At 63.4% G+C, this 229244-nt stretch carries 202 protein-coding genes and 2 tRNA genes (2 of these 204 only partly in view); 118 read left to right on the top strand and 86 right to left on the bottom strand.

The features are described 5' to 3' along the window. A protein-coding gene (locus ACO07C_RS23765) for a formate--tetrahydrofolate ligase (protein ID WP_421916608.1) crosses the window boundary here: on the top strand, positions 1-147 show its 3' portion. 1533 nt of this gene lie to the left of the window's left edge; the window shows 147 of its 1680 coding nt (coding positions 1534-1680); its start codon lies off the left edge, out of view; the stop codon is at positions 145-147. A 67-nt stretch (positions 148-214) separates the two neighbouring features. On the opposite strand, the gene ACO07C_RS23760 is transcribed toward ACO07C_RS23765, so the two are convergent. Further along, positions 215-862, bottom strand: coding sequence for a cysteine hydrolase family protein (locus tag ACO07C_RS23760; RefSeq protein WP_421916607.1), 648 nt, complete (start codon positions 860-862; stop codon positions 215-217). A gap of 132 nt (positions 863-994) precedes the next feature. Here ACO07C_RS23760 and ACO07C_RS23755 point away from each other — a divergent pair, with 132 nt between their 5' ends. Then, positions 995-1990, top strand: a complete 996-nt coding sequence (locus ACO07C_RS23755; protein WP_421916606.1) for a GlxA family transcriptional regulator — start codon at positions 995-997, stop codon at positions 1988-1990. A 5-nt stretch (positions 1991-1995) separates the two neighbouring features. On the opposite strand, the gene ACO07C_RS23750 is transcribed toward ACO07C_RS23755, so the two are convergent. Continuing rightward, complete coding sequence (locus ACO07C_RS23750) at positions 1996-2553, bottom strand: sugar O-acetyltransferase (RefSeq protein WP_421916605.1); 558 nt, start codon at positions 2551-2553, stop codon at positions 1996-1998. 144 nt (positions 2554-2697) lie between these two features. On the opposite strand from ACO07C_RS23750, the gene ACO07C_RS23745 reads away from it, so the two are divergent. Together ACO07C_RS23745 and ACO07C_RS23740 are read left to right on the top strand one after the other, a co-directional pair. Next, complete coding sequence (locus ACO07C_RS23745; protein WP_421916604.1) at positions 2698-3159, top strand: DUF4126 domain-containing protein; 462 nt, start codon at positions 2698-2700, stop codon at positions 3157-3159. Continuing rightward, the gene (locus ACO07C_RS23740) at positions 3156-4532 is read left to right on the top strand and encodes an FAD-containing oxidoreductase (protein WP_421916603.1); all 1377 of its coding nucleotides are present in this window, start codon (positions 3156-3158) and stop codon (positions 4530-4532) included. Before ACO07C_RS23745 ends, ACO07C_RS23740 begins: the two co-directional genes overlap by 4 nt. Positions 4533-4658: 126 nt before the next feature. On the opposite strand, the gene ACO07C_RS23735 is transcribed toward ACO07C_RS23740, so the two are convergent. Next, a complete protein-coding gene (locus ACO07C_RS23735) occupies positions 4659-5072 on the bottom strand; it encodes a MarR family winged helix-turn-helix transcriptional regulator (protein ID WP_421916602.1) in 414 nt (137 codons plus the stop codon). 209 nt (positions 5073-5281) lie between these two features. On the opposite strand from ACO07C_RS23735, the gene ACO07C_RS23730 reads away from it, so the two are divergent. The 3 genes from ACO07C_RS23730 to ACO07C_RS23720 all read left to right on the top strand — a co-directional run bounded on the left by ACO07C_RS23730 (position 5282) and on the right by ACO07C_RS23720 (position 10159). Further along, positions 5282-7681, top strand: coding sequence for a membrane-bound PQQ-dependent dehydrogenase, glucose/quinate/shikimate family (locus ACO07C_RS23730; protein ID WP_421916601.1), 2400 nt, complete (start codon positions 5282-5284; stop codon positions 7679-7681). 169 nt (positions 7682-7850) lie between these two features. Further along, positions 7851-9020 carry an MFS transporter gene (locus ACO07C_RS23725; protein ID WP_421916600.1) on the top strand — a complete coding sequence of 390 codons (1170 nt, stop codon included), beginning with the start codon at positions 7851-7853 and terminating at the stop codon, positions 9018-9020. 83 nt (positions 9021-9103) lie between these two features. Next, positions 9104-10159, top strand: coding sequence for a peptidase M14 (locus ACO07C_RS23720; RefSeq protein ID WP_421916599.1), 1056 nt, complete (start codon positions 9104-9106; stop codon positions 10157-10159). A gap of 171 nt (positions 10160-10330) precedes the next feature. On the opposite strand, the gene ACO07C_RS23715 is transcribed toward ACO07C_RS23720, so the two are convergent. After that, positions 10331-11101 carry an isocitrate lyase/PEP mutase family protein gene (locus ACO07C_RS23715; protein WP_421916598.1) on the bottom strand — a complete coding sequence of 257 codons (771 nt, stop codon included), beginning with the start codon at positions 11099-11101 and terminating at the stop codon, positions 10331-10333. A gap of 326 nt (positions 11102-11427) precedes the next feature. Between ACO07C_RS23715 and ACO07C_RS23710 the strand changes: the two genes are divergently transcribed. Next, positions 11428-13632: an anthranilate synthase gene (locus ACO07C_RS23710; RefSeq protein WP_421916597.1), complete on the top strand. Its 2205-nt coding sequence runs from the start codon at positions 11428-11430 to the stop codon at positions 13630-13632. A gap of 4 nt (positions 13633-13636) precedes the next feature. After that, the gene (locus ACO07C_RS23705) at positions 13637-14584 is read left to right on the top strand and encodes a cation diffusion facilitator family transporter (protein ID WP_421916596.1); all 948 of its coding nucleotides are present in this window, start codon (positions 13637-13639) and stop codon (positions 14582-14584) included. Positions 14585-14774: 190 nt separating this feature from the next. On the opposite strand, the gene ACO07C_RS23700 is transcribed toward ACO07C_RS23705, so the two are convergent. Next, a complete protein-coding gene (locus ACO07C_RS23700; protein WP_421916595.1) occupies positions 14775-15860 on the bottom strand; it encodes a hypothetical protein in 1086 nt (361 codons plus the stop codon). A 97-nt stretch (positions 15861-15957) separates the two neighbouring features. Between ACO07C_RS23700 and ACO07C_RS23695 the strand changes: the two genes are divergently transcribed. Genes ACO07C_RS23695 through ACO07C_RS23685 form a run of 3 tightly spaced genes read left to right on the top strand, consistent with a single transcriptional unit; the run spans position 15958 to position 17580 of the window. Continuing rightward, positions 15958-16389 (top strand): hypothetical protein, encoded by a 432-nt coding sequence (locus tag ACO07C_RS23695; protein WP_421917590.1) that lies wholly within the window; start codon positions 15958-15960, stop codon positions 16387-16389. A 53-nt stretch (positions 16390-16442) separates the two neighbouring features. Further along, a complete protein-coding gene (locus ACO07C_RS23690; protein WP_421916594.1) occupies positions 16443-17222 on the top strand; it encodes an SDR family NAD(P)-dependent oxidoreductase in 780 nt (259 codons plus the stop codon). A 49-nt stretch (positions 17223-17271) separates the two neighbouring features. Next, a complete protein-coding gene (locus tag ACO07C_RS23685; RefSeq protein ID WP_421916593.1) occupies positions 17272-17580 on the top strand; it encodes a putative quinol monooxygenase in 309 nt (102 codons plus the stop codon). Between the two features lie 35 nt (positions 17581-17615). On the opposite strand, the gene ACO07C_RS23680 is transcribed toward ACO07C_RS23685, so the two are convergent. The 5 genes from ACO07C_RS23680 to ACO07C_RS23660 all read right to left on the bottom strand — a co-directional run bounded on the left by ACO07C_RS23680 (position 17616) and on the right by ACO07C_RS23660 (position 21318). Continuing rightward, on the bottom strand, positions 17616-18899 hold the full coding sequence (locus ACO07C_RS23680; RefSeq protein ID WP_421916592.1) for an MFS transporter: 1284 nt from the start codon (positions 18897-18899) through the stop codon (positions 17616-17618). Next, entirely contained in the window at positions 18896-19225 is a 330-nt protein-coding gene (locus tag ACO07C_RS23675; RefSeq protein WP_421916591.1) for a hypothetical protein, read from the bottom strand. Before ACO07C_RS23675 ends, ACO07C_RS23680 begins: the two co-directional genes overlap by 4 nt. 2 nt (positions 19226-19227) lie before the next feature. Continuing rightward, complete coding sequence (locus tag ACO07C_RS23670; protein ID WP_421916590.1) at positions 19228-19791, bottom strand: isochorismatase family protein; 564 nt, start codon at positions 19789-19791, stop codon at positions 19228-19230. 46 nt (positions 19792-19837) lie between these two features. Then, complete coding sequence (locus ACO07C_RS23665) at positions 19838-20299, bottom strand: MarR family winged helix-turn-helix transcriptional regulator (RefSeq protein ID WP_421916589.1); 462 nt, start codon at positions 20297-20299, stop codon at positions 19838-19840. 131 nt (positions 20300-20430) lie between these two features. Next, complete coding sequence (locus tag ACO07C_RS23660; protein ID WP_421916588.1) at positions 20431-21318, bottom strand: LysR family transcriptional regulator; 888 nt, start codon at positions 21316-21318, stop codon at positions 20431-20433. Positions 21319-21474: 156 nt separating this feature from the next. Here ACO07C_RS23660 and ACO07C_RS23655 point away from each other — a divergent pair, with 156 nt between their 5' ends. Next, positions 21475-23007, top strand: coding sequence for an MFS transporter (locus ACO07C_RS23655; protein ID WP_421916587.1), 1533 nt, complete (start codon positions 21475-21477; stop codon positions 23005-23007). Between the two features lie 10 nt (positions 23008-23017). Here the strand turns inward: ACO07C_RS23655 and ACO07C_RS23650 are convergent, their stop codons facing one another. The 3 genes from ACO07C_RS23650 to ACO07C_RS23640 are packed head-to-tail and all read right to left on the bottom strand — an operon-like array spanning position 23018 to position 25280. Then, positions 23018-23332, bottom strand: coding sequence for a nuclear transport factor 2 family protein (locus ACO07C_RS23650; protein WP_421916586.1), 315 nt, complete (start codon positions 23330-23332; stop codon positions 23018-23020). Beyond that, positions 23332-24108 carry an esterase family protein gene (locus tag ACO07C_RS23645; RefSeq protein ID WP_421916585.1) on the bottom strand — a complete coding sequence of 259 codons (777 nt, stop codon included), beginning with the start codon at positions 24106-24108 and terminating at the stop codon, positions 23332-23334. The genes ACO07C_RS23650 and ACO07C_RS23645 overlap by 1 nt, the downstream gene beginning before the upstream one ends. 5 nt (positions 24109-24113) lie before the next feature. After that, entirely contained in the window at positions 24114-25280 is a 1167-nt protein-coding gene (locus tag ACO07C_RS23640) for an ATP-grasp domain-containing protein (RefSeq protein WP_421916584.1), read from the bottom strand. A gap of 403 nt (positions 25281-25683) precedes the next feature. Here ACO07C_RS23640 and leuA point away from each other — a divergent pair, with 403 nt between their 5' ends. The 4 genes from leuA (at position 25684) to ACO07C_RS23620 (ending at position 31096) form a co-directional block, all read left to right on the top strand. Then, positions 25684-27423: a 2-isopropylmalate synthase gene (gene leuA, locus ACO07C_RS23635; RefSeq protein ID WP_421916583.1), complete on the top strand. Its 1740-nt coding sequence runs from the start codon at positions 25684-25686 to the stop codon at positions 27421-27423. Between the two features lie 226 nt (positions 27424-27649). Then, positions 27650-29446 (top strand): tetratricopeptide repeat protein, encoded by a 1797-nt coding sequence (locus ACO07C_RS23630; RefSeq protein WP_421916582.1) that lies wholly within the window; start codon positions 27650-27652, stop codon positions 29444-29446. Between the two features lie 141 nt (positions 29447-29587). Continuing rightward, positions 29588-30391 carry an alpha/beta fold hydrolase gene (locus ACO07C_RS23625; protein WP_421916581.1) on the top strand — a complete coding sequence of 268 codons (804 nt, stop codon included), beginning with the start codon at positions 29588-29590 and terminating at the stop codon, positions 30389-30391. Positions 30392-30478: 87 nt separating this feature from the next. After that, positions 30479-31096 carry a hypothetical protein gene (locus ACO07C_RS23620; protein ID WP_421916580.1) on the top strand — a complete coding sequence of 206 codons (618 nt, stop codon included), beginning with the start codon at positions 30479-30481 and terminating at the stop codon, positions 31094-31096. Here ACO07C_RS23620 and ACO07C_RS23615 read toward each other — a convergent pair. Further along, positions 31086-32015, bottom strand: coding sequence for a metallophosphoesterase family protein (locus ACO07C_RS23615; RefSeq protein ID WP_421916579.1), 930 nt, complete (start codon positions 32013-32015; stop codon positions 31086-31088). The genes ACO07C_RS23620 and ACO07C_RS23615 overlap by 11 nt on opposite strands. A 53-nt stretch (positions 32016-32068) precedes the next feature. Between ACO07C_RS23615 and ACO07C_RS23610 the strand changes: the two genes are divergently transcribed. Together ACO07C_RS23610 and ACO07C_RS23605 are read left to right on the top strand one after the other, a co-directional pair. Further along, positions 32069-32566: an NUDIX domain-containing protein gene (locus ACO07C_RS23610; RefSeq protein WP_421916578.1), complete on the top strand. Its 498-nt coding sequence runs from the start codon at positions 32069-32071 to the stop codon at positions 32564-32566. 395 nt (positions 32567-32961) lie between these two features. After that, complete coding sequence (locus ACO07C_RS23605) at positions 32962-33450, top strand: ABZJ_00895 family protein (RefSeq protein ID WP_421916577.1); 489 nt, start codon at positions 32962-32964, stop codon at positions 33448-33450. 63 nt (positions 33451-33513) lie between these two features. Here the strand turns inward: ACO07C_RS23605 and ACO07C_RS23600 are convergent, their stop codons facing one another. Beyond that, the gene (locus ACO07C_RS23600; RefSeq protein WP_421916576.1) at positions 33514-34500 is read right to left on the bottom strand and encodes a glutathione S-transferase family protein; all 987 of its coding nucleotides are present in this window, start codon (positions 34498-34500) and stop codon (positions 33514-33516) included. A 267-nt stretch (positions 34501-34767) separates the two neighbouring features. On the opposite strand from ACO07C_RS23600, the gene ACO07C_RS23595 reads away from it, so the two are divergent. The 5 genes from ACO07C_RS23595 (at position 34768) to ACO07C_RS23575 (ending at position 38499) form a co-directional block, all read left to right on the top strand. After that, entirely contained in the window at positions 34768-35304 is a 537-nt protein-coding gene (locus ACO07C_RS23595) for a GNAT family N-acetyltransferase (protein WP_421916575.1), read from the top strand. Between the two features lie 65 nt (positions 35305-35369). Further along, positions 35370-36131: a 3-hydroxyacyl-CoA dehydrogenase gene (locus ACO07C_RS23590; RefSeq protein WP_421916574.1), complete on the top strand. Its 762-nt coding sequence runs from the start codon at positions 35370-35372 to the stop codon at positions 36129-36131. Between the two features lie 126 nt (positions 36132-36257). Next, positions 36258-37025: a HugZ family protein gene (locus tag ACO07C_RS23585; RefSeq protein WP_421916573.1), complete on the top strand. Its 768-nt coding sequence runs from the start codon at positions 36258-36260 to the stop codon at positions 37023-37025. A gap of 166 nt (positions 37026-37191) precedes the next feature. Next, positions 37192-37530 carry an ArsR/SmtB family transcription factor gene (locus ACO07C_RS23580; protein WP_421916572.1) on the top strand — a complete coding sequence of 113 codons (339 nt, stop codon included), beginning with the start codon at positions 37192-37194 and terminating at the stop codon, positions 37528-37530. Positions 37531-37701: 171 nt separating this feature from the next. Further along, the gene (locus tag ACO07C_RS23575) at positions 37702-38499 is read left to right on the top strand and encodes a TrmH family RNA methyltransferase (protein ID WP_421916571.1); all 798 of its coding nucleotides are present in this window, start codon (positions 37702-37704) and stop codon (positions 38497-38499) included. A gap of 9 nt (positions 38500-38508) precedes the next feature. On the opposite strand, the gene ACO07C_RS23570 is transcribed toward ACO07C_RS23575, so the two are convergent. The 3 genes from ACO07C_RS23570 to ACO07C_RS23560 all read right to left on the bottom strand — a co-directional run bounded on the left by ACO07C_RS23570 (position 38509) and on the right by ACO07C_RS23560 (position 40710). Then, entirely contained in the window at positions 38509-38757 is a 249-nt protein-coding gene (locus ACO07C_RS23570) for a hypothetical protein (RefSeq protein ID WP_421916570.1), read from the bottom strand. Between the two features lie 56 nt (positions 38758-38813). After that, a complete protein-coding gene (locus tag ACO07C_RS23565; RefSeq protein WP_421916568.1) occupies positions 38814-39977 on the bottom strand; it encodes a hypothetical protein in 1164 nt (387 codons plus the stop codon). Positions 39978-40128: 151 nt separating this feature from the next. Continuing rightward, entirely contained in the window at positions 40129-40710 is a 582-nt protein-coding gene (locus tag ACO07C_RS23560) for a DUF1134 domain-containing protein (protein WP_421916567.1), read from the bottom strand. Between the two features lie 343 nt (positions 40711-41053). Between ACO07C_RS23560 and chpT the strand changes: the two genes are divergently transcribed. Together chpT and ACO07C_RS23550 are read left to right on the top strand one after the other, a co-directional pair. Next, positions 41054-41683: a histidine phosphotransferase ChpT gene (gene chpT / locus ACO07C_RS23555; protein WP_421916566.1), complete on the top strand. Its 630-nt coding sequence runs from the start codon at positions 41054-41056 to the stop codon at positions 41681-41683. A 293-nt stretch (positions 41684-41976) separates the two neighbouring features. Next, on the top strand, positions 41977-42345 hold the full coding sequence (locus ACO07C_RS23550; RefSeq protein WP_421916565.1) for a response regulator: 369 nt from the start codon (positions 41977-41979) through the stop codon (positions 42343-42345). Between the two features lie 83 nt (positions 42346-42428). Here ACO07C_RS23550 and ctrA read toward each other — a convergent pair whose 3' ends face one another. Continuing rightward, positions 42429-43124 carry a response regulator transcription factor CtrA gene (ctrA, locus tag ACO07C_RS23545; protein WP_006203583.1) on the bottom strand — a complete coding sequence of 232 codons (696 nt, stop codon included), beginning with the start codon at positions 43122-43124 and terminating at the stop codon, positions 42429-42431. 451 nt (positions 43125-43575) lie between these two features. On the opposite strand from ctrA, the gene ACO07C_RS23540 reads away from it, so the two are divergent. Then, positions 43576-43953 carry a flagellar export protein FliJ gene (locus ACO07C_RS23540; RefSeq protein WP_421916564.1) on the top strand — a complete coding sequence of 126 codons (378 nt, stop codon included), beginning with the start codon at positions 43576-43578 and terminating at the stop codon, positions 43951-43953. Positions 43954-44059: 106 nt separating this feature from the next. Here ACO07C_RS23540 and ACO07C_RS23535 read toward each other — a convergent pair whose 3' ends face one another. Next, positions 44060-44449, bottom strand: a complete 390-nt coding sequence (locus ACO07C_RS23535) for a winged helix-turn-helix transcriptional regulator (RefSeq protein ID WP_421916563.1) — start codon at positions 44447-44449, stop codon at positions 44060-44062. 90 nt (positions 44450-44539) lie between these two features. On the opposite strand from ACO07C_RS23535, the gene ACO07C_RS23530 reads away from it, so the two are divergent. Next, positions 44540-45466, top strand: coding sequence for an NADP-dependent oxidoreductase (locus ACO07C_RS23530; RefSeq protein WP_421916562.1), 927 nt, complete (start codon positions 44540-44542; stop codon positions 45464-45466). A 70-nt stretch (positions 45467-45536) separates the two neighbouring features. On the opposite strand, the gene ACO07C_RS23525 is transcribed toward ACO07C_RS23530, so the two are convergent. Continuing rightward, the gene (locus tag ACO07C_RS23525; RefSeq protein ID WP_006203587.1) at positions 45537-45812 is read right to left on the bottom strand and encodes a DUF1153 domain-containing protein; all 276 of its coding nucleotides are present in this window, start codon (positions 45810-45812) and stop codon (positions 45537-45539) included. Between the two features lie 257 nt (positions 45813-46069). On the opposite strand from ACO07C_RS23525, the gene mnmA reads away from it, so the two are divergent. Continuing rightward, complete coding sequence (gene mnmA / locus ACO07C_RS23520; protein ID WP_421916561.1) at positions 46070-47260, top strand: tRNA 2-thiouridine(34) synthase MnmA; 1191 nt, start codon at positions 46070-46072, stop codon at positions 47258-47260. Between the two features lie 53 nt (positions 47261-47313). Here the strand turns inward: mnmA and ACO07C_RS23515 are convergent, their stop codons facing one another. Continuing rightward, the gene (locus ACO07C_RS23515) at positions 47314-48279 is read right to left on the bottom strand and encodes a Gfo/Idh/MocA family protein (protein ID WP_421916560.1); all 966 of its coding nucleotides are present in this window, start codon (positions 48277-48279) and stop codon (positions 47314-47316) included. A gap of 239 nt (positions 48280-48518) precedes the next feature. On the opposite strand from ACO07C_RS23515, the gene ACO07C_RS23510 reads away from it, so the two are divergent. Then, positions 48519-48595 (top strand) — tRNA-Met (locus ACO07C_RS23510). Between the two features lie 121 nt (positions 48596-48716). Then, a complete protein-coding gene (locus tag ACO07C_RS23505) occupies positions 48717-48851 on the top strand; it encodes a hypothetical protein (protein ID WP_421916559.1) in 135 nt (44 codons plus the stop codon). 163 nt (positions 48852-49014) lie between these two features. On the opposite strand, the gene ACO07C_RS23500 is transcribed toward ACO07C_RS23505, so the two are convergent. From ACO07C_RS23500 to ACO07C_RS23490, 3 genes are read right to left on the bottom strand one after another with little or no spacing between them, the layout of a single operon-like run. Then, complete coding sequence (locus ACO07C_RS23500) at positions 49015-49737, bottom strand: class II aldolase and adducin N-terminal domain-containing protein (protein ID WP_421917589.1); 723 nt, start codon at positions 49735-49737, stop codon at positions 49015-49017. A 53-nt stretch (positions 49738-49790) separates the two neighbouring features. After that, on the bottom strand, positions 49791-51455 hold the full coding sequence (locus tag ACO07C_RS23495; protein WP_421916558.1) for a choline dehydrogenase: 1665 nt from the start codon (positions 51453-51455) through the stop codon (positions 49791-49793). Continuing rightward, positions 51452-52588 carry an aromatic ring-hydroxylating oxygenase subunit alpha gene (locus ACO07C_RS23490; RefSeq protein WP_421916557.1) on the bottom strand — a complete coding sequence of 379 codons (1137 nt, stop codon included), beginning with the start codon at positions 52586-52588 and terminating at the stop codon, positions 51452-51454. Before ACO07C_RS23490 ends, ACO07C_RS23495 begins: the two co-directional genes overlap by 4 nt. Before the next feature lie 215 nt (positions 52589-52803). On the opposite strand from ACO07C_RS23490, the gene ACO07C_RS23485 reads away from it, so the two are divergent. From ACO07C_RS23485 to ACO07C_RS23430, 12 genes are all read left to right on the top strand, one after another. Beyond that, positions 52804-53838 (top strand): GlxA family transcriptional regulator, encoded by a 1035-nt coding sequence (locus ACO07C_RS23485; RefSeq protein WP_421916556.1) that lies wholly within the window; start codon positions 52804-52806, stop codon positions 53836-53838. A gap of 822 nt (positions 53839-54660) precedes the next feature. Next, positions 54661-55353, top strand: coding sequence for a response regulator (locus ACO07C_RS23480; protein ID WP_421917588.1), 693 nt, complete (start codon positions 54661-54663; stop codon positions 55351-55353). Further along, positions 55350-56537 (top strand): ATP-binding protein, encoded by a 1188-nt coding sequence (locus tag ACO07C_RS23475; RefSeq protein WP_421916555.1) that lies wholly within the window; start codon positions 55350-55352, stop codon positions 56535-56537. The genes ACO07C_RS23480 and ACO07C_RS23475 overlap by 4 nt, the downstream gene beginning before the upstream one ends. Positions 56538-56798: 261 nt before the next feature. Beyond that, positions 56799-57638 carry a DUF535 family protein gene (locus ACO07C_RS23470; RefSeq protein WP_421916554.1) on the top strand — a complete coding sequence of 280 codons (840 nt, stop codon included), beginning with the start codon at positions 56799-56801 and terminating at the stop codon, positions 57636-57638. A 100-nt stretch (positions 57639-57738) separates the two neighbouring features. Then, entirely contained in the window at positions 57739-59199 is a 1461-nt protein-coding gene (locus ACO07C_RS23465; protein WP_421916553.1) for a phospholipase D-like domain-containing protein, read from the top strand. A gap of 107 nt (positions 59200-59306) precedes the next feature. After that, positions 59307-60107: an endonuclease/exonuclease/phosphatase family protein gene (locus ACO07C_RS23460; RefSeq protein ID WP_421916552.1), complete on the top strand. Its 801-nt coding sequence runs from the start codon at positions 59307-59309 to the stop codon at positions 60105-60107. Between the two features lie 195 nt (positions 60108-60302). Beyond that, a complete protein-coding gene (locus ACO07C_RS23455) occupies positions 60303-60584 on the top strand; it encodes a hypothetical protein (protein WP_421916551.1) in 282 nt (93 codons plus the stop codon). A 205-nt stretch (positions 60585-60789) separates the two neighbouring features. Continuing rightward, on the top strand, positions 60790-61059 hold the full coding sequence (locus ACO07C_RS23450; RefSeq protein ID WP_421916550.1) for a hypothetical protein: 270 nt from the start codon (positions 60790-60792) through the stop codon (positions 61057-61059). Positions 61060-61277: 218 nt separating this feature from the next. Continuing rightward, the gene (locus tag ACO07C_RS23445; protein WP_421916549.1) at positions 61278-62663 is read left to right on the top strand and encodes an MdtA/MuxA family multidrug efflux RND transporter periplasmic adaptor subunit; all 1386 of its coding nucleotides are present in this window, start codon (positions 61278-61280) and stop codon (positions 62661-62663) included. After that, on the top strand, positions 62660-65767 hold the full coding sequence (locus ACO07C_RS23440; protein WP_421916548.1) for an MdtB/MuxB family multidrug efflux RND transporter permease subunit: 3108 nt from the start codon (positions 62660-62662) through the stop codon (positions 65765-65767). The genes ACO07C_RS23445 and ACO07C_RS23440 overlap by 4 nt, the downstream gene beginning before the upstream one ends. Continuing rightward, on the top strand, positions 65764-69048 hold the full coding sequence (locus ACO07C_RS23435; RefSeq protein WP_421916546.1) for an efflux RND transporter permease subunit: 3285 nt from the start codon (positions 65764-65766) through the stop codon (positions 69046-69048). Before ACO07C_RS23440 ends, ACO07C_RS23435 begins: the two co-directional genes overlap by 4 nt. 1 nt (position 69049) lies before the next feature. Next, on the top strand, positions 69050-70495 hold the full coding sequence (locus ACO07C_RS23430) for an efflux transporter outer membrane subunit (RefSeq protein WP_421916544.1): 1446 nt from the start codon (positions 69050-69052) through the stop codon (positions 70493-70495). A gap of 37 nt (positions 70496-70532) precedes the next feature. Here the strand turns inward: ACO07C_RS23430 and ACO07C_RS23425 are convergent, their stop codons facing one another. Both ACO07C_RS23425 and ACO07C_RS23420 read right to left on the bottom strand, forming a co-directional pair. After that, positions 70533-78773, bottom strand: coding sequence for an MBG domain-containing protein (locus ACO07C_RS23425; protein WP_421916543.1), 8241 nt, complete (start codon positions 78771-78773; stop codon positions 70533-70535). Between the two features lie 9 nt (positions 78774-78782). Next, entirely contained in the window at positions 78783-80480 is a 1698-nt protein-coding gene (locus ACO07C_RS23420) for a ShlB/FhaC/HecB family hemolysin secretion/activation protein (protein ID WP_421916542.1), read from the bottom strand. Positions 80481-80933: 453 nt separating this feature from the next. On the opposite strand from ACO07C_RS23420, the gene ACO07C_RS23415 reads away from it, so the two are divergent. Continuing rightward, positions 80934-81785 carry a hypothetical protein gene (locus ACO07C_RS23415; protein ID WP_421916540.1) on the top strand — a complete coding sequence of 284 codons (852 nt, stop codon included), beginning with the start codon at positions 80934-80936 and terminating at the stop codon, positions 81783-81785. A 242-nt stretch (positions 81786-82027) separates the two neighbouring features. Continuing rightward, positions 82028-82894 (top strand): hypothetical protein, encoded by an 867-nt coding sequence (locus ACO07C_RS23410; RefSeq protein WP_421916539.1) that lies wholly within the window; start codon positions 82028-82030, stop codon positions 82892-82894. A gap of 69 nt (positions 82895-82963) precedes the next feature. Here the strand turns inward: ACO07C_RS23410 and ACO07C_RS23405 are convergent, their stop codons facing one another. The 9 genes from ACO07C_RS23405 to ACO07C_RS23365 form a co-directional block, all read right to left on the bottom strand. Continuing rightward, the gene (locus ACO07C_RS23405; RefSeq protein ID WP_421916538.1) at positions 82964-84478 is read right to left on the bottom strand and encodes an aldehyde dehydrogenase family protein; all 1515 of its coding nucleotides are present in this window, start codon (positions 84476-84478) and stop codon (positions 82964-82966) included. A gap of 228 nt (positions 84479-84706) precedes the next feature. Then, complete coding sequence (locus tag ACO07C_RS23400) at positions 84707-85981, bottom strand: RNA polymerase sigma factor (RefSeq protein ID WP_421916537.1); 1275 nt, start codon at positions 85979-85981, stop codon at positions 84707-84709. Beyond that, positions 85978-86352, bottom strand: coding sequence for a YciI family protein (locus ACO07C_RS23395; RefSeq protein WP_421916536.1), 375 nt, complete (start codon positions 86350-86352; stop codon positions 85978-85980). The genes ACO07C_RS23400 and ACO07C_RS23395 overlap by 4 nt, the downstream gene beginning before the upstream one ends. A gap of 109 nt (positions 86353-86461) precedes the next feature. Next, positions 86462-87541 (bottom strand): DNA topoisomerase IB, encoded by a 1080-nt coding sequence (locus ACO07C_RS23390; protein WP_421916535.1) that lies wholly within the window; start codon positions 87539-87541, stop codon positions 86462-86464. 101 nt (positions 87542-87642) lie between these two features. Further along, a complete protein-coding gene (locus tag ACO07C_RS23385; protein WP_421916534.1) occupies positions 87643-88581 on the bottom strand; it encodes a glycosyltransferase family 2 protein in 939 nt (312 codons plus the stop codon). A 126-nt stretch (positions 88582-88707) separates the two neighbouring features. Beyond that, positions 88708-89592 (bottom strand): transglutaminase family protein, encoded by an 885-nt coding sequence (locus tag ACO07C_RS23380; RefSeq protein WP_421916533.1) that lies wholly within the window; start codon positions 89590-89592, stop codon positions 88708-88710. A 62-nt stretch (positions 89593-89654) separates the two neighbouring features. Next, on the bottom strand, positions 89655-92060 hold the full coding sequence (locus tag ACO07C_RS23375) for a circularly permuted type 2 ATP-grasp protein (protein ID WP_421916532.1): 2406 nt from the start codon (positions 92058-92060) through the stop codon (positions 89655-89657). A gap of 6 nt (positions 92061-92066) precedes the next feature. Next, complete coding sequence (locus tag ACO07C_RS23370) at positions 92067-95426, bottom strand: DUF2126 domain-containing protein (protein ID WP_421916531.1); 3360 nt, start codon at positions 95424-95426, stop codon at positions 92067-92069. A 130-nt stretch (positions 95427-95556) separates the two neighbouring features. After that, positions 95557-96753, bottom strand: coding sequence for an acyl-CoA dehydrogenase (locus tag ACO07C_RS23365; protein ID WP_421916530.1), 1197 nt, complete (start codon positions 96751-96753; stop codon positions 95557-95559). Between the two features lie 153 nt (positions 96754-96906). Here ACO07C_RS23365 and ACO07C_RS23360 point away from each other — a divergent pair, with 153 nt between their 5' ends. After that, positions 96907-97818: a LysR family transcriptional regulator gene (locus ACO07C_RS23360; protein WP_421916529.1), complete on the top strand. Its 912-nt coding sequence runs from the start codon at positions 96907-96909 to the stop codon at positions 97816-97818. On the opposite strand, the gene ACO07C_RS23355 is transcribed toward ACO07C_RS23360, so the two are convergent. The 9 genes from ACO07C_RS23355 to ACO07C_RS23315 all read right to left on the bottom strand — a co-directional run bounded on the left by ACO07C_RS23355 (position 97819) and on the right by ACO07C_RS23315 (position 109610). Next, the gene (locus ACO07C_RS23355; RefSeq protein ID WP_421916528.1) at positions 97819-100143 is read right to left on the bottom strand and encodes a Tex family protein; all 2325 of its coding nucleotides are present in this window, start codon (positions 100141-100143) and stop codon (positions 97819-97821) included. 152 nt (positions 100144-100295) lie between these two features. Next, positions 100296-101477, bottom strand: a complete 1182-nt coding sequence (locus ACO07C_RS23350; protein WP_421916527.1) for a serine hydrolase domain-containing protein — start codon at positions 101475-101477, stop codon at positions 100296-100298. 42 nt (positions 101478-101519) lie between these two features. Continuing rightward, entirely contained in the window at positions 101520-102716 is a 1197-nt protein-coding gene (locus ACO07C_RS23345) for a serine hydrolase domain-containing protein (RefSeq protein WP_421916526.1), read from the bottom strand. Between the two features lie 61 nt (positions 102717-102777). Continuing rightward, positions 102778-103812, bottom strand: a complete 1035-nt coding sequence (locus ACO07C_RS23340; protein ID WP_421916525.1) for an extracellular solute-binding protein — start codon at positions 103810-103812, stop codon at positions 102778-102780. 124 nt (positions 103813-103936) lie between these two features. Next, a complete protein-coding gene (locus tag ACO07C_RS23335) occupies positions 103937-104971 on the bottom strand; it encodes an extracellular solute-binding protein (protein WP_421916524.1) in 1035 nt (344 codons plus the stop codon). A gap of 21 nt (positions 104972-104992) precedes the next feature. Further along, a complete protein-coding gene (locus ACO07C_RS23330; RefSeq protein ID WP_421916523.1) occupies positions 104993-105793 on the bottom strand; it encodes an ABC transporter permease in 801 nt (266 codons plus the stop codon). Further along, the gene (locus tag ACO07C_RS23325) at positions 105786-106706 is read right to left on the bottom strand and encodes an ABC transporter permease (RefSeq protein ID WP_421916522.1); all 921 of its coding nucleotides are present in this window, start codon (positions 106704-106706) and stop codon (positions 105786-105788) included. Before ACO07C_RS23325 ends, ACO07C_RS23330 begins: the two co-directional genes overlap by 8 nt. Before the next feature lie 2 nt (positions 106707-106708). Beyond that, entirely contained in the window at positions 106709-107809 is a 1101-nt protein-coding gene (locus ACO07C_RS23320) for an ABC transporter ATP-binding protein (protein WP_421916521.1), read from the bottom strand. A 121-nt stretch (positions 107810-107930) separates the two neighbouring features. Beyond that, positions 107931-109610 carry an amidohydrolase gene (locus ACO07C_RS23315; protein ID WP_421916520.1) on the bottom strand — a complete coding sequence of 560 codons (1680 nt, stop codon included), beginning with the start codon at positions 109608-109610 and terminating at the stop codon, positions 107931-107933. Positions 109611-109868: 258 nt separating this feature from the next. Here ACO07C_RS23315 and ACO07C_RS23310 point away from each other — a divergent pair, with 258 nt between their 5' ends. From ACO07C_RS23310 to ACO07C_RS23295, 4 genes are all read left to right on the top strand, one after another. After that, complete coding sequence (locus ACO07C_RS23310) at positions 109869-110522, top strand: TetR/AcrR family transcriptional regulator (protein ID WP_421916519.1); 654 nt, start codon at positions 109869-109871, stop codon at positions 110520-110522. A 23-nt stretch (positions 110523-110545) separates the two neighbouring features. After that, positions 110546-111577, top strand: a complete 1032-nt coding sequence (locus ACO07C_RS23305; protein ID WP_421916518.1) for a histone deacetylase family protein — start codon at positions 110546-110548, stop codon at positions 111575-111577. A gap of 695 nt (positions 111578-112272) precedes the next feature. Continuing rightward, positions 112273-112983: a helix-turn-helix transcriptional regulator gene (locus ACO07C_RS23300; RefSeq protein WP_421916517.1), complete on the top strand. Its 711-nt coding sequence runs from the start codon at positions 112273-112275 to the stop codon at positions 112981-112983. Further along, the gene (locus ACO07C_RS23295; RefSeq protein ID WP_421916516.1) at positions 112980-113747 is read left to right on the top strand and encodes a response regulator transcription factor; all 768 of its coding nucleotides are present in this window, start codon (positions 112980-112982) and stop codon (positions 113745-113747) included. The genes ACO07C_RS23300 and ACO07C_RS23295 overlap by 4 nt, the downstream gene beginning before the upstream one ends. 62 nt (positions 113748-113809) lie before the next feature. Here the strand turns inward: ACO07C_RS23295 and ACO07C_RS23290 are convergent, their stop codons facing one another. Genes ACO07C_RS23290 through motA form a run of 6 tightly spaced genes read right to left on the bottom strand, consistent with a single transcriptional unit; the run spans position 113810 to position 118649 of the window. Further along, positions 113810-114247 (bottom strand): hypothetical protein, encoded by a 438-nt coding sequence (locus ACO07C_RS23290; RefSeq protein WP_421916515.1) that lies wholly within the window; start codon positions 114245-114247, stop codon positions 113810-113812. Further along, positions 114244-115326 carry a flagellar biosynthesis protein FlhB gene (gene flhB, locus ACO07C_RS23285; protein ID WP_421916514.1) on the bottom strand — a complete coding sequence of 361 codons (1083 nt, stop codon included), beginning with the start codon at positions 115324-115326 and terminating at the stop codon, positions 114244-114246. Before flhB ends, ACO07C_RS23290 begins: the two co-directional genes overlap by 4 nt. A 20-nt stretch (positions 115327-115346) precedes the next feature. Then, positions 115347-116360, bottom strand: a complete 1014-nt coding sequence (locus ACO07C_RS23280) for a flagellar motor switch protein FliG (protein ID WP_421916513.1) — start codon at positions 116358-116360, stop codon at positions 115347-115349. A gap of 43 nt (positions 116361-116403) precedes the next feature. After that, the gene (gene fliN / locus ACO07C_RS23275) at positions 116404-116781 is read right to left on the bottom strand and encodes a flagellar motor switch protein FliN (RefSeq protein WP_421916512.1); all 378 of its coding nucleotides are present in this window, start codon (positions 116779-116781) and stop codon (positions 116404-116406) included. Between the two features lie 33 nt (positions 116782-116814). Continuing rightward, on the bottom strand, positions 116815-117738 hold the full coding sequence (locus tag ACO07C_RS23270) for a FliM/FliN family flagellar motor switch protein (RefSeq protein WP_421916511.1): 924 nt from the start codon (positions 117736-117738) through the stop codon (positions 116815-116817). 35 nt (positions 117739-117773) lie between these two features. Further along, positions 117774-118649, bottom strand: a complete 876-nt coding sequence (motA, locus tag ACO07C_RS23265) for a flagellar motor stator protein MotA (RefSeq protein WP_421916510.1) — start codon at positions 118647-118649, stop codon at positions 117774-117776. 177 nt (positions 118650-118826) lie between these two features. Here motA and ACO07C_RS23260 point away from each other — a divergent pair, with 177 nt between their 5' ends. The 31 genes from ACO07C_RS23260 to ACO07C_RS23110 all read left to right on the top strand — a co-directional run bounded on the left by ACO07C_RS23260 (position 118827) and on the right by ACO07C_RS23110 (position 146986). After that, complete coding sequence (locus ACO07C_RS23260) at positions 118827-119948, top strand: DUF1217 domain-containing protein (protein ID WP_421916509.1); 1122 nt, start codon at positions 118827-118829, stop codon at positions 119946-119948. Between the two features lie 6 nt (positions 119949-119954). Beyond that, entirely contained in the window at positions 119955-120677 is a 723-nt protein-coding gene (flgF, locus tag ACO07C_RS23255) for a flagellar basal-body rod protein FlgF (protein ID WP_421916508.1), read from the top strand. A gap of 22 nt (positions 120678-120699) precedes the next feature. Next, positions 120700-122073, top strand: coding sequence for a flagellar protein export ATPase FliI (gene fliI / locus ACO07C_RS23250; RefSeq protein ID WP_421916507.1), 1374 nt, complete (start codon positions 120700-120702; stop codon positions 122071-122073). Further along, positions 122054-122776: a hypothetical protein gene (locus ACO07C_RS23245; protein WP_421916506.1), complete on the top strand. Its 723-nt coding sequence runs from the start codon at positions 122054-122056 to the stop codon at positions 122774-122776. The genes fliI and ACO07C_RS23245 overlap by 20 nt, the downstream gene beginning before the upstream one ends. Before the next feature lie 92 nt (positions 122777-122868). Then, positions 122869-123249, top strand: a complete 381-nt coding sequence (gene flgB, locus ACO07C_RS23240) for a flagellar basal body rod protein FlgB (protein ID WP_421916505.1) — start codon at positions 122869-122871, stop codon at positions 123247-123249. 1 nt (position 123250) lies between these two features. After that, positions 123251-123667 carry a flagellar basal body rod protein FlgC gene (gene flgC / locus ACO07C_RS23235; RefSeq protein ID WP_421916504.1) on the top strand — a complete coding sequence of 139 codons (417 nt, stop codon included), beginning with the start codon at positions 123251-123253 and terminating at the stop codon, positions 123665-123667. Continuing rightward, positions 123664-123993: a flagellar hook-basal body complex protein FliE gene (locus tag ACO07C_RS23230; protein WP_421916503.1), complete on the top strand. Its 330-nt coding sequence runs from the start codon at positions 123664-123666 to the stop codon at positions 123991-123993. Before flgC ends, ACO07C_RS23230 begins: the two co-directional genes overlap by 4 nt. A gap of 7 nt (positions 123994-124000) precedes the next feature. Next, the gene (flgG, locus tag ACO07C_RS23225) at positions 124001-124789 is read left to right on the top strand and encodes a flagellar basal-body rod protein FlgG (RefSeq protein ID WP_421916502.1); all 789 of its coding nucleotides are present in this window, start codon (positions 124001-124003) and stop codon (positions 124787-124789) included. 6 nt (positions 124790-124795) lie between these two features. Next, on the top strand, positions 124796-125320 hold the full coding sequence (gene flgA, locus ACO07C_RS23220; protein ID WP_421916501.1) for a flagellar basal body P-ring formation chaperone FlgA: 525 nt from the start codon (positions 124796-124798) through the stop codon (positions 125318-125320). Beyond that, positions 125317-126558 (top strand): flagellar basal body P-ring protein FlgI, encoded by a 1242-nt coding sequence (locus ACO07C_RS23215; protein ID WP_421916500.1) that lies wholly within the window; start codon positions 125317-125319, stop codon positions 126556-126558. The genes flgA and ACO07C_RS23215 overlap by 4 nt, the downstream gene beginning before the upstream one ends. 9 nt (positions 126559-126567) lie before the next feature. Further along, on the top strand, positions 126568-127149 hold the full coding sequence (locus ACO07C_RS23210) for a MotE family protein (RefSeq protein ID WP_421916498.1): 582 nt from the start codon (positions 126568-126570) through the stop codon (positions 127147-127149). Further along, positions 127146-127853, top strand: a complete 708-nt coding sequence (gene flgH, locus ACO07C_RS23205) for a flagellar basal body L-ring protein FlgH (RefSeq protein WP_421916497.1) — start codon at positions 127146-127148, stop codon at positions 127851-127853. The genes ACO07C_RS23210 and flgH overlap by 4 nt, the downstream gene beginning before the upstream one ends. Before the next feature lie 16 nt (positions 127854-127869). Then, positions 127870-128394: a flagellar basal body-associated FliL family protein gene (locus ACO07C_RS23200; protein ID WP_421916496.1), complete on the top strand. Its 525-nt coding sequence runs from the start codon at positions 127870-127872 to the stop codon at positions 128392-128394. Then, entirely contained in the window at positions 128391-129122 is a 732-nt protein-coding gene (gene fliP, locus ACO07C_RS23195; protein ID WP_421916495.1) for a flagellar type III secretion system pore protein FliP, read from the top strand. Before ACO07C_RS23200 ends, fliP begins: the two co-directional genes overlap by 4 nt. Before the next feature lie 251 nt (positions 129123-129373). Continuing rightward, positions 129374-130366: a flagellin gene (locus ACO07C_RS23190; protein ID WP_421916494.1), complete on the top strand. Its 993-nt coding sequence runs from the start codon at positions 129374-129376 to the stop codon at positions 130364-130366. Positions 130367-130720: 354 nt separating this feature from the next. Continuing rightward, entirely contained in the window at positions 130721-131791 is a 1071-nt protein-coding gene (locus ACO07C_RS23185) for a flagellin (protein WP_421916493.1), read from the top strand. Positions 131792-131928: 137 nt separating this feature from the next. Further along, positions 131929-133575: a flagellar basal-body MS-ring/collar protein FliF gene (gene fliF, locus ACO07C_RS23180; protein ID WP_421916492.1), complete on the top strand. Its 1647-nt coding sequence runs from the start codon at positions 131929-131931 to the stop codon at positions 133573-133575. Between the two features lie 3 nt (positions 133576-133578). Further along, complete coding sequence (locus ACO07C_RS23175) at positions 133579-134205, top strand: hypothetical protein (RefSeq protein ID WP_421916491.1); 627 nt, start codon at positions 133579-133581, stop codon at positions 134203-134205. After that, on the top strand, positions 134202-135557 hold the full coding sequence (locus ACO07C_RS23170; protein WP_421916490.1) for a MotB family protein: 1356 nt from the start codon (positions 134202-134204) through the stop codon (positions 135555-135557). Before ACO07C_RS23175 ends, ACO07C_RS23170 begins: the two co-directional genes overlap by 4 nt. Continuing rightward, the gene (locus tag ACO07C_RS23165; RefSeq protein WP_421916489.1) at positions 135554-136951 is read left to right on the top strand and encodes a chemotaxis protein MotC; all 1398 of its coding nucleotides are present in this window, start codon (positions 135554-135556) and stop codon (positions 136949-136951) included. The genes ACO07C_RS23170 and ACO07C_RS23165 overlap by 4 nt, the downstream gene beginning before the upstream one ends. Next, on the top strand, positions 136948-138321 hold the full coding sequence (locus ACO07C_RS23160; protein ID WP_421916488.1) for a flagellar hook-length control protein FliK: 1374 nt from the start codon (positions 136948-136950) through the stop codon (positions 138319-138321). The genes ACO07C_RS23165 and ACO07C_RS23160 overlap by 4 nt, the downstream gene beginning before the upstream one ends. After that, on the top strand, positions 138251-138841 hold the full coding sequence (locus ACO07C_RS23155; RefSeq protein WP_421916487.1) for a transglycosylase SLT domain-containing protein: 591 nt from the start codon (positions 138251-138253) through the stop codon (positions 138839-138841). Before ACO07C_RS23160 ends, ACO07C_RS23155 begins: the two co-directional genes overlap by 71 nt. A 223-nt stretch (positions 138842-139064) precedes the next feature. Continuing rightward, a complete protein-coding gene (locus ACO07C_RS23150; RefSeq protein ID WP_421916486.1) occupies positions 139065-139733 on the top strand; it encodes a response regulator transcription factor in 669 nt (222 codons plus the stop codon). A gap of 88 nt (positions 139734-139821) precedes the next feature. Beyond that, entirely contained in the window at positions 139822-141078 is a 1257-nt protein-coding gene (locus ACO07C_RS23145) for a flagellar hook protein FlgE (RefSeq protein WP_421916484.1), read from the top strand. 28 nt (positions 141079-141106) lie between these two features. After that, entirely contained in the window at positions 141107-142561 is a 1455-nt protein-coding gene (gene flgK / locus ACO07C_RS23140; protein ID WP_421916483.1) for a flagellar hook-associated protein FlgK, read from the top strand. Between the two features lie 3 nt (positions 142562-142564). After that, entirely contained in the window at positions 142565-143608 is a 1044-nt protein-coding gene (locus ACO07C_RS23135) for a flagellar hook-associated family protein (RefSeq protein ID WP_421916482.1), read from the top strand. A gap of 30 nt (positions 143609-143638) precedes the next feature. Beyond that, positions 143639-143986, top strand: a complete 348-nt coding sequence (gene flaF, locus ACO07C_RS23130; RefSeq protein WP_421916481.1) for a flagellar biosynthesis regulator FlaF — start codon at positions 143639-143641, stop codon at positions 143984-143986. Beyond that, the gene (flbT, locus tag ACO07C_RS23125; protein WP_421916480.1) at positions 143983-144426 is read left to right on the top strand and encodes a flagellar biosynthesis repressor FlbT; all 444 of its coding nucleotides are present in this window, start codon (positions 143983-143985) and stop codon (positions 144424-144426) included. The genes flaF and flbT overlap by 4 nt, the downstream gene beginning before the upstream one ends. Beyond that, a complete protein-coding gene (gene flgD, locus ACO07C_RS23120) occupies positions 144426-144833 on the top strand; it encodes a flagellar hook assembly protein FlgD (RefSeq protein ID WP_421916479.1) in 408 nt (135 codons plus the stop codon). The genes flbT and flgD overlap by 1 nt, the downstream gene beginning before the upstream one ends. A 13-nt stretch (positions 144834-144846) precedes the next feature. Beyond that, positions 144847-145113, top strand: coding sequence for a flagellar biosynthesis protein FliQ (gene fliQ / locus ACO07C_RS23115; protein WP_227345459.1), 267 nt, complete (start codon positions 144847-144849; stop codon positions 145111-145113). Positions 145114-145342: 229 nt separating this feature from the next. Next, entirely contained in the window at positions 145343-146986 is a 1644-nt protein-coding gene (locus ACO07C_RS23110) for an MFS transporter (RefSeq protein WP_421916478.1), read from the top strand. A 58-nt stretch (positions 146987-147044) separates the two neighbouring features. On the opposite strand, the gene ACO07C_RS23105 is transcribed toward ACO07C_RS23110, so the two are convergent. From ACO07C_RS23105 to ACO07C_RS23095, 3 genes are all read right to left on the bottom strand, one after another. Beyond that, positions 147045-148826: a chloride channel protein gene (locus ACO07C_RS23105; RefSeq protein WP_421916476.1), complete on the bottom strand. Its 1782-nt coding sequence runs from the start codon at positions 148824-148826 to the stop codon at positions 147045-147047. Positions 148827-148976: 150 nt separating this feature from the next. Next, positions 148977-149501, bottom strand: coding sequence for a cupin domain-containing protein (locus ACO07C_RS23100; RefSeq protein ID WP_421916475.1), 525 nt, complete (start codon positions 149499-149501; stop codon positions 148977-148979). 28 nt (positions 149502-149529) lie between these two features. Further along, entirely contained in the window at positions 149530-150261 is a 732-nt protein-coding gene (locus tag ACO07C_RS23095) for an NAD-dependent epimerase/dehydratase family protein (RefSeq protein WP_421916473.1), read from the bottom strand. Positions 150262-150323: 62 nt separating this feature from the next. Between ACO07C_RS23095 and ACO07C_RS23090 the strand changes: the two genes are divergently transcribed. Further along, entirely contained in the window at positions 150324-150797 is a 474-nt protein-coding gene (locus ACO07C_RS23090) for a MarR family winged helix-turn-helix transcriptional regulator (protein WP_421916472.1), read from the top strand. A 25-nt stretch (positions 150798-150822) separates the two neighbouring features. On the opposite strand, the gene ACO07C_RS23085 is transcribed toward ACO07C_RS23090, so the two are convergent. Then, positions 150823-151122, bottom strand: a complete 300-nt coding sequence (locus tag ACO07C_RS23085) for a putative quinol monooxygenase (RefSeq protein ID WP_421916471.1) — start codon at positions 151120-151122, stop codon at positions 150823-150825. 137 nt (positions 151123-151259) lie between these two features. On the opposite strand from ACO07C_RS23085, the gene flhA reads away from it, so the two are divergent. From flhA to ACO07C_RS23050, 7 genes are all read left to right on the top strand, one after another. Next, positions 151260-153347 carry a flagellar biosynthesis protein FlhA gene (gene flhA / locus ACO07C_RS23080; protein ID WP_421916469.1) on the top strand — a complete coding sequence of 696 codons (2088 nt, stop codon included), beginning with the start codon at positions 151260-151262 and terminating at the stop codon, positions 153345-153347. Next, the gene (gene fliR / locus ACO07C_RS23075; protein WP_421916468.1) at positions 153344-154096 is read left to right on the top strand and encodes a flagellar biosynthetic protein FliR; all 753 of its coding nucleotides are present in this window, start codon (positions 153344-153346) and stop codon (positions 154094-154096) included. The genes flhA and fliR overlap by 4 nt, the downstream gene beginning before the upstream one ends. A gap of 21 nt (positions 154097-154117) precedes the next feature. Then, the gene (locus ACO07C_RS23070) at positions 154118-154501 is read left to right on the top strand and encodes a hypothetical protein (protein ID WP_421916467.1); all 384 of its coding nucleotides are present in this window, start codon (positions 154118-154120) and stop codon (positions 154499-154501) included. Positions 154502-154836: 335 nt separating this feature from the next. Beyond that, positions 154837-155379, top strand: coding sequence for a rod-binding protein (locus ACO07C_RS23065; protein WP_421917587.1), 543 nt, complete (start codon positions 154837-154839; stop codon positions 155377-155379). Between the two features lie 12 nt (positions 155380-155391). Beyond that, a complete protein-coding gene (locus ACO07C_RS23060) occupies positions 155392-155817 on the top strand; it encodes a hypothetical protein (protein WP_421916466.1) in 426 nt (141 codons plus the stop codon). A gap of 38 nt (positions 155818-155855) precedes the next feature. Next, a complete protein-coding gene (locus tag ACO07C_RS23055; RefSeq protein WP_421916465.1) occupies positions 155856-156374 on the top strand; it encodes a hypothetical protein in 519 nt (172 codons plus the stop codon). A gap of 186 nt (positions 156375-156560) precedes the next feature. Continuing rightward, positions 156561-156845 carry an SCP2 sterol-binding domain-containing protein gene (locus ACO07C_RS23050; RefSeq protein WP_421916464.1) on the top strand — a complete coding sequence of 95 codons (285 nt, stop codon included), beginning with the start codon at positions 156561-156563 and terminating at the stop codon, positions 156843-156845. Between the two features lie 70 nt (positions 156846-156915). Here ACO07C_RS23050 and ACO07C_RS23045 read toward each other — a convergent pair whose 3' ends face one another. Both ACO07C_RS23045 and odc2 read right to left on the bottom strand, forming a co-directional pair. Then, a complete protein-coding gene (locus ACO07C_RS23045; protein ID WP_421916463.1) occupies positions 156916-157563 on the bottom strand; it encodes a GNAT family N-acetyltransferase in 648 nt (215 codons plus the stop codon). A 97-nt stretch (positions 157564-157660) separates the two neighbouring features. Continuing rightward, positions 157661-158794, bottom strand: a complete 1134-nt coding sequence (gene odc2, locus ACO07C_RS23040) for an ornithine/lysine decarboxylase (protein WP_421916462.1) — start codon at positions 158792-158794, stop codon at positions 157661-157663. 542 nt (positions 158795-159336) lie between these two features. Here odc2 and ACO07C_RS23035 point away from each other — a divergent pair. The 4 genes from ACO07C_RS23035 (at position 159337) to ACO07C_RS23020 (ending at position 163420) form a co-directional block, all read left to right on the top strand. Then, entirely contained in the window at positions 159337-160533 is a 1197-nt protein-coding gene (locus tag ACO07C_RS23035) for an amidase (protein WP_421916461.1), read from the top strand. Between the two features lie 4 nt (positions 160534-160537). Further along, positions 160538-161428, top strand: coding sequence for a LysR family transcriptional regulator (locus tag ACO07C_RS23030; RefSeq protein ID WP_421916460.1), 891 nt, complete (start codon positions 160538-160540; stop codon positions 161426-161428). 97 nt (positions 161429-161525) lie between these two features. Continuing rightward, a complete protein-coding gene (locus tag ACO07C_RS23025; protein ID WP_421916459.1) occupies positions 161526-162194 on the top strand; it encodes a DUF1007 family protein in 669 nt (222 codons plus the stop codon). Further along, positions 162191-163420: a nickel/cobalt transporter gene (locus ACO07C_RS23020; RefSeq protein WP_421916458.1), complete on the top strand. Its 1230-nt coding sequence runs from the start codon at positions 162191-162193 to the stop codon at positions 163418-163420. The genes ACO07C_RS23025 and ACO07C_RS23020 overlap by 4 nt, the downstream gene beginning before the upstream one ends. A 45-nt stretch (positions 163421-163465) precedes the next feature. Here the strand turns inward: ACO07C_RS23020 and denD are convergent, their stop codons facing one another. The 4 genes from denD to ACO07C_RS23000 all read right to left on the bottom strand — a co-directional run bounded on the left by denD (position 163466) and on the right by ACO07C_RS23000 (position 166398). Further along, positions 163466-164440 carry a D-erythronate dehydrogenase gene (denD, locus tag ACO07C_RS23015; protein WP_421916457.1) on the bottom strand — a complete coding sequence of 325 codons (975 nt, stop codon included), beginning with the start codon at positions 164438-164440 and terminating at the stop codon, positions 163466-163468. A gap of 11 nt (positions 164441-164451) precedes the next feature. Further along, positions 164452-164661 (bottom strand): hypothetical protein, encoded by a 210-nt coding sequence (locus tag ACO07C_RS23010; RefSeq protein WP_421916456.1) that lies wholly within the window; start codon positions 164659-164661, stop codon positions 164452-164454. 63 nt (positions 164662-164724) lie between these two features. Beyond that, entirely contained in the window at positions 164725-165687 is a 963-nt protein-coding gene (locus ACO07C_RS23005) for a cation diffusion facilitator family transporter (protein WP_421916455.1), read from the bottom strand. A gap of 24 nt (positions 165688-165711) precedes the next feature. Continuing rightward, the gene (locus tag ACO07C_RS23000) at positions 165712-166398 is read right to left on the bottom strand and encodes a GNAT family N-acetyltransferase (RefSeq protein WP_421916454.1); all 687 of its coding nucleotides are present in this window, start codon (positions 166396-166398) and stop codon (positions 165712-165714) included. A gap of 83 nt (positions 166399-166481) precedes the next feature. Between ACO07C_RS23000 and ACO07C_RS22995 the strand changes: the two genes are divergently transcribed. Next, complete coding sequence (locus ACO07C_RS22995) at positions 166482-167666, top strand: pyridoxal phosphate-dependent aminotransferase (protein ID WP_421916453.1); 1185 nt, start codon at positions 166482-166484, stop codon at positions 167664-167666. 167 nt (positions 167667-167833) lie between these two features. Further along, entirely contained in the window at positions 167834-168208 is a 375-nt protein-coding gene (locus tag ACO07C_RS22990; protein WP_421916452.1) for a YciI family protein, read from the top strand. A 34-nt stretch (positions 168209-168242) separates the two neighbouring features. Here ACO07C_RS22990 and ACO07C_RS22985 read toward each other — a convergent pair whose 3' ends face one another. From ACO07C_RS22985 to ACO07C_RS22975, 3 genes are all read right to left on the bottom strand, one after another. After that, complete coding sequence (locus ACO07C_RS22985; RefSeq protein ID WP_421916451.1) at positions 168243-168998, bottom strand: SDR family oxidoreductase; 756 nt, start codon at positions 168996-168998, stop codon at positions 168243-168245. Positions 168999-169224: 226 nt separating this feature from the next. Next, a complete protein-coding gene (locus tag ACO07C_RS22980) occupies positions 169225-169962 on the bottom strand; it encodes a tellurite resistance TerB family protein (protein WP_421916450.1) in 738 nt (245 codons plus the stop codon). Positions 169963-170459: 497 nt separating this feature from the next. Then, a complete protein-coding gene (locus tag ACO07C_RS22975) occupies positions 170460-171389 on the bottom strand; it encodes a rhodanese-related sulfurtransferase (protein ID WP_421916449.1) in 930 nt (309 codons plus the stop codon). A 190-nt stretch (positions 171390-171579) separates the two neighbouring features. Here ACO07C_RS22975 and ACO07C_RS22970 point away from each other — a divergent pair, with 190 nt between their 5' ends. Further along, complete coding sequence (locus tag ACO07C_RS22970; RefSeq protein WP_421916448.1) at positions 171580-172218, top strand: 2-dehydro-3-deoxy-phosphogluconate aldolase; 639 nt, start codon at positions 171580-171582, stop codon at positions 172216-172218. Between the two features lie 105 nt (positions 172219-172323). On the opposite strand, the gene ACO07C_RS22965 is transcribed toward ACO07C_RS22970, so the two are convergent. The 4 genes from ACO07C_RS22965 to ACO07C_RS22950 form a co-directional block, all read right to left on the bottom strand. Then, the gene (locus ACO07C_RS22965) at positions 172324-172515 is read right to left on the bottom strand and encodes a hypothetical protein (protein ID WP_421916447.1); all 192 of its coding nucleotides are present in this window, start codon (positions 172513-172515) and stop codon (positions 172324-172326) included. 184 nt (positions 172516-172699) lie between these two features. Continuing rightward, on the bottom strand, positions 172700-172894 hold the full coding sequence (locus ACO07C_RS22960; protein WP_421916446.1) for a hypothetical protein: 195 nt from the start codon (positions 172892-172894) through the stop codon (positions 172700-172702). A gap of 181 nt (positions 172895-173075) precedes the next feature. Next, the gene (locus ACO07C_RS22955; RefSeq protein ID WP_421916445.1) at positions 173076-174944 is read right to left on the bottom strand and encodes a DUF882 domain-containing protein; all 1869 of its coding nucleotides are present in this window, start codon (positions 174942-174944) and stop codon (positions 173076-173078) included. 371 nt (positions 174945-175315) lie between these two features. After that, the gene (locus tag ACO07C_RS22950; protein ID WP_421916444.1) at positions 175316-176857 is read right to left on the bottom strand and encodes a sigma-54-dependent transcriptional regulator; all 1542 of its coding nucleotides are present in this window, start codon (positions 176855-176857) and stop codon (positions 175316-175318) included. A gap of 157 nt (positions 176858-177014) precedes the next feature. Here ACO07C_RS22950 and ACO07C_RS22945 point away from each other — a divergent pair, with 157 nt between their 5' ends. The 12 genes from ACO07C_RS22945 (at position 177015) to ACO07C_RS22890 (ending at position 191578) form a co-directional block, all read left to right on the top strand. Beyond that, positions 177015-178853 (top strand): M3 family oligoendopeptidase, encoded by a 1839-nt coding sequence (locus tag ACO07C_RS22945; protein WP_421916443.1) that lies wholly within the window; start codon positions 177015-177017, stop codon positions 178851-178853. A gap of 425 nt (positions 178854-179278) precedes the next feature. Then, a complete protein-coding gene (locus ACO07C_RS22940) occupies positions 179279-180151 on the top strand; it encodes a proton-conducting membrane transporter (RefSeq protein ID WP_421916442.1) in 873 nt (290 codons plus the stop codon). A gap of 183 nt (positions 180152-180334) precedes the next feature. Then, the gene (locus tag ACO07C_RS22935) at positions 180335-181480 is read left to right on the top strand and encodes an aminodeoxychorismate synthase component I (protein WP_421916441.1); all 1146 of its coding nucleotides are present in this window, start codon (positions 180335-180337) and stop codon (positions 181478-181480) included. After that, positions 181429-182091: an aminotransferase class IV family protein gene (locus tag ACO07C_RS22930; protein WP_421916440.1), complete on the top strand. Its 663-nt coding sequence runs from the start codon at positions 181429-181431 to the stop codon at positions 182089-182091. Before ACO07C_RS22935 ends, ACO07C_RS22930 begins: the two co-directional genes overlap by 52 nt. A gap of 66 nt (positions 182092-182157) precedes the next feature. Next, positions 182158-183105 carry a heme-dependent oxidative N-demethylase family protein gene (locus tag ACO07C_RS22925; protein WP_421916439.1) on the top strand — a complete coding sequence of 316 codons (948 nt, stop codon included), beginning with the start codon at positions 182158-182160 and terminating at the stop codon, positions 183103-183105. A 226-nt stretch (positions 183106-183331) separates the two neighbouring features. Then, on the top strand, positions 183332-184777 hold the full coding sequence (locus ACO07C_RS22920; RefSeq protein ID WP_421916438.1) for a homospermidine synthase: 1446 nt from the start codon (positions 183332-183334) through the stop codon (positions 184775-184777). 86 nt (positions 184778-184863) lie between these two features. Further along, the gene (locus ACO07C_RS22915) at positions 184864-185241 is read left to right on the top strand and encodes a hypothetical protein (RefSeq protein WP_421916437.1); all 378 of its coding nucleotides are present in this window, start codon (positions 184864-184866) and stop codon (positions 185239-185241) included. Between the two features lie 188 nt (positions 185242-185429). Next, positions 185430-187508 carry a 5'-nucleotidase C-terminal domain-containing protein gene (locus ACO07C_RS22910; RefSeq protein WP_421916436.1) on the top strand — a complete coding sequence of 693 codons (2079 nt, stop codon included), beginning with the start codon at positions 185430-185432 and terminating at the stop codon, positions 187506-187508. Positions 187509-187634: 126 nt separating this feature from the next. Beyond that, entirely contained in the window at positions 187635-188699 is a 1065-nt protein-coding gene (gene hemH / locus ACO07C_RS22905; RefSeq protein ID WP_421916435.1) for a ferrochelatase, read from the top strand. A 50-nt stretch (positions 188700-188749) separates the two neighbouring features. Beyond that, positions 188750-189961, top strand: a complete 1212-nt coding sequence (locus ACO07C_RS22900) for an NAD(P)/FAD-dependent oxidoreductase (RefSeq protein ID WP_421916434.1) — start codon at positions 188750-188752, stop codon at positions 189959-189961. Between the two features lie 121 nt (positions 189962-190082). Next, positions 190083-191033, top strand: a complete 951-nt coding sequence (locus tag ACO07C_RS22895; protein ID WP_227345414.1) for an SPFH domain-containing protein — start codon at positions 190083-190085, stop codon at positions 191031-191033. Positions 191034-191113: 80 nt separating this feature from the next. Continuing rightward, positions 191114-191578, top strand: coding sequence for an NfeD family protein (locus ACO07C_RS22890; RefSeq protein ID WP_421916433.1), 465 nt, complete (start codon positions 191114-191116; stop codon positions 191576-191578). Positions 191579-191696: 118 nt separating this feature from the next. Here the strand turns inward: ACO07C_RS22890 and ACO07C_RS22885 are convergent, their stop codons facing one another. Next, positions 191697-192200, bottom strand: a complete 504-nt coding sequence (locus ACO07C_RS22885) for a hypothetical protein (RefSeq protein ID WP_421916432.1) — start codon at positions 192198-192200, stop codon at positions 191697-191699. Positions 192201-192614: 414 nt separating this feature from the next. After that, a complete protein-coding gene (locus tag ACO07C_RS22880) occupies positions 192615-193616 on the bottom strand; it encodes a KpsF/GutQ family sugar-phosphate isomerase (protein ID WP_421916431.1) in 1002 nt (333 codons plus the stop codon). 262 nt (positions 193617-193878) lie between these two features. Between ACO07C_RS22880 and ACO07C_RS22875 the strand changes: the two genes are divergently transcribed. Continuing rightward, positions 193879-195630 carry an outer membrane beta-barrel protein gene (locus tag ACO07C_RS22875; protein ID WP_421916430.1) on the top strand — a complete coding sequence of 584 codons (1752 nt, stop codon included), beginning with the start codon at positions 193879-193881 and terminating at the stop codon, positions 195628-195630. 62 nt (positions 195631-195692) lie between these two features. On the opposite strand, the gene ACO07C_RS22870 is transcribed toward ACO07C_RS22875, so the two are convergent. The 4 genes from ACO07C_RS22870 to ACO07C_RS22855 form a co-directional block, all read right to left on the bottom strand. After that, positions 195693-196790, bottom strand: a complete 1098-nt coding sequence (locus ACO07C_RS22870) for a TIGR03032 family protein (RefSeq protein WP_421916429.1) — start codon at positions 196788-196790, stop codon at positions 195693-195695. Between the two features lie 111 nt (positions 196791-196901). Further along, positions 196902-201170, bottom strand: a complete 4269-nt coding sequence (locus tag ACO07C_RS22865; RefSeq protein ID WP_421916428.1) for a beta strand repeat-containing protein — start codon at positions 201168-201170, stop codon at positions 196902-196904. Between the two features lie 669 nt (positions 201171-201839). Next, positions 201840-202745, bottom strand: a complete 906-nt coding sequence (galU, locus tag ACO07C_RS22860) for a UTP--glucose-1-phosphate uridylyltransferase GalU (protein ID WP_421916427.1) — start codon at positions 202743-202745, stop codon at positions 201840-201842. Beyond that, positions 202742-203170: a hypothetical protein gene (locus ACO07C_RS22855; RefSeq protein ID WP_421916426.1), complete on the bottom strand. Its 429-nt coding sequence runs from the start codon at positions 203168-203170 to the stop codon at positions 202742-202744. The genes galU and ACO07C_RS22855 overlap by 4 nt, the downstream gene beginning before the upstream one ends. Between ACO07C_RS22855 and ACO07C_RS22850 the strand changes: the two genes are divergently transcribed. Continuing rightward, positions 203130-204353: a lytic murein transglycosylase gene (locus ACO07C_RS22850; protein WP_421916425.1), complete on the top strand. Its 1224-nt coding sequence runs from the start codon at positions 203130-203132 to the stop codon at positions 204351-204353. The genes ACO07C_RS22855 and ACO07C_RS22850 overlap by 41 nt on opposite strands. Before the next feature lie 118 nt (positions 204354-204471). Further along, a complete protein-coding gene (locus tag ACO07C_RS22845) occupies positions 204472-205698 on the top strand; it encodes a DUF459 domain-containing protein (RefSeq protein WP_421916424.1) in 1227 nt (408 codons plus the stop codon). 87 nt (positions 205699-205785) lie between these two features. Here the strand turns inward: ACO07C_RS22845 and ACO07C_RS22840 are convergent, their stop codons facing one another. Continuing rightward, positions 205786-206670: a LysR substrate-binding domain-containing protein gene (locus tag ACO07C_RS22840; protein ID WP_421916423.1), complete on the bottom strand. Its 885-nt coding sequence runs from the start codon at positions 206668-206670 to the stop codon at positions 205786-205788. Between the two features lie 136 nt (positions 206671-206806). Here ACO07C_RS22840 and ACO07C_RS22835 point away from each other — a divergent pair, with 136 nt between their 5' ends. From ACO07C_RS22835 to ACO07C_RS22825, 3 genes are all read left to right on the top strand, one after another. Continuing rightward, the gene (locus ACO07C_RS22835; protein WP_421916422.1) at positions 206807-207790 is read left to right on the top strand and encodes a zinc-dependent alcohol dehydrogenase family protein; all 984 of its coding nucleotides are present in this window, start codon (positions 206807-206809) and stop codon (positions 207788-207790) included. An 8-nt stretch (positions 207791-207798) separates the two neighbouring features. Continuing rightward, positions 207799-208596, top strand: a complete 798-nt coding sequence (locus ACO07C_RS22830) for a 2-keto-4-pentenoate hydratase (RefSeq protein WP_421916421.1) — start codon at positions 207799-207801, stop codon at positions 208594-208596. Between the two features lie 77 nt (positions 208597-208673). Next, entirely contained in the window at positions 208674-210323 is a 1650-nt protein-coding gene (locus ACO07C_RS22825; RefSeq protein WP_421916420.1) for an ABC transporter substrate-binding protein, read from the top strand. A 26-nt stretch (positions 210324-210349) separates the two neighbouring features. Here ACO07C_RS22825 and ACO07C_RS22820 read toward each other — a convergent pair whose 3' ends face one another. Continuing rightward, positions 210350-211804, bottom strand: coding sequence for a glutamate synthase subunit beta (locus ACO07C_RS22820; RefSeq protein WP_421916419.1), 1455 nt, complete (start codon positions 211802-211804; stop codon positions 210350-210352). Between the two features lie 143 nt (positions 211805-211947). Continuing rightward, positions 211948-216684 (bottom strand): glutamate synthase large subunit, encoded by a 4737-nt coding sequence (gene gltB, locus ACO07C_RS22815; protein ID WP_421916418.1) that lies wholly within the window; start codon positions 216682-216684, stop codon positions 211948-211950. A gap of 468 nt (positions 216685-217152) precedes the next feature. On the opposite strand from gltB, the gene ACO07C_RS22810 reads away from it, so the two are divergent. Next, the gene (locus ACO07C_RS22810) at positions 217153-218217 is read left to right on the top strand and encodes a threonine aldolase family protein (protein WP_421916417.1); all 1065 of its coding nucleotides are present in this window, start codon (positions 217153-217155) and stop codon (positions 218215-218217) included. A gap of 18 nt (positions 218218-218235) precedes the next feature. On the opposite strand, the gene ACO07C_RS22805 is transcribed toward ACO07C_RS22810, so the two are convergent. After that, a complete protein-coding gene (locus ACO07C_RS22805) occupies positions 218236-218994 on the bottom strand; it encodes a sulfite exporter TauE/SafE family protein (protein ID WP_421916416.1) in 759 nt (252 codons plus the stop codon). Positions 218995-219173: 179 nt separating this feature from the next. Further along, positions 219174-219644 carry an Hsp20 family protein gene (locus ACO07C_RS22800; protein ID WP_354462495.1) on the bottom strand — a complete coding sequence of 157 codons (471 nt, stop codon included), beginning with the start codon at positions 219642-219644 and terminating at the stop codon, positions 219174-219176. A gap of 474 nt (positions 219645-220118) precedes the next feature. On the opposite strand from ACO07C_RS22800, the gene ACO07C_RS22795 reads away from it, so the two are divergent. Continuing rightward, positions 220119-221075 (top strand): alpha/beta fold hydrolase, encoded by a 957-nt coding sequence (locus ACO07C_RS22795; RefSeq protein ID WP_421916415.1) that lies wholly within the window; start codon positions 220119-220121, stop codon positions 221073-221075. 3 nt (positions 221076-221078) lie between these two features. Here the strand turns inward: ACO07C_RS22795 and ACO07C_RS22790 are convergent, their stop codons facing one another. The 3 genes from ACO07C_RS22790 to ACO07C_RS22780 form a co-directional block, all read right to left on the bottom strand. Further along, positions 221079-222215 carry a hypothetical protein gene (locus tag ACO07C_RS22790; protein WP_421916414.1) on the bottom strand — a complete coding sequence of 379 codons (1137 nt, stop codon included), beginning with the start codon at positions 222213-222215 and terminating at the stop codon, positions 221079-221081. Between the two features lie 65 nt (positions 222216-222280). Further along, a complete protein-coding gene (gene hisN / locus ACO07C_RS22785) occupies positions 222281-223054 on the bottom strand; it encodes a histidinol-phosphatase (RefSeq protein ID WP_421916413.1) in 774 nt (257 codons plus the stop codon). A gap of 318 nt (positions 223055-223372) precedes the next feature. Then, positions 223373-224314 (bottom strand): N-formylglutamate amidohydrolase, encoded by a 942-nt coding sequence (locus ACO07C_RS22780; RefSeq protein WP_421916412.1) that lies wholly within the window; start codon positions 224312-224314, stop codon positions 223373-223375. 264 nt (positions 224315-224578) lie between these two features. Here ACO07C_RS22780 and cpdR point away from each other — a divergent pair, with 264 nt between their 5' ends. Together cpdR and ACO07C_RS22770 are read left to right on the top strand one after the other, a co-directional pair. Next, entirely contained in the window at positions 224579-224941 is a 363-nt protein-coding gene (gene cpdR, locus ACO07C_RS22775; RefSeq protein ID WP_023671195.1) for a cell cycle two-component system response regulator CpdR, read from the top strand. Between the two features lie 116 nt (positions 224942-225057). Continuing rightward, positions 225058-225132, top strand: a tRNA-Val gene (locus tag ACO07C_RS22770). 31 nt (positions 225133-225163) lie between these two features. On the opposite strand, the gene ACO07C_RS22765 is transcribed toward ACO07C_RS22770, so the two are convergent. The 4 genes from ACO07C_RS22765 to fcl form a co-directional block, all read right to left on the bottom strand. After that, positions 225164-226576 (bottom strand): hypothetical protein, encoded by a 1413-nt coding sequence (locus ACO07C_RS22765; RefSeq protein WP_421916411.1) that lies wholly within the window; start codon positions 226574-226576, stop codon positions 225164-225166. Positions 226577-226705: 129 nt separating this feature from the next. After that, positions 226706-227470, bottom strand: coding sequence for a hypothetical protein (locus ACO07C_RS22760; protein WP_421916410.1), 765 nt, complete (start codon positions 227468-227470; stop codon positions 226706-226708). A gap of 148 nt (positions 227471-227618) precedes the next feature. After that, positions 227619-229037, bottom strand: coding sequence for a hypothetical protein (locus ACO07C_RS22755; protein ID WP_421916409.1), 1419 nt, complete (start codon positions 229035-229037; stop codon positions 227619-227621). Positions 229038-229043: 6 nt separating this feature from the next. Further along, a protein-coding gene (gene fcl / locus ACO07C_RS22750; protein ID WP_421916408.1) for a GDP-L-fucose synthase crosses the window boundary here: on the bottom strand, positions 229044-229244 show its 3' portion. Its footprint extends 768 nt past the window's final position; the window shows 201 of its 969 coding nt (coding positions 769-969); its start codon lies off the right edge, out of view; it ends in the stop codon at positions 229044-229046.

Below are 229244 nucleotides of genomic sequence, written 5' to 3'. Positions count from 1 at the left end.
CCCGTCCGCGAGGTCAGGCTCTCGGCCGGCGCCGGCTTCGTCGTCGTCATCTGCGGCGAGGTCATGACCATGCCCGGCCTGCCCAAGGCGCCGTCCTCGGAAAAGATCTTCCTCAACGAAGCCGGCCAGATCGAAGGCCTGTTCTAGGACTATCCAGGACGACAAACGACAAGGGCGCCGCGGCAACGCGACGCCCTTTCTGTTTCCGGAGATTCTACGCAGCGTTGCGCGCCAATGCCCGCTGGTTGGAAGCATGGATCGTATCGCGCTTTGGCAAGGCGCCGGTCTTCAGGCACTCGACCCATTCGGCGGTCTTGAGCACCGCCGCGAAGCGCGACTGCAGGATAACGGTCACGACGCGGTGGATCTCCTCGGCTGACGCATAGCCGGCGCTGTTGGCGTAGGGCAGCGAGCCGGTCGCGTCGGACAGGAACTCGACGGCAAACCCCATATGCACGGCGTGGATGATGGTCGACAGGTCGCAATTATGCGTCATGTAGCCGACGACCGTGATCGTATCGATGGCGTTGGCGCGCAGCCACTCTTCGAGGTCCGTGCCGGTAAAGGCGGAAGGCAGGTTCTTCTCGACATAATGGTCGCGGTGCCGGCTGGCGATTTCGGGGTGCAGCTCACCGCCATGGCTGCCCTTGGCGAAGATCGGCGACGTCTCGGGAGCCATCTGCTTGATCACGACCACCTTGACGCCAGCCTCCGTGGCGGCATCCATCGCGCCAGCCACATTGACGACGCTGTCCCGGAACGGCGGATGCTGGATGGCGAGATTGCCGCCATCATAGTCGTTCTGGACATCGATGACGATGAGCGCGCGGCGCGGTGCCTTGCCGTTGACTGGTTCCGACATGGTGGTTGTCCTTTCCCGTGGGCTTGATTGGATTGGGTAAGGATAGAGCCGGCGGCGCGCGGCCGAAAGTGGCCTGATTGACATCATACGAAAGAATTGGGACAATCGGATTTCACGTTCCTTGGTGCCCATATGTCCAATCCAGTTATTGCCGTCCTTGCCTTCGACGGCATCAGCCCGTTCCATCTGTCCGTTCCATGCCTTGTCTTCGGCGAGGACAGGACGGCGCTTGGTCTGCCGCGCTTTGATTTCCGCATCTGCGCGCTCAAGGCCGGCCCCATCCATACCGAAGCCGGACTGACCGTCACCGCGCCGCATGGGCTGGACGGGCTCGACGGCGCCGAGATCGTTATCGTCCCAAGCTGGCATGATCTCGACGAGCCGCCATCGCCGCCGCTGGTGGAGGCGCTGCGCCGGGCGCACCGGCGGGGTGCGTTGATTGTCGGCCTGTGTCTCGGCACCTTTGCCATTGCCGCTGCCGGCCTGCTTTCGGGGCGCCGTGCCGCGACGCACTGGGCGTACTGCGATCAACTTCAGCGGCTGCATCCCGATATCGCTGTCGATGCCGCGGTGCTCTATGTCGACAATGGCGATATCGTGACCTCGGCCGGCGTAGCCGCCGGCCTCGACTGCTGTCTCCACATCGTGCGAGCGCGCTATGGCGCCGAAGCGGCACTTCGGCTTGCGCGCCAGATTGTGCTTTCCCCGCACCGGCAGGGCGGGCAGGCGCAATTCATCGAGCATCCGGTGGCAAGGGGCGCGGACGCCGACCGTTTCACCCAGGCTCTCGACGCGGTTCGCGCGACGCTGGGCGAGACGCACAGCCTGGACAGCGTCGCCGAGGCGGCCGGCCTGACCCGGCGCACCTTCACCCGCCGCTTTCAGAAATCCATCGGCACCAGCTTCGGCGATTGGCTGACCGGCCAGCGGATTGAACTGGCGCAGCGTCTGCTGGAAGCCACGGATAAGTCCATGGACATCGTGGCCTTTGAAGCCGGCTTCGGCAGCGCCACGTCGCTGCGCCAGCATTTCGCCGCGAGGCTGAGGACGTCGCCGGCGCAATACCAGCGCGAATTCTCCAGGCGAGCCGATCAGCACGAGCCGATGGCGCACACGCTCGCGTCCTGATCTGCTCAACCGCGTCCGAGCGGCCGCGCGGGATTGCCGACGACGGTGGTATTGGCAGGTACGTCGCGGGTCACCACCGCACCCGCGCCCACGATGGCGCCCTCGCCTATGGTCACGCCGCCGAGGATGATGGCGCCGCCGCCGATCCAGGCGCTGGCGCCGATCTCGACCGGCCTGGCGATCTCCAGCCCTGCTTGCCGCCCGACCGCTTCCTTGTGATGTTCGGCGCAGTAGATCTGCACATTGGGGCCGAGGAGCGTCCCCTTGCCGATGCGAACCGTCGCCGTGTCCAGTATGGTGCAGCCGGCATTGAGGAAGACGCCGTCGCCGAGATGGATGTTGAAGCCATAGGCGCAGTGGAACGGCGCCTCGATACGGGCGCGTTCGCCCGCACCGCCAAGCAGTGCCTTAAGGGTCGGCCCCAGGTTGCCGCGCTGACGGGGCGGGAGGGAATTGTGCTCGAACACCGCATCCGCGGCGGCACCGCGCAGCGCTTCCAGCTCGGCGTCGAGGCAAGTATACCAAGCACCCTGAGCCATCCTTGCGCGCTCGCTGTCAGCCATGCCGTGCCCTCCTGTTGTCCCGCACGCAGAACACACTCCGTGCTGGCGGGAAAGCGCCACGAGCGACTTCGCCGCTGGTCAAATGCGGGGCTTATGTTAGCTTGCCTTTGCTGGACTTGGCGTCCGGCATGGAGGGGACAAACCATGCTGTACATTCTTGCACTGCTGATCGGCGTCATCGCCGGACTGCGCACCATGACGGCGCCGGCCGCCATTGCCTGGGGCGCCTGGCTCGGCTGGCTGCCAGTTGCCGGCACATGGGCAAGCTTCGTGGGCCACTGGGCCACCGTCGGCATCTTCACCATCCTGGCCCTCGCCGAACTGGTCGCCGATCAGTTGCCGTCGACACCGAGCCGGAAAACCCCGCCGCAATTCGGTGCGCGCATCATCATGGGCGCCTTCACCGGCGCGGTCATCGGCGCTACCGGCGGTTCCACCATCGGGGGCCTCGTCGCCGGCGTCATCGGCGCTGTCATCGGTACGCTGGGCGGCGCCGAAGCACGCGCCCGGCTGGCGGACGCCTTCGGCAAGGACCAGCCCGCCGCCTTCATCGAGGACGCGGTGGCGATCATCTGCGGCCTGCTGATCGTGGCCGCGCTGAGATGACGGCAAAGGCGTTCGACGCCATCATCATCGGCTGCGGCCAGGCCGGCCCGCCGCTGGCCGGGCGCCTTTCGGCGGCCGGCATGAGCGTCGCGCTGATCGAGCGCAAGCTGGTCGGCGGCACCTGCGTCAACACCGGCTGCATGCCCACCAAGACCATGGTCGCAAGCGCCTATGCCGCGCATCTGGCTCGGCGTGCGGCGGATTATGGCGTGACGTTCCCTGGTCCCCTCGGGGTTGATTATCAGCGGATCAAGGCGCGCAAGGACAAGGTGTCGAACGACGCCCGTACCGGGCTGGAGGCCTGGATCGCCGGCTTGGACAATTGCACGCTCTATCGCGGCCATGCGCGTTTCGAATCCGCCTACACGGTGCGTGTCGGCGATGACCTGCTGACGTCCGAAAAAATCTTCCTCAACACCGGCGGCCGAGCCTCGGTGCCCGACCTGCCCGGCATCCACGACATCGACTACCTGACCAATTCGTCGATGATGGATCTCGACGTGCTGCCGCGCCATCTCGTGGTCGTCGGCGGCAGCTACATCTCACTCGAATTCGCGCAGATGTTCCGCCGCTTCGGCTCCGAGGTCACGGTCATCGAGAAGGCGCCCCGGCTGACCGGCCGCGAGGACGAGGACGTCTCGGCCGCCATCCTGTCGATCCTCGAAAACGAAGGCATCGTCGTCCACACCGGTGCCGACGACATCGGCTTCGCCAGACAAAGCGGGGATGTTACCGTGACCTTCTCGGCTGGCAAGCCACCGGCGGTTGGGTCGCACGTGCTGCTGGCGCTTGGCCGGGTCCCCAACACCGACGATCTCGGCCTCGACAAGGCCGGCGTCGAACTCGACAAGCGCGGATTCGTCACCGTTGACGACCAGTTGCGCACCAGCGTGCCCGGCATCTGGGCAATGGGCGACTGCAACGGCAAGGGCGCCTTCACCCACACCTCCTACAACGACTACGAGATCGTCGCCGCCAACCTGCTCGACAACGATCCGCGAAAGGTCAGCGATCGCATCGAAGCCTATGCGCTCTACATCGATCCGCCGCTCGGCCGCTGCGGCATGACCGAGACGGCGGTGCGCAAGTCAGGGCGCCCCGCGCTGGTCGGCCAGCGGCCGATGACCCGTGTCGGCCGTGCCGTCGAAAAAGGCGAGACGCAAGGCTTCATGAGGATACTGGTGGATGCCGAGAGCCGGCAGATCCTTGGCTGCTCGGTGCTTGGCCCCGGCGGCGACGAGGCGGTGCATTGCGTGCTCGACCTCATGTACGCCAAGGCGCCCGTCGACACGCTCGCGCGTGCGGTACACATTCACCCCACCGTCTCGGAGCTTTTGCCCACCATCGCGCAGGAGCTGAAGCCGCTGGTCTGATGCATGTCGCCCAAGGCTGCGCCCCGGCTTTGTCGCCCAAAAGTGCGCGCGGTTTTGGGGAAACGACATGCATAAAACCAAGACTTGAAGCGCGTCGCATGAGCCTTCGACGCGCTTCAGGCGCTCCTACTCCGCGTCCTCTTGCGCGACCAGCATCGTCTCGAGCCGCTCCAGCACGCCAACCGAATTTCGCAATTCGGCGTCGCCGACATCCTTGAGCAGGTCGGCCCGCAGCACCGCCAGGAGGCGTTCGATCTCGGTCACCCGGCTGCGCCCGGCATCGGTCAGCGACAGGATCTTCGCCCGCCGGTCGGCGGGATCCTCGGCGCGTGTCACCAGCCCTTCTTCCATCAAGAGGTCGACGATGCGAACCAGTGACGGGCCCTCGAAGCCCAGCTGATCGGCAAGCACGCCCTGGCGGATGTTGTCGCCGAGCCGCGACAGCATCACCAGCGGCATGGCGGTGGCATGCGACAGGCCGCAATCGTCGAGCGCCTTGTCGGCGGCGCGACGCCACAGCCTGGCGACTGAGATAACCAATAGGCCAAATCTGGCACGATCCGGGTCTTGCTTGGACATGGCAATACAGATAGCATGCTATCTATTAGGTTGCGATAAAATTCTTTTCCTGGCGAAGCCCCCGTCGCCTAAACCGGAAGCCGACGACCTCACATCCCAGATCGCCCTGACGGCCCTTTAAGCCGCCGCGACCGCGAGGCGCCCGCATCCGGACAAGCGTGAGGATCGACATGTCAGAACAAGATTCCAACAGATCCGGCGGCATCTGGCTGCTCGTGCTTTTCGGCCTGGTCCTGATGATCATCGGCCTGCCGCTGCTGTATGGCGGCGTTCAACTGGTCGGCCTCGGCGGCTCCTGGTACTACGCGGCGGCCGGTGTCGGCATCATCATTTCCGGTTTCCTCTTCGTCTTGCGCCGGCAGGCGGGCTTCTGGCTCTACATTTTGGTCTTCCTCGCCACCATCGCCTGGGCGCTCTGGGAAGCCGGCCTGAATTTCTGGCCGCTGGTGCCACGTCTGGTCGCGCCCGCCGTGCTCGCGGTCGTCGCCCTTCTGCTGGCGCCGCTGTTTCCGTCATCGCGTGGCGGCAAGCGGGGTCCCTTTGCCTTCGCCGGCCTTCTCGTGCTGGCGCTGATCGCAACCGGGACCTATGCCTTTCAGCCACATGGGGTGATCCGCGACACGGTGGCTGCAACCACCACCGCGCCCGTTCCGGTCGCCGCGACGTCGAACGCCGACTGGCGCCATTACGGCCGCACGCCCGCCGGCACGCGATATGCGCCGATCGACCAGATCAACAAGGACAATGTGAAAGACCTGAAGGTCGCCTGGACTTTCCGGACCGGCGATATCCCGACCAAGGGCGCGGAAGACCAGAACACGCCGCTGCAGGTGGGCGACACCGTCTACACCTGCTCTTCGCATAACATCGTCAATGCGCTCAATGCCGAGACCGGCGAACCGCGCTGGAAATTCGATCCCAAGGCGTCGGCGCCGCTGTGGCAGCGCTGCCGTGGCGTGAGCTACTACGAGACCAGTGCCGTGGCGACGGACCCCGCCGCCGAGGGCACCACGACGACGGCACCAGCCCCCGCATCGGCGGCATGCGCCGGCCGCATCGTCATGACGACCATCGATGCCCGGCTGATGGAGATCGACGCCAAGACCGGCCAGCCCTGCCAGGAGTTCGGCCAGGGCGGCAGCGTCGACCTCAAGCAGGGCATGGGCGAGGTCAAGCCCGGCTTCTACTTCCAGACCTCGGCCCCCACCGTCATGCGCGACCTCATCATGATCGGCGGCTGGGTCTGGGACAATGTCGAGACGGGCGAACCGTCCGGCGCCATCCGCGCCTTCAGCGCCAGGACCGGCGAACTGGTCTGGGCATGGGACCTCGGCAATCCCGCCATCACCAAGCTTCCGCCCGCAGGCCAGAGCTACACGCGCGGCACGCCCAACGTCTGGTCGACGCCGAGCTATGACGACGCGCTCGGCCTCGTCTATCTGCCGACCGGCAACGCCACGCCGGATTTCTTCGGCGGCGAACGCAGCAAGGCGGCGGAAGATTACACCGCCTCGGTCGTGGCGCTCGACATCGCCACTGGCCGCGAGCGCTGGAAATTCCAGACCGTGCATCACGATCTGTGGGACTACGACCTCCCCTCGCAGCCGGCCCTCTATGACGTGCCGGACGGCAAGGGCGGCAAGGTGCCGGCGCTGATCCAGGTGACCAAGCGCGGCCAGATCTTCATGCTCGATCGCCGCGACGGCAAGCCGATCGCCGAGGTGCGGGAAAAGCCGGTGCCACGGACTGGCGGCGCCAAGGAAGATTTCCTGTCGCCGACCCAGCCCTATTCGGTCGGAATGCCTTCAATCGGCACCGAGCCCTTCACCGAAGCCCGCATGTGGGGTGCCACCCCCTTCGACCAGCTCTACTGCCGCATCGGCTTCAGGAAGCTGCGCTATGATGGCGAGTTCACGCCGCCAGGTCTTACTCGATCGCTGCAATATCCCGGCTATTATGGCGGCATGAATTGGGGAAGCGCCTCTGTCGACGAGGCGAATGGCACCCTGATCGTAAACGATATCCGCATGCCGCAATTCGTGCAGTTGCTGCCGCGCGCGCAGGCCGACACCTATGGCCCGTCGGCCGCTCATGACGGGCTGGGAACACAGCTCGGCACGCCCTACGGAGCGCTGAAAAACGGCTTCATGTCGCCGCTCGGCGTGCCCTGCCACCAGCCGCCATACGGCACCATCAGCGCCATCGACCTGAACACGCGCAAGCTCGTCTGGCAGGTGCCCGCGGGCACGCTGCAGGACACCGGCCCGCTCGGAATGAAGACCGGCCTGCCGATCCCCGTTGGCATGCCCTCGCTCGGTGGGCCGATAACCACGGCCGGCGGGCTCGTCTTCTATGCCGGCACGCAGGACTACTATCTGCGCGCCATCGACGTCGCCACCGGCGAGGAACTCTGGAAAGGCCGGCTGCCGGTCGGCGCGCAGGCGACACCGATGACCTACACCTCGCCGGAAAGCGGCCGCCAGTTTGTCGTTGTTTCGGCCGGGGGCGCGCGCCAGTCCCCCGACCGCGGCGACTACATCATCGCCTATGCCTTGCCGAAAAAGGACTGAGCCGGGAAAGCTCGCCTTTCTTCCATGGATGAACCGAAGCGGGGCGCGCGGGCGCCCCGTTTCATCTCTGCCCTTGACTTTCTGCATTGCTGCATTGCGGCAATGTGTATTGCGCACAGCGGGCATCCTCGCGCAGTCTCCGATTGAACCGATTCATTCTGGACGTCCCATGCCCCTGCCGATCCTTGCGCTTGCCATCGCGTCCTTCTGCATCGGCACCACCGAATTCGTCATCATGGGCCTGCTGCCGGAGGTCGCCGCCGACCTCCACGTGACGATCCCGGCCGCCGGCCTTCTGGTCACCGGCTATGCGCTGGGTGTCGTCTTCGGCGCGCCGATCGTCGCGATGGCCACCGCGCATCTGCCGCGCAAGCCGGTGCTGGTCGGGCTGACCGCTTCGTTCGTCGTTGGCAACCTGCTTTGCGCTATCGCGCCCGACTATTGGACACTGATGGCCGCGCGCGTCTTCACCGCCTTTGGCCACGGCGCATTTTTCGGCATCGGTTCGGTGGTCGCGGCGAGTCTTGTGCCGCGCAACAAGCGCGCCAGCGCCATGGCACTCATGTTCGCCGGACTGACGCTGTCCAACATTCTGGGCGTCCCCGCGGGCACCGCCCTTGGCGAAGCCTTCGGCTGGCGCTCCACCTTCATCGCCGTGGTCGGCATCGGACTGCTCTCGGTGGCGGCCATCGCGTGGCTGGTGCCAGCCGATGTCGCCGAGCCGAGCGGCGGCGGCCTGCGCGGCGAGCTACGCGTTCTGCGCAAGCTGCAGGTATGGCTGGCGATGCTGATCGCGGCCTTGGCCTCGGCCAGCCTGTTCGCAGTCTTCACCTACATCAAGCCCTACCTCACCGAAGTATCCGGTCTCTCCACCGCCGCCGTCACCTGGGTGCTCCTGCTGTTTGGCGCCGGCATGACCATCGGCAACATCATCGGCGGCCGGCTGGCCGACTGGAAGCTGATGCCGACGGTGATCGGCACGCTTTTGTTGATGGCCGTGCTGTTTGTCTTCTTCATGGAGTTCGGCGCGATCGCAAGCGTCGCCATCGGCATCGTCTTCCTGTGGGGGCTGCTGATCTTCGTCGTCGTGCCGCCCTTGCAGATCCGCGTCGTCGAGGCGGCATCCGAGGGGCCGAATCTCGCGGCCACGCTGAACCAGGGCGCGTTCAATGTCGGCAATGCCAGCGGTGCCTGGATCGGCGGCGTCGCGCTGTCCTGGGGCGTCTCCTACGCCAACCTGCCACTGGTCGGCGCGGCCCTCGCCTTGCTGGCGGTCACGGTCGCGGTGCTGTCGCAGACGCTGGATCGCCGCATGCCGGTGGCGCAACCCGCCGAATAGTGCGCCCATGGTCAGACAGACTGGACCACTCGACAACGGCCCCGTCGAGGGGCATGTCTCTCCCCCTGCCGAAGGAGGATGTCATGCAGAAATCGATCGAACGCGTCGCCGGCGAAGCCGAGGGCGTCTCCTACGAATTTCCGGTGTTCCGGTTCGCGGGAACCGACAAATCAGCGCCCTCGGCCTACCTGCAGGCAGCCCTCCATGCAGGCGAACTGCCGGGCGTCGTCGCCATCGACGCACTGATGCCGATGCTCGACAAGGCTGAAGCCGAAGGCCGCATCAAGGGCTCCTTGACGATCGTGCCCTGGGCCAATCCGATCGGTCGCGCCCAGTATCATTTCGGCGAACATCAGGGTCGCTTCCATCTGGGCACCCGCACCAATTTCAACCGCGGCTTTCCGCTGTTGCCCGCGCCGGATGTCGCGCTTTTGCCGGACACCACGCTTGCCACGGCGGACCAGCGGCTGAAGACCCGGCTGGTGCAGTTGTCGCTCGGCCACGACATCGTGCTCGACCTGCATTGCGACGATGAGGGCCTCGCTTATCTCTACATCCACACCAGCCTGTGGCCGGCCATGGCCGACTGCGCCGCCGCCATGGGCGTCGATGGGGTGCTTCTGTGGAGCGAAGACACCGATGGCACGTTCGAGGGTGCGGCGATCATGCCCTATCAGAACGCGGCGGCCGATGTGGCGAAGTTCGACCGCCGCGTCGCCACCACGGTCGAATATCGCGGCATCCTCGATGTTGACGGCGCCCTGGCCGCCGCCGACGCCGAAGGCCTCTATCGCCTGCTGGTGACGCGCGGCGTGATCGCCGATCCGGCTGTGCCCGCGCCCGGCCCGTTCAAGGGCGTCGTGGCCCCGCTCGAGAACATCGACATGATGCCGGCGCCCAGGGCTGGCGCCGTCCTCTATGATGTGAAGCCCGGCGATCGTGTCGCCAAGGGCGCGCGCCTCGCCACCGTCGTCCATACGCCGGGCGAGGCCGGCGGCCGCACGGAAGTGCTCGCGCCGCAGGACGGCATCATCCTGACCCGCCGCTCGCGCCGCATCATCCGCGCCGGCGAGGATCTCCTGAAGCTGGTCGGCGACAAGAAGAGCGCCGACGCCAGGTCCGGGACGCTGGAGGACTGAGGCATCCGACCCTCAAATCGAAATGCTCAAGGGCGCGTTGATATTCAGGTCAGGCCGAGTCGAAAACAGTGGTTTCCGAGAACCGGAGCGGAGCGTACTTAAAGTACGTGAGCACCGGCAGAGCAGGAAACCGCTGTTTGCAGGCCGGCATCACCTGAATATCAGCATGCCCTAGCCCGAGATCGCCAACCGCGCCTTTGCCTCCAGCCATTCGGCCATCTGCCGGTAAGGCACCGGGCCATGGCTCACGCGGGCTACGCCAAGTTCGGCAAGCCGCTGGCGCGGCGGCACATGCGCCAGCGCGATGATGTTGACCGGCAGGTTCGTCGCATTGCAGAGCGTCTCGATCAGCCCCTCGTCGCCGAGACCTGGAGCGAAGAAGCCGTGCGCGCCGGCTTCTTCGAAGGCCTCTGCCCGCTCGATGGCCTGGTCGAGCAGCACATCATCATGCGCATCCGGCTTGGCTTTGAGGAAAATATCGGTTCGTGCGTTGATGAAGGCGGGGATGCCCGAGGCCTTCACGGCAGCGGCAGCGGCTTCGATGCGTCTTACCTGGACAGAGATGTCGTGCAGGCCGCTGCCGCCAACGACCTGGTCTTCGAAATTGAACCCAATCGCGCCGGCCCGCAACGCCAGCGTTACCGTGCGGGCAACGAATTCCGGGTCGACGCCGTAACCGCCCTCCAGATCCATCGTCACCGGCAAGTCCACGGCGGCCACGATGCGTTTGATGTTGTCGAGTGCGAGTTCAAGCGGGATCTTCTCGCCATCGGCATAGCCGAAGGCGGCCGCGACCGGCCAGCTTCCTGTCGCGATGGCCTTGGCGCCCGCCTTCTCGACGATCTTGGCCGTGCCTGGATCCCAGGCATTGTAGAGGACGACAGGATTTCCCTTGACGTGCAGGGCGTGGAATGCGCGTGCGCGTTCGATTTGGCCGGTCATTGGCATCTTCCCGTCTTTCCGCTGTTGGATGCCAAGACTAGACGGGGCTGCCGGCTTTGACGATGTACCATGACGTGATGAAGCGGCAGCCAACGGACAGACCTTCAAACCTGTTGCGTATCCCGCTTTTCGCGGCTATGGATTTCGCCATGAACATGCGTTCGACCAAGACCATCTGGTGGTGGGCCTGCTGACAGCGGCCTGTTCGATCGCGTGCGCGTGAAAATAGAAGGTGGCCGCAACGGAATGTCCGGGCGGCCATTTGTTTTTTCCAAGCCAAATCCCGGGTTCGTTGCCCCAAGAAGCTGAAAATACCCAAGACGCTGATGGAGACGGCAATGACGACGATGAAAGTTCTCGAAAACGGCGCCGAGCGTTTCGTGACCGCGGGTGGCGTGACCATCACCCGGGAGCGCCATGACCGGCCCTACGAAGGCGCGATCGATGCCTATGTCGACGGGCTGAATTCGCGTCGGGGTGCGGTGTTCTCCTCGAATTACGAATATCCCGGCCGTTACACGCGATGGGACACCGCCATCATCGACCCGCCGCTGGTGATCTCCGCGCGCGGCCGCGCCATGCGCATCGAAGCGCTCAACGGCCGTGGCGAGGCACTGTTGCCGGTCATCGGCCGGACGCTTGGCGGCCTGGCCGATGTGACGATCACCGAAACGTCGAAAAGGCTCATCCGTCTCGATGTCGCCAAGCCCGGCCGCGTCTTCACCGAGGAGGAGCGCAGCCGCGTTCCCTCGGTCTTCACCGTGCTGCGCGCCATCACGGCATTGTTCAAGACCTCGGAAGACGCCAATCTCGGCCTCTATGGCGCCTTCGGCTACGACCTCGCCTTCCAGTTCGATCCGGTCGACTACAAGCTAGAGCGCAAGGAAAGCCAGCGCGACCTCGTGCTGTTCCTGCCCGACGAGATCCTGGTCGTCGACCATTATTCAGCCAAGGCCTGGACCGACCGTTACGACTATTCCGGTGAAGGGTTTTCGACCGAGGGCCTCGCCCGCGACGAGGTCGTCGAGCCGTTCAAGACCGCCGACCGCATCCCGCCGCGCGGCGACCACGAGCCCGGCGAATATGCCAACCTGGTGCGCAAGGCGATGGATTCGTTCAAGCGCGGCGACCTGTTCGAGGTCGTACCCGGCCAGATGTTCTACGAGCGCTGCGAGACCGCGCCGTCGGATATTTCGCGCAAGCTGAAGGCGATCAATCCCTCGCCCTACTCCTTCTTCATCAATCTGGGCGAAGGCGAATTCCTGATCGGCGCCTCGCCGGAAATGTTCGTGCGCGTCAACGGCCGGCGCGTCGAGACCTGCCCGATCTCGGGCACGATCAAGCGCGGCGAGGACGCCATTTCCGACAGCGAGCAGATCCTGAAGCTGCTCAATTCGAAAAAGGACGAGTCCGAACTCACAATGTGCTCGGATGTCGACCGCAACGACAAGTCGCGCGTCTGCGAGCCGGGCTCGGTACGCGTCATCGGCCGCCGCCAGATCGAGATGTATTCGCGCCTGATCCACACCGTTGACCATATCGAGGGCCGGCTGCGCGAGGGCATGGACGCGTTCGACGCGTTTTTGTCGCACGCCTGGGCGGTCACTGTCACCGGCGCGCCAAAATTATGGGCTATGCGTTTCATCGAGCAGAACGAGAAGAGCCCACGGGCCTGGTATGGCGGGGCGATAGGCATGGTCAACTTCAACGGTGACATGAACACCGGCTTGACCTTGCGCACCATCCGCATCAAGGACGGCATCGCCGAGGTGCGCGCCGGCGCCACGCTGCTCTTCGACAGCGTTCCCGAGGAAGAAGAAGCCGAAACCGAACTGAAGGCATCCGCCATGCTCTCCGCCATCCGCGACGCCAAGGCCGGCAACGCCGCCAGCACCGAGCGCACCACCGCGCGCGTCGGCGACGGCGTGAACATCCTGCTGGTCGACCACGAGGACTCCTTCGTCCACACGCTGGCCAACTATTTCCGCCAGACCGGCGCCAATGTATCGACCGTGCGCACGCCGGTGCCCGACGAAGTGTTCGACCGGCTGAAGCCCGACCTCGTCGTGCTCTCGCCCGGCCCCGGCACGCCGAAGGATTTCGACTGTGCCGCCACCATCCGGCGCGCCCGCGCCCGCGATCTGCCGATCTTCGGCGTCTGCCTTGGCCTGCAGGCGCTGGCCGAGGCCTATGGCGGCGAACTCAGGCAGTTGCACATACCGATGCACGGCAAGCCATCGCGCATCCGCGTCTCGAAGCCGGGCATCATCTTCTCCGGCCTGCCCAAGGAGGTCACCGTCGGCCGCTACCACTCGATCTTCGCCGATCCAGTGCGGCTGCCCGATGATTTCATCGTCACGGCGGAGACCGAGGACGGCATCATCATGGCCTTCGAGCACCGCAAGGAACCTATCGCCGCGGTGCAGTTCCACCCGGAATCGATCATGACGCTCGGCCACAATGCCGGCATGCGCATCATCGAGAACATCGTCGCCCATCTGCCGCGCAAGGCCAAGGAAAAGGCCGCCTGACGATATGGTCGAAGCCGGGAACATGATGGCGATCGAAGCGAAGGCGGCGGCCAAGAAGAAGGTGGCGGCGCTCGCCTTCTGGTCGATCATCATTGCGGCCGTCGTGCTCGGCCTCAAGCTCGCCGCCTGGTATCTCACCGGCTCCGTGGCGCTCTATTCCGACGCGCTGGAATCGATCGTCAACGTCATCGCCTCGGTCGCCGCCTTCTGGGCGATCCAGGTTAGCCACAAGCCGGCGGACCAGGATCATCCGTTCGGCCATCACAAGGCCGAGTATTTCTCGGCGGTGCTCGAAGGCGTGCTGATCGTGCTCGCCTCGCTTTTGATCCTCAACGAAGTCTGGCGCTCCTGGCAGACGCCGGCGCCCCTGGAAAAGCCTTGGAACGGCCTTGCCGTCAACGGCGTCGCCACGGCCATCAATGCCTTCTGGGCCTGGACGCTGATCCGCGCCGGCCGTGCGGAAAAGTCCCCGGCGCTGGTTGCCGACGGCAATCACATCATGACCGACGTGGTCACCTCGATCGGCGTCTTCGGCGGCCTGGTCGGCGCCATACTCACCGGCTGGCAGATCCTCGACCCAGCCCTTGCCGTCATCGTGGCGCTCAACATCCTGTGGCAGGGCTGGCATGTCATCGGCTCGTCGATGAACGGGCTGATGGACCGCGCCGTCGATACCGCCGAGCATATGCGTATCCGCGACATCATCTCGGCCAACTGCAAGGGCGCGCTGGAGGTCCACGACCTGAAGACCCGCATCGCCGGCAGGGCCACCTTCATCGAGTTCCATCTGGTCGTCGATGCCGACATGTCAGTGGGCGCCAGCCACGTCATCTGCGACCGCATAGAGGACGCGCTGAGGGCCGAAATCCCCTCCGTGCGCGTCATCATCCATGTCGAGCCCGAGGAAGAAGCCAAGCTGCCCAAGGGCACGACGGCCGTTCCGTTCGCGTAACCTCCCGCTGGCTTGCGATTTGGCAAGGCGTGTCGAGATTCAGGTCAGGCCGAGCCGGGAATGGTGGCTTGCGAGAACCGGAGCGGAGCGGACTTCAAGTACGTGAGCTCAGTTCTACTGCGGCGCAGTAGAGCGGGGAAGCGCAGGAATCCGCCGTTCGCAGGCCGGCATCACCTGAATACCGGCAGGCCTAAGGTGCGCAGGCCGATTGCGGCATAGGCTGCAGGCGGTAGACCTTGTCGTCCGATTTCGTCTTGCCGTCTGCCGCCTTCGAACAGAGATCGACGACGGGCAAGCCGCTGTTGGGGTTGGCCAGCATCATCGTGCCGTCCGCCCCCCTTCGCAGGAAGATCTCCTTCTGCGTGATGTCGCAGGAGAAGTCGCTCATCTTCGCGCTCGCCACGCAGCGCCACTGGTCCGCCTCGCCCTGGCAGGAGTAGGTCTGCGTGACCTTGCCCGACTTCTGCCGCGTGGTCACCGACACCGCGATATCGGCTCCATTTGGCCAGTTCGAGGCATCTCCGTCCCTGGCGAAGGAGGCCAGTTCGACCGGCCCACGGAAAACCCGGATTGATTGGGTAAGCTGGCCGGTATGACCAGCCATATGCGCGTCATCATAGTCGTGGCCGTAGCAGAACGCCTGGTCCGGCTTCAGCCGCTCGCGCAGCGGTGCGCCGAGCGCTGGGTCGATCGGATCGATCCGCGCGAACTCGGCCTTGCAGGTCGCCGACGGCATCGGGTCCAGAAGGAAGCCGTCATCCTCCTTGCCCAGCGCCTGCTTGTTGTACTCGGCGGTGCCGAGTTCTTCTTCCGACCCCGCATCGAGATAGAGATCCGGCTGCACGTCCGAGATGGTCAGGCGGCCCTTGTCGTCGACCTTCAGCGACGCCAGGGTGCGGTCGCAATCCATGCCGCAATGGATGCCGCTCGATTTGTCGTTGGGATCTTGCCTGTTGCACCAGCCACCGGCCCATTCGGGCTTGCTGGCGCCGCGCACGGTCGTGGTCATGAAGGCGTTGTAGGTGTCGGAGCCTGGCGCCGGTTCCTCGTTCGGGCGGCTGACCGGATCGTGGCCATAGTAGAAGAAGATCCGCGCCACCTTCTGCCGCGGGTGCGCCTTGAGATGGGCGGCATCGTAGACGCGACCGAAACAGGCATCCTTGCCGTCCGGGCTGAGCTCGCTGAGCCTTGGCGCATCATCGGCAAGGGCCGCACAGGACAACAGCGCAAGCAGCGCCGCAACGAACCCGGCGCCCAGAACGGCCTTCAACGCCATGTGACCTCTCCTCGCATCGACAGGACGCTGTCCCATTTTATGCTAGGATCGCCCCCGAGACCATGCCATTCGGGCGAACTGGAAGCGGGGCGATATGATGCTGCGGCGAGATATTTTCCGTGGAGCCCTTGCCGGGGCAGGAACGCTTCTCGGCCTGCGCGCGGCGGCGGCCACGGATGAAGAGAAGCCCAAGGTCGCCTACCATCTGAGCGACGTCGACAAGGTCAATTTCGTCCTCGGCAACATCAAGAACCATTATGACGGAACCGGCGGCAATGTCGGGATCGTGCTGGTCGTGCATGGCCCGGCACTTGCCGCTTTCAAGTCCAGGAGCGCCTCCGGAGCCATCTCCAGCAGCTTCTCCGGGCTGACCCGGCAAGGCCTCGACCCTTATGCCTGCGCCAACACAATGCGGAGCATGGAGATAGCGCTGGCCGACCTGCTCGACGGTTTTCAGGCCGCCGACAAGGGCGGCGTCGTCAAGCTCGCCGAACTGCAACGCCAGGGCTATGCGTATCTGCGGCCGTAGTGCACAGTCTTGACCAGACCGGAAAACGGCCGGGCTCATTGGAGGAATTCACAGTGCCGCAGACCACGCTCTCGATCCCCGATCTCGCCGGCAAGGCGGTCCTGGTCACCGGTGCCTCGACCGGCATCGGTGCGGCGCTGGCGCTGGCCTATGCCGCGCAGAAAAGTCGCGTTGCGTTGCACTACAATTCGAGCCGGCAGGCCGCCGAGGCACTGGCCGGCGCCATACGCGACAAGGGCGGCGAGGTGTTCCTCGTCCAGGGCGATTTTTCGGTGCCCGCCGACGTCGAGCGCGTCGCCGAGGACAGCGCCAGGCATTTCGGCCGGCTCGATGGCCTCGTCAACAACGCGGGCGGCATGCTGGGACGTGTGCCTTATGCCGAGCAGACCGAAGCCCATTACGATGCGGTGATGGACCTCAACGCCCGCTCCGTGCTGACAGCCTCGCGCAAGGCGATCCCGTGGTTGAAGAAGCAGGGCGGCTTCATCGTCAACACCTCCTCGATCGCCGCGCGCAATGGCGCGGGCGGCGGCGCCGGACTCTATGGCTCGGCCAAGGCCTTCGTCTCCAACGTGACGCGCGGCATGGCCAAGGAACTGATCGGCTTCGGCATACGCGTCAACGCCGTGGCGCCCGGAACCATCGCCACCCCCTTCCATGAACGCTATTCGACCGACGAACAGATGAAGGGCATGGTCGCCACCATCCCGCAGGGTCGCGCCGGCACTGCCGAGGATTGCGTCGGCGCCTATCTGTTCCTCTCCTCCGATCTCCTGAGCGGCTACATCACCGGCCAGGTGATCGAGGTGAATGGCGGCCAGTTGATGCCTTGAGCGGCAATCTGCATACTCCTGGTCGAGGAAGCTGAAGGGAGACAAAGGGATGTATGGACTGATCGGCAAGATGCGGGCGGCGCGCGGCCAGCGCGACGCGATCATGGACGTCCTGCTCGCCTCCACCACCGACATGCCCGGCTGCCTGAGCTATGTCATCGCCCGGGATCCGGCCGATGCCGACGCCATCTGGGTGACGGAAGTGTGGACCGACGCGGCGAGCCACAAGGCGTCGCTGCAACTGCCGGAAGTCCAGGCGGCCATCGCCAAGGCGCGGCCCATCATCGCCGGCTTCGAATTCCAGGTGGAAACCCATCCGGCAGGCGGCTTCGGCCTGCCTCCCGTCAAGACAGGCTGAAACGGAACAAGCCAACGGCTGCGGATCATCAGTATCTAGGTGTGTTCCAGCGTCGCGCCGCCATCGATCACGAGGCGGATGCGCCCGGCATCGAAGAGCAGCCGCATCTCGCGATATCTAACCAGGTAGCGGGCCACGACGATAGCGGCGGCCAAGCCCGCGAGTGCCGCGACGCCAAGCGCCCAGCGTGGGCCGAAACTGTCGGCCAACCAACCGACGATCGGCGCGCCGATGGGCGTGCCACCGAGTGTGATGGCCAGCAATATGGCCATGACGCGCCCCCGCATGGCCGGTTCTGTCGAGAGCTGCACCAGGCTGATCGTCGAGGTGGTCACGGTCTGCGCGGAAACGCCGATGACGATGAGCGCGAGGCCGAACAGCCATTGGTTCGGCATGAGCGCGGCCAGCCCGAAGCCGAAACCGAAGACCGCCGCCCCCGCCAGCAGGAACACCATGCGGGGCTGCTCGCGACGGGCTGCAAGCAACGCGCCGGCGACCGAGCCTATGGCCATCGTCGACGTCAACAGCCCGTACTCGCTTGCCCCCGCATGAAAGACCGAGACGGACATGGTCGAGATGAAGATCGGAAAGTTCAGCCCGAACGTACCGATCAGGAAGAGCATGAAAAGGATCGCCTTGAGGTCGGGGCGGCCCCAGACATAGGCAAAGCCCTCGACAAGGCTGCCCCGGGTTCGCTTGGCCTTGTCCTTCAGGTGGAGCTCGCCAATGCGCAACAGGCAAAGCGAGGCAAGCACGGCTGCAAATGACACCGCGTTGATGAGGAAGACCCAGCCGGAGCCGACGGACGCGATGAGGGTGCCGGCTACGGCGGGGCCGATCATCCGAGCCGCGTTGAACGATGTGGAGTTCAGCGCGACCGCGTTCGACAAATCGGCCTCTCCGACGAGATCCGAGACGAAGGTCTGGCGCGCCGGCGCGTCGAACGCGGTCGCGCAGCCGAGCAGGAATGCGAACACATAGACGTGCCACAACTGGACGAGCCCGGTGATGGTGAGCAGGCCAAGGCCGAGCGCGAGCAGCCCCATCGCGCTTTGCGTGGCCAGCAGCAACTTTCGCCGGTCGAGATGATCGGCGGCGAAACCCGTCCATGGCAAAAGCAGGATCTGTGGTGCGAATTGCAGCGCCATCACCACGCCCATGGCGGTGGCATTGTTATGGGTCAGTTGGGTCAGCACCACCCAGTCCTGGGCGGTGCGCTGCATCCAGGTTCCGACATTGGACACGATCGCGCCGCCGGCCCAGACCCGGTAGTTGAAGCCGGCCAGTGAACGAAACGTGCCCTTCGCCGGAGTGCTCATCCGTCGGCCGGCGAATTACCGCCGTTGAAGCGGCCGAAGTGGCGCGCCATGAACAATCCGATCAGGAGAGCCCCCAATCCAAGTGCTACGACATCGGCCGTGGAGCGCAGATCGAAGTCACCGACACGGATCACCAGGAGATACCCGATCACCAGATTCAGAAATCCCCACAGGAGATTGACGGTCGAGGACGAATGCCCCTCGCCGCGCGGCGTGGCAAAGGGGCTTTGGAAGGTTCGCCCCATGACCCCGCTGACAAAATGCGGCACGGCATTCGTCAGGAAAGCGCCGCCAAACAGATAGGATACGTAGTCTATCCATTGCATCCTCAGGCACTCCTCTTGGCCAGCAGATCGATGACGTCCCGGGTCGTGCCGGTTTCGCCCAGCCTCGGAAAGACATGCGCGATGCTGTTGTGGTGGGCATCGACGTTCGTGTCGGTCATCGCATCGACGGCGAGCGTGACGTTGAAGCCGAGATCACGGGCATGGCGCGCGGTCGCCTCGACGCCCATGCTGGTCGAAACGCCGACGATGACCACCTGGGTGACGCCATTGCCCTTCAGCCAGGCTTCGAGGTCGGTTTTGACGAAGGCGCCAGCGGTACGCTTGGTCACGGTGTGATCTGTCGGCTGCTGCTTCAATTCGGGAACAAGATCAGCCCAGCCGTCGGGAAAGGTGCCTATGCGAGGCGGCTGTTCCGTCCGGCCGGGAGGCGCGCCGGCAACATTGACGAGCACGACTGGCAGGCCGCGACCGCGGAACGCCTCCGCCAGCATGCTTGCCTGCCTCACGACCTCGCTTGTCGGATGGGCGGTGGGCAACGCGACGATGCCCTTTTGCAGATCGATGACGACGAGCGCCGTTTTCGGGTCAAGCGTGGTGACTGCCATGGTGTTTCCCTTCGGCGACCGGAGCTGCGGCGCGTGTGCATGATGATCAGGAAGCAGCGAGCCGCTTCAGCAATTCGACGGCATCAGCCAGTTGCTCCTGCTCTTGCCGGTCAAGATTGGCGTGGATCGCGCGGAACAACCAATCCTCGCGGGCCGCGCGCCCGGCCGTTATCATGTCGCGGCAGGCGGGCGTCAGTGACAGGATGGTCTGCCGGCCGTCGCTCGGGTCTGGCGCGCCATTGACCAGACCCGCCACTTGCAGCGTCGATACGATGGCGCCCATCGATTGCGGACGCATGTTCTGGGCTCGTGCGAGCATCGTGACGGTCGCCGGTCCTTCGCGTTCCAGATGTAGAAGCACCGACTTCTGCGATGTGGTCAGGTCGCCGACATCGGCCTGTTCACGCAGACGCCGCTTCAGCCTGCTGACCACGACCCGAAGCTCTCCCGCCACAGCCAGGGCGCGCGCGGCATCGGTATCATTCTGGCGGTCGCGGTCATCATCCATGGCGACATTCTGGCATATGCGAATGCAACCTGCAAAGTTTACCTTCACATATTGGCATCACAAGGCCGTGAGCGCCTGCCGCCGTTCATCTTCGGCATGGCAGCCCAACTCATGCTCGGCACGGCTCCGACTTATCGCTCGCCGGAAAGCCGCTCGGACAGGAAGTCGATGAAGACACGTACCTTCGGCGAAAGGTAGCGATTGGATGGCCACAGAATCCTGAACCGGCCGCTGCCGTCGACATGCTCTTCGAGGAGGCTGTGCAAGGCGCCGGTGGCCAGTGCATCGCGCACGAGGAAATCCGGCATGCAGCCAATGCCGAGCCCGCTGATCGTCGCGCCTTTCAGGGCCTCCATGTTGTTGCAGGTCAGCACGGTTCGAGTCTCCAACTCGCCTGTGCCGGAGATCAGCGGCCATTCCTGCACTTTGCCGCTGTTGGGGAAACGGAAGCGTATGCCCAGATGATTCCGCAGATCGTCCGGCGCCGCTGGAACCCCATGGCGTTCAAGATAGGCCGGAGCCGCGCACAGATGCAGTCGGAAGGGCCCCAGGGGCCGCGCCAGCAGCCGTGAATCCGGCAGGTCGCCGCTGCGGATCGCAACATCGATGCCTTCTTCGATGATATCGACAATGTGGTCGTTGAAGTCGATATCGAGCTCGATATCCGGATAGCGCGCCATGAAGGCGGGCAGCACCGGCAACAGCATATGGTAGGTGACGATCGGCGTTGAGACGCGAAGCCGGCCATGCGGCGTCTCGCGCGTTCGCGACAACATCGCTTCGGCGTCGTCGATATCATCAAGGATGCGGCGCACCCGCTCGTTGAACAGCTTGCCTTCCTCCGTGAGGCCTATCCGGCGCGTGCTGCGCTGGAGCAGGCGCACGCCGAGTTCCTGCTCCAGCCTGGCAACGCTCTTGCCGACCGCCGAGGCGGAGAGGCCGAGCACCCGCCCGGCGGCGACGAAGCTGCCGAGCTCGGCGGTGCGGGCAAAGGCCATGAGGCCATTCAAACGATCCATCACATCGACCCATTCGAGCGTTTCGTTCCGGTATGAACGGAGATTTACCACCATTCTGATGGGAATGTCGCTGGCCTATCTTGTCGAAAGAAGCCGGCCGTCACTGCGTTTCAGGCCGGCGGCAATCACAGATCCTCCTTCAGGACGGGAAAATCCATGACATCAACAAACCGATCCGCCGGCGCGGCGCAACGCTGGTTCGTCCTTCTCTCGGTATGCCTTGCAGCGATGACGATGCCGCTGACATTCACCGGGCCGGCCATCGCGCTGTCGAGGATCGCGAGCGACCTTGGCGGCGGCCCGATTGAACTCAACTGGGTGACGAACGCCTTCATGCTGACTTTCGGCGCCAGCCTGATGGCGATGGGCGCGCTGGCCGACAATCATGGCCGCAAGCGGATATTCCTCGCCGGGCTGCTCACATTTGTCCTGGCTTCGCTGGCTGCGACGCTTGCGCCTCACATCATCTGGTTCGACCTCTTTCGGGCGGCGCAGGGCATCGGCAGCGCGATGGCCTTTGCAGGCGGAGCTTCGGCCCTCGCCCAGGAATTCGAAGGACCGACGCAGTTGCGCGCCTTCAGCCTGCTCGGCACCAGCTTCGGCATCGGCCTCGCCTTTGGGCCGATCGCCTGCGGCATGCTTATCGATGCCCTCGGTTGGCGTTCGATCTTCCTTCTCGTCGTCGGTTTGGCGATCGTGGCTTTCATCCTCGGCGCGCGCCATCTCCGCGAATCCCGTGATCCCGATGCGGCGGGCGTCGACTGGCCGGGCGCCGCCACCTTCACGCTGGCGCTCGCATCGCTCACCTGTGGTGTTCTGAGTGCTCCCCAGTCCGGCTGGACGAACCCCTATGTCATGACGCTGCTTGCCGGCGCTGCCATTTTCCTGGCAGCCTTCATCATCATCGAGCGGCGCGTGCGGCGGCCGATGCTTGACCTGACGCTGTTCCGCTATCCGCGCTTCGTCGGTGTCCAGTTCCTGGCGTCGGCTCCCGCCTACGCCTTCGTGGTGCTGCTGGTGCTGTTGCCGATCCGCTTCATCGGCATCGAGGGCATGACCGAGGTGCAAGCCGGGCAAATGATGATATGCCTGTCGAGCCCCTTGCTGATCCTGCCGATGCTTGCCGGCCTGCTTGCGCGCTCGGTCGCCCCGGCGACGATCTGCGGCGCCGGCCTGCTCATTGCGGCAGTGGGCCTTGTTTGGCTCAGACAGGTTCCGGCAGGCGGCGCCATGGTGGTGGCGCCGTTGCTGGCGATCGGTGTGGGCATCAGCCTGCCATGGGGATTGATGGACGGGCTGGCCGTCAGTGTCGTCCCCAGGGAGCGCGCCGGAATGGCTGTCGGCATCTTCAACACCACCCGCATCGCTTCCGAGGGCGTAGCCCTGGCAATCGTCAGCGCCGTTCTTTCCGGCTTCACGGCAGCACAGCTCACCGCGCGCGGCGTTGCTTTGAACGTGACCGACACAGCCCAGTTGCTGGTTACCGGCAATCTTGGCGCCGCGAAGGAGAGCCTGCCCCAAGCCGACCAGGCCATTCTGGTCCACGCTTATGAGACCGCCTTTGATACACTGCTAATGGTGCTGGCAACGATCACCGTCGTGACCGCCATCATTGTCTTCCTCGGCCTTCGGCGGGGACCGGCGGCGGAACGAGAGACGCCTGCTCTGGAAGCGTGCCAGGAGGCGTAACCCGGCAATCTCAGGCGATCACCAGGCTCGAAATCAGGTCGCCGTCCAACTTGAACGTCATGTCGCCTTCGCCGTTGAAACCATTGCCGGTCACGGCAATGCGTACGCGGCAGGCGCCCTTGGACGAGGCGATGCTGACGATGCGCAACCTGGACTGAACCCCGATATTGTCGGTTTCGTTCCACTGCGCGATCTGCTGGCGCCCGCGAAACTTGCGCCCCCAGTCGATGAGCAAGGCATCGGGCGTAAAAATGCTCAGGAAGGCCTCGGTGTCACCTTCATTGGTGGCATCGACGAAACGATGGATGGGACAGTTCGTATCCATCAGTCCAGCCGATGCATCAGGTCGTCGTCCAGCCAGCGTGCGAAGAAGTAGACCAGCTGCTTGTGCCACCATGGCCAGTCGTGGCTGACATCGCCGCCCCAATAGTCGACCCAGGCGGGAATGTGCTTGTCGCGCAGGATCTGCTCCAGCGCGCGTGTCTCGACCAGCATGCGCTCTTCCCATGCCCCCTGCCCGCAGCAGAAGATCAGCCTCAGCACTTTCAGCCGGCCAAGCAGCTTCTGGTCGACTATGCCCTGCAGATAATCGAGCGGCGAATTGTAGAAGATGTCGCCTTCAAGCGCCTTGCCGAAGAAGTCACGGCTCGAATAGACGCCCGACAGCGCGATGACGCCGCTGGCGAGTTCCGGAAAGCGGAAGACGAAGTTGGACGAGTGGTAGCCACCCATCGAGCATCCGCAGAAGAGCGGCCTCAGGTGCCGTCCGCCATTGGCGTCGGTGGCTGTCGATACCAGTTCCGGCAGCGCCTCCTCCCGCACATAGCGGAAATAGGCCTCGTGGCGGCCGATGCGGTGGGCGGCATCGGCATGCTTGTTGAAGAAGGATTCAGAATCGATACCGTCAAGCGTGAACAGCTGGATGCGGCCGGTGTCGATGAAGTCAGCAAGCGCCGTCACCGCGCCGGAATCCTCGAACTGGTAGAACCGTCCTTGCGAAGTCGGGAACACCACCACCGGCCGGCCGGCATGGCCATAGCGCTTGTACTCCATGTCGCGGCCGAGATTGCGGCTGAAACCCTTGTGATAGGAAATGTCCATCGGGCCTATGCCTCTTCCGCATGGATGTAGTCGACGGCCGCGCGCAACGCCGCGGGGTCTTTCGAGCGCAACTGGTAGGCGTAATTCCCCATGGCGCGGCTGAAAACCTCCTCGATGGCCTGATGGTGAACGATCATGTCGTCATGACTGGCCAGCACCTCCTCGTGACCGTGCAGGTAGGCCAGGTGTCGCTTGCGGCTGGCATAAGCGGTGAAATATTTGCCCTCGTAAGGACCGCCGGCGGCGTCCTTCACCACCATGTCGGCCCAGGCGGCATAGACGTCGATGTCGAACGTGTAGTTGATGGCGTCGGTCATCCAGGCGCCCGGCGGACGCATGTTGACCTCCAGCGCGATGACACGGTCGTCCGTCGTCTGGAACAACTCGATGTGGAAGAAGCGCTCGCGCACATCGAATGCTTTCAGAATCTTGCGGCCAGCCTCCTCGACTGCCGGGTTGATCCGGGGAAAGCAGGTGTAACTCATATGCCGGTCCCTGTTGACCACTTCCATCACGCTCTGGTCGTAGCGATGGCTGGCCGCGAGCACCACCTCGCCGTCCCTGTTAACCAGCCCGTCGAAGGTCACTACCAACCCCTCGATAAACTGCTCCATGACGAAGTTCACATTCGCCGGCTTTTCCTTGAAGAACCGGTCGAGCTCCCTGGCGCTTGAAATCTTATAGGTGTTGGAGGCGCCGGAGCCGGAATCCGGCTTGACCACGACAGGATAGCCGACACGGCGGATGAAGGTCATGGCCCCCGCGCGGTCGGAGCATTTGCGCTGCGGAATGGTTTCGACGCCGCTCTTGCGGAAGAAGGCGCGCATGCGGCTCTTGCGCTTCAGGTTCTTCACGAAATCGAGCTTGGTGCCAAAGATGTTGAAATCGGTGCGGATGTTGGCCTCCAGCTCCAGCCAGTGCTCGTTGAGCGACTCGAAGCGGTCGATGCGGCCCCATCTGTGAATGAAGTGGCCGATAGCCCGGAACACAGCGTCATAGTCCTCCATGTCCGCGATGCGATAATATTCAGACAGGGCGGCCTTCAGCTTGCCATCCAGCATGTCGAACGGTGCATCACCGATGCCGAGCACGGTGGCGCCTGCCTTCTTCAGCCGGTCGCAGAAATCCGCGCCATTGGCGGGAAAATGCGGCGAGAAGAACACGAAGTTCATGGACGACCCCCTTTCGGCTGCGGGCCGCGAGGCCTCGCCGGCCGCCAAGTGTGGCGCATTTGCCGCGCATGGGAAAGAGCGTCCCTCATTGGCGGCCAGCAGCCCACTTGCCTCCCTTTGGCGGCTCCTGTATGAGAACCGCCATGAACACGCGCGCCCCATCCGTCGCTTCTCGTCGGACCGGTTTTTCCGGCCAGACCGTGCGCGCGCTTGCTTCCACCCTGCTTCTTCTCGGCCTTATCGGCGATCGCCGGGTTCGCTGAAGGAGCGCCCGGCGGTCGAACCGCCGCTCACGCGCATGCTCCTTGGCAATTCACAATCAGCGACTGAAATTCTGGTAAAGGCGCCGCTCGGCACCAAATCCGCCTGAAAGCGGACCCGCGAGCCGCCGGGAGACAAGACAATGAACGCACGCGAAGATATCCGTTCGAATACCGCCACGGCCGGCAAGGACGCCGCACGGGGCATGCCCGACGCTGTCCGAAAGTATCAGCCCTATCCGACCGTCGGGCTCTCCGACCGCACCTGGCCTTCCAAGGTGATCGACAAGGCGCCGATCTGGTGCTCGGTCGACCTGCGCGACGGCAACCAGGCGCTGATCGACCCGATGGGCCACGAACGCAAGGCCCGCATGCTGGCCCTGTTGCTCGACATGGGCTTCAAGGAGATCGAGATAGGCTTCCCGTCGGCCTCGCAGACGGATTTCGACTTCGCCCGCTGGTGCATCGAGGAAGGCAATGTGCCTGACGATGTCGACTTGCAGGTGTTGGTGCAGTGCCGCCCCGAACTCATCACCCGAACCTTCGAGGCGCTCAAGGGGGCCAAGACCCCGATCGTGCACTTCTACAATTCGACCAGCGAATTGCAGCGCCGCGTCGTCTTCGAGAAGGACGTTGCCGGCATCAAGCGGATCGCCACCGACGCCGCCAAGCTCATCACCGACATGGCCGCGAAGGCCGGCGGCGGCTACCGCTTCCAGTACTCGCCGGAGAGCTTTCCTGGCACCGAACTCGAAGTGGCGCTGGAGATCTGCAACGCCGTCACGGAGATCGTCAGGCCGACGCCCGACAACAAGCTGATCGTCAACCTGCCGTCGACGGTCGAATCCTCGACTCCGAACGTCTACGCCGATCGCATCGAATGGATGATCCGGCACCTCGACAACCGCGACAACCTGATCATTTCGCTGCATCCCCACAATGATCGCGGCACCGGCGTCGCCGCCACCGAACTCGCCTTGATGGCCGGCGCCGACCGCGTCGAGGGAACCTTGTTCGGCAATGGCGAACGCACCGGCAATGTCGACATCGTCAACCTCGCGCTCAACATGTACACGCAAGGCGTCGATCCGGAACTGGACTGCTCCGACATCAACCGGATGAAGGACGTCTACGAATATTCGAACCAGTTGCGCATCCCGGAGCGCCATCCCTATGTCGGCGAACTGGTCTACACCGCCTTTTCCGGCTCGCACCAGGACGCCATCAACAAGGGCATGAAGGCGCTGAAGAAGGCGAACACGCCGCTGTGGGAGGTTCCGTATCTGCCGATCGACCCGGCCGATGTCGGCCGCAGCTACGAGGCGATCATCCGCATCAATTCCCAATCCGGCAAGGGCGGCATCGCCTATGTGCTGCAGGCGGACCACGGCCTCAACCTGCCGCGCAACCTGCAGATCGAATTCAGCCAGGAGATCCAGGCGATCACCGATGCGGAAGGCAAGGAGGTGCCGGCCAAGCGCATCTACGAGCGCTTCCTCGAAACCTATGTCGACCAGCCAGGCGCGCGCCTGAAATTCCTCGACCACCACACCTATCCCGACACCGAGGTCAAGGGCCGGCGCGTGGTGGAAGCAGTCATCCTCGATAACGGCAAGGAAGTCACGATAACCGGAACCGGAACCGGCCCGATCGACGGCTTCGTCGATGCGCTGTCGCGCCATGTCGGCGTGGAGATGTCGGTGCTCGACTACTCCGAGCACTCGATGCAGCGCGGCTCGAACGCCTCCGCCATCTCCTATGTCGAGATGGAATATCCCGGTGGCAAGCTGTTCGGCGCCGGCATCAACACCAACATCGTGGCCGCCTCGCTGGAAGCCGTGGTGTCCGCCGCCAACCGGATTATCAGCCGCAAGGCTGGCTGATCTTACATCCGTTGGCGTTGCGCATGTCCTGACGGGACCTTCCCGACGCTCGAGACGGACTGACTTTCGCATGGCCGGCAAGCCGAAACAGTTTGCCGGCCATGCGTTAACCACCGGAAAATTCTCCGGTGAGGTACGTGATCACATAATATCGGCACGCTTGTACCTCCGTGCGGGACCTATATGATCAGACCTTAACCTGTGCCGACTTCGAGAGGATCGACACTTGCAGCATGCCACGCCTGCCGCCCCCGCAGTGCGCGAAACACTTGAGCGACTGCTCGCCAGCGAAACGTTCGGACGCTCCGAGCGTGCGCGCGAGTTGCTCCGCTACCTTGTCGAGCGCGAGCAGGCCGGCGAAGCCGACCGGCTCAAGGGCTTCTCCATCGCGATGGATGTTTTCGGCAAGGATGGCGATTTCGATTCGTCGACCGATGCGGTGGTGCGCGTGCAGGCAGGACGCTTGCGCGAACTTCTGCAGCAGTACTTCGCCAGCGAGGGGATTGACGAGCCCGTCCGCATCGCCATTCCGCGCGGCGGCTATGTCCCAGCCTATGAGCTCAACGCCATCCACTTGCCAGAGCCGGTAGAGCCCATCGCCTCCCCGGCTGCGATTGCCACCACCTCGCTCGAACAGCCCGCCGACGCAAATGTCGGCGCTGATGCGACCGTTTCGCCGGCTCCTCCCGCGACGCCGACGCCCCCGCCAGCCGCGCCCACGGTCTCGGTGCTGAGGCAGCTCCAGTTCTTCTGGGCGGCGATAGCCCTTGTCATTGTCATGCTGGGGGTGCTCATCCTGCGGCAAGGCACCGGAACCCTGCTGGCAGGAAGCGACACACCGGCAACGATCGAGACCGCCGGAGCGACCAACAGCATAGCGACGGCGCCAGTGGAAACCCTTCCGCTTGTCTACATCGCCATCAGGACCAACAGCCCCGAAGCCGGCCGGGTCGCCGCCTCGCTGCGCGCCGGGCTGACCGGCTTCGACACCGTCAACTTCATCAGCCGCGATGCCGACAGGTCGTCAGATCCCGTCGCGGACGCCGCCAGTTTCGTGTTCGACATCATGCCGGGCCCGGATGCGGACGGTATCACCCTCGAGCTGCAGAGCGTCGCCAGCGGTCGTGTCCTGATGTCGCGTAGCCTGACTACCGCCGACAGCGCCCCTTCAAAGGTCGCGGACAGCGTCGCCGCCATCCTGAGTTCCGCCGTCCCGGCCTCGGGCACCATCTACAACTACATCGAGCAGAGCGGCCTGCAGACCGAACTGACACAATGCCTGATACTGAACGACAAATATTATCTCGACCAGAATGCAAACACGCACGAGGCCGCCTATCGCTGCCTCGAGAGCCTTGCCAACCGGGACGCGAAATCGTCGCTCGTCTATTCCGAACTCGCCTCCCTCAATCTCGAAGCGGTCAGCGACCACTATGCCTATCCGCCCGACGCATCGGTCGACAAGGCGCTCATGTTCGCCCATCGCGGCGTACAGATGGGACCGACCAGCCCCTATGCGCACCGCGCCTTTGGCTACATCAATTCGCGTGTGGGCAATGCCGAGCAGGCCATCGTCTGGATGCGCAAGGCCTACGAACTCAACCCCTATGACCTGGCAATGGCCGCGGCCTATGGCTACGGGCTGATCTTTGCAGGCAAGTATGCCGAGGGGACACCGATCATGGCGCATGCGGTGGAGACGTCCAGCGGGCACCCCACCTGGTGGGATTTCGGGCTCTTCGCTGGTGAATTCATGCTTGGCGACATGAAAAAGGCGGCCGCCGCCAGCACATCGCTGAGAACAACGGCAACGAAATCGCACTATCTGGCCGCCCGGCTGATCAGCGCCAAGGTCCTTGGGCGCGACGCGTTGGCAGCCAGGCTTCTCGACGAGCTGACGGCCAAGTTTCCGAAATTCGCGGCCGATCCGCGCGCGACATTCGTCGACAGGCGATACCCCGCCGATCTGACCGACCGGTTGGTCGAGGCCCTGCGTGCCGCCGGCTTGGGTAGCGCCAGCTAAAATTAGCCAAGATCACTTCTTTGACTTCGCCGACCAATCGCGAAGATTTTACTGGCTATCGTGCTGGACAAGGAGCACTCCAGCCACAATTGACGTCTCGCCACGATTGATGTCCCAATTGTCTTGAAGCCACCCGCTTTCATGATCTCATCACTTTACGCCGCCGAACAGGGCGCCGGGTCGAAAGTCATCGTCTTGCTGCACGGTTTCGGCGGCGGTCACGATTCATGGCGCGGCGTGACCGGGGCGTTGGCGAATGGCGCGCGGACGCTGGCCTATGACCTGCCAGGCCACGGACTTTCACTGGATTTCCCAGGCGCCGGTCCGGCCAAGGTGGCGGCCAACGCCGTTCTTGCCGATCTGGCGGCGCGCGGGATAAAGCGTGCCCACCTCGTCGGTCACTCGATGGGGGGAGCAATTGCCACGCTGATGGCAACAGCCGAGCCGGCACGGGTTGCGTCACTGACGCTTCTGGCGCCGGGAGGCTTTGGACACGAGATCAACGCCGCGTTGTTGCGCCGCTTCGCTGGCGCCGTGGACAAGGACGAAATCCGCGCCTGCCTTGCCGCCATGTCGGGTCCGCACCCAATGCCGGCGGAAGACACGGTGAATGTCCTGCATGATATGCGCGGACGCCCCGGACAGACGCCCAGGCTTGTCGAGATCGCCGCAGCCATGACCCGCGACGACCGGCAGGGTGTCATCCCGCGCGAATGGCTTGAGGCGTTGAGCATGCCGGTGATGGTGGCCTGGGGTAGCGACGACACGGTGCTGCCGGTCACCCAGGCCGATGACCTGCCGGCCCACTTCCATCTGCACCATGTGCTGGAAGCTGGCCATATGCTGGTGGAGGAAGCGCCCGAACTCGTTGCCCAAATCATACGCCGCAACACCAGCCGCCGTAGCCGGTCCGTCCGCCCGGGACTGGCCGCCGCGGCAGGCTGATCGCCCCCGCTTCCCAGTCATCTCGCCAGTGCAATTTCCCCGCGGCTGTGTTAACCGGTGGTTAACCAAACCGCGAGGCAGACGCCGATGAAGGATGCAGGCGAAAAAATCTCCACCATCGATCCGTCGCGAAAACTGTCCGACGCGATCCGTGACGTGAAGAATGCCTTTGCCGACCGCGACGACGTTGTCGTCGATATGCGCGAGGCGCATCGCATGCGCCTCGAACTGCTTGCCGCGGAACTGGCGCCCGTCTTTGCCGATGTGCCCACGGACATGGACAATTTCGACTTTGCTCTCTCCTCGGGCCTCCAGCCGCGCCTTTGGATCGACGCCGTCAGCCATGTCGCCATGGGCCGCGACCGCCGTACTTACCGCTTCCTGAAGGACACAAGGATCGGCCGTGTGGTCCTCGCCGAATCGACCGAGATGAAGCCGGTCGCCGACCAGGTAACGCGCTACGTCGCAGAACGCGTCGTCGAGCGCCAGAGAATGATGGAGGGCGGGGCCGAGCCCGCTGTCACCGGCATGAAACGCACCGCGGTTCCGGAGGCCGAGCCCCCACTGCGCACGGCCACGCGCGGCAAGATCTGGTCCGCTTTCCTTTCCGGGCTTGGCCTGATCGCAGCCGGTGCCCTGGTCGGTCTCGTCGCGTCGGTCGTGTTCTTCTGGGACCGTATCCTGGCGATGAAGATCAGCTTCTGACCAGTTGAGGCGACGTTTCGACGCCGAGTTCCAGCGTTTGCAGGTCAGTGGGCGGTATTGCGGGCCCGGTCAGGCCGCGTCGGGTGAGCCGTATCCGCCACCTGCCCTTTTCGCCATCGATATCAAGCATATTGTATTGCGCCGCCGGATGCTTGCCACCCGGCGCCTGGCCTCCGGCGGCAACGCCGACCACAGGGATTTTCAAGCCGCGCCCGCCGATGAAGGACAATGACGGCAGATGCGAATGACCGTGCAGCACAAGCTCCACCCCGTATTGGCGAACGACCTTATGGAAACGGGAAATGCCGAACAGCCGCTTGTGCTGCGAAACGGCACCCCGCACCGGCGGGTGATGAATCATGATCACCCGGAACAGGCCTTGCGTTTTCGTCCGGTCGAGCATCGTTCCCAGCCGTTCGGCCTGCCCTTCCATGAAGAAGCCGTTGGCCATGAAGGGCGCCGTGGCCCTTGCCGTCGAGACGCCGATCAGCGCGACCTCGCCACGCACGCGCAGGTAGGGAAAGGCATTGCGGTCGACCGGCGCATTGACGCCGTCGCCGGTCATCCACGCGGCCCAGGAGCGGCAGATCTTGTCGAAGGCGCCGGGAACATAGGCGTCGTGATTGCCCGGCACCACCGACACGTCATGCGGCGAACCCAGCGTCTCCAGCCAGTGCCTGGCCATCTCGATCTCGCCGTCGAGCGCCAGATTGACCAGGTCGCCGGTGACGGCGAGATGGTCCGGGCTGCTCGCCTTCATATCGGCGACGATCGCGTCGATGACGGCGTCATGCATATGGCGGCGACGGTTGCGCTGCCAGTTCACATAGCCGAGCACGCGCTTGGAGGCGAGATCGCGATAGGATACATCCGGAAGCGGCCCCAGATGGACATCGGAAATATGCGCAAGCCTGAACATGGACCCTTCATAGGCGACACGCGCGCGGCTTTCCACCCACGGTTTCGCTACTGATGGCGACAGATCCCGAGATCGCTTCGCGCCAGACAGGCTGGGCGGGCTTGAGGGGACGATTGTTCCACCTTTATTTCGTGCTGCGGCGGCCGATGACGCTTGGCGTTCGCGGCCTGATCCACGACGCGTCAACCAGTTCCATCTTCCTCATCCGCCACACCTACGTGCCCGGCTGGCAGCTTCCGGGCGGCGGCGTCGAGGTCGGCGAAACGATGGCCGAGGCACTGGCGCGCGAACTCGCCGAGGAGGGCAACATCGCATTGACCGCCCCGCCTGTGCTGAGATCCATGCATTTCAACAGCCGAGCCAGCCGCCGCGACCATGTCGGCCTGTACCTGATCGAAAGCTTCACCCAGACGACGCCGAAGCTGCCCGACCACGAGATCGCCGAGGCCGGTTTTTTCCCGTTCGATCGCCTGCCGGAGGGGACGACGCCCGCAACGCTGCGGCGGATCACCGAGATTTTTCAGAATGAACCAGTGTCGCCCTACTGGTAGACTTGCTTTGCCTATTTGAAAAATCTTGAACTATACTATTCCGGAATAATATGCGGGTGCGATTCCATGATTGTCTAGAAAAATACAGTCGGTGAATGTCTGGCCTGTTATGGGTAGAGCTATTCCGGGAGGAGGTGCCTTCCCCGCCGTCGGCTGGATTCTTATCCTGCTGTTTGGCGGACTGCTCATCTTCGTCTCCAATGCGGCGGGTTTCTCCAGCCGTATCGGTAAGAGTTTCCTCAAAGTGAAGCTCGCCAGACAGGCTCGTATCAACGCCGAGACCTCCCAATAGGGTCTCGCTCGTTTGCGGACATCGGCGATGCTCAAATCCCCAACCGCCCGGCGAGCCATACCGCGCATCGGCCTATTGGTCGAAATTCAACATAAAGTGAAAGTTGAGAAATGTTTTTCCAGCTGAAATCTCGCTGGCCGACATTATACTGCTTGAGGTTGAACCAGCTGGAGCAGCTGCATTGGAATCTGTCAACGGCGCTGTTTTCGGCCGATTTACCTGTATATTTCTTTTGATGGTGATACCGCTTCTTATTTTATCTTATATATTATTTTACTTTCACATCGGACCGATAAAACAAAATAATTTTTATATCATATTTATTCCCGCCCTCTCTGCCTCAAAGGAGACTTTGGCTAAATTCCATACGCGCTTCAAACGCACTCCAACAAGGCAGGAATATTGGCGGTTCGTGATACTTTCAACACTGATCGTGGCCGCATGTCAGTCTATCGTATGGAGATTCACCGCGACCAATATCAACTCTCAACAACTTCCAATTCATTTCTGGCCAGACAGCGTCATGATCTTGGTGTCGATATTTGGTGTTGTCGCACTAGGCTATTCAGGCTGGGCGCTATTCAAACCATGAGAGGCAAACCTCCCCGGCTAAACCGGATCCGCCCGCACGGCCGCACAGGCATGAAGCCATCCCTTAGCTCGTCCCGAACCGCCCCCGGTCATGCGGCGCGGCATAGTCCAGTTCCGGCCCTACCGGCACGATCCGCGTCGGGTTGATCGTTTCGTGGCTGCCGTAATAATGCGCCTTGATGTGATGCAGGTTTACCGTGCCGGCGACACCGGGCACCTGGTATAGATCGCGCAGATAGTTCGACAGGTTCGGGTAATCCGCGACGCGGCGCAGGTTGCACTTGAAATGCCCGACATAGACCGGGTCGAAGCGCACCAGCGTGGTGAACAGCCGCCAGTCGGCCTCGGTGATGCGGTCTCCCACCAGATATCGCTGCCGCGACAGCCGGTCCTCCAGCGTGTCGAGCGCTGAAAACAGCTCGCCGAACGCTTCCTCATAGGCCGCTTGCGTGGTGGCGAAGCCGGCGCGATAGACGCCATTGTTGACCGCCGGGTAGACCAGAGCGTTGATGTCGTCGATCTCGCCGCGCAGGCCCTCGGGGTAGAAATCCAGGCTGGCATCGCCCCATTCGTCGAAGGCTGAATTGAGCATCCGGATGATTTCGGAGGATTCGTTGGAGACGATGGTCTGCTCCTTTTTGTCCCACAGCACGGGCACCGTCACCCGGCCCGAATAGGCGGGATCGGCCCTGGTGTATATCTGGTGCAGGAAGTCGAGGCCGTGGAGCGTGTCGCCGGTGGCGCCGTCCTCGGCCAAAAACGTCCAGCCATTGGCGCCCATGAAATGATGGACCACCGAAACCGAGACGATGTCCTCGAGCCGCTTCAGCGCGCGCAGGATCAGCGTCCGGTGCGCCCAGGGACAGGCGAGCGAGACATAGAGGTGATAGCGGCCGGGCTCGGCCTTGAAGCCGCGGTTGCGGCCTTCGGCCGGCTTACCGTCCCGGGTGATCCAGTCGCGCCATTGCGATTGCGAGCGGACGAATTTGCCGCCGCTCTCCTTGGTATCGTACCAGCGATCCTGCCATTGGCCTTCGACGAGCAATCCCATGTCGCTTCCTTTCGTCCCCGCACTCCATGTAGGACACGGCGCCGCCATGCGGAAACCCGCCGCGCTGAACAGATCGTCAATCGATAGGGCCAGCAGAACGGTAGATTGCGGTGGCCGAAAATTGATGCTAGCGGGAAATCCGCATGTTCGACTTTGCTTTGATCCGGTTTGACCGACGACGAAAGGGCGCCCGCGCTTGATGAAGCGCTGACTGGCGAATGCTGCCGTTTGCAGCAAACCTTCCTCGCATACCGGAACGCAAAGACCATGAGCCTTGCCGACGTGAAATACCTGCCGGAAACCCCGGCGCACGACCTCCAGATCGAAGCCATAAACGACGAAGCCTTCGGACCTGGCCGCTTTGTGCTAGCCGCCTACAAGATCCGTGAGGCCGGCGGCCATGAGCGGTCGATGTCCTTTGTCGCCGTCGATGGCGATATCGTCGTGGCCTCGGTGCGCATGACCCGCATCGCCGCCGGCGCCGGCCGCGCGCTGATGCTTGGGCCGCTTGCCGTTCGGCCGGCCTACAAGAACCTCGGCATCGGCCGCCGCTTGGTGGCGATCGCGCTGGAAGCCGCCGCCAAGGCCGGCGCGCCGGCGGTGATGCTCGTCGGCGACGAGCCTTATTACGGCCCGCTCGGCTTCAAGCGTATCCCGCGCGGGCAGATCTCCATGCCAAGACCGGTCGATCTCGACCGCCTGCTGTCGCATGAGATCGTGCCGGGCGCCGTCGCCAGGCTCACCGGCGAAGTCTGCCATGCCAGCCAGGCGAAGGTCGGCGCGCACATGCCCGCGATTGCCTGACCATCCGGGTGCTGTTATGCCGCCTTGGCAAGGCAGCGTATTGCCATCCGGTGGAGGAGATTGACATGAACCCGAGCGGCCACATTGCAATCGTCACCGGCGGCGGGTCGGGGCTCGGCGAAGCGACGGCGCGGGCTCTCGCCGCGAAAGGCGCCAAGGTCGCCATCTTCGACGTCGGCATCGAGCGCGCGGCAAAGGTGGCCGCCGATATCGGCGGCATCGCTGTCCAGTGCGATGTCAGCAGCGCAGACAGTGGCGCGGCCGCGCTTGCCGAAGTGGCGGACAGACTTGGCGAACCGCGCATCCTCGTCAATTGCGCCGGCATCGCCATCGGCGTGAAGACGGTCGGCAAGGACGGCCCGCATCCGCTCGACCAGTACCGCAAGGTGATCGAGGTCAACCTGATCGGGACCTTCAACATGATCCGCCTTGTCGCCGACCGGGCCGCGAAGCTCGACCCCCTCCAAGGCGGCGAGCGCGGCGTCATCGTCAACACGGCGTCGGTCGCCGCCTATGACGGCCAGATCGGCCAGGCCGCCTATTCCGCCTCCAAGGGCGGCGTGGTCGGCATGACGCTGCCGGTGGCGCGCGATCTCGCCCGCTCCGGCATCCGCGTCTGCACCATCGCGCCCGGCATCTTCAAGACGCCGATGATGGCCGGCATGCCGCGGGAGGTGCAGGATTCGCTCGGCGCCGCCGTGCCGTTCCCGTCGCGCCTGGGCGAGCCTTCGGAATATGCGGCGCTTGCGCTGCACATCATCGAGAACCAGATGCTCAACGGCGAGACCATTCGCCTCGACGGCGCCATCCGCATGGCGCCGAAATAAGGGATTGCGCAAAACGCGGTTCGGTTTTGGAATAACGGCAGGCATGAAAAAACGCTTGCCCTTGCCAAACCGGACGCCAACGTCTGATAAGTGGATGAGACAAATCAACTTAGCAGGACGACAATTTTGGAAGATCGCAAGAAGGACGTGATTCGCGAAACCGACGCCGAGGCGATCCGGCTGGCGAAGACGTTGGTCCGCAGCGCCCGTTTCGGCGCCCTGGCCGTGATCGAGCCTGGCACCGGGGCACCGCTGGCCAGCCGCGTGGGCGTGGCCACCGACGTTGACGGCGCGCCGCTGATCCTGGTCTCGATGCTGTCCGCGCACACCGGCGCGATCCTCGCCGACCCGCGCTGTTCCCTGCTTGTCGGCGAGCCTGGTAGGGGTGACGCCCTGGCGCATCCGCGCCTGACGCTGGTCTGTCGTGCGGTTCGGCTGGAGCGCGGATCGAGCGGGCACGCCAACGCCGAACGGCGCTATCTCAACCGCAATCCGAAGGCAAAACTGTATGCCGGGCTTGGCGACTTTTCGATTTTTCGCCTCGAGCCGGAGCGCGCCAGCCTGAACGGCGGTTTCGGCAAGGCCTATTTGCTCGATCGTGCCGACCTGATCACCGCCGGGCCGATCGTCGAGGCGCTTGCCGCGAGCGAACAATCGGCGCTCGATCACATGAACGCCGACCATCTTGATGCGATCGCTGTTTATGCACAACATTTTGCCAAGTCAGCGGGCAATGGCTGGACCCTCACCGGCTTTGATGCCGACGGCATGGACCTGGTAGCGGGCGACGAGACTTGCCGGGTTTTCTTCCCCAGTCCATTGGAGACCGCCGACAAATTACGGCATGTTCTGGTCGATATGGCCAAGGCCGGCAGGGCAGCGGACCATGCATAGCCAGACAGTTAATCGCGCAGGATCGAAAGCAAGCCTTGAGATTTGAGAGAAATGTTCTACCTTTTACATCGACACTGAATCGCCAGCGCGATTTAACGAGTTAATCTATGGAACCAGACGCTATTGCCCCCATAGCGTTCGGTCAGCAGAAAGACATGGGGGATCAATGGTCTCGACAAAGCTAATCGCCAACGCCGAATCCGCAGCCGCGTTCCTCATGCTGATGGGCAATGAGAAGCGGCTGTTGATCATGAGCTACCTCGCCGACGGTGAAATGTCGGTCGGCGCCATTGCCGAGAAGGTGATGCTCAGCCAGTCCGCGCTTTCACAGCATCTCGCCAAACTGCGCGCCCTGGACCTCGTCGACACCCGGCGCGACCGGCAGATGATCTACTATTCGTGCAAGTCCGAAGCCGTGCATGAGTTGCTTGACATGCTGGACGGCATTTTCGGTCAGGGCAAACAGCCCGAGGCGGCCTATGGCCTTCGCCGCGCCAGGGCTTGACCGGCCTGGCCTCACCGGCCCGGCTTGACCGGGAAGCGTCCTGATGCGCATGCCTTGCCGTGATTTTCAAGGCGACTGACCCCTTGCCGGGGACAAGTCGCCTTGAAACCATGCGTCGTGCTATCCGAATATCGGCCCTGATCGTCGGGCCGACGCGCCACCGAGGAATGCATGGTCCCCATTCGTATCGACGACCCGCATGATCCGCGTGTCGCCGCCTATCTCGATATACGCGAGCGTGACCTCGTCGGGCGCCAGGGCTGCTTCATGGCCGAAGGCAAGGTGGTTTTGCACATGCTGCTCTCGGGCAAGCGCTTCGCGGCGGAGTCGGTGCTGATCCTCGAAAACCGCCTGGCCGGCCTTGCCGACACATTGTGCAAGGCGCCCTCGGACCTTCCTGTCTATGTGGTGGCCGGCGATGTCATGGACAGGATCGCCGGCTTCCATATGCATCGCGGGATCCTGGCCATGGGCCGCAAGGGCGTCGACCTGTCCGCCGAAGCCCTCCTGGGCACCTTGCCGGCCCGCGCGCTGGTCGTCGTGCCCGTCGGCATCGCCAACCACGACAATATCGGCTCGATCTTCCGCAACGCCGCGGCCTTCGGCGCCAATGCCGTTTTGATGGACGAAACCTGTTGCGATCCGCTGTACCGCAAGGCAATCCGCGTTTCCGTCGGCGCCGTACTGAAAGTCCCCTTCGCGACCTTCACCGACACCGCCAGCTTCATGGCGACGCTTGCCGCTCAAGGCTTCGAGCAATTCGCGCTGTCACCAAGCGGACAAACCGACATTCGCCAGGCCAAGGCGGCGCAACGGCTGGCTCTCTATCTCGGCACCGAGGGTGAAGGCCTGCCGAAAAACCTGCTCGAGCGACTCCATACGGTTCGCATCGACATGGCCGAGGGGTTCGACAGCCTGAACGTCGCGGCGGCATCGGCCATCGCGCTGCATCATTTTTCACACGTTTGACGCACGGCATCAGAAGCGGCGGGCTTTCGGCGGCGCGACAGCGCGTGTCGTGCCGGTCTCGCTCGGCGCAACGTCAATCCTCAAGGGTTCCATATCATCGGCCAGCGGCACGGGGGCGCCGGTGGCCTTCGATCGCGCATGGCGCGCCATCCTCGCGGCCGTGGACAATGAGGTTAACCAGTCGAGGAACGCAAAAAGCAACGGATGGAAGCGCCAAGCCGCCAACACGGCGATTGATAGAGCGGTATAGAGCATCATGGTCTTATGACGTGGTGATGCCCAGCCGTCGGCGCAAGCTAAGAGCCGCGGCCTCGTCAGTTGGTCGATTCGGCTTTCTGCAGTGCCCGTACGCGATCGGCGAGGCTGCGCTCGCCACTGGACGGGCGCACGTCCTGCGGGGTTGCCAGCGCCTTGGCGATCGGCGAATCCGGTCCCTCGAGCTTCGCCGTCAGATTGACGACCTCCGCCGCCAGTTCGTTCATCTGCTCGCGCAGTGCCGCGCTGGCATGGCTGGCATCGTTGCCATTGGCGGCTTTCGTTGCCTCGAAGGCGGAAAGGTCCGTCTTCAGCCGCTTGTTCTCACGCGCCAGCGCCGTCAACCTGGCTTCCAGCCGCTCGCGATCACCGTCGAGCCTGGCGATCGCCTTTTCGATATCCTCACCCTTGGCGCCTTGATCGCCTGGCGTCCCGACCAGCCGCAGGGCCGGTGAATTGTCCACGCTCTCGCCCTTCGTCTTTTCACGCAGCCGCGTCAGCTCCTTTTCCCGGCGCTCAAGCTTGTCCTCGCGATCGGCCAGCGTTGCCAGCAGACGCTCGATCTTCTTGTCCAGCTCACCGGTTCGCTTCTTTTCGGCCTTCAACGCGTCGCGCGCCGCCTTGCTCTCCGCCACGATCTCCTGGCTGCGCCGGTCAGCCTCCTTGCGCTGGGCGCGCAACGCCGCGATGTCGTCGGCCAGTTTCTGCAGTTCGGATTCGCGCGCCACCAATTCGATCTGGCGGCTGCTGGACGAGAAACTGGCGTCGTCATACATGTGTTCCAGCTTTTCAAGCTCCAGGGCCCGCTTCTCCAGCTTGCGCTCTGTCTCGGTCATCCGCTCCGACAGCTGCTGCAATTGCTCCTCGCGCTGCCGCAGCGCATCGCTTTTGGCTTCGAGTTCGGCGAGAGCCTCGTTCTTGTTCTTGCGCTCGACCGCAAGGCCCTTCAGCGCTTCGCGGCCGCGGCCGATCTCGACGAGCTGTTCGGCCGCTTTCGCGCGCAGGGACTTAACATCGATTTCCAGCCGCCGCGTAATCATGGCGTACTCGGCGCGGATGCGATCCTTGTCGGCCTGGATCTCGGGAAGCGTCAGCGGCATGGAGCCCTCGACGCGCCTGCGCGTCAGCGCAACGGCGCGGCGCCAGATTGCCGGCGCCACAAGCAGCGCCAGGAAACCGGCAACGAGAAAGCCAAGGGCAAAGAACAGGATCGACTGAACCAAAGCGACAACCCGTATGGATGGCAACCAATTGCCAGAACAGAACTGTGCCACGTTCGCATGACGGAAATCCAGCGCTGCGGCAAGGGTCTGCCGCAGCAATCGGTGGGATTCACAGTCTTGTCGTTGACCCGGAAGACAGGCCGCATGCGGCTCAGAACGGGTTCCAGGTGGCACGCTCGGTCAGCTTGAGATAGCCCAGATTGACGCCAAGCCGGGCGCCGACGCCTGTGCGGATCGGAATCAGCAGCACATTGTTGTTCTTCAGCACGTTGAAGCCGACGCCGGCGACCACATAGGCGGAACCAGCCACCCCGCCATAGCGGTTGTACAGATTGCCCACATCGTCGAGATTGTAGACCAGCATCATGACCCGGGAGCCCTCGCCGCCAAAATCCCAGCCCAGCGACGGGCCCTGCCAGAACACTTTGTGATCGCCGGCGTTTTTCGTATAGAGCGTGCCCTCGCCATAGGTCAGGCCGCCGATCAGCGCGCCCGACCCCTCTTCGCCGAGCAGATAGCCATTCGGCAGCCCGTACGAAGCGAAAATCTTCTCGACGACGGTCGCCAGGCCGCCTGATGTCGCGCCGAAGAATTTGTGACCGGAATCAACGATCTCCTGAGCGGTGTATTCCTGGGCCCGCAGGGCCGAGGTTGAAAAGACGAGAACACCCATGAGCGCAATCGTCATTGTGATGACGCGGAAAAGAGTCCGGCCGTTATATCGGGAAAACATGCTTCCAATCTCCGTCATGGAGCACTTTCGCCGACGCCTCGCACCCGTACGGCTCTTTGGCGGCCGTTAAGGATGACTGTTACGGGCAAACTATGCCGTAATTCTTTTTCAACCATTAAGCTCTCACATGAAGATGGCGGTTCGAAGGCTGGTTTTCGCACCGCTCAGTCAGTCGTACCCTGCGCGAACGCACCATTTGCGATAACGACGATTTTGGTTTTGTTGCCGCTCGCACGGGCACTGTGTATTCAGGATCCCGGGGAGAAAAGCGTGATTCGTGTGGGCAGGCGTGACGAACGATCACCCGGCCATGAGTTGTGAAGTTTTGCAGGGATTTTCACCGATGGCCGATCTGTTCACTCTTTCCGCACCCGACCTCGCGGCCCTTTTGTGCAGCCGGGTCTGCCACGATATAATTTCGCCGGTTGGCGCCATCAACAACGGGCTCGAGCTGCTCGATGAAGGCGGCGCCGACGAAGACGCCATGAAGCTGATTCGCCAGAGCGCGAAGAATGCTTCCGCCCGCCTGCAGTTCGCCCGCATCGCCTTCGGCGCCGCCGGCTCCGCCGGCATGCTGATCGACACTGGCGACGCCGAGGCCGTTGCGATCGCCTTCCTCAAGAACGAGAAACCCGAACTTGTCTGGAATGGCACCCGCGCGCTGCTGCCCAAGAACAAGGTCAAGCTTCTGCTCAACCTCCTTCTTGTCGCCAATGCCGCCATTCCGCGTGGCGGCAAACTGACCGTCACGCTGGAGAATCTCGAAACCGAGCCGCGTTTTTCGCTTGCCGCCAGCGGCCCGATGCTGCGCGTGCCGCCCAAATTCCTGGAACTGCACTCGGGCAACAAGCCCGAAGAGCCGATCGACGCCCATTCGGTGCAGCCCTATTACACGCTGCTCCTGGCGCGCGAAGCCAACATGACGATCTCGATCCACGCCACGGCGGAAGAAATCGCTTTTTCCGCGGCCTGAGATTTACAGTCGAGGGACTATCCATAAGGTCGTGAAGCGGGCTTATGGATAGCTTTCCGTTGTCAGCAAGACAACTTTAAGTATTACCTTCGGGCAATACTGTCCCGACAAAAAAATCCATTTAAACTGGAATTTTTCGTCAGATCGACGAAAGCATCTGCGAATAAATCGCAGCAAAGACCATCTTTGCAAAAATTTTACCTAATGGCTTTTCGGCTTCTTTACCAGATCGGTCTAGGGTACAGCCCAGATGCCCCGCTGCCAGATCGTCCGCATGGCAAAGAGGACCCCGAATGAAACGCTGCATGTTCGTCGACGATTCAAGCGTCATCCGCAAGGTTGCAAAGCGCATCCTTGGCGGCTCCGACATGGTTGTCATCGAAGCAGCCAGCGGGTTTGACGCAGTCGAGATGTGCGCGGCCGACATGCCTGATGTCATTGTCGTCGACGGCGCCCTGCCCGACATGCCGGCAGTGGATTTTATCCGCCGTGTGCGCGCCATGGAAACGCCGATAGCGCCCCAGATCCTGATTTCGCTGGTCGAGCTCGATGTCGCCTCGATCATGCGGGCCAAGCGCGCCGGGGCCCAAGGCTATCTGCTGAAGCCGTTCAACCGGCCGCAATTGCTCGAGCGCTTCCGCACCCTGAAAGTCGCGGCCTGATTCGCGCAGCCATCGACGCATAAAGAAAACCCGGCCTTGGCCGGGTTTTTTCGTGGGGAACGAATGAGGCGGGCGTTTTGCGCTCAGGCGCTGACGCGAATATCTTCCGGTTCGCGCAACACATAGCCGCGGCCCCAGACAGTCTCGATGTAATTCTGGCCGCCGGAAGCCGCGTCGAGCTTCTTGCGCAGCTTGCAGATGAAGACGTCGATGATCTTCAGTTCCGGCTCGTCCATGCCGCCATAGAGATGGTTGAGAAACATTTCCTTGGTCAGCGTCGTGCCTTTGCGCAGCGAGAGCAGTTCCAGCATCTGGTATTCCTTGCCGGTCAGGTGCACGCGCTGGCCGCCGACTTCGACGGTCTTGGCATCGAGATTGACCACCAGGTCGCCGGTGGTGATGACCGATTGGGCGTGACCCTTGGAACGGCGCACGATCGCGTGAATTCGCGCCACCAGCTCGTCCTTGTGGAACGGCTTCGTCATGTAGTCGTCGGCGCCGAAGCCGAGGCCGCGCACCTTGTCCTCGATACCGGCCATGCCGGAAAGGATCAGGATCGGCGTCTTCACCTTGGACAGGCGCAGTGTTCTCAAGACTTCATAACCCGACATGTCCGGGAGGTTGAGGTCGAGAAGGATGATGTCGTAGTCGTAGAGCTTGCCTAGATCGACCCCCTCTTCGCCGAGGTCCGTCGTATAGACGTTGAAACTTTCCGATTTGAGCATCAGCTCGATGCTCTGTGCGGTTGCACTGTCATCTTCAATCAGCAGAACACGCATTTCATTCCCCTTTTCTGCCGCCGGACCATTTCGCGACCCATCCGGGCCGGTAGCAGTGATTGCCTAGTGCAGAGGCTGCCATCGAATGGTTAACAAAACCTAATTCCGCATCCATGTCGGTACCAGATTTTTTAACCCCTTTCTACACCCTCTTGAATCTAATAATGAATCACAGACCCAAATCGCTAATGCAACACATTAATAATCCAGCCTAAGTGACTCAAGGGACTCATCGGCCGCGCTCCGCATCGCTAGCCGGAATTTTTACCCGGCCTTAAGTCCTGAGCCGTATGATTAACAATGCCCGTAAACGAATGGTTACCACCGGCAAAAAACTTTAGGATTTTGTTTCCCATAGTTCGGGGAATGCCGGTGGACACGGGCAACGGTTGGGCCTTTCGGGGCGGATTGGACGATATGTGCAGGTGTGCGTTTCCGGGAGTACCGAATCATGAAGTCACGTGAAAACCTCGTTCGGCTGAAACAGTTTCAGGTGAACGAGAAGCGGCGCCAGCTGCTGCAGCTCGACATGATGATCGCCGAGTTCGAACGGATGGCCGTCGAGCTGGAGCTTCAGATCACCGCCGAGGAAAAGAAGGCTGGCATCACCGACATCAACCATTTCGCCTATCCGACCTTCGCCAAGGCGGCACGCTTGCGCCGCGACAACCTCAGAAATTCGCAAAGCGACCTCGCACAGCAGCGAAGCGCTGCCGAATCACTACTCGGCGAAGCTGAAGCGGAGCTTTCCAAGGCGGAAATGCTGGAGTCACGCGACACCAAGGTCCGCGACACCGAAATCGGCGGCCGCAGCGCGATGATCGGCTGAGGCGGGCCGTACGCCAGTCGCCAGCCACCGCACGTGCCGATGACTATCCCAGGGGCGTACGCGATCATCGCGCCCCGAGGCAATTCCAGGAGAGCGTGCAGCGCTCTTACGCAGCTTCGCCTTCCATGATCGCGCGAGCCCGCGCTTCCTTGATGTCGGGCGCATGCTGCTCCGACCACGCCCTTATCTGAGTGAGCAACCCCGCCAGGTTCTGGCCGAGTTCGGTCAGTTCGTACTCGACGCGCGGCGGGATGACCGGGAATATCTCACGCCGAACGAGGCCATCGCGCTCCAGCACGCGCAGCGTCTGCGTCAGCATTTTGGGCGTGATGCCCTCGAGCTTGCGGGCAAGCTCGCCATTGCGCATCCTGCCCCGCCGCAGCGCGCAGACCACCAGGTAGACCCATTTGCTGGCCAGCATCTCCAGCACGGTGTGCGACGGACACGTCCGCCGATACGCGTCATAGCCGAATGGGGAACTCTCTTCGCTATCCATGAGGTGCCTATATATGGAAAAGGTACATACTGGACAAGGGATTATTACTATCCAATCGATAGTGGCACATTACCAAGCCAGGAGGGTTCCATGCGTGCCATCATCCAGAATTCCGTCGGCGGACCCGACGTCCTCGTCATCGCCGAGCGTCCCGATCCACGGCCCCAGGCCGGTGAAGTGCTCGTCCGTGTCAAGGCGGCCGGCATCAATCCGGTCGATGGCGCGGTGCGCGCCGGCAATTTCCCGCTGCTCGGCGAACCGCCCTTCATCCTCGGCTGGGATATTTCGGGAACCGTCGAGGCGCTGGGCGCAGGCGTGACGGGCATCAAGGTCGGCGACGCCGTGTTCGGCATGCCGCGCTTTCCCAAGCAGGCGGCGGCCTACGCCGAACTGGCGGCGGTGCCCGCGGATGAAATCGCGCCCAAGCCCGGACGTATCGATCATGTTCACGCCGGCGCGCTGCCGCTGGCCGGACTGACGGCATGGCAAGGTCTAATCCGCCATGGCGGATTGAAGCCTGGGCAGCGCGTTCTGATCCATGCCGCGGCCGGCGGCGTCGGGCATCTTGCCGTGCAGATCGCCAAGGCGCGCGGAGCCCATGTCATCGCCACGGCCAGCCCCGAGAAACTCGATTTCGTCCGCTCGCTGGGCGCCGACGAGATCATCGATTACACGAAAGGCGATTTCGCCGGCAACGTCGACAATGTCGACCTGGTGCTGGAGACGGTGGGCGGCGACCATGCCGAACACTCATTGAAGGTGATCAAGGCAGGCGGCGTTCTGGTCTCGCTGCTCAATGTCAGCGATGCCGCGAAGGCGCTGGCCAAGGAAAAGGGCATTCGCGTCGAGCGCATGTCCGTGGTGCCGGACCGCGCCGGCCTGGTGGAACTTGGCAGGCTGAGCGACGAAAACAAGCTTGCCGTCCACGTGGCCAGGACCTTTCCGCTCGACCAGGCGGGCGCGGCCCACACGTTTCTCGGCACCAGGCCGATCGGCAAGGTGGTGTTGACGGTCTGAACCAGAAGAATCGCCGCAGCAAAACAAAAAGGGCGCGGGTTGCCGCGCCCTTTATCTTGATTGAACCAACCTAGTGTCGGTATTGCTGGATGCGCGTCGTGCGCAGCCCGGCAAGGCCATATTCATCGATCGACGCCTGCCAGGACAGGAATTCCTCGGTGGTCAGCTTGTAACGCTGGCACGCTTCTTCAAGGCTCAAAAGCCCGCCGCGCACCGCTGCAACCACTTCCGCCTTGCGCCGGATGACCCAGCGACGCGTATTCGTCGGCGGCAGATCGGCAATCGTAAGTGGGCTGCCGTCAGGCCCGATAACATATTTGACTCGCGGTCTAACCAGATCGGTCATCGTACTCTCTACAAAAAACTCAAAGACCCAATCCCCACCACGTTACCGCCACAGCTTTAAAAATTGCCTAAGCAGACCCTAATGACTAGGTAAGGATCATGAACGCTGCGTTAGTCTTTTCTCCGGCATTTGAATCATCTGCTGGGAAGTGAGGAATGCGGCCGTGAAAATCGGCATGCCTTCAAAGCTGGCGCGCCCGGAAAGCTTGACCTATATTCCGGCCTTCGGCATTCAGCGCCGTGCAGAATGAAAGAACCATGAACAGTCTCGATCTTCCCGGACGCCCGCAGGATACCCGCATCGTCGTTGCCATGTCGGGCGGTGTCGATTCATCGGTCGTCGCCGGCCTTCTCAAGCGCGAAGGCTATGACGTCGTCGGCGTCACCCTGCAGCTCTATGACCACGGCGCGGCGACGCACCGGGCTGGCTCCTGCTGTGCCGGACAGGATATCGACGACGCCCGCCGCGTCTCCGAGACGCTCGGCATTCCCCATTATGTCCTCGATTACGAGGAGCGCTTTCGCAAGGCGGTCATTGATCCCTTCGCCGAGAGCTATGTTGCCGGCGAAACGCCGATCCCATGTGTTTCATGCAACCAGACAGTAAAATTCGCCGACCTTCTGGCGACAGCGAAGGAACTTGGCGCCGAAGCGCTGGCCACCGGCCACTACATCCGCTCCGGAGCCAACGGCGCGCACCGCGCGCTTTTCCGGCCCGTTGATGCCGACCGCGACCAGAGCTACTTCCTGTTCGCCACCACGCAGGCGCAGATCGACTATCTGCGCTTTCCGCTCGGCGGCCTGTCCAAGCCGCAGGTTCGCGCCATCGCGGAGGAGATGGGGCTGACGGTCGCCGCCAAGCAGGACAGCCAGGACATCTGCTTCGTACCGCAGGGGAAATACTCCGACATCATCGCCAAGCTGAAGCCGGCCGCCGCCAATCCCGGCGACATAGTCCACATCGATGGCCGCGTGCTCGGCCGCCATGAAGGCATATTGCGCTACACCATCGGCCAGCGCCGCGGCATCGGCATCGCATCGGGCGAGCCGCTCTATGTCGTCCATCTCGACGCCGACCGCGCCCGCGTCGTCGTCGGCCCGCGCGAGGCGCTGGAGACGCACAAGATATACCTGCGCGACATGAACTGGCTGGGCGACGTTTCGCTGTCCGACATCCCGCCGGCGGGGCTGGAGCTGTTCGCCAAGGTGCGCTCGACCAGGCCACCGCGCCCGGCGGTGTTGCGCCACAAGGCAGGCGTCACCTCGGTCGAACTGGCCGACGGCGAATCCGGCATCGCACCGGGACAGGCCTGCGTGCTCTATTCGGATGATGGCAACCAGGCCCGCGTGTTTGGCGGCGGCTTCATCGAGCGCTCCGAGCACGGCGCGGAGGCCGAGGCGATGCTGAGCCGGCTCGCGGCCCGCCCGGCGCGGATACCAGCCGAATAGCTCAAGCAATCAGCGCGCCGTCCCGGTCTCTCCGGGGCGGGGCAGCGCTGTTATCAGGGATTCGATCGGGAGTGGGTGACGGTGCCCGCCGTCAGGATGCGTAGAACCCTGATGGCTTCCTCGCCGCTGGTGCGCGGTTCCGCGCGCGTCTCTATACACTGGATGAAATGCTCGAGCTCGCGCGTCAGCGGCATGCCCTCGCCCACCGCGACATAGGACGGCTCATTGGCGGTGAAGGCCCATTGGCCGCTGTCCTGCCAGACGGCGTGGCGATAGACGGCGAGCTTGCGTTCCCAGGGTTCCACGTCGTCGAACACGGCCATCGCCTTGGTGCCGACCACGGTCAGCCGCCGCTCGCGGTAGGGGTTGAGCCGCGAGGCGAAGAGATGGCCGCGCAGGCCGTTGGGAAAGCGCATGTGCAGATGCGCGAAGTCGCTGAGATTGTCGAGAAGGGCAGCCCCCTCGCCGCGCACCTCGATCGGCTCGGTGCCGGTGATCGCCAGGATCATCGACAGGTCGTGCGGCGCCAGGTCCCATAGCGCATCGTTCTCGGTGTGGAACTTGCCAAGGCCCAGCCGGTGCGAGTGAATGTACTTGACCTCGCCCAGCTCGCCCTTGTCGATCAGCGTCTTCAGCATCTCGAAGGCGGGGTGGAAGCGCAGCACATGGCCGACCATGAAAACGCGGCCATTGTCCTTGGCCGCCTGCACCGAACGCTCGGCGTCGGCGACCGTCAGCGCGATCGGCTTCTCGACCAGCACGTCCTTGCCGTTTTCGACCGCGCGCACGGCGAGGTCGGCATGGAATTGCGGCGGCAGCGCCATGACGATGGCATCGACATCGTCGCGAACGAAAAGCTGATCAGGCGAGATGGCGAGGCAATCCTGCTCGCTGGCGAAACCCTCCGCGCGGGCGCGGTTGGCGTCCGACACGGCGTGCAGCGCGCCGAGCGCCTTGAGGGTGCGGATATGGTTGCTGCCCCAGTATCCGCAACCGAGGACTGCTATGCGCGGCTTCATCGTGTTGAACTCGAAATATTCGTGGCCGAGACATAGCGACGTGCCTCTGCGAACTCAACCCCGGTAGCCGTGCTCAAATGTCTGGGCAGGGAAGCTTTTCGTGAATGACAATATGCCGGCGAACTGGTTGCTTCGATGCTTGACAGGCTTACCCTCCCAACCTTATATCCGCCCGACCTTGGTGAACGCCTCGACATGCCCCTCGATTTGAGGCGGATTTCGGGCCCCTTCACCGCCTTGGCGGGGTAGCTCAGTTGGTTAGAGCACGGGAATCATAATCCTGGGGTCGGGGGTTCAAGTCCCTCTCCCGCTACCATCACTGCAGCGTCAGGCGCTGTTCCTAGTTTACGATTTGGCTGGTTCAAAAGCTCCACCGGCTCACCGCGGACTTTCATGTCGCTTCCCCGGTCATCCTGGCGCTTGGGGTCTACGGGCAGATGATCTGTATCGACCACCGGCGTGATTTCGTCGGCGTGAAACTGTCGACCTGGCCGCAGGCGATAAAACCAGCGATGCGTATCGACATACAAAACCTGATGGCCGCGATCTCCGACAATCTCAGTTCGACGTAGAGTCGGTGGAACACTTCGGGTTGCGGCTGAAATTTCGATTGGCACTCGACCTCGGTTTGGGTGAGGAGCCGCGATCGTTTTGAGATTGCTTTCTGTGGCTCCATAGGCTGACAGTCGGACGCCACGAGCGGCTATGCCTACAGGCGACATCGACTTGTGAAGGTCATTTGCGGTAGTCGGGCTCTTCGACATCGAGAATGGCCCGCACTTCGGCGAGATGGTCGATCGCCAGCTGGCCGTAGTCCGCCCATTGCCGCTGCGTTACGGCCGCGACCTCGTCGGAAACGATCCGTAGGGGTTGGCCCGATGCATAGGCGATCATCAGCGTCTCGCAGGCGCGTTCGAAATAATACATCTCGTCCAAGGACGCGGCCACCGTCTCAGCCCCGACGAGTACTCCGTGATTGCCCATGAGCAGAACGTTGCGGTCTCCGAGCTTGCTCGCCAAGCGATCGCCCTCATCGTCGGACAGTCCCATACCGCCGAAATCTTCGTCGATCGCGAGCCTGCCGAAGAAGCGCATCGTGTTCTGATCGATCGGCGGCATGCGGCTGTCCTTCAACGCTGCCAGGGCCGTCGCATAGCGCGGGTGCAGATGCATGACACACCTGGCACGTGGACAGCGCGCGTGGATGCGCCCGTGAATGTGCCAGGCGGTAGGATCGGGCGCATCCGGCCGGTTGAGTGTCGTGGCATCCTCGGAATCAAGCAAGATGAGGTCCGACGCCCGTATTCGAGAAAAATGTCGCCCGCGCGGGTTCATCAGGAAATATCGTCCGCTCGGCCCCACGGCGAGGCTGAAATGATTGGCTACGGACTCGTGCATCCCCAAGCGCGCAAACCATCGAAACGAGGCCGCAAGATCCTGCCTCATCGTATCCAGCATTTCGTTGTCGGGCAGCCTGTCATTCGCGATTGCCGACGGGTTATGCGAAGCGCTCAAGCCCTTGCCCTCCATAGGTCCTGTTCGTTCATACCTTGGGCCGCGCCAGGCGGCGTGAGGCCCCGGATGATGTCGGCGGCCTTCTCGGCGATCATGATCGTCGAGGCGTTTGTATTTGCGCTGACGATGGCCGGCATGATCGAGGCGTCGACGACGCGCAGACGTTCCAGCCCGCGCACGCGGCATTGCGGATCGACCACCGCCCCCGGATCGTCCGCTGCCCCCATCCGGCAGGTCCCCACCGGATGATAGCAGGTCTCGAGGGTCTGTCGGATCCAGCGATCAATCTCTTCGTCCTTCCTGACGGTCGGACCCGGGAAAATCTCCGCGCCGGCGAAGGGGGCAAGTGCCGGCTGCGACAGCACCTCTCGCAGCAGGCGGACGCCAGCGCGCATATCTTCGAGATCCTGGGGATCGTCCAGATAGTTGAACAGGATTTCGGGCGCCTCAAAGGGATTGGCGCTGGTGGCGCGCACATGGCCCCGGCTGCGCGGCCGCATCAGATCGATGTGAACCTGGAAGGCATGAGACGCCAAAATGTCGACGCCACCGGGCACGACGGCCAACGGCATGAAGGTGAACTGGATATCGGGGTGGTCAAGTTCGGGGCGGCTGGTAATGAAGCCGCCTGCTTCAAAGTGATTGGTCGCGGCCGGGCCGGTTCCGTTCAGCATCCATTCAAGCCCGGCAAGCCAGCTGCGTGGCGCGCGCGTCATCGGATAAAGCGAGACCGGTTTCTTGCACTTGTGCTGAATCACCAGATCGGGGTGGTCGCTCAGATTCTCGCCTACATCGGAAAGATCGTGACGCACCTGGATACCTGCGGCTTCGAGATGCTTCCGTGGACCGATACCCGACAGGTGGAGGATATGCGGCGAGCCTATTGCGCCGCCGCAAAGGATCACCTCCTCCGCCTTGGCGAGATGCTCGCGCCCATCCATGGCATAGCGCAGGCCGGTCGCGCGTCGTCCCTGGAGCTCGACCGCCAGCGCCTGCGCGCGAGTCACCACGGTGAGATTGGGACGTTTGCGCGAGGGTGCAAGATAGCCGCGCGCCGCGCTCCAGCGGCGGCCCCGCCAGGTGCTGCGTTCGACTGTCCCAAAACCCTCCTGCTGGGTGCCATTGAAATCAGAAGTATGCGCATAGCCTGCCTCCAAACCGGCAGCCACGAAGGCCTTTGCCAGAGGCGAGGCGTCGATTTTGCCAGGTGTGACGCGGATCGGGCCGCTCTTGCCGCGCAGGCCGTCGGTCGATGCTGGCGCGGTTTCCGACCGGCAGAAGTAAGGGAGCACTTCCTCATAGCTCCAGCCCCGGGCGCCAAGCTGCGCCCAGCCGTCGAAGTCGCGTGGATGGCCCCGCAGCCAGACCATGCCGTTGATAGAGGACGAGCCGCCGACGACCTTGCCGCGGGGGTGGCCGAGCTGCCGATTGTACAGATGCGGCTCGGGCGCAGAGGTGAACGCCCAGCTGTAGCGGTCCCCCCAGGCGACGCGCGACATGCCGGCCGGCATTTTCAGCCAGATCGACCGGTCCTCGGGACCGGCCTCCAGCAACAGGACCCGGCATTTCGGATCCTCCGACAGGCGCGCCGCAAGCACACAGCCCGCCGAACCGGCGCCGGCGATCACATAGTCGAAGGATGTGCGGGCACTGTCGGTCATTCCCGGATCGCCTTGTAGCAAAGCGTATGGAAATGATGGACGAGGTTCTCGCTCTGGTTCGGGCGGCTTGGGTCGATCAGGTACTTGCCCGCGCCAAATCCGATCGAGTGCAGGCCCTTCTGGTTGGTGACGTTGAGCTCGATATCCTCCGGGCCGAGCTGCGTGTTCATCCATTCGATCGCAGCTTTCGTCACCGGCGGCATCTCGCGGCCCTTCGGCTTGTAGTAGCCGAAGCGCAGCAGCGATTTCTCTGGCGTCAGCGGGATCATGATGAAGGTGCCCACCATGTCGGTATAGGGAAAGGAGTAGAAGGTCGTGTTCGGGAAGAGCCCGACATTGAAGAACCAGTCGGTCTGCCACGTGGAGCCTTCTAGCGGAACGCCGTAAGCCGATTTGGCGCCCTTGTTGGGCGGCCCGATATAGGTCCACCAGTCGCCATGGGCGGTCAGCGTGTAGCCCTCGAAATCGATCAGCGCCGCCAGTTCCTTGTGGACCGGACCGGAGAGGTCGAAATGGTAGCCCTCGATCGAATTTTCCTGGATGACCTTCCAGTTCGCCTCGACGATGACGTCCGTCTCGGAGGCCAGTTCGAGATTGTCGAGGTCGGGCAGGAAGCGCCGCATCTCGGCCTCGGCGCCGTCTGCCGTCTCGGCGACCGGGCGGGCATTGTCGTCGAGCGTGATGAAGACGAAATTGGCGAAGATCTCCATGCGGACCGGCCTCAGCCCCCATTCGTTCTTGTTGAAGTCCTCGAGGTTTTCGGTGCGTGGCGCGGCGCGCAGCGAGCCGTCCTGGTTGTAGCACCAGGAGTGGTAGCCGCAGCGGATGACGCCGATCTTGTTGCCGCGTCGTTCCTCGATCAGCCGATTGCCGCGATGACGGCAGGCGTTGTGGAAGGCGGTGATCTTACCCTCTCGGCCGAGCATGACGACCACACTCTGCTCGAAAATGTCCTGAACGATGAAATCGCCGGGCTGGGCGAGTTCGTTGACATGGCCGACGACGTGCCAGCAGTTCATGAAAATCTTCGCCTTCTCTTCCTCGAACACGCCTTGATCGAAGAAGAACCGCGCCGGCATTGAAGTGCCCTTTTGCGGATCGCTGTAATCCCAAACGAGTTTCGCGACGTTCATGACCGTCTCCCTGCCAGATCAATACGGCCCTCCGACGGGCCGGCGCGAGAGATGCTAGAACGCCCAAACCTGCTCGTTTGATTTTTCCTGCCATATTCTGGAGACGGGTATCATTGACCGGCTCGGGATTTTATCTAATAGATTGAGCAAGTTATCCCGACGCTGCACCGACGTAAGTGGATTATATTTGTCATCTTAGCCTCAGCAGACATACAATGTCCGACATGATCAAAACTCGTGTGCCTGTCGATAATCCGACATCCCAGCACCTCGGTCTCGTCCTCGTCCCGGGTTTTTCCTATTTGACGATGGCAATGGCGATCGAGCCGCTGTTCGTGGCCAACTGGATCTCCCGGCGCAAATTGTTCGACTGGAGCACGCTGTCGAGCGATGGTCTTGCGGTCACGGCGAGCAATGGCATCAAGACGGCGGTCGACAATCCGCTTGGCACCGAACAGCGCTTCGACATCGTTTTGGTGCTCGCAAGCTTTGATGCCCGCCAGGCGACGGCAGACACTCGCCTCCTGCAGTGGCTGCGCTGGGCGGAGCGGTCGGGGGCAGAGGTCGGCGCGATCGAGACCGGCAGCGAGATCCTAGCGGCGGCAGGCATGATGGAGGATCAGACCGCGCCCGTACACTGGTACAATATCGAAGGCATGCGGGAGCGGTATCCGCGGGTGAACGTCACCGACACACTTTACAGCATTGCCGGCCGCAGACCGATCTCGGCGGGCGCCACTGCGACGCTGGACATGATGATCGCGCTTATTGCCCGGGCTGCCGGAAAGCAGTTGGCCGACGAGGTCGCCCATCATCTGCTGCTCCAGAAACGGCCAGCGAACGTGCACCAGAAGGCGGCCGATGTCCCCTGGCCAACAGCGGCGCGGGACCCGGTTGCCCGCGCGCGCCAGATCATGGCCGCGACAATCGATGAACCCAAACCCTGCAATGAGATCGCCGGGATGGTCGGTGTATCGGAGAGGCATCTGCAGCGGCTGTTCCGGCAGAAACTCGGCGCGAGCATGGCGCACATCCATCATATGTTGCGAATGGAACGCGCCCATCAATTGGTCCAACTAACCGATCTGACCATCACTGAGATCGCGGTGGCCTGCGGTTTCGCGTCGCTGGAAGTGTTCTCGCGCGCCTATAAGAGGGCGTTCAACATCTCGCCCAGCCTGGACAGGCGGCAATCCGTTGACAGTAGCGTTTTCCGGCTGAGTGTTTCAGCCGATTCAGCCCCGACCTGATTGCATGGGCGCCAAATCGCCTGCGGGCGATGAGTTGAAGATGCATTCACTCACAAGCTTGCGGAAAACTGACTTGCTGCCGTCAAGCTAGTCGCCACTTAACCGGCCCTTTGACCGGCCGACGGTCGCATTCGCGCTACTGCCTACTACGGCGCCTGTGAGAGACGAGAGGCCCTTATCGCCCCAACCCTAGGCGAAGACGTGCTTTTCCCCAAGTGGCCCCCCGGCGGCGTTCTGACGACCTGGTCGCACTTTCCCGACTCCTTCCGCAGCGCCGTTGCGCTTGAAACCGAGATCGCCCGCAAAGCCGCCGGCATCGATCGCTCGCTTGCGGAGGGTCGCCAAGACGTTGGTCCGGTGATGATCCGGCTAGGCCGTGAGGCCATAGTTGGCGAATGGATAGGGTGACGCATCTCGCCGGCGGCAGGACGAGTTGGTTTCGGATTACGGCGTGATCTGTCGATTGCTGTTCCGGGCCATCGAACAGAGAGCTGCCAGCAGGATCTCAAAGGCAGCCGTCAATACGATGATCCGCACGCACCCCCCAAGCCGCGTCGTGGGGCTCGGCAAGCGAACACAGCCGAGATATTCGCTCGGAAACGCTTCCGCGATCTCGAAGCTGTCGACAGCCCTTGCTGCAACTCGTTGTGCAGGACGCGGAGGGCCAACGGCCGAGATTTGTCAAGAATTCGCGGAGACCTGGCGCGGATCCTGTGTGGACCAGCGCTTTCACCCGGTCCGCTGGCCACCGGGAATTGGCAGGGCTGGTTTTCCACCGCATAAGGCGCGCATTGGGCGCGAAATTCGGGAGCTTTGCCAGTGATCGACAAGGGTCTCATCCTCGTGGTCGAAGACGAGCCGGAAATCGCGCATATACTGGACGCATATCTGGTTCGTGACGGGTTCAGGACGGTGCGGGCGGCGGATGGCGAAACCGCCCTTCAGCATCACAAGGTGCTTTCGCCCGATCTGGTTCTGCTGGACGTGCGTATCCCGCGCCTTGACGGATTCGAGGTCCTGGCGCGGCTGAGGCGCGAGGGGAATACGCCCGCGATCATGGTGACGGCGCTTGCCGAGGATATCGATCGCCTGTCGGGCCTGCGCCTTGGCGCCGACGACTATGTCGTCAAGCCGTTCAACCCGCAGGAAGTGGTGGCGCGGGTCAATGCCGTCCTGCGGCGCACGCGCGGCGGCAGCGCCAACACGGTGCTCAGCCACGACACCATCGAGGTGGACCTCGACGCCCATTCGGCATTCGTCAACATCGGCGCAAGGCGCGCGTCGCTGCCGCTCACATTGAGCGAGTTTCGTATCCTCGCCTACATGATCCGCCGGCCGACACACGCCTTCGACCGCTCCGATATTCTCGACGCCTGCCTGCCCGACAGTGAGGCACTGGTTCGCACCGTGGACACCCATGTCGCCAATCTGAGGCATAAGCTGAGCCATCTGGGCGCCTGCGGCTATCTGAGTTCGGTTCGCGGCGTCGGCTATCGTTTCGCCAAGCCGCGATGAAAAAGCGCCGTCTCTCGCTCAGCACGCTGACGGCTTTGACGATTGTCGCCATGCTGCTGCTCAGCATCACCATCATCTATGCTGGAATAAGCTGGTATTCGGACCGGATCGAGAGCGATCTCCTGGCCAAATTGCCGTCCAAGCTCAGCCAGGCCTATCGTGACATCTCGGCGGGCAGGACACCCGACCAGAACGACCTGATGCAGTTCGTCGCTCAACTGCCGGCCTTCAATGACGAGGGCAATACACGCCTCTATGCCTCGCTCATAGGGTTCAGCCTCACGGCGGCCGTCCTGTGCGGCCTGATCGGCTACTGGCTGGCGCGGCGTATCAGCCGTCCGCTCGAAATCCTGACCTTGGCGACCGACGATCTGCGCCGTGGCGATTTCTCCGTGCGCATCCCGGCAATGGGCAAGGGAGCCAGCGAGATCGCGACGCTGACCGATACGTTCAATGCGCTTGCCGCCGATCTCGACAACATGGAAAGGCGGCTGCGCTTCAACACCATGGCGGTCGCGCACGAACTGCGCACCCCCCTCACCGTCCTGCAGGGCACGATCCAGGGCATGCTCGACGGCGTCTTCCCGCTCGAGGACAGCCGCCTTCGCCTTCTCCTTTCACAAGCCGAGGGTCTGGCTCGGCTGGTCGAGGATCTGAGGATGCTGTCGCTGGCGACAGCCCAGCAACTGGTGACCGAGCGCAGCCGCACCGATCTTGCCCAGCACGCCGAAAAGCTTATCGATTCGGCCCGGCCGCTCATCGCCGCCGCCGGCATGACGGTCGAGACCGACTTCAATCCGGCTCGGACGAAGGCGGATTTCTTGCGCTTGCGCCAAGCCATGCTGGCGCTGGTCGAAAACTGCTGCCGCTACGCCGCCTCCGGCGGCGTCATCCGCTGCGAAACCGGACACCTCGGCGACCACGAGGTGTTTGTGCGCATATCGGACCGGGGGCCGGGTCTGCCCGATGACGTTTTCCATCGGTCTCCTTTCGGCATGTTCATCACCGGCGATCCCTCAAGATCGCGCGCCACGGGCGGAACCGGCCTTGGTCTTTCGGTGGTCGAGGCCATCGCAAGAGCCCATGACGGCAGGCTCCAGCTCGATCAGCGGGATGGCGGCGGCGCCTCGATCACAATCGTATTGCCGGGTGACACCGACCTGACGCCCGCGCGCCGCTGCTGAGTCGTCCTCGCACGCAGGATCCGGAGCATTTCTCCGCCATTTCTTGACAAGCCTTGGGCAAAGCACGCTCGAGATGCCCCATTCATCTCTTGCGGCGCAATCAGTCCGAGGGAAAACACCTTGTCACCCAGATGGAAGCTTGATTCCGACATGCACGCGCCGGCGGGCATCGTGTATTGCTCACTCGAGCCGGCCCTGCCGGCACCACCCAGGTCGGGACCTGTTTCCATATGGCGCCAGGTGCTGGGGCTGGGAAGCCGCATGTCCCTCAAGCGGTCGATCGTGTTTTGTCTGCGTTTCCTCGCGCGTCCCGGCATGACGCTGAACTGGCTGATATTCCTTGGCGACTTTGCCCGGCAGAATGCACTGGGGTGTCCGCATGATGATCTGGTGCGCAAATCCCTGGGCACCTTCTTCGTGCACGGCGCATCGGCGCGCGACAGGCTGAAACTGCTTACCAATCATTTCCGGATTGCAGCCGAGGTGCTGACGCCCGAAATCTTGCGAGCGCTGTGGCGCGGACACGTCATCGATGTGCGCACGATCGAAGGACGCAGCGAAAGCTACAGGGTCCAACTGCTGCTCGCCGACCATTGCGGCAGCCGCCACGAGGGCGTTTTCGCCCTGCGGCTGTCGCGGGTGCGGGACGGCTACGCGCTATGCACTGCCGGCTTCATCTTTGTCCGGTCCGGCTACACCGGCATCAGCGTGGCAATCGGCGGCATCCAAGGGCCGAAGGCGATCGACGCCAAGCGCGCGCTGATCACCGCGACCCGATGCCTGGGCGGCCTGCGCCCCAAGGACGCCGTTCTGCTCGCCCTCCAGGGACTGGTTTCAAACGGCGGCAGCGGGCATTTCATGGCGGTTTCCAACGCCAGGCATGTCATCAACCAGCGCCGCCGCAAGCGCAGGCGAATGATGCATGTCGACATGGACGGCTATTGGGTGGACCGTGGCGGCGAGCCCGCAGCGCCGTTCGGCTTCCGCGTGCCGATCAAGCCGGCCCCGCCAGCGCAGGGCGCAAACAGGCGCGAACAGGCCAAGCTGGCCTTCTGGCAAGCCGCAAGCCCGCTTTTGTCCAAGCCGGCCTGCTCCGAATAGAGGCGGGGCGTCAGTTGCCGTCCGGCGTCGGTATTGCGAACTCACCGAAGCGTGATGCGTTGCATTGCGTTCTGCCACCGGTCGCTGGATAGTCCTGTCCATGTGGCAGACCCTGGCGACTCACTGGCCTCAGATTCTCGCGATCATCTCGGTGGTGATGGCGACGGTCGGCATCGCGCATGCCGCCATGACCAAGGAGGACGTGCGCTCGGCCACCGGATGGGTCGGTGTCATGCTGTTGTCGCCGATCATCGGCGTCCTGGTCTACGCGGTAGCAGGCATCAATCGCATTCGCCGCGCGTCGATCAGCGCGCAGCGACTGCCGCCAGGCAGTGGAACGTCCCCGGACGCGCTTCGCACCGAGGCCGCAGAAAACCTGGCCATCGAGCAATACGGCCCGCGCTTCACCGGCTTGAAGATACTGGGCGACAGGGTGGCGCGGCGTACCCTCACCCCCGGAAACGCAATCGCGGTGTTGAGGACGGGTGACGAGGCCTATTCGGCTATGTGCGCGGCCATCGGCAACGCGCGGCGTAGCATCCTGCTTGAAACATACATCTTCGACAATGATGCCGTCGGCCTGCTTTTCGTCGAGGCTCTGGCTGAAGCCGTGCGGCGCGGAGTCAGCGTGCGCGTGCTGATCGATGCCGTCGGGGCCCGCTACTCCGTCCCCAGCATTCTAGGCCATCTGCGCGACGCCAATGTCACCGCCGCGCTCTTCAACGGCAACATTGTCATGGGGCTGCGCCTGCCCTACGCAAACCTGAGGACGCACCGCAAGATCCTGGTCATTGACGGCGCGGTCGCCTTTACCGGCGGGATGAACATCCGCAAGGCCTTCTCCGCCGAGCTAGCCGGCGCCGCCGCTGCCCACGACACGCATTTTCACGTCACCGGGCCAATCGTTGCCGACCTGTTTTCGATCGCGGCCGAGGATTGGCGCTTCGCAACCAACGAATCCCTCAAGGATGAAGAGTGGCGGATAGCGCCGATTTCGCCGCCCCCCGGCCTGCCGATGATGGCGCGCGCGGTTGCCTCCGGCCCCGACGGCAGCATCGAAACGAACCACAAATTGCTGATCGGCGCCTTCTCGGTGGCCCGCAAATCGATCCGCGTCATGTCGCCTTACTTCCTGCCGGACCGGGAGCTGATCAGTGCCTTGACGACGGCGGCCAGGCGCGGCGTCGAGATCGATGTCGTGGTGCCGGCGGTGAACAATCTCTTCCTCGTCGACCGTGCGATGACCGCGCAGTTCGACCAGATCCTGAAGAACTATTGCCGCGTCTGGCGCGCCAATGGCGCCTTCGATCACTCGAAACTGCTGTCTATCGATGGCGTATGGGCCTATGTCGGCTCTTCCAACCTCGACGCCCGATCGCTGCGGCTGAACTTTGAGATCGACCTGGAGGTTCTCGACGCCGGTTTTGCAACCCAGATTGAAGGCCGGATCGGGTCGGCAATGGCATCCGCCACACCTGTAACCCTGGAAGCGTTGAGGGCCCGGCCATTCATCATCCGCCTGCTCGACAAGCTGCTATGGCTTGGCTCGCCGTATCTTTAGCTGTTTTGAGAGCCTATCTCGGCCAGACATGGAACATTCACCGGCACATACTATTTCATTATAGCCAGGTCGGACCCTGAGCGCAGCGAAGGACGAACAGCAGGGACATGCAGAGAACTGGACGCAGTCTCCCGGCAAGCATGCTTCTATCCATTCGCGACAGGAGGATGCAAAAGGCAAACGCCAGTTCGCCCAATCGCACAGGCACGACCGGAACGCTGGTTGCCTCCTACAATGTCCACAAATGCATCGGTCTCGACAGAAGGTTCGATCCCGAGAGGACAAGTCGCGTCATCCGCGAAATCGACCCGGATGTCATAGCCTTGCAGGAAGCGGACAACCGCTTCGGCGATCGCGACGGGCTTCTCGACCTGCCCCGGCTGGAATCCGACACCGGTCTTGTCCCGGTGCCGATCTCAGCCAATGGCAAGGGGCACGGCTGGCACGGCAATGTCCTGCTTTTCAAGAAGGGCGTCGTTCGCGACGTGCATCAGATCAAGCTTCCCGGGCTCGAACCGCGCGGCGCGGTCGTGGCTGAACTCGATCTGGACGGAAACCGGACGTTGCGCGTCATTGCTGCTCATCTCGGTTTGTTGCGCCGCTCCCGCTCGCAGCAGGCGGGTGTGGTGCTGGACATCATGAACAGCCCGGACGAGACGCCGACCTTGCTGCTCGGAGATCTCAACGAGTGGCGGCTGGGAAACCGCTCCTCCCTGAACACGCTGCACGCGACGTTTGGTCCGCTGCCGCCGGCCGTCCCCACCTTCCCGTCGAACCTGCCTTTGCTCGCGCTCGATCGCATCATGGCCAATCGGCACGGAATGATCTCGGCCGTGGAAGCACATGACACGCCGCTTTCGCGTGTTGCCTCCGACCACTTGCCGCTGAGGGCTTTCGTCCGGCTTTGAGCAATTCCGGGAACCGTGTGAAACGGTTTTCCGTCCGCAACCGCGTCAAACCAAGGCCGCGGGACGACAAAAGCCAGCAGCCGTTCCAAGGGATCCCGGGACCTTGCGGATTTTAGTCAAATCCAACTGTGGATATTGGCGCTTCATTTCCATCGGCGCGCCACTGTGTATTAGCGCGGGATCACGGAGGAAACGATGAAAAGCGAATTCTCGGCCGCACGAATCCATCTTGAGCGCGCCTATGACGCCCTTCATGGTGATGACGAGACCAGCAGCAACACGCGACAGGCACTCGATCTGCTCATCGAAGCCGTGGCGGCCGCTGAATACAGCCGTCCTTCCGCGACGGTGATCGACTTGCCCATCAGGGCGAAAAACCCGCCTGGGCAAACACAAAAAAGCCCCGCCGGTTTGAGCCAGCGAGGCATTTCAGGTGGGATAAGAGAAGATCGCGAGGGGAAGCGATCCGGTGGTTGAACGCGGTCGCGCCGACAAAGTTCCATGCCTCGAAATCCCGCCTTTCGCCTGAGGCACCCGGTGCCTGGTCAAGGCTGGCCGATAGCGACGACGCATTTAAGCCAAGAATCGGTCGGACTTCATGACGCCACCGGTCCTTGTCGCCTGCCAGGCGCATGATTCCCCCAATGCAGGGCCGGAGCAGAAATGGAATGGTGAGGTCCCCATGAAAAAGATTCTTCTCGCATCCGCGATGCTCGCCTTGGTCGGCGCGAGCAATCAGGCGCAGGCAATCGGCTGCCTGACAGGCGGCGCCGCCGGCGCCGTGGCCGGCCACTACGCCGGCCATCACGCGGTGCTCGGCGCGCTCGGCGGATGCGTCGCCGGTTATCATTTGCACAAGAAGCAGATGGCCGCGGCCAAGCTGAAGAAGCAGCAGGAAATGCAGCAGGCCACGACGCCGCAACAGCCTGTCACGACGCAGCCCGCGCAATAGGTTCCGCCCCCAGCCGCCTCCACCGTGACGAGGATGGAATGGCCGGCTTGCAACGGCTGGCGACATTGACCGAAATCATCGCACGCCCTATGGTTGATTTTTACAACCATGGGCGGCAGGACACCGCACCCAGGTGACAGTTGAACCTGTCCAACTGTTAATTCGACTTGGTTCGATTTCGGCCATATTGGTTGGCGAAAGGGCCGAAGATCGTCGCCATGGACCAGAATGTGGAAATCCCCAAGGAAAAAGTCGCGGAGCGGCAGCGCTCGCGCGGCGGCTGGATTGGTTGGGTCGTCTTCCTTCTGATCATCGCGGCAGCCGGTGCCTATCTTTATCAGCGTCCCACGGCCGCCCCTGCGCAGACAGGCAATCGTAGAAATGCGCAGCCGATGTCGGTCGGCACGGCAACGGTCGACAAGGGCACGATCAACGTCACCATCGATGCGCTCGGCACGGCAACCTCGCTTGCCACCGTCACGGTCAAGTCGCAGATCAGCGGTCCGCTCATCCAGGTCAACTTCAAGGAGGGCCAGGACGTCAAGAAAGGCGACCTGCTCGCCCAGATCGATCCCCGCCCCTATCAGGCCGCACTTGCCCAGGCACAGGCGCAGCTGGATCGCGACCAGGCGCTTCTCAAGGGCGCGCAGGTCGATCTCGCGCGCTACCAGGGGCTGGCAAGCCAGAATGCCGTGCCGCGCCAGACGCTGGACACGCAGGTAGCCCTTGTCGCGCAGGACGAAGCCACGGTCTCGATCGACAAGGCATTGGTCCAGGCTGCCACGGTCAACCTCGGCTACTGCCGCATCCTGTCGCCGGTCGACGGACGGGCCGGCCTGCGCCAGATCGACGAGGGCAACTACGTGACCCCGGGCGACGCCAACGGCATCGTCGTCATCACCCAGATCCAGCCCATCAGCGTGATCTTCACCGTGCCGGAGGACCAGCTTCAGGCGATCGCACAGCGCATGCAGCAGGGCGCGACGCTGCCCACGACGGCCATGGACCGGACCGGCAACAAGAAAATCGCCGATGGCCAGTTGGAGACGTTCGACAGCCAGATCGACCCCACCACCGGCACGATCAAGCTGAGGGCCTCGTTCGCCAACGACGCGCGCACGCTGTTCCCCAACCAGTTCGTCAACATCGAGCTTCTGGTGGATCAGCACAAGGACGTGGCGATCGCCCCGACCGCCGCTGTACAGCGCGGCGTGCCCGGCACCTTCGTCTATCTTGTTGACGCCGACAATACCGTCTCGGTGCGCAAGGTTACCCTTGGCGTGACCAATGGCGAACGCATCGAGATCCTGGCGGGCCTCAATCCGGGCGACCGCGTTGTCGTCGATGGCGCCGACAAGCTTCGCGACGGCGCCAAGATCAACCTGCAGCAGGACGGACAGCCGGCGACATCCGCCCAGCCACCCGCCCAGGCGCATACACCGGCGCAAACACCAGGGCAGACGCAGACGCCGGCACAGACACCTCAAGCGCAGGCACCGCCAGCGGGACAGCAGCCGACGGACGATCAGAACCCGGCCGATGCGACCAAGCACAAGGGCCAGGGCCACAAGCATCGCCATTCGGAGACCGGGCAGCAGCAATGAGCCCTTCGAGAATCTTCATTCTCAGGCCCGTGGCGACATCGTTGTTCATGGTTGCGATCATGCTGTCGGGCATGCTGGCCTATCGCTACCTGCCCGTGTCGGCGCTTCCCGAAGTCGACTACCCGACCATCCAGGTGCAGACCTTCTATCCGGGCGCGAGCCCGGACGTGATGACCTCCTCGGTTACCGCGCCACTGGAGGTCCAACTCGGGCAGATCGCCAACCTCAACCAGATGAACTCGGTGAGTTCTGCCGGTTCTTCCGTCATCACGCTGCAGTTCAGCCTGGCGATATCGCTCGACGTCGCCGAGCAGGAGGTCCAGGCCGCCATCAATGCCGCCGGCAATCTTCTACCGGCCGACCTGCCGGCGCCGCCGATCTACGCCAAGGTCAATCCCGCCGACGCGCCGGTGCTGGCGCTCGGCCTGACCTCGGCCACCATGCCGCTGCGCGATGTGCAGCAGCTTGCCGACACCAGGCTGGCGCAGAAGATCTCGCAGCTGCCGGGCGTCGGCCTTGTCAGCCTCAGCGGCGGCCAGCGTCCGGCCGTGCGTGTCCAGGCAGACCCACGCAAGCTCGCCGCCTATGGCCTCAATCTCGATGACTTGCGCACGACATTGGGCAACGCCAATGTCAACACGCCGAAGGGAAATTTCGACGGGCCATCACGCGCCTATACGGTCAATGCCAACGACCAGTTGAAGAGCGCCGACGAATACCGCTCGCTGATCATCGCCTACAAGAACGGCGCCCCGGTGCGGCTGAGCGATATCGGAACGGTCATCGACGGCACCGAGAACAACAAGCTGGCCGCGTGGATGAACCGCACGCCCGCCATCATCGTCAACATCCAGCGCGAGCCCGGCGCCAACGTCATCGAGGTGGTCGATCGCATCAAGTCTCTTTTGCCGCAACTGCAGGCTTCCCTGCCAAGCTCCGTCGACGTGACGGTACTGACCGACCGCACCACGACCATCCGCGCTTCGGTGCGCGACGTCGAATACGAGCTGACACTTGCGATCCTGCTGGTCGTGCTGGTGATCTTCGTCTTCCTGCGCAGCGCGCGCGCCACGCTGATCCCAAGCTTGTCGGTGCCCCTGTCGCTGGTCGGCACGCTGGGCGTCATGTATCTGTTCGGCTTCAGTCTCGACAATCTCTCGCTGATGGCGCTGACCATCGCGACAGGCTTCGTCGTCGATGACGCCATCGTCGTCATCGAGAACATCGCCCGCTACATCGAGGAAGGCGACACGCCGCTGGAAGCGGCGTTGAAGGGGTCCGAGCAGATTGGCTTCACCATCATATCGCTCACCGTCTCGCTGATCGCGGTGCTCATCCCCTTGCTGTTCATGGGCGATGTCGTGGGCAGGCTCTTTCGTGAGTTCTCCATCACGCTCGCCACCACCATCCTGATCTCCGCGGTGGTGTCGCTGACGCTGGTCCCCATGGCCTGCGCCAAGCTGCTCAAGCCCCTTTCGGCGGTGCGCGAGAACGCGTTCCAGCGCGGCAGCCGCCAGTTCTTCGACTGGGTCATCCGTGGCTACGGCCACGCGCTGACCTGGGTGCTCGACCGGCAGACGCTGATGCTGATGGTGGCGGCGGCGACCTTCGTGCTGACGGCGGCGCTCTACGTGGTCATCCCCAAAGGGTTCTTCCCGGTACAGGATACCGGCGTCATCCAGGCCATCACCGAGGCGCCGCAGTCGGTATCCTACGGGTCGATGGCGGAACGCCAGCAGAAACTCGCCGACATCATCCTCAAGGATCCCGACGTCGACAGCCTGTCATCATTCATCGGCGTCGACGGCACCAACACCACGCTCAATGTCGGTCGCATCCTGATCAACCTCAAGCCGCATGAACAGCGTACGGCCGATATCACCCAGATCATCGAACGCCTGAAGCAGAGCACGGCCTCGATGGCGGGCATCAACCTCTATCTGCAACCGGTGCAGGATCTCACCATCGACGGCACCGTCAGCCGCACGCAGTATCAATTCGTGCTTCAGGACGCCAATTCGGACGAGCTGACGGAATGGACGCCAAAGCTGCTCGCCTGGTTGAACACGCTGCCGCAGCTTGCCGACGTCGCCAGCGACCTGTCGGATGCCGGCCTGGCCGTCTTTGTCGACATCGACCGCGACCAGGCCGCGCGCTTCGGCATCACGCCGGCCACGATCGACAATGCGCTCTACGACGCCTTCGGCCAGCGCATCGTCTCGACCATCTTCACCACGTCCAGCCAGTACAGGGTCATCCTGGAGGCGGATCCGTCGCTGCAGGATTCGCTGCGCGCGCTGTCCTCTGTCTACCTGCCCTCCTCGACCGGCGGCGCCCCCGTGCCGCTGGCCGTCGTCGCCAAGACCCATGTCGACACCGCGCCGCTGCAGATCACCCATATGGGGCAATTCCCGGCCACCACCTTCTCGTTCAACCTGGCGCCCGGCGCGTCGCTCGGCGAGGCGGTCACCGCGATCCAGCAGGCGCAGGCCGACATCGGCATGCCGATCAGCGTCATCACCACCTTCCAGGGCGCCGCGCGTGCCTTCCAGGCGTCACTCAGCAACACGCTGTTCCTGGTCCTGGCGGCGGTGGTGACCGTCTATATCGTGCTGGGCGTGCTGTATGAGAGCTTCATTCACCCGATCACGATCCTGTCGACACTGCCCTCCGCGGGCATCGGCGCCCTGGTGGCGATGATGATCGCCGGCGAGGACCTGACCATCATCTCGATCATCGGCATCATCCTGTTGATCGGCGTGGTCAAGAAGAACGCCATCATGATGATCGACTTCGCGCTCGATGCGCAGCGCAACGAGGGCAAGGCGCCGCGCGACGCGATCTATCAGGCCTGCCTGCTCCGCTTCCGGCCGATCCTGATGACCACGCTGGCAGCCATGCTCGGCGCATTGCCGCTGATGCTCGGCACCGGGGTCGGCTCGGAACTGCGCCATCCGCTCGGCGTCAGCATCGTCGGCGGCCTGCTGCTCAGCCAGTTGCTGACCCTGTTCACAACGCCGGTGATCTATCTCTGGTTCGATCGCCTTGCCGGCCGTTTCGGCAACATCCAGACCGACCTTTCCGAGGCGGACGCCGCCCCATGAACCTGTCGGCTCCCTTCATCCGGCGGCCGGTGGCGACGATCCTGCTGACCTTCGGCCTGCTGGCGGCCGGACTGGTGGCCTATCCGCAACTGCCGGTGGCGCCGCTGCCGGAGGTAGACTACCCGGTGATCTCGGTACAGGCTTCACTGCCGGGCGCCAGTCCGCAAGTTGTCGCCAATACGGTGGCGAGCCCGCTCGAACGGCATCTTGGCGAAATCGCCGATGTCAACGAGATGACCTCGTCCTCGAGCGTCGGCAGCGCACGCATCACCTTGCAGTTCGGTCTCGACCGCGACATCGACGGCGCCGCCAGGGACGTCCAGGCGGCGATCAATGCCGCGCGTGCCGACCTCCCGTCGAGCCTGCGCTCGAATCCCACCTATCGCAAGGTCAATCCGGCCGATGCCCCGATCCTCATCCTGACCCTGACCTCGGATACGCTGTCGAAGGGCCAGCTCTACGATGCCGCCAGCACCGTGCTGGCGCAGAAGCTTGCCCAGGTCGACGGCATCGGCGAGGTGTCGGTCGGCGGCAGTTCGCTGCCGGCGGTGCGGGTCGAGCTGACCCCGCAGGCGCTCTACAATTACGGCATCGGCCTGGAGGACGTGCGCGCCGCCCTGGCATCCGCCAATGCCCATAGCCCCAAGGGCGCCATCGATGTCGGCCCGCAGCGTTACCAGATCTATGCCAACGACCAGGCGACACAGGCCAGCGACTACCGATCCCTGATCGTCGCCTATCGCAACGGTGCGCCGGTGCGCCTCTCCGATGTCGGACAGGTCAATGATTCCGTCGAGAACATCCGCAATGCCGGCCTGGCGAACGGCAAGCCAGGGGTTCTGATCATCCTCAACCGGTCGCCCAATGCCAACATCATCGCGACGGTGGACCGCGTGAAGGCGCTGTTGCCGGCATTGCGGGCCTCGATCTCGCCGGCCATCGACCTGTCGCTGGCCGTCGACCGCTCGACGACGATCCGCGCTTCGCTGCTGGAGGTCGGGCAGACGCTGATGATCGCCATCGGCCTGGTCATCCTCGTCGTCTTCGCCTTCCTGCGCGACGTGCGCTCGGCGCTGGTGCCGATCGTGGCGGTGCCAGTGTCGCTGGTCGGCACGCTGGCCGTCATGTACCTGCTCGGTTTCAGCATCGACAATCTGTCGCTGATGGCGCTGACGGTCGCCACCGGCTTCGTCGTCGACGACGCCATCGTCATGCTGGAGAACATCTCACGCTACACTTCGGCAGGCATGAGCCGAGTGCGGGCGGCGATCAAGGGCGCGCAGGAAGTCGGCTTTACCGTCCTGTCGATGAGCATTTCGCTGATCGCCGTCTTCATCCCCATCCTGCTGATGGGCGGCATCATCGGCCGGCTGTTTCGCGAGTTCGCCATCACGCTGTCGGCCGCGATCCTGGTCTCGCTGGCCATCTCGCTGACCACGACGCCAATGATGTGTTCGCTGCTGCTGCGCAGCGAACATGGCCGAAAGCATGGCCGGCTCTACCGCTTCAGCGAGCGGGTCTTCGACGGAATGCTGAGCGGCTACCGCCGCTCGCTCTCCTGGGCGCTGGACAATCCCCTGCTGATCATGGCTGTGCTGCTGGCGACGCTCTGCCTCAACGGCTACCTCTACGTCACAATCCCCAAGGGCTTCTTCCCCCAGCAGGACACCGGACGGCTGACTGGCTCGATCCAGGCCGACCAGGCGACGTCCTTCCAGTCCATGTCGCAGAAGCTCACGCAGTTCGCAGCCATCGTCGGCAAGGACCCGGCCGTGGACGCCGCGGTCGGCTTCACCGGCGGCGGCCAGACCAATTCCGGCTTCATGTTCGTGTCCCTGAAGCCGAGGGCCGAGCGCGGGGTCTCGGCGGACCAGGTGATCGGCCGGCTAAGGCGCCAACTCGCGGTCGTGCCCGGCGCCACATTGTTCCTGCAGGCGGTGCAGGATATCCGCGTCGGCGGGCGCCAGTCGAACGCGCAGTACCAGTACACCATGCAAGGCGACAGTTTCGAGGAACTCGCGCAATGGGCGCCGAAGCTCGCCGCCGCGCTGCAGACCGAGCCGAGGCTCACCGACGTCAACAGCGACCAGCAGAACAAGGGCCTTGAGGCGGACATCGTGATCGATCGCGATACGGCCGCGCGCCTTGGCGTCACGGTGAGCCAGATCGACAACACGCTCTACGACGCCTTCGGCCAGCGCCAGGTTTCCACGATCTATGTGGCGCGCAACCAATATCACGTCATCATGGAGGTGGCGCCGCAATACTGGCAGAACCCCGAGATGCTGAAGCAGGTCTATGTCAGCAAATCGGGCGGATCGGTCGGCGGATCGCAGTCGAGCAATGCGGTGGCCGGCACCTTTGCCTCACCGGGACAATCCAGCAGCGCGGCCTCGGTCGCGTCGGACGCCGCGCGCAACCAGGCCACCAACTCCATCACCAGCACCGGCAAATCCTCCGCCTCGACGGGCTCCGCCGTCAGCACCAGCACCGAGACCATGGTGCCGCTGTCGACCGTCGCGAACTATGGCCCTGGCAGCACCCCGCTTGCGGTCAACCATCAGGGGCTGTTCGTGGCAACGACGCTCTCTTTCAACCTCGCGCCAGGCGTGGCGCTCAGCGACGGCGTGGCCGCAATCAACGAGGCCGCGAACCGCATCGGCATGCCCAGCACCATCCATGGCAGCTTCCAGGGCACGGCCAAGGTCTTCCAGGATTCGCTGTCCGACCAGCCGCTGCTCATCCTTGCCGCGCTCATCGCCGTCTATGTCGTGCTTGGCATCCTCTACGAAAGCTATGCGCATCCGCTGACCATTCTCTCGACCTTGCCCTCCGCCGGCGTCGGCGCGCTGCTTGCCCTGTCGCTGTTCAACATCGAGTTCTCCATCATGGCGCTGATCGGCGTCATCCTGCTCATCGGCATCGTCAAGAAGAACGCGATCATGATGATCGACTTCGCGCTGGCCGCGGAGCGCGGCGAGGGCAAATCGGCGCATGACGCGATCTATCAGGCCTGCCTGCTGCGCTTCCGCCCCATCATGATGACCACCATGGCGGCGCTGTTTGGCGCTGTGCCGCTGGCAATCGGCCTCGGCGAAGGCAGCGAGTTGCGTCAACCCCTGGGGATAGCCATCGTCGGTGGCTTGATCCTGAGCCAGATTCTGACCCTCTATACGACTCCGGTCATTTACATCTATGTCGACCGATTCGGGAACTGGTGCCGGCGGCTGCGTTCGCGGTCTTGGCGTCCGTGGCAGCCAACCGCACAACCGGGAGAGTGAGATGGGCATGAGTCGCCGGCAGATGCGCACCGGCTCTCGGCTGGGTCGGTTATCGCTCGTAAGCCTGATCGGGCTTGGCCTGTCAGGCTGTGTCCTCGGCACCGAACATCCAGATACCGCATTGGAGGTGCCGGCGGCCTACGGCAACGGCCCGCGCCATCCCGATGCCGCCGTTCCGTCTCTGGACTGGTGGCGCGGCTTCCGATCCGAGGAACTGACCGGCCTGGTCGAGCAGGCGCAAGCTTCCAATCTGGACATCGCGGTGGCGGTTGCCCAGATCATCCAGGCCGACGCCCAGGCTGGCGTCGCCGGCGCACCACTGCTGCCAAGCCTGTCGGCGGGCGCGTCGGCCGAGCGGCTGCGCCAGCAGGGAAACAACACCAACCAGTTCAATCTTGGCCTTTCCGCGAGCTATATGCTCGATTTCTGGGGCAAGAACCGCGCAACGCTCTACGCCGCCGAGAAGAACGCGCTGGCCAGCCGCTACAACCGCGAGGTCGTGGCGCTCAGCACCACGGTCGCGGTCGCCAACACCTATTTCCAGATCCTGGCCGCCCAGGACCAGATCAAGGTGGCGCGCGACAACCTCGCCGCCTCGACGCGCATCCTCAACCTGATCCAGAAGCAGCTCGCCGGCGGCACGACAACTCAGCTCGATGTCTCGCAGCAGGCAGCCTTGGTGGCGACCGTACGGGCGTCGATCCCTCCGCTGGAGGTGACCCGCCGGCAGAACATCGCTGCGATCGCCGTGCTGGTGGCGCGTGCGCCCGCCAACTTCAACGTGCGTGGCCAGAGCCTGTCGCGCATATCCATACCGCGCGTGACCCCCGGCCTGCCTTCGGAACTTCTGGTGCAGCGGCCCGATATCCGTCAGGCCGAGGCGCAGCTCGCCGCGTCGAACTTCAGCGTGGAGTCCGCGCGCGCCGCCTTCCTGCCGCAGATCCAGTTGACCGGCACGACGGGCTTCCAGAGCGCCGCGCTCTCCTCGCTGTTCGGTCCCGGCGCCTGGTACTATACGCTTGCCGCCAGCCTCGCGCAGCCGATCCTCGACGGCAATCTGCTGAAGAGCGAGCTCAAGCAGGCGAGCGGCGTGCAGCTGCAGAACCTGCAAGCCTACCGCAAGGCCGTGCTGTCGGCTTTCGCCGATGTCGAGATGGCTCTGGTCGCGCTCGAGCAGACCACGATCCAGATGCGGCTGCAAAACGATGTCGTGACCAATGCCCGCAAGGCCTTCCAGGTGGCCGAAGCGCAATTGAACGGTGGTACGGTCAATCTCGTCACCGTCCTGCAGACGGAACAGACGCTTTTTTCCGCCGAGTCCTCGCTGGTTCAGGTCCGCCTGAACCACGCCCTTGCCGCGACCAGCCTGTTCCAGGCGCTGGGCGGCGGCTGGAACAAGCCTGAACCTGTACCCGTGGTTGTCGCGGGCGCGGCGCCCCCGTCATAGGACGACAAGCCAAAGCGCGTCGAGCCGAGCGGCCTTCCTATTGGGCCGACGCCACCACGCAGGCGGCAGCCACCTCCGTACCCTTGCATATCACAGGTCCGTCGAGGCGAGGATCCTCGATGATGGTCTGCATGTCGCCACCCGAAGGACGACCGGTAAAGAAGACGGGTGCCGGCCGGCCGCTGCCGTGGGTATCGTAATTGGACTCGACGGTGCTGGCGGCGTCGGCGGCCGGTACCGTGTTGGGCGGAGAGACCACCAGGTTGGCGCCGATATAGGTCAGCTCGTAGTTGGCCGACGCGCCGAGGCTTCCCTGCTCGATCGCGTAGCTGCCCGGTGCGCTTGACGTGGTCGCATCGGTCGACAGCGCGCCGGAGAGCGTGTCGCCGCCGACCAGCCCCAGCCCGCCGATCGTGTAGGTGAACGGCGGATTGGGCATGCCCTGCGGGCGGCTTTGCGCATCCGCGGTCACGGTGATCGAACGCTTGGCTATCGAGAAATCCCCGCCGACATAGGTTATGTCGTAGTTCGAGTTGGCTGCGTTCGTCAGCGTGCCCTGGCCGATGGCATAGTTGCCGACATTCTCACCCGAAGCGCGATCGAGAGCCCCCACAAGGGCCTCGCCGCTGCCGAGATCGGAATAGGTATAGCCATAGGACGACGGGTCGGCGTTGCCATAGATCTTGCCCTGCCCGGCCGAGGCCGTAACCGTGACCGCGCGTTTGCCGATGCTGAAATCGTTGCTGACGAAGGCAATGTCGTAGTTCGAGTTCGCCGCGTTGGTCAGCGTGCCCTGGCCGATCGCATAGGTGCCGACATTCTCGCCAGACGCCCGGTCCAGCGCGCCGACCAGCGCCACGCCACTGCCGAGATCGGAATAGGTGTAGAGGTAGGAGGACGGATCGGCGTCGCCATAGGTCTTGCCCTGGCCGGCGCTCGCCGTGACCGTCACCGCCCGCTTGCCGATGCTGAAATCATTGCTGACGAAAGCAATGTCGTAGTTCGAATTGGCCGCGTTGGTGAGCGTGCCTTGGCCGATCGCATAGGTGCCGACATTCTCGCCAGACGCCCGGTCCAGCGCGCCGACAAGCGCCACGCCACTGCCGAGATCGGAATAGGTGTAGAGGTAGGAGGACGGATCGGCATTGCCGTAGGTCTTGCCCTGGCCGGCGCTCGCCGTGACCGTCACCGCCCGCTTGCCGATGCTGAAATCATTGCTCTCGAAGGTGATGTCGTAGTTCGAATTGGCCGCGTTGGTGAGCGTGCCTTGGCCGATCGCATAGGTGCCGACATTCTCGCCAGACGCCCGGTCCAGCGCGCCAACCAGCGCCACGCCACTGCCGAGATCGGAATAGGTGTAGAGGTAGGAGGACGGATCGGCATTGCCGTAGGTCTTGCCCTGGCCGGCGCTCGCAGTGACCGTCACCGCCCGCTTGCCGATGCTGAAATCGTTGCTGACGAAAGCAATGTCGTAGTTCGAATTGGCCGCGTTGGTGAGCGTGCCCTGCCCGATCGCGTAGCTGCCGACATTCTCGCCGGCAGCGCGATCGAGCGAACCAACCAGCGCCACGCCACTGCCGAGGTCGGTATAGGTGTAGAGGTAAGAGGACGGATCGGCGTCGCCATAGGTCTTGCCCTGGTTGGCGCTCGCCGTGACCGTCACCGCGCGTTTGCCGATGCTGAAGTCGTTGGTCTCGAAAGTAATGTCGTAGTTCGAATTGGCCGCGTTGGTCAGTGTGCCCTGGCCGATCGCATAGTTGCCGACATTCTCGCCCGAAGCGCGATCGAGCGCGCCGACCAGCGCCACGCCACTGCCGAGATCGGAATAGGTGTAGAGGTAGGAGGACGGATCGGCGTCGCCGTAGGTCTTGCCCTGGCCGGCGCTCGCCGTGACCGTCACCGCCCGCTTGCCGATGCTGAAATCGTTGCTCTCGAAGGTGATGTCGTAGTTCGAATTGGCCGCGTTGGTGAGGGTGCCTTGGCCGATCGCATAGGTGCCGACATTCTCGCCAGACGCCCGGTCCAGCGCGCCGACAAGCGCCACGCCACTGCCGAGATCGGAATAGGTGTAGAGGTAGGAGGACGGATCGGCATTGCCGTAGGTCTTGCCCTGGCCGGCGCTCGCCGTGACCGTCACCGCCCGCTTGCCGATGCTGAAATCATTGCTCTCGAAGGTGATGTCGTAGTTCGAATTGGCCGCGTTGGTGAGCGTGCCTTGGCCGATCGCATAGGTGCCGACATTCTCGCCAGACGCCCGGTCCAGCGCGCCAACCAGCGCCACGCCACTGCCGAGATCGGAATAGGTGTAGAGGTAGGAGGACGGATCGGCATTGCCGTAGGTCTTGCCCTGGCCGGCGCTCGCAGTGACCGTCACCGCCCGCTTGCCGATGCTGAAATCGTTGCTGACGAAAGCAATGTCGTAGTTCGAATTGGCCGCGTTGGTGAGCGTGCCCTGCCCGATCGCGTAGCTGCCGACATTCTCGCCGGCAGCGCGATCGAGCGAACCAACCAGCGCCACGCCACTGCCGAGGTCGGTATAGGTGTAGAGGTAAGAGGACGGATCGGCGTCGCCATAGGTCTTGCCCTGGTTGGCGCTCGCCGTGACCGTGACAATCCGCTTGGCAACGGACAGCAGGCCGCCGCTGTTGAAGGCAAGGGCGTAGCCGTTTTGCGCAGCGACGTTGCCGGGGTCGATGGTGATCGTATAGGTCCCGGCTCCAAGTGGCTGGGTGGCAAGTGTGTCGGGGGTATAGAGCGTCGGCGCGCCGGTGAAGGCGGTGGCGGCACTGTCGCCGAGATAGGCGTTGGCCACCCCTGATTGATAGCCCGACACCGAATAGGTCAGCGTCGGCATGGCGTCGCCATAGATATTCGACGCATTGGTCGAGGTGAAGGTCAGCGTCGGCTGGTACGCGAAGACATAGCGATTGCCCGTTGCATTGACCGTGCCGCCGGCAGCCGTATTCCAGATCGCCGTGTTGCCGCTGTCGAGATTGCCAAATGTGTTTCCGGTCGGACCTGCTGCATAGACCAGCCAGCGGCCGGTTCCGGAAACCGAAATCGCGTCGCTGCCGCGGTTGTTGACAAAGGCGCCGCCGGCCGAGAGCGTGACATTGGCATTGGTACCGGCGGTAACCTTGCCGGTGGAGGCAACCGTCAGCTTTCCGGGGGTCCGCAACGTAACCGCGCCGCTCGCTGTCACGCCGTTGACGCCGGCGACGCTTCCAACCGTAAGGTCGCTGCCATCGGTAAGGCTGACCGTGCCGGTCGAGGCCCCCAGCGTGCCGATGCTGTTGCCTGAATTGTTCAGCGTATAGGCGCCGCCGCTGCCAAGCAGCAGAAGGCTGTTGGCGCTGATACCCGCAGTCTGGCTCACGCTGCCCGCCGATGAAATCACCAGCGTGCCCGGGACATTCATGGCCTGGTCTATCGTGAAAGCCGAGGTCGGATCGATCTCCATGTTGGCCAGCCCGCCGATCAGGCTGAGCGACGCCGCGTTGCCGCCGACCGCCGTGGCGCGTGCGGCGTTCAGCGCCGAGAGTGTCGAAGCCGAGCCCTGCTGCTTGAGATAGCCGCCGTAGATCGACAGGCCATTCAGCGAACCGGTGGCGTTCTGTTGGAAGGTCGCGCCGGCAGAAGGCCCGCTTGAGGTTACCAGAACCTGGCTGCCGCCCGCGGCAATGGTGCCGTTGGGCAGCAGGAAATAGTAATAGCCATTGGCACCGGTCGAGCCGACCGCCGAGGCTGGCGTGATCGAGCCGTTGACCAGGATACCGGTCGTAACGCCGCCAAGCGGTGTCGTGCCGCGATCGCCATAGGCAGTTCCTGTCACCACCTGTGGTGTCGTCGGATAGAGCCATTTGAAGTAAGGCAGGGTGGTGTTGGCGACGATGCCCCAGGCCGATGTCGAGAAACCGGTCTGCAGCGCCGCCATCAACTGGGCTGTTGTCTTGCCTGTCGCGGTGGCGTTGGCGCCGGTGGTGATGCCGCCGCCGATGCCCGGCAGGCTCGCGCCCGCCGTCTCCGTGTCCCAATAGGAGGCTTTGACCGTCGCCGGCAGGTTGCCGCCCGACGTATCGGCGGCATTGTAGCCAACGAGGCCGCCGACATTGGTCGTGCCGTAGACGGCGCCGATTGAATAGGAATTTTGGATCCTGCCGTTGAGCGTGTAGCTGCCCATATTGACGGAGCCGTTGAGTCCGACGAGGCCGCCGACATTGCTGGTGCCGTAGACGGCGCCGGTGGCGTATGCGCCGCCTGTGCCGTTGATCGGGCCGATGACGCTGAGGTTGAGCCCGGCGAGGCCGCCGACCTGGTCGACGCCGCGTACAATCCCGGTTGCAAAGGACGTATCTATCAGGGCGCCGCTGTCGTTGCTGCCGACGAGGCCGCCGACGATCGTGTTTCCGGTCACAGCGCCAGTTGCATAACTGTGTGTCGCGGTGAAGGTGGACAGGCCGATCAGGCCGCCGACATAGTTGTTTCCGGTGACCGCGCCCGTCGCGTAGATCATGTCGGTCGAATTGCCGCCGACAAGGCCGGTGGCCTGCCCCATCAGGCCCCCGACATTGTTGCCGCTACCGGTGACGTTGCCAGTAGCGAAGGAGGTGCCGTAGAAGCTCGAAAAGAAATAGCCGAACAGGCCGCCGACATTGTTGCGGCCATTGACGGCGCCTGTCGCCGACGCTGCGACACTGGTCGAGCCATTCTGTACATATCCGCTGTTGGAGGACATGTAGCCACCGAGACCGCCGACATAGTCACGGCCGCTGACAGCGCCGCTGGCGGATACCGTTTCGACGTAACCGCCTTCGATCGAACCCGCGAGACCGCCGACGAAATCGCGCCCGCTGACAGTCGTGCTGGCGGAGAGATTGGTTAGATAGATCGGGACGACATTGTAGTTGGTGTCAAAGCCCCGATCGCCGCCGAGCAGAGCGCCGACATGATCGCGCCCGGTGACGGAACCGCCACTAAGCGTGACGTTCTGGATTGTCGCGCCGGTGGCAAAGCCGATCAGCCCGACGAAGTCGGTCGTCGGCCTGTTGATGTAAAGATTGGAGACCGCAAAGCTCTTGCCATCCAGCGTGCCGGTGAAGGCGCGCTCGTTCGAAGTGCCCATCGGCAGGCTGGCGTTGCTCGGTATATCGCTGCTGGTGGCGACCGCGCTGCCGATCGGTACGAAGCCGCCGGCGCCCCACACGCCCTGCCCGCCGGCCGTGGTGCTTGCGTCGATGTTGTTGCCGAGCGTGTATTTACCGTTGAGGTTGAGCGCCATCAACTGCAGCTGGTGCGCGTTGGTGACGGTGGTCGAGTATTCCGACAAAAGCATCGGCCGCGTGCCGCCAGCCGCGCCGCCGGCATTGTTGAGCGAGCTGTCGACGTCGACGATCACCCAGCCCGGCCCACCGGCCGTCGTGCCGAAGGTCCAGCCGGTGAAGTTGGACGCCGTCATGAAATCGCTGGTGTGCAGGCCCGTACCGCCAGTGGCGGTGTTGGGACCCCAGCCGGCTGCGGCGATGGCGCCGGTTGTATCGAGATCGAAGTATGAGGAGGCAATACTACCGGTGTTGTAGCCGACGATCCCGCCGGGGTTGCCTCCGGTGAGTGCGCCGGTGGCATAGGAATTGGTGACCGTGGTCGTCGCGTCCAGGGAGGCTCCGACCAGCCCGCCGACATAGCCCTGACTGGCATTGACAGCGCCTGTTGCATAGGACGTGCCGATGCTGGCCGTGCCCTTCATGGAGCCGACGAGGCCGCCCGCCTGGCTGGCGCCGCTGGCGGTCACAACGCCCGAGGCATAGGAGGCCGTGATGGCGGCGCTGTCGAGATTGCCGACAAGCCCGCCCGCCTTGGACGGACTTCCTGCCGTTACCGTTCCGGTGGCGAAGGACCCGGTGATCGATGCGCCAGAGCTGGCTTCGCCCACGAGACCGCCGCCACTGCTCTGCCCACCAACTGTCACCGGGCCGCTGGCCGAAGAGCCTGAGATCGTGCCCGCGAAGAGACTGCCGACAAGCCCTCCGGCAATGTCGTAATTCGTCGCCTGCACCGAGGCCGTCGAAATCGCGTTGCTTATCGTGCCGCTGCTGAAGCCGACGAGGCCGCCCACGGAGCGATAATAGTCGGCGGTCGTCTTGACCGTCCCGGAAACGGTAACATTGCTGACCGTGCCCTCATTCGTCCCGGCGAGTCCGCCTATCGTGCCGCTGTTGGCCGAGCCGGACGTTCCCGTGATCGCGACGTTGGCCAGGTTGAGGTTGCGCACGCTGGCGCCAGAGGCGATGTCACCGAAGAGGCCGACGCTGCCGTCGGACGAATTTATGGTCAGGTTGGAGATGGTGTTGCCGAGGCCATCGAAATTACCATTCAGCGTATCGACGACAGCCGAGGTGAACGTCGTCCCGGTCGCATTGATGGCGCGGCCAAGCGCAAAATTGGCTCCGCTGTTGTTCTTGATGTTGCGCAGGTCGTTGAGCGTGTTGACCAGCATCGCGGCGTTGAGCGTGGCGCCCCCGGCGATGTTGCCGGAATAGTTCTCGGTTGGATTGGCGTAGCTCGTATTGTTGACCCCGCTGCCGGCAGGGTTGACCGTTGGGTTGTAGTAGATCGAAACGACGCCCGAGGTGCTCGCCTTGATCGCGCTGCTGGCAAAGCTCACCGTGCCCGTCCCGGTGCCCGAGCTGTCGGCGCGCAAATTGATCGCGCCGCCGCCTGAAGAGGACAGGTTCGCGTTGACCGCGATGTTGCGATACGCGCTGAGCGTCAGCGAATTGCCGCTCGACCATGTCACCGCATTGGCGACGGTGATGTCGCCGGCCTGGCTGCCGGCGGTGCCTGTGGTGACCACGACATTGGCGTTGGCGAGCGCGTTTTGTAGCGTCGTGACACGCAGGATCGAATTGTTGCCACTGGCGGTATAGGTCGATCCCGAGCCTGAAGCGGCCGGCGATCCGGTGGCGGTCTGGATCGTCAGGTTGTAGGGATCGAGCAGCAGATAACCGGTGTCGCCAAACCGGGCGCTCAGATCGACATTGCCCTCGAAATCGAGGACGCCGTGGCTGGAAACCTCGGCGAAACCACCATCACCGCCACTGTCCCCACCCCGCGCCGATATCGTGCCTTCGAAACCCGTGACCGCGTCGGACCAGACGATCACCGTGCCGCCATTGCCACTGCCCGTGGCACTGGCGTCAATCGTCGTGCCGGCATCGACGTCGGTGGTCTCGGCCCGCTGCAGCGTGCCCGAGCCCTGCTTGTCGCCGCCGATCTTGATCGTGCCGCCGCCATCCTTGCCCGAGGCATCGATCCTGGCTGACTTCAGTTTCAGCTTGCGGCCGGTGACGGTGACCTTGCCGCCCTGTCCGCCACTCTTGGCCGACGCATCGAGCGTGCCGGAGACTTCGACCGAACCCTGGTCGCCGCCGAGCACGATGGCGCCCGATTGGCCCGACACCGTGCGCGCCTCGATGACGCCGGACATGTTGACCGCCTGTCGCGCCGCATCGCGCACCGCCGCTGCCTTGAGCTCGACAGTCCCGCCATCGGCGCTGATGGTCCCGGAATTGCTGACCAGCGCATTGCTGCCATCGGCCTTGGTCGGAATCGAAACCTGCAGAAAACCGTCGCCGGAGAGATCGAGCGTCGCCTTCTCGGCCGAACCCAGCCCGACCTTGCCCAGAGGCACGCTGATGGAGCCCGCATTGTCAACGCTGCCGCCGATCAGCGCGGCATAGCCGCCGCGGCCGATTGATATCGAGCCTTCATTCGAAACAGCCGCCGAAGCGCCCTTGCCCTGGAACTGCAGCTTGCCGGCCTTGAAATCATCATCGCTGATATCGAGCGAGGAGCCGACGAAGCCGGCAGCACTAACCTTGCCGGTCTTGGAGATGGCGATGCCGTTGGGGTTGACGAGGAAGACGTTGCCATTGGCATTAAGCTGGCCGGCAATGGTCGACCTGGTGCCGCCGGTGACGCGGTTGAGCATCGTCGAGGTCGATGTAGGCTGGTCGATGTTGACGGTGGCGCCGGCGCCGATCGAAAAGCTCTGCCAGTTGACGATGGCCGAGTTCGTCGACTGCTTGATGTTGAGCTGCGAGGCCGATGGTTTCGAGATGGTGACGCCGCCCGCGGCCACGCTGCCGCCGGTCGGCAGTTCCTGTGCCCTGGCGGACGTGAAGCCGACCAGCGCCGTTGACGCCAGAAGCAGCGCCGTCAACGGCGCGCCGGTACGGTTGAGATGCATTGGGATGAGTGGGATTGAGGTCTGGCGCTGCATGGTTCCGTCTTAAAACTGAATGGCGCCAGCGAGCGAAAAACGGTCGCTGGTCGGCAAATGGTCGTCGCGATGCTGGCGGCCCCACTCCAAGGTAAGGCTGCCCCCTGTCGGATTGCTGGCAAGCGCGGTATCGAACTTGAGCCCAAGTCCGTAGGACGCACCCTGTATGCTGGCGCTTTCCAGTGCCGTCGGCATTTCAAGGCGGACCTCTCCGACGGCGCCGAAAAGATAGGGCGCCAGCGAAATCACGCCGCCGCTGAGCGGCACCAACCACGGTGAGGACACCTGGCCGCGCAGCACGAAGCCGGAATCGCCCTGAAGGGCGCCCGCGTCGAAACTGGACAGGCCGTTCGAGCCGACCAGCCCGATCTGCTCAGACTGCAGCAGCGGCTTGCCGAAGGAGGTCTGCGCGCGGGCGAAAAGATCGAACCCGAGATGCTGGGCCAGTGGCTGGCTGTAGCTTGCCGATATTTCCAGCTTCTGGAACGCAGCATCCGCGCCCTGTCGCGACAGGGGCAGCAGGGGCGACGCATCCGTCGCCGAGCGCGCGCCAAGTCCGTCAATGCCGAAAGAGGCAACAACATCGCCAATGAAGACGCCGCCGAGCGGCGTGAACCAGGTAGCGTCCGTGCCGAACCGGATGATGCGCAGACGATCCTCCGCGATCGGCAGCGAGATCGGCGTCACCGCGTTGAGAAAATCGTTCTGGACATCGAAAGAGAGTTCGCTGCTGACCGTCAGCTCGCGGCTGCGGATCCAGGGATAGCGAAGCCGTGCCGAATAGCGCTCGAACTCACTGCCAAAGCCGAGCGTGCCGGGCTCGGCTGTCGGGTTGGCGCGTGTGCGGGTGGCTTCCAGGTTGAGCGTCAGCCCGTCATAGCCGAGCGGCACGACGACGCCGGCGGCATAGTTGCGGTTGCGCGGACTATCCGTGAACAACCCGCTTTCCCCGCCATCGGGATAACCGCCAAGCCGCAGGTAGGCCAGTTCGCCGAGGCCGAGGAGCGAATTGAAGTCGACGCCGACGCCCGTCGACCACCGTTGCAGCGACGGTGACAGCGAATTGTCCGATGTGACCTGTGCGCCAAGCGGGCGATACTTGCCGTCGATGACGAGTACGCTGGCTCCCTTGGCGGTGCCCGCCTGCAGCGTCGAGCGCAACCTTGCGCCTGGCGTGTCGCCGGCCAGCAGCAGCTTGCGCTCGATGGTGGACAGCTTGATGCCTCTTTGTCCAACGAGCGGCGCAAGGGTTGCCTCGACGCGGCCGCGTATGCGTTCCGGCAGATTGCTGGTGTCGATCCGTTCGAGAAATCCGTCGACAACGACGAGCCGAAGCCTGGCGCCGTCATTGAGCTTCTGGGCCGGCAGCACGATGCGCACCAGCGCGTAGCCGGCGCGGCCATATTCGGTCTCCAGCTTGCGCGCGGCGGCGAAGATCTCGGCGGCGGTGACGCTGCGGTGAGCCAGGCCGGCGATGATCTTGCGCGTCGCTTCCGCCATCTCGGGCAAACCGCCCTCGACACGAACGTCCGCCAGCTTGACCCTGAGCTTTTCGGCGCCCGCCGGCGCCTCCAGGCCCGAGCCTTCGGGGATGGAAACGCCAGCCGTATCGACTTGCGGCGGCGGCCGGAAGCTTGGCGGCGTGATCTGGCTGGCGGTCTGGGCGAATGCAGCGGCTTGAACCGAGAGGCAGGTCGACGCGGCCAACAGAAGGCGCCACCCCCAACGCGGCGCCAGCCCGTTGGAAACGGGCAATCCACCGGCATTCATGCAAATCATTGTCTTGTTTCTATGCGTCACTCAGTCACTCGTATCTCGAGACGGAACGCGGCAAAGCTTCGCCGCCGCGCGACGTGTGGTCGCTCGTCAATCACGGTCTTTTCGAATTCATGTTCCGAAAGGCGTGCCCCCGCCCCTTGGATGACGCGGAACCTATGCCCGCCCCCCTATGAACGTCAATTCAACGGACGGCTTTGGAATTGACTATTATTGGGAGGGGTTTTCCGAGCTATAGCAACCAGTTAGCAAGCCGCGCCATCAACCCGCCCCTTCCGGGCTGGGCCTATGGTCCGCATTTGGTACGTCTGGACACATGTGCCGATGGCTGGGAAACAGGGAACTGAACTCGGCCGTCGGAATTGAATTGGAATGCCAGGAACAATGCTGACTTGGGAAGATATTGCCGGCCATCCGGCGTTGCATCGTCAGGTCCAGGAGCAGTCGCAGGCGCTGATCCGTATCTATGAAGACAGCCCAAGGCTGGCTTCCATTTTTGCAACGCAACAACGTTGGCTGATGGGTCATGTCGGCCTTGCCATGCATTTCAGGCGCGATCCCCAAGACCGCCGCACGGAGCTGACCGTATCGCGCTTCATCAAGGTCGTGCACCGGCACGCAGTGGCCAGCCGCAACACGGCGGACGCCTTCATCAAGGAAATGCTGCATTACAACATCGCCGAATACGTCGCGGGCGGGGATGGCCGCACGCATCCCTTGCAGCCGACGGCCGCGACCATACGGACATTCACCGGCTGGGTTCTCGCGCATCTGCGCACACTTGATCATCTCGACGGAGGGAACCGCCTGGCCAGGTTCCTGGAGCGGCCCGAACTGCTCGCCAGGCTTCAGCCCCTGGTGGCCGACGGCCTGCTTGCCTCCACGCCGGTGCGCGAACCCAACCAGACCTTTTCCCTGTTCATCTGGCTCAACAATGGCGGCATCGTCATGGATTGGCTGATGTCAGGCATCGATTGCGCCCACGCCAATCTGGAACGGATTCCGACCAGCGTGGTGTCGATCGGAGATTTTGCCAGATGGCTCAAGCTTTCGCGGACCCACCTTGCCCGCAAGCTGCGGACCGCCGAAGATCTCGGCAGCATCGGTTGGCTTGGCCAGCGTGGACACTCGGTGATGTGGGTGTCGCACCGGTTCTACGAAGAATACATGACCGTTCAGGCCGCCAAGCTGGCCATTGTCGACAGCGCCTTCGAAGCCTGTTTTTCGCAGTCATAGAGACTGCTGGGGAACGCCGCGTGATGAGCCAATCCGCAACGAGGCGCGGGACGGCTCAGGTCGGGAATTACTTCGAGACAGGCAACCAGTTCTGAATTCGCCGGAACGATGATTGGCTTTTGTAACTTCGCTCCGGTTGCATACTTTCATTCCGTATCGGTTGCAGGCGTCTGGACATCGGCCCAGAAGACTGAAAATGTTATTTGGCGTCTGCGCGACGGGGGATTGGACAGCGGGGGACAATGGCGCTGACCGTGGAAGATATCGCCGGCCATCCGGCATTGTATCGCTGTGTTCGCGCCCAGGCGCGGGCGATGAACCAGATCTATGAGATAAGCCCGCGGCTCTCCTCCGTGTTCGCCACCCAGCAACGCTGGTTGATGGCTCATATCGGCCTTGCCCTGCATTTCCGGCGCGAACCCGACGACTATCGCAAGGAACTCACGGCGGCGCGCTTCATCGACGTGATCCGCCAGAATGACGTCGCGAGCCGCAATACCGCCGACGCCTTCGTCAAGGAGATGCTGCACTACAACTTCATTGAACTGCTGCCCTCGAGTCAGGACGGCCGCATCCGCCCCCTGCGGCCGGCCGCGGGCGCGCTGGAGGTGGTGGCAGGCTGGGCTCTTGCGCATCTGCGGACGCTGGACAGCCTTGACCGCGCGAGCCGGCTGGAAAAATTCCTTGCCCAGCCAGACGGTCTTGCCAGGTTGCAGCCGCTGGTCGCCGACGGCCTGCTGTCCTCCAACCCGGTGCGGGAGCCCAAGCGGACTTTCTCGCTATTCACCTGGCTCAACAATGGCGGCGTCGTCATGGATAGGCTGATCGCGAGCGTCGATCCCGATCATGCCGGCCTGGACCGGATTCCGACCGGCGTGCTCTCGATCGCGGACTTCGCGAACTGGCTCAAGCTCTCACGCACGCACCTGACACGCAAATTGCGCGACGCCGAAGAACTCGGCAGCGTCGGCTGGCTGGGCCAGCGCGGCCATTCGGTGATGTGGGTTTCCAGCGGTTTCTACCAGGAATACATGACCGCCCAGGCGGTCAAGCTGGCGATCATCGACGCGGCCTTCTCGGCCGGTTTCCCGCATTCGCGGCGCAATTAGAGAAATGATGAGCCGCTTTGGGTTGAAATGGACCGGAGCGGCCATGCCGCCGCTCCGGTCCATTGATGCTCACTCGATGTCGAAGGAAACGCCCTGGGCGAGCGGCAGCGCCTTGGAGTAGTTCACCGTGTTGGTGGCGCGGCGCATATAGGCCTTCCAGGCATCGGAACCGGATTCACGGCCCCCGCCCGTCTCCTTCTCACCACCGAACGCGCCGCCGATCTCGGCTCCCGACGTGCCGATGTTGACATTGGCGATGCCGCAGTCCGATCCGTCGACGCCAAGGAACCGCTCGGATTCCTGCAGGTCGCGCGTGAAGATCGACGAGGACAGGCCCGCCCCCACCGCATTGTGCTCGTCGAGCACCGCGTCGAAGTCGGAATACTTCATCACGTAGAGGATCGGCGCGAAGGTCTCTTCCGTCACCGGCGACACCTGTTTGGGCATCTCGACCAAAGCGGGATGCACATAATAGGCATCGGGATGGCCATTCTCGACCCGGGTGCCGCCGGTCACCTTGCCGCCATGCGCGGCGGCTTCGGTGAGCGCCTTCCGCATGGCGTCGTACGCCGCCTTGTCGATCAGCGGGCCGACCAGCGACGCGGTCTCCAGCGGATTGCCGACCGATACGCTCTGATAGGCCTTCTTCAGGCGCGGCACGAGCTGGTCGTAGACGCTGTCATGGACGAACAGGCGGCGCAGCGTCGTGCAGCGCTGGCCCGCCGTGCCCATGGCGCCGAAGGCAATGGCGCGCAAGGCCATGTCGAGATCGGCGGTCGGGCAGACAATGCCGGCATTGTTGCCGCCAAGTTCCAGCACCGCGCGCGCGAAGCGCCTGGCCAGGCGCGGGCCGACATCCCGGCCCATGCGCGTCGAACCGGTGGCCGACACCAGCGGCACCTTGGGATGATCGACCAGGATCTCGCCGACCGCGCGATCACCGATCAGCACCGAGACCAGGCCTTCGGGCGCGTCAGTGCCGAAACGCTTGACCGCGCGCGCGAAGATCGCCGCGCAGGCCAGTGCCGTCAGCGGCGTCTTCTCCGACGGCTTCCACACCACGGCATCGCCGCAGACCAGGGCCAGCGCCGCATTCCACGACCACACCGCGACCGGAAAATTGAAGGCCGAGATGACGCCGACGACGCCAAGCGGATGCCAGGTTTCCATCATGCGATGGCCCGGGCGTTCGGTGGCGATGGTCAGGCCATACAACTGGCGAGAGAGACCGACGGCGAAATCGCAGATGTCGATCATCTCCTGGACTTCGCCCAGTCCCTCGGACGGGATCTTGCCGACCTCGATCGACACCAGGCGGCCAAGCTCGGCCTTGTGGGCGCGCAGTTCCTCGCCCAGCAACCGCACCAGTTCGCCGCGCTTGGGGCCGGGCACCAGCCGCCAGGCCTGGAACGCCTTGTGGGCGCCATCGATCGCCTTGCTGGCATCGGCGGGCGAGATCGTCTTCAGCGCCGCGATCTGTTCGCCCGTCACCGGGCTGCGCACGATCAGGTCGCCACCCGCAAGCACGTCACCGGCAACACCAAGCTTGCCCAGAAGCCCGGCCGTTTCCTTCGCTATCGTCATGTTCTTCCCTTTCAGATCCCATCGCTCACAATGCATGTCGTCAAAAGTGCCCAACGGTTTTGGGACAGCGACATGCATAAACAAGAACGCTTCGGCCAAAGCCTTGGCGCATGCCTTCACAATGCCAAAGGCATGCGAGGCGTTGATGGATTGGCATTACTCGTTTGGGGGAAAGATCGCCACCCCGGCATGGTCCAAGGCCGGACGGCAGGATTGAGCCAGGCGGATTCAGCGCGCCGTCTGGATCGTGGTCCTCGCGGCACCTTCCTGCATCAGCCGGTCGATATGCATGCGGATATGGGCAGCCTCGGCGGCGGTGTTGGCAAGCGCGATGGCGCGATCGAAGGCGATGCGCGCCTCCTCGGGCCGGCCAAGCTGCATCAGCAAGCCGCCCTTGAGACCGAAGAAATGAAAATAGCCGGACAGCCTTGGCTCCAGCGGCTCGATCATGGCGAGTGCTGCCTCGGGCCCACGCACCTTGGCGACAGCGACGGCGCGGTTGAGGGTGATCACCGGCGACGGCTGCATCTGCTCGAGCAGGCTGTAGAGCAGGTCTATCTCCACCCAGTCGGTATCCTCGGCCTTTTCGGCCCGGGCATGCAGCGCCGCGATCGCCGCCTGCACCTGATAGGGGCCGGGCTTGCGGTGGCGCAAAGCCTTGTCGACCAACGCCAGCCCCTCGTCGATCATCTTGCGGCTCCACAGGCCGCGGTCCTGGTCTTCGAGCAGGACGATCTCGCCGTTCTCGTCGAAGCGGGCGGGGGCCCGTGCGTGCTGCAGAAGCAGCAGCGCCGTCAGACCCATGATCTCGGCCTCGGTCTGGAACAGCCGCAGCAACAGGCGGGCAAGCCTTATCGCTTCCTCGCACAGCGGCGCGCGCGCCGGCGCTTCGCCGCTGTTGGTCGAATAACCCTCGTTGAAGATCAGGTAGACCATGGCCGCGACCGCGGCGAGGCGTTCGGAGCGCTCGACCGCGCCCGGCGTTTCGAACGGCACGCCGGCATCGGCGATGCGCGCCTTGGCGCGAGTGATGCGCTGTTCCATGGCGCTTTCGCCAACAAGGAAGGCGCGCGCGATCTGTTTGACCGTGAGGCCGGAGACAATGCGCAACGCAACCGCGATCTGCTGCGTTGCCGGCAGGTCGGGATGGCAGCAGATGAACAGCAGCCGCAATATGTCGTCGCGATAGTGCGCACCGTCCAGCCGCTCCGCAATGTCCTCCTCGGCGTCCTCGAGATCGGAGATCTGGTCTTCTTCGGGCAACGGCGCCTGCCTGGCGCGCTTGCGCACCGCATCGATGCCGCTGTTGCGGCCGACAAAGATCAGCCAGGCGGCCGGATCGCGCGGCGGTCCGTTCTGCGGCCAGTTCCTCAACGCCTTGAGACAGGCGTCCTGAAACGCTTCCTCCGCCGCATCGAGATCACGAAAATAACGCAGCAGCGCGCCCATCGCCTGCGGACGCGCCGTGCTGATCGCCGTGCTGATCCAGGCGAGTTCGGTCATGCCGGGACCCTGGCGGGGTTGAAGATGGAGACCGGCCGTATCTCATAGGAGCCGCCGCTCGGATTGACCTCGGACAGTTCGCGCGCGAACTCGACGGCCTCGTCGAGATCGGCGCATTCGAGCGTGTAGAAGCCGAGGAACTGTTCCTTGGTCTCGGCGAACGGCCCGTCGATGACGACCGCCTCGCCCTTGACCTTCCGCAGCGTCGTCGCCGCCGTCGTCGGCAGCAGGCGCGCAACCGGACCAAGGCGGCCCGCCTGAGCGTATTTTTCCTGGACGTTGAGGAGATTGGCCATCACCTCGTCGTCCTGTTCCTTGCTCCAGGAGCAGACGACGTCTTCGGAGGCGTAGCAGAGGATGGCATAGAGCATGGTCGGTCCTTTTCTTGTCAAAGGACGAAACAGTAGGGCCGATCCCGACACCGCGTCGATAAAAAAATCATGCGCCCGAGAGGGCGTGCAGGCTCGATCTGAACTTCGGTCAACCCTCTCGCGCCATGAGCCATCTGAGCACCAGAGCCTCTTCGTCGTCGAGACCCTCTATCGACCGCTTGCGCTTGTTCGCATCCGTCATCTCGCCGAGCAATCGCCCGTCGGACCAGGCCTCGAAGACCTGCGGATGGATGTAGCATTTGCGGCAGACCGCGCGCGTGTTGCCGAGGTGTTCGGCAACCTTGTCGATGGTGCTATTCATAACCCTTTTCTGTTGCGCCCGGCTTTCAGGGCGTTCTGTCTGAGCAAACAGGGACGCGGCACGGATTGTGCCGCCCCAGGTCCGGAAGTGCTTGGAACTGAAAGACGGACCGATGGCGTCGCGGATATAGCGATTGACATCATCGGACCGCACCGGCCGCCTGTGACCGTCATCGTCAAGATACTGGAACAGTTTCTGGCCCGGCAGGTCCTGCGCGCCGCGCACGATCCGGGCGATGCGGCGATCGACCAGCTTCAGCTTCCATTCCTTGCCGGATTTGCCCTTGAAGCTAAACCGCAGGCTCGAGCCGACGACTTCGACATGGCGGTCGCGCAATGTGGTCAGCCCGAAACTCTTGTTGTCCCGGGCATAGGCTGCATTGCCGACCCGGATCATCGTGTTGTCGAGCAGCCAGACAATTGCCGCGACGACACGTTCGAGCGGCAAGCCATGGCGGCGAAGATCGGCGTCGATCCGGCGCCGCAGTTCGGGCAGACTTTCGGCAAAGGCGGTCAAGCTCGAATATTTCGCGCTATCGCGCACCTCCGCCCATTGCGCATGGTAGCGATATTGCTTGCGTCCGCGCTGATCCCGGCCGGTGGCCTGGATGTGGCCATCGGCATGGGGCGAGATCCAGACATCCGTCCATGCCGGCGGGATGACGATTGCCCTGATGCGATCGACAGTGCTTTTGCCCACAGCCCGGCCGTCGGCGGCCCTGTAGGTAAAGCCCTTTCCAGCACGCAGGCGGCGGATGCCGGGTTCCGCGTCGCTGACATAGGCCAGCGAGGCCCGCTCGGCCGAGGCTTGCGCCCCGTTGTTCGGCGCCGCATCCCCGGCGGAAGGTGGCACGGACCTTTCGAGCATCTGTCCTCCACGAGAATTTCCCATGGATAAGTTGCTTGCCGCCCGCTGGTTCCCTCGCCTCGCGAAAGCGCGTCAAGAACCATATTGTGATGTGGGGTAGACTACAGAGCACCCTGCAGGTGGACTTTCGGGATGGAGAACCGGCGCCGTGCCGCGAGCTTGAACTGATAACGCAGGCAGCGCCAGGCATCGGATCTCGCTTTCGGCGCGACAGCCGCGACAGCCAGGAAACGGGCCGCTGTCTCCAGGTCCCCCCGGGCGTAGTGGACGCGGGCAATCTTCAGGGCAACCAGCCCTTCCCTGGTCTTGAGTGCCGATTTGGGAATGCCGGAGTCGGTAAGCGTGCGCAGTTCCCGGCGCCAGTCCAGGAATCGTCTCACCGCCTTGACCGTGAAGCGATTGTCGGACCGCTCCGGCGAGACTTCATAGATCATGACGGGTTGCGAGATCATGGCAAGCGACGCCTTGCTCATCAAACGCGCCCAGAAAAGCGTGTCTTCGTCATAGGCCAGTCCAACCGGGAATCTCGTATCGCCTATGGCCGTCCGGGACGCCAGCACGCTGCCCACCGCGACCGATCGGATATCGCCTCTTACATAAGCCGAAGCGTTGGCGAGACAGGCGGACGTGTAACCGCCGGGCACCTTGATCTGCCGATCCTGGCCATTGACCCTCCGCCGGAAGCCACCGACGATCACCTGCGCCTTTGGCTGGGCTTCCGACCGAAGCAGCAGCGAACGAAGGCCGCCCTCGATATGGAGGTCGTCGGCATCGATCATGTATACCCACGGACACCGCGCCTCGGCCAAGCCGAGATTGCGGGCCGCACCCGCATCACGGCAACTTGCTGGAAGCACCCGCAGCGGAAGGCCAAGTTGCGAGGCCGCATCCTCCGCGGTCGCCGCCGTCCCGTCCGATGAGGCATCATCCACCAGCAATATCTCGCCGATAACGTCCATCTCCGCGCGAAGCGACGCCAGCGTTTTCGCTATGGTTGCTGCCGCGTCATGGGCAGGGATTATGATACTGACTGCTTTCAATACGACGAACTCCGCGTCTCCGCGTGATATACATGCGTGGGTAGTTGTGTCCCCCGTATGAATGCAGGATAGCCTTCGTACTCCATTTTGAGAAGCAATCTCTGTTCGGCCACAGCTTTCAGCACGTCACGCCTTTTCGAGCACGACGGGGATCACGTCAACCGCTTGCTCGCCCACCTGCCCACCCGTGGTTTTCAACACGCCGACAATCGGCGCCACATCGGAATAGTCGCGACCACGGCCGACGGTGATATGGTCATTGCTGGCCCGCATGCCATTCGTCGGGTCGAACTCCTGCCACCCCGCATCGCGCCCGCACCAGACTTTCACCCAGGCGTGCATCGCGTCGGCGCCTTCCAGCCTGGGCTTGCCCTTGGGAGGTATGGTGCGCAGGAAGCCGCTGACATAGCCGGCCGGAATGCCAAGACCGCGCAGGCCGGCGATCATGATGTGCGAAAAATCCTGGCACACGCCGCGCTTCAGCCGGAAAGCATCGCTCGCCTTGGTTCGAACCGTGGTCGCCTCGCCATCATAGGTGAAATCGCGATAGATGCGGTTGCATAGGTCCATTGCGGTACCGACGGTAGAGCCGCCGACACTGTCCTGTGCATAGGCTGTGATCGCGGCGTCGATGCTCGAATGAGCACTGGCCGCCAGAAAATGATGCGGCGAAGCCGGCGACAGCGACCGCACCGCGCCGATTTCCTGCCGAAGCCGGGCAATGTCGGGCGACACGTCGAGCCCCGGCTCTGGCCGCGCCACGGACACGCGCGCGCTCATCCTGATATCGAGCTCGTCATGCGCATCGCGAAAGGCGATCGAGCTGACATTGTTGCCGAAGAAATCCGAATAGTCCGAACGCTCGTTGGGGGCGGGTGCGAAGGACAGTGAGGCGGCGATGACGCGCTGCACGCCGGCAATCGTCGACGGCAATACGCGCACCTGGTGGCGGCCGCCGCCGGCCGCCGCCGCGTAGTCGTAGTGAAGATGAAGCCTGATGTCGTAAAGCATGCGCTACTTTTCTGTCCTGGCGCAGGTTCTTGTCGCAAACCTCGCGACTTTTGGAAGCCTGCCTAGCCGAAATAGGCCTTGGCGAGGCTGTTGTAGAGGCCGCCGATCTCATGGGCCAGGTCGTAGAGCGCCTTGGTCGTCATGTCCGCAGGCTCCTTGATCGCGATCTGGGTGTTGAGTTGCAGGATCTCCTTGGCCGCCGGCGACATGTGGCCCTCGCCGCCGACTGACGGCAGCAGCGCGATTTCGGCCTTCAGTCTCTCGAGCTGGAACAGGATGGAACGCGGATTGAGCGGATCGAGCGTCAGAAGGTCGATCACCGTTCGCCGCCCGGCCTGCACGGGATATTGCCGCCGATGGGTCATGACGCTGTCGCCGATCTCCAGCATCATGTCGAGCGCGCCGTCCGGCGCCTTGGCGCTGGTCAGCCGCGCCAGCGTGCGGGCGATCTGGATGCCGCGCTCCAGGCGCCGGCCAATCTCGAGGAAGCGCCAGCCGGCGAAGCGGTACATGTTCTCGTGCAACAGGCCCGAAAACCCGGCGAGCTTGCGCAAGATCACCGTCATCGCCCGGGTCGCATCGTCGCCGGGCGCGACCGTCTTTGCGAAGAGATGGATGGTCTTCGACAGGTCCTTCAGCGCCAGCCAGCCATCGGGCGAAAACCGGTCTCGTATCTGCCCGGCGCTGTAGACGGCGCTATCCAGCGTGCCGATGAGGCCCGACGGGATCGCCGAATCGACGTCGATGCCGAAGGGTTCGAGATAATCCCTGATATCGGCCAGAAGCGGCATGTTTGGATCGGAGGTCTCGGCCAGCCGCACATGATAGGCGCGCAGGATGCGCACCGTGTCTTCCGAGCGTTCTATGTAGCGGCCAAGCCAGGTCAGGTTCTCGGCCGCGCGGCTCGGCAGGCTGCCCGGCCTGGTGCGGGTGAAGCTGTCGCCCTCTTGCGGCAGCAGCGTCTCGCGTTCCACCGGTCTGTCGCTGACCACCCAGACATCCGCGGCGTGCCCGCCGCGCTGCATGGCGATGGCGGTCGGATCGAGAGACAGGCCGACGCGGGCAAAACCGCCCGGCATCACGGTCCATCCCGCCGGTGTCCTGGCAAGGTAGACGCGCAGGCTTGCCGGCCGAGGCTCCAGCCTGCCGTCGGCATAGACGGGCGTCGTCGAAAGCGTCACCGCCTCCTGGCCGACGAAATCGCCGCCGCTTCGCTCGATCCGGGCAATGAGTTCGGCGCGTTCCCCGGGCGACAACGCGGAGCCAAGACGCGTGTTGTCGTCATCCTCGAAGGCAAGCCGGGTCGACAAAGCAGGGCCGATCACCATGCGGTCGAGATGGGCCAGCACATGCGCACGTTCCGTCTCCTGCCCGCACCACCATGTCGCGACGCTCGGCAGCAGAAGCTCCTCGCCTCGCAGTTCGCGCACGATCTTCGGCAGGAAGGCGAGCAGGGCGCGGGTTTCCATCAACCCCGACCCCAGCGCATTGACGGTTGAAACCGTACCCTGGCGGATCGCCTCGACGAGCCCCGGCGTGCCGATCTGCGAATCCGGTCGCAGTTCGAGCGGATCGGCGAAGGCGGCATCGAGCCGCCGCCACAGCACGCTGACCGGCATCAACCCGGATACGGTGCGCACCATCAGCCTGCCATCGGAAACGGTCAGGTCTTCGCCTTCGAGCAGCATGATGCCGAGATAGCGGGCGATGTAGGCGTGTTCGTAGTAGGTTTCGTTGAGCGGTCCGGGCGTCAGGATGGCAACACGGCCATCGGATGTCTGCGCCATGCCGATCAGCGCGTCGCGGAAGCGGCGAAAGAAGCCGGCAAGACGATGCACATGCATCTCGCCATAGATGTCGGACAGCGCACGCGTGGTGGCGACGCGGTTCTCCAGTGCGAAGCCGGCTCCGGACGGCGCCTGTGTGCGGTCGCCCAGCACCCACCACTGGCCGTCAGGCCCACGGCCAAGCTCGAAGGCGCAGAAATGCAGGAAGTACCCACCGGCCGGCATGGTGCCGACCACCGGCCGCAGATATTCGGGACTGGCTGCGATCAGCCCTGCTGGCAGGATGGCTTTCTCGATAAGCCGGTTCGGCCCATAGATGTCTGCGAGCGTCTCTTCGAAAAGTTCGGCTCGCTGGACGAGACCGGCGCTGATGCCAGCCCATTCCTCTTCCCCGATAAGCACGGGAACATGCGCAAGCGGCCATTCCCGCTCATTGGCCCCGGCCTTGTCATAGACACGGTAGTAGACACCGGCATCGCGCAGATACTGGTCGGCACGGGCAAAGCGCTGGCCAAGTTTGTCCGGCCCCATCCCCTCGAGCGCTTCGATGAAATGCTTCCAGACGGGGCGCGGATTGCCCTGGGCATCGACCATCTCGTCGACGACGCCATCAATCGGCCGGTAATGCTCCAGCAGATTGTGCGGCTTGCCGCGTACTCTCTTCTGATTCCCCTTTGCCATTGTCGATCAGAGTCTTGGAGGCCGCCTCAGGTCAAGGGTCATCGGGAAATCTTCAGCGGGTTCTTCGTTGCGCGGCACATAACCGGACGGCGTATGGCCACGCGGCTCGAAGCGGGCGAGCCGCCGCGCCTCGGCTTCGTTGCCATTGACCGGAAAGGTGTCGTAGCTGCGGCCGCCGGGATGGGCGACATGATAGATGCAGCCGCCGACCGCGCGGCCCGACCATCGGTCGTAGATGTCGAACACCAGCGGCGTGTTGACGGGAAGCGCGGGATGCAGGCCCGACGAGGGCTGCCAGGCCTTGAAGCGCACGCCCGCGACCGCGACCTCACGATTATCCGTCACCTTCATCGGCACGATGCGGCCATTGCAGACGATGGCGTGGCGCTCGGGGTTGAGACCTTCCGTCTTGACCTGCAACCGCTCGACCGAAGAGTCGACGAAGCGCACCGTGCCGCCGATCGCGCCCTGCTCGCCCATGACATGCCACGGCTCAAGCGCCTGGCGCAGTTCCAGCTTGATGCCGGCATGCTGGACCTCGCCGCAGAACGGAAAGCGGAATTCGAGCTGGGCGTCGAACCATTCGGGGCGGAACTCGAAGCCGTTGAGCTTGAGGTCATCGAGCACCTCGAGGAAATCCGCCCAGACATAGTGCGGCAGCATGAAACGGTCATGCAAGGACGTGCCCCAGCGCACGAAGCGACCATCAAGCGGGTTTGTCCACGCCCGGGCGATAATTGCGCGTACCAGGAGTTGCTGCGCCAGGCTCATGCGCGCATTGGGCGGCATCTCGAAGCCGCGGAACTCGACCAGCCCCAGCCGGCCGGTCGGCCCATCCGGCGAAAACAGCTTGTCGATGCAGATTTCCGAGCGATGCGTATTCCCGGTGACGTCGGTCAGGAGATTGCGGAACAGCCGGTCGACCAGCCACGGCAACGGCGCATTGCCTTGATCGGGATGCGGCACCTGCGCCATCGCGATCTCAAGCTCGTAAAGCGAATCGTGACGCGCCTCGTCGAATCGCGGCGCCTGGCTGGTCGGGCCGATGAACAGGCCGGAGAACAGATAGGACAGCGACGGACGCCGCTGCCATTGCAGCACCAGGCTCTTCAACAAATCGGGGCGGCGCAGGAACGGGCTGTCATTGGGCGTGGCGCCGCCGACAACGACATGATTGCCGCCGCCAGTGCCGGTATGGCGGCCGTCGATCATGAACTTGTCGGCGCCAAGCCGCGTCTGCCGCGCCTCCTCGTAAACGGCTGTCGTCGTCGCCACGCAGTCCTGCCAGTTGGCGGCGGGATGGATGTTGACCTCGATGACGCCAGGGTCGGGCGCGACGCGGATGACATTGAGGCGCGGATCGTGTGGCGGGCCATAGCCTTCGATATGCACGGGCAGTCCGATCGCGCGCGCCGCATTTTCCGCTGCGGCGACGAGTTCGAGATAATCCTCAAGCGCCTCGACCGGCGGCATGAAGACGCAGAGCCGCCCGTCGCGCGGCTCGACGGAAAGCGCGGTGCGCACCGCACCGCCAATCTCGGTGATTTCCTGCTCGACCCGATCTTGCTGGCCGGTCGCCGCGGTGAAGGATACCGCCTGCTGGCGGCGTGCCATTTCGTCAGCGCCTTCCAGTTCGGCTGGAGCGGCCGTGGGCAAAATGGCCTCGCGCACCGGCAGTGGTCCACGCGGCAGCGACGGATCGACCGGCACGATGTAGGGGAATTGCGCCGGCGGCACATAGGGCAGCGTGCCCAGCGGCAAGCGGTAGCCGACCGGCGAATCGCCGGGCACCAGGAACAGCCGGCCGCGCCGCGTCTTCCATTTTTCCGAGCGCCAGCGCGGCCCCGACGCCTGGCTGTTCCAGCGTTGCACCGGCAGCACATAGCCCGACGGCTTCGTCAGCCCGCGCTCGAACACCCGGGCCATGCGGCTGCGTTCTTCCGGGTCTTCCAGCTTTGAATTGGACGGGTCGACATTCTCGGGCAGCTTGCCTTCCTTGAGCAGCCATTCGGCCGGATCCTCATAGGCCTCGCTGACCATGGTCTTTTCGATGCCGAGTTCGCCGGCGATCGCGGTCAGCAGGCTTTCGGCCTGCTTCGGGCCGACATCGGCGGAGCTTTTCTCCCGCGCGATCAGCGACGGGTCGCTCCACACCGGCTCGCCATCGGTGCGCCAGTACAGCGAAAAGGTCCAGCGCGGCAGGCTCTCGCCCGGATACCATTTGCCTTGGCCATAATGCAGGAAACCGCCCGGCGCGAAGCGCTCGCGCAGCCGGCGGATCAGGGCATCGGCCTTTTCGCGCTTGGTCGGGCCGACGGCGGCTGTATTCCACTCGGCGGACTCGAAATCATCGATCGAAACGAAGGTGGGCTCTCCGCCCATTGTCAGCCGCACGTCTTCCGCCTTGAGCACCGCATCGACCTTGTTGCCGAGCGCATCGAGCGCGTGCCAGCTCTCATCGGAGAACGGCTTGGTGATGCGTGGATGTTCGGCGATGCGGTCGACCCGCATCTCGAAGCCGAACTCGACATTGGCAAAGCTCGCCATGCCGGAAATCGGCGCCGCGTTGCGGAAATGCGGCGTCGCCGCCAGCGGCACATGGCTTTCGCCGGTAAGCAGGCCTGAGGTCGGGTCAAAGCCGATCCAGCCGGCGCCCGGAAGATAGACCTCGCACCAGGCGTGCAGGTCGGTGAAGTCGACGGCTGTTCCGGCGGGACCATCGAGCGCGACAAGGTCCGGCTTCAGCTGGATCAGGTAGCCGGAGACAAACCGCGCGGCGATGCCGAGATTGCGCAGGATCTGCACCAGCAGCCAGCTTGAATCGCGGCACGATCCCTTGGCGGCGGCCAGCGTTTCCTCCGGCGAGAACACGCCGGTTTCCATGCGCACGATGTAGGCGATCTCGCGTTGCAGCCGGGCATTGAGATCGACGAGGAAGTTGACGGTATTGGTCGGGCCGCGATCGATCGTGGCCAGGAACGCCGACAACAGCGGCCCAGCCGGCTCCGGCGTCCGGTAGATCGTCAAATCGTCCCTGATGTCTTCGGGATATTCGAACGGAAAAATCTCGGCCGACGGTTCGACGAAGAAATCGAACGGATTGTAGACCGTCATGTCAGCGACGAGATCGACCTCGATCTTCAGTTCCGTCACCGGCTCGGGAAAGACGAACCGGGCGAGGAAGTTGCCGTAGGGGTCCTGCTGCAGATTGACGAAATGGTTGGCCGGCTCGACTTTCAGCGAATGGCTGAGCACCTTGGTACGGGAATGCGGCGCCGGTTGCAGCCTGATGACCTGAGGGCCGAGAACCACAGGCCGGTCGTATTTGTAGTGTGTCAGGTGATAGATGGCTGCCAGAATTGCCATGGGGCCCCGGAATTCAGCGTTTCAAAGGAACTCGCCGGACCCTGACACAACTAGCAGCCGTTCTCCAAGCAGAGATGTTGCGGTGCACCTAATTTAACCAGCTACCGAAGCCTCAGCAGCGACCAAAGCGTCAAAAGAACGCCTGTATCCCAGTCTGCGCGCGGCCAAGGATCAGCGCATGCACGTCATGCGTGCCCTCATAGGTGTTGACGGTTTCCAGGTTCTGCGCGTGGCGCATGACGTGGTAGCCGATCTGGATGCCGTTGCCGCCATGCATGTCGCGGGCCTGGCGGGCGATGTCGAGCGCCTTGCCGCAATTGTTGCGCTTGACGATCGAGATCATCTCCGGCGCCATCTTGCCCTGATCCATCAGCCGCCCGACGCGCAATGAAGCCTGCAGGCCCAGCGCGATCTCGGTCTGCATGTCGGCGAGCTTCTTCTGGTACAGCTGCGTGCCGGCCAGCGGCTTGCCGAACTGCTTGCGGTCGAGGCCGTACTGGCGGGCGCGGAACCAGCAATCCTCGGCAACGCCCATGACGCCCCAGGAAATGCCGTAGCGGGCGCGGTTGAGACAGCCGAACGGCCCCTTCAGGCCCGACACGTTGGGCAACAGCGCATCATCGCCGACCTCGACACCTTCCATCACCACTTCGCCGGTGATCGAGGCGCGAAGGCTGAGCTTGCCGCCGATCTTCGGCGCCGACAGTCCCTTAATGCCCTTTTCCAGCACGAAGCCGCGGATATCGTCCTTGCCATTCTCGCCCTTCAACTTCGCCCACACGACGAAGACGTCGGCGATCGGCGCGTTGGAGATCCACATCTTCGAGCCGGTGAGCTTGTAGCCGTTGGCGGTCTTTTCGGCGCGCGTCTTCATGCCGCCCGGATCGGAGCCGGCATCCGGCTCGGTCAGGCCGAAACAGCCGATCCATTCGCCGCTGGCGAGCTTGGGCAGGTACTTCTTGCGCTGTGCTTCCGAGCCATAGGCATGGATCGGGTACATCACCAGCGACGACTGCACCGACATCATCGAGCGGTAGCCGGAATCGATGCGGTCGATCTCGCGTGCCACCAGCCCGTAGGTCACATAGTTGGATCCGAGCCCGCCATATTCCTCGGGGATGGTGATGCCGAGCAGGCCGGCCTCGCCCATTTCACGGAAGATCGAGGGATCGGCGGTCTCGTTGAGATAGGCCTGCTCGATTCGCGGCGCGAGCTTGTCGGCGGCAAAACTGGCCGCCGCGTCGCGCATCATGCGCTCGTCTTCCGACAACTGGTCCTCGAACAGGAACGGGTCTTCCCAGACGAATGCATTCTTGTCGCCGGCCATGGCTCTCTCCCAAAACTCATGCATGTCGCCCCAAATCATCAGCGATACTGGGGCGCGCACGGATATATGCTGAATTGCCTTGGCTTATCCGCCTCCAGCCCAAAAAAATCAAACGAAATTGCCTCACCATTCCATGAGTGTTAGTAATGGATCATGAGCGTCCAGCGTCGCCTTTTGCCAAACACCGGCGCCCTTGCCGCCTTCGAGGCCGTGGCGCGGTTGGGCTCCTTCACCGCGGCCGCGCAGGAGCTCGACCTGACCCAGGGCGCCGTCAGCAGGCAGATCAAGCTTCTGGAAGATCAGTTCGGCCGCCGTTTGTTCGAACGCGACAGCCGCAATGTCAGGCTCTCGGTCGCAGGCGAGATCTATGCGGAGGCGGTGCGCTCAGCGCTCGGACAACTGCGCGACGCCGCCCTTGGATTGATGAGCAATCGGCATAGTGGCATCTTGAATCTGGCCATATTGCCGACTTTCGGCACACGCTGGCTGATGCCGCTGATCCCCAATTTCGTCGAGAACAATCCCGACATCACCATCAATTTCGTGTCCCGCGTCGGCCGCTTCGACTTCATCAGGGAGAGGCTGGACGCGGCCATCCACTACGGCCTGCCGGACTGGCCGGATGCCGATTCCACGCTGCTGGTGCGCGAGACCGTGGCGCCTGTCGCCTCCCCCGAATTCCTCGCCGGCCGCGCGATTGCCACGCCGGCCGATATTGGCCGCCTGCCGCTGCTGCATATGGCGACACGCCCCGGCGCGTGGACCGAGTGGTTCGAATATGAGGGCCTGAGCGCGCCGACAGGGCCCGGCATGCAGTTCGAGCAGTTCGGCACCGCCGCCCAAGCCTGCATGGCGGGGCTCGGCGTCGCCTTGCTGCCGCAGGTCCTGATAGCGGGCGAATTGCAGCGCGGCCAGCTTGTACCCACGCCGGGCCGGCCGATGGAAAGCCGCGGCGCCTACTATCTCGTCGTCCCGCACGATAAACGGGGTCACCCGCCGGTCGCCAGTTTTCGGGACTGGTTGCTGCGCCAGCTGGACAAGGAGCCGGCGGTTCTGGCGTGGTAGCTACTTCCGCTTCAACGCATCGGCCAGCGCGGCCCCGAACGCACCCTGCTGCGCCGGCCGTTCCGGTTGGCGCTGCGGTGCCGGTCCGCGCGGCGCCGGCTTGCCACCGCCATTGTCACGTGGACCGCCTCTCGACGCACCACCCTCGCCGCCATCCTTGCGCATCGAAAGCGCAATGCGCTTGCGCTTGATGTCGACTTCGACGACGCGCACCTTCACCACGTCGCCGGCCTTCACCACCTCATGCGCATCCTTGATGAAACGGTCGGCCAACTGCGAGACATGCACCAGACCGTCCTGATGGACACCGATATCGACGAAGGCGCCGAAAGCGGCGACATTGGTCACCGTGCCTTCCAGCAGCATGCCGGGTTTCAGATCCTTGATGTCGTCGATGCCGTCGGCGAAGGTCGCCGTCTTGAAGCCGGGGCGCGGGTCACGGCCGGGCTTTTCAAGTTCCGCCAGGATATCGCGCACCGTCGGCAGGCCGAAACGCTCGTCGACGAAGACGCGCGGGTCGAGCGCCTTGAGCGCGGCGCTGTCGCCCATCAGCGACCGGACATCGCGCCCGCAGGCCGCCACGATCTTCTTGGCCACGCCATAGGCTTCCGGATGCACCGACGAAGCGTCGAGCGGCTCGCTGCCATTGGCGATGCGCAGGAAGCCGGCGGATTGTTCGAACGCGCGAGGCCCCAGGCGCGGTACCTTCAACAGATCTTTTCGGCTGGCAAAAGGACCGGTCGCATCGCGATGCGCGACGATGGCATCGGCAAGCGATGCGCCAAGACCCGACACGCGGGCCAGCAGCGGCGCCGATGCCGTATTGAGATCGACACCGACCGCATTGACCGCGTCCTCGACCACCGCCTCCAGCGAGCGTCCGAGCCGGTATTGGTCCACATCATGCTGGTACTGGCCGACGCCGATCGACTTGGGTTCGATCTTGACCAGTTCGGCCAGCGGATCCTGCAGCCGCCGCGCTATCGATACGGCGCCGCGAAGCGACACGTCGAGATTGGGAAATTCCGCCGCCGCTGTCGCCGACGCCGAATAGACGGACGCGCCCGCCTCGCTGACGATCACCTTGAGCGGCTTCGGGCCGCCATCCGCCGGCATGTCGGACAACATATCGGCGACCAGCTTTTCCGTCTCGCGGCTGCCGGTGCCGTTGCCGATCGAAATCAGCTCGACCTTGTGCAGGCGGATGAGCTTGGCGAGTTCGGCTTGCGTGCCGCGAACATCGTTCCTGGGCGGGAAAGGATAGACTGTCGTCGTGGTCAGCACCTTGCCGGTTCCGTCCACCACCGCCACCTTGACACCGGTGCGGATACCAGGATCGAGCCCCATCGTGGCGCGCGAACCGGCCGGGGCTGCCAGCAGCAGATCCTTGAGGTTGCGAGCGAACACATGGATCGCCTCTTCCTCCGCCCGTTCGCGCAGGTCGCGCATCAGGTCGAGCGTCAGGTGCAGCGACAATTTGATGCGCCACGTCCAGCCGGCGACCTCCATCAGCCAGCGATCGCCCGGCAGGCTGCCCCCGATGGCATAGGCATTGGCGATCATCCGCTCGACCGGCTTTACCGGCGACGTGTCATCGGCATCGACGTCGATGTCGAGCGACAGGACTTCCTCGTTGCGGCCACGCAGCATCGCCAGAGCGCGATGGCTGGGCACCGTCGCCCAGCGTTCGACATGGTCGAAATAATCCGAGAATTTCGCGCCGGCTTCCTGCTTGCCCTCGACGACCCTGGCGCGCATGAAAGCGCGATCCTTCATGTAGCTTCTAAGCTTGCCGACCAGATCGGCATTCTCGGCGAACTGCTCCGACAGGATGTCGCGCGCGCCGTCGAGCGCGGCCTTGGCATCGGCGACCTCCTCGGTGACATAGGCCAGCGCCAGTTCGGCGGGAACCAGCGAACGGTCGGCAAGGATGGCCTCCGCAAGCGGGCCCAGCCCACGCTCCCTGGCGATCTCGGCCTTGGTGCGGCGCTTGGGCTTGTAGGGCAGATAGATGTCTTCCAGTTCCGCCTTGGTGACGGCGGCGGCGATCTTGTCTTCAAGCTCCTGCGTCAGCTTGCCTTGCTCCCGGATCGAACCCAGGATCGTGTCGCGGCGCGCATCGAGTTCGCGCAGATAGACGAGCCGCTCCGAAAGCAGGCGCAACTGCGTGTCGTCGAGGCCGCCGGTGACTTCCTTGCGGTAGCGCGCCACGAACGGCACCGTGGCGCCCTCATCCAGCAGTTCGATCGCCGCCGCGGCCTGTTCGGGGCGTGCGGTGATCTCGGCGGCGATGATCGCTGCGATGCGCTTGATGTCGGATGCCATGTCGTTCCCGCTGCTGTGATCCATCGGTTCGCGCGGCCGGCGCGAAAGAGCGGCGACCATAGGCGCACACGATCCTGCCGCCAACCGTGACGTTTTCAACCGTCACGGAGGTCCACAGGAAAGCATGCCGGAATTGAACCGTGTCGAACGGTTCAGACCAGTTGGGTCAGGCCCTCGAAGAACGCGACGATCTCCAGATCCAGCGGGTCATCGACCGGCTCCGGCTGCGACGACATCTTGACGATGATGACTTCCGCTTTCGGATCGACATAGAGCCACTGGCCGTGGATGCCGATGCCGCAATAGGCGCCGCTCGGCTTGCCCGACTGATACCATTTGTTGCGGTACCGGCCTTGTGGAAAAAGCGGTACCATCGCGCCACGCTGCCAGGCATCCGAACTGCCGCCGGTGCTGGCGGTGTCCTCGACCCAGGCCTGCGGCACGACGCGGCGGCCGTTGGCCATGCCGCCTTGGCGCATCATTTCACCGACGCGGGCCAGATCGCGCGGCGTTACCGAAATGCCGCCGGCAGTGCGCGCCGTACCCTCCATGTCGACGCCGATCGATGCTTCGCTCACCGCACCCAGCGGTTGCCACAGCTTTTCGCGCATCAGGTCGGTGAAGCGCTGGCCCGACGCACGTTCGAGCAGCAGGCCGAGCAGGTCGGAATTGGGCGAACGGTAGCGGAAGGTCTCGCCATGCGGCTCGGCAAGGCGCTGCAGGGTGAGGATGAATTCCCGCAGGCTTTCCGTGCCGCCACCCGGATTCCACAGTGTGGCGCGGCGGTAGCGGGCAAAGGCGCTTTCCGGATCGAGATAGGCTTCCTCGAAATCGAGGCTGACCGTCATGTCCAGCACATGCCGCGCCGTTGCGTCGCCATAGGCCGAGCCGGCGGCTTCCGGGATGTACCTGGCGACGGGGGCTTCCGGGTCGAAAGCCCCCTCGCCTTCCAATATGCCGGCGATAATGGCGGTCAGCGACTTGCTGACCGAAAAGACGATGTGGCGGGCGCCGAACTCCATATGCGGCGCGAACCAGTCGCCGATGAACTTGCCGCCTTTCATCACCGTCAGTGCATCGGTGCTGGAGCGTGCAAGGAAGGCGGCGACGGTCTCGGTTCCGCCGGAGATGGCGACCTTCTCGTTGAGCAGCGCGCCCAGGTCCCGAGCCGGAGTTTCGCTGGCGCCCGGCGCAGCCGCGATGGGTGCGGTCGGCACCAACTCGCCCAGGTTCTGGAACGACCATCGGTTGAACGGGTTTTCGCGCCAGTTCGAAAGCAGCACCTGATTGCGGGCAAAGCCATATCGGGTTTCAAACGCGGTCTTGCCGGTCATGGCGGTTCCTTCCGGGTCTTGTTTTGCGGACGTGGTTTTTTCTCAGCCCAGGGCGGCGGCGATGGCGTGGACGGCTTTCAGCGTCGCCACCGAATAGGCGACATTGCTGAAATCCGGCCAGCTCGAAAGCTTCACCACCACCATTTTGGTATTCCAGTCGATATGGATCATCTGCCCGAACACGCCCCGGCACATCAGCGCGCGCGAATGCTGATCCTCGATCCAGAACTGGTTGCGGTAACTGCCTCCGGGCAGGCTCGAACTGAAATCAGGCCCATGCTTGCCATTGCGCGTCGCCTCGATCCAGTCGGCAGGCACGATGCCGCGCCCGTTTTCGAGGATCAGCTGGCCGAAACGGCCATAGTCGCGCAGCGTGGCGTTGAAGCCGCCATCGGCCAAGGCATAGCCGGCGCTGTCGACCGTGAAGCAGGCGCTTTCCTCGGCGCCGAGCTTTTGCCACAGCTCTTCCGAAACCAGCTGCGCCAGGCGCTTGCCGGTCACCCGTTCCATGATGAAGGCGAGCACGTCGGTCTCGATCGAACGGTATTCGAACGCCGCGCCATGCGGCCGGACCGTGTCCTTCAAGCCGAGGATCAGCTCATACAGATGCGCCGGCCAGCGGAAGGCCGGATCGCTGCCGGGCGGCACCGGCTTCCAGCCGGTGGCGACATCGACCTGGCCGATTTCGGAATAGCGATCGGTATATTCCTCGGAAAAGCGCACGCCGGTGGTCATGTCCAGCACATGCCGCACGCTGGCGCCTGCCCATCCGGTCGCGCCGAGTTCCGGCAGATAGGCCGTCACCGGCAGCGCCGGGTCGATGAGGCCGCGTCCGACCAGTATGCCGAACACCGACCCGGTGATCGACTTCGCCATCGACTGCGACAGATGCAGCGTCCGGTCGCTCATGCCGTTGAAATAGCGCTCATAGGCGATCTTGCCGTCCTTGAGCACGAGGAAGCCGTCCGTATAGGTTTCGTCGAGCAGCCCGGCCAGTGTCGTGGCGCCACCGGTGCTGTCGCTTGCCGGCAGCGCGTCGAGATCGGCCTCGGCCCGCTCGAAGCGGTGGCGATGGCCGTTGCCGCGCCACACTTCCACGGTCGGCAGGATTTCGCGGATATGCTGGAACGCCCAGCGGTTCCATGGCGGCCGGTCCCAGTCTAGCTTCGGCGGCACCATCGTGGGCGGCGAACCCTGCATGATCGCCGGCTGCGGGTCGCTGTTGCGGTAGGAACTCATGGCATCACCTGCCTGAAACGAGAGAGCCCGGCACCGGCCGGTGCCGGGCTTCGATGGTCTGCTACTTCTGAAGTTCGGTCCAGATCTTGGTGTAGATCGCGTCGGTCTCCGCCGCGCACATCATGGCCATCGCGCCATGCGGCTTGCTGGCCTCCGGAATGATGATCTCGGGTGCGTCCTTCATCTCCGCGGGCATGAATTTTTCAGACCCGGCGATGCCGTTCGCGTAGCGGTGATAGGCGGAAAGCCCGGCCGCGATCTCGGGATCCATGATGAAGTTCTGGAACAGCTTGGCGTTCTCGACGTTCTTGGCGTCCTTCAGCACGACGACGTTGTCGCTCCAGTAGGTGAAACCTTCCTTCGGATAGCCGAAATGGACTTCGGGACGCGCCAGCCGGATGCGCAGGCCGGCCCCGTTCCATGTGGTCGAGGCCTGGAAATCGCCCGCCTTCATCTTGTCGATGGCGCTGTATTCCATGGCGACCCAGTTGGGCTTGGCAGCCACCAGCAGGTCGCGCGCCTTCTTCAGGATTTCCTTGTCGGCCGTGCACTGCTCGCCGCCCACGTAACGGATCGCGGCGGTCATGACGTCCTTCATCTCCGGGACGACATTGACCTTGCCCTTCAACTCGTCAGGCGTGTTGAAGATGATGCCCCAGGTGTTGATGTCGCCCTTGTAGGTGCCGGTGTTGACGACGGTGCCGACCGTGCCCCAGGCCCACGGCACCGAGTATTTGCGGCCGGGATCGAATTCGGGGTTCGCCCATTCGGGCGCGATGTTCTTGGCGTTCTCCATGCCGCCCGGATTGGTCTCGAGCAAAAGTCCTTCCTTGATCCAGATCGGCAGGTGTGTCTGCGAGGGAACGGCGATGTCGAAACCGCTGCCGCCCTGGCGCACCTTGGCCAGTGCGGTGTCGTTGGAGTCGTAGTCGGTGATCGTCACCTTGACCTTGTACTTTTCCTCGAACTTCTTGATGACATCGGGGCTGGTGTAGTTGCCCCAATTGTAGATGTTGAGCTCACCTTCGGCTTGGGCGAAGCTGGTTGCGGCGAGCAGCGCGAGGGCAGCGGTGGCTACGGACAAGTTAAAATTCACGGCAATATTTTCCTTTCCAACTGTGACGTCTTCTTCTGCAATATGAAGATAAAACGCTAGCCACGGCCGGGATCGATCTTGATCGACCCCGGCCGCGATAATGTCTGCTGAACCGTGTGAAGGGTTACTTCTGCAGCTCGGTCCAGATCTTGGTGTAAAGTTCCTGGGTTTCCGGCGGGCACATCTTCTGGAACTCGCCTTGCGCCTTCGCATCGGCCGGAATGACAACTTCCGGCGCGTCCTTCATGTCGGCCGGCATGTACTTGTCAGAACCGCTGATGGCGTTGGCATAACGATGGAAGGCCGAGAGGCCGGCCGCGTTTTCCGGATCCATGATGAAGTTCTGGAAGAGCTTGGCATTCTCGACGTTCTTGGCTTCCTTCAGAACGACCACGTTGTCGCTCCACAGGCCATAGCCTTCCTTCGGATAGTTGAAGTGGATGGCCGGGTTGGCCAGGCGCTGGCGCAGAGCCGAACCGTTCCAGTCGCTGGTCGCCTTGAAGTCGCCGGCGCCCATCTTCTCGATGGTGTTGTATTCCATGGCGATCCAGTTCGGCTTGGCCGCGACCAGGAGGTCGCGTACCTTCTTCAGGACAGCCTTGTCGTCGGTGCACTGCTGGCCGCCGACATACTTGATCGCGGCGAACATCACGTCGCCCATCTCCGGAACGACGTTGACCTTGCCCTTCAGCTCGTCGGGCGTGTTGAACACTATACCCCAGGTGTTGGCCGGGCCCTTGTAGGCATCTGTGTTGACGACGACGCCGATCGTGCCCCAAGCCCACGGAACCGTATATTTGCGGCCGGGATCGAATTCGGGATTCGCCCATTCGGGCGCAATGTTCTTGGCGTTTTCCATCTTGCCCGGATCGGTCTCGAGCACGAGGCCTTCCTTGATCCAGATCGGAACGTAGGTCTGCGACGGCACGGCGATGTCGAAGCCGGTGCCGCCCTGGCGGACCTTGGCCAGCGCGGTGTCGTTGGAATCGTAGTCGGTGATCGTGACCTTGACGTTGTACTTGGCCTCGAACTTCTTGATCACGTCGGGGCTGGTGTAGTTGCCCCAATTGTAGATGTTCAGCACGCCATCGGCGCGGGCGAGGCCCGTCGAAGCAAGCAACGCCAACCCCATGGCGGTTGCTGTTGTCTTCAAGTTCATGCTTTAGCTCCCATTGTCGGTTTAGTCTCGTTTCCTGCTGATGAAGAAGAACAACGTGACGATTGCGACCGAAAGCAGCAGGAAAGCGGTCGATATCGCGTTGATCTCTGGTGTTATGCCGCGGCGGATCTGGCCGAGCATATAGGTGGGCAGCGTGTCTTGGCCGCCGGACTTGACGAACTCGGTGATGACGACATCATCGAGCGAGATGACGAAGGCCAGCATCAGCCCGGCAAGGATACCCGGCCATAACAGTGGCAACGTGATGCGCCGAAAAGCCTTCCACGGCGTCGCGTAGAGATCGGCGGCGGCGCGTTCCAGCGTCAGGTCCATATTCTCCAGCCGGGCCCGGATGGGCAGATAGGCGAAGGGAATGCAGAACGCCGTGTGCGCGGCGATGAGATAGCCGAGGCCGGAATAGCCGGTGAAGATCTTGATGCGCGAGAAGAAGATCAGCAGCGCCACGCCGGTGACTATCTCCGGCACCATCAGCGGCTGGTTGATCGCCGCGTATTTGAAGGTGAGGCCAGGATAGGATGCCGTGCGCGTGGTGGCGAGCGCGGCCATGGTGGCGCAAATCGTGGCAAGCGTGGCCGCGATGGCGCCGATCTGGAAGGACCGCAGCGTCGCGTCGATGACCTGCGTATTCTGCCACGCCGACTGGAACCACCGGAGCGAAAAACCACCCCATTCCGATGTCGAGCTTGCCGCGTTGAAGGCATAGATGACCAGCACGATGATCGGCAAATAGAGAACGACGAAACAGGTCGCCGCGATCGTGGTGAATCCAGGCTGATGCTTGATGGAGAAGTTGCTAGCCATGACGCACCCCCGACTTGCCCGCATTGCGCACATAGGCGAGCAGCGCCACCATGACGATCAGCATGACGGTGATCGACAGTGCTGAACCCAGTGGCCAGTTTCGACCCTGGCCGAACTGCAGTTCGATCAGGTTGGACAGCATCATGTTCTTGCCGCCGCCCAGCACGCTGGGCGTCACATAGGCGCCCAGTGCTGGAATGAAGACAAGGATGGAGCCCGCGATGACCCCCGGCTTGACCAGCGGGAAGATGATGCGCCGAAGCACGCGGAACCGTGTCGCATAGAGATCGTAGCCCGCCTCCACCAGCCGGAAATCGAGCTTTTCCATGCTGGCGTAGATCGGCAGCACCATCAGCGGCAGGTAGACATAGGCCATGCCGATGAGGATCGCCGTGTCGGTATAGAGGATCTGGATCGGCGCCGAGATGATGCCGAGCTTCAGCAGGATCGTGTTGATGATGCCTTCGTTTCGGATGATCTGCAGCACCGCGAAGGTACGGATCAGAAGGTTGGTCCAGAACGGAATGGTGATCAGGAACAGCCAGAGATCACGTGTCTTTTCGCTGCGCGTCGCCATGAAATAGGCGGTCGGGAAGCCTAGCGCCAAAGTGGCGATCGTCGTGACGACGGCAAGCTTGATCGAGCGCAGGAAGATGGTGACGTGCGCCGCCGCGAGCGAAAGCGTATCGTCGAAAATGTCGCGTTCCAGCAACACCGATGTCCAGGCGTCGGACGAGAATTGCCATTTGACGTCGCCATAGGCGCCCGGCGTCAGGAACGAATAGATCAGTACGATCAGCAGCGGGCCGGTCGCGGCCAGGAAAATGATCAGCAGCGCCGGCGCCGACAGGAACCAGCGGTCACGAATATCCCGCTGCTCCGCCGCTTTGGCGACTTCTTCCGCGGTCGCCATCATCAATCCTTCAGGACCTGGGCAGCGTCGCCGCCGATGAGGATGCCGACCTTGCCGCCCTGCACGATCCCGTCGCCGACACCACGGCTATTCTGGCGCCGCACGATGAAGGGCTCACCATCGTCAAGGCGAAGATGGAAGTGGGTGTCGGTGCCCAGATAGACGATGTTCTCCACCGTGCCGGAAAGCGACGCGCTGGGGCTGGCCGCGGCCAACTGCGCATGTTCAGGGCGGACGACGATGGTGACCTTGCCGCTTGGTGTAAAGCCGTCCGGCAGCGAGGCCGGGATTTCCACGCCCGATGACAGCTTCACCGTGGCCTTGCCGGCGGACACGCTGGCGACCTCGGCCTTGAGGAAGTTCGATTCACCGATGAAGTCAGCGACGAAACGCTCGGCCGGCCGATCGTAGATGTCGCGGGGCGAGCCGACCTGCAGGATCTTGCCCGACGACATCACCGCGATGCGGTCCGACATCGTCAGCGCCTCTTCCTGGTCGTGGGTGACGAAGATGAAGGTGATGCCGGTCTCGTTCTGCAGACGCTTCAGCTCGATCTGCATGTCCTTGCGCAGCTTGTAGTCGAGCGCCGACAGCGGCTCGTCGAGCAGCAGCACCTTGGGCTGCGGCGCCAGCGCCCGGGCCAGCGCCACGCGCTGCTGCTGGCCGCCGGAAATCTGGCTGGTGCGGCGCGCGCTGAGCGCCTCCATCTTGACCAGCTTCAGCATCTCGGCGACGCGCGCCTTGATCTCGGCCTTCGGCTTGCCCAGCATCTCCAGGCCGAAACCGATATTCTCCGCCACCGTCATGTGCGGGAACAGCGCGTAGGACTGGAACACGGTGTTGACCGGCCGCTTGAACGGCGGCAGCACGGCGATGTCCTGGCCATGGAGCAGGATTTCGCCAGCGCTTGGAAAGTCGAAGCCGGCGATCAGCCTCAGCAGTGTCGTCTTTCCACACCCGGAAGGCCCGAGCAGCGTGAAGAACTCGTTCTCGCGGATCGACACCGAAACCGTGTCGAGGGCGGCGACTTGCGTCTCACCGGTGCCGAACACCTTGCGGACGCCACGAACTTCAATTGCATTCTTACCCGGTTGATCCGGCACGATTACCCCATTGTCTGGCCTGCCCTTCAAGGCAGGTTTGATTGTTGATTATTGTTCCCGAGTGCTGATTAGCCTGGTCAACACAGCCGATCCCAATTGAGAAAGCAAGCCCCCGGAACCATCAAGCCTGGTAGGTGACTTTGCCGCCACAGATCGTGATCTGCGATCGCACATGGTGAATCATCTCCGGGTCGATTGCCTCGATGTCGGCAGACAACACGACCAGGTCGGCCAGATATCCTGGCTTCAGCATACCCTTGCGATGCTCGGCGAATCCGGCATAGGCGCCCTCGACTGTATATGCGGCCAATGACTCACGAACCGAGAAGCTCTGGTCCGGATCGCTCTGCGCCCACGGTTTGCGCAGCACTGCCGCCTGGATGCCCAGGATCGGATCGATCGGCGATACCGGCCAGTCCGAAGCAAAGACGACATGCGCGCCGGCATCCTTCAGCGTGCGCCAGGCATAACTCAACGGCCAGCGCGCGGCTCCGATGCGCGATACGGTCGGCTCCAGCGGAAGGCCCATTGCGCCCGGCGGATGCGGCGGCTGCATCGAGGCGATGACGCCGAGTTCGGCAAAACGCGGCACATCCTCGGTCGTGGTGACTTCGATATGCTCGATCCGGTGCCGGCTGTCGCGCTTGCCATTGGCTTTTTGCGCCGCCTCATACCCATTGAGGACAGCGCGCACCGCCCCATCGCCGATCGAATGCACGGCGATCTGAAGCCCGCGCTTGTCGATGGCAACGGCCAGGTCGATGAACTGCTGCGGCGTGAAGAGCGGCTCTCCCACCCAGTCCGGACGATCGGCGTAAGGTTCGACCATCACGGCCGTCCATGAATCGAGCACGCCGTCATAGAAAACCTTGACCATGCCCGACGACAGCCATTCGCTGTTGAAGCGCCTGGACATCTCGGATGCCTTGTCCAGCATGTCGAGCGTCATGAAATTCTTGTAGTGGAACGGAATCTGGACGCGGCAGGGCAAGCCCTCCTCGGCTTCGATTTCGGCCAGCAGTTCGAGCTGGTAGAGATTGCCGTCCATGTTCTGGATCGAGGTGATGCCGTGTCGCGCGCACCATGCCAGGCCGCGCCGCATGATGTCGCGGTCGTAAGCGCGTTCCGCCGGCGTGGGCATCGGATCCGGCTCGCCGCCAGTCGCCAATCCCAGCCGGACCCGGCTTTCGCCGGCAAGATCGAGCACCGGGCCGAATGCTTCGCCCTCGCGCAATTCTCCAGCCGCAAGGCCATCGTCACCCATGACGATCTCGTTGCCTGGACCAAGCGTGCGGCCATGCAGAATGCCGGCCATTTCCAGCGCCTTGGTGTTGGCCCACATCGTGTGATGGTCGGGAGCGGCCATGATGAAAGGCCGGTCCGGCAGTATCCGGTCGAGGTGATGGCGCGTCACGCGCTCGTCGCCGAGCACGGTGTAGTCGACGCTCTGGCCGACCAGCATCTTGGCGTCGGGCCGGGTCGGCGCATAATCGCGGATCGCCTTCTGCAGCGCCTCGAAACCGTGGACGCCCGCCAGTTGCAGGTGGGCAAGCTCGGCGGCGCCCGAAAACAGATGCATGTGGGCTTCGATGAAGCCCGGGATCACGGAGCCGCCCTTGGCGTCGATGACCTTCGTGGCCGGCCCCATGAGCTTTTCGATGGCGGCGCGGCTGCCAACGGCGAGGATGGCGCCGTCCTTGACGGCAACGGCCTCGGTGGTTGGATTGCCATCGTCCATGGTCAGCACACGACCATTGATGACGATCAGATCCGCATTGTGACCCGCACCCGTGACAGACATCGCGACTCCGCGCTTTTGACGACTGACTGAGACCGACAACCCACTGCCCAACCAGCTACTCTCACTGGAGCGGCGCGATGGGACAAAAAATGATGCCAGTGCGCTGTCTTCGAAATTCCCCTTGTTATCGCGAAAAACAGCGTGGATAAAAGAATGCGACTAATTATTCGCGTTTGTCAACATACGGAATTTGGAATGTATTGTGGACGGCACCCCGCGCTTGTGTTGGGACCAGGCGGGGAACGAGGACATCAAGCCGTGAAGCGCAGTCTCGATCGCAAAACCAGGATAGCGCTCGAACCGCGCAAGCAACCGCGGCAGCAGCGGTCCAGCAAGGTGGTCGACAGGATACTCGACGCGGCGCTGATCCTCACGCGCGAGCAGGGAACCAAGACACCGACGACCCTCGCCATCGCACAGCGCGCGGGACTGTCGGTCGGGTCGGTCTACCAGTACTTTCCCAACAAGGAAGCCATCCTTCTCGACCTCGCCCGGCGCTGGCTGTCCTCCTTTCCGGAGGTGATAGAAAAGCGCATCAAGGTGGCCCCGCCAACCAACCGCGAAGAGTTCCGCAACGAAGTGCGCAAGCTCTTCATCGACACGTCCAGGCTCTATCTCGACAACGCCACGCTGATGCCGGTCATCGAGGCTATTTCCGGCAACGCCGACCTCAGGCCGATCCAGAACGAATATGACGAACAGATCATCGCGCTCTACGCCGCATGGCTGCGGCATGTGAACCCGGCTCTGGATGAAAAGATCGCCAGCCGTCTCGGCGTGGTGATGATGGAAGTCGGGCACGCCTGCCGGCTTGTGGGGTTGAAGAAAGACCGCAGGACATTCGACCTCATCGAGGACGATGTGGAAACCATGTGGCTCGCTCTGGTGAGCCCCTATCTCAATCTTGGCTAAGTTCGCATTTCGAGAGGAATTTTATGAAGACTGTCTATTCGCCACTCCATGCCGGTCACACCGGCCAGATGGAACTCGTCACCGCGGCCATCGTGCCGGGCTTCGAAAAGCCGTCACGCGCCGAGTTCATCAAGGCACGCGTCGAAAGCGAGAAGCTGGGCCCGATCATCGCGCCGGTCGAGCACGATCTGGCCGCCGCCAAGCGCATCCACAGGGCCGACTACATCGACTTCCTGCCGACGGTGTGGCCGCAGTGGGTGGAAGCCGGCTTCAAGGGCTCGGCAATGCCCTTCACCTGGCCGACGCGCGGCCTGCGCGGCGACGTGCCGCCACAGCGCATCGACGCCCTGCTCGGCTATTATTCGTTCGACGGCGGCGCCACCTTCGTCGAAGGCACCTGGGCCGCGATCAAATCCTCCTATGACGTGGCGTTGACCGCCGCTGGCCTCGTCAAGGACGGCGACAGATCAGCCTTCGCGCTCTGCCGCCCGCCAGGCCATCATGCCGGCGCCGGCTTCATGGGCGGCTATTGCTACATCAACAACGCCGCCGTCGCCGCGCAATGGTTCCGCGACCAGGGCGCCAGGCGGGTCTCGATCCTCGACGTCGACTACCATCACGGCAACGGCACGCAGGAGATCTTCTATGACCGCGCCGACGTGCAGGTCCTCAACCTGCATGGCGATCCGATGGTCGAGTACCCGTTCTTCCTCGGCCATGCCGACGAGCGCGGCGCGGGTGAAGGCGAAGGCTTTAACATCAATTACCCGATGCCTTTCGGCACCACTTGGGACGCCTGGAATGCCTCGCTGGAGGACGCCTGCGCCAAGCTCGCCGCCTACGCGCCCGACATCGTCGTCGTTTCGCTCGGCGTCGACACCTTCGAAAAGGATCCGATCAGCCAGTTCAAGCTGAAGAGCCCGGACTATCCCAAGATCGGCCAGCGCATCGCCAAGCTCGGCCTGCCGACGCTCTTCGTCCAGGAAGGCGGCTATGCCGTCGAGGAGATCGGCATCAACGCCGTGGGCGTGTTGACCGGCTTCGAGGACCAGTAAGCCTGCCGCCGGCCCGAGGCCGGTAACGACAGTCCCGAAAGAAGGAAGGGCGGCCCGGCCGCCCTTCCTTCAGGACCCCATGCCTCTGGACCCCATGCTTCTGGACCCCACGCCGACGGCAGCGCCACGACGCGGCCGACCATACCCAAAGCCCGCCAAAACCATCGCTTCCCCACGCCGGCGGCGGCCGAAAACATGGCACCGGTGCGCAAATCGGAATCGGTTTCCGACAGCACAACAGGCAATTTAGCAAGTCTTGAAACGCGCCTTGCACGCCAAAATGGCGGCATGGCGCTCCCTCGCAACCGATAAGCTGGCCACACGCCATGTCTGAGGCAGAATTGATTGCCTAATGAAAGCAACGTGTCGGGGCCCCGAAATCAGTCCTTCCGAGTCGGCGCGAGTCCATAAGATTCGATTCTGTCAATTCGGGTTTGATGTCGGATTCAACTGAGGTTAGATTAGACCCGAATCAGCCGTTCCTCGGGGGGCGCGGCGACCACCCAAAGTCTCACGTTCCGGAGTTTTCCGGCACCAGACGCGGACGGCTTCGCGTTCCCTGAAAGGATTCGGTCCGATTGGGTGCGGTTGCGCGCCTTGAGTTGTGTCTTCGTGAAAGTAACGCGTGTTCAAGTCCGGCCGCTGGTGACGCCAGCATCCGGACATCAGAATCGATTCCGGCCAAAAGCATCGAAATGAGTAGCCCCGCCGCCCTTCTCCAGTCCGACCCATCAGGCACGCGCCTGGCGTCGCGTGGCGATCTCACCAGCTTTTTCATGCAGCTTGCCGCCGACATCGGCGCCGACAGCTACATGCTCGTCGCCATCGTCCACGACCAGGACCGCAACGACGCGCGCATCGTCTCGTCCAACTGGATTTTCGACGCCATCGAACTGATCGGCAAAAGGCTCATCGCGGCTCTTGCCCAAGGCATGCTTACCACCGCGCCCGGCACCCAGCCGACACCCTTCATCGCCGCCCAGGCGCCGGACACAGGCGGCCTGGTCAGCGGCGAGGAGGCCCGTCTTCTCGATGTGCTGGGCCATGCGGAAATCTATTCGCTGCGGCTGAATGTCGGCCGCCAGCGCCTGTTCGCGCTGTTCTCGGCCGCCGATGCCGGCAGGATCGACCAGCCGGCGCTGATGAAGGCGCAGTTGAAATGCTGCTACGCGCTCTCGCACATACCGCAGTTGATCGCGGCGGCCGCCATGCAGGACCCGCTGTCCGACCGCGAACGCGAATGCCTGTTCTGGGTCTCCGAAGGCAAGACCACCGACGAAGTCGCCGTCATCCTTGGTGTGTCGTCCAACACCGTCAACAGCTACATCACCCATGCCATACAGAAATTCGCGGCCAGCAACCGCGCCATGGCCATCGCCACGGCAATCAGGAGCGGCATCATTTGAAACATGCTGACGCCAGGCACGCTGCCGAAACCCTGCCCAACGAACAGACCCTCTTTGGCGCGTTGCCGCCAGGTTCCGAAGTCCATCACGCCGTCACCATTCCGGATGCCGTGCGCCGCTGCCGCTGGATCGCGGTGGACATCAACGCTTCGGCGTTCGGGCTGTTCTTCGTCAGCCCTTCGCCGGAGCGGGCGCGCCTCGTCCCCTGCCTCGATTCAGATTATCCCGGAATCTCCGTGGCGACGAAATTCATCTCGGGCGCCAATGGCGAGGAGATCGTGCGCCACACCGGCCTTTCGACGGAGCCGCGCTGGTGGACCGATGACGGCCTGCCCGGTTCGGCGGAAATGTTCCGCAATCTTTCATGGACGGAGCAGATGGCGCCGCTGGCGCCGGGCACCAGCGGCATCGCCTTTCCCGTCCATGCCGAGCGCGGCCAATGCGGCCTGGTCATCTTCCTGGGTTCGGAGATCGTCTTGCAGCAGGACACGCTCTACGAGATCCATGCGCGGTGCTTTTCGCTGTTCGCCGCCGTTGCGAGAATTCGTCCGGGCGATGCGGGCCGGGTACGATCGATCTCCAAGCGCGAACTCGAATGTCTGAAGCTGACCGCCAACGGCAACACCAGCGAGGAGATCGCGCGGCTGCTGAAGCTTTCGGTCCACACGGCCAACCAGTATCTGACCCAGTCAACCCAGAAGCTCAACGCGGTCAATCGCAACCAGGCCGTTGCCAAGGCATTGCGGCTGGGCCTTATCGAATAAAGCCTTGCTGGATGACATCCAGGGGCACGGCTGGGTCCGGGATGCGCAAGGGTCCCGGGGTTTCAGCGATAGGCCAGCGGCTCGGGTTTTCGGATGCGTGCCTGCTCGATGACCGCCGCCAGCAAGGCCGTGTTGTGCTCGGGGTCTTCGTCCGGCTTCTCGAACGACACATAGTTTACCGCGACCGAGGCTCCGTGCTCGCTCAGCGTCAGCTGGAAATAGACGGTGACGCCGGGCGGCCTGAGTTCAAGGTCGAGCACGATGCGCGGGCTGCCGCTCCAGTCGACATGCGCCTCGCCGCCATGGCCGAGCCGCAGCGTACCCGCATGGAAGTACAGTTCCGCCGCCGAATCCACCAGGTCCGACAGGCAGGCGAAATGCTCCAGCCGGATGAAGGCAATGTAGTCGGCGACGTCGATCAGGCGCAGCTCGCCCACCACCTGTTCGATGGCGTCGGCCACGATGATCTCGCGGGAATTTGCATGCGGTTGCCGGTTCATGAGGTCGGTCTGCGCTCAGCTTTTTTCGAGTAGACGATCCGCACCAGTTCGGCGACGGCTTGATAGAATTGTGACGGGATCACATTATCCACCGAAACTTGCTTGTACATGGAGCGGGCGAGCGCCACGTCCTCGAAGATGGGGATGTTGTTCTCCTTGGCGATCTCGCGGATTTTCAGCGCCACGAGGTCCTGGCCCTTGGCCAGCACCAGCGGTGCCGCGTCCTCTTCGCGGACATATTTCAAGGCGATGGAGAAGTGCGTCGGATTGGCGATGATCAGCGTCGCGCGCGGCACCGCCGCCATCATCCGGTTGCGGGCGCGGTCGCGCGCCAGCGACCGCAGCCGCGACTTGACGATCGGGTCGCCTTCGGACTGCTTCATCTCGTCCTTGACCTCCTGCTTGCTCATGCGCAGGTCCTGTCTCCAGTGGAAGCGCGACCAGACAAGGTCGACCGCCGCGATCAGGCCGATGACGAACACGATCGCCACCAGTATGTCGACCGCGATGCCCCGGATAACGAGGCCGAAGGCTATGGGGTTGGTGATCATGCCGGCGAGCAGCTTGCGGTGATCCTCCGACAGGGTGAAGACGAGCACGGCGATGGCGAAGCCAACCTTGCCCAGCGACTTCAGGAATTCGACCCAGCCCTGAACGCCGAACATGCGGCTCCAGCCCTTGGCGATCGAGATCCGCGACAGCTGCGGCCTGATCCGCTCGCCGACGAATTGCGGCATGTTCTGGAACACCGAAGCGCCGATGCCGGCAACGATGAGCAGCACCAGCAGGCTGACGACGGCGCGGCCGATCTCCATCAGCACGACCTTGTAGAGCGCGATGACATCGGTTTCGGTGTCCATCGGCCAGGCTTCAGGCTTCTCGAGGAACATCGACATGAACATGCCGAGGTCGACAATGGCATCCTTGGCGTAGAAAACGGTGAAGACGAGGATGGCGACGAAGGAGGCGAGGATCGGGACTTCGCGCGAATGCGGCAGCTTGCCCTGCTCGACCGTGTCGCGGATCTTCTTTTCCGTCGCCTCTTCGGTTTTGGAGTCCTTGTCGGTCGCGTCAGACATCGTGTCCTAGCCGCGCGGCGTCAGGCCGCGGCGTTCTGGCTCGAGGGAAGCTCGAAGGCTCCTTCGCGTGACAGGCGGACGGTCGTTGAGGCGATCGTCTTGCGCGCCGCGGCGATGTCGGCGGCGGCGATCCCATCGGGCTCCATGCCCAGTTCGGATTCGATCATGCGCCGCGAGCGTGCGCCGATCGCCGACAATACGGATTCGGCAAGACCCGCCTGCGCGCCGCGCAGGGCGAGGGTGATCAACTCGGTCGACAGTCCGTCGAAGAGCAGCACGCGGGCTTTCTGGCTAAGCTGCGGGATATCCTCGAAGGCGAACAGCCGGGCCCTGACCCCGTCGAGATCGGGCGTGCCGGCCGCCTCCAGATCCTGCATCACTTCCTCGAGCTGAGGCTTGTCCATTTCGTTGAGCAGGCTGGCGACGCGCGCCTGGCCGGCCGACGTGTCCTTGGTCGAGGTTTCATTCAGCACGCTCGTGCGCAGCCGGTTCTCGACGATCTTGGCAGCGGCCTCGGGAATGGTTGCCATCGTCACCATGCGCTTGATGATCTCGCCGCGCATCGCCTTTGTCATCGTCAGCAGCACGTTTGCCGCTGCCTGCGGCGACAGTTTCGACAGCACCATGGCCGAGGTCTGCGCGTGTTCGCCAGCCAGGAACGCGCCAAGCCGCGAGGGCTCGAGCTTTTCGAGATCGGGCCAGATCGGCGGCGGGCCCTCGGGCGCCACCTCGAACCGCTTGTCGCCCATGATGGCGCTCATTTCTTCCGGCGACAGCGATTCGTTGAGGATGGTGTCCATCCGGTCGGCGGAATCGAGCAGGCCGGCGCCCTCGGTGAATTCGGCTTCGAATTCGGCGACGATGCGCTCGAGGTCGCCCTGCGGAATCGTGCGCAACAGCCGGGCACCCTCGATGAGCGCCTTCAGTTCTTCCTGCTTGAAGAATTTCAGCAGCCGGCTCGCCGACGGCTTGCCCATCGCCACCAGGATGGCGGCAGCCTTCTGCGCCCGCGTCAGCGTTGCCAGCGTCGTCATGCCCTATGCCTCAGCTTCCCCTGACAACGCTCGTCGCCCATGCCTATGCGCCCTTCGCCCCGGCGATGATCTCGGTCAGCCTGATCCCGAAGCGCGACGGGTCGCTCTCCAGCACGGTGATCTCGCCGCGCGCGATCTTGCGGCCATTGACCACCACGTCGACAGGTTCGCCGATTCGGCGGTTGAGCGCCACTGTCGAGCCCTTCTGAAGCGCCATCAGATCGGATACCGGCATCTCGGTGCTGCCGAGGATGATCTGCACATCGACCGGAATGTTCATGATGATGTTCGAATTCGCGCCGGCCGCCTTGGCATCCGGGCGCTTCTCTTCTTCCTGGAGAACACCGCGCAACTCTTCTATGGCGCGGTTGAGCTGCTCGTCCGGCTGGTCGGGTTCGGCTTCTATCTTGGTCTTGGCCATCGATCGTCTCCAAAAGCACGAGCTTGCCGGGCGTCAGCCCCGCACCAGCCCGTCGATAAAATCCTGTCCGGCGTCGTAGGGATGTTTGATGCGGACGGTGTAGTTCTGTCCCAGCTTGCCGAACTCGCAAACGAACAGCGTCTTGTTGCGCGCGCTGAGCCTCGCCCGCGACTGCGCCGTTTCCTCGAATTCGATGACCTGGCCGGCTTCGAAATTGGCGAGGTCGCCAAGCGTAAGCCGTGCCAGCGGCATGGTTGCCTCGAGCGCCACGGTCGAACGCATCACCTCCTCGGAGAAACGCGCGCGCCAGTCGGAATTCGTGGTCGGGCTGTCGGTGCCGGCGTGGGTGCCCAGCAGGATGCGTTGCGGGATCATCACCGAAACCGTGCCTGTTTCGGTCGGCGTGGAGATGCCGAAGACGATGCGGACAGCCGCACCGTCGCGCAGCACATAGCGCTTCGCGTCCATGCCAGACATCGCGCGTGCCAGCGGCAGGCGCAGTTCCAGCGGATGCCGGCCCGCATTGTTCAGGGCCTGCGCCACCTCCTGGAACACCAGGGTCGAGATATCGGTCTCGATCTGTGACAACGGCCGCTCGATGGGCGAAACCGGCTGGTCCGGATCGCCGCCGAACAGCGCGCAGACCATGACGGCGATCGCCGAGGCGTCGATCACCAGGGTCATCGTGTCCGACGACGCCGGCGACGCGACCACCGTCATGGCGAAAGTATCGCCGACATGCGAGCGGGCGTCGGCGACGCGGCTGACCTCGACCGCCCGCAGATCGACGGTGACCGGCGCTCCGAGTTCGCCGGCCAGCCGCTTTTGCAGCAGCGGCACCGCATTCTCCGCCATCGCACGGCCGGCGCCGATGACCTGGGCGGCTTCGCCACTGTCGCCGACCAGACGCTCGATGACCAGGGAGCGAATCTCCGACGGGCTATCCGTTTTCGTCATGACACCACGCGGCCTTTTGTGTCGTCGCGCATCGATCAGGCGGCCTTCTTGTCGGCGGAGCCGGTATTCATCGTGCTTTGCTCGACGGCGTCGATCGTCGGCCGTTCATAGGAGGAGATGGTCTTGCGGCCGAATTCGATCGCAACCTGCGGCAGCGCGCCGTTCATGTAGGCCAGCAGCGTCTGCTTGACGATGATGTAGAGGCGGTTCTTCTTCTCGCGCACGGTCTTGACCTTGGTGGCGACCGGCCCGACCACCGCATAGGACAGGAAGATGCCGAGGAACGTTCCCACAAGTGCCGCGCCGATCAGTCCGCCGAGGATTTCGGGCGACTGGTCGAGCGCGCCCATCGCCTTGACCACGCCGAGCACGGCGGCGACGATGCCGAGCGCCGGCAAGCCGTCGCCCACCGCCACCAGGGCGTGATAAGCCTTCATCTTGTCGGCCTTGATGGTGTGGATTTCCTCGTCCATCAGCGCCTCGATCTCATGCGAGCGCGCATTGCCGATAATGATGATGCGGCAGTAGTCGCAGATGAAATGCGTAAGGTCGTGGTTCTTGAGCACGGTCGGGAACGCCTGGAAGATCGCCGACTCCTCGGGATTGTCGATATGCGCCTCGACCTCGCTGCGCGACTTGGCGCGCAGCTCGCGCATCAGGCTGTGCAGCACGCCGAGCGTTTCGAGATAGTCCTGCTCCTTCGGCACCGCCTGCTTGAACGCCTCGAGGATCGCCTTGCCGGTATCCTTGACCGTCTTCATCGGGTTGGCGACGAGAAACGTGCCGAGTGCCGCGCCGCAGATGACCACGGCTTCCCAGGGCTGGACCAGCACCTGCAGATGCCCGCCCATGGCCATGAAGCCGCCAAGGACGCAGCCAAGCGTCACCACGAGTCCGATCAGAATGCCCACGAACGGTCCTTCCGCGTTAATCTTTGGCCCATGGATAGTTCGCGTGCCTTGTGCGGGGCTTGAATCGAACGCATCCGCCGTTGCCGGATTGGCCGCATCGGGGTCACCCCGCGATTCAGCTTCGCGCAAGGAAGTGAGGCTATCCTTCGTGGATTAGGTTCTGCCGGAGGCACGTCCTTGCTTAATACCTTTACCAGCTACCAGCTCATAGCAAAAGACATCACCAAGTCGATCACGCAGATCAGCAAGCAGCCTGTGGTCGATCGTGACACCAAATATTATCTGGACAACATCACCAAGGTGAAATCGATCGACGACTTCGTCAACAATGATCGGTTGTTCAAATATGCGATGAAAGCCTTCGGGCTGGAGGATATGGACTATGCCAAGGCCTTCATGGTCAAGGCGCTGAAGGAAGGTGTTTCCGATCCCAACAGCTTTGCCAACAAGCTGACCGACAAGCGCTACGCCGATTTCGTGTCCGCCTTCAATTTCGCGGCCAACGGCGCCGATGCGACCATCTACAACAAGACACAGCAATTCACGACGTCGAACTACGCCAAGCAGGCGCAGATCGCCGGTCTGGATCCCAACTCGCCCTATGTGAAGGGCGAGACGGCCTACTACATGGCCAACATCACCAAGGTTAAGTCCGTCGACGACCTGATGTCGGACAACCGGCTGTACACCTACGCCCTGGCGTCGGTCGGCCTCGATGCGGCCACCGAAAACAAGGACACCATCAAAAAGGTCTTGCTGGGCGGCATCCGCGACCCCAACAGCGTCGCCAACAAGATGACCGACAAGACCTACGCCGCCCTGGCCTCCACCTTCAATTTCGAGCAGTACGGCGAGAGCACGACGACCTACAACGCGGCGCAGCAGCCCACCGTCGACAAATACCTGCGCCAGACGCTGGAGGAGAATGCCGGAGAGTCCAACCAGGGCGTGCGGCTGGCCCTCTATTTCCAACGCAAGGCGCCGACCATCACCAACTGGTACGATGTGCTGGCCGACACCGCGCTTTCCAGTGTCGTGCGCACCGCGCTCGGCCTGCCTGATTCCTTCGCCACGGCCGATATCGACAAGCAGGCGCAACTGTTCGAACAGAAGCTAAACCTTTCGGACTTCACCGATCCGACAAAGCTCGGCAAGTTCCTGACGCGCTTCACCAGCATGTGGGAGATCAACAACCCGACCTCGACAGCCGTGACATCGGTCAGCGTGCTCTTCGCGCAACCGACCTCGGTCGGGATATCGACCGACCTGATGATGGCCATGCTGAAGCTGAGGTCCTGAGCGATCATGCAGGACAGTCTTTACGTCGCCCTTTCAGCGCAGATCGCGCTCGAACGCCGCCTCGACACGATCGCCGACAACGTCGCCAACGCCTCGACCATCGGCTTTCGCGCCACCGGCGTGAAGTTCGAGGACGTCGTGACCGGCACCGGGCAAAAATCGGTGTCTTTCTCGTCTTCGGGCAAAACCTATCTTTCCGGCGCGCACGGTTCGATAACCGAAACCGGCAATCCGTTCGACTTCGCCATCCAGGGCGATGCATGGTTCGCCATCGAAACGCCAGCGGGAACCGTCATGACGCGCGACGGGCGTTTCTCGATGAACGACAGTGGCGAGCTGATGTCGATCGAGGGCCATCCGGTGCTGGACGCGGGCGGGGCGCCGATCCAGCTCGATCCGCGCAATGGCGCGCCCAAGGCCGGCGCCGACGGCTCGCTGCGCCAGGGCGACCAGCTTGTCGGCTCGATCGGCCTTTACGATTTCGATCCCGGGCAGAATTTCGTCCGCTATGGCAATTCCGGCATCATCCCCGCCCGGACACCCGAGCCGATCACCGACCGGTCCGATGTCGGCATCGCCCAAGGGTTCGTTGAAGAATCCAACGTCAACCCGGTTCTGGAGATGACCCGGCTGATCATGGTCCAGCGCGCCTTCGAAAACGCAGCCGCCCTGCTGCGCCAGAACGCTTCGTCCGCCGACGAGGCAATCAAGACGCTGGGCTCCAAGTAGCGACATGTCGCCCGCCTTGCCCATGATGCGTGCTCCCGAAAAGCACCTCGAGCCGGAGAACCGGCTCGCCATGCTGGAGCGTATCGTCAGCCGTTTCGGCGACGGGCAAACACTGCTGAAGCGCGGCGGCCTTGTCACGGAAGTCTCCTCCACGCACTACAAGGTGCGTGGCCTTTCCGAAGTTTCCAGGCTCGGTGACATCGTCGAGCACCGCGGCCATGCAGGTACGCGTCGTGGCGAAGTCGTCAAGATCAATCGCGACGAGGTTGTCATCGCACCCTTCGAGCGCAGCTCGGACGCCGGCATCGGCGACGCCGTGTTCCGCCGGGGTCCGCTGACCGTGACGCCGCATGTCTCGTGGCGCGGACGCGCCATCGATGCCCTCACCCGCCCTATCGACGGCGGCGCGCCCCTGCTGAGGGGCGACGACGCCGGCGATGACGCGACGCCCGGCGCCATGTCACGGCAGCGCGTGGGAACGTCGTTCATGACCGGCGTGCGCGTCATCGACATCTTCACGCCGCTGTGTTTCGGCCAGCGCCTCGGCATCTTCGCCGGCTCCGGCGTCGGCAAGTCGACGCTGCTCGCCATGCTGGCCGGCGCCGACGCTTTCGACACCGTCGTCGTCGCGCTGGTCGGCGAGCGCGGCAGGGAGGTGCGTGAATTCCTCGAGGACACGATCGGCGACAGCATGGCCAAGACCGTCGCGGTCGTGGCCACCAGCGATGAGAGCGCGATGATGCGCCGGCGCGCGCCCGACACCGCCATGCGTGTGGCCGAGCACTTTCGCGACCAGGGTCATCGGGTGCTGCTGGTGCTGGATTCGATCACCCGTTTCGCACATGCGCTGCGCGAGGTCGCGACCGGCACCGGCGAACCGCCGGTTGCCCGCGGCTATCCCGCATCGGTCTTCACGGAATTGCCCAAGCTGCTTGAGCGCGCGGGGCCCGGCGCGGAGGGCAAGGGATCGATCACCGCCATCATCTCCGTGCTCGTCGACGGCGACGACCACAACGATCCAGTCGCCGATTCGGTGCGCGGCATCCTTGACGGCCATGTCGTGCTAGACCGGACCATCGCCGAGCAGGGCCGCTACCCGCCCGTCAATCCGCTGTCATCCATCTCGCGCCTCGGCGGCAAGGCATGGAGCGCCGAGCAACGGGCTCTGGTCACCATGCTGAAGGCGATGATCTCCCGCTTCGAGGACACGCGCGATATTCGCCTGCTGGGCGCCTATCAGGGCGGTGTCGACGCCGAACTGGACATGGCCGTGCGTCAGGTGCCGCTGATCTACGAAGCGCTGACACAGTCGCCGAGGGACCGCCCGTCGGCCGACCCGTTCTCTGACCTCGCCCGCCACCTCAAGGGAAAGCAGAATGCCGATGCAGGAGACTGAGCGTCAGTACACCGAACGCCTCCTGCGTGAGATGCTGGACGCGGCGAAGGCCGCAGAGGATGCCGTCGTCGAGGCGAACGCTGCCAGGAAGGCGAAAGCGGACAAGGCCGCCAGGGAGGCCGAGCAGCACCGCAAGTCGGCTATCGACGACCTGTTTCCCGGTGCCCAATGGCCGCAACCCCCAAAGGCGCAGTTTCCCAAGCTGGGCAAGAAGGCCGACCGGCGCGGCGACTTCGTCATCGCCGCGCTCGGCGTTACGCTCGGCCTGATCTGCGCGCTCTTTCCCTGGTACATCTTCTTCAACCAGGAGCAGTTCGGCGTCCAGGCCATCAAGTTCGGTGGCACCGGCACCAATTCCGGCCGGGCGGGCGGCGGCGTCGTGGCCCAACGCAGCGCACCGCTCACCGCGAAGGATGTTCCGGCGATGGATATCGATCCGCTCGCCACGGCGACCGTGCCGGACAAGGCCGAGGATCCCGCCCAAGCGCCCGGAATCGACCAGCAGCCCTTTCCCGCCGATCCGAAGTTCCGCCTGGTCCATGTCGCCAACGGCCGCGCCATGATCGAGGACGATACAGGCCTGTGGATCGTCCAGCGCGGCTCGAAATTGCCGGACGCCAGCAGCGTTTCGTCGATCGAGCAGCGCCAAGGCAAATGGGTCATGGTCACCAGCACCAATGACGTGATCGAACTCTCCAAGTAAACCGGATTGGCGCCGCTGGCGGCGCCAGTTTCTCCGCAAGGTCCGCGCAAGACTGGCGGCCTAGTCTTCGGGACACCTGCCCGGAGATTCCCATGGAGCCCGTTACCCTTTTCGATCTTGCCACCAAGCAGTCGCAGTGGCTGGCCGTGCGCCAGTCGGCGATTGCCAGCAACATCGCCAATGCCAATACGCCCGGCTACACGGCAAATGATGTCGAGCCCTTCGAGAAGGTGCTCGACCGCACGGCGGTGTCGCTGCAGGCAACCGAAGCCGGACACCTCGGCAGCGAAGCAACCAATGCCGGCTTCAGGATCAAGCAGGAAGAACCCACCGGGGTGATCCTGCCGTCAAAGAACACGGTCGTCGTCGAAGACGAGCTGATGAAAGCCGGCGAGGTGCGCCGGGCCTTCGAGCTCAACACTGCGATCGTCAAGGCATTCCACTCGATGATGATGATGGCGGTAAAGACCTGACATGGACGCACTGACGGCAGCCCTCAAAGTCGCATCGTCGGGCCTGGGCGTCCAATCGGAACGCCTGCGCGTGGTTTCGGAAAACCTCGCCAACGCGCAGTCCACGGGCACCGCGCCAGGTTCGGACCCCTATCGCCGCAAGACCATCAGCTTCGCTTCCCAACTCGACCAGGCCACGGGCGGCTCGCTGGTACAGGTCAGCTCGATCGACCGCGATCCCTCTGATTTCCCCGTCGAATTCCAGCCGGGCAACGAGGCCGCCGACGACAAGGGTTACGTCAAGATGCCCAACGTCAACCCGCTGATCGAAATGGCCGACATGACCGAGGCCAACCGCTCCTATGAGGCCAACCTCCAGGTCATCAAGCAGGCGCGCGACCTTATTTCCATGACCATCGACCTGATGAGGAACCAATGATCGTAACCGGCATCGGCGCACTGAAACTGAACCCCGCGACGGACGGCGTCGATGGGGCGTCGAGCCTGCTTTCCGGCCCGGCGGCATCCCAGGCCGGCGGCAACCTTGGCACCTCGTTCGCCGAGGCGGTCAGCCAGGCCGCCACAAAGACTGTCAACACGCTGCAGAATGCCGAGCAGGTGTCGATGCAGGCGCTCAAGGGCGATGCCGACACGCGTCAGGTGGTCGACGCCGTGATGAGCGCCCAGCAGGCCCTCCAGACGGCCGTCGCCATCCGCGACAAGGTCGTCTCCGCGTATCTAGAAGTCAGCCGCATGGGCATCTGAGGACATTATGAAAGCACTCGCCATCGCCGCCACCGGCATGAATGCCCAGCAGACGAATCTGGAAGTCATCGCCAACAACATCGCCAACATCAACACCACCGGCTACAAGCGCGCCCGCGCCGAATTCTCCGATCTGCTCTACCAGGTCGACCGCACGCAGGGCGTTCCCAATCGCTCCAATGCATCCCTGGTTCCGGAAGGCGTCTCGATCGGCCTCGGCGTCAAGACGACGGCGGTGCGCAACGTGCACACCCAGGGCGAACTGACCAGCACCGGCAACAGTTTCGACCTGGCGCTTACCGGCCGCGGCTGGTTCCAGATCGAGGGCGCCGACGGCGGCACGCTCTACACCCGCGCCGGCGCCCTCAACACCAACGCCACCGGCCAGCTGGTGACCGCCAACGGCGCCAACGTCATCCCGGCGATCACCGTTCCCACCGACGCGGTGGAAGTCATCGTCAACAAGACGGGGCAGGTTTTCGCGCGCCTCGATGGCCAGGCCAATCTGCAGACGCTCGGTCAGCTCCAGATCGCCAACTTCGCCAACGAGGCTGGGCTTGCACCGCTCGGCGACAACCTCTTCCAGGAAACGGCGGCATCCGGCCCGGCCAATGTCGGCGTGCCCGGCGATCCCGGCTTCGCCTCCATCCAGCAAGGTTATCTCGAAGCCTCCAACGTCGATCCGGTCAAGGAAATCACCGAGCTGATCTCGGCGCAGCGTGCCTACGAAATGAATTCAAAAGTCATCCAGGCGGCCGACGACATGGCCTCTGTTGTCTCCAAGAACATCAGGTAACGGAAGATGATCCTGCCGATCTCCTGCTCCGCTTTCCGTCGCACAGCGCTCGTCCTCGCGCTGGTTGCCGGCGGCATGCCGGCTGTCGCCCAGGAATCGGCCGGACAGTCGGCTACCCAGATCGCCGCCAATCAAGCCGCCGGCGAGGTCGTACTGATCCCCAACCGCGTCATCTACCCAGGCGAAACCATAGAACTCGCCGCGCTGAAAGAGGTGACCCTCATTCCGGGCAAGCACAAGCCGGATGCTGTCGCGACCCTGGCCGAGGAGCTCAACGGCAAGGTTGCCAAACGCACCCTGCTGCCGGGCCGCTACATACCGACCAACGCCATCCGCGACGCGTGGCTGGTCGAGCAGGGCGCCGCAGTTCAGGTGTTGTTCACCGCTGGCACGCTGACCATTTCAGCCACCGCGGTCACGCTGCAGCCGGGTGCTGCCGGCGATCTCATCAAGGTCCGCAACAGCGACAGCGGAAAGATCCTCTCCGGCACGGTGATGGAAGACGGAACCATCCGGGTCAGCGCTTCATGAAACGTGCATTTGTCCTTTTGCTCGCGGCACTGGCCGGTCTTCAGCCATCGCTCGCCGACGGCCTGACCCCGAAGGCCAAGCGTGACCTTGCCGCGAGGGATGGCGGCGCATTCAACGACCCCGAATACGACCCGGCGACCACCAACCGGATGTTCCGCGTCTCTTCCGGCCCAAGTTCGCTGCCGCCCGGGCAGGTCGCGTCGCGCATCAAGGATATCGCGCAACTGCAGAGCTCGCGCGACAACCAGCTTGTCGGCTACGGCCTGGTGATCGGACTGGCGGGGTCCGGCGACAGCCTGCGCAATTCGCCTTTCACGGAACAGTCGATCCGCGCCATGCTCGAAAATCTCGGCATCGCCACCGAGGGAGGCAGCGCCCGCGCCAAGAACGTCGCGGCGGTCATCGTCACCGCCAACATGCCGCCCTACGTCCAGTCGGGCTCCCGCATCGACATCGATGTGTCTTCGATGGGCGACGCGACTTCGCTCGCCGGCGGCACGCTGATCATGACGCCTCTGAAGGCGGCGGACGGCGAGATTTACGCGGTGGGCCAGGGCTCGGTCATCGTTTCGGGCTTCACCGCGCAAGGCCAGGCCCAGCAGTTGACGCAGGGCGTGCCGACCGCCGGCCGTGTGCCGAACGGCGCCATCGTCGAGCGTACGGTGAAGGCCGAATTCGACGATCAGGCGACGCTGACGCTGCAGCTGCGCAATCCCGATTTCTCCACCGCCGTGCGCATCGCCGACGCCATCAACGACTACACCAGCCAGCGCTTCAGCATGCGTGTGGCCGCGGAGCGTGACGCCCGCACTGTGCAGATCAGGCGGCCGAAGAATGTTTCGGCGGCGCGTTTCTATGCCGAGATCGAGAACCTGGTGGTCGAGGCCGACGGCCCGGCCCGTGTCGTGATCGACGAACGCACCGGGACCATCGTCATCGGCAACGACGTCAAGATTTCGCGGGTAGCCATCAGTCATGGCACGCTGACCGTGCGCATCACCGAAGCACCGCGCGTCGTCCAGCCCGAGCCCTTCTCGAAAGGCGAGACCGCCGTCGAGCCGTTCACCGCCATCGATGCCTCCCGGCCCGATGCCCGCGTCGCGGTGCTTGACGGTCCGGATCTGCAGACGCTGGTTTCGGGGCTCAACCGTCTCGGCGTCAAGCCGGACGGCATCATCGCCATCCTGCAAGGCATCAAATCGGCCGGCGCTCTGCAGGCCGACCTGGTTCTCCAATAGGCGACGCCGATGACCACTTCCCTCCCCCACAAATACCATCGCCGCGCAGCCTGGCTGGCTTTCGCGGCACCGGTCCTTGCCGTGACATTCTCCATGGGCGGCGCCGCCCGCGCCGACGACACGGTTCGCCAGGTTCTGCCTGGTGCGCAGCCCGCCGAGGCGCCGCGGCAGCTGGCGCGTGAAGCAAAGCCGGACGAGAGCGAAATCCAGCGTTTCTGTTCCAACATCGCCGACGCGGCGCGCGACCGCCGCTATGCCTTGCAGGCGCAGGAGCTGAAACAGCTTCAGGCAGGCATAGACCAACGCATGAAAGCGCTGGAAGAGAAGCGGGCCGAATACGAGACATGGCTGAAGCGGCGCGAGGTGTTCCTGGCCCGCGCCGAGGACGGTGTCGTCAAGATCTATGCCGACATGAAGCCGGACGCCGCGGCCGAACGGCTGGCGATCGTCAATGCCGATCTCGCTGCCGCGATCCTGATGAAGCTCGATTCGCGCAAGGCCGGCGTCATCCTCAACGAAATGGACCAGAAGGCGGCGGCAACGCTCACCGGCATCATGGCCAGCGCAGCCCGAAGGGTAGATCCGTCATGATCCGCAAAACGTACATCCTGCTTGCGGTCGCCATGCTGTCGGGCTGCGGTACGGACCTCAAGGAGGTCGGCCGGGAACCGTCGATGTCGCCGGTTGGCTCCGGCATCTCAGACGGCACGACCGGCTCGCTCTACCGCTATCCGCAATCGCCGGCGCTGCCGGTCAGGAAATTCTCGCTGTGGGACGACCGCCAGAGCCGCCTGTTCACCGATCCGCGCGCGCTGTCGCAGGGCGATATCCTGACCGTGAAGATCAAGATCAACGATCGCGCCAACTTCAAGAACCAGAACGACAGGAGCCGTACCGCCAACCGCAAGCTCGGCTACGACATCAGTGCGCAATGGGACAAGCTGAGCACCGCCGGCAAGGGCGCGGGCGCTCTGAGCTCCGGCACGGACACGACAGCCGACGGCGAGATCAAGCGGTCGGAAACGCTTGAGCTCAACGTCGCCGCCATCGTCATCGACGTCCTGCCCAACGGCAATCTGATGATCAAGGGATCGCAGGAGGTCCGCGTCAACGCCGAGCTCAGGGTGCTGACCATCGCCGGCATCGTGCGGCCGGCCGATATCGGCGCCGAGAACACGATCCCCTACGAGCGCATCGCCGAGGCGCGCATCTCCTACGGCGGACGCGGCCGCATCACCGAGATCCAGCAACCTGCCTATGGCCAGCAGGTTCTCGATCAGGTCCTGCCGTTCTAGGCCCGGAGAACCCATCATGGCCAATGCCGAACAGGTTCAGCCCAGCAAGGGTCCCTCCCTTGTCATCCAGATCGCCATGCTGATGGCGGTAACGGTCGCCGCCATCGGCATGGGCTGGCTGTCGGGCGGCTACCTCAAGGGCGCGCAGGGGCCGGACGTCGTGCCGCCGGCCACGGCAACGGAAGCCAAGCATACCGAGGGCGGTCATGCCGAAGGCGGGAAACCCGAGGGCGGCGGCGCGCACGGCGCGGCTGGCGTGTCCACGCTTGTCCCGCTCGCGCCGATCACCACGAACCTCGCTTCGCCGGCCGACATGTGGATACGGCTCGAGGTAGCGGTGGTTTACGACGTCCCGCAGCCGCCCGCGCTGGCCGAGCAGATCCAGCAGGACCTCATGGCCCTGGCGCGGACATTGAAGCTGCACCAGATCGAGGGCGCCAGCGGCTATCAGCATCTGAAGGCCGACCTCGAGGAACGCGCCATGATCCGTGGCGGCGGTCACGTCAAACAGGTTCTCATCAGGACATTGCTGCTCGAATGAGAAAACTTCTCGTCGCCACCGCCCTCATCGTCGCCGCCACCTCCGTGGCCGGAGCCCAGCAGCTGGACTTCGGCGGCATCGGCAAGGCCGACGGCACCACGGTCGGCTACATCATCCAGATGTTCGGCCTGCTCACCGTGCTGTCGGTGGCGCCGGGCCTGCTGATCATGGTGACGAGCTTCACGCGCTTCGTCATTGCCTTCTCGATCCTGCGCGCCGGCATCGGCCTGCAGTCGACACCGGCCAACCTGATCCTCATCTCGCTATCGCTGTTCATGACCTTCTATGTCATGGCGCCGACCTTCGATCAGGCATGGAACACCGGTGTCAAACCGCTGATGGACAACCAGATCAGCCAGACGGAAGCCTTCGAGAAGATATCGGACCCGTTCCGGACCTTCATGCTGCGCAATGTGCGCGACAAGGATTTCGACCTTTTCGCCGACCTCGCGCGTGAACGCGGCCAGGTCGTCGCCAAGGAAACCGTCGATCTGCGCATTCTCGTGCCTGCCTTCATGATCTCCGAGATCCGGCGCGGTTTCGAGATCGGTTTCCTGATCGTGCTGCCGTTCCTCGTCATCGATCTCATAGTCGCCACCATCACCATGGCGATGGGCATGATGATGCTGCCGCCCACTGTCGTGTCGCTGCCCTTCAAGATTCTGTTCTTCGTCCTGATCGACGGCTGGAACCTGCTCGTCGGCAGCCTGGTGCGCTCCTTCAGCTGAGCACCCGCGCCTCACGACCGCGCCTCGCGAGACGGCCGAAGCACCGGCCGGCGCACGGCACCTGTTGCTCGAATTCCACCCGAAATATTTCCGATTAACCTTCGGATTTAGTCCTTTGGTAGGAACTTCCCCGCATAGTCGCTGACAGATGGCGGGTGATCGAATTTCGAAGATCATTGGCATGATGCCGCACCGTCATACCGGAAAAGCCGGTATGAAAAAAAGACGCGTAAAATCAAGGTACGAGTACCATGTCCAGCATCATGACGAACACCGCCGCTCTGACGGCGCTGCAGAGCCTTAACGCCACCAGCAAATCCCTCCAGGACACCCAGGCCCGCATTTCGACCGGTTACCGCGTCTCGCAGGCTTCGGACAATGCCGCTTACTGGTCGATCGCCACCACGATGCGCTCCGACAACCAGGCCATGTCCACCGTTTCGGACGCGCTGGGCCTCGGCGCTTCCAAGGTCGACACCGCCTACACCGGCATGAACAGCTCGATCGACACCCTCAACCAGATCAAGACCAAGCTGGTCGCGTCCTACGGCCAGACCGACGCCGACAAGGAAAAGACCCAGACCGAAATCGCCGCGCTACAGAAGCAGCTGAAGTCCTACGCCGATGGCGCCACCTTCTCCGGCACCAACATGCTCTCCGTGTCGACCGCTTCGGGCACCGCGGCAGACGTCAAGATCGTTTCCGCCTTCAACCGCGATGCTTCCGGCGCGTCGTCGATCTCGACGATCGACGTCAATGTCGAAAGCATCAAGCTGTATGACAGCGGTGCCGCACCAACGGCTAAGGGCATTCTTGACGCGGACCGTCTCGGCAGCACCGGCGCCGTTACCGGCACCGCAGCCGCTCCGACCGCTGGCGCTGCTTCCACGGCTGCCGACACCTATTCGGTCGCCACGCTGAAGGTGTATGACTCGGCCACCGGCAAAGGCTTCAGCGACTCGCAGATCGCCGACCAGATGAAGGTCGTCGACGCCGCCCTCAAGGACATGACGAACGCCGCCACCACGCTCGGCGCCGCCAAGAGCTCCGTCGACCTGCAGAAGACCTTCACCTCGAACCTGATGGACTCCATCGATCGCGGCGTTGGCCAGCTCGTCGACGCCGACATGAACAAGGAATCGACCCGTCTGCAGGCCCTGCAGGTCCAGCAGCAGCTCGGCGTCCAGGCGCTGTCGATCGCCAACAGCTCGACGCAGTCGATCATGTCGCTCTTCCGCGGCTAATCGCACCCGCCCAGCTAGTCGAAATCAAAAGATCGGGCCGCGCCACAAGCGCGGCCCGATTTGCGTTTGCGTCACGATACGTCGCTCCCATGCCTGGCCGGGAGCTTTGCCGCGCAGCCAGCAGTTCAGCGCGTCGATCCAAGCGCGCTCGAATCCAAGCAAATCCCACCAACGGCCGCGCCTTAATCTTTGAAAGCCTGCCTTTAACAAGTCATTAACCATAAAACGCTAGTCATGGTTAACCAATAGCTTACAACAGCTTGGCGAATCAGCCTCATCAAGGCACGATGCCATTGTTGAACGGGCCTATCCGGCATGTGTGGGCATGCCGGCTTTTGAAAAGGAGCGACTTTCTTGGCGAGCATCATGACCAACGCCGCGGCGTTGACCGCACTTCAAAGCCTCAACGCCACCAACAAGTCGCTTGAACAGACGCAGGCGCGCATCTCGACAGGTTACCGCGTCTCCGAAGCCTCCGACAACGCCGCCTACTGGTCGATCGCCACCACCATGCGCTCGGACAATCAGGCCCTGTCGACGGTACAGGATGCGCTCGGCCTCGGCGCCTCGAAAGTCGATACCGCCTACACCGGCATGAACAATGTTCTGTCGACGATCAGCCAGATCAAGACCAAATTGCTTTCGACCGTGGGCCAGACGGATGCCGCCAAGGCAAAGACGCAGACCGAAATCACGGCGCTTCAGGCACAGATGAAGTCCTTTGCCGACGCCGCCACCTTTTCTGGCTCGAATTACCTTTCGGTGACATCCACGCAGGTCGCCGCGCCCAATGATGGCGTGCAGCCCGACTCCAAGATCGTCTCTTCGTTCAACCGCACGTCCTCCGGCGCCGTCCAGCTCGGAACGATCGACATCGATGTCGAGAGCACCAAGCTGTTCGACAACGGCCTCTCCACCGCCGTGAAGAATTCTGGCATTCTCGACCGCAAGACCTCTATCTATGCTACCGGGGCCGCCCAGACGCAGTATGATACCGCTTATGCGACCGCGATCGCCGGCGGCGCCACCGACATCGCCGCCAACACCACCGCGCAGGCGGCGGTCAGCCCGGCGGCGACCAAGATCGACAACGTCTCGGCCTTCAATCTTGACATCACGGCCCCTGGCGTAACCGACGACATCATCACCCAGATGATCACCAAGATCGACAACGTCATGGGCCAGCTGACGAACTCCGCCACCATCCTCGGCTCGGCCAAGAGCAGCATCGATCTGCAGAAGACCTTCACCTCCAGCCTGATGGACTCCATCGACCGCGGTGTCGGCCAGCTCGTCGATGCCGACATGAACAAGGAATCGACACGCCTCCAGGCGTTGCAGGTGCAGCAGCAACTCGGTATCCAGTCCCTGTCGATCGCCAACAGCTCCTCGCAGTCGATCCTGTCGTTGTTCAAGAACGGCTAAGCTGATCAGCCAGCGTCTTCCTGACAAATCCGCAAGGCCGCGCTTCGAGCGCGGCCTTTTCGTTTCGGCCTATCATTTTCGCACAAGCTTCGGGGCCTAGTGTCCTGGAGGAAACCAACGCTGGGAGTGGTCGAATCGTGCCGGTACAGATCCAGAGCATCATCTCGAATCTCCAGGGCTTCGGCGTAAAGCGCCTTGCCATGCTGGCCGGCATCGCCGTTCTGGTGATGAGCGTCATTGGCGTGGCCTCGGTCTATCTCAATCGACCGGCCTACGACACGCTGTATGTCGGGCTTGACCGCGCGGACGTAAACCAGATCGGCCTGGTGTTGGGCGAGGCCGGCATCGGCTTCGATGTCGGATCAGATGGCACGTCTGTCCTGGTGCCGGCCGGCACGACCGCCCAGGCTCGCATGCTGCTAGCCGAGAAGGGCCTGCCGACCAGCTCCAATGCCGGCTACGAGCTGTTCGACAATGTCGGCTCGCTTGGCCTCACCTCCTTCATGCAGCAGATAACCAGGGTGCGAGCGCTCGAGGGCGAAATTGCCCGTACCATCCAGTCGATCTCGGGCATCAAGGCCGCGCGCGTCCACATCGTCATGTCCGAGCGCGCCAACTTCCGCCGCGACGAGCAGCAGCCCTCGGCCTCGGTCGTCATCCGCTACGCCGGCATAGATGCCGAAAAGAGCGCGATGTCGATCCGCCATCTCGTCTCCGCGGCGGTGCCCGGCCTGTCCGCCGACAAGGTCACGGTGCTCGATTCCAACGGCAACCTTCTGGCCGCCGGCGACGACCCGTCGAACACCAGCGCCGCCCGCACGCTTGGCGTCGAGCAAACCGTCGAGGCGCAGATCGGCGACAACATCCGCCGGGCGCTGGCGCCCTATCTCGGCCCCGACAATTTCCGCGCCAGCGTCAAGGCCGATGTCAACACCGACACCCGCCAGACCGAGGAGACGATCTTCGACCCGAATTCCCGTGTCGAACGCTCGGTGCAGTCGGTGCGCGCCAATGAGAACAGCAATCAGAAGCAGGCATCCACTCCCGCCAGTGTCGAGCAGAACATGCCGGAAACCCAGGCGACCACCTCCGAGGGGCCGCAGTCCACCTCGCAGAACGACCGCAAGGAAGAGATCACCAACTACGAGATCAATTCCAAGAAGATCGCCACCGTTTCCAACGGCTATACCGTCACCAAGATGTCGATCGCCGTGGTCGTCAACCAGCAGCGCCTGGCAACCATCCTCGGCAAGGACGCCACTCCCGAACAGATCGCCAAGCGCGTCGCCGAGATCCAGAAGATGGTGACGTCGGCCACCGGATTCGACGAGAAGCGCGGCGACATCATCGACGTCTCGGCGGTCGAGTTCATCGACGGATTGAATGGCGAGGCGCTGCCGCAGGCAAGCATGCTCGATTCGATCGGGCAACATGCCGGCACGCTCATCAACGCCGGCGCCTTCATCGTCGTGGTGTTCCTGGTCGCGTTCTTCGGTCTCAGGCCGATGGCCGCCGCGCTGACGGCGAAGGCAACGCCGGCCATCGCCGGTCCCAATTTCGACGAAGTCCAGCGCTCCTTGCCGACGCCGGAAGCGACGGCCTCGCTCGACGCGCCCGCCGCCGGAAGCTTGCCGGGCGCGCGTCCCGGTTCCACGCCGCTCGACGATCTTCGCCAGAAGATCAGGCCGGCGCCACAGGAGCGGCTGGCTCGCATGGTCGACCTCAATGAGGAGCGCACCGCGCAGATCCTGCGCAAGTGGGCTGCCCAGGAAATCGCGGCCTAAGCCATGCCCTCAGCCGCTCTTTTCGACCTTCTCCCGGACTTCGGCGCGCGTGCCCAGCACGGCGTCCAGCCCAGGTCGGCGGACGAGCCCGACCACAAGCCCGCTGCTCCGGCGCCACAGGCCGACATCGGCGCACTGATCGCCGAGGCGGTTACCCAGGCCGAAGCAGAGCTTGAAGAACGCCTGACGGCGGCTCACAGGGAAGCGCTCGAGGCCGAGCGCCAGGCCAATGCCGACGAAGCAAAGGCATTCCTCGAAAGCCTCGGCGACGATGTCGGCAAGGCGGTCGCTCTGCGCATCGACATGATGGAAGCGCGCGTGACCGAACTGGTCGGCGCCACGGTCGCCCGCGTCGTCGGCGGCATTGTCAGCGAAGACATTCAGAAGCGCTCGCTTGAAGCCCTGGCTCGCTCGGTCCGCGAGGCCGTGGATGATTCCGAGGCGGTGCGCATCGGCGTTCGCGGTCCGCCTTCGCTGTTCGAGACGCTGCGGACGGCACTCGGTCAGCGTGCCGCCAACCTCGACTTTGTCGAAGCACCCGGCTTCGATCTCACCGTCACCATCAACGAGGCCGTGTTCGAGACGCGCATGGCCGAATGGTCGGCAACCCTCTCCGAGGCATTGTCATGAGCATAGCCGCCGCTGGGGAACACCGTCACGAGATCATCATCGTCAAGCGTGGTCACGACGACCACGACGAAGGGCATCATGGCGGTGTCTGGAAGATCGCCTTCGCCGATTTCATGACCGCGATGATGTGCTTCTTCCTGGTGATGTGGCTGATCAACGCCGCCAACGAGCAGACCAAGTCGGCTGTCGCCAGCTATTTCAACCCAGTCAAGCTGGTCGACCGCAATTCGAGCCGCAGGGGCCTTCAGGACCTGGGCGACGGTCCGCGCTCGGTCGGGCTGACGGCCGACGCTCCGCAGGAGGCGACCAGCAAGGCCGGCCAGGAAAATGTCGGCGGCGCGGGTTCGTCCAACATGAAGCAGGACAAGGAGGCGCCGCAAAAAACCGAACGCACCGACGAGCATCTGTTTGCCGACCCCTATGCCGTCCTGTCGGAGATCGCCTCCGACACCGGCGTCATGCAGAACGTCAGCCAGAAGGGCGATGGCGGCGCGCAGAATGCCGGCCCGGCCAATGGCGCGTCAGGCGGGACGTCCTACCGCGATCCCTTCGAACCGGACTTTTGGTCGCAGCAGGTGGCAACGCCCGGCGCCGAGGCAAGCGCGGAGCGTGTGAAGATCGACGGCGACCCGGTCAAGCCGGGCGACAAGGCCGCCGACACCCAGGTGCCCAAGGTCAAGGCCGTGCCGCCGCTGCCCGCCGCGCCGCTCGAGCCCCTGGCCAAGACCGAACCGGACGCCACGGCGCCAAAAACGGCGATTACCAAGGCAGGCCAAGCCAAGGCCGTGGACGCTGTCGACACATCGGCCAAGCTCGATGGCCCCGATACCGCTGCCCCCGATAAGGTCGCCGCCGACAGGGTCACCAAGGACAAGGTCCCTACCGCCGCGTCGATGAAAGCAGCGGCGGAGGTGCGCCAACAGCTCAACGACGCCTTCAAGCCGGGCGACAAGCTGCATGACGATGTCTCGGTCGAGGCTACCGACAAGGGCGTCGTCATCTCGATCACCGACCGGCTCGATTTCGGCATGTTCGAGATCGGCTCGGCCGTGCCCAGGCGTGAACTGGTGCTGGCGATGGAAAAGATCGGCCGTATCGTCAACAGCCAGAAGGGCACCATTAGCATCAACGGCCATACCGACGCGCGCCCGTTCCGCAGCGACACCTACGACAATTGGCGGCTGTCGACGGCACGCGCGCATTCGGCCTATTACATGCTTGTTCGCGGCGGCGTAGACGAACGCCGTGTGACCGAGGTCGCTGGCTTTGCCGATCGGCAGCCGAAGGACGCGGCCAATCCGATGGCCGCCGCCAATCGGCGCATCGAGATCCTCATGGCGACCGGCGGATGACCCGCACCGTCCTCCATCGGATGGTTGGCCTGCTGTTGCTTGTCGCCGGGCACCCGTCGACCGGCTTCGCCCAGGACGCCCTGCAACCCTATCAACTGGTACGGTCGCTGCAGCTCGTTCAGGACCGCATCGCGGCCGGCGACCATGCCGCCATGCCGATGCAGGCAAAGCTGCTGGAGATGGTGGACGCGCGCCTGCGCGAAACGGGTCCGGATGATTTCAAGGATCCGAAGAATTTCCGCGCCCTCTTGGTCTACGGCATGAGCGGCGGCAACCCGCTCACCGTGGAGACGGCCGTTTCGCGTGCAAACGTGGATCCACAGGAACGGTCCATTGCCAAGGGTGTCGTCAGCTATCTGAATGGACGTCCCGCCGAAGCGATCGACACATTGCGGCCGATAGACCCGATGACGCTGCCCGGCGACCTCGGCGCCTTCCTCGCTTTGGTCAAGGGCTCCCTGATGAGCGGGGACGAGCCGGCCGCGGCACTTGCTCTGCTCGACGAAGCCAGGCTGCTCAGCCCCGGCACGCTGGTCGAGGAGGCGGCTTTGCGCCGCTCGGTGGGCATTGCCGTCACGCAGGGCGATGCGGCACGCTTCGCGCTTGCCTCGACGCAGTATGTCGAGCGCTACCTCTATTCTCCCTACGCCAGCCAGTTCGCCGATTCCTTCGTCTCCGGTGTCGTCGCGCTGCATATGGCGATCAGCCAGGACAAGCTCGCCGACATCACCTCGATGATGGATCCGGAGCGTGAAAAGGTCATCTATCTGCGCATCGCCCGGCGTGCCGCGATCGACGGCCTGAACGATCTGTCGACCTTTGCCGCGGCACGGGCCGAGCAGGGTCGCGACGGCATAGACAACAAGGATGATCCGCGCGCCCTGCTCTACGCCAGCCTGTCCACCGTGACATCGGGCACGCTTGAAGACGTCCATGCCAAGCTCGACAAGATCGACCGCAGCAAATTGTCGAATGGCGACCGTGCCCTGCTGGACGCGGCGCGCGCCATCGCCGGCGAAGTGGTTGCGCCGCCCGCCTCCCCTCCCGTCGACGAGCCGGTCCTCGACGCTGTCGAACAGCCGCGCGCTGCCGAAATCCCAGGCGCCCAGGCGCCCAAGCCTCAGACCGCCGATCAGCAGGCAGCCGACCCGACCGGTCTGCCGCCGGTCGAAGGCGCGATGCCGGAACAGCCGGCTGCGTCGGCATCAGCCGAGCCCACCAGAACGCCGGATGCAGCGGCCGTGGCCACTGCCGCCAACGACACGATGGCGGCCTCACCTGCTTCAGCGCCCGCGGCCGGCCCGAACCCCACCGACCCGACCGACGCCGCCATGATCAAGACGCGTCGGAAGCTCGATTTGATCGACCAGATGCTTGGAGCCGCCCCGAAATGACCACCAGCGTTGGCCCTGCCTTGCCGGGATTTGCTTCCGCGCGTGCCGCATCCGAGCAGCCCGCTGCTGGTGGAAATGGCGCGGACACGGGCTTCGGCAGCATGTTGCAGGGCACCGCGAAACAGGCCCGTCAGGAGAACCAGAACGGGAGCGAGGCCGCGCCCCGCGACCCGCGCTGGGGCAAGCCCTTTCCCACGCGTCATCCTGAAACCGGAAACACGGACGAACCGGCGCCTGCCGACCCGCGCAAGATCGCATCGGCGAAATTGCTCTTGCTGAAGGCCGCCAAGGACAGCGCGGAGAGCGCGGCCGGCAAGGAAGCGGACGATGCCGCACCCGGTGGTGACGCCCCGAGCGACACGTCATCGCTGCAGGACCATCTGCCGCTGCTGATGGCGCTTCACGACCTGCGTCAGTTCTCAGCCTCGGCCAAATCCGACAAAACAGCGACAGGCGACGGCGCCCCGGCAGCGCTCGATGGCCAACTCCCGCTATCCAGGCGATACCGGTCGACGACCGATGCGGGGACGGCTCTCGGGCAGGAGGCGCTATCCGGGCAAGGCCCCGCGGCCGCCGAACAGGAACCTCGGCAAGCCAGTGCCATCAAGCTGCCCACCGGCCCTGTGAAGCACGACGACAGCCTGACATTCGGTTCGCCGTTGGAGAGCGCGGCGGACGAGGCCGTGGCGCAATCGAAGCCGACCTCGCTGCCGGTCAGGAACCTCGACGACGCCTTGTCCTCCATGCGCGCGGAGGCAGGAAAGCCGGCCTCTTCGGCTAACCGTGTCGAGGTCGTTTCCGAGCGGAGTTTCCCCGTGCCCGCGCAAAATGCGATGAGCCAGGCCGCGGCCACCGTAATCGACGCGATCAAGGCCGACAGCGGCCTTCAGCAGGCTTTCTCAACCGCTCCCGCAGCATCCCAAATGACCACTTCCGTGGCCGCTCCGACACACATATTGAAGATCGAACTTCACCCTGCGGAGCTCGGCATGGTCACAGCCAGCCTGCGCCTCGCCGGAGAACAACTTTCAATTGAATTGAAGCCCGAGACCCACGAAGCCTACCGCCGGCTGACCTCCGACAGCGAGGCCATTGTCAAGTCGCTGCGCGGTCTGGGTTTCGAGGTTGACAAGGTCACGATCCTGCAACCATCGATAGCAGTGCCTGCCGCGGCACGCACCGACGCCAGCGCCAATCCGCAGGCAATGGCGGGCCGCGACCAGTCGTCCTTTCAGTCCGGCAATTCGGGTGGCAACAATGATGGCGCCGCCGGCCAGCAGTCGGGAAGGAACCGAAACAATGATCCCCAAGAGCTCGGCCGTCCCGCTTCGCCTGCTCGCGATCGCGCTGGCGACGATATGTTTATCTAGCTTCGCCGCGAGCGCCGCAGACGCCGCCGCCAACCCTTGCGAGCCAGAGATCCTGCGTGCCGCCGATCGCTACGGCGTACCGGCGGGCATCCTCTATGCCGTCGGGCTCGCCGAAACCGGCAGGAAAGGCAGCCTCCAGCCTAACGCCATGAATATAGAGGGAAAAGCTGTCTTCCCAAGGAGCCGGGCTGAGGCTCTCGCAACCTTCGAGGCAGCGCGGCGTGACGGCAAGACGCTGATCGATCTCGGCTGCATGCAGATCAACCACCACTACCACGCATCGCATTTCCGCAGCGTCGAGGACATGCTCGATCCGCGTCAGAACGTCGACTACGCGGCCCGCTTCCTGGCCAGCCTCCATGCCCGCCACGAAACCTGGTCGATGGCGGTTGCCCGCTATCATGCCGGCCCCGACAATGACCCCGCGCAGAAGGTCTACGTCTGCCGCGTCATCGCCAACATGGTCGCCACCGGCTTTGGAAAATGGACTTCGAACGCCCGCGTTTTTTGCAACCCATAGCTGCTTTCGCCCTCGCGAATATGCGCCCCGCTTCGAACCCCAACCGGTGATCGTGCATGCATCGTGCGATCCCTGGCCGAGACGTCCGAGCACACGCTAATGCAACCGAGGCGATTCCCGACTCCCAAGAAACTAGCTACAAGAAATGACGGTTGTTCAGGATTCCCGCCAGCGGCTACCCCTTTTCGCACGGAGCAGATGATCTGATTCGGAGGCGGGGCCGATGATAGTTATTGTTGACGAGCGAGAGCTCGTAACCGAGGGGTATAATTCACTTTTTGATCGCGAGGGGGTTGCCTGCGCGGGCTTCGCGCCAGGCGAATTCGGCGAGTGGGTCAACTCCGCTGCCGATACCGACTTGAAGTCGGTTCGGGCCTTCCTCATCGGCGACTGCCGGGAAGGCGCCATCTCGCCGCGTCAGATCCGCGACCGCACCGGTGCCCCGGTCATCGCCTTGAGCGAGCAGCATTCGCTGGAAAACACACTGCGGCTGTTCGAGAGCGGCGTCGACGACGTCATCCGCAAGCCGGTCCATATCCGCGAGATACTGGCGCGCATCACCGCCATCCGACGCCGCGCCCACGAAGATGTGGCCTATACCGAGATCGGCGCCATGCGCATCTTCATGGACGGCCGCGATCCCGAGATCGACGGCCAGCCGCTGCCCTTGCCGCGCCGCGAGCGCCGTATCCTCGAATACCTGGCGAGCAACCGCGGACGCCGCGTGACCAAGACCCAGGTGTTCAATGCCATCTACGGCATCTTCGACGAAGAGGTCGAGGAGAACGTGGTCGAGAGCCACATCAGCAAGCTGCGCAAGAAACTGCGCGAGAAGCTCGGCACCGATCCCATCGATTCCAAGCGCTTCCTCGGCTACCGGCTCGTCTTCTGATGCCTTGGAACCGCCTTTGCGCCAGCTTCGCGCAAGACACAAAGCGTAGCCTCGTGGCCAGTGGCCAATGCATTGAGGAGACCTGTCGATGAGCCTCTACGGAATGATGCGGACCGGCGTTTCCGGTATGAACGCCCAGGCAAACCGCCTGTCCGCCGTTGCTGACAACATCGCCAACTCCGACACCACGGGATACAAGCGGTCGTCCGCCGAGTTCTCCACGCTGGTCATGCCGTCAACGGGCGGCGCCTACAATTCCGGCGGCGTCACCACGACGATCCGGCAGGCGGTCAGCGATCCCGGCGTACTCCAGTATACGACCTCGGTCTCCGACCTCGCCGTCAGCGGCGACGGCTTCTTTGTCGTCCAGGACCCGAGCGGCACGCCTTTCCTGACCCGCGCCGGCGCCTTCGTTCCCGACGCGCAGGGCAGGCTGGTCAACGCGGCCGGCTTCCAGCTGATGGCCTACAGCTACGCCAATGGCGTGCCGGCGGCGACCGTGAACGGCTTCGACGGACTGGTTCCGGTCGTCATATCCGACCAGGGCATGACCGCGACGCCAAGCACCCAGGGCAGCTACACCGGCAATCTGCCGGCGGGCGCGACGCCTGTCGCGGCCGGCAGCCGGCCCTCCGACAACAGCGCGACCTCGCAGTACACCTCCAAATCCTCGATGGTCGCCTACGACAATGTCGGCAACAAGGTGCTCGTCGACGTCTACTTCACCAACACCGGCCCCGGCACCTGGGAAGTGGCGGTGTTTGACCAGTCCAAGGCCACGCCCGGAACCGGATTCCCCTACACTGGCGGCGCGCTGGGCTCGGCCAACCTTACCTTCGACACCACCACCGGCAAGCTCACCGGCGCGACCACCGGCGTCACTTTCCCCGTGCCGAACGGCGCCAGCCTCAATCTCGACCTGTCGAAGCTGACCCAGCTCGGCGCGGGCTTCACTGTCACCGATGCCCAGGTCAACGGCAACGCGCCCAGCACCATCGACAAGGTGCAGATCAGCAAGGACGGCACCATCTACGCCCAGTACAAGGACGGCTCCACGAAGGCGCTGTACAAGATCCCGCTGGCCGACGTGCAGAGCCCGGACCAGCTCAAGGCATTGCCCGGCAACGTCTACGCGCAGGGCACCGAATCCGGCGCGGTCCGCGTCGGCTTTGCCAATGAAGGCAAGCTCGGCTCCATCATCTCCGGCGCCCTCGAGAACTCCAACGTCGATATCGCCGAGGAGCTCACCAACATGATCGCGGCGCAGCGCAGCTACACCGCCAATTCAAAAGTGTTCCAGACCGGTTCCGACCTGATGGACGTCCTTGTCAACCTGAAGAGATAAAACCGGGCGCCGCCCGTGAAAGACCAGCATGTCGCTATCCACCGCATTGAGCATCGCCCAATCGGCGCTTATGAACACCGCGAAGCAGACGAGCGTTGTCTCGCGCAACGTTTCCGACGCCGACAATCCGAACTATTCGCGCCGCATCGGCGTCGTGGTCAGCACGGCGCCCGGCGCCCGTTCGGTCGACGTCCAGCGCCAGACCAACGACTTGCTGTTCCGTCAGAACCTGGCCGCCCTGTCGGCGTATAGCGCGCAGAACGCGCTCTATTCCGGCATGGATCAGCTGGACGTCTCGGTCAATGGCGTCGACAACGCGTCCTCGCCCTCGACCGCGATCGGCAATCTTCAGCAGGCGCTGCAGCTCTATGCCACCTCCCCGTCCAACCAGAACCTTGGCTCCAGCGTGATCGACGCGGCCAAGCAGGTGGTGCGCTCCCTGAACCAGGGCTCCAAGGCCATTCAGGATTTCCGCACCCAGACCGACGGCCAGATCGACACGGCGGTCAAAGACCTCAATTCGTTGCTCAACCAGTTCCAGGATGCCAACACGGCGGTCATTTCGGGAACCCGTTCGGGCACCGATGTTTCCGACGCGCTCGACCAGCGCGACGCGCTGCTGAAGAAGATCGCGGATTATGTACCGGTCTCGACCTTCACGCGTGGCGACAATGACATGGTCATCACCACGGGCGACGGCACGACGCTGTTCGAAACCATACCGCGCACGGTCAGCTTCACGCCGTCTGCCGCCTCTACTCCCGGTGTCGCCGGCAACGCCATATCCATCGACAACGTGCCGATCTCGGCGGGAACCGGTGGCAACACCAGCGCCAGCGGCAAGCTTGCCGGCCTGCTGCAATTGCGCGACGGCGTCGCCTCGACCATGCAGAGCCAGCTCGACGAGACCGCGCGCGGCCTGATCACCGCCTTCGCCGAGACCGCGCCTTCGATGCCCAATGCCGCCGGCCTGTTCACATGGTCCGGCGCGCCGGCCGTGCCGGCCGCGGGAACGCTGGTCAACGGGCTTGCGGGCACGATCAGCATCAATGCCGCGATGGATCCCAGCACCGGCGGCAATCCGGCGCTGCTGCGCGACGGCGGCGCCAACGGCGCAGCCTACGTCGCCAACACCACTGGCGGCGCTTCCTATTCCAGCCTTCTGGTTGCCTATGGCGACCGGCTCGACCAGCCGATGACCTTCGACAGTGCTGCCGGGGTTTCGGCGAATTCCAGCGTTTCCGACTACGCCGCCAATTCGATCGGCTGGCTCCAGAGCGTACGCCAGCAGGCCTCGACCGCCGCGGATGCCAAAGAGGCGCTGGCCGCACGCAGCGCCGATGCGCTGTCCAACGCCACCGGTGTCAATATCGACCAGGAAATGTCGCTGATGCTCGATCTGGAGCACAGCTACCAGGCATCGGCCCGGATGATGAAAACCGTCGACGACATGATGACGGCCCTGATGAACGCGGTAGGATAAGCCATGACTTCAGTTTCCTCGGCGGCCCTTTCGAACGCCATGCGCTATCAGCAGATGCGCATGCAGGCCGAACTTGTCAAAGCGACCAAGGAATCCTCGACCGGCAAGGTCGCCGATGTCGGCCTGGCGCTGGGCGGACGCACTGCTCAGTCCGTCACGTTCCAGCGCGATCTCGACCGGCTCAACGTCATCATCGATTCCAACGGACTGGTCGCCGCACGGCTTTCGTCGACGCAGACCTCGCTCGGCCAGCTCTCCAGCGTGGCGCAGACCTTCCTGTCCAGCCTGACGTCGGCGACATCGGGCGACTCCTCGCAGAGCCTGACCCAATCGGCCGGCCAGACGACCATCCAGCAGCTCGCCTCGATCCTCAACACGAGCGTCAACGGCGAGTATCTGTTCGCCGGCACCAACACCGACGTCAAGCCGATCAACGATTTCACGGCTGCCGGCTCACCCGCCAAGGCCGCCTTCGACGCTTCCTTCGTCGCCAAGTTCGGCTTCACGCCAAGCGATCCGGCCGCGGCCAACATCACCGCCGCCCAGATGGACGACTTCATCACCAACAGCGTCACGCCGCAGTTCCTCGGTTCCGGCTGGCAGACCAACATGTCGAATGCCACCGACCAGCAGATCGTCAGCCGCATCGCGCTCAACGAAACCACCGCCACCTCGACCAGCGCCAACAGTGACGGCATCAAGAAGCTGGCCATGGCGGCAGCCATGATCTCCAGCCTGATGTCCAGCAACATCAGCCAGGCAGCGAAAGACACGCTCGTCACCCGTTCGCAGACGCTGGTTGGCGAAGCGCTGAGCGGCATCGCCCAGACGCAGTCGGAGACTGGCATCGTCCAGAAGCGCGTGTCCGACGCCAGCGACCGGATGAAGACGCAGGTTGACCTGTTCGAGCGGCACATCGTCGATCTTGAGGGCGTGGATCCTGCGACCGCAGCCACCAAGGTCGCGAATCTGACGCAGCATATCGAAAACTCATTCGCGCTGACGGCACGTCTCCAGCAGCTCAGCCTGCTGAACTACCTGACCTGACAACTGCTAGCGGACCGGTAGAGCTCACCGATGTATCAATTCTCCTATGACGACATCCAGGCCGACTCCGTCGGGGACGCCAGGGATCGGGAGCGGCAGCTGCTGACGCGCTCGATCGACATGCTGTCGGCAGCGGCAGCCGTCGGTCACGGTTCGCAGGAAGCGGTCGAGGCACTGCATTTCACCAATCGCGTCTGGTCCATCTTCCTGGAGGATCTCGGATCGAACGAAAACGCCCTGCCCAAGGAGCTACGCGCCAACCTCATCTCCATCGGCCTCTGGCTGTTGCGCGAAACTGAGGATATCCGGCAGGGCCGCACCAACAATTTCGAAGGCCTGATCGAGGTATCCCAGATCATCAGGGACGGCATTCAATGAGCAACACGCTGAAGATATCGCTTAAGCCGAACGAGAAGATCTACATCAACGGCGCGGTCATCCGCGTCGACCGCAAGGTTACCGTCGAGCTGATGAACGACGTTCAGTTCCTGCTGGAGAACCATGTGATCCAGGCGGACGAGGCCTCGACGCCGCTCAAGCAGCTCTACTTCATCCTGCAGGTCATGCTGATGAGCCCTCCCGACGCGGTCGAGGCACGCAACATGTTCCGCCACTCGCTGCCGCTGCTTCTGGCGAGCTTCGAGGACGAACGCATCTGCAGCGAACTGAAACAGATCGATCGAATGGTCGCCGAGGACCACATATACGAAGCGCTGAAGGCGATCCGTTCACTCTATCCGCTTGAACGCCGCGCACTTGGCGGCAATGACGATGTGCCGGGCGCCCCGCGCCCCCTGGCAGTGGGAGCACGATACTGATGGCCGTGGACATGACAACGACGATACCGGTTGGCGCCAACCAGGCGACCACGCAGACATCGAAGACCGCCGTCGACTACCAGTCCTTCCTGAAGCTCCTGATCGCCGAGATGAAGAACCAGGATCCGACGAAGCCGATGGACTCGACCCAGTATGTCGCCCAGCTCGCGACCTTCTCGCAGGTGGAGCAGTCGGTGCAGACCAACACCAAGCTCGACCAGATCATGCAGTCGTCGGCACTCTCGCAGGCCGACGCTCTCATAGGCCGCAACATCACCTCGGCCGACGGCAAGACCACCGGCACGGTGGCTTCGGTGACGCTTGGCAGCAACGGACTGATCGCAGTGCTGCAGAATGGCACCACCGTCCCCGTCGGCGCGGGCGTGTCGATCAAGCCGGCAAGCTAGGCCAGCTTCGCATATGAACGAGGCCGACGCCCTCGATATCGTCCAGTACGCGGTGTGGACGGTGCTGACCGCTTCCGCCCCTGTCGTGCTGGTCGCCATGGCGGTCGGCATCGGCATCGCCCTGATCCAGGCGCTGACCCAGATCCAGGAAATCACGCTGACATTCGTGCCCAAGATCGTCGCCATCATGCTTGTGGTGGCGCTGACAGGTCCGTTCATCGGCGGCCAGATATCGGCCTTCACCAACGTCATCTTCGAGCGCATCCAGCACGGCTTCTAGCGCCTGCCGCAAACCCGGGGCGCTCCTCGGTCGCCGCAAAGCCAGCTCACAAGGCGTTTCATGCGGCAAGCGGAGATGCGGCCCAACGCCCTTTGCCTCAAGCCACGTTGGACCATGACCTTTTTCCATGAGGCGTTCGCCCTTTTTTACCCGATGCCCTAATTTCAACACGTGGCGTGGGGAAACGAGTCGCCGCCACGGCACGGCACGCGAAAGCGGGGAACTGTCCATGATCGATGAAAAGCCGGAAAGCGAGAGCGCCTCGGCGCTTGCGCCATTCCGGCATGGCATATTCCGCTCTGTATGGGCCGCCAGCCTCGTTTCGAATTTCGGTGGGCTGATCCAGGGTGTGGGCGCCGCCTGGATGATGACCACCATCGCCACCTCGCCCTACCAGGTCGCCCTGGTCCAGGCATCGACGACCCTGCCGATCATGCTTTTCGCGCTCGTCGCCGGCGCCATCGCCGACAGCTTCAATCGGCGCAAGGTCATGCTGGTTGCCCAGACCTTCATGCTGGTCGTGTCGCTGCTCCTGACCCTGTTCACCTGGTACGGGTGGATAACGCCGTGGACGCTGCTGGCCTTCACCTTCCTGATCGACAGCGGCACGGCGCTCAACAGCCCGTCCTGGCAAGCCTCGGTCGGTGACATGGTGCCGCGCAACAAGGTGCCGGCGGCGGTTGCGCTCAACTCGCTGGGCTTCAACCTGACGCGCAGCGTCGGCCCGGCGATCGGCGGCATCATCGTCGCCGCCGCGGGCGCGGCGGCCGCCTTTGCCGCCAATGCGTTGAGCTATGTCGGCCTGATCGTCGTGCTGGCGCGCTGGAAGCCGGAACTGCCGGTATCAACCTTGCCGCGCGAGTCGCTGGGCGCGGCCATGGGCGCCGGCCTGCGCTACGTCGCCATGTCACCCAATATCGGCAAGGTCCTGGTCAGGGGCGCCGCCTTCGGCTTCAGCGCCGGCGCGGTGCTGGCGCTGCTGCCGCTGGTCGCGCGCGACGTGGTCAAGGGTGACGCCCTGACCTACGGCATCATGCTCGGCGCCTTCGGCATCGGCGCGGTCGGCGGTGCGCTGATCAGCGTGCGGCTGCGCCAGCTTCTGTCCAGCGAGACCATGGTGCGCTCGGCATTCGGCGGCTTCGCGCTCTGCGCCTTCAATGCCGCTGTCAGCACCCACGCCTGGCAAACCTCGCTCGGGCTTCTCGTGGGCGGCGCCTGCTGGGTGATCGCGCTTTCACACTTCAACGTCACCGTGCAGATGTCGACGCCGCGCTGGGTGGTTGGCCGGGTGCTCTCGGTCTACCAGACAGCGACCTTTGGCGGCATCGCGCTGGGCAGCTGGGTCTGGGGCGTCGTCGCCGATGTGCACGGCGCCGAAACCGCGCTGATCGCGGCGAGCGTCGCGATGCTGGCGGGCGGTGCGATCGGCCTCGTCTTGCCGTTGCCGCAGCAGCCGGTACTCAACCTCGACCCGCTCAACCGGTTCAAGGAGCCGCATCTGGCGCTCGATCTCAAGCCGCGCAGTGGCCCGATCGCCATCATGATCGAATATGTGATCCGCGAGGAGGATGTGCCTGAATTCCTCGCCACGATGGCCGAGCGCGGCCGCATCCGTCGCCGCGACGGTGCCCGCAACTGGACGCTGGCCCGCGACCTCGAAAACCCCTCCATATGGATTGAGCACTACCACACGCCGACATGGCTGGAATATATCCGCCACAACGGCCGCGCCACGCATGCCGACGCCGTCATCGGCGAGCGCATACGCGCGCTGCACAGCGGCAGCGAGCCGCCACATGTGCGCCGCATGATCGAGCGCCCGACGACTGCGGGCACGGCGCTGGTGATGGCGAAGGGACCGATCGAGCATTGAACCCGACGCCGGCGACCGGTGAACGAGCGCCCGGACATCGGCGCTGACCAGAAGCTTCTTATCCTTCGCCAGCCAGGTCCCGGCGCGCCTTTTCGAGTTCCTCGGCGTAGCGCCGCATCAGATAACCTTCGGTCAGGAGCCCGAGCACGATGCGCTCGGAGAAGTCCTCGACGACGGCGAGTTCCTCGGCGCCAGCGCGCTGAAAGGTCTCGGCGGCGGACTGGACGTTCATGCTTGGCACCAGCACGGCGTCCGGGAACTGGGCCAGCGACCGCACCGGCGTGTCGTCCGCCGACGGGTCACTGTGCATCTCGGCGACGATCAGCATGCCGACATAGTGATCCCCCGGATCGACCGCGATGACGCGCTGCGCCGAACCGAGCGGCACCTCCTTGCGGAAGGCCGCCAGCGTCGTCGAGGCATCGATGGTCTTGATATCCTCGCGCATCATCGAGCCGACAGTCAGACTGCGCATCCAGCCGACATCGTGCGCGCTGCGGATCGTCTCGCCGCGCAGGTGGAAACGCCAGGTCGAGAACGAATAGCCGAAGGTCTCACGCACCAGGATCGCCGACATGATGGAGGCCGCCAGCACCACGCCGGTGAGGGTCAGGTCGCGGGTCGATTCCAGCGCCAGGAACGTCATGGTCAGCGGGCCGCCGACGACACCGACCGCCAGCGAGGTCATGCCGACGACGGCGGCAACCGCCGGATCGATGCCGGTTGCCGGAGAGACCAGCGCCATCACCGCTGCAAACGCCTTGCCGAGCAGAGCGCCGAGGAAAAGCGAGGCGAAGAACAGGCCGCCGCGAAAACCGGAACCCAGCGATATCGCCGATGCCGCCAGTTTCAGAACGAAGACGCTGGCCACCACGGCGAGCGGATAGTTCATCGAGAATTCGCGGTGCAATGCGCCATGGCCGCTGGACAGGACCTGCGGCGTGACCAGCCCAAGCAGGCCGACGAATATGCCGCCGATGAAGGGGCGCAGCGATGCGTCGATCGACAGGCGCACGAAGGCGCGTTCGATCATCGTCACGAGATGCATGATGGCGATGGAGGCTGCCCCGCCCAGCAGCCCAAGCAGCAGGAACGGCAGGTACTGGCTGACGGTCAGCGCCGGCAGGCCGGACAGCTCCAGCGGAAACGGCACCCCGCCAAGGGCCTCGGCGATCAGTGAGGCGCAGATCGCGGCGGTCATCACCGGCGCGACGTTGGCGACCGAGTAGATGCCGATCACCAGTTCGAATCCGTAGAAGGCGCCGGTCAGCGGCGCGTCGAACGCGGCGGCGATCGCGCCGGCCGCACCGCAGCCGACCAGCGTGCGGACGTCGTTGCGGCGCAGCTTGAAGATGCGCGCCAGCCGCGACGCAAGGCCGGAGCCGACCTGTGTGTAGCCGGCTTCCAGCCCGACCGAAGCGCCGAAGCCGCTTGAGATCATCGTCTGCACGGCGATGATGAAGGTGTCGGTCAAAGACATGCGCCCGCCATAGAGCGCGTTGGCCTCGATCGGGTCGACGGGGGTGCGGAACTTGCGTTTTCTGAGCCAGATGAACGACAGGCCCAGGATGATGCCGCCAATCGCGGGTATTGCCGCCTGCACGGGGTTGGCCAGCGAAAACATCGCCGAAAGCCGCCCTCCCGGCTGGACGCCGTAGAGCAGCCCGTGCAGATCCTGCACCATCTGGCTCATCGCTGTGACCAGTATGCCAGCCATCACCCCGACGACCCCGGCGAGAATGACCACGGCGATGCCGCGCGCTTCCAGCAAAGGAAGCGATCTGGTAAGCACCGCGCGAAGCCGGCGGGCATAGACTTGTGGTTCGTTTCTGGAAAGCACCGGGTGGCTCGCCCATCCAAAAGCCGGTAAAAAGGCCCTGTCGTGCCTGATACGCCCGACACCATTGCATGGCAACCGAAATGCCCGCCACCAATGGAGCGCCATTTTGGCGCGGGATTTGGCCTTGCTGCAGATACGATGCGGCGTCTGCTAGTCGTGGATCGTGAGCGGGCCACAATCGTCGTCGGCGATGAAGGTCGCGAGCAACTCGGCCGGCTCCGTCGCACTTGCGTTCTCGGCGAACAGATGGACGGTGCCGGGTGGTTCGAACCAGGTCTGTCCCGCGGCGTAGGTGCCGACGACGCCTCCTTCCAGTTGCGACCGCAGCGTTCCCTTCAGGACGAAGGCGGTAACGGATCCAGGGTGCCGGTGCCTGGGCGTATAGGCGTTGGGCGGAAACTCGACGAGGGCGGTGGTGACGGATTTTCCCGGCACGTTGGGAAGCCTCTCGCAAGAGAGCGGCTTGACCGTGGTGGCAGGGCGCGCTTCGGCGCCGCTGCCTGTTGCCGTAGCCATGTGCACATGCGCGCCGCCGGCAAAGGGCATCGTCGGCGCGACGCTTTGCTGGATTTGAACAACCACGACGGTGAAGGCGGCCCCTGCCAGCGATGCAAGGCCGAGCAGTGCGAGCCTCTTGCCTGGGGCGGCTATCGTTTGATTTCCAGTCCTGGCCATGATGACGGTCTTCCCCTGTCAGCCTCGTTCAGGCGGGTAGCCGATAGTCGGCGCGCCAGCCGAGCTCTTCGACAACCTTTTGCGTCGAGACATAGGTGTTGGCCTCCGAGACGTTGATGGCGCCGGATGCCGCGCTTGCGATGGCCAGCAGGGCCGCGTGGGCCGCGGCGTCCACGTGCAGAGGCGCCGATCCCGCGGGCGCTTCCCTGCCCGTTCCCGGGCCGTAAAGCTGGCCGTAGCGCAGAACGAGACCGCCGAGCGGCGGCGATGCGAGAACCCATTTTTCAAGGGCGATCACGCCGGCCATGCTGATGCCACGATCGCCTTTGGCCTCACCATCCAACGCATCGGCTTCGGCGTGCGGCTCAGGGCCGGGCGCATAAGCCCAGGCTATGCTTTGCGCGATCATGCGCCGGGCGCCAGCCGAGATCGCCGCCCTGACCAGATTGCGCGTTCCTTCGTCGCGGATCCGGGCATTGCGCGCGATCGCCTCGCCCATCCGGGTGGGATCGAGGCCCGCCGGGAGGTCGGTCAGCTGGTGGATGACGATGTCGGGCCGCGCCGACGCCACTGCCCGCGACAGTGCGTTGGCATCGAAGACGTCGACGACCACCGGCTCGACGCCAACTCCATGCAGCTGTCGGGCCTTGGCCGCGAGACGCGTGGTTCCCGTCACCTGATGGCCGGCTTGCAGCAATTGCGGGATCAGCCGCTGCCCAACGGCGCCCGAGGCGCCGGCAAGAAAGATTCTGTAACCCATCGTCATCGATCCGGTTTGGTTATAATATCAGTGCACGAACAACATATAAGAGCACTGATATCATGCGCAAGACAAATCCGCCGTCGATCCCTGCCCCTGGCGAAGGCAAGCGTGGCGAAGATGGCTATATGGGCTACCTGCTTCGCCAGGCGGCGGGCGCCTACAGGCTGAGAGTGGAGCGGGCTTTGGCCGATCTCGGCGTGACATCGCCGCAATTCGCGGTGCTGACCATGCTGGCGGCGTATCCCGGTCTGTCCAATGCCGATGTCGCCCGCCTTGCACTGCTGACGCCGCAAACAGTGAGCGTCATCGTCGCCAATCTCGAACGCGCCGGTTCCCTGGTCCGCAAGCCGCACGCCATCCACGGCCGGATCCAGCATCTCGATCTCAGCGAGAGCGGTATGTCCCTGCTGAAAACGTGCCGCGAGCGCGTTCATGCCCTCGAAAAGGAACTTGCCCGCAACCTGTCCGCCGAAGAGGAGCGCACCGTCAGGCGTTGGCTCGTCGCGGTGGCCACCTCCGGCACGACGGGGTGACCGGCAATCTGAGGCAAGCCGGCGTTCAGACCGGCCTGGCTTCGGCGGCCTCGTAGACAACGAGCTTGCGCTCGCCGATGCCAAGCGCCGCCCAGCTTTCGCGCCAGCGCGCGATGTGGGCGGAGCGGAAATGCGCGTCGAGATCCGCCCTGTCGCGCCACACCTCCGTGACGTGGATGAGTCCGGCGTCGAGCACATCCTGCGCATAGGAATATTCGATGCAGCCGGGCTCATTGCGGCTGGCCGCGATCATCGACGCCATCGCCGGCCTCGCCTCCCCGAGCTTCTCCGGCGGCAAGCGCACCGTACCGACGATCACCAGCATGAACATGTCCTTCTACCAGGCGCCTCCAGCGAGCGCCGTTCCTGACAGTGCCCCGGTCTCCCACCCTCGCGCAAGCTTGGCTGGCTAGGGTCGTCAGGCTGTCGCGCGCTCGGCGGCTCTGGTGATTTGGGGACGACATGGCGATCAGCGAAAGCATTCAGCCCGGCGCAGCGGCCAAGAACGGTCGCGACGTCTTTTTCGCGCTCGGCATCATCATCATCCTGGCCGTCCTGTTCCTGCCGATCCCGGCCTTCCTCATCGATGTCGGCCTGGCCTTCTCGATCGCCCTTTCGGTGCTGATCCTGATGGTGGCGCTTTGGATCCAGCGACCGCTCGATTTCTCCTCGTTCCCCACCGTCCTGCTCATCGCCACCATGCTGCGTCTGTCGCTCAACATCGCCACGACACGCATGATCCTGTCGCACGGCAATGAGGGCACGCATGCGGCTGGCTATGTCATCGCCGGCTTCTCCAAGCTTGTGATGGCCAGTGATTTCGTCATCGGCCTCATCGTATTCATGATCCTGATCGTGGTGAACTTCATCGTCATCACCAAGGGCGCCACCCGTATCGCCGAAGTCGGCGCGCGCTTCACCCTCGACGCCATCCCCGGCAAGCAGATGTCGATCGACGCCGACCTTTCCGCCGGCATGATCGACGAAAAGACCGCCCAGCTGCGCCGCCGCGAACTGGAAGAAGAATCCTCCTTCTTCGGCTCCATGGACGGCGCCTCCAAATTCGTCCGCGGCGACGCCATCGCCGGCCTCATCATCACCGCCATCAACATCGTCGGCGGCATCGCCATCGGCTACATCCGCCATGGCATGGGCATGGGCGAAGCAGCCGATGTCTTCATCAAGCTGTCGGTGGGCGACGGCCTCGTGACCCAGATCCCAGCGCTCATCGTCTCGCTGGCCGCCGGCCTGCTCGTCTCCAAAGGCGGCACGCGTGGCTCGACCAACCAGGCGGTGTTCGGCCAGCTCGGCGCCCATCCCCGGGCGCTTTATGTCGCGGCGTCGCTGCTCGTCCTGCTCGGCCTGATGCCCGGGCTGCCGCTGTTTCCGTTCTTCGCGCTTGCCGCCGGCATGGCTGCCCTGGGTTACATCATTCCCCTGCGCCACAATCGCGAGATCGCCGCCGCCGCCGCCGTCAAGGACCAGGAGAAGGCGACCAAGGTCGAGGAAGAGAAGAACTCGGTCAAGGCATCGCTCGCCACCGCCGAGATCGAGCTTCTGATCGGCAAGCAGTTGTCCACCCGCCTTCTGGTCTCGCATCAGGAGCTGGTCTTCCGCATGGGCAAGATGCGCAAGAAATTCGCCACCCAATATGGTTTCGTCGTGCCGGAAGTGCGCGTTACCGACGATTTCGCCATTCCGCCGAAGAGCTACCAGATCAAGGTCCACGGCACCGTCGTCGCCGAATACCAGATGCGCGTCGGCGAAATCATGGTTCTCCTGGGCACCCGCGACATTCCGGAAATTCCAGGCGAGGAAATCCGCGAGCCGGCCTTCGGCATGCGCGCCTATTCGGTGCTCGAAACCTTCGCCGAGGATCTGAAGCGCGAGAACTTCACCTTCGCCGACAACATGTCGGTGCTGCTCACACATCTGTCCGAGGTCATCCGCAACAACCTGCCGCAGCTCCTGTCCTACAAGGACATGAAGGCGCTGCTCGAGCGCCAGGACCCGGAATACCGCAAGCTCGCCGACGAGATCTGCACCACGCACATTTCCTACCCCGGGCTGCAGGCGGTGCTGAAATTGCTGCTGGCCGAGCGGGTCTCGATCCGCAACCTGCACCTGATCATCGAGGCCATCGCCGAGATCGCGCCGCATGTGCGCCGCACCGAGCAGATCGTCGAGCATGTGCGCATCCGCATGGCGCAGCAGATCTGCGGCGACCTCTCGGAGAGCGGTGTGCTCAAGGTCCTGCGCCTCGGCAACCGCTGGGATCTCGCCTTCCACCAGAGCCTCAAGCGCGACGCCAAGGGCGAGGTGCGCGAATTCGACATCGACCCGCGCCAGCTCGAGGAATTCGGCCAGGACGCAACCAAGGCGATCAAGAAACATCTGGAAGCCGGCGAACGCTTCGTGCTGGTCACCGCGCCCGACGCCCGCCCCTATGTGCGGATGATCATCGAGCGCCTGTTCACCACACTGCCGGTGCTCAGCCATGTCGAAATCGCCAAGGGCGTCGAGATCAGGGTGCTCGGGACCATATCGTGACCACACTGTCGCAAGGCGTCGTCATCGCGGCGTTCCTCGCCTTCTGCCGCATCGGCGCCTGCTTCATGCTGATGCCCGGCCTGTCCAGCGCCCGCGTCCCCATCCAGGTCAGGCTGTTCGTGGCGGTCGCCGCCACCGGCGGCCTGCTGACGTTCCTTTGGGACCGTATCTTTCCGTTCGTCGATCCCCGCCCCCAGATCCTCGTGCCGATGATCATCTCCGAACTGCTGGTCGGCGGGCTGATTGGCGCCATGACCAGGCTCTACATGGAAGCGCTCCGCTTCATGGGCTCGTCCATAGCCATGCTGATCGGCTATGGCGGCTCGGGCGGCCCCGCCATCGAGGAGCCGGAGCCGCAGGCGGCGCTTGCCGCCATCATTTCGTTCTCGGCGCTGATGCTGCTCTTCGTGTTCGATTTCGACCACGAGATCATCAAGGCGCTGATCGCCTCCTACACAATCGCGCCGATCAACATCTTCTTCAACCCGCAAGCCGCGCTGGTGGATGTCACCGACACCGTTTCGGACGCCTTCTTCCTCGTCATCCGCCTCGGCAGCCCGTTTGTCGCCTATGCCATTCTCGTCAACCTGACGATCGGCTTCGTCAACAAGCTGACACCGCAGATACCCATCTATTTCATCTCGCTGCCCTTCGTCATCGCCGGCGGCATGATCATCTTCTATTTCGCTGTCGGCACCTTGCTGTCGCTGTTCGCCAACGGTTTCGTCGACCTCTCGTTGGCTCGGTAAGCGGGCCATGGATAGCTGGATATGAGCACGCGCAAGGACCGACTGAAGAAACTGGTCAAGGTACAGGAACAACTGAAGGCGCTGCACGAGACCCGCCACGCCACCTACCTTGCGGCGGCTGCCACGGCTGAGGCCGAGGCTCGCGAACTGATCGCTCATTTCGATTCCGACGGAGCCCTCTCCGGCCTGTTCTCCGATCTCTACCATCGGCGCATCGCCAATGCCGTGGTGCGCAAGGAGACCAATCTGGAAAGCGCCCGGCAGGAAGTGGGCCTGATCGCGGCGGCGACCGCGCGCACAAACATGGTCGAGCGCGCCTACAAGGATGTGCGCCGACGCGACGAACGCGAAAGCTCCGACCGCGAACGGCTCGATCTGATCGCCCAAAAGCCGAGAGACGAATAGCGGCGGGATCTGCGCCTATCCGGCGTGGAGATTATCGCGGACGAAGGCTCCGACCATGTCGAGGGCCTCGTTGGCGGCTTCGAGCCGGAACGGTTTGAAGACAAGACATGTGTCATGCCCTCCCGGATGCGCGGCGCGGCCGGCCGCCCGGAGCCCGATTGAGCGGCGATGCGCCTGGATCGGTTGCGTCGGCGTGCGTGAAGCCGGCCAAATGACGCTCTCATCACGGTTTCGTGCTGGCAAGCCTGCCACAAGCTTGTTGAGGCATTGTTCTGGCCAAGGAAACGACAAAAGGGCGAACCTTCTTGGCGATCTCTCCACCCAGCGACATCGTTATGGATGTTGCCCGCGCCGTCGAGCCGGCGGACATCGAGGCTGCCCGCACGGCGTTGGCAAAGCGGGCCGGCGGTGCCGTCGGCACCTTCTCGGTCGACACCGCCAGCTCCGTCGATGCGGGTTCGATCCTGTCGCGCGCCACGGCGGACAAGGCGGCCACGGGCACCGACCCTGCGAAGAAATTCAAGCATTTCGAGGCCATGGTGCTGCAGACCTTCATCCAGAACATGCTGCCCAAGGACAGCGAAGGCGTCTACGGCAAGGGCCTTGCCGGCGACATGTGGAAATCGCAGCTCGCCGAACGCGTCGCCGACGTCATGGCCGATCGCGGCGGCATCGGCATCGCCAAATCGCTCTTGGCCGACCACTATCTCGACGGCAAGCGCAAGGTGCCGATCGGCCCGGTTTCGGGCGGGCCGGAAAAGACCGAGATCGACCAGCAGACCAGCCTGTCCACCTCGCTGGTCCACGAATTGCAGCGCAAGGCTGCGAAGTCGATTACCGGCGACGAAACGACCATCAAAACTGACATCAAGATTTAGACCAGGATTATCATGGCCGAAAAATCGGAACTCGCCTCCAATCTGCCCGCACGCACGACCGCTTCGGAAGCGCCCATTCCGTTCGCGCGGCCGGGAAACCTCGGCGCCATCATCGGCCGCATAGAGCAGGCGATCGACGAAGAGACGGCGGGGCTGCGCAACGATACCAGCTACGATCTCAAGGCATCCAATGCCCGCAAGAGCCGCTATCTCTACGAACTGACCCGCGCCATGAAGGGCGGCAGCGAGGCCGAGTTCCTGGAGCAGCACCGCGAGGGCCTGACGCGGCTGCGCCAGAAGCTGGCCAGGAACGAGGCGGCGATCCTCGCCCACCTCAATGCGGTCAACGAGGTCGCCACCCTGCTGAAGCATGCCATACAGCGTTCGGAAGCCGACGGCACCTATTCGGCGATCGAGTTCGGCTGGGCCAGGGCGTGATCGCGACAAACGGAGCCAACGCGCTCTAGGATCCGGAAATGATCAAATTCATAGCCGCCGCCATCTGGATCTGCGCCGCCACGCTCGGCGCGGTGTTCTATTCGTTCCAGGCTGCCGGCGCGCGTGGCGTGGGTGAAACGCCCAAGCCGATGCTGGGCGGGCTGGACTACGTCAAGACCGACGTCATCTCGGTACCCCTCATTCACAATGCCAAGATCGACGGCTACTTCCTGACCAAGCTCGTCTACACCGTCGAACCGGCTGAGATAAAGAAGCTGTCCATCCCGGCTGACGCGCTGATCACGGACCAGGTCTACAGCTATCTCTATTCCAATCCGCAGATCGACTTCACCAAGAAGGCAACGATCGACCTAGACGCTTTCCGCGCCGCCATCCGCGACACCGTCAACACCCGCGTCGGGGCCAATCTGGTGCATGAAGTGCTGATCGACCAGGTCAACTTCCTGTCCAAGGACGAGATCCGCGACAACTGGCTGCGCCGCCGGCAAGAAGGCGCCCCTGCACCCGAAGCGGCCAAGCCCGCCCCCGCGCATTGACGATGTCCAACCTGTCTGGGCTGCGTCGATAACGCCCATCTTTCGACCGGGGTTTCGCGTTGACGTAAACGTCAACTCGCAGCTAAATGCCCCCAGCGAAATTGATCGCGACACAGGCGATACGGTGATTTCGGCAAGGTCGGAACGTCATCGCGCCATAAAGCCAACAAGACGAGGAGAAGAGCCATGAGCGTTCAGGATATCGCCGACAAGATCAGCTCGCGCGTGGCGAGTGCCGGATTCGACCGTTCCGTCAAGTTCGACACCGGCAGCGATGGCGTCATCGTCATCGACGGCGGCACGGTCTCGACCGCCGACGCGCCGGCCGACTGCACCATCAAGCTTTCGCTCGACGATCTGGATTCGCTCATCGCCGGCGATCTCAACCCGACCATGGCGTTCATGACCGGCAAGATCAAGGTAGAGGGCGACATGAGCGTCGCCATGGCGCTCAGCCAGTTGATTGGCTGAGAGAAAGCAAATTGAAGACCGAAACGCCGCCTTTCGGGCGGCGTTTCTGTTTCAAGCGTCGACGGCAGCCTCAGGCCGCGGCCGCCTGTGCCTTCAGCCTGCGCCCCGCCGCCTTCAGCGTGCCACGAGCGCTGTCCAGCGTGCCCTCGATCAGTTCCAGCGCCAAAAGGCGATGCCGCTCATAGGGGCCGGGCATCGCCAGCAACCCCGTCTTTTCCGAGGAAAAGCCGAAGCGCTGATAGTAGGGAGCATCGCCGACCAGAAGGATGGCCCCGTGGCCGAGACGTGCCGCCTCGGTCACCGCATGCCGCATCAAGGCCGAGCCGATGCCGGCATTCTTGAGCGACGGATCGACGGCGAGCGGCCCAAGCAGAAGGGCCGCCGGACCACCCTCGCCCAGCGTCACGTCCCACAACCGAACCGTGCCCATGACGGCGCCCGATGCGTCGCGCGCAACGAAAGCCAGTCCTTCCGAAGGCCGGCGGCCGCGCCGCAGCTTCTCGGAAGACTTCGTCCTGCGCTTTGGTCCCATGGCGAGATCGAGCAACGCTTCACGCGCCTCGACATCGGCCGCGGTTTCGGCGACGATAACAACGGCGCGGGCATTCTCCCCCCTCGAGGGGGAGATGTCGCCGAAGGCGACAGAGGGGGTCGCCGCGCGTGAAGCGCCGACGCCAGCCACGGCAACACCATCAACAATGAAATTCACAACGTCCATTTCCGCAATCCCTGGCGAGCGGAGGTCTGTTCCACAGGCGAGCCCGGGTGGGCGACAGGCGCCCACCTGGGATGATCTGATCGGTTCTTTCGAACCGTCAGATCACGTAGGATCGGAGAGGCTCGAAGCCGTTGAACGCGACCGCCGAATAGGTGGTCGTGTAGGCGCCGGTGCCCTCGATCAGCACCTCGTCGCCGATGGTCAGCGACAGGGGCAGCGGATACGGCGTCTTCTCGTACATCACGTCGGCCGAATCGCAGGTCGGGCCGGCGAGCACGCAAGGCGCGGTCTCCGTGCCGTCATGCGCGGTTACGATCGGGTAGCGGATCGCCTCGTCCATCGTCTCGGCGAGACCGCCGAACTTGCCGATGTCGAGGAACACCCAGCGCACATTGTCGTTGTCGGCCTTCTTCGAGATCAGCACGACTTCCGACTTGATGACGCCGGCGTTTCCAACCATGCCACGGCCCGGCTCGATGATGGTCTCGGGCAGCGCGTTGCCGAAATGCTTGCGCAGCGCCGAGAAGATCGCCTGGCCATAGGCCTGCGCGACGGGCACGTCCTTCAGGTAACGGGTCGGGAAGCCGCCGCCCATATTGACCATCTTCAGCACGATGCCTTCCTCGGCCAGCGTCGAGAACACCTTCTTGGCGTCGGCGAGCGCACGGTCCCAGGCGGTCAGGTCGGTCTGCTGCGAGCCGACATGGAACGACACGCCATAGGCATCGAGACCCAGCACCTTGGCCTTGCGCAGCACGTCGACGGCCATCGCCGGCACGCAGCCGAACTTGCGCGACAGCGGCCATTCGGCGCCTTCGCCATCGGTCAGCACGCGGCAGAACACGCGCGCGCCCGGAGCGACGCGGGCGATCTTCTCGACCTCCTCGACGCAATCGACCGCGAACAGGCGAATGCCGAGCTGGTAGGCGCGTGCGATGTCACGCTCCTTCTTGATGGTGTTGCCGAAGGAGATGCGGTCCGCCGGCGCACCGGCGTCCATCGCCATCTCGACTTCGGCAACGGAAGCGGTGTCGAAGGACGAGCCCATCGCAGCAAGGAGGCGCAGGATTTCCGGCGCCGGGTTTGCTTTCACCGCGTAATAGATCCTGGAATCGGGCAGCGCCTTCTCGAAGGCGCGGAAATTGTCACGCACGACATCGAGGTCGACGACGAGGCAGGGGCCGGACGGACGTCGGGTGGCGAGGAAGTCGAGGATGCGCTGTGTAGCCATCGTGGTTTCTCCAACACGCCTTTCAGCGCGCGCAAGGTTGCGGACGCGGGCTGTCAGCCTCGCGAACTCGCGATCAAACAAAGGCGGGACGAAAATTCCATGGAACCAGCCGGTGGAGACCCCGGAACCATGAAACGCCGTCTCGCGGCGATGAACCTAGCCTTGCCCGGCTTCGGTTCGCTTTGTCTGCCTTGGCTTGGATTGGGAGAACCCCGTTCCGCACTGCCGGCAATGAAGGTGTGCCTCTTCAGTAACCCCGGTCTTTGGACAACCGGCAGAGAACCAGAAAGGCCCGCACCGTCGTTGCTTCAAGGTGTCCTCGGTCTGGCGGTTGGCCGCTAAACCGACTGGAGGGGTTGGCTCCAGTTACCTTACCGATTTCCCTCACCATTCGAGGATCGGCGGACACCCACAGGCACGTGCGACTTTGGGCAAGCGCGATATATGGCTGGTGGCCGTCACAATCAATAAAAATCGTATCTCAGGTTGTAAAATTTCTGGCATCGAACAATGTTGGGTCCAACGTATTCGGATATTGAACGATGCCATCGACGCGCGGTCCCCTGAACGCTTTCCTCGACCTCGACGAAATTCCGGTCGCCAACGCGCAAACCGGCCCGCTGGCGGGGCTCTCCTTGGCCGTGAAGGATATCTTCGACGTTGCCGGCTACCGCACCGGCTGCGGCAACCCGCAGAAATACGAGGAGGCTTCGCCCGCCGCCTCCACCGCGCCTGCCGTGCAGGCGCTGCTCGACGCCGGCGCGCGTTTCGCCGGCAAGACGCAGACCGACGAACTGGCCTTCTCGCTGATGGGGCTGAACGCGCATTTCCCCTCGCCGGTCAATCCGGCGGCACCCGAGCGCATCACCGGCGGCTCGTCCTCGGGGTCGGCCTCGGCGGTGGCGGGCGGCCTTGCCGACATCGCCACCGGCTCCGACACCGGCGGCTCCATCCGGGCGCCGGCAAGTTTCTGCGGCCTGGTCGGGCTGCGTGCCACGCACGGCCGCATCCCGCTCGATGGTACGATGCCGCTCGCTCCCTCCTTCGACACATTCGGCTGGTTTGCCAGGGATATGGCCACCTACGTGAAGGTCGGCGCGGTGCTGCTCGGCGAGGATACGCATGAACACGAATTGAAACGGCCGGTTTCGCTGCGGGTGCTGGACGAGCTGGTGCTGGGACCCGACGAGGCGAAAGCCTATCGCGACATGCTCCGGCCGGTGACGGCGGTGTTGGGCACGCCAAAAGCCGCCGAGCCGTTGGCGCACTCCATGGATGATCTCTATTGGTGTTTCCGCACCCTGCAGGGATATGAGGCCTGGCAGAGCCATGGCGCCTGGATATCTCGGAGCGGGAGTGCGCTCGGCCCTTTCGTCAAGGAGCGCTTCGAGCATGGCGCGACGATCGGCGCGGATGCCGTGCAACGCGAAACGCAGCGGCGCGACGCGTTCCGCCGGGAACTCGCCAACCTGCTTGGGCAGGACGGCGTTCTGGTGCTGCCGACCGTTCCGGGCGCGGCCCCGCTCAAGGCCGCACCGTTCGAGGATTTGCAGAACTGGCGCGAACGTGCCTTAAGGCTGCTGTGCCTCTCCGGCCTGTCCGGCCTCCCGCAGATCACGCTGCCGCTGGGTTCGGTCGACGGCGCGCCCTTCGGCCTCTCGCTGCTGGGACCGACGAATAGCGACACACAGTTGATGGCACTGGCCGCACGCATCCTCGCGGCCCGGCGGAAAGGCTGATGACATGGATACATTGACGCGCATGCGCGCCTTCATCGACGTGGTCGAGGCCGAGGGGTTTTCGGCGGCGGCGCGCAAGATCGGCCGCTCCAAGGCGCTGCTGTCAAAGTATGTGCGCGAACTGGAGGACGAACTCGGCGCGCTGCTGCTCAACCGCACCACGCGCCAGTTCTCGATGACCGAAGCCGGCCATACCTATTACCGGCGCGCCTCGGAAATCGTGCGCGAAGTGGACAGCCTCGCCGACGCGGTGCGCGAATCCTCCGGCGACGTGCGCGGCAGGATCAAGCTTTCGGCGCCGCGCACCTTCGCCGACGCGCCGATCGGCCAGTCGCTGATCGACTTCGCCAAGCAATACCCCGATATCGTGCTCGACATTCAGCTCGACGACCGCTTCGTAGATCTGGTCGAGGAAGGCTTCGACCTCGCTGTCCGCATCTCGCGACTGGAGAACTCTTCGCTGATCGCAAGGCGCCTGGCGCCCTTCTCGATAAGGCTCTGTGCTTCTCCCGAACTGATCGCCAGGCATGGCATGCCGACGCGGCCGCAGGATCTGGGCCGCATGCCCTGCATCATCGACACCAACGGCCGCGGGTTGAACAACTGGCCATTCAAGGGCGACAACAACGATCAGCTGAGTGTCGCGGTGTCGGGCCCGGTCGAGGTCAACAGCCCGATGGCGGCGCGGGCCGCGGCCGTGTCTGGACTTGGATTTTGCATCCTGCCGGACTTCATCGCCGCGCCCGACATCGCGAGCGGCCGCCTGGTGACTGTGATGGATGACCGCATCCTGTCGGGCGGCGGCATTTTCGCCGTCTATCCGCATCGGCGTTATCTGCCTGCAAAGGTTCGCGTTTTCGTCGACTATCTGGTGCAGTGGTTCAAGGACAAGTGAACGGCCTTACCCGTCCGCACCCCCCGGCAGTCCCAATTTCGCCCCCTTTCTGGTAACTGTCGGGATTCTCCGAGGGCCCATGGATTCGCGATCAAGAATGCACCTGAAAAGGCGAGCTATCGTGCTGGCTGCGGCACTGGCCGCGACATTCGCCGCCGTCGACCCCGCCGAAGTGCACCCGCACGTCTTCGCCGAGGCCCGCCTCGACGTCATCCTCACCCCGGATCACCAAAGCGTGAAAGCGCTGCGCCATCTGTGGCGCTTCGACGAGCTGTTTTCGAGTACGGTGCTGATGGAGTTCGACAAGAACTCCGACCTGAAACTCGACGCCAACGAGCTGAAGGATGTCGCGGACACCGTTCATGCATCGCTGGCCGACTACAACTATTTCCAGCTTGTCACGGTCGACGGCAAGGACGTGCCGATGACCCCGCCGCCCCATCTGATGGCCAATTTCGAGAATGACCAGCTGATCATTCTGTTCGAATCCGAACCGAAGAAGCCGATCAAGCTGGCCGGCAAGATCGATATCGGCGTCTATGACCCGACTTTCTACACGGCGATCGACTTTACCGAGGACGCCAACATGAAGGTCGACGGATTGCCCCCGAACTGCACCAGCAAGGTCATTCGTCCCGATGCCGACGAGGCGATCGCCGAAAACCAGAAGACCCTGACGGACGCTTTCTTCAACGACCCGACAGGTACGGACATGAGCAAGATCTTTGCCACCAAGCTTGAACTGAACTGTCAACCAGAAGGATGACTCCAGTGACGAAACCGTCCCTGCGTCTGGCATTCGGCCTGTTGGCCGTCACCTTTGTGATGGTGCATTTCGGCGGTACCGCCTATGCGAAGAGCTCGCTCGGCATCGGCGTCAATGACGGGATGGCGCCCACTGCCACCGGTCCGTTTGCCCACATTCTGATGTGGGTCTATCTCCGCCAGATGGAATTCAACCAAGAGTTGGGAGCGGCAATGAAAGCGATGCGACAGGATGGCAGCAAGGTCTGGCTGCTCATCGGGCTGTCCTTCGCCTATGGCATTTTTCACGCCGCCGGCCCCGGTCACGGCAAGGCGGTGATCTCGTCCTACATGGTGGCCAATGAAGTGGCGCTGCGGCGCGGCATCCTGTTGTCCTTCGTCTCCGCGCTGCTGCAAGGGCTGACGGCGGTCGTGGTCATGCTGCTTGCCTATTTCGTCCTGCGCGGCACCGCGATTTCGATGACGGACGCCACCTCGTTCATGGAGATCATGAGCTATGTCTTCGTCACCCTCTTCGGCGCCTGGCTTTTGTGGCGCAAGCTCGGCCCGTCCATCCTGCGCCTGTTTGGAAGAGCGCCGGCCTACAGCCTGTCGGCCGCCCATGCCGGCCATTCGCACGGCGGACATTCTCACGCGGGCCATTCTCACGCCGGTCATTCTCATGCGGCCCATGCCCATTCGGCGCCTGTTCATTCCCGTGCCCTTCACGCGCATGACGATCACGACCATGCGCATGGCCATTCGCACGACCATCACGACCATGGCGCGCGCGATCACCATGACCACAGCGCCCACGACCATTCCCACGAAGACCATGCTCACCACGATCATGCGGCGGGCGAGGTCTGCGACACATGCGGCCATTCGCACGCGCCCGATCCGGCACTGCTTTCCGGTGACCGTTTCGACTGGCGCACGGCCTGGACGGCGGTGGCGGCGGTCGGCATCCGCCCCTGCTCCGGCGCGCTGATCGTGCTCAGCTTCGCCCTGCTCAACGGGCTCTGGCTCGGCGGCCTGTTGTCGGTGCTCGCCATGTCGCTGGGCACCGCCATCACTGTCTCTGCGCTGGCGACGCTCGCGGTGACCGCCAAGAACTGGGCGGTGTATTTTGCCGGCGACGGGCGCATGGGCAACCGCATCCACTCCATCGTGGAAATCGGCGGCGCCGCCTTCGTCTTCCTGTTCGGCCTGCTGCTGCTGTCGGCCAGCCTGACGGGCAGCGTCTGATCCACCCGAAGGTGCGTTGAGGTTCAGGCCGGCATCACCTGAATATCAATTCACCTTGCCGCCCAACTCATCTTCGATGTGCGCGCGGATGATCTCGTCGAAACTCGTCTCGGCGGCGAAGCCAAGCTGCCTCGAGCGCTTCGCCTCGAAGCGGGTCGGCCAGCCCTTGACGATCGCCCAGATCGTCTCGTCGGGCACCTCGCGGATGAGACCCGCCACCTTGGCGCCAGTGATGCGCTCAAGCGCTTCTATCTGCTCGCCGACGGAGACACCGACGCCCGGCATCGTCAGGTTGCGGCGCGGTCCGACGGCATCACCGTCGATCTCGGCCGCATGGATGAGGAAATTGACCGCCGAGCGCGGGCTGGCGTGGGTATGCACGACCGAGCGCGGCACCGGCAGGATCGCCTCCTGCCCGCTCAGCGGCTCGCGGATGATGCCAGAGAAGAATCCCGAGGCCGCCTTGTTGGGCTTGCCCGGCCGCACGCAGATGGTCGGCAGCCGGATGCCGATGCCGTCGAAGAAGCCGCGCCGCGTGTAGTCGGCCAGCAGCACCTCGCTCATCAGCTTCTGCGCGCCGTAGGACGTCAGCGGCGTCGGATGGAATTCATCCGGAATGATCTCCGGGAACGGCGCGCCGAACACGGCGATCGACGAGGTGAAGACGACGCGCGGCGAAATGGCCGCCAGCCGGATCGCGTCGAACAGCGCGCGCGTGCCATCGAGATTGACACGATAGCCGAGGTCGAAATTGGCCTCCGCCTCGCCGGACACCACTCCGGCGAGATGAAACACGACATCGGGCCGCGACGCCACAAGGCTTTCCGAGGCGCCGGCGGATGCGAGGTCGCCGGTATGGTTGGTGATGGTCACGCCTTCCATGGCCGCCGCCTGCGGCGGCACGATGTCATGCAGGTCGAGTGCGGTGATCTTGCGACCGCGCAGCGTGCCGTCCTTTGCCAGCCGGGCAATGAGCTTGCGGCCAACCATGCCTGCCGCGCCAGTGATCAGGATGCGCATGTCGAAGACCCTTATTTGTCCCGGTTTTTACGCTGGCTGCGGCTACGCAGCCAGAACACAGCAAAGAAGCCGAACAGGAAGATGACGACCACGACGCCGGCCAGAATGCCGGAGACGCTGCCCGCCGCGAGCATCACCTTCGGCAGATTGTAGGCGGCAACGCCGAACAGAAGCATGATCCAAAATGCCGCGATCGCCGCATTCCTGGTGTCGCGGTCCATCAAGCGGCCTCATGGGGGCTGCGGATCATCACCAATCTTTTCAAGGCCATGGAACTCCCGGCGCTAATGGTGGTGATCATGATGCGCGCCCGCATCATGATCATCATCGTGGTCTTCGTGGCCGTCGGCGCATTGGCCGAATTCAGGCTCCACCGTGGCATGGCTGATGTCATGCTCGGCGGCAAGCCGTTTCTTGATTGCGCCGACCGCCTTGTGGGCATCGACGCCATCGTCGAGGCAGGCGTGCAACGTCGCCATGTTGCGGGTGCCGTCGAGCGACCAGATGTGCATGTGATGCACTTCGCGCACGCCTTGCACCGATGCTTCGATATCCCCGGCGATCGCGTCGCGGTCGAGATTTGGCGGCACGCCTTCGAGCAGGACATGGGCGGCGGCGCGCATCAGCGACCATGCGGTGGACAGGATCAGCAGCGAAACGAGGACGGACAGGATCGGATCGATCGGGGTCCAGCCCGTCGCCAGGATGACCAGCGCCGCCACGATCGCCGCCGCCGAGCCCAGCAGGTCGCCGAGCACATGCAGGATGGCGCCGCGCATGTTGAGGCTTTCGCGGTCGCCGCCATTGAGCACGAGGAAGGAGCCAATATTGACCAGCAGGCCAAGGCTCGCCACCACCAGCATCGGTCCCGCGAGCACCGGCGCCGGCGCTTGCAGGCGGCCCCAGGCTTCGTAGACGATCCATAGCGCGATGACGAAGATGGCGATGCCGTTGGTGTAGGCAACCAGGGTCTTGACCCGGCCGAAGCCATAGGTGAGACGGCCTGTGGCCGGCCTGTCCGCGAGATGGAAGGCGTACCAGGCAAGGCCGAGCGCGACCGCATCGGCCAGCATGTGGCCGGCATCCGCCAACAGCGCCAGCGACCCCGTGAAGATGCCGCCAAGCGCTTCCGCGACCATGAAGCCGGCTGTCAGGCAGCCCGCGATCAGCACCCGCTTCTTGTCGGTCGCGCCATGGACATGCCCGGCGCCGTGATCATGTCCCTGCGAGCCATGGGCATGTGCCATTCGCCAACTCCTATCGGCCGGTTCCTACGCGCCGAACTCCACGCGGAAATCCTCGAGCCGCCGCTTCTGCTGGCCGTCGCCGTCGAAATTGGCCGGGTCGAGCCACGCCTCGTACGCCTTGCGCAGCGCCGGCCATTCCTTGTCGATGATCGAATACCACGCCGTATCGCGGTTTTCGCCCTTGACGATCAGATGCTGGCGGAAAATGCCTTCGAATTTGAATCCGAACCGCTCCGCCGCGCGCTTGGACGGCTCGTTGCGGTTGTTGCATTTCCATTCATAGCGGCGATAGCCGAGATCGTCGAAGATGTATTTCATGAACAGGAACTGCGCTTCCGTCGCCGCCGGCTTGCGCGACATGATCGGCCCCCAATAGATGTTGCCGATCTCGATGACGCCATAGGCTGGGTCGATGCGCATCAGTGTCTGGCGTCCCGCGACCTTGCCGCTGGCCTTGTCGATGACGGTGAAGAACAGCGGGTCCTGGCTGGCCTCGACCTTGTCCAGCCAGGGCTGGAAATCGGCGCGCGTCTCCGGCGGATAGTCGGGCAGCCAGGCGAAACGGCCGCCGACATCGGACACCGAGGACGCTTCATACAGGCCGTCGCCATGCTTTGCCGCGCTCAACGGCTCGAGCCGGACATACCGGCCATCGATGGCCCGGCGTTCGGGCCGTGGTCGCGGCTGCCAATCCTTGAGATTTTCAGACACCAAAAACTCCAATCCGTTTGACATTTGCTGGCCAAGGCTCACAAAAACGCAACCCAACAGTAAGAACCACACGGACGGGAAAAATGCTCCACACGATTTCGGCCTTCGACCGTCTCGGCGAGGAAAATGCCTTCGCGGTGCTTGCGCGCGCCACCGCTCTCGCGAGCCAGGGCCGCGACATCGTCAACCTTGGCATCGGCCAGCCCGACTTCAAGACGCCACAGCACATCGTCGAGGCGGCGATCAAGGCGCTGCGTGACGGCCACCACGGCTACACGCCGGCCAACGGCCTGCTGGCGACACGCGAGGCGGTGGTGCGGCGCACGCTGACCACCACCGGCATCGAGGTCTCGCCCGAAGCGGTGATGATCCTGCCCGGCGGCAAGCCGACCATGTTCGCGGCGATCCTGATGTTCGGCGAACCCGGCGCGGAAATCCTCTATCCCGATCCCGGCTTTCCCATCTACCGGTCGATGATCGAATTCACCGGTGCCGCGCCCATCCCCGTGCCGATGCGCGAGGAAAACGGCTTTGCCTTCTCGGCCGAGGAGACGCTGGCGCTGATCACGCCGAAGACCCGGCTGCTGATCCTCAATTCGCCCGCCAACCCGACCGGCGGCGTCACGCCGCGCGCCGAGATCGAGAAGCTGGTCAAGGGGCTGGAGAAGCACCCCGACGTCGCCATCCTCTCCGACGAGATCTACGATGTCATGACCTATGACGGCGAGACGCACCACTCGCTGCTCAACTACCCGGAAATCCGCGACCGGCTGATCGTGCTCAACGGCTGGTCGAAGACCTGGGCGATGACGGGCTGGCGCATGGGCTGGTCCATCTGGCCGACCGGCGACAAGGGCGCCCACCTCTACGACAAGGTGCGCAAGCTGGCGGTCAATTGCTGGTCCTGCGTCAACGCACCCAGCCAGTTCGCCGGCATAGCGGCCATCGACGGCCCGCAGGACGATGTCGACACGATGATGCGCGCCTTCGACCGCCGCCGGAAGATCGTCGTGGAAGGGTTGAATGCCTTGCCCAACATTTCCTGCATCACGCCCAAGGGCGCGTTCTACGCCTTCCCCAATGTGTCAAAGACCGGCTGGAAGGCGAAGAAGCTGGCATCCGCCCTGCTCGACGATGCCGGCGTGGCGCTGATCGGCGGCCCGGATTTCGGCATCCTGGGCGAAGGCTATATCAGGCTCTCCTACGCCAATTCCGAAGAGAATATCCTGCGCGCGCTCGAGCGGATCGGGGCATTCCTGGCGAAGTGAAGTCTAACGCATGTCGCCCAAAAGTGACCTCGGCTTTGGGAAGGCGACATGCATGAAAACAACGACGTAAAGCGCGGCGAATCCGTTTCAACGCGACGCGCTCTAGAAGGTCCAGGACTGCGGTCGACGTCCCGGATGCTCATGATGGAGAAAAAGGGGGACCCTGGATGTTCTATGCAATCCTAGCCTATCACGTGGAAGGCGCGATCACGGCGATGACGCCGCAGGAAGATGCCGCGCTGATGGCCGACCTGCTGGAGATCAACACCCGGCTTCACGCGGAAGGCACGCTCGGGCCATCCGCGCGTCTGGGAGCGACGCAGGATGCCTGCACGCTGCGCGGCCCAGGCGATGGCGTGATCATCGACGGCCCTTTCGCCGAGACCAAGGAACAGTTGCTAGGCTTCTATATCGTGGACTGCGCTACCCGAGACGAGGCCATCGCGATCGCCCGCGATCTGCGCCGCGTCAACGTCACCGCCGTCTACGAGATTCGGCCCGTCCTGCTTTTCAAGCCTGGCGTGCCGCTGGCCGGCAGATGAGCCGGCGGCTGATGCCCCCACCAATACGTGTCGCCTACCCGCGCCCGACGAACGGCATCTTGGTCGCCATCACCGTCATGAACAGCACATTGGCGTCGAGCGGCAGGCTGGCCATATGGAGTACGGCGTCGGCGACACGCTGAACGTCCATCACGGCTTCGGCGGCGATCGTGCCATTGGCTTGCGGCACGCCGACCGTCATCGGTTGCGCCATGTCGGTCAGCGCATTGCCGATGTCGATCTGGCCGCAGGCGATGTCATAGGGCCGGCCGTCCAGCGCCAGCGTCTTGGTCAGCCCGGTGATGGCGTGCTTGGTTGCCGTGTAGGGAGCCGAGCCGGGCCGCGGCGCATAGGCCGACACCGAGCCGTTGTTGATGATGCGGCCCCCCATCGGCTTCTGCCGGCGCATGGCGCCGAAGGCGGCGCGGGCGCATAGGAACGAGCCTGTGAGATTGACGCCGAGGACATCGTTCCACACCTCGACCGGGATCTCGTCGATCGGCGTCGACTTGTAGCCCATGCCCGCATTGTTGAAGAGCAGGTCGACCCGGCCGAAGGCCTCGATCACCTGCCGGAACATGGCGTCGACATCGTCGGCCTTGCTGATGTCGCAGGCAACGGCCAATGCCTTGGCCTGCGTCGGTCCGGCCTCGTCGATCGCGGCGTCCAGAACAGGCTTGCGACGTCCACAGAACACCGTGTTCCAGCCGGCCTTGAGCAACGCGGTTGCCACGCTCTTGCCGATGCCCGTGCCGGCGCCGGTGACGATGGCTGTCTTGTGATCTGTCATGACTGTCCTCCGAGACCGTCCAGCCATCGCAAATGATGGCGGCCATGACAAGTCAATCTGGATGGGCCAATCTGGGCGGGGGCCTCCGACAAAAAGGGCGGTCATTGGCGACCGCCCTGATCTGAACCAGCTTGGGAGGAGGAAAAGCCGATCCGACTGTGTAGAATGATGCGCTTGCTAGGTTAACGAAAGGTTAACGCGGACAAGGGCACCTGTGCCGATTTGGCTACCAGCGTGGATTGGGCGAGGTTCCGGTCCTGGCAGGCACCTTTGCCGCCGACACCGTCGCCTCGACATGGTCGACCAGCGCATCCGGCAGGCCGAGGCGGCCGGCGAGCAGGTCGAGATAGCCGCGTTCGGCGCGCGTGTCCGGGTCGATGGTCAGGCGCGACGCCGTGTAGAGTTCGAGCTTCTGCGCGTCGGTATGGGCGCCAGCCACCAGCGTATCGAGATCAAGCGGCCGCTCCAGTTCCGCCATCAGGAATTTCTCGGCGTCGGGACCGATGCCGGCAAGGCTGAGCTTGCCGGCGATCTTCTGGCGCTCCTCGTCGTCGACATGGCCATCCGCCTTCGCCGCGGAGATCATCGCGCGTATCAGCGTGAGCGTGAATTCATCCTCGCCCTGCGGGGCCTGTGACGGGTGGAAGGCCGTGTCCTTCGGCGGCGGCAGCAATTCCGGCTCGCCGGCGGCGGGCGCCTCGGCGGGGGCATTGCCGCTCTTGTAGTTCTGGTAGGCCTTGTAGGCGAGGCCGCCGATGGCGGCCAGGCCGCCGAGCCTCACGGCGGCACCCGTAACCTCACGACCGGCCCCGGTTCCAAGCAGCACGGCGGCAATCGCGCCGGCGGCCAGCGGGTTGTCCTTGGCCATCTGGACGGCCTGCCCCGCCTTGTCGCGAACCGTGGAGTCCGTTCCGGGAATTTGCGAGCCGAGCAGATCGTCGAGAAGCTTCTTGGGATCGAACATTCAGTGCCTCCAGATTTGCCCGGCCGAACGGGCAGGTTTCGAACGCCGAAGACGTAGGTCCCGCACGCTGACAATACAATGACGAACCGTCGCTCGACGTGCCGAAACCGGCTTCGATCTCGGGTATGTCCGGGTCCGACAGGAGTGCCGCCATGACCGGCAAGCCAGCGTGGTTCCCACGGTCTGGCGCGGCGGCTGATTGCCCGGCAATGGGCGGGGGACATTGATGGAATGGCAGCGCTTTTTTGAGCCCGATGACGTTATCGACAGCGGCGAGGAACAATTGATGCACTGCCGGGAAGAATCCGGCCCTATTTGCGAAGTTCACCGCGACAAAAATTTGCTTCCGGAATTCAACGCGCGGCCATCATCAATCGGGACTTGGGGCTTGCGTCAACCAGACTCCCCGACGGACGACAACGACCGAGGTCGCCCGCCGGCAGCGCGACGGGAGATGGCTTTGGGCCATCCATCGATTCTCTGTCGCGTAGCCTGAACTAGCTGCCGATATGCGGGCCCCTGCCCTGCGCCTGCGCCAGTTCGACCTGGCGCTGGCGCTCGGCGTAACGCTGGCGATCCTCATCCGAACGGCTGTCGAAGCAGTGCGGGCACGAGACGCCGGCGGCAAATTTCGGCGACTGCCGGTCCTCGCCTGTCAACGGATGCCGGCAGGCGCGGCACAGTTCGGCCTCGCCTTCCACCAGGCCATGGGACACCGAAACGCGCTCGTCGAACACGAAACATTCGCCCTGCCACAGGCTTTGTTCGGCAGGCACCTCTTCGAGGTATTTCAGGATCCCGCCCTTGAGATGGAACACGTTCTCGATGCCAAGCGCCTTCACATAGGCCGTCGCTTTTTCGCAGCGTATGCCGCCTGTGCAGAACATGGCGATCTTTCGCCCCTCCAGGTCACCGCGATGCGCCTCGACCCAGGCCGGAAATTCGCGAAAGCTGGCGGTTGAGGGATCGACGGCGCCCTTGAAGGTGCCGATCGACACTTCATAGGCATTGCGCGTGTCGACCACGATCGTATCCGGATCGGAAATCAGCGCATTCCAGTCGGCCGGCGCGACATAGGTCCCCGCGCTTTTGGCCGGGTCGATATCATCGATCCCCATGGTGACGATCTCGCGCTTCAGCCGCACCTTCATGCGGTGGAACGGCATTTCGGCAGCGCCACTGTATTTGACCTCGAGCCCGGCAAGGCCCTCGATGGATTCGAGATGTTCGACCAGCGCGGCGATGTCCGCTTCGCTGCCGGCGACAGTGCCGTTGATGCCTTCATGTGCCAGAAGCAGCGTGCCCTTGATGCCGCGTCCACAGCAGAAGGCGGCAAGCGGCGCCCGCAGTTCCTCGAAGGCGTCAAGCCGCGCGAACCGGTAGAGCGCGGCGACACGGATTGGGTTTGTTGGCGTGGACGAAGTCATTGCCATGCCAACTAGACGCTGGCGGCGACTGTTTCAAGGCTGGGCGCTTTCATCCGGCCGTCATCATCCTCGATGGTAATGGGCGAAGAGCCGTTCCGCGGCGCGTGACATCGCGACACGTTTCGTTTCGTGGACAGGAAAACACCCGTCTGCTAATCGGTTGAATTACCAGTAGACGCGGAGAGACAAAGTGCCCAGCAAGACCGAAAAACTCCTGTCGCTCCTCAATGGCCAGCCGGTGATCCCGGTGCTGAAGATCGCCAATGTGGCCGACGCGGTGCCGCTGGCGCGCGCGCTGGCCCGTGGCGGGCTGCCGGCGATCGAGATCACGCTTCGCACCGCCGATGCGCTGGAGGCGATCCGGCGCGTGGCAGGCGAAGTCGAGGACGCCATTGTCGGCGCGGGCACCATCCTGGACGCCCGGCAATTCGACGAGGCAGCAAGCGCCGGCTCGAAATTCATCGTCAGTCCCGGCATCACCCGCGAGCTCCTGGCGGCGGCGGGAGATAGTGATGTTCCGCTGCTGCCCGGCGCCATCACGCCCGGCGAAATCATGGCCGCACGGGAAGCCGGCTTGCGTTTCCTGAAATTCTTCCCCGCCGAACAGTCCGGCGGCATCGCCTCGCTCAAGGCATTTGCCTCGCCGCTGGCCGATGTGAAGTTCTGCCCGACAGGCGGCATCACCGGCAAGAACGCGGCCGACTATCTCAGCCTGCCCAACGTCGTCTGCGTTGGCGGTTCCTGGGTCGCGCCCGACGATATGGTCAAGGCGGGCAAATGGGACGAGATCGAAGCTCTGGCGCGCGCGGCGAGCAAGCTGGCGAAGTAACTCTTATCGCATTTCAAGCCGTATCATCTTCCGGCGCTCATTCATGTAACAAAAAACCCGGCCGACGAGCATCGACCGGGTTTCCATGAACCGATTTCGGAACGGTCAGTTACAAACCTTGACCTGTTCGACGACCTTGTGATGGTGGCGCCAATGCGTCACTGTCTGCATGTGGCAATGCTTTCTCATATGCATATGGTCATGGCGATTGACGACCATGGTATCGGCCTGAGTAGGGCCAATGGCCGCCGCGGCAGCCGCAAGCGAAATGAGCGATGCCAAGAGTATGTTTTTCATGGATTTCCCCGGGTTTGAAACAACAAGGATAGAACCCGCGAAACGGTAACGCGTTCCACGATCACGGGAATGTCAGACCGGCGTGACCCCGCCGGATACCGAGCGCTCGCAGCCGCTACATCACCCCCAGCGCAAAATCCGCGCCGGTCTTGCAAGCGCGGACTTTGAGTTTCGATCCGGCTCTTTAGTACTTGGGGTGGCAGACCCTGATCTTCTGCACCACCCTGTGGTGATGGAACCACCGGCTGACCGTCTTTATCCGGCAATGCCTTTCATGGGCATGATCGCCGACCCTGGCTATGGGGGCGGCCTGTGTCGGCGCAATGGACGCCGAAGCCGCCGCAATCGAGATGAGAGAGACCAACAGAATGTTTTTCATGGCTTTTTCCTGAGTTGAACGACAGAGGTAAAACCATCCTGACGACGCCTCGTTCCGGGGTCACGGGAATGTCAGCCGCGCGTGATGTCGGCGTCGCCAAGCATGCAATCGTGAAAAGACCCTGGAAACAAAAAACCGCGCTGGTCGCCCAGCGCGGCTTCGGGTTCGGACATCGGCAGCTTTACTTGGTTTGGAAGCGGGCGACCGAAAGGAACTTTACGGCATTGCCGGTGAACCGGTTGGCATCGGCCATCTGGTTGTCCGCCTGGAAGCCAGCGGTGTAGACCTCGCTCGGTGGCGTATGCACGATGTTGTAGGCGTAGCGGGGCCCGGTCGTCGAGCTGGTGGTGGTTGTCAGCGTCTCGCCACTGCCCAGCGCCCAGCGGGCAGCCTGCGGCGCGGCGGCAACAACCACGGCCTTCGGTCCGGGTTTCAGATCCCGCGCCGTGGCCCGTGACTCCTTGCGCGTCGTTTTCACGCCAGCGCCGATCGCCGCGACCGGATCCGTTCCGGCGGGGCGTGCGACGATCGCCTGGCGAGGCGATGCGGCATCGACGCCGTCCGGGTCGTTGAAGGCCGAGCGGGGTTCGGACAACGAAGCCACCTGATAGACCGCCGTCGCCGCTGGCGTTGGGGCGCTCGCTGCCTTGGACACCGAGGAAGCCGTCATTGCCGGTTGCGCATTGACCTGATCGAGAACGGCCTTGACCTCGTCGGTCCGGCCCGTGTCAGGCCGTGCTGTCGGCAGCACGGAGAACGCGTCGGTGGCGGTGTTGCCCTTCTCGGCCGTGTCGGCGAGAGCCAGCAGCACATCCTTGCTCGGCGGCGTCACATCGGCCGCGACCGCGGCCGGCGCGTGTTCGGGACGCCAGGTTGGCAGCGGCACGTTGTTGACCGCCACCTGCTTCTGATCCGGCACATCCGACTGATCAGCAGTAGCGAAAGGAACGTTTGCCGGCGCTTGCGCGGTCGCCACCGTCCGCTCGGTCGTGGCGGACGCATCGGCCACGGCGAATGGCACGTTCTGGGGCTGCTGGGCGCCGACATCGGCCTTCGGGCGCGGCGCGAAATCAGGAACGGGAACCTCGCGCGCCGGCAGCGCCGCGATGATCGTTTCCGGCGTATCCTGATCCGGCTCGTCAGCCGACGCGTCGGCAATCCGCGGAATCTCAGCGCGCTTGGCATCCTGCGGCGCCACGATGGCGATGCCCGGCAGGGCGTTCTTCGCGGCAGGCGCGGACTTCACCGCCCTGGGTGCGGGCGCGGGCTCGTCCGAAGCGACATCGGCGCTGTCGTCGGCCTCGTCGGAGCCGCCGCCAAACAATGAAGCGAGCAAGCCGCGGGATTTCTTGGCACCGCCGCCAGCGCTTGCCATTTCGATTGCGGGAGCGCCGGAACCGACACGCGACTTGTAGGCGGCGAGCGCCTGCTCATAGCCGGGCAGCGGCTTGCCGTCGCTCGGCACATGCAGCGTCTTGCCGTTCGGGAACACGCTGACCAGTTCCTGGCGGGTGATGCCGGGCCAATGCCGCACGTTGCCGACGTCCATGTGGACGAAGGGCGAACCCGACGTCGGATAGTAGCCGACACCGCCACCCTGCATCTTGAGGCCGATGTTGCGCAGCTTCTTCAGCGGCACGCCGGGAATGTAGAAGTCCATTGCTTTGCCGAGCATGTGCTGGCTCTTCTCGGCCACGCCCCGGCTGCGGCTGCGCAGCATCGAGTTCGTGGATGGCGAGCGATAGCCGCAGACGACCTGAATGTAATCGGTCGCCCCGCTTTCACGATAGGCTTCCCAGACCAGGTCCAGCAGGCGCGGGTCCATCTTGGTCGGTTCGTTGCGGCGCCAGTCGCGCAGGATGATGTTGATCTTGCGCAGGCCTTCGGGATCGTAGCGGCCATTGCGCTTGTAGACGATCTCCGCCTTTTCGTGCGTGTGCAGGTGATAAAGCTTCAGCGAACGCGTTTCGGCGCTGGCGCCGGTCGCGGCCGCGGCGAGGAAACCTAAGGCAATCACCATGGCTGCCAGCCATCTCGGCCAGACGCGCATACGGTAGGATCGCCCGTTTGTGTGTCGTTCGATTCTGTTCAAATCAAAAGGCCTTGCAGGCTGTCTTCTGTCCCCGGATTTCCCCAAAACAGATGCGTCAGGATCGCATCCGAATATCAACCTTAATGGTTAATCATCACTTATTGAAGCCGAAATGCGGTAACACCGTGGCGATATCCCGTCAAAAATTGTGTACAGCATTTCTTGGTAAACCGCTGGTTTAGATCATGTTTCGGCCGTTAGCCGTTACACGATCTGTTACCGCTTGCCTTAATGCGTGAACAGCAACGCGGCACCCTCGCGGCGCGATACGATCGTGCACGAAACTTACATCCTCAAGCTGGACTCAGCCTTGCGCTTGGAGATCAAGCCTAGGATGCGAGCCGTTCCACGCGGCCGGTTTCCGGGTCGATGCCGTGCTCCTTGAGCTTCCGGTACAGCGTCGAGCGACCAATGCCGAGACGGCGGGCGACTTCGCTCATCTGGCCGTTATAGTGATCGATGGCGAGCTTGATCATTTCGAGTTCGACATCGGCAAGCGCGCGCACATTGCCGCGCTCGTCCAGCGCCCGCAACGTTCCGAATCGCGGCTGGAGCCTGACCTGTTGATGAGGCTCGGCCACGACGATGCCCTCGCCCGGGCGGGTGCCGTCGTCACCCCGGTGGGTGTCCGCGGGCAAAGGAGCCTCCGGCCGCGCGCCATGCGCGTCGAGATTGACCGTACCGCTGACCTGCGCGCGGATCTGCGGGAACTCTTCCTCGGTCAGCACATCGCCATCGCAGAGCACCGAGGCGCGGAAGACGGCATTTTCGAGCTGCCTTATGTTCCCCGGCCAGTCATAGGCCTGCAGCATGGCAATTGCCCCAGGTGAAATGCCCTGCAGCCGGTGGCGGGCATCGGCCGGCGCCACCTTCTCCATGAAATGCTCTACTAGGTAGGGGATGTCGTCGCGACGGTCGCGCAGCGGCGGCACGAAGATCGGATAGACATTGAGTCGGTAGAACAGGTCCTCGCGGAACTTGCCATCCTTGACCTGCTGCAACAGGTTGCGGTGCGTCGCCGAGATCAGCCGGATGTCGACCCGGACGGTCGAGCGCCCGCCGACCGGATCGACTTCGCCGTCCTGCACGGCGCGCAGCAATTTGACCTGCACGTCGAGCGGCAGGTCGCCGATCTCGTCGAGGAACAGCGTTCCCGAATGCGCTTCGACGAACTTGCCGGTGTGCTTCTCGGAGGCGCCGGTGAAAGAACCCTTCTCGTGGCCGAACAGGATGGACTCGACCAGATTGTCGGGAATGGCGCCGCAATTGACGGTAACGAAGGGCTTCGAACGACGGTCGCCGGTCCCCTGAATGGCGCGCGCCACCAGTTCCTTGCCGACTCCGGATTCACCTTCGATCAGGATCGGAATGTTGGAGGCGGCCGCCTTCTGGCCAAGACGGATCACGCGGTCCATCGCCGGGCTGTGCGTGATCATGTCCTTGAAGGTCAGATGGCCGCCCTTGCGACGCGACGTGCGCCGCACCTCGCCCTCGACCGCCTCGACCTTCAGCGCATTGCCGATCGATGCCTGCAGCTTGTCGGGCGAGGCCGGCTTGACGACGAAGTCGAAGGCGCCGTGGCGCATTGCCGAAACGACCGTATCGATGCCGCCCTGCGATGTCTGCACGATGACCGGGATGTGGATACCGCGTTCGCGCATCGCCTTCAGCACGCCGATGCCGTCGAGGCCAGGCATGACGAGATCGAGGATCACCACTGAAACGTCGCGCGCGCCGGGACCGTCCAGTACGTCGAGGCCGGCCACGCCGCCGTCGGCGACGATGGCCGTGTGGCCGAACTTCGTCACCGCCCCCTCGAGCAGCCTGCGCTGCACGGGATCATCATCGACTATGAGTATGGAACCTGTCATGATTGGTGAACAACGCCCGCCCGAGGAATTTTGCCCTGTGGATCATCTTGGCACAGGGTTCTAAATAAGGTTTCAAAAAACCCGGTGAACGAATTCCTTAGGATTTGACGGGCTTCCTGCTCCTCCCTTTTAATCTTGATTCTGGAAGGTATTGGCGATGCACACGGTTTCGGCTCGGCGGCTTGCGCCATCGGCATCCGGTCAGGGTGCTGCTGCGCTCGGCAATCTGCCGGAATGGAATCTCAACGATCTCTATGCCGGCATGGACGCGCCGGAACTGAAGCGCGACATCGCCAGGGCCGCCGCCGACGCGACCGGCTTCGAGAACCGCTGGAAAGGCACGCTCGCGGCCGAGGCCGCGCGCGGCGCCGAAGGCCGGCTGGGCGAAGCGCTCAAGGCCTACGAGGGGCTGGAGGAACTGATCGGCCGCATCGTCTCCTATGCCGGGCTGGTCTATGCCGGCAATACGGCAGACCCGCAGCGCGCCAAGCTCTACGGCGACATCCAGGAGAAGATGACTGACGCTAGCGCGCATCTGCTGTTTTTCGCCCTCGAACTGAACATGATCGACGATGCCGTGATCAACAGTGCTCTCGCCGCCGATCCGGTCTTCGGCCATTACCGGCCGTGGGTGCTCGACCTGCGCATGGACAAGCCCTATCAGCTCGAAGACCGCGTCGAGCAGCTTTTCCACGAGAAGTCGATCACCGGGCGCGGTGCCTGGAACCGGCTGTTCGACGAGACGATGACCGACCTGCGTTTCGACATCGACGGCGAGGAGACGACGTTGGAGCCGGCGCTGAACCGCCTGCAGGATGGCGATGGCGAGGTGCGCCGCCGGGCGTCCGAGGCGCTGGCGGCGACCTTCCGCAAGAACCTGCGCACCTTCACGCTGATCACCAACACGCTGGCCAAGGACAAGGAAATTTCCGACCGCTGGCGCGGCTTCAAGGATATTGCCGATTCACGCCATCTCGCCAACCGCGTCGAGCGCAGCGTCGTGGACGCGCTGGCGCTGGCTGTTCGCGAAGCCTATCCGCGCCTGTCACACCGCTACTACGCGATGAAGGCGCGCTGGCTCGGCATGGACGCGATGAACCACTGGGACCGCAACGCCCCGCTGCCCGAGACCCCACAGGCCGTGATAGGCTGGGATGAAGCCCGGGACACGGTACTGTCGGCCTACCAGCGCTTTTCGCCCGACATGGCGGAGATCGCCCGGACCTTCTTCGACCGAAACTGGATCGATGCGTCGGTGCGTCCGGGCAAGTCGCCCGGCGCCTTCGCGCATCCGACCGTGCCGTCGGCGCATCCTTATGTGCTGCTGAACTACATGGGCAAGCCGCGCGATGTGATGACGCTGGCCCATGAACTCGGCCATGGCGTGCATCAGGTGCTGGCCGCCGGCCAGGGCGCTCTGATGGCCTCGACGCCGCTGACGCTGGCCGAGACCGCGTCGGTGTTCGGCGAGATGCTGACGTTCCGCTCGCTTCTCGACCAGACCACCGACAAGCGCGAGCGCAAGGCGATGCTTGCCCAGAAGGTCGAGGACATGATCAACACGGTGGTGCGCCAGATCGCCTTCTACGAATTCGAGCGCAAGGTGCACGCAGAGCGCAAGAACGGCGAACTGACCTCCGACAAGCTCGGTCAGTTCTGGCTGGAGGTGCAGGCCGAGAGCCTCGGGCCAGCGATCAGGCTGCGCGAGGGGTACGAGGTCTTCTGGACCTATATCCCGCACTTCATCCACTCGCCTTTCTACGTCTACGCCTACGCGTTCGGCGACTGCCTGGTGAACTCGCTCTACGCGGTCTACCAGAATGCCGAGCGCGGCTTCCAGGACAAGTATTTCGAGATGCTGCGCGCCGGCGGCACCAAGCATCACTCGCAGCTCCTGGCGCCTTTCGGCCTTGACGCCACGGACCCGGCTTTCTGGCAGATCGGCCTCGGCGTGATCAGCGGCCTGATCGACGAACTCGAAGCGCTGGACCGTTAGCGCATACGACAGGAACGGCATCGGTGGGCGATGCTCGAATAACCATCTCGCGCAGCCCACTTGCCAAGACGAGCGGCCGAACAGTTTAGCCGGAATGCATGCCGTGAACCGGTCTATTCTTGCTCTAAATATTTGTTCTTGAATAACTCTCCCCGAACGTTTTCCGATAGCTTTCCGCAAGCTCTATGATAGCCTCCGCCCTCAAGCTCAGCCGGAGCGCGTGCGGATCGGGCCGAGGATTTGTCCGCCGACCGCGGCGTTCAGGCAGACGCGACAATGGGCCGTCGGCTATGGCAAGCAAGGCCGATCACCGACAGCTCGATCGAAGCCGGCAGTTCCGCGAACCGCGGAACCACCATCGAATGGTCCTTCGCCGAACGTCATGACCCCATGCCACGGCAGACGGATCCGACTGGAGAGAGAAAATGGGAATTTTCTATTTGCTCGTGGCGTTCCTGGTAGGTGTGTTGGTGGGCTGGTTCATCTGGGGGCGTCTGCGCGGCGAACTCGATAGCCTGCGTGGAGATCTCGATCGTACGCGTAGCGAGCGCGACAGGCTGCGCGCCGACAGCGACCGCCTGACCGGCGAACTGGACGCATGCGGCAAGACCCGCGCCGATCTCGAGCGCCGGTTGCGCGAGGCGCAGGGAGCCCCTGCCGCCAGCACGCCCCCAGCGGCAAGTACAGGGCCCGCGAAGGCGGCAAGCCAGGCACCGGCTTCCGTGACGTCGAGCCCCGCACCGGCCAAGCCCGCTCCTGCCAAGCCCGCTCCTGCCAAGCTTGCACCTGTAAAGCCTGCTCCTGCGAAGCCTGCACCTGCGAAGCCCGCTACCGCGACAGCCGCTCCGGCCAAGCCTGCTCCGGCAAAGCCGGCAGCCAAATCCGCGGCGGCAAAAGCCGCACCGACGGCGGCGGTGTCGAAGGCAAGCGCGGCATCGAAAGCAAGCGCGCCGAAAGCAGCCGCACCGAAGCCGGCAGCGGCGAAGCCCGCACCCGCCGTCAAGAAGGCAGCACCGGCGGTTGCCAAGGCCGCGACAACCAGCAAGCCTGACAATCTGCGCCGGCTGATCGGCATCGGCCCGGTCAACGAAAAACTGCTCAAGGGGCAAGGCGTAACCACCTTTGCCCAGATCGCCTCGTGGACGACCGCCGATATCGAGCGGATCGAACATGCCCTGCAATTCGGTGGCCGCGTCGAGCGCGAGCATTGGGTTGAGCAGGCCAAGCTGCTTGCTGCCGGCGACGAAAAGGAATTCGCGCGCCGCTTCCCGTCAGCGGGAACGTCCAGCAACACCTGAGCTGTCCGCCGGCATAGTCCGGCAATCCGGCGGCGCCCCTTGGGTGCCGCCGCCTCGACGCAGCCGCTTGGCTTCTGCCGCAAGGCCGCCTTTGCGTCTCTCGACGCCGCTCCCTCGATTGCGCTGAAACGGGTCCCCATATAGAGCGGTCGACGTCTTCATCGACCGCAACACCCGAGTGCCATGTCCCTGCCCTCCGCAATCTTTCGCAATGATGAGAGCGCGCGCCAGCTCGTCTTCGACCGTCCGGCCGACATCATCGTGGCTCGTGGGCCAGAGGATTTCGAGGCCGCATTCCAGGCTGCGCAGGCCGCGCACGAGGCCGGCAAATGGCTGGCCGGCTATGTGTCCTATGAGGCCGGCTACCTGCTGGAGCCGAAGCTGGTTCCGCTGCTGCCGGGAGGACGCCGCGCGCCGCTTGTCTGCCTGGGAGTCTTCGATGCGCCGGTCGAGGAAGCCGTCATGCCCACCGGCGCGGCGACGAGCAACGGCCCGATATTCGACGCAAGGGCGAAATGGTCGCCGGCCGACTATGAAAAACGCTTCTCCCGGCTTCATCGGCACATCCGCGAAGGCGATTGCTATCAGGCCAACCTCACCTTCCCGATCCATGCGCAATGGTCGGGCGATCCGCTCGCCGCCTTCGACGCGCTGACCGAGCGCCAGCCGGTCAAGTACGGCGCCCTGATCGCGCTCGGTGATCCCATCGTCCTGTCGCGTTCGCCTGAACTGTTCTTCGAAATCGACGCCACGGGCATGATCGAAACGCATCCGATGAAGGGGACGGCACCGCGAGGCGCGACTCCCGAGGAGGACAAGACGCTGAAGGAATTCCTGCGCAACGACGAGAAGAACCAGGCCGAGAACCGGATGATCGTCGATCTCCTGCGCAACGACATCTCGCTGATCAGCGAGGTCGGCACGCTGGAAGTGCCCGCGCTGTTCCGCATCGAAAGCTACCCGACCGTCCACCAGATGGTCAGCGACGTGCGGGCAAGGCTGCTGCCCGGCCTGACCATCCGTCACGTCTTCGCGGCGCTGTTTCCCTGCGGCTCGATTACCGGCGCCCCAAAAATTCGCGCCATGGAAATCCTGCATGGTCTTGAAGGCACGCCGCGAGACGTTTATTGCGGCGCTACAGGCTGGATCGCGCCAGGGGGCACGATGCGCTTTTCCGTGGCGATCCGTACCATCTCGCTCTTCTCCAGCGGCGAGGCCGTCTACAATGTCGGCGGCGGCGTCGTCTTTGATTCGACGGCTGAGGAGGAGTATCAGGAGTGTCTGCTCAAGGCGCGCTTCGCGACGGGAACAAAGCCGGCTTCGAGCTGATCGAAACCATGCGCTGGCAGCCGGATTCCGGCTTCCTGCGCCTCCAACGCCATCTCGCGCGTCTCCATGCTTCGGCAACGGAACTGGACTTCGCCTTTGATCCGGTGAGGATCGCCGACGCCCTGAAACAGGCTGTCGGCGGCTCCAGGGCCGCGATGCGCCTGCGCCTCGTTCTGTCCGATGGCGGCCACGTCACTGCCTCGGCACAGCCTTACGAGCAATCCGTCGCCGACAAGGTCTGGCGGCTGCAGCTTGCACGCACGCGGCTCGATTCGGCCGACACGCTGTTGCGTCACAAGACCAGCCGGCGCGATGCCTACCAGCGGGCGCGGGCCGAATTCCTGATCAGCCAGGCCGACGAGGTTGTGCTGTCCAATGAGCGCGGCGATATCTGCGAGGGCACCATCACCAACATCTTCGCCGATTTCGGCGACGGCACGCTGGCAACGCCCCGGCTCGATTGCGGCTTGCTGCCTGGCGTATTGCGCGGCGAACTGCTGGATGAAGGCCGGGCGCATGAAGCGGTCTACACATGGGACAAACTGAAATCCGCCAGGGCGATCTTCGTCGGCAATTCGCTTCGTGGCCTGATGCCCGCGAGGCTGGCCTGACACAGGTCACAAGGAGACCGTCCTGAGCGAGGCACGATACATCAGGCCAGGCGCCGGCGGACAATCATGAACCAGCACAAGACCGTGCCCACCCATACACCCTATGACGGTTCATCGAGATTGTTCAGCATCGGGCTAAAGCCGCTCGATCCCGCCGGATGGATCGAAGTCGACGACCACCTGCTGCCCTATCTCGCCGAGAAGCGCCGGCTCTACGCCGATATCCCCGAACGGGTCTTCGTCGAGGAAGACGGCACCCGCGACGCGCAGCGTGAAGTGCTCGACCTGCTTGTGGAACACCTGCCGGCGCATTTCCCCCAAACCCATCGCCGTAGCGGCGAAGGCGTCGAGTTGGTGGGTGCGGCCGGCAAACAGGACAGCGGCTTTGGTGCCGGCGGTTTCAAGGATGCGCCGCTGATCGCGGCTTCCCTTCTCGTCCAGGAAGACCTGATCCTGATGCGTCGCGACGACAGCGGCTGGCGGCTAGTCGCCGGCTCGCTGTGCTTTCCTTCATCATGGTCGCTGATCGAGAAATTCGGCCGGCCGCTGCAGGAGATCCACGCGCCGGTGCCGGGTTTCGGTCCGGGCACGCGTCCGGCGGAACTGATCAACCGCATGTTCGACGGTCTCCAGGGCCAGGCCGTCGAACGTTACAACTGGTCCATCCAGTCCGACAATGCGCTTTACCACCCGCTCTCCGACATCCAGCGCATCGACCGCGCCACCAACCGCCCCTCCCGGTTCCCGGACGGCGACATCAACGCCCACGCCTTCATTCGCGTCGAGCGGCAGACATTGCGCAAACTCCCGGCATCCCGCGATATCCTGTTCACCATTCGCATCCATCTCGACCCGCTGCGGGTTCTGGCTGGTCACCCCGACCGGGCAGCACTGGCGACGTCCTTTGCAGCGCAGCTGGAAGCCCTCGATCTCGCCCAGCTCGACTACAAGGGCATGACGTCCGATCGCGACCGGCTGGTCGCTGTCCTTAACAACATGGCCAGTGACGCCTAATGCATGTGGCCCAAAGTGACCTCGTTTTTGGGAGAACGACATGCATGAAATAAAGGACCCATGGCGCGTCGCATGAATCCGGTTCGACGCGACGCGCTTTAGCCGGTTGGCGCTTTTCGCTGGTTTGTGACAATGATCTGTGGTGTAGCGCTGGGTCGCCGGGCAAACGCCCGGCTTTTGCGCGTGTTTGCCCGGTCATCCGGGCTTTGAAGGAGTGCTCTATAAAATGGCGAATGAAAACTGGCCTGTTTACGGTGAAATCAGCGGCCCCGTGGTGATGATCGGCTTCGGCTCGATCGGCCGGGGAACGCTGCCGCTCATCGAGCGCCATTTCAAGTTCGACAAGTCGCTGATGACCGTCATCGACCCGCGCGACACCGACCGCAAGCTGCTTGACGAACGCGGCATCGCCTTCGTCCAGGAAGCGGTGACGGAGAAGAATTACAAGAAGCTTCTGACCCCGCTGCTGACCAAGGGCGCCGGCCAGGGCTTTTGCGTCAACCTGTCGGTCGATACCGGCTCGGTGGATCTGATGCGGCTCTGCCGCAAGCTCGGCGTGCTCTACATCGACACCGTGGTCGAGCCCTGGCTCGGTTTCTATTTCGATACCGAGGCCGACAATGCCAGCCGCACCAATTATGCGCTGCGCGAGTCCCTGCTGAAGGAAAAGCACGACAACCCCGGCGGCGCGACCGCGATCTCCACCTGCGGCGCCAACCCCGGCATGGTCTCCTGGTTCGTGAAACAGGCGCTGGTGAACCTCGCCAACGATCTTGACCTGGAGTTCTGGGAGCCCGCGCAGGACGACCGCGAGGGCTGGGCCAAGCTGATGAAGAAGGTCGGCGTCAAGGGCATCCACATTGCCGAGCGCGACACGCAGCGCACCAAGAAGCCGAAGCCAATGGATGTGTTCTGGAATACCTGGTCTGTCGAGGGCTTCATTTCGGAAGGCCTGCAGCCGGCCGAGCTCGGCTGGGGCACGCATGAGACGTGGATGCCGAAGAACGCCAAGAAGCACAAGCACGGCTCCAAGGCCGCGATCTATCTGGAACAGCCCGGCGCCAACACGCGCGTGCGCAGCTGGTGCCCGACGCCTGGCCCGCAATACGGCTTGCTGGTGACGCACAACGAGGCGATCTCGATCGCCGACTTCTTCACCGTGCGCGGCAAGAAGGGCAAGGTTCACTATCGCCCGACCTGCCACTACGCCTACCATCCCTGCAACGACGCGGTGCTGTCGCTCAACGAGATGTTCGGCGCCGCCGGCAAGCCGCAGGCCGTCCACCATGTCCTCGACGAGAACGAGCTGGTCGACGGCGTCGACGAGCTCGGCGTGCTGCTCTACGGCCACGACAAGAACGCTTACTGGTACGGCTCGCAGCTGTCGCTTGCCGAAGCGCGCAAGCTGGCGCCTTACCAGAATGCAACAGGCCTGCAGGTCACCTCGGCGGTGCTCTCCGGCATGGTCTGGGCACTGGAAAATCCCGAGGCGGGCATCGTCGAGGCCGACGAGATGGACTACAAGCGCTGCCTGGAAGTGCAGTCGCCCTATCTCGGCCCGGTCAAGGGCTACTATACGGACTGGACACCGCTCCACAATCGGCCCGGCCTGTTCCCCGAGGACCTTGACGAAAACGATCCGTGGCAATTCCGCAACATCCTGGTTCGATAGCACCCTTGCCAGCATGCCTCACCGCCTTGCAATCACCCGGAAATCGGGTGATTGAAGGTGGCGGACATACGAGAGGATTTTCAAAAATGACGATTGCGCGCAAACTGCTTTCGGCCGGCATTGCCACGGCCATGGCTGTAGCCCTTGCCGCCTGCAACACGACCGGCCCAAGCGAACCGCCAATGGCGGCGGCGCCCAAGGGCGTTGAAGGTTCGTGGATCGATGCCAAGGGCACGGGTCTGTCGACCTTTGCCGGCGGCAATTTCACCACCGTGGCGACCGACACCGGCCAGAAGCTGTCCAACGGCAGCTACACCATGACCGGTGCCACATCGGTCCAGATCAATGGTACCTCGCTGATCCGCCAGACACCGGTCAGCTTCAACTGCCTGATGGTCTCCACCAGCCAGCTTAACTGCACCAGCTCCAGCGGCCAGAACTTCGTGCTGACCAGGCGCGGCTGAACACACGGTTCGTTTGACTTGAGAATGGCGGCCAATGGCCGCCATTCTTTTTTGTGTGGGCAAAAGTTACCCCGTTTTCTGCTTGCATCACCGGAAACGCGATGGGAACATGGCCGGAAAACCCGCTGTCGCATCGCAGTCAAGCAAGGGCGTTAAACGCCTCTGGTCAGGTCATCCGGGAGATGAAGATGAAGAAGATCGCCGCCATTGCCGCCCTTTCGGTATCCATGCTGGGCCTGTCGGCCGGCGCATCCTTTGCCGACTACACGCTGAACATCCTGCACATCAATGACTGGCACAGCCGCATCGAGGGTAACAACAAATACGAAACGACCTGCTCGGCCGACGAGGAGACCAAGGGCGAATGCATCGGCGGCGCGGCCCGCTTGATCACCGCGATCGCCCAGGAGCGCAAGAAGCTGGAGGGCCAGAACGTGCTGCTGCTCAGCGCCGGCGACAACTTCCAGGGATCGCTCTACTACACCACCTACAAGGGCAAGGTCGAAGGCGAATTCCTCAACGAGATGAAGTTCGACGCCATGGCGCTCGGCAATCACGAGTTCGACGATGGCGAGGCGGCCCTGGCGCCCTTCCTCGACATGATCAAGTTTCCGGTGCTGGGCGCCAATGTGAAGGCAAACGCCCAGTCCAAGCTCGGCGACCGGGTCAAGCCGTCGATCGTGGTCGAAGTCGGCGGGCAGAAGATCGGCATCATCGGCGCCGTCACCAACGACACGCCCGAGCTTTCCTCCCCGGGTCCCAACATCACCATCGAGAACGATGTCAAGTCGATCACCGCCGAGGTCGAGAAGCTGCACGCACAGGGCGTCAACAAGATCATCGCCGTGACCCATATCGGCTATCCGCGCGAGCGCGACGTCATCGCCAAGATACCGGGCATCGACGTCGTGGTCGGCGGCCACAGCCATTCGCTGCTGTCCAACACCGATCCCAAGGCCGAAGGTCCCTACCCGACGATGGTCGACAACCCCGGCGGCTACAAGGTGCCGGTCGTGCAGGCGGAGGCCTATTCGAAATATCTCGGCGAGTTCAAGGTGGTGTTCGACGACAGCGGCAAGGTCAAGGAAGCCAGCGGCAACCCGATCCCTCTCGACAAGTCGATCACGCCCGATCCTGCCGTGCTCGCCCGCATCAAGGAGCTTGGCGCGCCCATCGAGGCGCTGAAGAACAAGGAAGTCGCCGAGACCACCGATGTGATCGACGGCAGCCGCCAGAGCTGCCGCGTCCATGAATGTTCGATGGGCAACCTGGTTTCCGATGCTATCCTCGACCGCGTCAAGGGACAGGGCGTCGAGATCGCCATCTCGAATGGTGGCGGCCTGCGCGCCTCGATCGACAAGGGCACCGTCACCATGGGCGAAGTGCTGACCGTGCTTCCGTTCCAGAATACGCTGGCGACCTTCCAGATTTCCGGCAAGGATCTTGTTGCCGGCCTCGAGGGCGGCCTCAGCCAGATCGAGGACGGCGCCGGGCGCTTCCCGCAGGTTGCCGGCCTCAAATATTCCTTTGACAAGTCGGTCGCGCCGAATGCCGGCCGCCTCAAGTCGGTCGAGGTGATGGAGAACGGTGCGTGGACGCCGATCAATCCGGACAAGGATTATCTGGTCGCCACCAACAACTACGTCCGCCAGGGCGGCGACGGGTACAAGATCTTCGCCGAGAAGGGGAAGAACGCCTATGACTATGGTCCGGACCTCGAACAGGTGGTCGCCGATTATCTCGCCGCGCACCGGCCCTATACGCCCAGGCTCGATGGCCGCATTACCGAGATCGCCGCCACCGTCGCGGCGGCGCCAGCACCTGCCTCGGCGCAGCCGGCAAAATCGGCGGATGCGACACCCGCCCCGGCCACCGCACCCGCTCCTGCCCCGAGGGCGGAGCCTGCCAAACCAGCGGAGGCGGCTCCGGCAATGCCCGAATTGCCGACCAACTCCGGCGACATCGCCAACACTCCGCCGGCGGTATCGACTGAAGGAGCGCCACCGCCTCTAGTTCCTCCCGCCCAGCCGGCGCCCGTGGCTCCGGCGCCAGCCCCCGCACCTGCTCCGGTCGCGGAACCCGCCAAGCCCTCCCAAGCCGCACCGGCCGAAACCAGCCACGTGATTGTCTCCGGCGACACCTACTGGGATCTGGCCAGGAAGGCCTATGGCGACCCCACCAAGTGGAAAGTGATCTCCGGTGCCAACAAGGGCTACCAGCCGCATCGCCTCCCGCTTGGCGCGACCTTGACCATTCCGGCGAAGTAGACTCGCCCTCATTTCCGCGGAACACCCGCCTGGGCGACCGGGCGGGTGTTCCGCATCAAGGTGCGGCCACGCGCGGCATTGAAAGCACCAGCAATATCGCTAGGTTCGCGGTTTCGGAGAATCCTTATGACCCTGTCCACCGCCATCGACACCAAATCCGCCAAGGCTGTCGGCCCGCTGCCGGCCGGACATCCGCCGGTCAAAACCGGCAAGGTCGGGGTCATGCTGGTCAACCTCGGCACGCCGGACGGCACCGATTTCAAGCCGATGTGGCGCTATCTTCGGGAATTCCTGTCCGACCCGCGCGTCATCGAACTCAACCGCGCGATCTGGTACCCGATCCTCTACGGCCTCGTGCTGACCACGCGACCGAAGAAGTCCGGCGCCAACTACGCCAGAATCTGGAACCAAGAGAAGAACGAGTCGCCGCTGCGCACCTTCACCCGCGCCCAGGGCGAGAAGCTCAGCCAGGCGCTCGGCGATCTGCCCAATGTCGTCGTCGACTGGGCGATGCGCTACGGCAATCCATCGACCGAAAGCGTGGCGAAGAAGCTGGTCGAGCAGGGCTGCGACCGCATCCTTTCCTTTCCGCTCTACCCGCAATATTCGGCGACGACGACGGCAACAGCCAACGACCAGCTTTTCCGCGCCTTGATGAAGATGCGCGCCGCGCCCGCTGTCCGCAGCGTGCCGCCCTATTATGACGAGCCGGTCTATATCGAGGCGCTCGCCCGTTCGCTCGAGCAGCAACTGGCGGCGCTCGATTTCGAACCGGAGGTGGTCATTGCGTCCTACCACGGCATTCCCAAGCCGTATTTCGAGAAGGGCGATCCCTATCATTGCCATTGCCTGAAGACGACACGGCTGTTGCGCGAGCGGCTCGGCTGGGACGACAAGAAGCTGATCGCCACCTTCCAGTCGCGCTTCGGCGCACAGGAATGGCTGCAGCCCTACACCGACAACACGGTCGAGAAGCTGGGCAAGGAGGGCGTGAAATCGATCGCCATCCTCAATCCGGGCTTTTCGGTCGACTGCATCGAGACGCTGGACGAAATTGGCCGCGAAGTGGCCGAGACCTTCCACCATGCGGGCGGCGAGAGGTTCGCCCACATCCCCTGCCTCAACGACAGCCCGGAAGGCATGGCGGTGATCGAAGCGATGGTGCGCCGGGAATTGTCCGGCTGGGTCTGAGTGGAACCACCAGCACGCCGGGGCGTTGAGGCGCGCCTTCGGAGAATAGGATGCCCCGTAAACTCGACCTCAGAAGCGGCCGGCCCGTCTGGTCCGCCTATCGCGCACCCGCTGTACCGACGGACCCGCTGACGCGCGACGTCAAGACCGACGTCTTGATCGTCGGCATGGGTATCAGCGGCGCGATGATGGCGGAAGCGCTGACGAGCGATGGCCATTCGGTTGTCTGCATCGACCGGCGTGGTCCTATGAAGGGCTCGACACCGGCAACCACGGCGCTGGTGCAGTTCGAGATCGACCAGCCGCTGACCAAACTCTCGACGATGATCGGCAAGGCTTCGGCGCAACAGGCGTGGCGGCGCTCGCGTCTGGCCGTCTCCAATCTTGCCGCCCGCATCGATCGGCTTTCCATCAATTGCGGACCGACCCGCAGGCAGTCGCTCTATCTTGCCGGCACAGTGCTCGGCCCGTCCGACCTTCGAGACGAGGCCGATGCGCGACGCGAGGCGGGCATCGCCTCAACCTATCTGAGCCCCGGCCCGCTGGCCGAGCAGTTCGGTGTCGACCGCGATGGCGCCGTCCTCAGCCATGGCAACATCGCGCTCGATCCGCGCAAGCTCACGGCCGGACTGCTGCTCAAGGCGTTGGAGAACAAGGCGCGCTTCCATGCGCCTGTCGAAGCAACGGGGATCGAGGACAGCGCGCACGAAGTGGTCGTCGCCACCCGGGACGGCCCGACCATCACCGCCAAGCATCTGGTGCTGGCGACAGGCTACGAATTGACCGACATCGTGCCTGCCGCCGCCCACCAGATCATCTCGACCTGGGCGATCGCCACGCGCCCGCAGCCACGGAAGCTCTGGCCGGGCAGTGCGTTCATCTGGGAAGCTTCGGATCCCTACCTGTATATGCGCGCCACCGCCGACGGCAGGGTCATCTGCGGCGGCGAGGATGAGGACTTCGCCGACGAGACCCGTCGCGATGCGCTGCTTGCCGCCAAGAGCGAGCGCATCGCCGAAAAGCTTGGCAGGCTGTTCCCGCGGCTCGACACAAGGCCCCAATTCGCGTGGACCGGCTCCTTCGGCACCACCACCACCGGCCTGCCCTATATCGGGGCCATTCCCCGCCATCCGCGCATCCATGCCGTGATGGGCTATGGCGGCAACGGCATCACCTTCTCGCAGATCGCTTCCGAGATCGTATCGTCCTCCATCAACGGGCTGGACGATACGGATGCACCCCTGTTTGCCTTCAACCGCTGAGTGCAAACCGCAAAACAATCCCTCATCACCAGATTGTAACGCTGCTGAAACACACTTAAGTCTTTGGTGAGGTTGGTTGCGCGAGAGTGGCTCGCGCGGCCGGCATCCGAGGGAGAGCCAAATGAATTTCAGTGGTTTCGATATTGCGATTATTGTTCTCGCTTTCCTGATCGTGCTGGTGCTTTTCAAGGGCATCAAGACAATTCCGCAGGGGTATAACTATACGGTGGAGCGCTTCGGGCGTTACACCAGGACATTGACACCCGGCCTCAACCTCATCGTGCCTTTCGTTGACCGCATCGGCGCCAAGATGAACATGATGGAGCAGGTGCTGGACGTGCCGAGCCAGGAAATCATCACCCGCGACAACGCCATTGTCGGCGTCGACGGCATCGCCTTCTTTCAGATCCTCAACGCGCCGCAGGCGGCCTACCAGGTCTCCGGCCTGCAGAACGCCATCCTCAACCTGACGATGACCAACATCCGCACCGTCATGGGCTCGATGGACCTCGACGAATTGCTGTCGAACCGCGACGCCATCAACGAGCGCCTGTTGCGCGTCGTCGACGAGGCGGCGCATCCGTGGGGCATCAAGATCACCCGCGTCGAGATCAAGGATATCAACCCGCCGGCCAACCTCATCGAATCGATGGGCCGCCAGATGACCGCCGAACGTAACAAGCGTGCGCAGATCCTCGCCGCCGAAGGTCTCAAGCAGTCGCAGATTCTTGAAGCCGAGGGCCGCAAGGAAGCCGCCTTCCGCGACGCCGAGGCCCGCGAACGCTCCGCCGAGGCCGAAGCCCGCGCCACGCAGGTTGTGTCGGAGGCGATCTCCAAGGGCGACGTGCAGGCGCTGAACTACTTCGTCGCGCTGAAATACACCGAAGCGCTGGGCAGGATCGGCACGGCCACCAACAGCAAGGTCGTGCTGATGCCGATGGAAGCCTCGGCGCTGATCGGCACGCTTGGCGGCATCGGCGAGATTGCCAAGGAAGTCTTCAGGAGTGAAGGCACCGCGGGTGCAGCGAGACAGGCGGCCCGCCCGCCGGTGGTTCGTCCAAGCGACAGCTGAGATCACAGGAGCCGATCACGAAAAGCGGGAAACCGGTTTTCGGAAAGATCATGCCCAACAGGAAATAGGAGCACACTCCCATGCTCGACCGTATCGTTTCCGAACTCGGCCCGTGGAACTGGATGGTTCTGGGGTTCGTCCTGCTGGTGATGGAGGTCATCGCGCCCGGTGTCTTCATGCTCTGGATCGGCATCGCGGCAATTCTGATCGGCGTGGTTTCGCTGCTCATCTGGGACGCCGCTGTGTGGACATGGCAGGTCCAGGTTCTCGCTTTCCTGGTGCTGTCGGTGATTTCGGCCTTCGTCGGCAAGAAGCTGGTTGGCGGACGCAACATTCCCACCGACCAGCCGCTACTCAACCGGCGCGGCCAGCAATTGATCGGCCGCATGGCGACGCTTGCGGAACCGATCCGGGATGGCCGCGGCCGCATCAAACTCGGCGACACGCTGTGGCGCGTTTCCGGCCCGGATCTGCCTGCCGGCACGCAGGTGCGTGTTGTCGGTGCCGCCGATACCGATCTGGAGCTGACCGTCGAGCCGGTGTGAGGCCGCGGCATCGGTGCGGGAAATCCGACACTCGAGTCGGCACAACCGCGCATTTCGGGAACCGGTTGCCTCAGCATCAGATTCGATCGCTGCCGGCAATTGTCGACGGGGGATAGCTTTATCCGGCCGCTATCGCAGCCGCCTCGCTTTTGGCTTTTGTCAGGACGGCAGCGTCCCGCGCAACCGCGAAGCTCGCACAAAATGCATCAATGTGGCTTTGGCCCTCATCCGTCTCTCCGAGGGCGACAAGGGCCAGGCCCCAGGCGAGATCCGTTTGGACATGGTTTTCCAACGAGAACCGGCGAATCTCCGCCTTCGATAGTCGCTCGAAACTTTCAACAATGTCCCTCAGCGAAGTCATTCTGGACCAGTCCAGCTGGGCAGCATTGAAAGCTGCCAGGGCGGCGTGCTCCACCCGATGCGCGCGATCATTGTTACGGAACGAGCACCAGCTGGGAATTTCACCCGAGGAATCGATAGGATCGACACAGAGATCAAAATTCGCCGACTTCGCCGTTCGCTTCCAGCGAAGGCTTCCGCCTGTCAGGATTGGCACGAAGTCGATCGAGACCCCCCAACAGGCAGAAAAGGTAGCCCCTTTCATTGCCTGGAACTTGAGCATGCAGCGTATGTGGTCCGCCGGACTTCCAACCCAGGTCAAATCGCCTGCTCGTTGAAAGCTGGGGGCCATTTTACCCTCCAACACGCCGGCTATCATGTCGCCCAGCACCTCTCCGCGCTGGGGTGCGGGACCGGGGCCTCGCCGCCGGCCAAATCTTTCAATTAAGCTGGAGAAAATGCGGCCTCTCCACAACAATCATAACCTAAAGGTCCGCAATCAAAACTACCGACTACCGGTTAACGGACCAATACCGCGAACCCAACCGACGGGATAGCGCAAGTGTCGGCAATCCCGTGTTGCTGACACGTATGATTTATTATTGCATCGTGATCATGACAGCTTGGCCAGGATAGGCGCGCATCCGCCAACCGACTGGTCGCGTCCTTCGGGGCGATTTGAATTTTGGGTCCGAAACTACGCCGCGCCGATGCGCAGCAGGTCGTGGAGGTGGACAAGTCCGATCGGCCGCGTGCCCTCCACCACCATCAGGCTGGTGATGGCCGATGTGTTGATCGTCTGCAATGCTGTTGCCACCAGCGTGTCCGGCCTGGCCGTTTTCGGCCCTCTCGTCATGACCTGATCCACCGTCATCGCCAGAAGATCGCTGCCGATATGGCGCCTGATGTCGCCGTCGGTGATGATGCCGATCAGCGCTCCATCCGCTGACGTCACCGCCACGCAGCCAAAGCCTTTGCGCGACAGTTCCAGAATGGCGTCCTGCATGCCGGTGCCCGAGACCACCAGCGGCAGCCGCTCACCGACATGCATGATCTCGCGGATCTGCGTCAGGTTGGCGCCGAGTTGGCCCCCGGGATGAAACGTGCGGAAATGATCAGGCGTGAAGCCGCGTGCTTCGAGCAGCGCGATGGCCAACGCGTCTCCCATGACCAGTTGCAGCAGCGTCGATGTCGTCGGCGCCAGGCCGTGCGGGCATGCCTCCGGCACGCGCGGAAGCAGCAGCACCACGTCCGCGGCGCGTGCCAGCGCCGAGGTCTCCCCGGCGGTGACCGCGATCAGCGGGATGGAGAAGCGCCGCGAATAGGCGACGATGCCCTGGAGCTCCTTGCTCTCGCCCGACCATGACAGGGCGATGATGGCGTCATCCCTGGCGATCATCCCGAGGTCGCCGTGATTGGCTTCGGCGGGATGGACAAAGAACGCCGGCGTGCCGGTCGAGGCGAATGTCGCCGCGATCTTGGAGCCGATATGGCCGCTCTTGCCGACGCCGGTGACGATGACACGACCGCTGATCTTCGACACAAGGTCCACGGCCTGAGCCAAGGGCTCGGCCAACCCGTTTTCGAGTGCCGCGGCCAGCGCCGCGATGCCGGCTTGTTCGGTCGCCACCGTTCGCAGCGCCGAGGCAATCGAAGCCCGCCTGTCCAGCTGCTTCTTTTCTAGGGATCCCGCATGCATGGGAGATGCGATTAACGCTTTGCCGCGTTCGTGTCCAACGGAAATACCACGTGATGCATGTCGTGCCGGGTCTCGCCTGGCCTCATTTGCAGAAGCTCGGCGGCACGCACATGAGAAAAGAGGGCCATGAACAAGCCGCAAAAACCTTCCGAACATCAGCGCTTTAGCACGCTGGCCGGCCTGCGCCTCAACCCTCCGTTAACCATCCCCATTTACGGTTCGGTAAGTATGGCGCGCGTGCGCCGCGCGAGCAGTGGTGGCGATGTCCGGGGTCCAGCCAGAAAAACGAACGGGACGAAAGGGCAAGGCGGTCTGCGCCTTGCTGCTGGCGACCAGCATCTTTGCCTTGCTGCGCCCAAGCCTGCTCTACGCTCAGGAAACGGATCTGCGTGGCGAGGTATCCGAATCAGCCATCCTGTCCGACCAGCAGAAAAGGGCGCTGGCCGGCCAGGGGCAGGTGACGCCAGCCGCCGCGCCGACGCAGGACAGCCCCCGCACTTATCTGCCAGCCAGCGCCGGCGCGGTACCCGACACCGACGTCCCCACAACCGCCAGTGTCTTTGATCCGCCGACGACCCCTGACGACACATCCACGGATGCCCCGACACAGCCCAAGCCGCGCCAATCGGCGGCGGCAAGGCAACGTACGGCCGATCAGGCCAAGGCCGCCAAGCAGGCCGCGGCAAAGAAGAAGACGAAGAAGACCGCCACCACCACAGCGGCGGATAACGCCGCGACCGGCGATATAGACGCGGCGGCCACGGATCAGGAGCCGGCCAACGCGCGCGCTCTCACCGTCGATTCCGCCGACAGGCTGAAGCTTGATCCCGGTGCCGAGCGCACGGCGGCCATCGAGGCCCAAAAGAGGAAGGCCGAGGACGATCCCTTTGCCGCCACCGGCATCAAATGGGGCTCCTTCATCATCCGGCCGACACTCGAGCAGGGTTTGACCGCGTCCTCTAACGCCGATTCCAGCAGTACCGGCAGTTCCGCCCTGCTTTCGGAAACCACGCTGCGTTTCAACGCCATCTCCGACTGGCGGGAGAACTCCGCGACCATCGACGGCTACGGCATCTTCCGCGAGACCCTGTCGGGCGAACAGGTGCATGACGCGCAAGGCCGCATCGAAGGCCAGCTGAACGTCGATCTCGACAATGAACTGCGCGCCATCGCCAAGCTCGGCTATGAAGCCGTACCGGAATCGGCATCCGCGCCGGGCGCCGTTCCCGATTCGAGTTCGCAGCCGGTGCGCCAGACGGTGGACGGCAGCCTCGGCCTCGAAAAAGATGTCGGCAAGATGCAGTTCACGGTGACATCAGCCATCGCGCACGACACCTATGGCGACGCCAAGCTCGATGACGGCACCTCGCTGTCCCAGAAGGATCGCGATTCCACCCTCTACTCGATGAAGCTGCGCACCGGCTACGAAATCTCCCCGGCGCTCACGCCCTTCACCGAGGTGGAGCTCGGCCGTCGGGTCTATGATCTAGGTGTGGACAGCAGCGGCTTCGACCGGTCCTCGACCACGCTCGGCGCCAGGGTGGGAACGAAGCTGGACCTCGGCGAGAAACTGGCCGGCGAATTCTCGGCCGGATGGCTGCGCGAGGCGATCGACGACGCTAACCTGCCGGCCATTTCGGGACCGTCGGTGAATGCCGACGTGAAATGGTCGCCGGAACGCGGCACGATCATCGGCCTGACCGGGCAGACGATGATCGAGGACTCGACCACCGCCGGCCAGAGTGGCGACATCCTCTATTCCGGCCGCCTCACCGGCGAGCGGCAGATACGCGCCAACCTCACCGGGAACGCGGCATTGGGCCTGGACTGGCGCGACTACACCGGCATCGACGGCCACGACCTGACGCTGAGCGCCGAGGCCGGGCTGACATGGTGGCTGAACCGTTATGTCGGCCTGACCAGCCGCGCCCGGACCGAGAAGCTGACCAGCAACCTGGCGGGCCGCAACTATACGGCCAACAGCGTTTTCCTCGGGCTGAAGCTGCAGCGCTGAACCGCGACAAGAAGCACCGCGCTGTCTAAGCGAGATGTTCCGGATCGCAGCCGCGATCGGCTTCAGCCGTCCGTGTCGATCGTGACCAGCGATGCCATGTTCGGGCTGTTCAACGGCACCGATGAGGGGCACCGGCATCCCGGCATGACGGCGACATCGAACAACTCGGCGATATGCCCCTTGAGTTCGATCCATTCAGCGATGCCGCCCGTGTGCAGGTCGATGATGTAGATCGCGCAGCGCGGCTCGGCGTCGCGCGTCTCCAGATTGACCTGCAGCGGCAGGTCCTTGAAAAGCCCGTCGCGCGGCAGCGACGTCGTCACCAGCGCAAAGCGGCCGAAGAAGCTCAAGCCGCGCAGGAAGCCGGGGCAGAAGGCGATGTCCTGCTTCTCATTGGTCTTGGGGTCGATGCGGACCAGGAAGCCTCGGCCTGAATCGAGCACCCAGAGCGCGCCGTCATGGACGCGCGGCGAATGCGGCATCGACAGGTCCTCGACGACGACCTTGTCCTCCGTGATGTCGATGATCATGCCGCCTTCCCAGCGGCGGTCACGCCAGCCGCCGACCGAATCCGAACGGCTGATGGCGGTGACATACCGCGCCCGGCCATTCTGCATGGCCAGGCCGTTGAGATGGCAGCGGTCCTCCGGCACCAGCTTGCTGATGAAGGATGGCTTCCACAACGGCCGGAAGGAATGCGTCGGGCTCAGCGTCGCCAGGCAGGAGAATTTGGTGTTGATGAACACGATCTGCCCATCGTCGCGAACGGCCAGTTCATGGATGTCGAGATCGCCGGTATAGGATGCCGCGCGCGGCATATACATGCGGTCATGAACATTGTTGGCGACCTGTCCGGGCCCCAGGATGTTCTCCAGCCGCCATATCGCGGTGTCCGAGGCAAGCAGGATGCGCTGCCCGGCGATGGTGATACCCATGGCGCGGGTGAAATTGGTCTGGTGGATCGATGTCTTCCTGTCGCCGGTCAGGCCAACCAGGAACAGCTGCCCGCTTTGGTAGGAGGTGAAGGCCAGCGAACACTGCGCCGTCTCCATCCAGTTGACGAAGCCGCGCGACAGCGAAACGTTGGTCTGATGTTCCTGTGCGGCAGCCGGCGTCTCCGCCGATTTTTCCACGGCCTCCCCGATGGTGGAATTGCTCACATTATCGCTTCCCATACGTTGGAATGCTCCGCCGCGCCCCGAATAAAATCCCATGACGACTACGCCGGCCACGAGGGCCGGCGCGAGTATCGGACGAAATATCCGCCAAGACTACCAGTTATAACGAACCGTCGCGCCGAGGGACCCGGCGTTTGATCCGTCGCCGAATCGGTAGCTGCCACGGACGATGCCCGACCAGTTGTTGGCGCTGACCACGCTGACGCCGGCGCCAACCTCCCCAAACGTGCCGTTGCCTGTGCTGTCGGTGGCCGAGAATGCATTGCCGGGGAAGTTGATGCCGACGCTGTTGCTGCTGCCAAAATGGTTCCAGACACTCAGCGTCAGGTCGGGCGTGACGGTCATGCCGTTCATCTGCATATCCTTTCCGACGCGAACCCCGATCCGGGCACGGCCGCTGCTGCCATTGTCGAAGGAGACATCGCCGCCGAAGAGGGACAGGGAATCCATCTGCGTGTGGACCCACTCCAGGCTGGCTTGCGGCTCGACGAAGCCCCAGGCCGTGGCAAAGCGATAGCCGGTATCCAGGCGCACGCCGATATTCGTCGCATTGGTGCTGGCACTGCCCGGTACACCACCCTGATCGCTGATATCGATACTCAGGAAGTCCGCCTTGAGCAGGCCGTCGAGATAGAAGCCGCCATTCAGGTAGGTCGCGTAGGCGCCAACCGTGCCGCCCTTATATTTCCAGCTGTCGCCCGTCGCGGTGAAGTCGAGGGTCGAGGTGACATAACCGGCCATCAGGCCGAATATGACGTCGCCACCGGCCACGCCTTCGATCCCCATGTCGACGCCGCCCAGGAAAGCACCCGTGTTCTGCCGGCGATGGAGATCGAGGGTCTCGGGGTTTTGGCTGACCGGATCGACATAGGTGACACTGCCGTCCTGATCGGACCAGTCGCCTGCCGCGCGCGCCCACAGGCCGCCCATGCGTGGGGTGGGTGTCGACACGACGATGTCGGCATTGTGGGCGCCGCTTGTCTCGGTGCGCAGGTCCGCCATGCGGTCCTGCCAGAAATCGGTGGTGTCCTGCCACACATTCTGCGCACCCGTCATGCCGCCGGGCAATTCGAACGCCGCATTGCCGAGACCGACCGTACGCAAGCCAAACTCATGGCCCTGCAAGAAGAGGTCGTAGGCGAAAAGGCCGGCATTGACGGGGGCGGCAACGCCGAAATTGTTCGCATTGGTGGTTCCATCCACCGTCACGACGGGGATGAATGTCGAGGTTGAAGGCACGCCGACCGGAATGGCGGTGACATTCACCGCCAGATTGGTACGTCCATAAGAGTTGCCGCCGATAGTCAGCGTGTCGGCTGCGCTCGTCGCGAAGTTGACGTCGACGCCGAGCCTCGAATTGCCTTGGCCGGTGAAATTGCCGCTCGTGGTCAGGCTGTCGCCGACCACCCCGTCGATCATCGTCGTCAGGCCGGCGCCCGAACCGGTGCTGCCGTTGACGAAGCTCGTGAGGCCAATGAAGCTGACTGTGTTTGGCGAGGAACCGAAATAGCTTCCAGAGGCATTGATCGTGCCGGCATTGTTGAGCGTGTTGACGCCGGTGCCGAAATTGCTGTCGGTCTTCGCCCGGAACAGGCCCTTGTCATTGATATTCATGACGTTTCCGGCATTGCTCAGTACGACCCTGCCGGCCACTGTACCATAGACGTTGATCTCGGCCGTTCCGGCGGTCGATGTGATTGCGAGGTAATTTTCCGCGCCGACATAGCCACCGGACTTGACGTTCACGGTCGATCCGCCGGTCGAGTTGACTTGGACGCCACCGGTTTTGCCGTAGATGTCTGCGCTGGTGTTGATGACGACGGTGCTCGCGTTGCCGACAGCTTCGGCAATCACGCCAAAACTGCTCCCGGAGTCGACGGAGGCACTGTTGCTGATCGTGATGTTGCTGCTGTGACCATTCGACTTGGCATAGATGCCTTCTCCGTTTGTCGAGAAGATCCTGCCGCTGTTGGTAACCGTGACGGTGCCGTCGGTACCGTATGTGTAGGCGCCTATGCCGTGGCTACCGGAATTGATTGCTGCGGCATTGGTGACGTCGACGGTGCCGCCATTGTCCGCATTGGGGTCCTGGCCGTGGGGTTCCTTGCTGCCAGCTTGGGCGAAAATGCCGAGGGCGTCACTGCCTGTCGTTGTGATCGTGCCCCCAGCCTTGTTGTTGACGACGACGCTGCCGTTATTCGTGGGCACGATGATGGTGCCGTTGCTGACGCCATAGTAATTGGCGATCGCCGAGATGCCCGCGGCGCTCTTGCCGCTCGTGGCGATCGCACCGCTGTTGGTGACGCTGACCTGACCGTTGTCGCCGGTGACGTCGGCGAAGATGCCTGTCGAGCCGCCGCTATCCGTCGTGCTGGAACCGGTCCGGATGCTGCCGCTGTTGTCGACCGTCACACTCGCGTTGGCGCCATAGGAGGCGGCCTTGATGCCCACGGATTCGGCCGCCGTGGTGATATTGCCGCTGTTGGTCACCGAAATAACCAGGTTGGTGCCGGTAAACGATGGACCGTTGATGGCTTCGATGCCGACGGACTTGTTGCCACCATCGGTGGTGTCGATGTCGCCGCTGTTGGTGATGGTTATGGTCGAGTCGCCCATATTGGCCAAGGCCTTGATGCCGTCCGAGCCGGCAAGCCCGCCGGTGCCCGAGGTGATGGCGCCCTTGTTGTCGATAGTGACATTGCCGCCGCTGCCATAAGTGAAGCCGGCGATGCCCATGTAGCCGGAATGGATCGTCGCCGCGTTGGTGATCTGGACCGTGCCACCATTGTCCGGGTTTTCCTTGCCGACGCTGCCGGCCTGGGCGAAGATGCCGTAGGCGCCTGCGCCCTCGGTGGTGATCGTGCCGCCCGCCTTGTTGTTGATGACGATGCTGCCGTGGTCGCCTTGGCCGCTGTAATAGTTGGCAATCGCCGAAATGCCGGCGGCACTGTATCCGACGGTATGGATCGTTCCGTTGTTTGTGACGCTGATCTGGCTGTTGTCGCCACTGACATCAGCGAAGATGCCGGTCGATCCGCCGCTTGTCGACGTACTGGCCCCGGTTACGATGTTGCCGCTGTTGTCGACTGTCACCATGCCGCCAGCGCCTGCCGAGCGGGCGAAGATGCCTTCGGAATCCGCGCCGGTCGTGATGTCGCCCGTGTTGGTGACGGATATGTGCAGGTCGGAACCGGAGAAGAGCCCGCCGTTGATGGCCTCGATGCCGACGGAGTTCGCGCCGCCATTGGTAGTGTCGATGGCGCCGCTATTTGTTACGCTGATGGTCGTATCGCCGCCGTTGGATACCGCCTTGATGCCGTCGGACCCGTCGCCGCCGCCCGTTCCGGACGTGATGGACGCCTTGTTGGAAATGGTGATGTCGCCGCCGCTGCCATAGGTGAAGGCGCCAATACCGATATAGCCGGCGCTGATGGTCGCGGCGTTGGTGAGCTTGATCGTGCCGCCATTGTCCGGGTTGGCGGGTCCTATGCTGCCCGCCTGGGCAAAGATGCCATAGGCACCGTTGGTGGTGGTGATTGTGCCGCCCGCCTTGTTATTGATGACGATGCTGCTGTTGGAGCCGTTATAGTAACTGGCGACGGCTGAAATACCGGCAGCGCTCAGACCTGACGTCGTGATGGCGCCGCTGTTGGTAATGTCGACCAGCCCGTTGTCGCCGCCGACATTACCGACGATGCCGGACGAGGTGCCCGACGTGGAGGCACTATAGCCGGTCTCGATACTGCCGCTGTTGCTGATGGTCACCACATTGCCGGAGCCGTAGCTGGCGCGGCCGAAGATACCTTCGGCATTGGGGCCTGCCGTCAGGTTGCCCGAATTGGTGATCGTGATATGCGTGTCGCTGCTAAGAACGGTGCCGCTAGTGGCCGCATCAGTCGCCTTGATGCTGTCGCTGTACGAGTTGATGTCGCCGGTGTTCTTGATGGTGATGTTGGCGCCAATCCCGTTTGTTCCAGCATAGATGCCCCGAGCCCCGGTTGATTGCGAGAAACTTCCGCCCGGAGGCGGCGCAACCAGTGAGCCCGAATCCGTCGTCAGCGTGCCGCTGTTGGTGATGTCGACCGTGTTTCCGTTGCCCGTCGTCGTAACGCCGATCGCATTGTCGCCCGCCGCTGTCGCGGTGCGTGCAGCCGTATTGGTGCAGGATATGGGCGTCGAGACGACGCCGACAATGATTGGCGCTGGCGATGCCGGCTGGGTGCAGCTGGCCGCGAACGACTGAGATGAGAGCGCCATCAGCGTGGAGCCGAGAGCCGTGCCCAGCAACAGCAACCGGCGACGCCTTGGGCAAAGTTCTGCCCTGCCGCGAACCAGCGCGACCTTCGACCCGAGCTCATGCATTTTCAAATTTCCTCCGCGTGGCCATGGATAAACCTGCACGCGAAAATTGCAATTCGAGTCGAGGGATTCTTGAGAGATCGCTAATGATAATGATTTGCTGTGCCAATTCGGCAACACAGGCGATTAACTCGGATAGCCAACTTTAATCGTATCTATTTGAACTATCTGCTGGCAATGTATGGCCTCGAGAACACTTGTAAAATAGACAAAAGATTCCTGACAATTTGACATTTATTATAGAAACGCAAAAGTATATCGATCATGCAGCAAGCGCGCAGTCGTAACTTGCCCAGCAACACGGAAGAATTGCCATGAACCGGCCTCGGTGCGCCGCCATACAGATTAGGTTTTATCGGGATTGAACATGCCATACGGGTGTTCAAATAGACGCCGCCGCCCGCTGCACAAAAGCGCCAAATCTCAAGACCACTGAAGTTCTGGCCGAAAAAACAATCGCCATTCGGCGATCGACCTGGGAGCACGGCGGCCTAAAGGCCCCGGTTTTCGAAAGCGATCAGGCTCGAACAAGCATATCGAACTCCATCCCTGCCCGTCGAGCTGGAGCAGGGATGGAACAATGCCGGGACAAGCCTGAAACGGCTTTCCGTCCACAATCGCGTCAAGACGAAGATCAGAGCGGCCCTGCGTTTCCGTTGACGGAAAACCGCTTTAGAACGCCGCGCCCCGCCGCTCCGACGGCTTGAGTTCATCGAGAAGCGTGCGGATAACGCCTGCCATGTTCTCGTTCATGTCGCTGCGCCACAGGGCAAAGGCCACATTGGCTTCGACAAATCCCTCGGGCGAGCCGCAGTCGAACGTGCGTCCCCGGTAGTGATAGCCATAGAAGGGCTGCTGCTTTTCCAGCTTCAGCATCGCGTCGGTGAGCTGGATTTCGTTGCCGGCGCCCCGTTCCTGGCCTTCGAGGATCTTGAAGATCTCCGGCTGCAGGATGTAGCGGCCGTTGATGTAGAGATTGGAAGGGGCAGTGCCCGTCTTTGGCTTCTCCACCATCTCGGTGATGCGGAAACCGTGATGCGTATCCTCGCCGCGGCCGACAATGCCGTATTTATGCGCTTCGAGCGGGTCGCATTCCTGCACCGCGATGATGTTGTTGCCGGTCTCCTCGTAGAGCTCGACCATATCCTTCATGCAGCTCTTTTCCGACTGCATGATCATGTCGGGCAGGAGCAGTGCAAAAGGCTCGTCGCCGACCAGTTCGCGCGCGCACCAGACCGCATGGCCAAGCCCCATCGGCACCTGCTGGCGGGTGAAGCTGGTCTGCCCCGGCGCCGGCTGCAGCCGCTGCAGCCGTGCAAGCTGCTCGTCCTTGCCGCGCTGCGCCAGCGTGTCATAGAGCTCGAACTGGATATCGAAATGGTCCTCGATGACCGCCTTGTTGCGGCCGGTGACGAAGATGAAATGCTCGATGCCCGCCTCGCGCGCCTCGTCAACCACATACTGGATGACCGGCCTGTCGACGACGGTCAGCATTTCCTTGGGAACGGCCTTGGTGGCCGGGAGGAACCGCGTGCCGAGACCGGCGACCGGGAAAACTGCCTTGCGAACTCTCTTCATGCTGTCGACTTGTCCATCTGAAGGTCAGAACTCATAAATCCGCTCGAAGTGAACGGCGCCCAAGGGGGAGGCAAACAGCTGCCATTTGCGTCATCCAATAACCCGACAAGAGTTAAGACTCCTGCTTGGGCCCCTATCCTTAGCATCTTTTCGGCGTTGAATCCCCATTCCGGAACCATCTGCAAGTCAACTATTGTATCTGGAAATGCGCAAACGGACATTTTCATGCCGGATTGGCAACGGAAGATGAAATCGACGACCGGATGGTCATCCGCGCCAACAACCATCAAACTGGCTTTTCGTTCCCGGCGGCACCTATGGTAAACTAATTCATAACCTGGTTCGGCGATGAATGGTCTTCTTGTGACAAAGAAGGAGGAAAAGATGTCCGTTCGAAATGCCGCGAAGCGTTTTACAAGCGTCATGACGGCCGCCAGCCTTTCGCTCGCTCTGCTCATGTCCAGCGGGCCGGCCTTCGCCGATGCCGGTTTCCGGCAGTGGGTCGCCGGCTTCCGCGCCACGGCCGTCGAGGAAGGCGTTTCCGGCGCCGTCTACGACAAGGCCTTCCGCAACATCAAGGACATCGACCCGGTGGTGCTGGAAAAGGCCCGCACCCAACCCGAATTCACCGCTCCCGCCTGGGACTATTTCGACAATCGCGTCCACGACCAGTCGGTCGCCAACGGCCGGCAGATGGCCAAGAAATGGGGGCCCTGGCTGGACAGGATCGAAGCAAGGTTTGGCGTCGATCGCAACATCCTGCTGGCCATCTGGTCGATGGAATCGAACTATGGCGAGATCCTCAAGCGCGACGACATCATGCGCAATGTCGTGAGTTCGCTGGCGACCCTGGCCTACGCCGATCCCAAGCGGTCGAAATACGCCCGCACCCAGCTTGTCGCGGCACTGAAGATCCTGCAGACCGGCGACATCGACGAAAGCCACCTCATGGGCTCCTGGGCTGGCGCCATGGGCCAGACCCAGTTCATCCCGACCAGCTACCAGCATTATGCCGTCGACATGGACGGCAATGGCAAGCGCGACATCTGGAACTCCATACCCGACGCGCTGGCGACCGCCGCCAACCTGCTCAAGAAGAACGGCTGGCAGGCCGGCAAGACCTGGGGCTACGAGGTCAAGCTTCCCGCCGGCAAGCTTCCCAGCGGCTCCAAGACCTTGTCGCAATGGCAGGCGCTGGGCGTTGTCAGGGCCAATGGCAAGCCGTTCAAGAACGGCTCCGACAAGGCCACGCTCAAGGTGCCGGACGGCCGCGGGGGACCGGCCTTCCTCATGGTCAAGAATTTCTCGGTCATCAAGGCCTACAACAATGCCGACAAATACGCGCTTGCGGTTGGTCTCCTCGCCGATGAGATCGGCGGTTCCAGCGGTCTCGTGCAGGACTGGAAACGCCCCTTCACCAAGTTGACTTTCGAGGAACGGCAGGAACTTCAGAAGCGGCTTTCCCAGCACGGCCTCTATGACGGCAAGTTTGACGGCAAGATCGGTGACGGCTCGAAAAACGCCATCATAGCCTTCCAGGCAAAGGCCGGCTTGACCCAGGACGGCTACCCGAGCATGGAAGTGCTCAAATGGCTCCGTCAGAAATAGGGCCGGATACCTACGGCGATGGGCGGGATGCCCGGAGGGCGCTGTAGCACTTTGATGTGTGCATGACCGGTCATCAGGATAGATCTCGGTTTCGGCTCATGCGCCAAGGGAGGAGCGATTGGTTTCGGCTGCGCGTATCAGGATGCTCGTTCGCCGCGCACCGATTCTGATTGCGGCCGTCATTCTGCTCGCCATCGGATCGCTAGGCGCATTCCATGCACCGGCCATGGCACAAGACCAGCCAAGCCACGGCTGGTCGCTGCGCGACCTGCTGTTTCCACGCAGAAGCGAACGGGTCGAGCCGCCGGCCGAGCTACAGCCCAAGCCCAGGCCGAAAGTAAAAAAGGCCCGGCCGCCGCAAGAGCCGGCCGCGCCCGAAACGCCGGTCGTCGAGAAGGCGCCGGATGCCCGCGTCGTGCTGGTGGTCGGCGATTTCATGGCCTCCGGTCTCGCCGAAGGTCTCGATACGGCATTCGCCGACAATGCCGGGGTCAGGATCGTGTCCCGCAGCAACGGCTCGTCCGGCTTCGTGCGTGACGACTTCTACGACTGGCCCAAGCAGATCAAGTCGCTGATCGAGACCGAAAAGCCCGCCGCCGTGGTCGTCATGCTGGGTTCAAACGACCGCCAGCAGATGCGCGTCGGCGATGTGCGCGAGCAACCCCGATCCGAGAACTGGAACAAGGAATACGAACGCCGGACCAACGCGTTCGGCGAAGCCATCGCCTCGACCAAGGTGCCCTTCCTGTGGGTCGGCATGCCATCGTTCCGGGTTCCCAAGATGACCTCGGACATGCTGGCTTTCAACGACATCTACCACTCGTCCGCCGAAAGCCATGGCGGCGAGTTCGTCGATGTCTGGGAAGGGTTCGTCGACGAGAACGGCGCCTTCGTCACCAGCGGGCCCGATATCAACGGCCAGCCGGTGCGGCTGCGCGCCGATGACGGCATCAACGTCTCGAAGGCGGGAAAGCGCAAGCTGGCCTTCTATACCGAAAAGCCGCTGATGAAGATCCTTGGCTTGACCACGCCGGGCGCGGTCACGGTCTCCGCCCCGGCTGGCGCTCCGGTCGAGGCGCCGACGCCCGCGCCGGTGCCTGTCATCGTCGATCGCACCGTACCCATGCTGCTCAACGATCCCGCGCTCGATGGCGGCTCCGAACTGCTTGGCGCCGCACCTCCGGCCAAGGCCGATGCGAACTTGCCCGGCGAAAAGCTCGTCATCACCGGCAAGTCGTCCGAAGCCTCCCCCGGCCGCGCCGATGATTTCTCCTGGCCACAGCCCAAGGCATCGCCAGCGACTGCGGCGGCCGCCGCCAGCACGACAACGCCAGCTATTCCCTGAAGCATCCGGGCGGAAGCACCTGGATGCCTCAAGGAATGACGCCTCTGGACCACTTGGGATCGGAAAGCTTGTCAGGAGGCAAGCTTGTCAGGCAGGCAGGGCGCCCGCTCCATTGCCACGAGACAGGGTTTCGGTCAGGAATGAAAGCAGCGGCTGCACGATGCGCGCCTCCACCGTCTCCTCGCCGATCACCACGATCTCGGTCATCGGCAGCACCGGCCACAGTTCGGACGGCGGGATGATCCGCAGCCCCTCCTGGACGAAGGATCGTCCGAGCACCGTGACGCCGAAACCTCCCGCCACGGCCGCGCGCGCGCCGTTCAGGCTGTTCACCGTGCAGGTCACGCCCCAGTCGCGCCGTATCGAATCGAGCGCACGGATCGCGACGCCGCGATAGGTGCAAGGCGTTGGCAGAAGCACCAGCTGGACAGGTTCGGCCGATTGATGGTCATAGCCGGCCGAAGCGATCCACACCAAGGGCTCACGCCAGATGACGCGGCCGCGCTGGGCACGGCCATCCTTCTTGGCGATCACCACATCCAGCCCCTCATCCTCGTAGGCGGCCAGCAAATGGCAACTCAGGCCGGTCATCAGCTCGAGCCGCACGGCAGGGCAAAGCGCCGCGAATCTTGCCAGCAGCGCCGGCAGATGATGCGGAACGAAGTCCTCCGATATCCCGATGCGCAGGCGCTTGACGTCGACCGGCTCGACAAGGGTGCGCACCGCGATGTCGTTGAATTCCAGCATGCGGCGCGCCGCCGACAGCAACCGTTCGCCTTCCCCGGTGAGAACCAGCGAACGGCTCGTGCGGTTGAACAGCGGGCACCCCAGCAGTTCCTCGAGGCGGATGATCTTCTGGCTGACCGCCGATTGCGACCTGCCGACCACGTCGGCGGCGGCCGTGAAGCTGCCGGTCTCCGCCACCGTGGTGAACGCGCGCAGGAGGTCGATTTCCAGGTCGGGATACCGCATCTGGCTTCCTCTGATGCCGAATGCCCGACTCTTAGCTAGAAACGTTCCCGATCGATACCATAAGATTTATGCGTTTCCGTTGAGCCAGCCGAAGCGGCAGAGTTCGCGCATGGTCTACACGGGTCGGGAATATTGAATGCGTGCAATGGTGCTGAGGGCTTTCGGCGGGCCTGGGAATTTCGAGCTGGCCGATATCGTCGTGCCGCGCCCGGGCCCTGGAGACGTGCTGGTGCGCGTGCACGCCAGCGCGCTCAATCCGGTTGACGCGCGCATCCGTAACGGACTGCCGATCGGCCCAGCCTTGCCTGCTGTTCTCGGCGCGGATCTCTCCGGAACGGTCGAAGCCGTTGGAGATGACGTTGCCGGCCTGTCTCCGGGAGACGAGGTCCATGGCTGCGCCGGCGGCGTGCGAGGGTTGGGCGGCAGCTTCGCCGACTACATAGCGGCCGATGCCCGTCTGCTCGCCCGAAAGCCCAGCCGTCTTTCGATGCGCGAAGCCGCCGCCATGCCGCTGGTATCGATCACCGCCTGGAACTGCATGACGAGAGCGGATGTACGCGCCGGCGACCATGTCCTGGTGCATGCGGGCTGCGGCGGCGTCGGCCATGTCGCCGTGCAGCTGGCAAAGGCGCGGGGCGCGCGCGTCACCACCACGGTCTCCTCATCCGAAAAAGCTGCGATCGCACAGGAGCTCGGCGCCGATCACACGGTTCTGTACGGTCAGGAGAGCGTCGCTGACTATGTCCACCGCCTGACCGCTGGCCGTGGTTTCGACGTCGTGATCGACACGGTGGGCGGGGCAAATCTCGACCGCTCCTTCCAGGCGGCGGCGATTGGCGGCCGCATCGCCGCGACCGCCGCGCGCAGCACGCACGATTTATCGCCCCTGCATGCCAAGGCGCTGTCGCTGCATGTCGTGTTCATGCTCATCCCCCTGCTTGAAAATGTCGGCCGGGAAGATCACGGGCACATCATGCGGGAAATTGCCGCGCTGGCGCAGATGGGCAAAGTGCGCCCTCTTGTCGATCACGCCCGCTTCGGGCTGGAGCAGCTTCCCGACGCCTTCCGTCATCTCGAGAGCGGACGAGCACTAGGGAAAGTGGTTGTGGATCTGATGTGAGGCTGACGATGGCGATACCGAGTGCATTGACGGAACTGGACATCCGCCACGCGGCCGAAGCGATCCTGCGCGCCGAGCGCGAGGGCGAGGCCATGCCGCCGCTCAGTGGCCAGCATTCCGGGCTCAGCCTCGACGACGCCTATCGCGTCCAGGACCTGCTGACGCGCATGCGCCAACAGCAAGGCATCGCTCTCGCAGGCTACAAGATCGGCCTGACCTGGCTGACGACGCAGATTGCCTGCGATCTCGACGCGCCGATCCACGGCCGGATCCTGAGCCATGCCGTCCACCAGAGCGGCGCGAGTCTCTCCGCGAAGCGCCTGGTAAAGCCGCATGTCGAGGTCGAGCTCGCCTTCATCATCGGTCGTGATATCGACCAACCGATCGATAACATCGATGAGATCCTCGCCGCGACGGATGCGATCGTGCCCGCGCTGGAACTTGTCGATCACCGGATGGCGCCGCCCCGCATCGTGGCGGATACGGTGGCGGACAATTCGGCCTTCGCCGGCGTGATCCTGGCGCAGCAGCGCTTCCGCCCTGATGAAATCGACAGCCGCTGGGTGGGCGCCACCCTGTCACGCAATGGCATCGTGGAAGAAACCGGCTTGTCGGTCATCGGCATGGGTCACCCCGCCACCTGCGTGGCCTGGCTTGCCAACACGCTGCTCAAGCGCGGCGACCATCTGGCCGAGGGCGATGTCGTCATGTCGGGCGCCTTCGCGAGAGCCTTGCCCGTCGCAAGCGGGGATGTCTTCACCGCCGATTTCAACCAGTACGGCACACTGGATGTCTCGTTCACGTGAGCGGCGCCCCCGCGCCGGCCTTCACGAAATGCGATTTTGAGAATCCGACGACTTGGTCGGTCATGGGAGAAGTATGGATGAACACCTGCAATAGCTCCGAAAAGCCGGTGCCGGCGCCCGTCACGCAGATGGCCGCCATGGTCCGGGAAAACAGGATGGACCGGCGCGAATTCCTCGCCATGGCCAGCATCATGGGCATCAGCGCGGCAGGCGCCTATGGCCTCATCGGCCTGGCCGCGCCCGTGCAGGCGCAAGCGGAAGAACCGAAGAAGGGCGGCGTCATCAAGATCGCCATGCCGGTCAAGGAACTCAAGGACCCCCGCACCTTCGACTGGGGCGAGATGGGCAATCTGGGACGCCAGTTCCTTGAATGCTTTGTCGAATACACGCCCGATTTCACCTTCGAGCCGCGACTGCTCGAAAGCTGGGACGTCAATGCCGACGCGACCGAATATGTCCTGCATCTGCGCAAGGGCGTGAAGTGGAACAATGGCGACGACTTCACCGCCGAGGACGCACTGTTCAATCTCAACCGCTGGTGCGACAAGAAGGCACCGGGCAATTCCATGGCGGGCCGCCTGGCCGCGCTTGTCGATCCGGCAACCGGCAAGGTGCGCGAAGGCGCCATCGCCAAGGTCGACGATCACACGATCAAGCTGAAGCTTTCCAAGTCGGACATTTCATTGATCGCCAACTTCGCGGACTTTCCGGCATTCCTGGTGCACCGCAGCTATGAGGACACCGGCTCCGATCTGGTGAAGCATCCCATAGGCACCGGCCCCTTCGAACTGGTCTCGCATGAGACATCGGTGAAGGCCGTCTATAAAAGGCGCGAACAGCACCCGTGGTGGGGCGGCGAAACCTACCTCGACGGCGTCGAGTTCATCGATTACGGCACTGATCCCAATGCCATCTCCAGCGCCTTTGAGTCAGGCGAGATCCATGGCAATTTCGAAACGACCGGCAACCAGGTCGACCTTCTGGACAGCATGGGCCTGCAACGCAGCGAGACCCCAACGGCGGCGACGGCCTGTGCGCGCTTCAACGTCAAGAACAAGCCCTATGACGACCAGCGCGTGCGCCGGGCCCTGCAACTGGCCGTCGACAATGCGGCGGTTCTGACCTTGGCTTACAGCGATCGTGGCACTCCGGCCGAAAACCATCACGTCGCGCCGATCCATCCGGAATATTTCGCCTTGCCGAAAGTGGCGCGCGACATCGAAAAGGCAAAGGCGTTGCTGGCCGAGGCCGGCCAGCAGGACTACGAACACGACCTGATCAGTGACGACGACGAGTGGCACAAGGACACGGCCGACGCGATCGCCGGCCAGTTGCGCGAGGCCGGCATCAAGATCAAACGGACCGTCCTGCCGACGAGCACTTTCTGGAACGACTGGACGAAGTATCCCTTCTCGCTCACCGGCTGGACCATGCGGCCACTCGGTGTCCAGATCCTGGCTTTGGCCTATCGCTCGGGCGAAGCGTGGAACGAAACCGGTTTCTCGAACCCCGAATTCGACGCCAAGCTGAACGACGCCCTGTCCATCGCCGATGTCGAAAAGCGCCGCGACGTCATGCGGGAGATTGAAAAGATCCTGCAGGACTCCGCGGTGATCATCCAGCCTTACTGGCGCAAGATCTATACGCACTCGGCAAAGGCGGTGAAGAACCGCCGCGCCCACCCGCTCGACCAGGTATTCCTCGAGAAAGTCTGGCTCGACGTCTGATCATCTCGGCGAGCGAACCTGTCGCTTCAACGCGGCAGGACGCTCGTCCCCATCAGAGCCTCGTCGATCGAACGCGCGGCCTGGCGGCCTTCGCGGATCGCCCAGACGACCAGCGACTGGCCGCGGCGCACGTCGCCCGCCGCATAGAGCTTGTCGACGCTGGTCCTGTAGTCGCGGTCATTGGCCGCGACATTCTTCGAGCGGCGGCTGTCGGTGGTGATCGTCATCTGGCCGTCCAGCTCCGATACCACGCCTGCGGCCGCCGGACCGGCAAAGCCGATGGCGATGAAGGCGAGGTCTGCGCGGATGACGAACTCCGTGCCGGGAATCGGCTTGCGCTTTTCATCGACCTCGCAGCACTTCACGCCGGTCAGTTGGCCTTCCTCGCCGATGAACTCCAGCGTCGCCACCTGGAACTCGCGTTCGGCGCCCTCCGCCTGCGACGAGGAGGTGCGCATCTTGGTCGCCCAATAGGGCCAGACCGAAAGCTTGTCTTCCTTCTCCGGCGGCTGCGGACGGATGTCGAGTTGGGTGACGCGCACCGCGCCCTGACGGAAGGCTGTGCCGACGCAGTCGGAAGCCGTGTCGCCACCGCCGACGACGACGACATGCTGCCCGCCGGCGATGATCGGGTGCGACGGCCAAGCCACGGACTGGATCGGCTCCCCGCCAACGCGCTTGTTCTGCTGCACCAGATAGGGCATGGCGTCATAGACGCCGCCGAGATCGTCGCCGGGAATGTTGGCTGGCCGCGGGGTTTCAGAGCCGCCGCAATAGAGCACGGCATCATGTTCGGCGAGCAGTTCGGCAACAGGCTTGTCGACGCCGACATTGACGCCGCAATGGAAGGTCACGCCTTCGCCCTGCATCTGTTCGATGCGCCGATCGATATAGTGCTTCTCGATCTTGAAGTCGGGAATGCCGTAGCGCATCAGGCCGCCAGGCCGGCTCTCGCGCTCATAGACATGGACGTCGTGGCCGGCGCGGCCCAATTGCTGGGCAGCAGCCATGCCGGCGGGCCCGGAGCCTATGACGGCGACCCGCTTTCCCGTCTTCTTCTCCGGCGGATAGGGCCGGATATGGCCGGTCTCGTAGGCCTTGTCGGCGATCGCCTGCTCGACGGTCTTGATCGCGACCGGAATGTCCTCGAGGTTCAACGTGCAGGCTTCCTCGCACGGCGCGGGGCAGATGCGGCCGGTGAACTCAGGGAAGTTGTTGGTCGAATGCAGGTTGCGGATCGCATTGTCCCAGTCGCCATTATAGACGAGGTCGTTCCAGTCCGGGATCTGGTTGTGGATCGGGCAGCCGGTCGGCCCATGGCAGAACGGAATGCCGCAATCCATGCAGCGCGCCGCCTGTTTCTCGACCTCCTTGTCCGACATCGGCAGCGTGAACTCACGGAAATGCCGGATGCGGTCGGAGGCAGGCTGGTACTTGTGCACCTGCCGGTCAATTTCGAGAAAGCCTGTTACCTTGCCCATAGTCCAGTTCCTGCTGTCCAGATGGTACGGTTTTCGCCGCACCCGTTAACCTCTTGAGGCCGCCATGGCAACCTTGCGCCCGAGGTCAAACTGTCGATGAAGGTGGGCCGGGAAGCCTGGGCTCCCCGGCAATTCTCATGAGCCTATTCGGCTGCGACGCCCATGCGCATGCGTTCCATCTCGATCAGCGCGCGGCGGTATTCGACCGGCATGATCTTGCGGAATTTCGGCCGGAATGTCGTCCAGTCGTCGAGGATCTCGCGGCCGCGCACGGAACCCGTGTAGTGGACGTGGTTCGAGATCAGCTGGTAGAGCCGCTCCTCGTCATGGCTGGTCATGTCGCCTGACACATCGACGCGACCCTTGTGGTCGAGGTCACCGCCATGGTGCAGCAGCCTCTCCATCAGATCGTCTTCTTCCGGAACCGGTTCCAGCTCGACCATAGCCATGTTGCAGCGCTCGGCGAAATCGCCGGCCTCGTCCAGCACATAGGCGACGCCGCCCGACATGCCCGCGGCGAAGTTGCGGCCGGTCTGGCCGATGACGACGACGATGCCGCCGGTCATGTACTCGCAACCATGGTCGCCGACGCCTTCGACGACGGCGGCCACGCCCGAATTGCGCACGGCGAAGCGCTCGCCGGCCACGCCGGCGAAATAGGCCTCGCCCTCGGTCGCGCCATAGAGCACCGTATTGCCGACGATGATGGAGTCGGCCGCGACGATCTTGGCCTCTACCGGCGGCCGGATGACGATGCGGCCACCCGACAGGCCCTTGCCGACATAGTCGTTGCCGGCACCGACGAGTTCGAACGAGATGCCGCGCGCCAGGAAGGCGCCGAAGGACTGGCCGGCCGTGCCGGTCAGCTTCACCTGGATCGTGTCCTCGCGCAGGCCCTTGTGCTTGAAGCGCTTGGCAACTTCGCCGGACAGCATCGCGCCGGTCGAGCGGTCGACATTGCGGATATCCACCTCGATCTTGACCGGCTGCTTGTTCTCCAGCGCGGGCTTGGCCAGTTCGATCAGCTTGCGGTCGAGCACATCGTCGATCGGGTGCTTCTGCCGTTCGGTCCAGTGCACCGATTCATGCGGCGCATCGGGCTTATGGAACATCTTCGAGAAATCGAGGCCCTGCGCCTTCCAGTGATGGATCAGCTCGCGCTTTTCCAGAAGGTCGGTGTCGCCGATGATCTCATCGATATGGGTGAAGCCCATTTCGGCGAGCAGGCCCCTCACCTCTTCCGCCACGTAGAAGAAGAAGTTGATGACATGCTCGGGCGTGCCCTTGAAGCGCTTGCGCAGCACCGGGTCCTGCGTCGCGACGCCGACCGGGCAAGTGTTGAGATGGCACTTGCGCATCATGATGCAGCCGGCCGCGATCAGCGGCGCGGTGGAGAAGCCGAACTCGTCGGCGCCGAGCAGCGCGCCTATGATGACGTCGCGGCCCGTGCGCAAGCCGCCATCGACCTGCAGCGCCACGCGTGAACGCAGGCCGTTCAGCACCAGCGTCTGGTGCGTCTCGGCCAGGCCCATTTCCCACGGGCTGCCGGCATGCTTGAGCGAAGTCAGCGGCGAAGCGCCGGTGCCGCCATCGTAGCCCGAGATGGTGATGTGGTCGGCGCGCGCCTTGGCGACGCCGGCCGCGACCGTGCCGACACCCACTTCGGACACCAGCTTGACCGACACGTCGGCCGCCGGATTGACGTTCTTCAAATCGTAGATCAGCTGCGCCAGATCCTCGATCGAATAGATATCGTGATGCGGAGGCGGCGAGATCAGGCCGACGCCCGGGGTAGAATGCCGGACCTTGGCGATGGTCGCGTCGACCTTGTGGCCGGGCAGTTGCCCGCCCTCGCCGGGCTTGGCGCCCTGCGCCACCTTGATCTGCATGACATCGGAATTGACGAGGTATTCGGCGGTCACGCCAAAACGTCCCGAGGCGACCTGCTTGATCGCCGAGCGTTCCGGGTTCTTGCCGCCGCCGGGCAGCGGCAGGTAGCGGTCTGCCTCTTCGCCGCCCTCGCCGGTGTTGGACTTGCCGCCGATGGCGTTCATGGCGCGCGCCAGCGTGGTGTGCGCCTCCCGCGATATCGAACCGAACGACATGGCGCCAGTCGAGAAGCGCTTGACGATCTCGGCCGCCGGCATGACGTCGTCGAGCGCGACCTTCTTGCGCCCAGTCTCGTCAGCCATCTTGATCTTGAACAGGCCGCGAATAGCCTGGGCGCGCGCCGTCTCGCTGTCGATCTGCGTGGAATAGTCCTTGAACGTATCCCAAGAACCCTGGCGCACGGCATGCTGCAGAGTGGCGACCGCGTCGGGCGACCACATATGCGCCTCGCCGCGCATGCGGAACAGATATTCGCCGCCGACCTCCAGGCTGTTGCGCAGCACCGGGTCGTTGCCGAAACCGTCGGTATGCCGGCTGACGGTTTCGCCCGCGACCTCATCCAGCCCGACGCCTTCGATGAGCGTCGCGGTGCCGGTGAAATACTTCTCCACGAACTCGGACTTCAGCCCGATGGCGTCGAAGATCTGCGCGCCACAATAGGACTGGTAGGTCGAGATGCCCATCTTGGACATGACCTTGAGGATGCCCTTGCCGATCGACTTGATATAGCGCGAGACGACTTCGTAGGCGTCGACCTCTTCCGGCAGCTCACCGCGCTTGTGCATGTCGGTGAGCGTGTCGAAGGCAAGATAGGGGTTGATCGCTTCCGCGCCGTAGCCGGCGAGGCAGCAGAAATGATGCACCTCGCGCGGCTCGCCGGATTCGACCACGAGGCCGACCGATGTGCGCAGGCCCTTGCGGATCAGGTGGTGGTGCACTGCCGCCGTCGCCAGAAGTGCTGGAATGGCGATGCGGTCCGGTCCGAGCTGGCGATCGGAAAGGATAATGATGTTGTAGCCGCCGGCGACCGCTGCTTCCGCCCTTTCGCACAGGCGATCGATGGCCCCCTGCATGCCGGCGGCGCCCTCGCTCGAGGCGTAGGTGATGTCGATCGTCTTGGTGTCGAAGCGGTCTTCCGTATGACCGATAGAGCGGATCTTTTCGAGATCGCCATTGGTCAGGATCGGCTGGCGCACCTCGAGCCGCTTGCGGCGCGAATTGCCGACCAGGTCGAAGATGTTCGGCCGCGGTCCGATGAAGGACACCAGGCTCATCACCAGCTCCTCGCGGATCGGATCTATCGGCGGGTTGGTGACCTGGGCGAAGTTCTGCTTGAAATAGGTGTAGAGCAGCTTCGACCTGTCCGACATCGCGGAGATCGGCGTGTCCGTGCCCATCGATCCCACGGCTTCCTGGCCCGTGGTCGCCATGGGCGACATCAACAGCTTGGTGTCTTCCTGGGTGTAGCCGAACGCCTGCTGCCGGTCGAGCAGGCTGACGTCCCTGCGCAACGCGCGCGGTTCGACCGGCTTCAGGTCTTCCAGGATAAGCTGCGTGTTGGCGAGCCACGTCTTGTAGGGATGCCTGGTCGCGATTTCCGACTTGATCTCCTCGTCGGGGACGATGCGGCCCTTGGCGAGATCGATCAGAAGCATGCGGCCGGGCTGCAGCCGCCACTTCTTGACGATCCTCTCCTCCGGCACTGGCAACACGCCGGCTTCCGACGCCATGATGACGCGATCATCGTCGGTGACGATGTAGCGGGCCGGGCGCAGTCCGTTGCGGTCGAGCGTGGCGCCGATCTGGCGGCCATCGGTGAAGACCACCGCCGCCGGGCCGTCCCATGGCTCCATAAGTGCTGCATGGTATTCGTAGAAGGCCTTGCGGTCGGCATCCATGAGCTTGTTGCCGGCCCAGGCTTCCGGGATCAGCATCATCATGGCGTGGCTCAGGCTGTAGCCGCCCTGGAACAGGAACTCGAGCGCGTTGTCGAAACACGCGGTGTCGGACTGGCCCTCGTAGGAGATCGGCCAGAGCTTCGAGATGTTGTTGCCGAACAGTTCGGAATCGACGGAGGCCTGGCGCGCCGCCATCCAGTTGTTGTTGCCGCGCACCGTGTTGATCTCGCCATTGTGCGCGACCATGCGGTAGGGATGCGCCAGCTTCCATGACGGGAAGGTGTTGGTCGAGAAGCGCTGGTGGACGAGGATCAGCGCGGTCTCAAAACGCGGGTCCTTGAGGTCCTTGTAATAGGCGCCGACCTGATAGGCCAGGAACATGCCCTTGTAGACGATGGTGCGCGCCGACAGCGACACGCAATAGGCGCCGATATCCTTGTTGTCGTTTTCGGCATAGATGCGGCCCGACACGACCTTGCGCAGCAGATAGAGTCTGGCCTCGTACTCCTCGTCATCGGGAATATCGGCCGTGCGGCCGATGAAGACCTGCCGGTGGAAGGGTTCGGACGCGACGATGTCGGGCGCCTTCGACAGCGAAGAGTTATCGACGGGCACGTCGCGGAAGCCAAGGAGCGGCAGCCCTTCCGACTGCGCCGATTCGGCGATGATGTCCTCGATATGGGCGCGAAGTGCCGCGTCCTGGGGCATGAACCAGTGGCCGACGCCATATTGGCCGGCTGGCGGCAGGTCGATGCCCTGGCCCGCCATCTCCTCGCGGAAGAACTGGTCGGGAATCTGCACCAGAACGCCCGCGCCATCGCCGACCAGCGGGTCGGCGCCGACGGCGCCGCGATGGGTCAGGTTCTCGAGCACGGCAAGGCCGTCCTCGACGATCTGATGCGACTTCACGCCCTTCATGTTGACGATGAAACCGACGCCGCACGCGTCATGCTCGTTGCGCGGATCGTAAAGGCCCTGCGCGGCAAAGCCGTTGGTGGTTTGGCCAATCTTGGTCAGGGACGTATTTTTGACGGTAGCCGCTTTCGTCTGCGCGGCCTGGCCGTTCGTCGCAGAGAGCGTCAAATCCGTCATTGTCGTGTCCTCCATTCCAGCCCTTCGGGCGCTGGTCTGCCCCGGCAAGCCCTTGGCTCACCCCGATCCTTGCGGCACGTCTTGCGAAATCCTTGCCGAACCAGACGGTTTTCCGCATGGTTCGAATTCATGCAGGCCAGCGTCGCCTGTCCACCTGTCGCTCGCGGCAACAGCCGGAGTGGCCCAAATCATACGCCAATCCAGCCTGTTTTGTGCGACAAAATAAGACAGCACTACTGTCCTAAATTTTTATGACAGAAATCCTGGGTGCACACAAGACCGATTCACAAAAATCTTGGGCCGCCAACGACAGAAAATTACGTGAAGTGGAGAGAAAACGTAAGCTTAAGTCGCCTGCCATGCGTCCGAGGCGTTCGCTGGCTTTAACGGTTTTCCCGCCTCTGGCTCTTGCGATCGGCCGGCAAAACCGGGCAAGCTCATGCCGATTTCCCCAACATAGGCAGATGCATGTTTTTCGCTTCCGACAATTGGGCAGGCGCCCACCCCAGTATTGCCGCCGGCCTGTCGGCCAACGCCGGCGGCTTCTCGACCGCCTATGGCGATGGCTCTCTTGACCAGGCCGTCTACCAGCGGTTCAGCGAGTTGTTCGAACGCGAGGTCGCGGTGTTCTTCGTGGCGACCGGCACCGCCGCCAATTCGCTCTCGCTGGCCACCTACAACAAGCCTGGCGGCATTGCCTTCGCTCATCGCGAATCGCATGTCATCGAGGACGAATGCGGCGCGCCGGAATATCTCATGGGCGGCTCTCGGCTGCATGCGATCGACGGCGCGCTGGGCAAGATCGATCCGCACAACCTGGAAAGGATCGTCGGCCGCTTCGCCCCCGAGGTCGTCCATTGGGGGCGGCCGATGGCTGTCTCGATCACCCAGTCGACCGAAGTCGGCACGGTCTACACGCTTGACGACATCGATGCCATCGCATCGATCGCCAGGCATCACAAGCTGCCGCTGCACATGGACGGCGCGCGTTTCGCCAATGCCCTGGTGGCGCTCGAAACAACGCCTGCCGAGATGACCTGGAAGCGCGGCGTCGACATTGTCTCCTTCGGCGGCACGAAAAACGGATGCTGGTGCGCCGAGGCCGTCGTGCTGTTCGATCTCGACCGGGCCAAGGAACTGGCTTTCCTGCGCAAGCGCGCCGCGCAGCTGTTTTCCAAATCGCGCTTCATCGCCGCGCAGTTCGAGGCCTATTTCAAGGACGGGCTGTGGTTGGAAACGGCCCGCCATGCCAACGCCATGGCCGCGCGCCTGGCGGCGGCGATCGAGGATTCCGCCTCGGCGCGGCTGGCCTGGCTGCCCCAGGCCAACGAGGTCTTCGCCGTCATGAAGAAGGCCGAAGCAGAGCGGCTGCAGGCCGGTGGCGCCGCCTTCTATGACTGGCACAGGCCGCATGGTTTCGACGGTCATGTCGGCGAGGACGAGACGCTCTACCGTTTCGTCACCAGTTTCGCCACGACTGATGAAAGCATCGCCCAGTTCGAGGCATTGCTAGGGGCGGGATCGCAAGGATGATTGCTCTCATTTCGAGCATCACGCGCTAGGCAAAAACGGCCGCGACAGCAGCTCAAGCCCAAGCAGGATCAGGAACACCAGGAACCAGCGGCGGAAGGTCTCCGGACTGATCCGCTGCCGCAGAAGCTGGCCCATCCACATGCCAAGCAAGGCCGGCACGACCGCCAGCGACGACATGGCGATATGTTCGATCTGGAAGGCGCCGTTCGACGCCAGGCCGGCCGCGAGCGCGATGGTCGACACGGTGAAGGAAAGGCCGAGCGCCTGGATCAGGTCATCCCTGCCCAGGCCCAGCGCCTGGATGTAGGGAACCGCCGGAACGACGAAGACGCCGGTGCCTCCGGTCACAAGACCCGTGATCAGCCCGACGACAGGTGACGACCAGCGCTCGGCCGGCGCCGGAATGGTCAGCTGACGCGCCAGCAAGGTGTAGACGGCATAGATGATCAGGGCGGCGCCGAGACCGGCGGTCGTCCATTTGACGTTGCCGCTGGCCAACAGCCACGACCCGGCTAGCGTACCGAACAGGATGCCGATCATCATCAGCCACAGCCGCCGCAGGATCGGCGCGAAACTCGGTCCGGCGAACAATTGCCAGATGTTGGTGACGAAGGATGGCACGACCAGCAACGACGCGGCGGCGACCGGCGGCATGATGGTGCCCAGCATGCCCATGGCCAGCGTCGGCAACCCCATGCCGGTGATACCTTTTACCATACCGGCCAGCAGGAAGGTGATGGCGACCGTGCCCGTCAGCACCCAGGAAAAATCAGACATGCCGTTAACTCGTTTGCGCGAACAGGCAGCATGGGGCGGCGAGGCTTGCCGACAAAGGGCCAGTGCGGTTGCTCACGGGCGTCCAGACACGCAACGAAATGCGGGACAACAAAAAGCGGCGCCTTTCGGCGCCGCTTCGTCTCGGGAGGAGACGGGTTGTTGGGTTCGAGACCGTGCGATTACGCGGCGGTCTTGGCCTCGATCTGCTTGGCCTTCTCCGAAGACGCCGTAATGGCGATCTTGCGGGGCTTCAGCTCCTCGGGAATGTTGCGCTTGAGATCGACGAAGAGCAGGCCATTTTTCAGCGAGGCGCCGACGACGTCGACGTGATCGGCAAGCTGGAAACGACGCTCGAAGGCCCTGGAGGCAATGCCGCGATAGAGCAGTTCGGAACCTTCGCCGGTGCCCTCGTCCTTGCGCTCACCCTTGACGGTCAGCACGTTGCGATGAGCCTCGATCGAGATCTCGTCGTCCGAGAAACCGGCGACAGCCATCGAAATCCGATAGGAATCCTCACCCGTGCGCTCGATGTTGTAGGGCGGGTAGGTCTGCGCGCCACCATCGGGCTGCGCAAGCGAATCGAGCATGGTGAACAGGCGGTCGAAGCCGACGGTCGAACGATAAAGCGGGGAAAAATCAACGTGACGCATAGGGTGTTCTCCTGTTGAGCAACATGGTTTGCGTATGGCCGGTGCGAAACCCGTGGGCGGCGTTCCGGATGACCAGCGGCCCCGACATTGGCGACCGCATCCGACATTTGGGGAGCGCCCAAGAGCATTTCAAGATTTCGTGTTTCGAAGAAATGACGGGCGATCCCGGTCTCGATGAACGCCAGATGAACCGGCGCGTCGGCGCCCGTTCAGACTGGCGACGCTACAGTACACCCAGGTTCAAGGACAGGCGGCGCCCGACAAGGTGCCGCGACGAGGCCGAACCGGGTGTAACGTCCCTTCCTCCCGGATCGACAGAGACCGGAAGCACGCCAATGGCGGCTTCCGGCCTTGCTCGTTGCCCTGGCGTGCCCGGAGCCCGCCCGCCTCGAAATCCTTTGCTTTTGGCGAATGGGCGTCTATCACCATGCCGATGCCTCGCAATGTGGCTCGACACCAAAAAACGAAGCCCGAATGACGGACCTCTTCCACGAAACTCCAGGCAACCCGACGCCGGACAATGCCAGCGGCGGCTTCTTCACCACGCGTGACGGCAAGAAGATCCGTTATGGCCTTTTTGCAGCCACGGGCCGTCCGATGAAGGGTACGGTGGTGCTCCTGGGCGGCCGCAACGAATGCATCGAGAAGTATTTCGAGACCATCCGCAACCTGGCCGACCGGGGTCTTGGCGTGGCCACCCTCGACTGGCGCGGCCAGGGCGGCTCCGACCGCATGATCCGCGACCGCCAGCGTGGCTATGTCAAGAGTTTCCGCGACTACACCAGAGACCTCGAGCAGTTTTTCGAGGAGGTCGTGCTGCCCGATTGTCGGGGGCCGTACTACATACTGGCCCATTCAGCGGGGGCCGTCATCGCGCTGCTTGCCGCGCCATCGATGGTGAACCGGGTGCGGCGCATGGTGCTGATCGCGCCGTTCCTCACCTTGCCGGACCTTCCTGTCTCCATAACCACAGTGCGCCGCGTCTGCTCATTCTTCTGCTGCCTCGGGCTGGGGAGACTCTACGCCGCATGGGGGCCGCGCAAGCGGCTGCCGCCCCCTTTCGCCACCAACAAGGTGACCACCGACCCGGCGCGGTTCGCCCGCAATACGGAGATCTATAGGACCTATCCGCAGCTGGCGCTTGGCGGCCCGACGATCCGGTGGCTGAGGGCGGCGGCACAAGCGGCCGAAGCCATCAGCGATCCCGATTACATGGCCAGGATCCAGATACCCTTGCTGGTCATAGCCGCCGGCGCCGACCAGGTCGTTTCTACCAAGGCCGTGGAAGCCTATGCCCGGCATCTGCGTCTCGGCTCGCTGCTGATGATCGATGGCGCACGCCACGAAATCCTGCAGGAAGCCGACATCTATCGCGAGCCGTTCCTGGCGGCCTTCGATGCCTTCATTCCCGGAACCGACGACACCGCCTGAGCATCACGGCTTGCCGGTGACAACCTGTTGCCATCCGTCCGCGGGATGCGTGTTCTGCGCGATGATATGGCACTTCTGTCTCGTCGCCTTCCGGCACGCGGCAAGAGCCTGCTTTCGCGCGTCGTCGAGGGACCGCGCGCCATAGTGCCAATAGACGCCCCTGGCTGTCTCCGGCATTGCCATGGCTTTTTCGGCATCATTCTCCAGGTAGAGCTCGGCACTGGCGCGATCGGCTGGCCCAAGCCGAGAGAGGATCGGTGTCAACGCCGCGTCGTCCATCGCGGGAAGATGGTTGCGTCGCAGGAACGCGTCTATTCGCGCGGCCATCAGCGGACTGGCCTTCTGCTTGAAAAGCCTATGTCCATTCGAGCCAAAGGGCGCGAGTGCCACGAAATCAGCCTGCCCGCCCCGGGAGCGGTAGGCGGTCACCATTCGCCCGGCGAGATCCGGTCCGAAATACGGATCGTTCGCGGCGTAGAACCAGAGCGTGGGCGTGGGATTGTCCTTGCCGAAACGCGCCATGTTTCGGATCAGATCCGCCTTGAACAGGGCACAGCCGGGAGTGGGAACGCCGACCTTGTCATAGTGATAGACCCCGCCGGAGATGTTGATAGCCGCCGTCAATGGCCGACCCCGGCGCGACCCCAGATCCAGGATCGATGCGCCGCCAATCGATATGCCGACGCCCAGGGCGACCGATCGATCGACGTCGGGTCGTTTCCGAAGCGCCGTCAACGCCGCCGCGAGCTCGTCGCCATGCGCATCGAGAAACATGGCGACGTCGGGCGCGGCGCAGCTGCCGGCCCGGTTCATGAATTTTCCGCTGGAGTTGCCATAGCCCGGCCACACGATCGACGCGGCAAGGAAGCCGCGATGAGCGAAGTCATGCGCCATGTGCGCCAGCCATTCGGGGTGCATTTTCGAGGGAGATGCCGCGGCGGAACCGTTGACGATCAGAGCTATGGGAAACTTGGTCCCGGACACCGGGCGCACGATCAGCGTTTCGAGCTTCTCATCATGAGACCCGACATGGATCGGCAACAAAAGCCGTTCTTCGCGAACCTCGGTGTCGGCAAAACCGGGCCGCGCGCAAAGCACGAGCCCGAGGCAAAGCACAAGAAAGAGCCGGCTCAAGCGCATGACATCACTCGTACGGGCAGAACGCCTGTCCTTGGCCAACGCGGGCTTTCGTCACCGATTGCGCTTCAGCCGCGCAGCGCCGCCATCGCCGCCGCGTGAAGCTCCGGCGTCGCCGCTGCCACGACATCGCCGCCGTTCTCCGCCGGTCCGCCATCGAAAGTGGTGACGACGCCACCGGCCTTTTCGATGATCGGTATCAGCGCGACGATGTCATAGGGCTTCAATCCGGGATCGGCGACGATGTCGACGCCTCCTGCGGCGACCATGGCGAAGGCGTAGCAATCCGTGCCGTAGCGAGCGAGTTGCACCTGTTTTTCAAACGCATCGTAGCGTTCGCGCGCCTCGCCCTTGAACAAGGCCGGCGTGGTGGTGAACAAGGTTGCATCGGCGAGCTTCGTGGTCTTGCGGGTCTCAAGCTTGCGCGGCCCGCCAGGCCCCTCATAGTGGGAACCCGAGGCGTTGGCATAGAAGAGTTCGCCGGTGAAAGGCTGCGACATCATGCCGGCAACGGCGTCCCCGTCCACCGTCAGCCCTACCAGCGTTCCCCATACTGGCAGACCGGAGATGAAGGCGCGCGTGCCGTCGATCGGATCGATCACCCAGACGTGCCTGCTGTTGATGTTTTCGCTGCCATGCTCCTCGCCGAGGATGCCATGGTCTGGATACTCGGCCGATATCAGCGCGCGGATGACCCGCTCGGCCTCGCGGTCAGCCTCGGTCACCGGGTCGAAACTGCCCTTTTCCTTGTTGGCCACAGCGCCTTGGGCGCGGAAACGCGGCAAGGTCTCTGCCGCCGCTGCATGCGCGATGCGCCGCATGAAATCGATGCTGATATCCAACTGATTCTCCCGCGTGGCGGCATGCCCGAGGCATCCGTTTGCCGCTAGTTTTCAGCCAAGACAAGGGGATGCGGAGATTTTTGAGCGCCCGCGGCGTTGCACAAATGTCACGCCAGCGTCATCGAAGTGCCATTTCCACATCAGAGTGAATTAAAAAAGCCTGAAGCTCGCTTGACATTTGTGCAGCGCACAATACGCTCATCCTCGGACAGGTTTTCCTGTCCATGCCCTCCTTGGGCGTTTCCTCCCTAGACTTCGACCGTATCGTGAAAACGATGCGGTCTTTTTTTACGACGTCGCGTCGAGAGGTCCCCGCTGTCACTCCGCGGCCAGCGGCAGGTCGACAAAATGATGGTCGGGCATCGCCATGAGATCGGCTGAGAACCGTGTCAGGTCATCGGCGAGCGCATCGAAACCAGCCGATTTCTGGAATGTCCGCTCGTTCATGTAGAGCCCGCGATTGACCTCGATCTGCAGCGCGTGGAGATGACGCGCCGGGCGGCCATAATGCTCGGTGATGAAGCCCCCGGCATAGGGCTTGTTGTGGGCGACGGTGTAGCCCATGGCGGTGAGCAGACCGATTGCCGTCTCCGTCAGTGCCGCCGTCGCCGATATGCCGAAGCGGTCGCCGATGATGAAGTCCGGCCGCAGGCCGCTGTCGCCGACCCGGATGCTCGCCGGCATCGAATGGCAGTCGATCAGCACGGCATAGCCGAACCGGGCATGCGTTCGCGTCAGAAGCCGCTTCAGCGTCTCGTGATAGGGCTTGTAGACGGCTTCGATGCGAGCGACGGCCTCCGCCAGCGGCAAGCGGCCTGCGTAGATGTCCAGCCCCTCCCCAACCAGCTTGGGCACGGTGCCCAGCCCACCGGCCACGCGCGCCGAGCGGATATTGCAGAAGGATGGTACCGGTTCGGCGAACATGCGCGGGTCGAGTTCCCACGGCTCGCGATTGACGTCGAGATAGGCGCGCGGAAAATGCGCCGCCAGCATCGGCGCGCCGAGCGCGACGGCGCCGCCGAACAATTCGTCGACGTAGCAGTCCTCGGAGCGGCGGATGGCGTTGCGATCCAGTCTCGCCATGGCCAGGAACCGCTCCGGATAGTAGCGGCCGCTATGCGGTGAATTGAAGAGGAAGGGAACGCGCTGTTCGGCGCCCGATCGGACTTCGAAGGGGGCAACGACCGAAAAATCCTCGGCTGCCGTGTTCACTTTGAACGAACCCGAAAACACCAGTGCATCATCGATTGAAAGTGCCACCTTGGCGGTCGCATGTCCAGCTTTTCGGCACGCCGGCCCCCCAAGGTCACGCGTTTGCGTCCGGTTGCCAAACCGGGCTCCGGCTCTTTCGATCCACGCATCGTGATTTGCGGCGACACCGCTGGTTTTCAGGCTGATAACCCAGCCAAACGCCGATTGCGCGTCTTGACGTTCACTTGATGTTTACCGTCACCGCCTCATATACAGGATGGTTAACGGGCTGGCCCAACGGCAGTCTCGGGCGGGTGATTCGGACGGGATATGATGGCACGCATTCTTCTGGCGGAAGACGACGACGATATGCGTCGGTTCCTCGTCAAGGCGCTGGAACGCGCCGGCTACCACGTCAGCGATTTCGACAATGGCGCCAGCGCCTATGAGCGGTTGCGCGAGGAACCTTTCTCGCTGCTCCTGACCGATATCGTCATGCCGGAAATGGACGGCATCGAGCTTGCCCGCCGCGCAACCGAAATCGATCCAGACCTCAAGGTCATGTTCATCACCGGCTTCGCGGCCGTTGCGCTGAACCCGGACTCCAAGGCACCGAAGGACGCCAAGGTCCTCTCCAAGCCCTTCCACCTGCGCGATCTCGTCAACGAGGTCGAAAAGATGCTGCAAGCCGCCTGACGCAGTTCCGGCCACCTTTCGGGGTGGTCATCCACAATGCTGTGGCATGCATCTTTCTTTCGCTTTTCCGGCTATTGACGTGCCGGATCAAAAGTGGTGTATGCGCGGCGTCGGATGGGCGTGTAGCTCAGCGGGAGAGCACTGCATTGACATTGCAGGGGTCACAGGTTCAATCCCTGTCACGCCCACCATCCAGACCCTTCCTTCAATGCAAGCGTCAGCTCAAAACGGGCTGAGTTGTCGAAGCTTCCATATAGTCTTGGCCCAAAAGCCCTTCTCCGGTTTTCTGCCCAACCTTACCCAGCGTTTGATTTTCCTGAACATCGGGTTTGCTGGCTGTGATTCCACCAACCGGGCCGCCATCGCGCCCGCCCGCCTGGGCTCTCCCGATTCGCGAAGAAGATAGGCTGAACATGCCATGGCGCAGGGGTGGCCGGCCTGTGCCGAGGCAAGGAAAAGTCCGAAATCCCTCGACATGGCATTTTTGCCGTCCCAAACCCTCTCGGTGAGAACCCGCATCGCCGGCAGGGGGATCTTGGCGCGAGCCCGGAACTGACGGCTCATCAGCGATTTGAGCACCGCTTCACCCGAGGGAAAATCGCCCTCGCGAAAATAGGCAGCCACGATCTTCAGCGCATAGATATCGTTCTCCGGATCGAGTGCGAGTGCGCGCTCCAGGATTTCCCTTGCTCGCGCAGGGCTGATTGTGTCCTCCAGGTTCAGGAAGGCGGATTGATAGCCGAAGGCGGCCTCGAGGCGATGATAGTCGCGCTCGTGGGCTTTCAATTCCGCAAGGACAATCTCCGCCGCCCTGGCTTTGCTGAACAGCGCTTCGGAATTCAGGTGAGGAATATCGCCCATGACGGATGCCACGGCCGCAAAGATGCTGCTTCCCGCATGAATCCGCTGGCAGCGCGCCATCACCGCCATTTCAAAGAAATCCCTGAGCGTTCGATCCTCGAATTCGCCGGCCCCCAGATCGCTGATCAGCAAGGCGCCAGTTCGGGCCCTTAGATACTCCAGGGTTTCACGGTCCTGGCCGATGAGCAGGGTGTTCAAACCCCTGGCCGAAAGCTCCGAGACGATTGCCCCGGCAAGAGCGGACGGGATCACCTTGTCGGCGAAAATCATTTTCGTCCGGTAGCTGCCATGAACGATATCGCCGCTGCGAAGATGCAGCGCCGCCATCGGGCCGGGGAAACGCACCTCGCGAGCGGCGTTGATCGCGTCGGTCACATTGCTTGAGAAACCAAAGCCGCGCAGCGCCTCCGATCGGCGAACCGTTTTCGGCCCATCCGCGCGAAATGATTTCAGGACGTCGAAATCGTCGCAGATCCAGCCTTCGAGATTCCTCTCTCGTGCAGTCGTCTCGAGACTGCGCGGCGTGAAAATAGTCTGGCCGAGAACGCCGAAACGCGAGGCGTCGACCTTTTCACCCAGCCAATACTGCTCGATGAAAGCGTCCGAGAATATCTTCCTGACCACATCGACAATGTGAAACGTGTTGTCCTGGATGGCCTCTTCGCTCCAGGTGAAGCCGAAACGGCACCCGAGCCAGTCGGCCAGCGCTTTTGCATTGGCCATCGCCAGCAGGCGCCCACCCAATCCGTCGATTCTGGTCGCGGCAATCAGCATCGACGGATCCCAATCCGCCCTGAGGCGGACATCGCCTTTTTCGATGTGCGGGAGAAACCAGGCATAGGTTTGGTACCAGGCATCAGGCTTCCACCACTAGATGCGGTCCCTTCCGGCCGCAAGGCACGCCTAAAGCCAAGGGCTGAGGAACGGCCTGATTTCCCGCCAGATTCGTTTAGGACCAGCCTTAGGCACATTCTGATGAATGTAGCTCTCGGATTTATGCGTAAGACGCTTTAGACCGTGATTGCGCATGTAGGCATCGACGCGCTTTTCGAATGGCTCGTCAGCGTAGGCCGGATACCGCTCGGACGCGAGGTTCCGCTCTCCGTAGACCGGCGCGCGAAATACCGACATCTTTCCCAAAAAGCATTGGTCGGAGAAGCCATAGCCGACGAAAAAATCGCCAATCTGCCCCAGGCTTTCCTTTTCCGCTTTCTCGAATCGGTCATTCCAGCAGGGATTTGCGATGACCAGATCGGCGCTGCTCTCCATCAGGGCCAGGGCGGGAGCGATCCAGTGGTGGCGGCGCTTGGGGAAGGAGTCGCCCATGTAGTAGAGCAGATAGGCAGCACTGCTGACGTAAATCGCGACGAGTTCACTGATCGAGTAGAGATAGCCGCGACCAAAGGATGCCTTGTCGATCTGGAAAAATTCCAGCGCGGCCGCCGCGTGGTCTTCCGCGAAGAGATATTCGTCGATGTCCCCGCGATCGATTGCTGCCTTTGCGGCTGTTTCGACGACGCCGGGCTCGCTGACATTGTTGATGATGAGGCGGCGGATCGAAAATGGGTGGGAGCATCGCTCGACGACAGTGCGCAGGTACTTTTCTCCCAGCACCATCCGCCAGTCATTTTCATAGCAGTTCGTCGTAAAGTCTGTAGCGGGAGCCATCTAGCACGTTCTGCAAAGCGCGTTTCTGGGTGGTGGGATAACGAATGCGCCCGCCTTGATAATCGAAGAGGATGACCTTCGTGCGGCATGATTCTTCGGCGCATGCCGGCCGGCGGCCGGTCACGCAATTTTGACTTGCCCGCAACACTCATGACCAAAGCGCGCGAAGTCGGCCAAGGCGCCATCCTGCCTTCGCCAGCCTGCCGGATTCCGGTTTCTTGCCCATTGCGACCCGCTGCCTGATTTTCCTGAAAATCGGATTTCGAGGCTCCATCTTCACCAAATCCGCTGCCATCGCCATCGCCGATGTCCTGTCATCGAGTACTTCGACGAGGATATAGGCCGAACACGCCATCGCGTAGGGGTGCCCGGCTCTCGCCGCAGCGAAGAAGACATCGAAGTCATTGGCCATCGCCCTATAGCCGCCGAGCCGGGTGGTCAGCATATCCATCATTGGCAACGGAAGGCTGGAGCGGTGCTGTGACTGGCGTGTCATCAATGATTTCAGGATCGCCTCGCCAGCGGCGTAATCCCCTTCGCGGAAGCAGGCCGCGGCCATTTTCAGATCATAGCCATCGTTTTCCGGATCGAGCGCATGAGCCTTTCCAAGCAGCTCCCGCGCCCGTGCCGGACTGATCTCGCCCTCCAGCGATTGGAAGGCCCAGCGGTAGCCAAAAGCCGCCTCGAGCCGATGGTAGTCGGACTGGTGAGCCCGCAATTCATCCGTGATGATGTCCGCCGCCCGGAACCTGCTGAACAAGGCGTCGGTTGCGAGGCAAGGTTTGTCTCCCATCAGGGATGCTATCGTTGCATAAATGCTGCCGCCGGCGTGGATCTGTTGGCACCTTGCCATCAGCGCCAGCTCAAAGAATGCCTTGAGGGTCTCGTCCCTGAATTCGCCGGCCCCGAAATCACTGGTGCGCGATGCCCCGGTCTCGGCCTTGAGATAGTCAAGCGTGGCATGATCCTGGCCGACGAGCAGCGTTGTCAGGCCCTTCGAGGAAAGTTCCGCTATGATCGCCTTGGCAAGGACCGAGGGGATCACCTTGTCGGCAAAAACCAGTCTTCTGCGATTCTGGCCGTGGACGATGTCGCCGCTGCGAAGATGCAGTGCCGCCATCGGCCCCGGAAAGCGGCATTTGTCGGCCGCGTCCAGCGCCTTTCGAACGGCTGGAGAGAAACCTAAACCCCGTAGTGTTTCGGATCGTCCGACAGGTTCGGCATGGTCGTCGTGGAAAAAATCGAGGACATCGAAGTCGTCGCAAATCCAGCCGCGCAACCGTCCCTGCCCTGCCACTGCGCCAAGGTCGGATGGCGTGAATTCCTTGCCGCCAAGAACGCCAAATCGGGCCCTTGCGATCTTCTCGCCCAGCCAATGCTTTTCGATGAAGTCGGCGCTGAATATCTTCCCGACCACGTCGACGGTATGGGATCCCTCGTCGAGAATGGTCCTGCTGTTCCAGGTGAAGCCGAAACGATAGCCGAGCCTGTCGGCCAGCGCCTTTGCGTTGGCGATCGCCAGCAGGCGGCCACCAAGTCCATCTTTCCGGTTGGCGACGATCAACATCCCTGGTCACGCGGCCCCTAGCCGAACATCCCCTCTTTCGATGTGCTGGAGAAACCAGGCATAGGTCTGTTCCAATCCGCCCTGGAGCGAATATCTGGGGCGCCAGCCGGTCGAAAACAGCCTGGATACGTCCAGCAGCTTGCGCGGCGTTCCGTCTGGTTTCGTCGTGTCGAAGATGACCTCGACATCGGCGCCGGCCACGGATGC

This window comes from Mesorhizobium sp. (assembly GCF_965229135.1).
Taxonomy (GTDB): domain Bacteria; phylum Pseudomonadota; class Alphaproteobacteria; order Rhizobiales; family Rhizobiaceae; genus Mesorhizobium.
Note: the sequence above shows the minus strand (reverse complement) of the source record. Positions and strands in the feature narration are given on the sequence as shown.

Excerpts from the sequence above, each read along its gene's own strand:
- ACO07C_RS23300 (WP_421916517.1), top strand. The coding sequence starts at position 112,273 with ATGAGTAGCCCCGCCGCCCTTCTCCAGTCCGACCCATCAGGCACGCGC.
- ACO07C_RS22765 (WP_421916411.1), bottom strand. The coding sequence starts at position 226,576 with ATGCTGATTGCCGCGACCAGAATCGACGGATTGGGTGGGCGCCTGCTG.
- ACO07C_RS23620 (WP_421916580.1), top strand. The coding sequence starts at position 30,479 with ATGAAGGATGCAGGCGAAAAAATCTCCACCATCGATCCGTCGCGAAAA.
- cpdR (WP_023671195.1), top strand. The coding sequence starts at position 224,579 with ATGGCACGCATTCTTCTGGCGGAAGACGACGACGATATGCGTCGGTTC.
- ACO07C_RS23360 (WP_421916529.1), top strand. The coding sequence starts at position 96,907 with ATGAGCGTCCAGCGTCGCCTTTTGCCAAACACCGGCGCCCTTGCCGCC.
- ACO07C_RS23190 (WP_421916494.1), top strand. The coding sequence starts at position 129,374 with ATGTCCAGCATCATGACGAACACCGCCGCTCTGACGGCGCTGCAGAGC.
- ACO07C_RS23670 (WP_421916590.1), bottom strand. The coding sequence starts at position 19,791 with ATGGCAGTCACCACGCTTGACCCGAAAACGGCGCTCGTCGTCATCGAT.
- ACO07C_RS23515 (WP_421916560.1), bottom strand. The coding sequence starts at position 48,279 with ATGAAGCCGCGCATAGCAGTCCTCGGTTGCGGATACTGGGGCAGCAAC.
- ACO07C_RS23755 (WP_421916606.1), top strand. The coding sequence starts at position 995 with ATGTCCAATCCAGTTATTGCCGTCCTTGCCTTCGACGGCATCAGCCCG.
- flgF (WP_421916508.1), top strand. The coding sequence starts at position 119,955 with ATGCAGGACAGTCTTTACGTCGCCCTTTCAGCGCAGATCGCGCTCGAA.
- ACO07C_RS23335 (WP_421916524.1), bottom strand. The coding sequence starts at position 104,971 with ATGAACTTGAAGACAACAGCAACCGCCATGGGGTTGGCGTTGCTTGCT.
- ACO07C_RS23660 (WP_421916588.1), bottom strand. The coding sequence starts at position 21,318 with ATGGATCGTTTGAATGGCCTCATGGCCTTTGCCCGCACCGCCGAGCTC.
- ACO07C_RS23465 (WP_421916553.1), top strand. The coding sequence starts at position 57,739 with ATGTGGCAGACCCTGGCGACTCACTGGCCTCAGATTCTCGCGATCATC.
- ACO07C_RS23290 (WP_421916515.1), bottom strand. The coding sequence starts at position 114,247 with ATGAACCGGCAACCGCATGCAAATTCCCGCGAGATCATCGTGGCCGAC.
- ACO07C_RS22760 (WP_421916410.1), bottom strand. The coding sequence starts at position 227,470 with ATGGCTCCCGCTACAGACTTTACGACGAACTGCTATGAAAATGACTGG.
- denD (WP_421916457.1), bottom strand. The coding sequence starts at position 164,440 with ATGCGCATCCTGATCACTGGCGCGGCAGGCATGGTTGGCCGCAAGCTC.
- ACO07C_RS22920 (WP_421916438.1), top strand. The coding sequence starts at position 183,332 with ATGGCGAATGAAAACTGGCCTGTTTACGGTGAAATCAGCGGCCCCGTG.
- ACO07C_RS22960 (WP_421916446.1), bottom strand. The coding sequence starts at position 172,894 with ATGAAAAACATTCTGTTGGTCTCTCTCATCTCGATTGCGGCGGCTTCG.
- ACO07C_RS22855 (WP_421916426.1), bottom strand. The coding sequence starts at position 203,170 with ATGACGCTTGTAAAACGCTTCGCGGCATTTCGAACGGACATCTTTTCC.
- ACO07C_RS23715 (WP_421916598.1), bottom strand. The coding sequence starts at position 11,101 with ATGACCGGCCAAATCGAACGCGCACGCGCATTCCACGCCCTGCACGTC.
- ACO07C_RS23380 (WP_421916533.1), bottom strand. The coding sequence starts at position 89,592 with ATGCTTTACGACATCAGGCTTCATCTTCACTACGACTACGCGGCGGCG.
- ACO07C_RS23375 (WP_421916532.1), bottom strand. The coding sequence starts at position 92,060 with ATGGCAAAGGGGAATCAGAAGAGAGTACGCGGCAAGCCGCACAATCTG.
- ACO07C_RS23425 (WP_421916543.1), bottom strand. The coding sequence starts at position 78,773 with ATGCAGCGCCAGACCTCAATCCCACTCATCCCAATGCATCTCAACCGT.
- ACO07C_RS23305 (WP_421916518.1), top strand. The coding sequence starts at position 110,546 with ATGAAGACTGTCTATTCGCCACTCCATGCCGGTCACACCGGCCAGATG.
- ACO07C_RS22810 (WP_421916417.1), top strand. The coding sequence starts at position 217,153 with ATGTTTTTCGCTTCCGACAATTGGGCAGGCGCCCACCCCAGTATTGCC.
- ACO07C_RS22910 (WP_421916436.1), top strand. The coding sequence starts at position 185,430 with ATGAAGAAGATCGCCGCCATTGCCGCCCTTTCGGTATCCATGCTGGGC.
- flbT (WP_421916480.1), top strand. The coding sequence starts at position 143,983 with ATGAGCAACACGCTGAAGATATCGCTTAAGCCGAACGAGAAGATCTAC.
- ACO07C_RS22890 (WP_421916433.1), top strand. The coding sequence starts at position 191,114 with ATGCTCGACCGTATCGTTTCCGAACTCGGCCCGTGGAACTGGATGGTT.
- ACO07C_RS23215 (WP_421916500.1), top strand. The coding sequence starts at position 125,317 with ATGAAACGTGCATTTGTCCTTTTGCTCGCGGCACTGGCCGGTCTTCAG.
- ACO07C_RS23170 (WP_421916490.1), top strand. The coding sequence starts at position 134,202 with ATGAGCATAGCCGCCGCTGGGGAACACCGTCACGAGATCATCATCGTC.
- ACO07C_RS23350 (WP_421916527.1), bottom strand. The coding sequence starts at position 101,477 with ATGACCGGCAAGACCGCGTTTGAAACCCGATATGGCTTTGCCCGCAAT.
- ACO07C_RS23560 (WP_421916567.1), bottom strand. The coding sequence starts at position 40,710 with ATGTTTTCCCGATATAACGGCCGGACTCTTTTCCGCGTCATCACAATG.
- ACO07C_RS23485 (WP_421916556.1), top strand. The coding sequence starts at position 52,804 with ATGTCCGACATGATCAAAACTCGTGTGCCTGTCGATAATCCGACATCC.
- ACO07C_RS23675 (WP_421916591.1), bottom strand. The coding sequence starts at position 19,225 with ATGCAATGGATAGACTACGTATCCTATCTGTTTGGCGGCGCTTTCCTG.
- ACO07C_RS23440 (WP_421916548.1), top strand. The coding sequence starts at position 62,660 with ATGAGCCCTTCGAGAATCTTCATTCTCAGGCCCGTGGCGACATCGTTG.
- ACO07C_RS23085 (WP_421916471.1), bottom strand. The coding sequence starts at position 151,122 with ATGCTGGTGATCGTCGGTACGGTGCGCTTGCCGCCGGAGAAGCTCGGG.
- ACO07C_RS23570 (WP_421916570.1), bottom strand. The coding sequence starts at position 38,757 with ATGATGCTCTATACCGCTCTATCAATCGCCGTGTTGGCGGCTTGGCGC.
- ACO07C_RS23530 (WP_421916562.1), top strand. The coding sequence starts at position 44,540 with ATGCGTGCCATCATCCAGAATTCCGTCGGCGGACCCGACGTCCTCGTC.
- ACO07C_RS22790 (WP_421916414.1), bottom strand. The coding sequence starts at position 222,215 with ATGCGCTTGAGCCGGCTCTTTCTTGTGCTTTGCCTCGGGCTCGTGCTT.
- ACO07C_RS23460 (WP_421916552.1), top strand. The coding sequence starts at position 59,307 with ATGCAGAGAACTGGACGCAGTCTCCCGGCAAGCATGCTTCTATCCATT.
- ACO07C_RS23050 (WP_421916464.1), top strand. The coding sequence starts at position 156,561 with ATGAGCGTTCAGGATATCGCCGACAAGATCAGCTCGCGCGTGGCGAGT.
- ACO07C_RS23280 (WP_421916513.1), bottom strand. The coding sequence starts at position 116,360 with ATGACGACGCTGGCAACGCTGACGCGGGCGCAGAAGGCTGCCGCCATC.
- ACO07C_RS23655 (WP_421916587.1), top strand. The coding sequence starts at position 21,475 with ATGACATCAACAAACCGATCCGCCGGCGCGGCGCAACGCTGGTTCGTC.
- ACO07C_RS23060 (WP_421916466.1), top strand. The coding sequence starts at position 155,392 with ATGGCCGAAAAATCGGAACTCGCCTCCAATCTGCCCGCACGCACGACC.
- ACO07C_RS22990 (WP_421916452.1), top strand. The coding sequence starts at position 167,834 with ATGTTCTATGCAATCCTAGCCTATCACGTGGAAGGCGCGATCACGGCG.
- ACO07C_RS23365 (WP_421916530.1), bottom strand. The coding sequence starts at position 96,753 with ATGGCCGGCGACAAGAATGCATTCGTCTGGGAAGACCCGTTCCTGTTC.
- ACO07C_RS23400 (WP_421916537.1), bottom strand. The coding sequence starts at position 85,981 with ATGACCGAACTCGCCTGGATCAGCACGGCGATCAGCACGGCGCGTCCG.
- ACO07C_RS23055 (WP_421916465.1), top strand. The coding sequence starts at position 155,856 with ATGATCAAATTCATAGCCGCCGCCATCTGGATCTGCGCCGCCACGCTC.
- flgH (WP_421916497.1), top strand. The coding sequence starts at position 127,146 with ATGATCCGCAAAACGTACATCCTGCTTGCGGTCGCCATGCTGTCGGGC.
- ACO07C_RS23035 (WP_421916461.1), top strand. The coding sequence starts at position 159,337 with ATGCCATCGACGCGCGGTCCCCTGAACGCTTTCCTCGACCTCGACGAA.
- ACO07C_RS23200 (WP_421916496.1), top strand. The coding sequence starts at position 127,870 with ATGGCCAATGCCGAACAGGTTCAGCCCAGCAAGGGTCCCTCCCTTGTC.
- ACO07C_RS23500 (WP_421917589.1), bottom strand. The coding sequence starts at position 49,737 with ATGCTGGATACGATGAGGCAGGATCTTGCGGCCTCGTTTCGATGGTTT.
- fliQ (WP_227345459.1), top strand. The coding sequence starts at position 144,847 with ATGAACGAGGCCGACGCCCTCGATATCGTCCAGTACGCGGTGTGGACG.
- ACO07C_RS23345 (WP_421916526.1), bottom strand. The coding sequence starts at position 102,716 with ATGAGTTCCTACCGCAACAGCGACCCGCAGCCGGCGATCATGCAGGGT.
- ACO07C_RS23210 (WP_421916498.1), top strand. The coding sequence starts at position 126,568 with ATGACCACTTCCCTCCCCCACAAATACCATCGCCGCGCAGCCTGGCTG.
- ACO07C_RS23760 (WP_421916607.1), bottom strand. The coding sequence starts at position 862 with ATGTCGGAACCAGTCAACGGCAAGGCACCGCGCCGCGCGCTCATCGTC.
- ACO07C_RS23430 (WP_421916544.1), top strand. The coding sequence starts at position 69,050 with ATGGGCATGAGTCGCCGGCAGATGCGCACCGGCTCTCGGCTGGGTCGG.
- ACO07C_RS23710 (WP_421916597.1), top strand. The coding sequence starts at position 11,428 with ATGGAGACGGCAATGACGACGATGAAAGTTCTCGAAAACGGCGCCGAG.
- ACO07C_RS23155 (WP_421916487.1), top strand. The coding sequence starts at position 138,251 with ATGATCCCCAAGAGCTCGGCCGTCCCGCTTCGCCTGCTCGCGATCGCG.
- fliP (WP_421916495.1), top strand. The coding sequence starts at position 128,391 with ATGAGAAAACTTCTCGTCGCCACCGCCCTCATCGTCGCCGCCACCTCC.
- ACO07C_RS22885 (WP_421916432.1), bottom strand. The coding sequence starts at position 192,200 with ATGCTCAAGTTCCAGGCAATGAAAGGGGCTACCTTTTCTGCCTGTTGG.
- ACO07C_RS23100 (WP_421916475.1), bottom strand. The coding sequence starts at position 149,501 with ATGGCCAGGACTGGAAATCAAACGATAGCCGCCCCAGGCAAGAGGCTC.
- ACO07C_RS23665 (WP_421916589.1), bottom strand. The coding sequence starts at position 20,299 with ATGGATGATGACCGCGACCGCCAGAATGATACCGATGCCGCGCGCGCC.
- ACO07C_RS23685 (WP_421916593.1), top strand. The coding sequence starts at position 17,272 with ATGTATGGACTGATCGGCAAGATGCGGGCGGCGCGCGGCCAGCGCGAC.
- flhA (WP_421916469.1), top strand. The coding sequence starts at position 151,260 with ATGGCGATCAGCGAAAGCATTCAGCCCGGCGCAGCGGCCAAGAACGGT.
- flhB (WP_421916514.1), bottom strand. The coding sequence starts at position 115,326 with ATGTCTGACGCGACCGACAAGGACTCCAAAACCGAAGAGGCGACGGAA.
- ACO07C_RS22835 (WP_421916422.1), top strand. The coding sequence starts at position 206,807 with ATGCGTGCAATGGTGCTGAGGGCTTTCGGCGGGCCTGGGAATTTCGAG.
- ACO07C_RS23245 (WP_421916506.1), top strand. The coding sequence starts at position 122,054 with ATGCCGATGCAGGAGACTGAGCGTCAGTACACCGAACGCCTCCTGCGT.
- ACO07C_RS23150 (WP_421916486.1), top strand. The coding sequence starts at position 139,065 with ATGATAGTTATTGTTGACGAGCGAGAGCTCGTAACCGAGGGGTATAAT.
- flgK (WP_421916483.1), top strand. The coding sequence starts at position 141,107 with ATGTCGCTATCCACCGCATTGAGCATCGCCCAATCGGCGCTTATGAAC.
- ACO07C_RS22915 (WP_421916437.1), top strand. The coding sequence starts at position 184,864 with ATGACGATTGCGCGCAAACTGCTTTCGGCCGGCATTGCCACGGCCATG.
- ACO07C_RS23580 (WP_421916572.1), top strand. The coding sequence starts at position 37,192 with ATGGTCTCGACAAAGCTAATCGCCAACGCCGAATCCGCAGCCGCGTTC.
- ACO07C_RS23505 (WP_421916559.1), top strand. The coding sequence starts at position 48,717 with ATGATCTGTATCGACCACCGGCGTGATTTCGTCGGCGTGAAACTGTCG.
- ACO07C_RS23435 (WP_421916546.1), top strand. The coding sequence starts at position 65,764 with ATGAACCTGTCGGCTCCCTTCATCCGGCGGCCGGTGGCGACGATCCTG.
- flgD (WP_421916479.1), top strand. The coding sequence starts at position 144,426 with ATGGCCGTGGACATGACAACGACGATACCGGTTGGCGCCAACCAGGCG.
- ACO07C_RS22935 (WP_421916441.1), top strand. The coding sequence starts at position 180,335 with ATGTCCCTGCCCTCCGCAATCTTTCGCAATGATGAGAGCGCGCGCCAG.
- ACO07C_RS23410 (WP_421916539.1), top strand. The coding sequence starts at position 82,028 with ATGGCGCTGACCGTGGAAGATATCGCCGGCCATCCGGCATTGTATCGC.
- ACO07C_RS23535 (WP_421916563.1), bottom strand. The coding sequence starts at position 44,449 with ATGGATAGCGAAGAGAGTTCCCCATTCGGCTATGACGCGTATCGGCGG.
- ACO07C_RS23610 (WP_421916578.1), top strand. The coding sequence starts at position 32,069 with ATGGCGACAGATCCCGAGATCGCTTCGCGCCAGACAGGCTGGGCGGGC.
- ACO07C_RS23005 (WP_421916455.1), bottom strand. The coding sequence starts at position 165,687 with ATGGCACATGCCCATGGCTCGCAGGGACATGATCACGGCGCCGGGCAT.
- ACO07C_RS23025 (WP_421916459.1), top strand. The coding sequence starts at position 161,526 with ATGCACCTGAAAAGGCGAGCTATCGTGCTGGCTGCGGCACTGGCCGCG.
- ACO07C_RS23270 (WP_421916511.1), bottom strand. The coding sequence starts at position 117,738 with ATGACGAAAACGGATAGCCCGTCGGAGATTCGCTCCCTGGTCATCGAG.
- ACO07C_RS23695 (WP_421917590.1), top strand. The coding sequence starts at position 15,958 with ATGCTGCGGCGAGATATTTTCCGTGGAGCCCTTGCCGGGGCAGGAACG.
- ACO07C_RS22965 (WP_421916447.1), bottom strand. The coding sequence starts at position 172,515 with ATGAAAAACATACTCTTGGCATCGCTCATTTCGCTTGCGGCTGCCGCG.
- ACO07C_RS22975 (WP_421916449.1), bottom strand. The coding sequence starts at position 171,389 with ATGACTTCGTCCACGCCAACAAACCCAATCCGTGTCGCCGCGCTCTAC.
- ACO07C_RS23090 (WP_421916472.1), top strand. The coding sequence starts at position 150,324 with ATGCGCAAGACAAATCCGCCGTCGATCCCTGCCCCTGGCGAAGGCAAG.
- ACO07C_RS22850 (WP_421916425.1), top strand. The coding sequence starts at position 203,130 with ATGTCCGTTCGAAATGCCGCGAAGCGTTTTACAAGCGTCATGACGGCC.
- ACO07C_RS23370 (WP_421916531.1), bottom strand. The coding sequence starts at position 95,426 with ATGGCAATTCTGGCAGCCATCTATCACCTGACACACTACAAATACGAC.
- ACO07C_RS23010 (WP_421916456.1), bottom strand. The coding sequence starts at position 164,661 with ATGGACCGCGACACCAGGAATGCGGCGATCGCGGCATTTTGGATCATG.
- ACO07C_RS22900 (WP_421916434.1), top strand. The coding sequence starts at position 188,750 with ATGCCCCGTAAACTCGACCTCAGAAGCGGCCGGCCCGTCTGGTCCGCC.
- ACO07C_RS22795 (WP_421916415.1), top strand. The coding sequence starts at position 220,119 with ATGACGGACCTCTTCCACGAAACTCCAGGCAACCCGACGCCGGACAAT.
- ACO07C_RS23065 (WP_421917587.1), top strand. The coding sequence starts at position 154,837 with ATGGATGTTGCCCGCGCCGTCGAGCCGGCGGACATCGAGGCTGCCCGC.
- ACO07C_RS23095 (WP_421916473.1), bottom strand. The coding sequence starts at position 150,261 with ATGGGTTACAGAATCTTTCTTGCCGGCGCCTCGGGCGCCGTTGGGCAG.
- ACO07C_RS23745 (WP_421916604.1), top strand. The coding sequence starts at position 2,698 with ATGCTGTACATTCTTGCACTGCTGATCGGCGTCATCGCCGGACTGCGC.
- ACO07C_RS22830 (WP_421916421.1), top strand. The coding sequence starts at position 207,799 with ATGGCGATACCGAGTGCATTGACGGAACTGGACATCCGCCACGCGGCC.
- ACO07C_RS22880 (WP_421916431.1), bottom strand. The coding sequence starts at position 193,616 with ATGCATGCGGGATCCCTAGAAAAGAAGCAGCTGGACAGGCGGGCTTCG.
- ACO07C_RS23450 (WP_421916550.1), top strand. The coding sequence starts at position 60,790 with ATGAAAAAGATTCTTCTCGCATCCGCGATGCTCGCCTTGGTCGGCGCG.
- ACO07C_RS23415 (WP_421916540.1), top strand. The coding sequence starts at position 80,934 with ATGCTGACTTGGGAAGATATTGCCGGCCATCCGGCGTTGCATCGTCAG.
- ACO07C_RS23045 (WP_421916463.1), bottom strand. The coding sequence starts at position 157,563 with ATGGACGTTGTGAATTTCATTGTTGATGGTGTTGCCGTGGCTGGCGTC.
- flgB (WP_421916505.1), top strand. The coding sequence starts at position 122,869 with ATGGAGCCCGTTACCCTTTTCGATCTTGCCACCAAGCAGTCGCAGTGG.
- ACO07C_RS22925 (WP_421916439.1), top strand. The coding sequence starts at position 182,158 with ATGAACCAGCACAAGACCGTGCCCACCCATACACCCTATGACGGTTCA.
- ACO07C_RS22840 (WP_421916423.1), bottom strand. The coding sequence starts at position 206,670 with ATGCGGTATCCCGACCTGGAAATCGACCTCCTGCGCGCGTTCACCACG.
- ACO07C_RS23110 (WP_421916478.1), top strand. The coding sequence starts at position 145,343 with ATGATCGATGAAAAGCCGGAAAGCGAGAGCGCCTCGGCGCTTGCGCCA.
- ACO07C_RS22825 (WP_421916420.1), top strand. The coding sequence starts at position 208,674 with ATGAACACCTGCAATAGCTCCGAAAAGCCGGTGCCGGCGCCCGTCACG.
- flgG (WP_421916502.1), top strand. The coding sequence starts at position 124,001 with ATGAAAGCACTCGCCATCGCCGCCACCGGCATGAATGCCCAGCAGACG.
- ACO07C_RS23165 (WP_421916489.1), top strand. The coding sequence starts at position 135,554 with ATGACCCGCACCGTCCTCCATCGGATGGTTGGCCTGCTGTTGCTTGTC.
- ACO07C_RS22940 (WP_421916442.1), top strand. The coding sequence starts at position 179,279 with ATGGGAATTTTCTATTTGCTCGTGGCGTTCCTGGTAGGTGTGTTGGTG.
- ACO07C_RS23455 (WP_421916551.1), top strand. The coding sequence starts at position 60,303 with ATGAAAAGCGAATTCTCGGCCGCACGAATCCATCTTGAGCGCGCCTAT.
- ACO07C_RS22755 (WP_421916409.1), bottom strand. The coding sequence starts at position 229,037 with ATGTTGATCGTCGCCAACCGGAAAGATGGACTTGGTGGCCGCCTGCTG.
- ACO07C_RS22985 (WP_421916451.1), bottom strand. The coding sequence starts at position 168,998 with ATGACAGATCACAAGACAGCCATCGTCACCGGCGCCGGCACGGGCATC.
- chpT (WP_421916566.1), top strand. The coding sequence starts at position 41,054 with ATGGCCGATCTGTTCACTCTTTCCGCACCCGACCTCGCGGCCCTTTTG.
- ACO07C_RS23650 (WP_421916586.1), bottom strand. The coding sequence starts at position 23,332 with ATGGATACGAACTGTCCCATCCATCGTTTCGTCGATGCCACCAATGAA.
- ACO07C_RS23730 (WP_421916601.1), top strand. The coding sequence starts at position 5,282 with ATGTCAGAACAAGATTCCAACAGATCCGGCGGCATCTGGCTGCTCGTG.
- ACO07C_RS22805 (WP_421916416.1), bottom strand. The coding sequence starts at position 218,994 with ATGTCTGATTTTTCCTGGGTGCTGACGGGCACGGTCGCCATCACCTTC.
- flaF (WP_421916481.1), top strand. The coding sequence starts at position 143,639 with ATGTATCAATTCTCCTATGACGACATCCAGGCCGACTCCGTCGGGGAC.
- ACO07C_RS23550 (WP_421916565.1), top strand. The coding sequence starts at position 41,977 with ATGAAACGCTGCATGTTCGTCGACGATTCAAGCGTCATCCGCAAGGTT.
- ACO07C_RS22995 (WP_421916453.1), top strand. The coding sequence starts at position 166,482 with ATGCTCCACACGATTTCGGCCTTCGACCGTCTCGGCGAGGAAAATGCC.
- ACO07C_RS23395 (WP_421916536.1), bottom strand. The coding sequence starts at position 86,352 with ATGCTCTATGCCATCCTCTGCTACGCCTCCGAAGACGTCGTCTGCTCC.
- ACO07C_RS23135 (WP_421916482.1), top strand. The coding sequence starts at position 142,565 with ATGACTTCAGTTTCCTCGGCGGCCCTTTCGAACGCCATGCGCTATCAG.
- ACO07C_RS23020 (WP_421916458.1), top strand. The coding sequence starts at position 162,191 with ATGACTCCAGTGACGAAACCGTCCCTGCGTCTGGCATTCGGCCTGTTG.
- ACO07C_RS23705 (WP_421916596.1), top strand. The coding sequence starts at position 13,637 with ATGGTCGAAGCCGGGAACATGATGGCGATCGAAGCGAAGGCGGCGGCC.
- ACO07C_RS23600 (WP_421916576.1), bottom strand. The coding sequence starts at position 34,500 with ATGGGATTGCTCGTCGAAGGCCAATGGCAGGATCGCTGGTACGATACC.
- ACO07C_RS23750 (WP_421916605.1), bottom strand. The coding sequence starts at position 2,553 with ATGGCTGACAGCGAGCGCGCAAGGATGGCTCAGGGTGCTTGGTATACT.
- ACO07C_RS23405 (WP_421916538.1), bottom strand. The coding sequence starts at position 84,478 with ATGACGATAGCGAAGGAAACGGCCGGGCTTCTGGGCAAGCTTGGTGTT.
- ACO07C_RS23490 (WP_421916557.1), bottom strand. The coding sequence starts at position 52,588 with ATGAACGTCGCGAAACTCGTTTGGGATTACAGCGATCCGCAAAAGGGC.
- ACO07C_RS23540 (WP_421916564.1), top strand. The coding sequence starts at position 43,576 with ATGAAGTCACGTGAAAACCTCGTTCGGCTGAAACAGTTTCAGGTGAAC.
- flgA (WP_421916501.1), top strand. The coding sequence starts at position 124,796 with ATGATCCTGCCGATCTCCTGCTCCGCTTTCCGTCGCACAGCGCTCGTC.
- ACO07C_RS23575 (WP_421916571.1), top strand. The coding sequence starts at position 37,702 with ATGGTCCCCATTCGTATCGACGACCCGCATGATCCGCGTGTCGCCGCC.
- ctrA (WP_006203583.1), bottom strand. The coding sequence starts at position 43,124 with ATGCGTGTTCTGCTGATTGAAGATGACAGTGCAACCGCACAGAGCATC.
- flgC (WP_421916504.1), top strand. The coding sequence starts at position 123,251 with ATGGACGCACTGACGGCAGCCCTCAAAGTCGCATCGTCGGGCCTGGGC.
- ACO07C_RS23145 (WP_421916484.1), top strand. The coding sequence starts at position 139,822 with ATGAGCCTCTACGGAATGATGCGGACCGGCGTTTCCGGTATGAACGCC.
- hemH (WP_421916435.1), top strand. The coding sequence starts at position 187,635 with ATGACCCTGTCCACCGCCATCGACACCAAATCCGCCAAGGCTGTCGGC.
- ACO07C_RS23640 (WP_421916584.1), bottom strand. The coding sequence starts at position 25,280 with ATGAACTTCGTGTTCTTCTCGCCGCATTTTCCCGCCAATGGCGCGGAT.
- ACO07C_RS23740 (WP_421916603.1), top strand. The coding sequence starts at position 3,156 with ATGACGGCAAAGGCGTTCGACGCCATCATCATCGGCTGCGGCCAGGCC.
- ACO07C_RS23495 (WP_421916558.1), bottom strand. The coding sequence starts at position 51,455 with ATGACCGACAGTGCCCGCACATCCTTCGACTATGTGATCGCCGGCGCC.
- ACO07C_RS23330 (WP_421916523.1), bottom strand. The coding sequence starts at position 105,793 with ATGGCTAGCAACTTCTCCATCAAGCATCAGCCTGGATTCACCACGATC.
- ACO07C_RS23355 (WP_421916528.1), bottom strand. The coding sequence starts at position 100,143 with ATGGCATCCGACATCAAGCGCATCGCAGCGATCATCGCCGCCGAGATC.
- ACO07C_RS23475 (WP_421916555.1), top strand. The coding sequence starts at position 55,350 with ATGAAAAAGCGCCGTCTCTCGCTCAGCACGCTGACGGCTTTGACGATT.
- ACO07C_RS23615 (WP_421916579.1), bottom strand. The coding sequence starts at position 32,015 with ATGTTCAGGCTTGCGCATATTTCCGATGTCCATCTGGGGCCGCTTCCG.
- ACO07C_RS22800 (WP_354462495.1), bottom strand. The coding sequence starts at position 219,644 with ATGCGTCACGTTGATTTTTCCCCGCTTTATCGTTCGACCGTCGGCTTC.
- leuA (WP_421916583.1), top strand. The coding sequence starts at position 25,684 with ATGAACGCACGCGAAGATATCCGTTCGAATACCGCCACGGCCGGCAAG.
- ACO07C_RS23645 (WP_421916585.1), bottom strand. The coding sequence starts at position 24,108 with ATGGACATTTCCTATCACAAGGGTTTCAGCCGCAATCTCGGCCGCGAC.
- ACO07C_RS22980 (WP_421916450.1), bottom strand. The coding sequence starts at position 169,962 with ATGTTCGATCCCAAGAAGCTTCTCGACGATCTGCTCGGCTCGCAAATT.
- ACO07C_RS23525 (WP_006203587.1), bottom strand. The coding sequence starts at position 45,812 with ATGACCGATCTGGTTAGACCGCGAGTCAAATATGTTATCGGGCCTGAC.
- ACO07C_RS23590 (WP_421916574.1), top strand. The coding sequence starts at position 35,370 with ATGAACCCGAGCGGCCACATTGCAATCGTCACCGGCGGCGGGTCGGGG.
- ACO07C_RS22955 (WP_421916445.1), bottom strand. The coding sequence starts at position 174,944 with ATGCGCGTCTGGCCGAGATGGCTGGCAGCCATGGTGATTGCCTTAGGT.
- ACO07C_RS22820 (WP_421916419.1), bottom strand. The coding sequence starts at position 211,804 with ATGGGCAAGGTAACAGGCTTTCTCGAAATTGACCGGCAGGTGCACAAG.
- galU (WP_421916427.1), bottom strand. The coding sequence starts at position 202,745 with ATGAAGAGAGTTCGCAAGGCAGTTTTCCCGGTCGCCGGTCTCGGCACG.
- ACO07C_RS23700 (WP_421916595.1), bottom strand. The coding sequence starts at position 15,860 with ATGGCGTTGAAGGCCGTTCTGGGCGCCGGGTTCGTTGCGGCGCTGCTT.
- odc2 (WP_421916462.1), bottom strand. The coding sequence starts at position 158,794 with ATGGCTACACAGCGCATCCTCGACTTCCTCGCCACCCGACGTCCGTCC.
- mnmA (WP_421916561.1), top strand. The coding sequence starts at position 46,070 with ATGAACAGTCTCGATCTTCCCGGACGCCCGCAGGATACCCGCATCGTC.
- ACO07C_RS23160 (WP_421916488.1), top strand. The coding sequence starts at position 136,948 with ATGACCACCAGCGTTGGCCCTGCCTTGCCGGGATTTGCTTCCGCGCGT.
- ACO07C_RS23625 (WP_421916581.1), top strand. The coding sequence starts at position 29,588 with ATGATCTCATCACTTTACGCCGCCGAACAGGGCGCCGGGTCGAAAGTC.
- ACO07C_RS23470 (WP_421916554.1), top strand. The coding sequence starts at position 56,799 with ATGTCCCTCAAGCGGTCGATCGTGTTTTGTCTGCGTTTCCTCGCGCGT.
- ACO07C_RS23230 (WP_421916503.1), top strand. The coding sequence starts at position 123,664 with ATGATCGTAACCGGCATCGGCGCACTGAAACTGAACCCCGCGACGGAC.
- ACO07C_RS22950 (WP_421916444.1), bottom strand. The coding sequence starts at position 176,857 with ATGACAGGTTCCATACTCATAGTCGATGATGATCCCGTGCAGCGCAGG.
- ACO07C_RS22865 (WP_421916428.1), bottom strand. The coding sequence starts at position 201,170 with ATGCATGAGCTCGGGTCGAAGGTCGCGCTGGTTCGCGGCAGGGCAGAA.
- ACO07C_RS23595 (WP_421916575.1), top strand. The coding sequence starts at position 34,768 with ATGAGCCTTGCCGACGTGAAATACCTGCCGGAAACCCCGGCGCACGAC.
- fliI (WP_421916507.1), top strand. The coding sequence starts at position 120,700 with ATGATGCGTGCTCCCGAAAAGCACCTCGAGCCGGAGAACCGGCTCGCC.
- ACO07C_RS23325 (WP_421916522.1), bottom strand. The coding sequence starts at position 106,706 with ATGGCGACCGCGGAAGAAGTCGCCAAAGCGGCGGAGCAGCGGGATATT.
- ACO07C_RS23390 (WP_421916535.1), bottom strand. The coding sequence starts at position 87,541 with ATGCTCGAAAGGTCCGTGCCACCTTCCGCCGGGGATGCGGCGCCGAAC.
- ACO07C_RS23720 (WP_421916599.1), top strand. The coding sequence starts at position 9,104 with ATGCAGAAATCGATCGAACGCGTCGCCGGCGAAGCCGAGGGCGTCTCC.
- ACO07C_RS23680 (WP_421916592.1), bottom strand. The coding sequence starts at position 18,899 with ATGAGCACTCCGGCGAAGGGCACGTTTCGTTCACTGGCCGGCTTCAAC.
- ACO07C_RS22875 (WP_421916430.1), top strand. The coding sequence starts at position 193,879 with ATGTCCGGGGTCCAGCCAGAAAAACGAACGGGACGAAAGGGCAAGGCG.
- ACO07C_RS23725 (WP_421916600.1), top strand. The coding sequence starts at position 7,851 with ATGCCCCTGCCGATCCTTGCGCTTGCCATCGCGTCCTTCTGCATCGGC.
- ACO07C_RS22945 (WP_421916443.1), top strand. The coding sequence starts at position 177,015 with ATGCACACGGTTTCGGCTCGGCGGCTTGCGCCATCGGCATCCGGTCAG.
- gltB (WP_421916418.1), bottom strand. The coding sequence starts at position 216,684 with ATGACGGATTTGACGCTCTCTGCGACGAACGGCCAGGCCGCGCAGACG.
- ACO07C_RS23175 (WP_421916491.1), top strand. The coding sequence starts at position 133,579 with ATGCCCTCAGCCGCTCTTTTCGACCTTCTCCCGGACTTCGGCGCGCGT.
- ACO07C_RS23445 (WP_421916549.1), top strand. The coding sequence starts at position 61,278 with ATGGACCAGAATGTGGAAATCCCCAAGGAAAAAGTCGCGGAGCGGCAG.
- ACO07C_RS23315 (WP_421916520.1), bottom strand. The coding sequence starts at position 109,610 with ATGTCTGTCACGGGTGCGGGTCACAATGCGGATCTGATCGTCATCAAT.
- fliN (WP_421916512.1), bottom strand. The coding sequence starts at position 116,781 with ATGGCCAAGACCAAGATAGAAGCCGAACCCGACCAGCCGGACGAGCAG.
- ACO07C_RS22895 (WP_227345414.1), top strand. The coding sequence starts at position 190,083 with ATGAATTTCAGTGGTTTCGATATTGCGATTATTGTTCTCGCTTTCCTG.
- ACO07C_RS23030 (WP_421916460.1), top strand. The coding sequence starts at position 160,538 with ATGGATACATTGACGCGCATGCGCGCCTTCATCGACGTGGTCGAGGCC.
- ACO07C_RS23070 (WP_421916467.1), top strand. The coding sequence starts at position 154,118 with ATGAGCACGCGCAAGGACCGACTGAAGAAACTGGTCAAGGTACAGGAA.